This is a genomic window from Adhaeretor mobilis (assembly GCF_007741515.1).
In the GTDB taxonomy this organism is placed as follows: domain Bacteria; phylum Planctomycetota; class Planctomycetia; order Pirellulales; family Lacipirellulaceae; genus Adhaeretor; species Adhaeretor mobilis.
Map to the genome: position 1 here is coordinate 5,219,426 of NZ_CP036263.1, position 230,686 is coordinate 5,450,111.

Annotated in this window: 186 protein-coding genes and 1 riboswitch (2 of these 187 cut by a window edge); of the genes, 107 read left to right on the top strand and 79 right to left on the bottom strand. The window is 55.9% G+C overall.

Translation table 11 applies throughout. The features are described from left to right. The 4 genes from HG15A2_RS20515 to HG15A2_RS24980 all read left to right on the top strand — a co-directional run. Positions 1 to 348 carry the end of a sulfatase family protein gene (locus HG15A2_RS20515; RefSeq protein WP_145062849.1) on the top strand. Its footprint begins 1,242 nt before the window's first position, so 348 of the gene's 1,590 nt are visible here — the last part of the coding sequence; its start codon lies off the left edge, out of view; it ends in the stop codon at positions 346 to 348. Positions 349 to 391: 43 nt separating this feature from the next. Beyond that, positions 392 to 3,235, top strand: a complete 2,844-nt coding sequence (locus tag HG15A2_RS20520) for a GH116 family glycosyl-hydrolase (protein WP_145062851.1) — start codon at positions 392 to 394, stop codon at positions 3,233 to 3,235. Then, on the top strand, positions 3,228 to 4,202 hold the full coding sequence (locus tag HG15A2_RS20525) for a sulfatase-like hydrolase/transferase (RefSeq protein WP_315851207.1): 975 nt from the start codon (positions 3,228 to 3,230) through the stop codon (positions 4,200 to 4,202). The genes HG15A2_RS20520 and HG15A2_RS20525 overlap by 8 nt, the downstream gene beginning before the upstream one ends. Before the next feature lie 111 nt (positions 4,203 to 4,313). Next, positions 4,314 to 4,655, top strand: a complete 342-nt coding sequence (locus HG15A2_RS24980; protein ID WP_315851229.1) for a hypothetical protein — start codon at positions 4,314 to 4,316, stop codon at positions 4,653 to 4,655. Between the two features lie 89 nt (positions 4,656 to 4,744). Here the strand turns inward: HG15A2_RS24980 and HG15A2_RS20530 are convergent, their stop codons facing one another. Beyond that, positions 4,745 to 6,100, bottom strand: coding sequence for an alpha-L-fucosidase (locus HG15A2_RS20530; protein WP_145062853.1), 1,356 nt, complete (start codon positions 6,098 to 6,100; stop codon positions 4,745 to 4,747). Between the two features lie 148 nt (positions 6,101 to 6,248). Here HG15A2_RS20530 and HG15A2_RS20535 point away from each other — a divergent pair, with 148 nt between their 5' ends. The 4 genes from HG15A2_RS20535 (at position 6,249) to HG15A2_RS20550 (ending at position 13,803) form a co-directional block, all read left to right on the top strand. Beyond that, positions 6,249 to 8,987 carry a GH116 family glycosyl-hydrolase gene (locus HG15A2_RS20535; RefSeq protein ID WP_145062855.1) on the top strand — a complete coding sequence of 913 codons (2,739 nt, stop codon included), beginning with the start codon at positions 6,249 to 6,251 and terminating at the stop codon, positions 8,985 to 8,987. A gap of 72 nt (positions 8,988 to 9,059) precedes the next feature. Next, entirely contained in the window at positions 9,060 to 10,700 is a 1,641-nt protein-coding gene (locus HG15A2_RS20540; RefSeq protein ID WP_246117813.1) for a glycoside hydrolase family 172 protein, read from the top strand. 58 nt (positions 10,701 to 10,758) lie between these two features. Further along, positions 10,759 to 12,021, top strand: coding sequence for a DUF6786 family protein (locus HG15A2_RS20545; RefSeq protein WP_145062857.1), 1,263 nt, complete (start codon positions 10,759 to 10,761; stop codon positions 12,019 to 12,021). A 246-nt stretch (positions 12,022 to 12,267) separates the two neighbouring features. Next, positions 12,268 to 13,803, top strand: coding sequence for a sialate O-acetylesterase (locus HG15A2_RS20550; RefSeq protein WP_246117814.1), 1,536 nt, complete (start codon positions 12,268 to 12,270; stop codon positions 13,801 to 13,803). A gap of 308 nt (positions 13,804 to 14,111) precedes the next feature. Here the strand turns inward: HG15A2_RS20550 and HG15A2_RS20555 are convergent, their stop codons facing one another. From HG15A2_RS20555 to hisF, 8 genes are all read right to left on the bottom strand, one after another. Beyond that, on the bottom strand, positions 14,112 to 15,569 hold the full coding sequence (locus tag HG15A2_RS20555) for a sulfatase family protein (protein ID WP_145062859.1): 1,458 nt from the start codon (positions 15,567 to 15,569) through the stop codon (positions 14,112 to 14,114). Positions 15,570 to 15,963: 394 nt separating this feature from the next. Beyond that, positions 15,964 to 17,793 (bottom strand): oligoendopeptidase F, encoded by a 1,830-nt coding sequence (pepF, locus tag HG15A2_RS20560; RefSeq protein ID WP_145062861.1) that lies wholly within the window; start codon positions 17,791 to 17,793, stop codon positions 15,964 to 15,966. Between the two features lie 570 nt (positions 17,794 to 18,363). Beyond that, the gene (locus tag HG15A2_RS20565; RefSeq protein WP_145062863.1) at positions 18,364 to 19,383 is read right to left on the bottom strand and encodes a beta-ketoacyl-ACP synthase III; all 1,020 of its coding nucleotides are present in this window, start codon (positions 19,381 to 19,383) and stop codon (positions 18,364 to 18,366) included. A 281-nt stretch (positions 19,384 to 19,664) separates the two neighbouring features. Beyond that, positions 19,665 to 20,396: a hypothetical protein gene (locus tag HG15A2_RS20570; protein WP_145062865.1), complete on the bottom strand. Its 732-nt coding sequence runs from the start codon at positions 20,394 to 20,396 to the stop codon at positions 19,665 to 19,667. A 78-nt stretch (positions 20,397 to 20,474) separates the two neighbouring features. Next, positions 20,475 to 20,984 carry a hypothetical protein gene (locus tag HG15A2_RS20575; RefSeq protein WP_145062867.1) on the bottom strand — a complete coding sequence of 170 codons (510 nt, stop codon included), beginning with the start codon at positions 20,982 to 20,984 and terminating at the stop codon, positions 20,475 to 20,477. 78 nt (positions 20,985 to 21,062) lie between these two features. After that, positions 21,063 to 22,913 carry a GspE/PulE family protein gene (locus HG15A2_RS20580; RefSeq protein ID WP_145062869.1) on the bottom strand — a complete coding sequence of 617 codons (1,851 nt, stop codon included), beginning with the start codon at positions 22,911 to 22,913 and terminating at the stop codon, positions 21,063 to 21,065. Next, on the bottom strand, positions 22,913 to 24,082 hold the full coding sequence (locus HG15A2_RS20585; protein ID WP_145062871.1) for a type IV pilus twitching motility protein PilT: 1,170 nt from the start codon (positions 24,080 to 24,082) through the stop codon (positions 22,913 to 22,915). Before HG15A2_RS20585 ends, HG15A2_RS20580 begins: the two co-directional genes overlap by 1 nt. A 27-nt stretch (positions 24,083 to 24,109) precedes the next feature. Beyond that, positions 24,110 to 24,901, bottom strand: coding sequence for an imidazole glycerol phosphate synthase subunit HisF (hisF, locus tag HG15A2_RS20590; RefSeq protein WP_145062873.1), 792 nt, complete (start codon positions 24,899 to 24,901; stop codon positions 24,110 to 24,112). Between the two features lie 295 nt (positions 24,902 to 25,196). On the opposite strand from hisF, the gene HG15A2_RS20595 reads away from it, so the two are divergent. Genes HG15A2_RS20595 through HG15A2_RS20610 form a run of 4 tightly spaced genes read left to right on the top strand, consistent with a single transcriptional unit; the run spans position 25,197 to position 27,899 of the window. Beyond that, on the top strand, positions 25,197 to 25,466 hold the full coding sequence (locus HG15A2_RS20595; protein ID WP_145062875.1) for a hypothetical protein: 270 nt from the start codon (positions 25,197 to 25,199) through the stop codon (positions 25,464 to 25,466). Continuing rightward, complete coding sequence (locus HG15A2_RS20600) at positions 25,466 to 25,963, top strand: ATP-dependent zinc protease family protein (RefSeq protein ID WP_145062877.1); 498 nt, start codon at positions 25,466 to 25,468, stop codon at positions 25,961 to 25,963. Before HG15A2_RS20595 ends, HG15A2_RS20600 begins: the two co-directional genes overlap by 1 nt. Before the next feature lie 3 nt (positions 25,964 to 25,966). Continuing rightward, positions 25,967 to 26,869 (top strand): 30S ribosomal protein S6--L-glutamate ligase, encoded by a 903-nt coding sequence (rimK, locus tag HG15A2_RS20605; RefSeq protein ID WP_145062880.1) that lies wholly within the window; start codon positions 25,967 to 25,969, stop codon positions 26,867 to 26,869. Then, a complete protein-coding gene (locus tag HG15A2_RS20610; protein ID WP_218932143.1) occupies positions 26,850 to 27,899 on the top strand; it encodes a succinylglutamate desuccinylase/aspartoacylase family protein in 1,050 nt (349 codons plus the stop codon). The genes rimK and HG15A2_RS20610 overlap by 20 nt, the downstream gene beginning before the upstream one ends. Before the next feature lie 94 nt (positions 27,900 to 27,993). On the opposite strand, the gene HG15A2_RS20615 is transcribed toward HG15A2_RS20610, so the two are convergent. After that, complete coding sequence (locus HG15A2_RS20615; protein WP_218932144.1) at positions 27,994 to 28,713, bottom strand: Bax inhibitor-1/YccA family protein; 720 nt, start codon at positions 28,711 to 28,713, stop codon at positions 27,994 to 27,996. A 278-nt stretch (positions 28,714 to 28,991) separates the two neighbouring features. Here HG15A2_RS20615 and HG15A2_RS20620 point away from each other — a divergent pair, with 278 nt between their 5' ends. The 10 genes from HG15A2_RS20620 to HG15A2_RS20665 all read left to right on the top strand — a co-directional run bounded on the left by HG15A2_RS20620 (position 28,992) and on the right by HG15A2_RS20665 (position 41,675). Continuing rightward, positions 28,992 to 29,561 (top strand): hypothetical protein, encoded by a 570-nt coding sequence (locus HG15A2_RS20620; protein ID WP_145062882.1) that lies wholly within the window; start codon positions 28,992 to 28,994, stop codon positions 29,559 to 29,561. A 19-nt stretch (positions 29,562 to 29,580) separates the two neighbouring features. Continuing rightward, positions 29,581 to 29,781 (top strand): sulfur carrier protein ThiS, encoded by a 201-nt coding sequence (thiS, locus tag HG15A2_RS20625; protein WP_145062884.1) that lies wholly within the window; start codon positions 29,581 to 29,583, stop codon positions 29,779 to 29,781. 146 nt (positions 29,782 to 29,927) lie between these two features. Beyond that, positions 29,928 to 30,794: a thiazole synthase gene (locus HG15A2_RS20630; RefSeq protein ID WP_449186094.1), complete on the top strand. Its 867-nt coding sequence runs from the start codon at positions 29,928 to 29,930 to the stop codon at positions 30,792 to 30,794. 50 nt (positions 30,795 to 30,844) lie between these two features. Beyond that, positions 30,845 to 32,860: an ATP-dependent DNA helicase gene (locus tag HG15A2_RS20635; protein ID WP_145062886.1), complete on the top strand. Its 2,016-nt coding sequence runs from the start codon at positions 30,845 to 30,847 to the stop codon at positions 32,858 to 32,860. Positions 32,861 to 33,053: 193 nt separating this feature from the next. Next, complete coding sequence (locus HG15A2_RS20640) at positions 33,054 to 34,958, top strand: hypothetical protein (protein ID WP_246117815.1); 1,905 nt, start codon at positions 33,054 to 33,056, stop codon at positions 34,956 to 34,958. A gap of 48 nt (positions 34,959 to 35,006) precedes the next feature. After that, positions 35,007 to 36,323, top strand: a complete 1,317-nt coding sequence (locus HG15A2_RS20645; protein ID WP_145062888.1) for a serine/threonine protein kinase — start codon at positions 35,007 to 35,009, stop codon at positions 36,321 to 36,323. A gap of 90 nt (positions 36,324 to 36,413) precedes the next feature. Beyond that, positions 36,414 to 37,238, top strand: a complete 825-nt coding sequence (locus tag HG15A2_RS20650; protein ID WP_145062890.1) for a PP2C family protein-serine/threonine phosphatase — start codon at positions 36,414 to 36,416, stop codon at positions 37,236 to 37,238. Between the two features lie 742 nt (positions 37,239 to 37,980). Beyond that, complete coding sequence (locus HG15A2_RS20655) at positions 37,981 to 40,308, top strand: beta strand repeat-containing protein (RefSeq protein WP_218932145.1); 2,328 nt, start codon at positions 37,981 to 37,983, stop codon at positions 40,306 to 40,308. Positions 40,309 to 40,347: 39 nt separating this feature from the next. Further along, complete coding sequence (locus HG15A2_RS20660) at positions 40,348 to 40,959, top strand: hypothetical protein (RefSeq protein ID WP_145062894.1); 612 nt, start codon at positions 40,348 to 40,350, stop codon at positions 40,957 to 40,959. Beyond that, positions 40,956 to 41,675 carry a hypothetical protein gene (locus HG15A2_RS20665; RefSeq protein ID WP_145062896.1) on the top strand — a complete coding sequence of 240 codons (720 nt, stop codon included), beginning with the start codon at positions 40,956 to 40,958 and terminating at the stop codon, positions 41,673 to 41,675. Before HG15A2_RS20660 ends, HG15A2_RS20665 begins: the two co-directional genes overlap by 4 nt. 193 nt (positions 41,676 to 41,868) lie before the next feature. Here HG15A2_RS20665 and HG15A2_RS20670 read toward each other — a convergent pair whose 3' ends face one another. From HG15A2_RS20670 to ubiE, 8 genes are all read right to left on the bottom strand, one after another. After that, positions 41,869 to 42,108: a DUF433 domain-containing protein gene (locus HG15A2_RS20670; protein ID WP_145062898.1), complete on the bottom strand. Its 240-nt coding sequence runs from the start codon at positions 42,106 to 42,108 to the stop codon at positions 41,869 to 41,871. A 16-nt stretch (positions 42,109 to 42,124) separates the two neighbouring features. Then, a complete protein-coding gene (gene mqnE / locus HG15A2_RS20675) occupies positions 42,125 to 43,258 on the bottom strand; it encodes an aminofutalosine synthase MqnE (RefSeq protein WP_145062900.1) in 1,134 nt (377 codons plus the stop codon). A 56-nt stretch (positions 43,259 to 43,314) separates the two neighbouring features. Further along, positions 43,315 to 43,710, bottom strand: coding sequence for a GxxExxY protein (locus HG15A2_RS20680; RefSeq protein ID WP_145062902.1), 396 nt, complete (start codon positions 43,708 to 43,710; stop codon positions 43,315 to 43,317). A gap of 49 nt (positions 43,711 to 43,759) precedes the next feature. Then, a complete protein-coding gene (locus HG15A2_RS20685) occupies positions 43,760 to 44,701 on the bottom strand; it encodes a 4-hydroxybenzoate octaprenyltransferase (protein WP_145062904.1) in 942 nt (313 codons plus the stop codon). Between the two features lie 135 nt (positions 44,702 to 44,836). Continuing rightward, a complete protein-coding gene (locus HG15A2_RS20690; protein ID WP_145062906.1) occupies positions 44,837 to 45,526 on the bottom strand; it encodes a UbiX family flavin prenyltransferase in 690 nt (229 codons plus the stop codon). 63 nt (positions 45,527 to 45,589) lie between these two features. After that, positions 45,590 to 45,829 carry a GxxExxY protein gene (locus tag HG15A2_RS24305; RefSeq protein ID WP_218932146.1) on the bottom strand — a complete coding sequence of 80 codons (240 nt, stop codon included), beginning with the start codon at positions 45,827 to 45,829 and terminating at the stop codon, positions 45,590 to 45,592. Continuing rightward, positions 45,813 to 45,956 (bottom strand): GxxExxY protein, encoded by a 144-nt coding sequence (locus HG15A2_RS25235; protein WP_391483930.1) that lies wholly within the window; start codon positions 45,954 to 45,956, stop codon positions 45,813 to 45,815. Before HG15A2_RS25235 ends, HG15A2_RS24305 begins: the two co-directional genes overlap by 17 nt. Positions 45,957 to 46,052: 96 nt before the next feature. Next, positions 46,053 to 46,763, bottom strand: coding sequence for a bifunctional demethylmenaquinone methyltransferase/2-methoxy-6-polyprenyl-1,4-benzoquinol methylase UbiE (gene ubiE / locus HG15A2_RS20700; RefSeq protein WP_145062907.1), 711 nt, complete (start codon positions 46,761 to 46,763; stop codon positions 46,053 to 46,055). Positions 46,764 to 47,006: 243 nt separating this feature from the next. Here ubiE and HG15A2_RS20705 point away from each other — a divergent pair, with 243 nt between their 5' ends. After that, positions 47,007 to 47,753 (top strand): 2-phosphosulfolactate phosphatase, encoded by a 747-nt coding sequence (locus HG15A2_RS20705; protein ID WP_145062909.1) that lies wholly within the window; start codon positions 47,007 to 47,009, stop codon positions 47,751 to 47,753. Positions 47,754 to 47,907: 154 nt separating this feature from the next. Beyond that, a complete protein-coding gene (locus HG15A2_RS20710) occupies positions 47,908 to 49,509 on the top strand; it encodes a glycine--tRNA ligase (protein WP_145064196.1) in 1,602 nt (533 codons plus the stop codon). A gap of 257 nt (positions 49,510 to 49,766) precedes the next feature. On the opposite strand, the gene HG15A2_RS20715 is transcribed toward HG15A2_RS20710, so the two are convergent. Next, positions 49,767 to 50,471 carry a hypothetical protein gene (locus tag HG15A2_RS20715; protein WP_145062911.1) on the bottom strand — a complete coding sequence of 235 codons (705 nt, stop codon included), beginning with the start codon at positions 50,469 to 50,471 and terminating at the stop codon, positions 49,767 to 49,769. Positions 50,472 to 50,792: 321 nt separating this feature from the next. Further along, positions 50,793 to 52,088, bottom strand: coding sequence for a LysM peptidoglycan-binding domain-containing protein (locus HG15A2_RS20720; RefSeq protein WP_145062913.1), 1,296 nt, complete (start codon positions 52,086 to 52,088; stop codon positions 50,793 to 50,795). A gap of 271 nt (positions 52,089 to 52,359) precedes the next feature. Between HG15A2_RS20720 and HG15A2_RS20725 the strand changes: the two genes are divergently transcribed. Next, a complete protein-coding gene (locus tag HG15A2_RS20725) occupies positions 52,360 to 52,872 on the top strand; it encodes a DUF1499 domain-containing protein (RefSeq protein WP_145062915.1) in 513 nt (170 codons plus the stop codon). A gap of 394 nt (positions 52,873 to 53,266) precedes the next feature. After that, on the top strand, positions 53,267 to 53,806 hold the full coding sequence (locus HG15A2_RS20730; protein WP_145062917.1) for a DUF2617 family protein: 540 nt from the start codon (positions 53,267 to 53,269) through the stop codon (positions 53,804 to 53,806). Between the two features lie 153 nt (positions 53,807 to 53,959). Here the strand turns inward: HG15A2_RS20730 and HG15A2_RS20735 are convergent, their stop codons facing one another. The 6 genes from HG15A2_RS20735 to HG15A2_RS20760 all read right to left on the bottom strand — a co-directional run bounded on the left by HG15A2_RS20735 (position 53,960) and on the right by HG15A2_RS20760 (position 64,095). Next, positions 53,960 to 54,769 carry an alpha/beta fold hydrolase gene (locus tag HG15A2_RS20735; RefSeq protein WP_145062919.1) on the bottom strand — a complete coding sequence of 270 codons (810 nt, stop codon included), beginning with the start codon at positions 54,767 to 54,769 and terminating at the stop codon, positions 53,960 to 53,962. A gap of 83 nt (positions 54,770 to 54,852) precedes the next feature. Beyond that, entirely contained in the window at positions 54,853 to 56,697 is a 1,845-nt protein-coding gene (locus tag HG15A2_RS20740) for a tetratricopeptide repeat protein (RefSeq protein WP_145062921.1), read from the bottom strand. 71 nt (positions 56,698 to 56,768) lie between these two features. Then, positions 56,769 to 57,206, bottom strand: a complete 438-nt coding sequence (locus tag HG15A2_RS20745; RefSeq protein WP_145062923.1) for a response regulator — start codon at positions 57,204 to 57,206, stop codon at positions 56,769 to 56,771. Positions 57,207 to 57,459: 253 nt separating this feature from the next. Continuing rightward, the gene (locus tag HG15A2_RS20750; RefSeq protein WP_145062925.1) at positions 57,460 to 58,722 is read right to left on the bottom strand and encodes a serine hydroxymethyltransferase; all 1,263 of its coding nucleotides are present in this window, start codon (positions 58,720 to 58,722) and stop codon (positions 57,460 to 57,462) included. Positions 58,723 to 58,931: 209 nt separating this feature from the next. Beyond that, positions 58,932 to 60,260: a hypothetical protein gene (locus tag HG15A2_RS20755; RefSeq protein WP_145062927.1), complete on the bottom strand. Its 1,329-nt coding sequence runs from the start codon at positions 60,258 to 60,260 to the stop codon at positions 58,932 to 58,934. A 118-nt stretch (positions 60,261 to 60,378) separates the two neighbouring features. Further along, the gene (locus HG15A2_RS20760; protein ID WP_145062929.1) at positions 60,379 to 64,095 is read right to left on the bottom strand and encodes a hypothetical protein; all 3,717 of its coding nucleotides are present in this window, start codon (positions 64,093 to 64,095) and stop codon (positions 60,379 to 60,381) included. 385 nt (positions 64,096 to 64,480) lie between these two features. Between HG15A2_RS20760 and HG15A2_RS24315 the strand changes: the two genes are divergently transcribed. Together HG15A2_RS24315 and HG15A2_RS20765 are read left to right on the top strand one after the other, a co-directional pair. Further along, positions 64,481 to 64,627, top strand: coding sequence for a hypothetical protein (locus tag HG15A2_RS24315; protein WP_218932148.1), 147 nt, complete (start codon positions 64,481 to 64,483; stop codon positions 64,625 to 64,627). A gap of 352 nt (positions 64,628 to 64,979) precedes the next feature. Beyond that, positions 64,980 to 65,750, top strand: a complete 771-nt coding sequence (locus HG15A2_RS20765; protein WP_218932149.1) for a tetratricopeptide repeat protein — start codon at positions 64,980 to 64,982, stop codon at positions 65,748 to 65,750. A 134-nt stretch (positions 65,751 to 65,884) separates the two neighbouring features. On the opposite strand, the gene HG15A2_RS20770 is transcribed toward HG15A2_RS20765, so the two are convergent. Continuing rightward, positions 65,885 to 66,229 (bottom strand): hypothetical protein, encoded by a 345-nt coding sequence (locus tag HG15A2_RS20770; RefSeq protein WP_145062931.1) that lies wholly within the window; start codon positions 66,227 to 66,229, stop codon positions 65,885 to 65,887. Positions 66,230 to 66,553: 324 nt separating this feature from the next. On the opposite strand from HG15A2_RS20770, the gene HG15A2_RS20775 reads away from it, so the two are divergent. The 3 genes from HG15A2_RS20775 (at position 66,554) to HG15A2_RS20785 (ending at position 71,652) form a co-directional block, all read left to right on the top strand. Beyond that, entirely contained in the window at positions 66,554 to 68,068 is a 1,515-nt protein-coding gene (locus HG15A2_RS20775; protein ID WP_218932150.1) for an ATP-dependent Clp protease proteolytic subunit, read from the top strand. A gap of 247 nt (positions 68,069 to 68,315) precedes the next feature. After that, complete coding sequence (locus HG15A2_RS20780; protein ID WP_145062935.1) at positions 68,316 to 70,256, top strand: DUF4914 family protein; 1,941 nt, start codon at positions 68,316 to 68,318, stop codon at positions 70,254 to 70,256. 226 nt (positions 70,257 to 70,482) lie between these two features. After that, complete coding sequence (locus HG15A2_RS20785; protein ID WP_145062936.1) at positions 70,483 to 71,652, top strand: Fic family protein; 1,170 nt, start codon at positions 70,483 to 70,485, stop codon at positions 71,650 to 71,652. 34 nt (positions 71,653 to 71,686) lie between these two features. On the opposite strand, the gene HG15A2_RS20790 is transcribed toward HG15A2_RS20785, so the two are convergent. From HG15A2_RS20790 to HG15A2_RS20810, 5 genes are all read right to left on the bottom strand, one after another. Further along, positions 71,687 to 72,433: an acyl carrier protein gene (locus tag HG15A2_RS20790; RefSeq protein ID WP_145062938.1), complete on the bottom strand. Its 747-nt coding sequence runs from the start codon at positions 72,431 to 72,433 to the stop codon at positions 71,687 to 71,689. Between the two features lie 134 nt (positions 72,434 to 72,567). Next, positions 72,568 to 73,572 (bottom strand): hypothetical protein, encoded by a 1,005-nt coding sequence (locus tag HG15A2_RS20795; RefSeq protein WP_246117816.1) that lies wholly within the window; start codon positions 73,570 to 73,572, stop codon positions 72,568 to 72,570. Positions 73,573 to 74,189: 617 nt separating this feature from the next. Next, positions 74,190 to 76,442: a hemolysin D gene (locus tag HG15A2_RS20800; RefSeq protein ID WP_145062940.1), complete on the bottom strand. Its 2,253-nt coding sequence runs from the start codon at positions 76,440 to 76,442 to the stop codon at positions 74,190 to 74,192. 194 nt (positions 76,443 to 76,636) lie between these two features. After that, positions 76,637 to 77,560: an HlyD family secretion protein gene (locus HG15A2_RS20805; protein ID WP_218932151.1), complete on the bottom strand. Its 924-nt coding sequence runs from the start codon at positions 77,558 to 77,560 to the stop codon at positions 76,637 to 76,639. 119 nt (positions 77,561 to 77,679) lie between these two features. Then, positions 77,680 to 79,800, bottom strand: a complete 2,121-nt coding sequence (locus tag HG15A2_RS20810) for an efflux RND transporter periplasmic adaptor subunit (RefSeq protein WP_145062944.1) — start codon at positions 79,798 to 79,800, stop codon at positions 77,680 to 77,682. Between the two features lie 394 nt (positions 79,801 to 80,194). On the opposite strand from HG15A2_RS20810, the gene infA reads away from it, so the two are divergent. The 4 genes from infA (at position 80,195) to HG15A2_RS20830 (ending at position 83,815) form a co-directional block, all read left to right on the top strand. Then, entirely contained in the window at positions 80,195 to 80,419 is a 225-nt protein-coding gene (gene infA / locus HG15A2_RS20815; protein WP_145062946.1) for a translation initiation factor IF-1, read from the top strand. A gap of 292 nt (positions 80,420 to 80,711) precedes the next feature. Beyond that, complete coding sequence (locus tag HG15A2_RS20820) at positions 80,712 to 82,445, top strand: hypothetical protein (protein WP_145062948.1); 1,734 nt, start codon at positions 80,712 to 80,714, stop codon at positions 82,443 to 82,445. Between the two features lie 147 nt (positions 82,446 to 82,592). After that, positions 82,593 to 83,138 carry a glycine cleavage system protein R gene (locus HG15A2_RS20825; protein WP_145062950.1) on the top strand — a complete coding sequence of 182 codons (546 nt, stop codon included), beginning with the start codon at positions 82,593 to 82,595 and terminating at the stop codon, positions 83,136 to 83,138. A gap of 281 nt (positions 83,139 to 83,419) precedes the next feature. After that, entirely contained in the window at positions 83,420 to 83,815 is a 396-nt protein-coding gene (locus HG15A2_RS20830) for a 4Fe-4S dicluster domain-containing protein (RefSeq protein WP_145062952.1), read from the top strand. 163 nt (positions 83,816 to 83,978) lie between these two features. Here HG15A2_RS20830 and HG15A2_RS20835 read toward each other — a convergent pair whose 3' ends face one another. Continuing rightward, complete coding sequence (locus tag HG15A2_RS20835) at positions 83,979 to 84,827, bottom strand: sugar phosphate isomerase/epimerase family protein (protein ID WP_145062954.1); 849 nt, start codon at positions 84,825 to 84,827, stop codon at positions 83,979 to 83,981. A 113-nt stretch (positions 84,828 to 84,940) separates the two neighbouring features. On the opposite strand from HG15A2_RS20835, the gene HG15A2_RS20840 reads away from it, so the two are divergent. Further along, the gene (locus HG15A2_RS20840) at positions 84,941 to 85,873 is read left to right on the top strand and encodes a DNA-methyltransferase (RefSeq protein WP_145062956.1); all 933 of its coding nucleotides are present in this window, start codon (positions 84,941 to 84,943) and stop codon (positions 85,871 to 85,873) included. A 7-nt stretch (positions 85,874 to 85,880) separates the two neighbouring features. Here the strand turns inward: HG15A2_RS20840 and HG15A2_RS20845 are convergent, their stop codons facing one another. The 3 genes from HG15A2_RS20845 to epmB all read right to left on the bottom strand — a co-directional run bounded on the left by HG15A2_RS20845 (position 85,881) and on the right by epmB (position 88,869). Beyond that, positions 85,881 to 86,489, bottom strand: coding sequence for a putative ATP-dependent zinc protease (locus tag HG15A2_RS20845; protein WP_145062958.1), 609 nt, complete (start codon positions 86,487 to 86,489; stop codon positions 85,881 to 85,883). A 180-nt stretch (positions 86,490 to 86,669) separates the two neighbouring features. After that, entirely contained in the window at positions 86,670 to 87,761 is a 1,092-nt protein-coding gene (gene rlmN / locus HG15A2_RS20850) for a 23S rRNA (adenine(2503)-C(2))-methyltransferase RlmN (protein ID WP_246117817.1), read from the bottom strand. 67 nt (positions 87,762 to 87,828) lie between these two features. Further along, the gene (epmB, locus tag HG15A2_RS20855; RefSeq protein WP_145062960.1) at positions 87,829 to 88,869 is read right to left on the bottom strand and encodes an EF-P beta-lysylation protein EpmB; all 1,041 of its coding nucleotides are present in this window, start codon (positions 88,867 to 88,869) and stop codon (positions 87,829 to 87,831) included. Positions 88,870 to 89,085: 216 nt separating this feature from the next. Between epmB and efp the strand changes: the two genes are divergently transcribed. The 4 genes from efp (at position 89,086) to epmA (ending at position 93,450) form a co-directional block, all read left to right on the top strand. Next, positions 89,086 to 89,664, top strand: a complete 579-nt coding sequence (gene efp / locus HG15A2_RS20860; RefSeq protein WP_145062962.1) for an elongation factor P — start codon at positions 89,086 to 89,088, stop codon at positions 89,662 to 89,664. Between the two features lie 127 nt (positions 89,665 to 89,791). Then, positions 89,792 to 90,394, top strand: coding sequence for a LemA family protein (locus HG15A2_RS20865; RefSeq protein WP_145062964.1), 603 nt, complete (start codon positions 89,792 to 89,794; stop codon positions 90,392 to 90,394). A 123-nt stretch (positions 90,395 to 90,517) separates the two neighbouring features. Continuing rightward, positions 90,518 to 92,509 (top strand): M48 family metallopeptidase, encoded by a 1,992-nt coding sequence (locus HG15A2_RS20870; protein WP_145062966.1) that lies wholly within the window; start codon positions 90,518 to 90,520, stop codon positions 92,507 to 92,509. After that, on the top strand, positions 92,506 to 93,450 hold the full coding sequence (gene epmA, locus HG15A2_RS20875) for an EF-P lysine aminoacylase EpmA (RefSeq protein ID WP_145062968.1): 945 nt from the start codon (positions 92,506 to 92,508) through the stop codon (positions 93,448 to 93,450). Before HG15A2_RS20870 ends, epmA begins: the two co-directional genes overlap by 4 nt. A gap of 157 nt (positions 93,451 to 93,607) precedes the next feature. Here the strand turns inward: epmA and HG15A2_RS20880 are convergent, their stop codons facing one another. The 4 genes from HG15A2_RS20880 to HG15A2_RS20895 form a co-directional block, all read right to left on the bottom strand. Next, positions 93,608 to 94,195, bottom strand: coding sequence for a DNA-3-methyladenine glycosylase I (locus HG15A2_RS20880; RefSeq protein ID WP_145062970.1), 588 nt, complete (start codon positions 94,193 to 94,195; stop codon positions 93,608 to 93,610). Positions 94,196 to 94,238: 43 nt separating this feature from the next. Further along, positions 94,239 to 94,763, bottom strand: coding sequence for a dihydrofolate reductase (locus HG15A2_RS20885; RefSeq protein ID WP_145062972.1), 525 nt, complete (start codon positions 94,761 to 94,763; stop codon positions 94,239 to 94,241). Between the two features lie 201 nt (positions 94,764 to 94,964). Then, positions 94,965 to 95,759 carry a thymidylate synthase gene (locus HG15A2_RS20890; protein ID WP_145062974.1) on the bottom strand — a complete coding sequence of 265 codons (795 nt, stop codon included), beginning with the start codon at positions 95,757 to 95,759 and terminating at the stop codon, positions 94,965 to 94,967. A 159-nt stretch (positions 95,760 to 95,918) separates the two neighbouring features. Continuing rightward, positions 95,919 to 96,185, bottom strand: coding sequence for a hypothetical protein (locus tag HG15A2_RS20895; RefSeq protein WP_145062976.1), 267 nt, complete (start codon positions 96,183 to 96,185; stop codon positions 95,919 to 95,921). A 171-nt stretch (positions 96,186 to 96,356) separates the two neighbouring features. Here HG15A2_RS20895 and HG15A2_RS20900 point away from each other — a divergent pair, with 171 nt between their 5' ends. Beyond that, positions 96,357 to 96,788 (top strand): 2Fe-2S iron-sulfur cluster-binding protein, encoded by a 432-nt coding sequence (locus HG15A2_RS20900; RefSeq protein ID WP_246117818.1) that lies wholly within the window; start codon positions 96,357 to 96,359, stop codon positions 96,786 to 96,788. A 153-nt stretch (positions 96,789 to 96,941) separates the two neighbouring features. Further along, a complete protein-coding gene (locus tag HG15A2_RS20905) occupies positions 96,942 to 97,259 on the top strand; it encodes a P-II family nitrogen regulator (protein WP_145062978.1) in 318 nt (105 codons plus the stop codon). Between the two features lie 198 nt (positions 97,260 to 97,457). Here the strand turns inward: HG15A2_RS20905 and HG15A2_RS20910 are convergent, their stop codons facing one another. Next, positions 97,458 to 102,263: an autotransporter-associated beta strand repeat-containing protein gene (locus tag HG15A2_RS20910; RefSeq protein ID WP_145062980.1), complete on the bottom strand. Its 4,806-nt coding sequence runs from the start codon at positions 102,261 to 102,263 to the stop codon at positions 97,458 to 97,460. A gap of 582 nt (positions 102,264 to 102,845) precedes the next feature. Then, positions 102,846 to 106,034: a [protein-PII] uridylyltransferase family protein gene (locus tag HG15A2_RS20915; protein WP_145062982.1), complete on the bottom strand. Its 3,189-nt coding sequence runs from the start codon at positions 106,032 to 106,034 to the stop codon at positions 102,846 to 102,848. A gap of 844 nt (positions 106,035 to 106,878) precedes the next feature. Between HG15A2_RS20915 and HG15A2_RS20920 the strand changes: the two genes are divergently transcribed. The 3 genes from HG15A2_RS20920 (at position 106,879) to HG15A2_RS20930 (ending at position 109,247) form a co-directional block, all read left to right on the top strand. Continuing rightward, positions 106,879 to 107,400 (top strand): hypothetical protein, encoded by a 522-nt coding sequence (locus HG15A2_RS20920; RefSeq protein ID WP_145062984.1) that lies wholly within the window; start codon positions 106,879 to 106,881, stop codon positions 107,398 to 107,400. 1 nt (position 107,401) lies between these two features. Next, positions 107,402 to 107,893, top strand: coding sequence for a GAF domain-containing protein (locus tag HG15A2_RS20925; RefSeq protein ID WP_145062986.1), 492 nt, complete (start codon positions 107,402 to 107,404; stop codon positions 107,891 to 107,893). 250 nt (positions 107,894 to 108,143) lie between these two features. Then, positions 108,144 to 109,247, top strand: coding sequence for a class I mannose-6-phosphate isomerase (locus HG15A2_RS20930; protein ID WP_145062988.1), 1,104 nt, complete (start codon positions 108,144 to 108,146; stop codon positions 109,245 to 109,247). A gap of 232 nt (positions 109,248 to 109,479) precedes the next feature. On the opposite strand, the gene HG15A2_RS20935 is transcribed toward HG15A2_RS20930, so the two are convergent. Both HG15A2_RS20935 and HG15A2_RS20940 read right to left on the bottom strand, forming a co-directional pair. Then, positions 109,480 to 109,944, bottom strand: a complete 465-nt coding sequence (locus HG15A2_RS20935; RefSeq protein ID WP_145062990.1) for a hypothetical protein — start codon at positions 109,942 to 109,944, stop codon at positions 109,480 to 109,482. Positions 109,945 to 110,562: 618 nt separating this feature from the next. Further along, a complete protein-coding gene (locus tag HG15A2_RS20940) occupies positions 110,563 to 111,324 on the bottom strand; it encodes an SDR family NAD(P)-dependent oxidoreductase (protein WP_145062992.1) in 762 nt (253 codons plus the stop codon). Between the two features lie 240 nt (positions 111,325 to 111,564). On the opposite strand from HG15A2_RS20940, the gene HG15A2_RS20945 reads away from it, so the two are divergent. After that, complete coding sequence (locus tag HG15A2_RS20945; RefSeq protein WP_145062994.1) at positions 111,565 to 112,320, top strand: SIR2 family NAD-dependent protein deacylase; 756 nt, start codon at positions 111,565 to 111,567, stop codon at positions 112,318 to 112,320. Positions 112,321 to 112,472: 152 nt separating this feature from the next. On the opposite strand, the gene miaB is transcribed toward HG15A2_RS20945, so the two are convergent. The 4 genes from miaB to def form a co-directional block, all read right to left on the bottom strand. Beyond that, a complete protein-coding gene (gene miaB, locus HG15A2_RS20950) occupies positions 112,473 to 113,906 on the bottom strand; it encodes a tRNA (N6-isopentenyl adenosine(37)-C2)-methylthiotransferase MiaB (protein WP_218932586.1) in 1,434 nt (477 codons plus the stop codon). Between the two features lie 227 nt (positions 113,907 to 114,133). Further along, complete coding sequence (locus tag HG15A2_RS20955) at positions 114,134 to 114,322, bottom strand: hypothetical protein (protein WP_145062998.1); 189 nt, start codon at positions 114,320 to 114,322, stop codon at positions 114,134 to 114,136. Positions 114,323 to 114,512: 190 nt separating this feature from the next. Next, entirely contained in the window at positions 114,513 to 115,475 is a 963-nt protein-coding gene (fmt, locus tag HG15A2_RS20960; protein WP_145063000.1) for a methionyl-tRNA formyltransferase, read from the bottom strand. 149 nt (positions 115,476 to 115,624) lie between these two features. Then, positions 115,625 to 116,212: a peptide deformylase gene (gene def / locus HG15A2_RS20965; protein WP_145063002.1), complete on the bottom strand. Its 588-nt coding sequence runs from the start codon at positions 116,210 to 116,212 to the stop codon at positions 115,625 to 115,627. Between the two features lie 433 nt (positions 116,213 to 116,645). On the opposite strand from def, the gene HG15A2_RS20970 reads away from it, so the two are divergent. From HG15A2_RS20970 to HG15A2_RS20990, 5 genes are all read left to right on the top strand, one after another. Beyond that, positions 116,646 to 117,629 carry a VWA domain-containing protein gene (locus HG15A2_RS20970; RefSeq protein WP_145063004.1) on the top strand — a complete coding sequence of 328 codons (984 nt, stop codon included), beginning with the start codon at positions 116,646 to 116,648 and terminating at the stop codon, positions 117,627 to 117,629. Between the two features lie 173 nt (positions 117,630 to 117,802). Then, positions 117,803 to 118,489, top strand: a complete 687-nt coding sequence (locus tag HG15A2_RS20975; protein ID WP_145063005.1) for a MotA/TolQ/ExbB proton channel family protein — start codon at positions 117,803 to 117,805, stop codon at positions 118,487 to 118,489. A 205-nt stretch (positions 118,490 to 118,694) separates the two neighbouring features. Continuing rightward, on the top strand, positions 118,695 to 119,117 hold the full coding sequence (locus HG15A2_RS20980) for an ExbD/TolR family protein (protein WP_145063007.1): 423 nt from the start codon (positions 118,695 to 118,697) through the stop codon (positions 119,115 to 119,117). Further along, positions 119,114 to 119,563 carry an ExbD/TolR family protein gene (locus tag HG15A2_RS20985; RefSeq protein ID WP_145063009.1) on the top strand — a complete coding sequence of 150 codons (450 nt, stop codon included), beginning with the start codon at positions 119,114 to 119,116 and terminating at the stop codon, positions 119,561 to 119,563. The genes HG15A2_RS20980 and HG15A2_RS20985 overlap by 4 nt, the downstream gene beginning before the upstream one ends. 120 nt (positions 119,564 to 119,683) lie before the next feature. Continuing rightward, positions 119,684 to 120,832, top strand: coding sequence for a hypothetical protein (locus tag HG15A2_RS20990; protein ID WP_145063011.1), 1,149 nt, complete (start codon positions 119,684 to 119,686; stop codon positions 120,830 to 120,832). A 181-nt stretch (positions 120,833 to 121,013) separates the two neighbouring features. Here the strand turns inward: HG15A2_RS20990 and HG15A2_RS20995 are convergent, their stop codons facing one another. Both HG15A2_RS20995 and HG15A2_RS21000 read right to left on the bottom strand, forming a co-directional pair. After that, positions 121,014 to 121,379, bottom strand: a complete 366-nt coding sequence (locus HG15A2_RS20995) for a hypothetical protein (protein WP_145063013.1) — start codon at positions 121,377 to 121,379, stop codon at positions 121,014 to 121,016. Between the two features lie 91 nt (positions 121,380 to 121,470). Further along, positions 121,471 to 121,857, bottom strand: coding sequence for a hypothetical protein (locus HG15A2_RS21000; RefSeq protein WP_145063014.1), 387 nt, complete (start codon positions 121,855 to 121,857; stop codon positions 121,471 to 121,473). Between the two features lie 308 nt (positions 121,858 to 122,165). On the opposite strand from HG15A2_RS21000, the gene HG15A2_RS21005 reads away from it, so the two are divergent. Continuing rightward, the gene (locus tag HG15A2_RS21005) at positions 122,166 to 124,337 is read left to right on the top strand and encodes a DNA topoisomerase VI subunit B (protein ID WP_246117819.1); all 2,172 of its coding nucleotides are present in this window, start codon (positions 122,166 to 122,168) and stop codon (positions 124,335 to 124,337) included. A 625-nt stretch (positions 124,338 to 124,962) separates the two neighbouring features. Continuing rightward, on the top strand, positions 124,963 to 126,114 hold the full coding sequence (locus HG15A2_RS21015; RefSeq protein WP_145063018.1) for a DNA topoisomerase IV subunit A: 1,152 nt from the start codon (positions 124,963 to 124,965) through the stop codon (positions 126,112 to 126,114). Between the two features lie 103 nt (positions 126,115 to 126,217). On the opposite strand, the gene HG15A2_RS21020 is transcribed toward HG15A2_RS21015, so the two are convergent. Next, complete coding sequence (locus HG15A2_RS21020; RefSeq protein WP_145063020.1) at positions 126,218 to 126,610, bottom strand: diacylglycerol kinase; 393 nt, start codon at positions 126,608 to 126,610, stop codon at positions 126,218 to 126,220. Positions 126,611 to 126,730: 120 nt separating this feature from the next. Next, positions 126,731 to 129,796, bottom strand: coding sequence for an LPS-assembly protein LptD (locus tag HG15A2_RS21025; RefSeq protein ID WP_145063022.1), 3,066 nt, complete (start codon positions 129,794 to 129,796; stop codon positions 126,731 to 126,733). Positions 129,797 to 130,277: 481 nt separating this feature from the next. Between HG15A2_RS21025 and HG15A2_RS21030 the strand changes: the two genes are divergently transcribed. Next, a complete protein-coding gene (locus HG15A2_RS21030; protein ID WP_145063024.1) occupies positions 130,278 to 132,467 on the top strand; it encodes an efflux RND transporter permease subunit in 2,190 nt (729 codons plus the stop codon). A 59-nt stretch (positions 132,468 to 132,526) separates the two neighbouring features. Here HG15A2_RS21030 and HG15A2_RS21035 read toward each other — a convergent pair whose 3' ends face one another. Continuing rightward, the gene (locus tag HG15A2_RS21035) at positions 132,527 to 134,884 is read right to left on the bottom strand and encodes a DUF4159 domain-containing protein (RefSeq protein ID WP_145063026.1); all 2,358 of its coding nucleotides are present in this window, start codon (positions 134,882 to 134,884) and stop codon (positions 132,527 to 132,529) included. A 399-nt stretch (positions 134,885 to 135,283) separates the two neighbouring features. Here HG15A2_RS21035 and HG15A2_RS21040 point away from each other — a divergent pair, with 399 nt between their 5' ends. The 7 genes from HG15A2_RS21040 to HG15A2_RS21070 all read left to right on the top strand — a co-directional run bounded on the left by HG15A2_RS21040 (position 135,284) and on the right by HG15A2_RS21070 (position 145,293). Next, complete coding sequence (locus tag HG15A2_RS21040; protein WP_145064205.1) at positions 135,284 to 136,276, top strand: AAA family ATPase; 993 nt, start codon at positions 135,284 to 135,286, stop codon at positions 136,274 to 136,276. Between the two features lie 149 nt (positions 136,277 to 136,425). Next, the gene (locus tag HG15A2_RS21045) at positions 136,426 to 137,325 is read left to right on the top strand and encodes a DUF58 domain-containing protein (RefSeq protein WP_145063028.1); all 900 of its coding nucleotides are present in this window, start codon (positions 136,426 to 136,428) and stop codon (positions 137,323 to 137,325) included. A gap of 216 nt (positions 137,326 to 137,541) precedes the next feature. Next, positions 137,542 to 139,695, top strand: coding sequence for a BatA domain-containing protein (locus HG15A2_RS21050; protein ID WP_145063030.1), 2,154 nt, complete (start codon positions 137,542 to 137,544; stop codon positions 139,693 to 139,695). Next, positions 139,692 to 141,977, top strand: coding sequence for a glutamine amidotransferase (locus tag HG15A2_RS21055; protein ID WP_145063032.1), 2,286 nt, complete (start codon positions 139,692 to 139,694; stop codon positions 141,975 to 141,977). Before HG15A2_RS21050 ends, HG15A2_RS21055 begins: the two co-directional genes overlap by 4 nt. 118 nt (positions 141,978 to 142,095) lie before the next feature. Next, positions 142,096 to 143,280: a hypothetical protein gene (locus HG15A2_RS21060; RefSeq protein ID WP_145063034.1), complete on the top strand. Its 1,185-nt coding sequence runs from the start codon at positions 142,096 to 142,098 to the stop codon at positions 143,278 to 143,280. Between the two features lie 79 nt (positions 143,281 to 143,359). Then, positions 143,360 to 143,806: a GNAT family N-acetyltransferase gene (locus tag HG15A2_RS21065; protein ID WP_218932152.1), complete on the top strand. Its 447-nt coding sequence runs from the start codon at positions 143,360 to 143,362 to the stop codon at positions 143,804 to 143,806. A gap of 239 nt (positions 143,807 to 144,045) precedes the next feature. Beyond that, the gene (locus tag HG15A2_RS21070) at positions 144,046 to 145,293 is read left to right on the top strand and encodes an adenylate/guanylate cyclase domain-containing protein (RefSeq protein ID WP_145063038.1); all 1,248 of its coding nucleotides are present in this window, start codon (positions 144,046 to 144,048) and stop codon (positions 145,291 to 145,293) included. Between the two features lie 94 nt (positions 145,294 to 145,387). On the opposite strand, the gene HG15A2_RS21075 is transcribed toward HG15A2_RS21070, so the two are convergent. After that, positions 145,388 to 146,380 (bottom strand): NADPH:quinone reductase, encoded by a 993-nt coding sequence (locus HG15A2_RS21075; protein WP_145063040.1) that lies wholly within the window; start codon positions 146,378 to 146,380, stop codon positions 145,388 to 145,390. 261 nt (positions 146,381 to 146,641) lie between these two features. Here HG15A2_RS21075 and HG15A2_RS21080 point away from each other — a divergent pair, with 261 nt between their 5' ends. Together HG15A2_RS21080 and HG15A2_RS21085 are read left to right on the top strand one after the other, a co-directional pair. Beyond that, positions 146,642 to 148,207: a YcjF family protein gene (locus HG15A2_RS21080; RefSeq protein ID WP_145063042.1), complete on the top strand. Its 1,566-nt coding sequence runs from the start codon at positions 146,642 to 146,644 to the stop codon at positions 148,205 to 148,207. A gap of 149 nt (positions 148,208 to 148,356) precedes the next feature. Continuing rightward, positions 148,357 to 149,697 (top strand): YcjF family protein, encoded by a 1,341-nt coding sequence (locus HG15A2_RS21085; protein ID WP_145063044.1) that lies wholly within the window; start codon positions 148,357 to 148,359, stop codon positions 149,695 to 149,697. Positions 149,698 to 149,704: 7 nt separating this feature from the next. Here the strand turns inward: HG15A2_RS21085 and mntR are convergent, their stop codons facing one another. Further along, positions 149,705 to 150,160 (bottom strand): manganese-binding transcriptional regulator MntR, encoded by a 456-nt coding sequence (mntR, locus tag HG15A2_RS21090; RefSeq protein WP_145063046.1) that lies wholly within the window; start codon positions 150,158 to 150,160, stop codon positions 149,705 to 149,707. Between the two features lie 247 nt (positions 150,161 to 150,407). On the opposite strand from mntR, the gene HG15A2_RS21095 reads away from it, so the two are divergent. Together HG15A2_RS21095 and HG15A2_RS21100 are read left to right on the top strand one after the other, a co-directional pair. After that, complete coding sequence (locus tag HG15A2_RS21095; protein WP_145063048.1) at positions 150,408 to 151,478, top strand: DUF1559 family PulG-like putative transporter; 1,071 nt, start codon at positions 150,408 to 150,410, stop codon at positions 151,476 to 151,478. A 98-nt stretch (positions 151,479 to 151,576) separates the two neighbouring features. After that, complete coding sequence (locus HG15A2_RS21100; RefSeq protein ID WP_145063050.1) at positions 151,577 to 151,900, top strand: hypothetical protein; 324 nt, start codon at positions 151,577 to 151,579, stop codon at positions 151,898 to 151,900. On the opposite strand, the gene HG15A2_RS21105 is transcribed toward HG15A2_RS21100, so the two are convergent. Continuing rightward, positions 151,897 to 153,000, bottom strand: a complete 1,104-nt coding sequence (locus HG15A2_RS21105; protein ID WP_145063052.1) for a DUF4886 domain-containing protein — start codon at positions 152,998 to 153,000, stop codon at positions 151,897 to 151,899. The genes HG15A2_RS21100 and HG15A2_RS21105 overlap by 4 nt on opposite strands. A gap of 912 nt (positions 153,001 to 153,912) precedes the next feature. On the opposite strand from HG15A2_RS21105, the gene HG15A2_RS21110 reads away from it, so the two are divergent. Next, positions 153,913 to 155,379, top strand: a complete 1,467-nt coding sequence (locus HG15A2_RS21110; RefSeq protein ID WP_218932153.1) for a DUF4886 domain-containing protein — start codon at positions 153,913 to 153,915, stop codon at positions 155,377 to 155,379. A gap of 28 nt (positions 155,380 to 155,407) precedes the next feature. Here the strand turns inward: HG15A2_RS21110 and HG15A2_RS21115 are convergent, their stop codons facing one another. From HG15A2_RS21115 to HG15A2_RS21140, 6 genes are read right to left on the bottom strand one after another with little or no spacing between them, the layout of a single operon-like run. Next, positions 155,408 to 155,599: a hypothetical protein gene (locus HG15A2_RS21115; protein WP_145063056.1), complete on the bottom strand. Its 192-nt coding sequence runs from the start codon at positions 155,597 to 155,599 to the stop codon at positions 155,408 to 155,410. 39 nt (positions 155,600 to 155,638) lie between these two features. Next, positions 155,639 to 156,160 (bottom strand): phage holin family protein, encoded by a 522-nt coding sequence (locus HG15A2_RS21120; protein ID WP_145063058.1) that lies wholly within the window; start codon positions 156,158 to 156,160, stop codon positions 155,639 to 155,641. A gap of 48 nt (positions 156,161 to 156,208) precedes the next feature. After that, positions 156,209 to 156,436 (bottom strand): hypothetical protein, encoded by a 228-nt coding sequence (locus tag HG15A2_RS21125; protein ID WP_145063060.1) that lies wholly within the window; start codon positions 156,434 to 156,436, stop codon positions 156,209 to 156,211. Positions 156,437 to 156,463: 27 nt separating this feature from the next. Further along, positions 156,464 to 156,916, bottom strand: coding sequence for a hypothetical protein (locus tag HG15A2_RS21130; RefSeq protein ID WP_145063062.1), 453 nt, complete (start codon positions 156,914 to 156,916; stop codon positions 156,464 to 156,466). A gap of 53 nt (positions 156,917 to 156,969) precedes the next feature. Further along, the gene (locus tag HG15A2_RS21135; protein WP_145063064.1) at positions 156,970 to 157,311 is read right to left on the bottom strand and encodes a hypothetical protein; all 342 of its coding nucleotides are present in this window, start codon (positions 157,309 to 157,311) and stop codon (positions 156,970 to 156,972) included. Positions 157,312 to 157,359: 48 nt separating this feature from the next. Further along, positions 157,360 to 157,746 (bottom strand): CsbD family protein, encoded by a 387-nt coding sequence (locus tag HG15A2_RS21140; RefSeq protein WP_145063066.1) that lies wholly within the window; start codon positions 157,744 to 157,746, stop codon positions 157,360 to 157,362. Positions 157,747 to 158,203: 457 nt separating this feature from the next. On the opposite strand from HG15A2_RS21140, the gene HG15A2_RS21145 reads away from it, so the two are divergent. From HG15A2_RS21145 to HG15A2_RS21190, 10 genes are all read left to right on the top strand, one after another. Beyond that, a complete protein-coding gene (locus HG15A2_RS21145) occupies positions 158,204 to 159,442 on the top strand; it encodes an AI-2E family transporter (protein ID WP_145063068.1) in 1,239 nt (412 codons plus the stop codon). A 35-nt stretch (positions 159,443 to 159,477) separates the two neighbouring features. After that, complete coding sequence (locus HG15A2_RS21150) at positions 159,478 to 159,759, top strand: hypothetical protein (RefSeq protein WP_145063070.1); 282 nt, start codon at positions 159,478 to 159,480, stop codon at positions 159,757 to 159,759. A gap of 282 nt (positions 159,760 to 160,041) precedes the next feature. Continuing rightward, positions 160,042 to 160,824 carry a class I SAM-dependent methyltransferase gene (locus tag HG15A2_RS21155; protein ID WP_145063072.1) on the top strand — a complete coding sequence of 261 codons (783 nt, stop codon included), beginning with the start codon at positions 160,042 to 160,044 and terminating at the stop codon, positions 160,822 to 160,824. A 279-nt stretch (positions 160,825 to 161,103) separates the two neighbouring features. Beyond that, entirely contained in the window at positions 161,104 to 162,405 is a 1,302-nt protein-coding gene (locus tag HG15A2_RS21160) for a hypothetical protein (RefSeq protein WP_145063074.1), read from the top strand. A gap of 1,366 nt (positions 162,406 to 163,771) precedes the next feature. Next, positions 163,772 to 165,307 (top strand): sigma-70 family RNA polymerase sigma factor, encoded by a 1,536-nt coding sequence (locus HG15A2_RS21165; RefSeq protein ID WP_391483931.1) that lies wholly within the window; start codon positions 163,772 to 163,774, stop codon positions 165,305 to 165,307. A 280-nt stretch (positions 165,308 to 165,587) separates the two neighbouring features. Further along, a complete protein-coding gene (locus HG15A2_RS21170) occupies positions 165,588 to 166,523 on the top strand; it encodes a DUF4394 domain-containing protein (protein ID WP_145063078.1) in 936 nt (311 codons plus the stop codon). 176 nt (positions 166,524 to 166,699) lie between these two features. Then, a riboswitch (cobalamin riboswitch) is annotated at positions 166,700 to 166,908 on the top strand. 83 nt (positions 166,909 to 166,991) lie between these two features. After that, on the top strand, positions 166,992 to 167,852 hold the full coding sequence (locus HG15A2_RS21175; protein ID WP_145064206.1) for a DUF1559 domain-containing protein: 861 nt from the start codon (positions 166,992 to 166,994) through the stop codon (positions 167,850 to 167,852). Further along, complete coding sequence (locus HG15A2_RS21180; RefSeq protein ID WP_145063080.1) at positions 167,849 to 168,718, top strand: hypothetical protein; 870 nt, start codon at positions 167,849 to 167,851, stop codon at positions 168,716 to 168,718. The genes HG15A2_RS21175 and HG15A2_RS21180 overlap by 4 nt, the downstream gene beginning before the upstream one ends. 45 nt (positions 168,719 to 168,763) lie before the next feature. After that, positions 168,764 to 169,702 (top strand): hypothetical protein, encoded by a 939-nt coding sequence (locus HG15A2_RS21185; protein WP_145063082.1) that lies wholly within the window; start codon positions 168,764 to 168,766, stop codon positions 169,700 to 169,702. A 324-nt stretch (positions 169,703 to 170,026) separates the two neighbouring features. Then, positions 170,027 to 170,854, top strand: a complete 828-nt coding sequence (locus tag HG15A2_RS21190; protein ID WP_391483907.1) for a class I SAM-dependent methyltransferase — start codon at positions 170,027 to 170,029, stop codon at positions 170,852 to 170,854. Between the two features lie 489 nt (positions 170,855 to 171,343). Here HG15A2_RS21190 and HG15A2_RS21195 read toward each other — a convergent pair whose 3' ends face one another. Next, positions 171,344 to 171,958: a hypothetical protein gene (locus tag HG15A2_RS21195; protein WP_145063084.1), complete on the bottom strand. Its 615-nt coding sequence runs from the start codon at positions 171,956 to 171,958 to the stop codon at positions 171,344 to 171,346. 395 nt (positions 171,959 to 172,353) lie between these two features. Between HG15A2_RS21195 and HG15A2_RS21200 the strand changes: the two genes are divergently transcribed. Beyond that, complete coding sequence (locus HG15A2_RS21200; protein WP_145063086.1) at positions 172,354 to 173,211, top strand: shikimate dehydrogenase family protein; 858 nt, start codon at positions 172,354 to 172,356, stop codon at positions 173,209 to 173,211. Between the two features lie 172 nt (positions 173,212 to 173,383). Further along, entirely contained in the window at positions 173,384 to 174,082 is a 699-nt protein-coding gene (gene bioD, locus HG15A2_RS21205) for a dethiobiotin synthase (RefSeq protein WP_145063088.1), read from the top strand. Positions 174,083 to 174,128: 46 nt separating this feature from the next. Here bioD and HG15A2_RS21210 read toward each other — a convergent pair whose 3' ends face one another. From HG15A2_RS21210 to HG15A2_RS21225, 4 genes are all read right to left on the bottom strand, one after another. Then, positions 174,129 to 176,333 carry an alpha-amylase/4-alpha-glucanotransferase domain-containing protein gene (locus HG15A2_RS21210; protein WP_145063090.1) on the bottom strand — a complete coding sequence of 735 codons (2,205 nt, stop codon included), beginning with the start codon at positions 176,331 to 176,333 and terminating at the stop codon, positions 174,129 to 174,131. A gap of 369 nt (positions 176,334 to 176,702) precedes the next feature. Next, entirely contained in the window at positions 176,703 to 177,659 is a 957-nt protein-coding gene (locus tag HG15A2_RS21215) for a galactose-1-phosphate uridylyltransferase (RefSeq protein ID WP_145063092.1), read from the bottom strand. Between the two features lie 453 nt (positions 177,660 to 178,112). Continuing rightward, positions 178,113 to 179,618, bottom strand: a complete 1,506-nt coding sequence (gene glgA, locus HG15A2_RS21220) for a glycogen synthase GlgA (RefSeq protein WP_145063094.1) — start codon at positions 179,616 to 179,618, stop codon at positions 178,113 to 178,115. Positions 179,619 to 179,797: 179 nt separating this feature from the next. Further along, positions 179,798 to 181,000, bottom strand: coding sequence for an amino acid aminotransferase (locus HG15A2_RS21225; protein ID WP_145063096.1), 1,203 nt, complete (start codon positions 180,998 to 181,000; stop codon positions 179,798 to 179,800). A 295-nt stretch (positions 181,001 to 181,295) separates the two neighbouring features. Between HG15A2_RS21225 and HG15A2_RS21230 the strand changes: the two genes are divergently transcribed. The 3 genes from HG15A2_RS21230 to HG15A2_RS21240 all read left to right on the top strand — a co-directional run bounded on the left by HG15A2_RS21230 (position 181,296) and on the right by HG15A2_RS21240 (position 184,859). Then, complete coding sequence (locus HG15A2_RS21230; protein ID WP_145063098.1) at positions 181,296 to 182,540, top strand: inositol-3-phosphate synthase; 1,245 nt, start codon at positions 181,296 to 181,298, stop codon at positions 182,538 to 182,540. Between the two features lie 469 nt (positions 182,541 to 183,009). After that, positions 183,010 to 183,351 carry a hypothetical protein gene (locus HG15A2_RS24320; RefSeq protein WP_218932154.1) on the top strand — a complete coding sequence of 114 codons (342 nt, stop codon included), beginning with the start codon at positions 183,010 to 183,012 and terminating at the stop codon, positions 183,349 to 183,351. Positions 183,352 to 183,575: 224 nt separating this feature from the next. Next, positions 183,576 to 184,859 carry a DEAD/DEAH box helicase gene (locus tag HG15A2_RS21240; RefSeq protein ID WP_246117821.1) on the top strand — a complete coding sequence of 428 codons (1,284 nt, stop codon included), beginning with the start codon at positions 183,576 to 183,578 and terminating at the stop codon, positions 184,857 to 184,859. Positions 184,860 to 185,141: 282 nt separating this feature from the next. Here HG15A2_RS21240 and HG15A2_RS21245 read toward each other — a convergent pair whose 3' ends face one another. Together HG15A2_RS21245 and HG15A2_RS21250 are read right to left on the bottom strand one after the other, a co-directional pair. Next, positions 185,142 to 186,431, bottom strand: a complete 1,290-nt coding sequence (locus HG15A2_RS21245; RefSeq protein WP_145056780.1) for an IS1182 family transposase — start codon at positions 186,429 to 186,431, stop codon at positions 185,142 to 185,144. 104 nt (positions 186,432 to 186,535) lie between these two features. Further along, positions 186,536 to 187,585: an extracellular solute-binding protein gene (locus HG15A2_RS21250; protein ID WP_145063100.1), complete on the bottom strand. Its 1,050-nt coding sequence runs from the start codon at positions 187,583 to 187,585 to the stop codon at positions 186,536 to 186,538. 218 nt (positions 187,586 to 187,803) lie between these two features. Between HG15A2_RS21250 and HG15A2_RS21255 the strand changes: the two genes are divergently transcribed. Both HG15A2_RS21255 and HG15A2_RS21260 read left to right on the top strand, forming a co-directional pair. Then, positions 187,804 to 188,544 carry an MBL fold metallo-hydrolase gene (locus tag HG15A2_RS21255; protein WP_145063102.1) on the top strand — a complete coding sequence of 247 codons (741 nt, stop codon included), beginning with the start codon at positions 187,804 to 187,806 and terminating at the stop codon, positions 188,542 to 188,544. A 92-nt stretch (positions 188,545 to 188,636) separates the two neighbouring features. Then, complete coding sequence (locus tag HG15A2_RS21260; RefSeq protein ID WP_145063104.1) at positions 188,637 to 188,936, top strand: GIY-YIG nuclease family protein; 300 nt, start codon at positions 188,637 to 188,639, stop codon at positions 188,934 to 188,936. Between the two features lie 79 nt (positions 188,937 to 189,015). On the opposite strand, the gene HG15A2_RS21265 is transcribed toward HG15A2_RS21260, so the two are convergent. The 4 genes from HG15A2_RS21265 to HG15A2_RS21280 all read right to left on the bottom strand — a co-directional run bounded on the left by HG15A2_RS21265 (position 189,016) and on the right by HG15A2_RS21280 (position 194,063). Beyond that, positions 189,016 to 190,350, bottom strand: coding sequence for a flavin-containing monooxygenase (locus tag HG15A2_RS21265; protein WP_145063106.1), 1,335 nt, complete (start codon positions 190,348 to 190,350; stop codon positions 189,016 to 189,018). Positions 190,351 to 190,549: 199 nt separating this feature from the next. Further along, on the bottom strand, positions 190,550 to 191,521 hold the full coding sequence (locus HG15A2_RS21270; protein ID WP_145063108.1) for a DUF6263 family protein: 972 nt from the start codon (positions 191,519 to 191,521) through the stop codon (positions 190,550 to 190,552). A 215-nt stretch (positions 191,522 to 191,736) separates the two neighbouring features. Next, the gene (locus HG15A2_RS21275; protein ID WP_145063110.1) at positions 191,737 to 192,444 is read right to left on the bottom strand and encodes a metal-dependent hydrolase; all 708 of its coding nucleotides are present in this window, start codon (positions 192,442 to 192,444) and stop codon (positions 191,737 to 191,739) included. 209 nt (positions 192,445 to 192,653) lie between these two features. Then, a complete protein-coding gene (locus tag HG15A2_RS21280) occupies positions 192,654 to 194,063 on the bottom strand; it encodes a glucose-6-phosphate isomerase (RefSeq protein ID WP_145063112.1) in 1,410 nt (469 codons plus the stop codon). Positions 194,064 to 194,296: 233 nt separating this feature from the next. On the opposite strand from HG15A2_RS21280, the gene HG15A2_RS21285 reads away from it, so the two are divergent. The 5 genes from HG15A2_RS21285 (at position 194,297) to HG15A2_RS21305 (ending at position 198,398) form a co-directional block, all read left to right on the top strand. Continuing rightward, the gene (locus HG15A2_RS21285) at positions 194,297 to 195,517 is read left to right on the top strand and encodes a 2,3-bisphosphoglycerate-independent phosphoglycerate mutase (RefSeq protein WP_145063114.1); all 1,221 of its coding nucleotides are present in this window, start codon (positions 194,297 to 194,299) and stop codon (positions 195,515 to 195,517) included. Between the two features lie 110 nt (positions 195,518 to 195,627). After that, positions 195,628 to 195,882, top strand: coding sequence for an addiction module protein (locus HG15A2_RS21290; protein WP_145063116.1), 255 nt, complete (start codon positions 195,628 to 195,630; stop codon positions 195,880 to 195,882). After that, positions 195,872 to 196,162, top strand: coding sequence for a type II toxin-antitoxin system RelE/ParE family toxin (locus tag HG15A2_RS21295; RefSeq protein WP_261342140.1), 291 nt, complete (start codon positions 195,872 to 195,874; stop codon positions 196,160 to 196,162). Before HG15A2_RS21290 ends, HG15A2_RS21295 begins: the two co-directional genes overlap by 11 nt. 87 nt (positions 196,163 to 196,249) lie before the next feature. After that, a complete protein-coding gene (locus tag HG15A2_RS21300; protein ID WP_145063119.1) occupies positions 196,250 to 196,693 on the top strand; it encodes a hypothetical protein in 444 nt (147 codons plus the stop codon). Between the two features lie 202 nt (positions 196,694 to 196,895). Then, positions 196,896 to 198,398, top strand: coding sequence for an FAD-binding protein (locus tag HG15A2_RS21305; protein ID WP_145063120.1), 1,503 nt, complete (start codon positions 196,896 to 196,898; stop codon positions 198,396 to 198,398). 10 nt (positions 198,399 to 198,408) lie between these two features. On the opposite strand, the gene HG15A2_RS21310 is transcribed toward HG15A2_RS21305, so the two are convergent. The 4 genes from HG15A2_RS21310 to HG15A2_RS21320 form a co-directional block, all read right to left on the bottom strand. Then, positions 198,409 to 199,578, bottom strand: a complete 1,170-nt coding sequence (locus HG15A2_RS21310) for a c-type cytochrome domain-containing protein (RefSeq protein WP_145063122.1) — start codon at positions 199,576 to 199,578, stop codon at positions 198,409 to 198,411. A gap of 291 nt (positions 199,579 to 199,869) precedes the next feature. Further along, complete coding sequence (locus HG15A2_RS24325) at positions 199,870 to 200,031, bottom strand: hypothetical protein (RefSeq protein WP_218932155.1); 162 nt, start codon at positions 200,029 to 200,031, stop codon at positions 199,870 to 199,872. Positions 200,032 to 200,144: 113 nt separating this feature from the next. After that, the gene (locus tag HG15A2_RS21315; protein ID WP_145063124.1) at positions 200,145 to 201,392 is read right to left on the bottom strand and encodes a radical SAM protein; all 1,248 of its coding nucleotides are present in this window, start codon (positions 201,390 to 201,392) and stop codon (positions 200,145 to 200,147) included. Between the two features lie 71 nt (positions 201,393 to 201,463). After that, positions 201,464 to 201,931 (bottom strand): hypothetical protein, encoded by a 468-nt coding sequence (locus HG15A2_RS21320; RefSeq protein ID WP_246117822.1) that lies wholly within the window; start codon positions 201,929 to 201,931, stop codon positions 201,464 to 201,466. A gap of 529 nt (positions 201,932 to 202,460) precedes the next feature. Here HG15A2_RS21320 and HG15A2_RS21325 point away from each other — a divergent pair. From HG15A2_RS21325 to HG15A2_RS21395, 15 genes are all read left to right on the top strand, one after another. After that, the gene (locus HG15A2_RS21325; protein WP_145063126.1) at positions 202,461 to 207,443 is read left to right on the top strand and encodes a G8 domain-containing protein; all 4,983 of its coding nucleotides are present in this window, start codon (positions 202,461 to 202,463) and stop codon (positions 207,441 to 207,443) included. 183 nt (positions 207,444 to 207,626) lie between these two features. After that, positions 207,627 to 209,645 carry a prenyltransferase/squalene oxidase repeat-containing protein gene (locus HG15A2_RS21330; protein ID WP_145063128.1) on the top strand — a complete coding sequence of 673 codons (2,019 nt, stop codon included), beginning with the start codon at positions 207,627 to 207,629 and terminating at the stop codon, positions 209,643 to 209,645. A 67-nt stretch (positions 209,646 to 209,712) separates the two neighbouring features. Further along, positions 209,713 to 211,521: a polyprenyl synthetase family protein gene (locus HG15A2_RS21335; protein ID WP_391483908.1), complete on the top strand. Its 1,809-nt coding sequence runs from the start codon at positions 209,713 to 209,715 to the stop codon at positions 211,519 to 211,521. Between the two features lie 106 nt (positions 211,522 to 211,627). Next, positions 211,628 to 212,152, top strand: a complete 525-nt coding sequence (locus HG15A2_RS21340) for a hypothetical protein (protein WP_145063130.1) — start codon at positions 211,628 to 211,630, stop codon at positions 212,150 to 212,152. Between the two features lie 147 nt (positions 212,153 to 212,299). Continuing rightward, the gene (locus HG15A2_RS21345; protein ID WP_145063132.1) at positions 212,300 to 213,607 is read left to right on the top strand and encodes an NAD(P)/FAD-dependent oxidoreductase; all 1,308 of its coding nucleotides are present in this window, start codon (positions 212,300 to 212,302) and stop codon (positions 213,605 to 213,607) included. 225 nt (positions 213,608 to 213,832) lie between these two features. Then, on the top strand, positions 213,833 to 214,066 hold the full coding sequence (locus tag HG15A2_RS21350) for a DUF3311 domain-containing protein (protein ID WP_145063134.1): 234 nt from the start codon (positions 213,833 to 213,835) through the stop codon (positions 214,064 to 214,066). Then, complete coding sequence (locus HG15A2_RS21355; protein ID WP_145063136.1) at positions 214,063 to 215,685, top strand: sodium:solute symporter family protein; 1,623 nt, start codon at positions 214,063 to 214,065, stop codon at positions 215,683 to 215,685. The genes HG15A2_RS21350 and HG15A2_RS21355 overlap by 4 nt, the downstream gene beginning before the upstream one ends. Positions 215,686 to 215,857: 172 nt before the next feature. Then, positions 215,858 to 217,159, top strand: a complete 1,302-nt coding sequence (locus tag HG15A2_RS21360) for a glycosyltransferase family 4 protein (RefSeq protein ID WP_145063138.1) — start codon at positions 215,858 to 215,860, stop codon at positions 217,157 to 217,159. A 173-nt stretch (positions 217,160 to 217,332) separates the two neighbouring features. Further along, positions 217,333 to 219,390 carry a PAS domain-containing sensor histidine kinase gene (locus tag HG15A2_RS21365; protein WP_218932156.1) on the top strand — a complete coding sequence of 686 codons (2,058 nt, stop codon included), beginning with the start codon at positions 217,333 to 217,335 and terminating at the stop codon, positions 219,388 to 219,390. Further along, positions 219,383 to 220,003: a response regulator transcription factor gene (locus HG15A2_RS21370; protein WP_218932157.1), complete on the top strand. Its 621-nt coding sequence runs from the start codon at positions 219,383 to 219,385 to the stop codon at positions 220,001 to 220,003. Before HG15A2_RS21365 ends, HG15A2_RS21370 begins: the two co-directional genes overlap by 8 nt. A 352-nt stretch (positions 220,004 to 220,355) precedes the next feature. Further along, positions 220,356 to 221,042: a response regulator transcription factor gene (locus HG15A2_RS21375; protein WP_145063144.1), complete on the top strand. Its 687-nt coding sequence runs from the start codon at positions 220,356 to 220,358 to the stop codon at positions 221,040 to 221,042. Positions 221,043 to 221,342: 300 nt separating this feature from the next. Further along, the gene (rpsR, locus tag HG15A2_RS21380; protein ID WP_145063146.1) at positions 221,343 to 221,588 is read left to right on the top strand and encodes a 30S ribosomal protein S18; all 246 of its coding nucleotides are present in this window, start codon (positions 221,343 to 221,345) and stop codon (positions 221,586 to 221,588) included. 74 nt (positions 221,589 to 221,662) lie between these two features. Beyond that, on the top strand, positions 221,663 to 222,097 hold the full coding sequence (locus HG15A2_RS21385; RefSeq protein WP_145063148.1) for an acyl-CoA thioesterase: 435 nt from the start codon (positions 221,663 to 221,665) through the stop codon (positions 222,095 to 222,097). Positions 222,098 to 222,297: 200 nt separating this feature from the next. Further along, a complete protein-coding gene (locus tag HG15A2_RS21390; protein WP_145063150.1) occupies positions 222,298 to 223,257 on the top strand; it encodes a prenyltransferase/squalene oxidase repeat-containing protein in 960 nt (319 codons plus the stop codon). Positions 223,258 to 223,344: 87 nt separating this feature from the next. Continuing rightward, entirely contained in the window at positions 223,345 to 224,022 is a 678-nt protein-coding gene (locus HG15A2_RS21395; protein WP_246117823.1) for an ABC transporter ATP-binding protein, read from the top strand. A 62-nt stretch (positions 224,023 to 224,084) separates the two neighbouring features. On the opposite strand, the gene HG15A2_RS21400 is transcribed toward HG15A2_RS21395, so the two are convergent. Then, a complete protein-coding gene (locus tag HG15A2_RS21400; RefSeq protein ID WP_145063152.1) occupies positions 224,085 to 225,743 on the bottom strand; it encodes a choice-of-anchor I family protein in 1,659 nt (552 codons plus the stop codon). A gap of 265 nt (positions 225,744 to 226,008) precedes the next feature. Between HG15A2_RS21400 and HG15A2_RS21405 the strand changes: the two genes are divergently transcribed. The 4 genes from HG15A2_RS21405 to HG15A2_RS21420 all read left to right on the top strand — a co-directional run bounded on the left by HG15A2_RS21405 (position 226,009) and on the right by HG15A2_RS21420 (position 229,718). Further along, positions 226,009 to 227,313, top strand: coding sequence for a hypothetical protein (locus tag HG15A2_RS21405; protein WP_145063154.1), 1,305 nt, complete (start codon positions 226,009 to 226,011; stop codon positions 227,311 to 227,313). 82 nt (positions 227,314 to 227,395) lie between these two features. Beyond that, positions 227,396 to 228,478, top strand: a complete 1,083-nt coding sequence (locus HG15A2_RS21410; protein ID WP_145063156.1) for a DUF1559 family PulG-like putative transporter — start codon at positions 227,396 to 227,398, stop codon at positions 228,476 to 228,478. A gap of 609 nt (positions 228,479 to 229,087) precedes the next feature. Beyond that, positions 229,088 to 229,384: a hypothetical protein gene (locus tag HG15A2_RS21415; RefSeq protein ID WP_145063158.1), complete on the top strand. Its 297-nt coding sequence runs from the start codon at positions 229,088 to 229,090 to the stop codon at positions 229,382 to 229,384. Between the two features lie 100 nt (positions 229,385 to 229,484). After that, positions 229,485 to 229,718, top strand: a complete 234-nt coding sequence (locus tag HG15A2_RS21420) for a hypothetical protein (protein WP_145063160.1) — start codon at positions 229,485 to 229,487, stop codon at positions 229,716 to 229,718. Positions 229,719 to 230,407: 689 nt separating this feature from the next. On the opposite strand, the gene HG15A2_RS21425 is transcribed toward HG15A2_RS21420, so the two are convergent. Continuing rightward, positions 230,408 to 230,686 carry the 3' portion of a hypothetical protein gene (locus tag HG15A2_RS21425; protein WP_145063162.1) on the bottom strand. 396 nt of this gene lie beyond the right edge of the window, so the window shows 279 of its 675 coding nt (coding positions 397-675); its start codon lies beyond the right edge, outside the window; it ends in the stop codon at positions 230,408 to 230,410.

Genomic DNA, 230,686 nt, shown 5'->3' on the forward strand with positions numbered 1-230,686 from the left:
CAGCCGCTTCGCAGCGAACTGGTTCTCGCCCCACACAAGGGCAGCCACCTCTCGCTCCGCAGAGGAAAGTGGATGTACATACCCCGGCGCGGCAGCGGAGGATTCGGCGGCTCGAAACCGCACCAGCACGCTTGGGGCGGGCCTCCTGCGACAGAGTTTGTTGGCAGCGTGAACAGTGATATCGAGAATGGCAAAACCAGGAACGACGCTCCGCCTGCTCAACTCTACGACCTCCAGGCCGATGTGAATCAGACGACCAACCTTTACCTAAAGTATCCTGAGGTCGTCCAAGAGATGGAAGCTCGGTTGGAAACCTATCGTCCGAAATCGAAGGGCAAGAAAAACTAGTAGGTCCAGTTCGCGTTCCTCCAAAACGATCAGACAATAAGCAATGCCTACACCAAACTCCGTAGAAGAAACAAACGAGTGCTGCTCCACTTCCTGCGGGTGCACACCAAGCGTCAGCCGTCGGGACATGCTGCACCTATTGGGCGCGGGGGTAGCGGTTTCGGCGCTCCCGCTCGGCGAGCAGGCGATGGCAGGGCCGTTTGCTGCCGAAGACAGCTCAGAGCATCTGATCCCAGCCGATAAGAAGTTAACCCCCAAATGGGTTAACACGCTGACAGATCGTGGCCAGGCGGAGGTCTTCTCGGGCGACCAACTGAAGTACATTGGCATGCCCGTTGGCGGCATTGGCTGCGGCCAGTTGTACCTTGGCGGCGATGGTCGGCTTTGGCTGTGGGATATTTTCAAGTGCAACTACGAACGCGAGAAGGACCACGGACAACGCATTGCCGCCTTCACACTCGGCGGGCACTACGCGCATCCGGTCGCACAAGGAGAGCAGTACACTAACCGCAACGGCGCTGACGTGCAGCAAGGATTTCTTATTCGCACGAACGCCGGCACGCGTACGCTCGACCGACAGGGCTTTCCCGGGGTGACGTTTCGCGGTGAGTACCCGGTTGGAAAAGTGACGTACGTCGATCCGGAATTCCCGGTGACCATCGAGCTGGAGGCATTCAGCCCGTTTATTCCGCTCAATGCCAAAGACTCCGCCCTACCTGCGACAGTGATGAGCTTCACCGTCACCAATACGACCGATGCGTCTGTTGAGGTCGATCTCGGCGGGTGGATGCAGAATGCGACCTGCCCCTACACAACCGACGCATCTCTCGGACAGCGCAAGAACCAATGCGTAAAGTCGGAGGGGCGGGTTAGCGTGCTCGGTTCCGCGGAGGGTAACGGTCTTAAGTCAAAACATGGCTATGGCTCCACCACGCTGAGCCTTCTTCACGACCCTGTCAAGGAGGCTGGCATCACGATCAGCTCGGCGACTTCATTGACCGACCCCGACAGCCCAGAAGGTCTATTCGCACAAATGGGCGGGCTCGATTCCCAAGCCACCAGCAAGCCCATGGACGAGCTGCTTGTTGGCGGACTGGCCGCTCGGTTCGACCTCCAACCCGGCGAGTCGAAAACAGTCGACTTTGCCATCACTTGGTATTTTCCTGATTACAACGAGAAGGGCAAAGGTCGCAAGCACATGCGCAGCCTACGGGAGTTCACAAAACTGCGTAGGCACTATGCGGCTTGGTTCGACTCGGCTGACGAAGTGGCCGGTTACCTAAGTGAGAACAAGCAGCGATTGCTCGGTGGCACGCGCGACTGGAACCGCACGTGGTACGACAGCACGCTGCCGTTCTGGTTGCTCGACCGCAGTTTTATACCAATCGACTGCATGGCGACCCAAACCTTCCATTGGTTCGACAATGGTCGCCCTTTCGGTTGGGAAGGCGTGGACTGCTGCCCGGGAACCTGCACTCACGTCTGGCACTATGCACAAGCCTTGGGGAGAGTGTTCCCCGAGATCGAGCGTGCCTTTCGCGAGATGGTGGACTTCAAAGACGGCATCGGGTTTCATCCCGATACTGGCATCATCGGGCATCGTGGTGAGCTCCATGCCACTCCTGCTATCGATGGGCAGGCTGGCACGATCCTGCGGGCCTACCGCGAACACCAGATGTCCTCAGACAGTGCCTTGCTCAAGCAAATTTGGCCGAATGTCAAGAAAGCGATTGAGTTCTTGATTCGTCAAGACGGCGATGGCAACGGGCTGCTCGAAGGCAAACAACAACACACGCTCGATGCCTCCTGGCATGGACCCATGGGGTGGTTGAGCGGGATGTACCTTGCGGCGCTGGCGTCTGGCGAAGCGATGGCCCTCGAGATGGGCGACCCGGAATTCGCCACGCAGTGCCGTACGATCATCGATCGGGGCTCAAAGAGTATAATCGCAGAAGTGTTCGACGGGGAGTATTTCATTCACAAACCCGACCCGACCGTACGCGCTCTCAACTCGAATAAGGGTTGTCACGTTGATCAGGTACTTGGGCAGGCCTGGATGAAGCAGGTGGGACTGGGTCGCGTAATCCCGAAGCAAGAAACTGTTGCAGCGCTCAACAGCCTGTGGAAGTACAACTTTGCTCCCGACGCCGGCCAATATGCGCTGGATCACATCCAAATCGAAAAGGCGTTTCGCTGGTATGCGATGCCCGGGGAAGCCGGTTTGCTGATGTGTACCTGGCCCACGGGAGGTGCCACCGAGGCCGTCCCTGGAGATCACCTGAGGACCAAGGAAAACCCGCCGGTATATACCGGCCCGGGTGGCTATTTCAACGAGTGTATGAACGGCTTCGAGTACCAAGTCGCGGCGCACATGATCTATGAAGGCGAACCCAACAGCCAGTTGGTGCAGCGAGGCCTCGCCATCGCAAAGGCGGTGCATGAGCGGTACGGAGCGGAAAAGAGGAATCCCTACAACGAGATCGAATGCGGTGATCACTATGCCCGTTCCATGGCGAGCTACGGCGTCTTCCTCGCCGCTTGTGGGTTTGAATATCATGGGCCCAAGGGTCAGCTTGGTTTTGCGCCGCGTATTAGCCCAGCAGACTTCAAGGCTCCGTTCATCGCGGCCGAGGGCTGGGGCAGCTTTGCCCAGAAAGTAGTCGATGGCAGGCAGTCCGTCTCAATTGAGCTGCGCTACGGAGAGCTCGCACTGAACGAATTCACCTTGGATCAAGTCGCAGGCACTGCGGCCAGTCGTGCGGTTGTAGTCGTTGACGGGAAAGAGATTGCGGCAGATCTGCAAATTCAGGAAGGTCGTTACGTTGTTCGTTTTCCGAATGGACTAAGCTTGAAGGCGGGGCAGAAAATGGAGGCTCGTTATGTCTAGAAAACGTTGTTTGAAGAAGATCGGTTTGCTTGCCGTCGGGTGGGCTTGTCTGCTTGCATCGTGCACGGTCGCAGCCAAGCCCAACTTCATGATCATCTTCACCGATGACCAGGGCTATAACGACCTAGGGTGTTTCGGCTCGAAAACGATTCACACTCCGCATTGCGATCGACTTGCTAAAGAAGGGCGCCGACTTACCAACTTTTATGTCCCTAGTTCAGTCTGCACGCCGTCCCGAGCCGCGCTGCTTACCGGCAGCTACCCCAAGCGAGTCGGTATGCACAGCGGAGTTCTGTTCCCCAACGACGACTACGGTTTGAGTCCCGATGAGCACACCATTGCCGACCAACTACGCTCGGTCGGCTACGCCACCGCCTGCGTTGGCAAATGGCACTTAGGCCACCACAGAGAGGTGCTCCCACGCCAGAACGGCTTTGATTCTTACTTTGGCATCCCTTACTCAAACGACATGAACCGTCCTAAGAACATAAGAAAGGTTCCCCACGGCGATGACGCCGCATGGATCCACCAGGACAAGCAAGTAGAACTTTGGAATGCTCCACTTGTCGTTGACGATGAAATCGTTGAGCTTCCCGTGAATCAACGCACCATCACCCGTCGCTATACAGACAAAGCCGTAGAATTCATCAGCGACAACAAGGATAAGCCTTTTCTTCTCTACCTGCCACACAGCATGCCGCACATCCCGCTTTTTGTTCCGGCTGACGTCCATGACCTTAACCCGAAGCACGCCTACAAGTGTGTGATTGAACACCTGGACGCTGAAGTCGGCCGTCTAGTGCAAACGGTCCGGGAACTTGGCCTGGCTGAAAACACCTACATCGTCTTTACCTCTGACAACGGTCCTTGGCTTCGCTACAAGCATCACGCAGGGAGTGCGCTGCCACTTCGCGGCGGCAAGGGCACGACCTTCGAGGGTGGTCATCGGGTGCCATGCATCGTGTAGGGTCCCGGACGGATACCCGCCGGAACGACCAGCGGTGCCCTCACGTCCACCCTTGACCTTCTACCGACTCTCGCCTCGCTAGCCGGCTCCGAGTTACCAGAAGACATTGACATCGATGGTCATGATCTCAGCCAGACCCTCACCGGCGATGCTCCCTCCCCACGCACCGAACTCCTCTTCTACAGCAGCAAGGGACTCCTTGAGGGCCTCAGGCAGGGAGATTGGAAAATCCTCGTCAAGAAGTCAAAGGCTGCGAAACGCAAGGATGCGAACCAGGGAAAAGTCCAGCCACCCCAACCCAAAATCCTGCTGTTCGACCTTACCAACGACATCAGCGAGACAACTAATTTGGCCGACAGCAATCCCGAAAAAGTCGCTGCTCTCCTAGCACGCATGACCGAACTCGATCAAGAAATCACTGCCAACGCCCGAACTGTTTGGCGAAAGAAATAGACTTCTCTTCAAACCCAATTCTCTGAGTCACACAGTTCGCCCGCTTCAGCGTTCAAGAGGACATCGAACGTCTCCTCCAACGGCGTGATTCATTTCTTGCTTTCATGCTTGCCGTTAACGAACTTGACCTGGTCGAGTTTGATGACCACAGCATTGGGCCATCGCTTGTTGTTGTAGATTCGTTGGGCCCGGGCAACAGAAAGTTTCAGGCCCTCGGGCGTTTGGGTGAACCGCGACTCAACATTGGCGTCCGGGTTGTACTCAAGAACCTTGTCGTTCTGCCCAAGCACGCAGATCGTGGTGGCATCGGTGGCCTGTAGCTCGGTAAGCAAGATCTCTTTCCGCTCGCCATGCGGCCAACGCTTTTCCGGACCCGTGTGGCCTGTCACCAACACGTAGACAGAATTGCCACCCTTGGATTGTGTGTACCATACGCCTTCTTCACCAATCACGGGACACGGTCGGATGCCGCGGATTGCTTCGTCGTTGATGAACATCCACAAACCCAGTTCTCGGAAGGTGCGTTCCTGTTCAACGGGAATCACTCCCGAAGGTTCTGGGCCTGCGTTGATTAGCAGGTTGCCCCCCTTGGCTCGGGTTTCAATCAACATATTGATCAACTTGGTCCCCGTTTTGTAATCCTCGTTGGTGGGTTTGAATTGCCATTGGCTTCCAAGAGTAAAACACGACTCCCAAGGCCCCGGCAGAGGCTCCTTGGGTAGGCGTTGCTCTGGCGTCTCCATTTCGCCGCGGGTGACAATGCATTGAGGCTGTAGCTGGTGGATGTACTTGGCTAGCTCCGGTCCTCCTTCGCCATCGAAAAACAACACATCAATGTCGCCATAGTTGCGAAACAGTTCGTCGAGTTGCTTCTTATTGTAGGCCAATAGGGCCGACTTCTCGTTGCCTGTCGTGCCCTTTCGCCGGACGACTTCGCCGTGACGATGCAAAAAGAGGAAATCCTCTGGTGAAAAGTAGAACCCGACCTTGATGCCGTGCCGCCGGCATGCATCGACATACTTGTCTACGATGTCTTGCCCGTAGGGCGTATTCATGATGCAATAATCGGTGGTCTCAGTATCCCACATGCAGAAGCCACTATGATGCTTGGTCGTTAGCACCATGTATTTCATGCCGGCGATCTTCGCGATCTCCATCCAATCATCCGGATCAAACTGTTTTGGATTGAACGTCTTTGGCAGCTCGTTGATAAAGCGATCAAGGTACTCCTCGGAAGCACCGACCATGGAGTGGCTAATCACTGAACCCAGCTGAGAATCGTGCGACCAATGCACGAACATACCCAGGCCCCAGTCCATGAACTCCGCCTCCCGTTGGGGATCGTTGCGCAGAACTCCATCCCGCGAAGAGTCCTCGGAATAAGAGAGTGAGACCGAGGATAAGATCAGCAGGATTGCTACTAGCGTGGGTAGGTTGGTATTCATGTAGAACCTTTTGTACTCAAAAAGTTTATGCGATAATGCCCCGAAGGATTCAGACCACTAGTATACTTAAGGGCGGAGCCTGTGGGCAGATGCCATCGGGAACGCGCTAGGCGGATACTGAAAAGCACTAATCTAATCGGGATGAACGATGGACAAGAAATCGGACTCCTTCAGCAATACCTGTTGCAGCGATGCCACTTCATGCAGCCCGGACCCGATGGGAAGGCGCGATTTCATCAAAGCTTCCGGGCTCACGGCCGCGATGCTGATGGTAGGCCGGACCAAGGTGATGGCTGGGCCGTTTAAGGCGGAGGACTTGGATAGCATCATTCCCGCAGACAAGAAGCTGAGCCCGGATTGGATCGCGAGCCTCTATGCGCGGGGGGAAGCGCTCAGTGCGACCGGCGACGACTTGAAGTTTATCGGGATGCCCATCAATGGGATCTGCACAGGGCAGGTTTATCTCGGCGGCGATGGCCGACTCTGGTATTGGAATTTGGATGCTACGAAGGACAAGAAGAACAACCCAAAAGGTGCTCGCTACATGCACCCGGATGAAGCACAGTCTCCCGTAGGCCAGGGCTTTGCGCTGCAAGTGGGCGGCAACGTTCATACCCTCGACTCGCATGGCTTCAACGAGGTCCGGTTCACAAATCACTATCCAATGGCAAAGGTCAACTATGCCGACGATTCTTGTCCAGTAACAGTGCAATTGGAGGCCTATACGCCTTTCATTCCGCTCAATCGTGATGAGTCCAGCTATCCGGTCATCGTCATGCGCTACACGCTGACGAACACCGACTCCACCGCCCAAGACGTTTCTATTGCCGGCTGGATCGAGAATATCTCCAACCGCCAGTCTGCTAAGAGAGCGAAAGGGCAGGCAGCAAAGGGCCAGAAAGTCACCGTATATCGCGAGCACGATAACCTTACCACAGTCGAGTGCTCAGCAAAGTTCCAGAACGCTGCGATGGAGGACCAGCCCGACCACTGCTCGATGGCGCTGGGTATCCTTGGCAAAGAGCGGCCAGAGCTTGTAGGCCTTGAGAAGAGCCAGCCAGATGCGAAGGGCATCTTTTCATCAGATGCTGGCGCTAAGGAGGGTGAACATAGCGAACAGGACTTCAAGCAACCGGCATTCGCTTCGCTGGGCCGTAAGCTCACCCTCGCGCCGGGTGAATCTCAGGCCGTGTCATTTGCCGTCTCCTGGTGTTTTCCTCTTGTGCAGTATGGCGTTAACTTTGGACCCAAAGGAGTCGCTCTCGGTCGGAACCACTATGCAACCCTATGGCCGACAGCGGCTAAGGCTTCGGAGCAACTGGCCAGACGAGAGAAGGAGTTGTACGACACGACCAAGGCCTGGGTGGATACCTGGTACGATTCCACCCTGCCCTATTGGTTCTTGGAACGATCGTTTATCCCGATTGACTGTGTGCAAACACAAATGGGACAGCGGGTTTTCCCCAAGGGAAGCGATACAGAAATTTACAATTTCGAAGAAGGAGTGCGATGCTGTCCTGGGAATTGCACCCACGTCTGGCACTACGCACAGGGGTTGGCCCGCATCTTCCCGATCATCGAATGCGAGAACCGCGACAAGATCGAATATGGCCTGGGCTTTGATGCGAAAACGGGGGCCATTTCCCATCGCTATATGGGAGGGAGGTTTGGCGAAGCCATTGATGGTAACTGCGGCACGATTCTGCGCGTGCTTCGCGAAAGTCAGATGACCACGGACTACCGTTTTCTCACGAGCATCTGGGACCGGGTGAAGCTGTCGATGGATCACGTGATTCAAAAGTGGGACCCAGAAGAAGATGGCATGCTGGCAGGCGCCCAGCACAATACCCTGGATGAGCCTTGGTTCGGGCAGGTGCATTGGTTGATCAACCTTTATCATGCGGCCCTAAAAGCCTCCGCGGTCATGGCTCGCCAGATGAAACAACCGGCGACGGCCGAACGCTATGAGCGAATCGTAGAAAAGGGCGCACCAGCAATGGTAGATCTGCTGTGGAACGAAGAATTTGGCTACTTCATCCACAAGCCGGGGGATGCGGATAGTGAAAAGCACGGCTCGACCAATGGCTGCCACATCGACCAGGTGCTGGGTGATTCTTGGTTACACAATGTCGGGATCGACCCGATCCTGCCACAGGACAAAATCCGGAAGTCACTGCATGCGCTGTGGAAATATAACTTTACGCCCAATGTTGGCGCGTTCCGCAAGGTGATGACCAATGGGCGCTGGTACGCCGCGGCGGGCGATGCCGGGCTGGTGATGTGCAGCTTCCCGAATGGGAAAATCGATCCGAAGAGTGGTAAGGCGAGTTATGCCGGCTATCTCAACGAGTGCATGACCGGCTTTGAGTGGCAGGTTTCCGCCCACATGATCTGGGAGGGCATGGTGGAGAAGGGCATGGCCATCGGCAAAGCAATCTATGACCGTTATCAGCCGGAGGTTCGCAACCCGTACAACGAAGTCGAGTGTAGTGACCATTACTCGCGAGCGATGGCCTGCTATGGAGCTTACCTGGCGGCTTGCGGATATCGCTACGACGGTCCGGAAGGCAAGCTCGCCTTCGGACCGCGACTCAGCCCAGAAAAATTCAGGGCAGCTTTCACCGCCGCCGAAGGCTGGGGCCGCTTTCATCAGTCCGTCAAAGGCGGCCGGCAGGAAAACACGATTGAACTACGTTACGGTAAACTTCACCTGAAACAGTTGGCCCTCGACTCTGCGCCCGGGACCCAAGCCGGTAAAGTCGCAATCACACTCGATGGTCGCCAACTTGATGTCCGTTCCCAAAACGACGGCCCGCGCACCGTCATTCAGTTCCCGACGGGTATGAATATGGCCGCTGGCCAAATTCTAAACGTGCAGCATGGTTAGCATACGAATGATGGAAAATCGGCGTGGATTTGAAAGCAAGAACAAAATGGACCAATAAAGAAGAGGATTCCAATGAACATGATCTACAACATGATGGGGCTCGCTTGGTGCTGCCTGGCTATCACTGCTTTGGGCGCCATCCCGGCAGGTGCCTCCGAACCGGTCTCAATTGAGTCGTTGTTGAGCGAAATGGTCGACCGTGAGTCCGTAGCGCGCTATCCGGAAAAGAGTTTCAGGCTCAAGCAGCACAGCAGCTACAACCGCGCATCGAAAATCCCCGCAAAGGAGAAAGGCTGGTTCACCAATCACGATTACAATTCAGGGAAGAAGGATCGTAATTTCATTCGCATTGAAGAAAACAACGGTGAACAGGAATGGGTACTGATGGACCATCAGAAGCCTGGCGCCATCGTACGCACCTGGATGCCTTGGCATAATCCGAAAAACAGTGGTTCGAATATCACCATGCGCGTCTATCTCGACGGTGCCAGCGAGCCAACACTGGAAGGCAACATGCTAGGGATGTTCGATGGCACTGGCCTGATTCCCTATCCCTTTGCCCATCCGTCGCTGCGTTCAGCCGTGAGCTTCTTCCCGATTCCCTATGCAAAAAGCTGCAAGGTGACGACAACCGCGATGCCGTTCTTTTATCAGTTCACTTTTCGGGAATATGACGAAGGTATTCCAGTAACAACCTTCACGATGGAGGACTTCGAGGCGGCCCAGGAGCTAATAGAAGAGACGGGCAAGACGCTTCTGAATCCAGTGACTGCCAGTGCGGGTGATCCATTTCGATTTAGTGCCGAGCTCGGCACTCAGGAAAAGGAGTCGCTGGACCTGCCGGCCGGGCCGGCTGCAGTGCGAGAGCTTTCCGTGAAACTGGGCAGCTATACGGATCCCAATGTCACCCGCCAGGTAGTATTGAAGATGGAGTTCGATGGCAAGGAGACGGTCTGGTGTCCCATCGGAGATTTCTTTGGCAGCGGCATCGGGTTGAATCCATTTCAAGGATGGTATCGCAAGGTGGCTGAAGACGGCACCTTGAGTTGTCGCTGGATAATGCCCTACCAGGTAGGCGGCAAGGTATCGCTGGTTAATCTCAGCAGTGAACCTGTTCATGCCGAGCTGGAAGTGAAAACCGGCAAGTGGACCTGGGATGATCGTTCCATGTATTTCAATGCCGCTTGGCGGGGACAATCTCCTGTTCCGACACGTCCCCGTTCGGACTGGAACTATGTAACCCTCAAAGGCCGCGGTGTATACGTAGGGGACACTCTGACGATCATGAACCCCGTCGCTAATTGGTGGGGTGAAGGCGACGAAAAAATCTGGGTCGATGGCGAGGACTTTCCGTCGATCTTCGGAACTGGAACTGAAGACTATTACGCTTATTCTTGGGGCGGGGTGAGCACTGATTTCTATGAGCATCCTTTCCATGCTCAGCCACGTGCCCATATCTATAACAAGCTAAACCGCAAGACTTCCAATGAGCGCAACACGCTGGGCCTCAGCGTAGAAACCCGCAGCCGTGCGCTCGACACGATGCCCTTTGGATCCTCTTTGCAGCTCGACATGGAGGTTTGGCACTGGACGGATTGCGACATGGGCTACGGTGTTGGAGTCTATTGGTACGGTGATGCAGAGACGGTCTCAAACCGCGCGCCGGACCCCGAAGGAGTCTTGCTTGTACCGCCAGTGGCCAATGTTGAGTGATCTTTTCGACCTGCAGATTAGTTTTACTACCATGCTACAATTTTCTAGAAGTGATACTATGAAAACCTTCACTGGATTTACACTGTTTGCCGGTCTGTTCTTGCTGGTTGGCTTGGCACCGCAACTCAAGGCTCAGGAGTCAGGATCGATGCAGAAGCGTGGAGAGTTTGCTCAGGACGTGGAATTCTTGCAATCGCATACCGATCTTGTTGTCTTGGAAAGAGGCGAGTCTGCGATTGCCATCGCGCCGTCCTATCAAGGCCGGGTGATGACGAGCACCTTTGATCGCGAGACAGGTCCGAGTTTCGGATGGATCAACCGGCCGGTTATTGAGAAGGGGCTTCTCTCCGACGAGGAGCGGAAGGGGGAACTCGAGGAGCACATCTATGTCTTCGGCGGTGAAGAGCGATTTTGGCTTGGCCCAGAAGGCGGGCAGTTTGCTCTATACTTCAAGCCAGGTTCCAAGTTCGATTTTTCCGACTGGCATACGCCTGCGGTCATCGATACCGAACCGTTCGAGCTGGTTGAAAAGTCGAAAGATAACGTCGCTTTTCGACGCGATTGTGAATTGACGAACTACAGCGGCACCGTCTTTAAGATGGGCATCGAACGGACTGTTCGTTTGCTGGATGAAGCCGCCACCGAACAAATTGTTGGGGTCCAGCTGGCCAAAGGTATTCGCATGGTCGGCTACGAGACCGACAACCGCTTGACCAATACCGGTGAGCAACCATGGGCCCCTGAAACGGGCCTGCCGTCGATCTGGATTCTTGGCATGTACAATCCAGCGCCAAGAACCACCGTGGTCATCCCATTCAAGTCGGGATCCGATGCCGAACTTGGCCCGAAAGTGAACGACACGTACTTCGGAAAGGTTCCGCCCGAATACCTGGAGGTGGATGAGGACATCCTCTATTTCAAAGGCGATGGAACCCGTCGCGGTAAGATCGGCATTGGTCCGAAACGCACCAAGGGCGTAGCCGGTAGCTACGATGCCGATAGCCAGGTGCTCACCATCGTCACCTATAACCAACAATCCGCGCCAAACGGCTACGTCAATTCGATGTGGGAGCATCAGAAAGAGCCTTATGCCGGCGATGTGATCAACTCCTACAACGACGGCTCTCCTGAGCCGGGCGCTGATCCGCTAGGGCCATTCTACGAGCTTGAAACATCGTCACCCGCCGCAGCTCTCAAACCGGGGGAGACGATGCGGCATGTGCAGCGGACGATGCACTTCCACGGCACTGAAGCAGATCTCGACGTCGTTGCTGTCAAGGTACTGGGCGTCAACTTGGAGACGATCAAGGGGCAGTTCTAGGTATTCGTCGCATGGCAGCGTCCTGCAGGGATTATACAGGGTGGAATTCGGCAATGTTGTTGTTGGGCCGCCGACGAACAAACCCTGCAGGATCACCAAGACGACTGGAAGTAGGTCTCCTCTCGCTTTGCCAAGTTCAGATGATGTCTCCCAGCTCAACACAGTGCGCGAAGCATCTTTGTGTTGAGCAAAGATATGAACAACCTGGGGTACGAGACGATTCAATGTCCCTGACAGGAGAAAGCAATGGAAACTAGTTTCTTGATGAAGAAAACGGTTTTTGCATTGGTACTGGTGTCTGGGCTCATTCCGGAAATCGCACGGGCGGAACTGACAGTAGCATCGCCGTTCACAGACAACGCAGTATTGCAACGTGATTTGCCAGTCCCGGTCTGGGGCAATGCTGCTGCCGGGACAACCGTCACGGTGAAGTTCGCGGAACAGAAGAAGTCGGCTGTGGCCAATTCCGATGGCCGGTGGAAGGTGATGCTCGATTCCTTGCCCGCTTCATTCGACCCGCGAATACTCTCCGTCACTTCACCTGGCCATCCGAGAATCGAACTCTCGAATCTCCTTGTAGGCGAAGTTTGGATCTGTTCCGGGCAGTCGAATATGCAGTTCCCGTTGGACAGGGTACCTGAGGCCAAAGCATTGATTCCAAAGGCGAAACACATTCGCACGTTCAATGTTAAACGTACGGTGGCGTTTGCCGAACAGGACACCTGCGAGGGCGAATGGGTCGAACAGCATCCCGATAGTGCCGTGGCCTTTTCTTTTGCCTACTTTCTGGAAGAGGCTGCCGATGTTCCGGTTGGGATCATCCTGACCTGTTGGGGCAGTTCTTCTCTCGAAGCGTGGATGCCTCGCGATATAACGGAAACGGTACCGCATTTCAGGACGATGATCGATGAGTTTGATGCCGATACCAAAACCCGGAACCGGATCGCTGCCATTCTGGAAGGGCCCAGGCCCTGGAGCAGAGGCGAAGATATCTTTTTGCGCCGCCAGTCGAATATCCTCTACAACGCCATGATGCATCCGCTGGCTCCTTATGGCTGCCGGGGGTTGGTATGGTATCAGGGCGAGCGAAACACCCAGTCGATGTTTGGGATGTTGACTGAGCCCTGGTTCTCACGAAACTCCGGCATCTTGAAATATGGGGATACGTTCAAGGCATGGGTGCGGCGTTATCGAAAAGAGTGGGGACGTGATGATCTGCATTTTCTCGTCGTGATGCTCCCCGGCTATGGAAAGACTTTGCCGGGCGGACCGCAGGGCGGAGCCGAAAGCCCTGTTGCCCATTCCTGGGCTTGGATGCGCGAGTCACAGCTGAAGGCGCTCGATTTACCGCACACATCTGTAGTCAACACGATTGATCTGGGTCACATAAAAAACATCCGTCCCACAGACAAACTCCCCGTTGGAAAGCGACTGGCGCTGCTTGCTGCCAGCGACGTGCTAGGGCATGACATCCAGGCGCAGGGGCCGGTGATGAAAGCGGTGGAGTGCAAAGTCAATCGCCTAGTCGTTCACTTCGAGCATGCCGAAGGACTGAAGACGCGCGACGGGAAAGCGCCTACGGCATTCTGGGTAGCAGATGAATCCGCTCAATGGATGAAAGCCGATGCTGAGTTGAGCGGGGAATGCGTCGTGCTGAGTTCTACTGAGGTGGCAAAGCCACTCTACGTCCGCTACGCCTTTGCCGGAAAACCGAGCGTTAATTTGGTAAACGAGGCAGGGTTGCCTGCCTACCCGTTTCGGACAGACATTTTTGATCCCTGAAAGTAGTAGGAAGTTGTGTTAGAAGAAAAGCGTGCGTGATTGATAAACAGAGTTCACGCGTGGGCGTTCGGGATCACTACCGAAGTTGGAAACAGGCACCTTTCAATCGCATAGTGGAGGGGTAATCAGTACCACAACGCTGGCACTGCTACTTTGTAATGCGATTGTCCTTGCCTCTCGGCGAGTTCACGCTCGGCTGAGTTTGGACAAGCTGCGATTTGTTCGAAAGGCTGGTTGCTTGGCAAGCGCAGCTTGCCTCTTCTCGGACTCCGTGTGATGACATTTTTGGAAGCGATCGCTATGGCCGCTTAGCGACGAGTTTGGCCGTCGGCCTCGGCTTTCTCAAGAGCGGCTGCGAGTCGCTTTGTCACTTCTGGGGACTCCTCGGCGAGATTTGTCAGCTCCCCTGGGTCTTGGGACAAATCGTAAAGCTCATTGCCTTGGTCGCTGTCACGACCGTAGCGCACAATTAGTTTCCACTTTCCCGTGCAAACAGCGATAGAACTGTCTTTACCATTTCCAAGAATGAAGACCGCCTCGCGCTGAGCGATATGGTCTGCCTCACCGAGCATGACTGGGAGAAGGCTGATAGAGTCTTGGGCAGCATTCGGCGGCAATTCACAGTCAAGAATATCGGCTGAGGTAGCAAACAAGTCGGTCAGATTGAACGTGTAGTCCGATGAGCTCCCAGCAGCAATTCGTCCGGGCCAGCGCACAATAAACGGGATGCGATGCCCTCCCTCGTAGGCGTACCCCTTCCCATCTCTCCACGGACCGTTGGTGACATGGCCCCTCCTCTTAGCGTCTGCCTTAGCGGTTTTGAACTTCTCTCGGATCTCACCGGAGTCGTCGGCAAGGTTGAGCTTGACACCTTGGGTCCCTTTGAAGTCTTTGGGCGTAGAGCCGTTGTCGCTTGTGAAAATAACGAGCGTCTTCTCGGTCAGTTTCAATTCATCCAAGGTCCTGAGAATCGTTCCCACATGGGAGTCCAATTCCTGGACATGGTCCCCAAACAGTCCGGCATCGCTCGTCCCACGAAACTTCGCTGCCGGAGTAACGTGGGTATGGGGAGCGCAGGGAGTGAAGTACAGGAAGAAGGGGTTGTCGGCATTCTTACGGATGAACGCGACAGCCTTGCTCGTGAGCGTACTGTCTACCTGGTCCTCAACACGAGGGTGAGCAAGACCTTTCGGAAAGTCATGCCCACGCACGATGCGATACTCTTCACCGGCCTTTCGACCAACCAAATCGTGATTCTCGATGAATGCTCGGGTTGAATCATTGTGATTCGACGGCACACCGAAATGGTAATCAAAGCCGACTTCCAAGGGCCCCGTGATGGGCAACTTGTTCCAATCCTTGCTGTATCCAAGGTGCCACTTTCCGATGGCAGCTGAGGTGTAGTCCTGGTCTTCTAGGAAGGACGCAATTGTCGTTTGCCCTGGGCGAAGTCGATAGCCGTTGCCTCGTTGGTGCAGTCGCCAGGGGGAGCATCCCGTGAGCAAACCGTAGCGAGAAGGCGAACAAAGCGAGGCTGCTGAATGGGCATCGGTAAACCTCATCCCCTCACTGGCAAGACTATCGATATTGGGTGTGTGGATCTTCTTGGCGCCATAACAGCTGACATCTCCATACCCCAAGTCGTCAGCAAATAGAACAACGATGTTTGGCTTGGAAGTTGGTTTGTCGATTTCCGCAGCTTGCCCACAAAAGGGAAATGCCGCGATGATGGCGGCTACGCGAACCACCGCTAGTTTGTTGCCCATGAGCACAATCCTTTTTCTTACTTTGCAAGAATAGAATTTCATCTCCGCGACGATCATCGGAGGCGCAAACAATTAGATTAGAACGTACAAATTCCACTGTAAGGGAGACGAAGCTTCGCAGGAAGTGCTCGATGAATACCTGCAATCAATCGAAAACGCAACCGAGCGGGTCAGGTCATGTGGCTCACGACCCACGCATAACAGGCTGATCCACGTCGAAAAACAGGCCGCGACGAATTCGACGCTTTCAAGAAAATGCAAAAAAGGAAAAGGGGAAACTTGACCGCTCCAACCAGAACAGGGTACGTGGAGCTCCGCGAGGCGTACCATGAACACCGGTTCGGTACGCCTCGCGGAGCTCGACATGCGCTACGACATGGTCCGCACAGCGGCCCTACAGCAGCTCATCCAGCTCATCCACCAACGATTCAAACCGATCTAGCGCCGTTCGAACTGGCTTTGGTTTAGTCATATCCACGCCAGCGTCTTTAAGCAGGTCGAGCGGGTCTTTCGAGCAGCCGCCTTTGAGGAAGGAAAGGTAGTCGTTCAACTCCTTCTCACCGCCGTTGATGACGCGTTCGCTCAGGGCGATTGCGGCCGACAGCCCGGTGGCGTATTTGTACACGTAAAACGCGCGGTAGAAGTGCGGGATGCGGAAACATTCCAGTTTTAACTGCTCATCGATGGCGAAGTCGGGGCCGAAGTACGCTTCGAGTAGTTTGAGATATTCCTCCTTGAAGCACTCGACGGTGAGCGGCTCGCCGGATTCGGCTAGCTCGTGGGCGATCTTCTCGAACTCGGCGAACATCGTTTGGCGGATGATCGTGCCGCGGATGGCGTCGATGTCGCGGTTCACGAGGTACGCACGTTCTTTGTCGCTCTTGGCTTCGCTCATCAACTGGCGGCTGAGGAGTTGCTCGTTGAACGTGCTGGCGACCTCGGCCACGAAAATCACGTAGTCGTAGTACAAGTAGGGCTGATTGTTTGAGGAGTAGTAGCTATGCATGGAGTGCCCCGCCTCGTGCGTGAGGGTGAACACGTGATCCAGCACGCTCTCCTGGTAATTCATGAGAATGAACGGGGCCGCGTTGAATGTGCCGCAACTGAAAGCGCCGCTTTGCTTGCCTCGATTGGGGTAACGGTCGCACCAGCGAGCGGTTGTGAGCCCTTCACCTAGCACGTTGCAATAATCGCTGCCCAATGGTTCCAACGAGCGCATGACCACATCGACGGCTTGCTTCCAAGTGCGATTTTGGTCGAGATCGCTGAGGATCGGCACGTAGGTATCGTAGTGATGAACCTCCTTGAGCTTCATCTTGCGTTTGCGAAGATCGTAGTACCGATGCTGTACCGGTAGGCGTTCGCGGACGGCTTTGGTGAGGTTGTCGTACACGCTCACAGGTACATTGTCTGGAAACAATGCGGCAGCACGGGCGCTATCGTGGCCGCGGGCCTTTGCGTAGTACACGTCGCGTTGGATCGAGCCGCTGAGCGTGGCGGCCAGTACATTCTCGTGCGACTCGAAGACTTCGTAATACTGGTGAAACGCTTTTTTGCGTACGCTGCGTTTCGGCGAGTGCAGCATGGCCGAAAATGAAGAATGCGAGAGCTCGATTTCTTGCCCCGTGGCATCTTCGATCATGCCAAACTTCAAATCGGCATCGGTGAGCTGGCGGAACGCTTTGTTCGAAGTGTCGGCCATTTCGCTTTGCATGGCGAGCAGGCGCTCCTCAGCATCGCTGAGTGTGTGCGGGCGATAGCGGGCGATGCGCTCGAGCACCAACTGGTACGGTTGCAACTCTTTGGCCTTAAGCAGCTTCTGGAACTTGCTCTTGGAAATCGCCAAAATTTCCGGCCGGATGTAACTGGCTGCCTGACCAGCTTCGCTGGCGGCGTGTTGGAAACGACCGACCATGCGTTGGTATTCGCTGTTGGTTTGGTCTTCGGCTGTTTTCAAGAACGCGTAGGTGCCGATCTGTTCGGCCTGCTCGTCGAATTTCGCATCGAACGCTAAGCATGCCGCTAGTTGTTTGGCGCTGTCGCCCAATTTCGCACGGAATTTGTCGAACTGGGGGATCGTCTTCTTCCACTTGGTGAACGCCTTCTCCCAGGCGGCATCGGTCGGGAAGAGCGTTTCGAGGTTCCAAGTGTCGGCTTCTTTCACCTTGGAGCGGGGTGGAAGTGTCTTGGGGCGGGGTTTTCGTTTCGTTTTGGTAGCGGCCATTATTTTTTACCACAGAGCAGTATTTGCTATCGTCGGGGAGGTTCACAGAGAAAATGCTTGAGGCTTAATTCTCTCGCAAAGGCGCTAAGGCGCGAAGTGGTGTGATCGGGAGCAAGGGTACCTTACCCCTAAGCTTCTTCTTCATCGTGTTTCATTCTAAGGCGACTCTGTTCAACTCGAGCACCGAGATATCCACCTAAGACACTTGCAATGACTACTGCAAAGTAGGCTACCGGGTAAGCATCGTATCCAGCGTTTGCTATGAAGTACGCAACTGGCAAACAAGCGACTAACGCCATGAGGCTCCAGAAACCAGCTGCAAAAAGACCGAGGATAGGTGAGTACTTTGTCGGTAGCGAAAGCCAAGCTACTGCAGGTCCTATTGAAAAACAGATCAGAATCCAGCCTAGAGCTTGATTGCGATAGCCCCAAGCGTACGAGACAATCGCGACCAAGGAACAAATACCAAGTAGGCGCCTTATAGAATAACTCGGCATGGCCTTCGTCACCTCACGATTACCTCCGTGAATCTCCGTGTCCTCTGTGGTTCAAAAAGAACGAGGGCAACGTCTACCACCGCCAGGCGATGGTGCCCCACGCGAGACCCGCGCCGAAACCACTCATCAGTAGGTGGTCGCCGCTTTTGACGCCGCCGGCGCGGTAGGTTTCGTCCAGGGCAAGCGGGATGCTGGCGGCGGAGGTATTGCCGTAGCGGTCGATGTGTTTGACGACGCGCTCACGGTCGATTCCTAGACTAGACACAGCCGCGTCGAGGATGCGCGCGTTGGCTTGATGAAACAAATAGCAGGCGATGTCCGTGCTGGCGAGGCCGGCGTGGTCGAGCACTTGCTGGACGTTTTCTTCTACCAGCCGCACGGCCCACTTGAACACGGGGCGGCCGTTCATTTGCAGATAGTAGTCGTTGGTCGGAGGCGCGCCGATCGCGCACGGTTGCAGCGAGCCCCCTTCGGGTCGGTAGAGCAGCTCCGTGCCGCTGCCATCAGCCCCCAGGGTGTAGGAGAGGGCACCTTGTTCGTCGCTACCTTTGGTGAGCAGCACCGCACCGGCACCATCGCCGAAGATGGGATAAATCTTGACGTCGTTGGGGTCGACAATGCGTGAATTGGTATCGGCCCCGATCACCAACGCGTACTTGCTGCAACCCGTAGCAACGAATTGCATAGCCGTGCAGAGGGCATACGTAAAGCCGGCACAAGCAGCCGAGATGTCCATTGCCGCGCAGCTCAATCCTAGGCGATCTTGCACTGTGGTGGCCGTGGCAGGGGCGAGCCGGTCGGGGGTGAATGTGGCGAGGGTTAGCAGGTCGACTTCGCTTGCTGAAACGCCGGCTGCGTCGAGGCACTTCTTCGCTGCTTCGTAGGCCATGTCGCCGGTGGACATGCCGGGCGGCGCGTGTCGGCGTTCACGGATGCCAGTGCGTTGGATTATCCAGTCCGCATCGCAACCGAGCCTAGCGAGATCGTCGTTGGTGACGATATTATCCGGCACATAGCTGCCGGTCCCGACAATACGCACGCCGGTCAGGCTTCTCAATGGTGCTCCGCCGATCGACGGCGTCTCGTCACTCATAAACGGAAACCTTCGGTGGCGGCAGGGAAGACGGGTTATAAAGTCGGGCTGACGGAGGGGGGAATGCCGTGGGCGGGCAAGCTGTGCAAGGTACGACAGAAAGGCGAAATCCGCAAGCTCAGGCTTGGGGGCGACTAGGCCAAACGACTATTTCATGTTGGGCATGGTGTTATGTGGTAGCCCGAAGCGCAAGTGAGGGAATAACCGTTTTGGCGATGCCCCTCGCTTACGCTTAGGGTTGTGATCGGACCAGAAGTAATTTGCCCTGTTGGTGCGTACAGTTACTGTTGCGGTTCTTCTTCGAGGATTCTCCATTGGTCAATGCGAGCGGGCAGTCGGCTGCCTTCGTCCAAGTCGTTCCAGGCAAGTACGACGGAAAGCGTGAACGGCTTGCCGGTGGAATCCGTGATGGAACTTTCCACGCGATAAACCGCAGGCAGAAGCTGCGTTGCTCCGCGCGCACTGGTGCCGGAAAGCGGGCCCAGCGCTACTGCGTTGGGCGATTCCCCCAATTGGGCAGTTTGCTCTGCGAGGGGACTTTCGCGCAGGCCAGTGAGTACGATGAGCTTGGCTTCCGCTTCCGTGGGGCGTGGGGTATCGGGCGAGGCGCGAGGATCAAGCGGAGGCGCAAAGGTCGAGACTGCCTTGTAAGTGAGAAATCGCAGTGATTTGTCGTATTGTTTTTCGGCCAGAGCTGAAAGCCAGCCTTCGACGATGGTCTCCGCCTGTTGGTGCAGCAGCCCCTTGGTGATGGTCCGTTTTGAGATAGCGGCCATGCCTATCACCACGGCTAAAGCGAGCGCCCAGCGTGCGAGCTTTGCACCGGCCAGTTGTTCGGGACGCAAGTGAATCTGCCAGAGCGCGATTAGTGCGCAACAAACGGCTAGCAACGGCACGAGCCACATGCCAGGTGAGGCAAACGCGACCAGCGAAGCAATTCCCAGCAGCAGCGCCACCACGGCCAGCGGGTGCAGTTTGCGATACTCGTCCGTCTTGTTGTGTTCCGAGTCCATGGTTTATTCATTTCTTCCCGCTGGCAAGAAACACGCTGCTTCGAATCGCGGTGCGGTGATATCTTGCACGGAAAACTGCTACTTGAACTTCTTCACGTCGTCTTCGAAAGCCAAGACGAGATTGTAGGCCGGAGCGTTAAAATACTGAATCGTGGACTTTTCCCAGTCGGCCATTTTCGATGTATCCCAGACACCGGCTTGCCTGGGACCATACACGATAGTGAATGTTAGCCAGCTAGTAAATAAAACCGCGACGAACAGGCCCATGAGCGGACCAGCCACCATTTCAAACTGGGGAATAAACCGCATCCTCACTCGCGAAGCCTTGTCGCAGAGCACTCTTAGCACCAGCATCGACACGAAGAAAGATAGCCAATATCCGGCAAAGATGAAGTACCAGAAATTTCCGTCGCTTGTGTCCGCTTGCTCAAACCCCCAAATGCCAAACGGCACACCAACGATGTAGCCCGTTGGGATGCTAATAAGCAGGCAGAGCAAGTTGACCGTGTTGCTCCACAGTCCCTCGCCAATGGTCATGGCGATGCCAGCGAAGAAAACGAAGAAAAGTAGGATGCAGACGTAAAACATGATTTTTGTGTGCTGGCTAGGTGGTAGCTAGGGTTCGCGGAACGCCATGGAGGACGTTCCTTAGAAGACACGTAATATCTATTTCAAGACTCTCATCACTTCTGGCAGCGAGGTCACGCCCTTGGCGACCAGTAGTATCGCTTCTTCTTGCAACGAACGCTGGCGCGATGTGCGGGCTGCCTTTCTCAGGAGGTCACCCTGCGGCTTCTTGAGCAACACTTCGCGCATTTTGTCGTTCACCTCCAACAATTCAAAAATGCCGGTGCGACCTTGGTAGCCGAAGCCCTGGCAATCGGGGCACGGCTTATCGCTTTCTAGCTCTTCTGGCTTGGGCGGGCGGTAGAGTTGTTCGACTTTGCCGGCAGGGATACCCAGCTTCTTGAGCACTTGCGGAGTGGGTGTGTAGCCAACACGGCAGGTGGGGCACAACTTGCGAACAAGCCGTACGTAGAGGACCGCGGTGACGTGCTTGGCAAATATTTTATGAGGGACCTTGGCTTGCAATAACCGGAGCAGCGCGTCCGCACCGTCGCGGGCGGGTATCGTAGTGATCACCAGCTTCTCGTCAACTACTTCATCCATCAGCAGTTTAGTCGCTTCCGTATCAGTAAACTCTCTCATCACGTACACGTTAGGGTACGTGCGGATCAGATCAGGAATGATCGTGGCGGCGGTTTCCCCTTTGGAGGGGTCAAACTTGTTGACGGTGACGTTCTGAATTTCTTGTTCTGGTTTGTCGGCTTGTTCAATGGCAGCGAAGTCGCGCATCAGGCGGTCGGTCTCGTCGAGCGACACATTGGTAAGTGTCGACATTCCGCCACCTGGCATGGAGGAGAACACCAGCAAGCCCTTATCGCGGGCCATGAGCTCCGACCACTTTTCTTGCAGGCCATCGCGCATACCCAAGTCTTCGAACGTGCTGAAGCTGGCTTTCTTACCAATGAACTCAAGGACCACTCGCTCGCCACTCTTGGTGCCTTCGCTCGTGATGGGCAGGAGGTAGTTCTTGCCTTCGAACTTCGCGCCGAGTTTTCCTTTTTGTTTCTTGCGGCGTTCCTTCACGTCCAAATTGGCGAGTGTCTTGAGCACAGCAAGCAGGACATCGCCCGACTCGCGATCGCGGGGCTCGCCCGAGTGCCACATGCCATCGATCTCATGCCGCACGTTCACCGCTTGTTGCGTGTAGTCGAGCATGACACGGTCCGCTCGCTTGGTTACCGTCTCAGAAACCAGGTCCTTGAGAATCAAGTAGCCGGGTGACTGGCGAGCAATGAGCAAATTGGCGTTATCCGCGTTAGCATCTTCGGCTCCCATGGCCATTAGGTCGACGGCGGCGCCCAGTTCGTACTGTGCTTTGCGTTCGGTGTCGATTTTCACACCGAGCTTACCCATGGTCTCAGAGAAAGCATAACGCCACCACTCGCGAGTGAGGACTGTCTGGTGTTTCTGTACCGACTTATTGTGCGTGAGGATGTAGGGGATAGCCGACGCCACGAACGCCACAAGTAGGATCGGAATGCGATAAAGAAAGTTGAAGTCGACAAAAAACAAGGCGATGGCAAGCACGGCAAATGGGGAAAACACAACAGGATTCCACTTGTGCCAGCCGATCTTGTGAGTCTGCGTATCACGATTCACCCAGTCACCAAATCCAACCCACGATAACAACACAGCGGTGAAAAGGCCGAAGGGAACGATCCAAAGCCACGGGCTTGAGTCGCGGCTTTCGCCAATGCTCTCGACCGTTGCCTTGTAATCGACCTCCATTTTCTTGGATTTCACTTTGAAAGCCTGCGCGTCAGCAGCGGCCTGTGCTTCCGCGGCTTTCTTGGCAGCATCATCCTTCGCAGCGGCGCATGCGACCCCGGGAGCAAGCGCCCCGTTGAAACCCAATACGAGTAAAAGCAAAACCAGCCACAATTGCCGCATCACATGATTCCAGGTTGTTTGACCGAAATGCCCTTGAGGGCCATTTTGAGTTCTTCGGGATTGGGCGCTACTTCTAGCGCGACGGTGCGGTCGATGAGTTTATCGTCGACCAATTGCTTCAAGCTTTGCGTGAAAGTCTGCATGCCATCCTCGACGCCCACGCTAATGGCTCCGCTGAGCTTGTGATCTTCCTCTTCTTGCACCAGCTTGCGAATGGTAGGAGTGAATCGCATGATCTCCACGGTCGGGACACGACCTACGCCCGGCTTGATGCTCTTCAGTAGTTTCTGAGCAACGATGCCCTTCATATTCATGGAGATGGCGCTGCGCAGTGCGCCGTGCATATCCTGCGGGAAGAGATCGAGAATACGACCGATCGTTCCCGGAGCACCGCTAGCGTGGATGGTTCCGAACACCAAGTGACCGGTCTCAGCCGCGTGAATGGCGGTCATGAAGGTTTCCTTGTCACGCATTTCGCCCACGAGCATGATGTCGGGATCTTCACGTACGGCGTGCTTCATGCCGACTTCGAAGTCCACGACATCGAGGCCGATTTCGCGCTGGTTGATTAGGCACTTGTCTTCAGTAAACACGAATTCGATCGGGTCTTCGAGCGTGAGAATATGCTTGCGATAGTTGTGATTGATCCAGTTGAGCATCGAACCAATGGTTGTCGTTTTGCCCGATCCGGTCACCCCAGCCAGCAGCACCATGCCTTGGTCGTATTTGCAGAGATCGACCATCGACTTAGGCAAGTAGAGTCCCTCGAAGTCGGGAATCCAGCTGTTCACGCGACGAGCCACTAGGCCAATGTGGCCAAGTTGCTGGAGCAGGTTCACGCGGAACCGCCAGTTAGTGCCATCCACTTCGACCATGTGTGCGAAGTCGGCCCCGCCGTCGTGGTCGAAAATCTTGCGGTTTCGCTCGCTCATCATCGGAAAGCAGAGGCGAACCATTTCCTCGTCTTCGATGGGGGAACGCTGCATGGGACGCAGTGTGCCGTCGATGCGCACCATGGGCGGATTGCCTACCTTGAGGTGCAAGTCGCTCGCTTCTAGCTTGACGCAGGCACGAAACAGCTTGTCGATCTCTAGCTCTCTGTGGACGGCTACGAAACTATCGTAGTCGCTAGAGCTGATCGAGCTTTTCTGGGCGTTGGTGTTTGACATAGGTCTTCTCCTCGGTAAGCCATCTTGCTAGGCCACGAGCCCGACTGGAGGCAAGCGGACCGGGATACCTGCCTCGGCCATGATTTGTTTGGTCTCTTGAATCGTATACTCGCCAAAGTGAAATATGCTGGCCGCCAAGGCAGCATCGGCTTTTCCCTTGGTCACGGCATCAGCCAAATGCTGTGGGCACCCTGCCCCGCCGCTGGCTACTACGGGGATACCGACTGCTTGGCTTACTGCGGCGGTCATTTCCAAGTCGTAACCATCCTTGGTGCCGTCGGCGTCCATGCATGTGAGCACGATTTCCCCCGCGCCAAGTTCTTCGACTTGCTTGGCCCACGCTAGTGCATCGAGCCCGGTGGGAATGCGTCCACCGTTAATGAACACTTCAAACTTTTCATTACCTTCGGCATCCGTGACGCGCTTGGGGTCGATATTCACGACCGTCGCGCAGCCGCCAAAAGCCCGGCTGATTTCTGTAATGAGCTCGGGTGTACGGACAGCGGCTGAGTTAAGGCTCACTTTCTCAGCGCCGGCTTGAATGAGTTGTCGAGCATCTTCCAGCGTGCGGATCCCTCCGCCAACGGTGAACGGCATGAAAACTTGCTCCGCCGTGCGGCGCACCATGTCGCGCATAATGTCGCGACCCTCGTGACTGGCACAGATGTCCAGGAACACTAATTCGTCTGCCCCGTCACGTTCGTAACGAGCGGCTACCTCGACCGGATCGCCTGCATCGCGCAGATTCACGAAGTTGGTCCCCTTTACGACGCGACCGCGATCGACATCTAAACAAGGAATGACACGTTTGGCGAGCATGTGTGTGGGGCGAGGGTCCAAGGACGAGGCAATTACAATGGGGCAAGGCAGAATCACCCGAAGCTCCGTAGTCCTCTTAGCTTAAGTAGCCTACCGGGGTGGGTCAACTAGATGGCGGGCCAGAGACCTAGTAGTAAGGGTTGTAGTGCTTGGCCTGCGAGAAGTACCGCTTGCTACTTAGCAGCGGCGGCGAATTCGTGCCCGTAGTCAAATACAACTCAGAATCGCCGCCAAGCCGCAAGCGGCCCACTGGGTAGTGTGACCCTACCGTTGGGATCTTGCTACAATGGTGGGCATGTCTGAGCTACTTACTCTGCTGCCGCCAGTATTCCTTAAATCGCTCGCCGCCAATGGTGGCGTTCCGATTCCTATTGAGGATCCCGGCTGGCATCAGGAAATTACTCTCGCACCCGCCGAGCATCTGCCGCCGATTAGGCTCGAGCCCTCCTACATGAAGGCTGGAGTCCAGAAAACGGTTGAGCAATTTGAGCGAGGTGAATCACTCCCATGGGATATTGGGCGTACGATGAAGAAAGCCGAGCAAGGCCGGGAAGACTTGCTCTAATGCGCCCCGCAAAACCCCCACTTCCGACGATCGGCTGGCGCGAGTGGACTTCGCTTCCTGAGTTGGGTATCTCGCAAGTCAAGCCGAAGATCGATACCGGGGCCCGATCCTCCTCGTTGCACGCTCGGCACATCGAAATCTTCCAACGTGATGGTAGCGACTGGGTGCGATTTGAAGTCCAACCAGTACAACGGCGGAAGGAACCTCGGATCGTTTGCGAGGCGCCCGTGCTGGAACAGCGTTACGTGAAGAGTTCTAGCGGGCACACGACGCGGCGTGTGGTGATTCGCACAACACTCGAACTGGCAGGGCAAAGCTGGGCGATTGACCTGACGTTGGCCTCCCGCGATCAGATGGGGTTTCGTATGCTGTTAGGACGCGAAGCCGTGCGGGGACGCTTTCTTGTGGACCCAGCCAAGTCGTATTTACAAAGCCAACGACCCAAAAGACGGCTTAAAAAGAAGCAACCAAAAGGCAAAAAGCCGAAAGAGGAGTGAAACTTGAAGATCGCCATCCTGAGTCGCAATTCCAAGCTCTACTCGACCGATCGGCTGAAGCAGGCAGCTAAGGAGCGGGGCCATGAGGTATCGATCGTCGACTACTTGCGTTGCTACATGGACATCACTTCGCACCGGCCGCAAGTGATCTACCAAGGCGGCCCTTTGGAGGTCGATGCCGTGATCCCACGCATTGGAGCGTCGCACACGTTCTACGGGACTGCGGTCGTGCGGCAATTCGAGGTGAAAGGTGTATTCGTGGCGAACGAGTCGCAGGCGATCAGCCGATCACGAGACAAGCTGCGCAGCTTGCAACTGCTGGCCCGCGATGGCATCGGCCTGCCGGTCACAGGTTTTGCGCACTCCACCAAAGATATTGACGGGCTGATCAGTCTCGCAGGTGGATCGCCTTTGGTGATTAAACTCATCGAGGGTACGCAAGGCGTGGGAGTCATCCTGGCGGAAACGAAGAAGGCCGCCCAAGCTGTGATCGAAGCATTCCGCGGGCTGGATGCGAACATTCTCGTGCAAGAGTTCATCAAGGAAGCTGGCGGTGCCGATTTACGCTGCTTCGTCATCGGCGGCCGAGTTGTGGCCGCGATGAAGCGTCAAGGTCCCGAGGGTGAGTTCCGCAGCAATCTTCATCGGGGCGGCTCCGCAGAGAAAATCAAACTAACGCCCGAGGAACGTTCCACTGCGGTGCGCTCCGCGAAATCGATGGGTCTGAATATCGCGGGCGTAGACATCTTGCGGTCCAACCACGGCGCGGTCGTCATGGAAGTGAACTCATCGCCAGGGCTGGAAGGTATCGAGCAAGCCACAAACGTAGACGTCGCTGGGAAGATCATCGACTTTATCGAAAAAAACGCCAAACCGGGTAAGCAGCGTGACAAAGGAAAAGGGTAAGGTCAAGGTCGCCGCGGCTAAACCGCGAGCGGCTATCAACGAGCCTGTGACGATCTCTGGTGCCGTGGTGCAACCGGGAGAACGCGAGCGGCTTGAGATTCCCGTTGCTCGTCTGCCCACGGGTACTGCTCTTTCCTTGCCGGTGGTCGTGGTCAATGGAAAACGGCCCGGACCGACGCTTTGGATGAGCGCGGCTGTCCATGGCGATGAAGTGAACGGCTTGGAGATCATTGGGCAAGTGCTCGATCGCATCAAGCCGCGCGAGCTGGCCGGAACGATCATCGCCACGCCAATTGTGAACGTGTTTGGTTTCAACGCCCAATCTCGCTACCTGCCTGACCGCCGCGACCTAAATCGATCGTTCCCAGGCAGCTCGCGGGGCTCGCTCGCTAGCCGCTTAGCCCACCTTTTCATGCAGGAAGTCGTGCTGAAGTGCCAGTACGGTATCGACCTGCACACAGGCTCCAACCATCGCACGAACCTGCCGCAGATTCGCACCAACCTCCAAGACCCCGAATCAAGGCGCCTGGCCGAAGCGTTCGCGGCTCCGGTGATCATGCATGGTGCGGAGATCGACGGCACCCTGCGTCGCGCTGCCACTCGGGCGGGGATTCGCACGATGGTTTACGAGGCGGGCGAGCCATTGCGATTTGACGACGCGGCCATCCGCCTTGGCCGCGATGGCGTATTGCGCGTGCTGGCAGCGTTGGGCATGCGGAAGAAAAGCCCCAAGAAACGATCCGCGCACTCGGCAGTCGTCGATACCACCCGCTGGGTTCGTGCCCGGCAGAGCGGCATCTTGCGGCTGAGTACTAAGCTCGGCGCGCAGGTGGCTGAGAAAGAGCAGATCGGTTTCGTCGCGGACGCCTTTGGCGACGACCCCCGCCCGCTAATCGCACCCTCAGCTGGCATCATCATCGGTCATACGAACAACCCATTGGTGCAACAGGGCGAAGCGGTAGTCCATATCGCTTCGATGAAAAGCGACGACCATGCGGACGAAGTCGCGGCACTGCTGGCGGAGGAGTGAGATCTAATTGACCCGGGCGGCGATACCGCATGCGCTGCAGCAAACCTAGTTGCTACGCTGGCGGTTTCGCCGTACTCTCTTCGCCAACCATAAATTAGTCCCGCGACATGAACAGTTGCAGGATGTACCAGAATAGTAGCGCGACCGCGGCAAACAGTGCCAGGGAAGCAGCAACGTACTGGTCGGTACGATAGTGCAGCATCACATTCGAAGTGGAATACAGAATGTAACCGCAGGCAAGAGCGATCATCGCGTAAGTGAAGATGGGCCCCAAGGCGAAGCTAAAAAGTATAGCACAAACGATTAGGCCCATTGCGGCAATACCGCCGAACACTAGGACCGATCGCATGAAGGAAAAGTCTTGTCGCGTGATGAACACGATCGCCGTGAGCACGCCGAACAGGGCAAGTGTAGTGTACGATGCCGTGGGAATGACGCCTGCGAACCTCGGGTTGCTCGCAGCGATATAGAGCAGTGGCAAGATGATAATAGACTCTGCGACCACGTAGAGACTAAGACCAGCATATTGCATCCCTCTGGAAGTCGAGGACATCGCCCAACTGTTAGCAATCCAGCTCACAGCCATAAATGCTCCCAGGACGATCAGCCAGGAGTATTGGCCCCCCATCATCGTATTCGTGAGACGCTCAGCGATTGGCGAGTTCAGTAAGACCGCTTCCAAGCCAATAAAGGCCAAAATAGCTCCGGCCAGGTGCATGTAAGTTCGCGTAATAAACGTCGCGCGCTCACTGGACTCGGCGTGGGCGGCCATTGTGAAGTTGGACGGTGCGTAAGGATTCTCGGAGGCATTCATGGCAATTCCCTGGAATGTTGGACTTCAGTCTCTTCAAAGAGCATAGAGGATCCCTCCAAAAGCGAGGCCCCCACTATGGCAAACTTACCGTATTTTACGCACCAATCAATGCTGGGGTTCGGACCAAGCCATTGATTTACCCAGGACTCAACCGATATTATGCTTATTGGCGGCAATTTTCCGGCTTTCGACCAGTACGTCGGGCAGTCTGGTTCCGCTACCGCCTTGCCTCCTGCCTCGCAGGGCCAGGGCCCATCCACACCATCGGAGCGAATCGCATGGCTATTGAATCCACAGAGCTAACAGCCAACCGGTTCCAATCATTGATCAACACCGCCGCCTTACTGGTCGTCGGTGGGTTCCTAGGTGCTGTAGCCGTGGCTTACTTCTCCGGCGGGAGTCCGACTGGCCAGTGGGGCACCGTAGTGAACGCCACAGCGTCGCAAGGTGAGGACAACTTTACCATTGCCACGGGGCTGGTCGATCAAGATCTCGAAGGCTTTTTCTTCCTCGACTTCATCACGGGCGACTTGCGGGGGGCGATCCTCAGTCGTCGCACTGGCAAGTTCTCCGGCTTTTTTGAATACAACGTGCAGGCCGACTTCGGTACGCAGACGCAGAACCCCAAATACCTGATGGTCACCGGACTGGCCGATCTGCCGCGGGGGAAAGGCCCTTCGCAATTGGCTCGTTGCGTTGTCTATGTGGCCGAAGCTACCAGCGGTCAGGTGTATGCTTACGCGTTGCCCTACAATGGGAGCTTGAATGCCAAGGGATCGCCGCAGCAAGGCTCCTTCATAATGGTCGATGGCGGGCCGTTCCGGACTACTTTCGTGCGTGGGCAGTAAAAAGGACGAACGTGCTGGTATGCAGATTCAACTGAACGGTCGCTCTAAAGAAGTCGCCACGGGCGCGACAGTGGCGGACTTGCTCGTGGAATTGGAACTCGATTCTAGAACATTGGCGGTCGAGCGGAACCTAGAGTTGGCTCCGCGCACCGAACACGCTGCGACGCAATTGGCTGAGGGAGACCGCATCGAGATTGTGACGTTGGTGGGGGGCGGTTGAGACGTATTTATTGTAAACCTACTGGCTGGGCACCGGCGAGCTGTTAGCTCGCGGCTATTTTCCCTCTCGACAGTTTCCTCGCTCAATTTCGCAATCGACAAGCTAGCCGCAGGCTAACAGCCTGCCGGTGCACAACAGCAGACTTCATGAATTCACCAAACTTTGCCCGCCAAACCATGCCCACAGAAACCCTCACCGCTGACTCCCTGACCATCGGCACCCACACGTTGGCAAGCCGCCTCATCGTGGGCACCGGCAAGTACTCTACGTACGAGCAGATGGGCGAGTCGCTTGCCGCGAGTGGCACGGACTGCATCACCGTCGCGATCCGTCGCGAACGACTCATCGACGCGGAAGGCAACAATCTGCTCGACTTCATCGATACCTCGCGCTACACGCTGCTGCCCAACACGGCCGGTTGCTTCAATGCGGACGATGCGGTTCGAGTAGCCAAACTGGGCCGTGAGATCCTGCTCGGCATCGAAAACCCGGGGGCTGATTGGGTCAAGCTAGAATGCTTGGCCGATACAAGAACCTTGCTGCCCGATCCGGTGGCCACCATTGATGCTACCGAGCGGCTGGTGGCCGATGGCTTTCAAGTGCTTGTGTACACCAGCGACGACCCCATCGTAGCCCGTCGGCTGAAAGAAGCTGGTGCGGCGAGCGTCATGCCCGCGGGCAGCCCGATTGGCTCTGGTCAGGGGGTGCTCAACCCGAACAACATTCGTATTTGCTTGGAGTACTTGAAGGAGGGCGATCCCGATTACCCAGTCATTGTGGACGCCGGAGTGGGCGGTGCGAGCGACGTGGCCGCAGCTATGGAACTGGGCGTCGATGGCGTACTACTCAACACGGCAGTCGCTCACGCGGCTGATCCAGTGCTTATGGCCGAGGCGATGCAGCACGGGATTAAGGCGGGCAGAAAGTCGTACCTTGCCGGTCGTATTCCCAAAAAGCTCTACGCCACGGCCAGTAGTCCCGAAGAAGGGGCGATCACCGCGCGGCCCCGTTAAGAGTATTTCGCCGCCTCATGCGGCTTAGTCGCTTCTAACCGCCCCACCCCATGGACGCTTCTGCACCACCGCTGTCGGTTGAAGACATCCTCGGATCGGAGGGCTCGATTGCGCGACGGATCGAACACTACGAATCGCGCCCGCAGCAGCTGGACATGGCTCGTGCTGTGGCAGATGCCATCGAGCGGAAGAAACACCTCGTCGTGGAAGCAGGCACGGGCGTGGGGAAAAGCTTCGCCTATCTGGTGCCGGCGATTTTGGCGGCTACGGAAGCCACTGAATCGAATGGTAATGGCAAGAAACCGCTGAAGATTGTTGTCTCCACGCATACGATTAGTTTGCAGGAACAGCTCATCAGCAAGGACCTGCCGCTACTTAATAGCGTCATCCCGCGGGAGTTTAGTGCCGTGTTGGTGAAGGGTCGTCGCAACTACATGAGTTTGCGCCGGCTACATACGGCGAGTTCTCGAAGCGGCTCGCTGTTTGATTCACGAGACGCATACGACCAGCTGGACGATTTGCGCCGCTGGAGCGAGACCACACGCGACGGTTCGCTGGCTGATTTGGAGTACAAACCGGCGCCCAGCGTGTGGGACGAGGTAGCCAGCGACCACGGCAATTGCATGGGCCGGCGCTGTCCAACCTATCGCAAGTGCTTTTACTATCAAGATCGTCGGCGCGTGCAAAATGCGCAAATCTTGGTGGTGAATCATGCCCTGTTCTTTAGCGACCTATCGCTACGGCGTTCGGGGGTGAGCATTCTACCGGATTACGATGTGGCCGTGCTGGACGAGGCTCACACGGTTGAGGCCGTGGCGGCCGATCATCTAGGAGTGCGCCTCACGAGCAGCCAAATCGACTACACGCTCAGTCGGCTGTACAACGACCGAACCAACAAAGGCTTGCTTGTGGGGCACGGTTTGGAGTCGCTCGCGAAGCTGGTCGACAGTTGCCGCTATGTGGCCACGGAGTTTTTTGGCGACGTGTGGGAATGGCGCGAAGGCGAAGCACCGCCGAATGGTCGCGTGCGTGAGCCGTTGAAAATTGACAATTCGTTGAGTTCCGAACTCAAGGCGTTGGCTCTGGGTGTGAAACGAGCCGGAGATCGGTTTGAGGACGAAACCATTCGGCAGGATTTCACATCGGCACACGATCGGTTGCTGGGCCTGGCGGGCGACGTACATGCGTGGCATCGGCAACAGATCGACTCGGCAGTCTATTGGGCAGATATTCATCAATCCCGTAGCGGCCGCCCGCGGATGACGCTGGCCGCCGCACCGGTTGATGTTGGTCCGGCCTTGCGAGAACAGCTTTTCCAGGAAGTGAAGACCGTAGTACTCACCAGCGCGACCCTGGCGGTAGGTCGACAGGGCTCGTTCGACTTCTTCAAGGAACGTATCGGGCTCACCGGGAGCAAGTCGTTGTCGCTGGACAGCCCGTTTGATTACAAACGGCAAGTCGAACTAGTCACGCTCACCGATATGCCCGACCCGAGCGGGCAACGCTCCGACTATGAGAGGGCTTGCCTGGATTCGCTCAAGTACTTTCTGCGCGAGAGCGACGGCCGGGCGTTTGTGCTGTTCACTAGCTACGACACGATGCGCAAAGCGGCCTCAGGGCTTTCGAAGTGGCTCGACCAGAACAATCTCACGCTCATCAGCCAAGCGGACGGCACGCCGCGCAGCCGCATGCTGGAATTGTTCAAGGAGAACCCTCGCTCGGTACTATTCGGGGCAGATAGCTTTTGGCAAGGCGTGGATGTGCCGGGCGAAGCGTTGCAGTTAGTGGTGATCACGAAGCTGCCATTCAGTGTGCCTGATCGCCCGCTATTGGAAGCACGCTTGGAAGCAATCAAAGAGGCGGGCGGGCAGCCGTTTCGCGAGTACCAACTCCCCGAGGCGGCGTTGAAGCTCAAGCAAGGCTTCGGCCGCCTAGTGCGCAGCCAACGAGACACGGGCCGCGTGGTGATTCTCGACCCGCGCATCAACACTAAATCCTACGGGCGCACGTTCCTGGACTCGTTGCCCGAGTGCCGGGTGGTGAAGATGAGCCGGCCGAGAGCTTGAATTCTTCTCGTCCCTAGCCGCTGTGCTACGCACCACGGGTCGTTGATGCTTGAGCCGATTCGTAACTCCTTGCTGTTGACAAATTCTCGCAGCGGGCAAAACTTCGGCGGTGCGTAGCACCGCGGCTAGGGGGTGCATTATAATGCTTGCAAACCGTTCTTCTTGATTCCCCCAAATTCAAATTGCTATCTCTATGAGAATTTCAACACGCTTTGTGACTGTCTCGCTCGCGGCCGCTTGCTTCGTCACGGTGTTCTTCAATGACTCTGCCTGCAATCGCTTATCGGCACAAGAGAACGATATCCCTGAAGAGCGGGGCACCGCGCCAGAGCCAATCAATATTCCCCGCAAGGGAGAGAAGCTAACGATCCGCGATGTGCCGCGCGACGAAGTCATTTGCTTCGCACTCTATACCACACAGGATCGCGTGCTAAAGCTATCCGCACAGCTCTATCCGCTGCTGGAGGGCGAGTCGCGCGAAGTGAGCTTAGAGCTCAATCGCAATGGACAATGGCAAACGGCTAACAAGCAGAAAGTGGACGAGGCGCACTGGATGACCACTTTCCGGGTTGAGGATTGGGACGACACGAAACAAGTCACCTATCGCGTCACCCACCCGGGCGGAGCGATTTACGAGGGGATCATTCGTGCCAACCCACGTGTCAAGGAAGAAATTGTCGTGGCCGCGTTCACGGGCAATTCAAATAGAGACCGCGGCCCGCGGCAGGACATCGTCGACAACGTGAAGGCCCAAGACCCCGACCTGCTTTTCTTCTCGGGCGATCAAAGCTATGACCACAACCAGCACTATAAGGCGTGGTTGTTGTTCGGCGAGCAATTTGGCGAAATCATCAAGGACCGACCCACTGTCACCATTCCCGACGACCACGACGTAGGGCAAGCCAACCTGTGGGGAGCTGCTGGAAAACATTCCAAAAAAGGAAGCGGCTCCGATGGTGGCTACTTTAAAAAAGCTGAGTACGTGAACATGGTGCAGAGGGCCCAGTGCGCCCATCTCCCCGACCCCTATGACCAGACGCCTGTCGGACAAGACATCTCGGTTTACTATACGTCGCTGAACATCGGTGGTATCGACTTCGCGATTGTCGAAGACCGCAAGTGGAAGACCGGCCCTGAGGGAATGGTACCCCAACAAGGTCCGCGCCCCGACCATGTGAACAATCCCAGTTACGACCCCGCGACAGTCGATCTGCCGGAAGCCCGCCTGCTGGGCGAACGGCAACTGGAGTTCCTGCGCGAGTGGGGTCAGGATTGGGAGAACGCTGAAATGAAGTCTGTTCTCTCGCAAACTATCTTCGCTGGCGGGGCGCATATTCACGGCCCAAACCAGGAGCGACTGCTGGCTGATATGGATAGTAACGGCTGGCCCCAAACGGGTCGCAACCAAGCCCTCTACGAATTGCGACGCGCATTCGCGTTTCACATCGCTGGCGATCAGCACTTGGCAACGGTCATCCATCACGGCACCAATCAGTGGGAAGATGCCATCTGGTCGTTCTGTGTGCCGTCGATCGTAAATTTTTACGGTCGTTGGTGGTGGCCGCTGGAGGACTCGAAAGGCGCGGGCGAGCCGGAGCGCGAACTGGGCAAGCTGAAATTCAATGGCCGCTACTACGACGGTTTTCGCAATAAGGTGACCATGCACGCCTACGCCAACCCGACCGACGAGAACTACAACGCGGCCGGTTACGGCATCATTCGCTTCAATAAACCGTCGCGTGAGATCGTCATGGAATGCTGGCCCCGGCACGTGGATGTGACCGCGGTCGATGCCGCCCAAATGCCAGGCTGGCCAGTAACGATCGCCCAACAAGACAACTACGCGCGCGAAGCCCGCGGCCATCTGCCCACAGTGAAAGTGGCCGAAGGGATGAGACCCGTCATTCAAGTGATTGACCAATCCACCGGCGAGTCGGTGTACACGCTGCGTGCCCCGGCCGACGAGTTTCAGCCCTACGTTTTCCACAGCGGCAAGTACACCTTACGTGTGGGCGAGGGCGAGGACATAAAAGAATTCTCCGATTTGGAGGCGACTGAAGAGCCTGGGAATGAAGTTCTTGAGGTAAAGTTTGAGTAAGTGGGCCGGTTGTCACTAGCTAACAGCTGCTTGATTCTCACAACACCAATGAAAAAACTCCGCTCTCGTCAACGCTTTGGAAAATACCTCATTGAGCGGAAGCTCGGCGAGGGAGGGTTTGCTGTCGTCTACCAGGCGCGCGATACGATCGAGGGTGTGCAGGTCGCACTCAAGATTCCGCATGAGCACATGGTTGATGTGGACACGCTCGAAGCCTTTCGGCGCGAGGTGCGACTGATTGCGAAGCTCGATCACCCGAATATTCTTCCGCTGAAAACAGCCGACCTGATTGAAGGCCAGCTGGTTGTCGCAAGTCTACTGGGCAAGGGGACGCTCGAGGAACGGTTAACCAAGCGAATGTCGCTCGACCTGGCGCTCGCCTTCGCCAAGCAGATGCTCGCCGGAGTGGCGTATGCGCATGGTGAGAAAATCCTGCACTGCGATATCAAGCCGGAGAACTTTATCCTGTTTGAGGGCAATCACCTGCGACTATCAGACTTCGGCGTGGCGCGGGTCTCGCGCCGCACCGTGCAAGGCTCTGGTGCAGGGACCCTTGGTTACATGGCCCCTGAGCAAGCGATGGGCCGACCCACATTTCAGTCCGATGTGTTCGCCCTCGGGCTGGTGTTTTATCAGATGTTCACCGGCTATCTTCCCGAATGGCCGTTTGATTGGCCGCCCGAGGGGATCGAGGTGCTGAATGAAAAGCTCTCGCCACCGATGGTTGCCTTCTTGCAACGCGCGATGGAGCTCTCCCCCAAAAAACGTTTTGCTGATGGCAAGGCGATGCTCTCTGCGTTTGAACGCATTAAAGTGCGCGTAAAACGTGCAAAGCGCAGCACACGCACGGGAACGGGACGCCGGCCTAACACAACCGACTGGCGTGCGATGCGCTACAAGCAGTTCCTCGCTGAATTCAAATCGCTCAAAGCAACGCATACGTGTGTCGCCTGTCAGGGCCCCGTTGCGGAATCAATGACCGGCTGCCCGTGGTGCGGCAAGCCGCGCTGGCAACACCCCGGCGAAACGGATATGCCCCAGTGCTGCCCGCGCTGTCGCCGCGGCATGAAACTTGATTGGGAGTATTGTCCCTGGTGCTATGGTCCAGGCTTTGAAGTGACCACTTCCCGAGAGTACACCGACCGCCGCTACTCCGGTCGTTGCCAGAACACTAAATGTACACGCAAAGTGCTCATGCCCTTTATGAGTTACTGCCCTTGGTGCCATATCAAGGTCCGTAAAAAGTGGCCCCTCGAGTCCTCGGTGAGTCCAACCAAGCATCGCTGCGGCAAGTGCGGCTGGGGCATCGCCAAAGACTACTGGAGCCATTGCCCCTGGTGCTCGCATCGGCTGGCGGAGAAGTGATCTTTGGAAAACACTATACTTTAGAGTAACTTTGCCGGCGTGACGTCGTGAGGGACGTAGTAGGATTGTCTATTCGGAAAGAGAACCACGTTGACGGAATTGAAACAACTCACCCCTGGCAATTCGCAATCGTGGCTGGAAGCTAACGACGAGGTTCCACATACGATTGGGGTGAGTGGTGCCACCGCAGCAGTGCTTTCGGCTCGTAGTCCTGACAAAGACACCTGCAACGAGGATGCCGCCTTGGTGCTCGCCATGCAAAGTGGCAGCACACTGCTCATGGTGGCTGACGGGTGCGGCGGTATGGCAAGCGGTGAGTTGGCCGCGAGGTTGACGCTGGAGTCGGTGCTCAGCTCGGTACTTGCTGCTAATCCAGAAGAGTCGCTACGCTCGGCCATTCTCGACGGCATTGAATCCGCCAATCGCGAGGTCATGGCCGTGGGTACGGGTTCTGCAACGACTCTTGTAGCAGCGCTCATCGAAGAGAATCAAGTGCGTACGTTTCACGTGGGTGACTCGCAGGCGATACTCGTCGGTGGTCGGGGCAAAGTCAAATTGCTCACAAAAGCACACTCCCCAGTAGGCTACGCACTAGAGTCGGGCATCATCAACGAGCGCGAGGCCATCGAACACGAAGATCGCCATCTCGTTTCAAACCTCATCGGCGTGGAAGAAATGCACGTCGAGATTGGGCCCACCGTGCCGCTTGCCCAGCGCGATATGCTACTGCTCGCCAGCGACGGTCTGTGGGACAATATGTTCATGCAAGAAGTTGTGGACGCCACTTGTCGCGGTCCGGCGCTGCATGTGGCCACGCGTCTGGCGGGCGCAGCTTGGCAGCGGATGCACGACCAACCTGCGGGCGATCCCGGCAAGCCAGATGATCTGACGCTGATTGCACTTAGTCGACGGTGAAGGACACTTCCACATGCTGAGAGCGTCTTCGAGATTGCTGTAGCGACTTCCAGAAGACATTTCGCCGCGGTGCTTGCACCGAGATTACTGACGTGCCGCTATAGCAACTTCAAAACTGCTCTAGGTTGCTGTCCTAATATACGCAAAGCATTCGGCTGAATTGTCCTGGAATCAGCAAATTCGTCGCAAACCTAATCTGTTAGGACGCGTCGGCGTTTCACGCTAAACGCACCAAGCAAAAAGTGTTTGATACGTTGGTCTGTCTGCCGGTGCAGGTAGCTGATTCGCTGCCGTATCCTTCACGCCAACCAGACGCTCGAGATCGCTTCGCTTGGCCTGGGAGGTGTGGGTGGCTGGTTCCTCTGGCGATGGCCTGCCAAGGTCGAGTGAGAACCCAGCCCCAAGTGAGTTCCGGAGGTCCGTTGGAATGAGCGTCGCTGACTTGGCCTTTGTTGGTGGGAGCTGGTGTTGTTTTGGCATATTTCCCCCAGGAGAAATCTTATTTACATGCAAACTATCGACTGACTTCGCTCTCAGCCACTGTTTTTGGCGGCGGTTTAGCAGCCGAAAGCGATAGTTGCCATGCAATTGGGTACGTTGTTTATCGTTACTCGGCAAGCAAAATTGGGGGCGAACAGTAACGCATCCATGCTTGCTTTATCAAAGCCGGCTTGTTAATCTTGCGGTTTGCTGCATGCCCCCCCCCCCTGGCTCCGCACCTTCGGTAGGACTGGACAGCCCGATGAACCGTTTGGCCCTTGCGTGGTACGTAAACAGTAGTTCGCTTTGCCTTTGCATGCTGACGTCCGCGCTATCGGCGCCGGCTTTGGGGCAGGAGACGATTTCCACCGATACCACTCAAACGGGCGGAACCTACACCACCACGGGAACAAATGCCTTCTATAAAGGGTTCTTGTTCGTTACCGACGCCGATAACGATCCGACACTCATGTTGCAGTCCGGCGCTACTTGGAACTCGCGCGCGCTGGTGGTCGGTGGCGGGGAGGACCAAACCGGTAATCTTTTGATCCAAGGCGGGAGTGCATTGATCAACACACTTGACACTCCAGGCGGGGATGGAGGCACATTTTTTGGCGGCGGCGTGAATATACGTCGCGGACAAGCCCTTCTAGGTTTGTTGGCGGGTGCCACCGGCACCGCCACCGTCACCGGGCCAGGCTCGACGTGGGAGAATTCCTCGCTCTTGGCTGTTGGCAATTCGGGGATGGGTGTGTTGGCGATCGAAGACGGTGCGATGGTCACCAGCACCGCAGGCACTATTGGCGTGCGTGCCGGCTCCACCGGGTCTGTAACTATCAGCGATCCGAATTCACAGTGGATCAACTCCAGTACTATGGAAGTGGGTTTTCTTGGAAGTGGAACGCTGTCGATTTATGGTGGGTTGGTCAGCAACGCCGTAGGATCCATTGCTGGTGCTGAAGGCGGTTCGGGGACAGTCCTCGTAAGCGGCGACAACTCAGAATGGCAAAATTCTTCTGATTTGCGAGTGGGCTTTCGTGACATTGGTATGCTTACGATCGAGGCCGGCGGCACGGTAACCAGTAACGGGAGCACTATCGGAAACCGTGAGACAGGAATTGGGACGGTCCATGTCACGGGGGCGGGTTCACAGTGGCAATCTTCGCGTGAAATCAGCTTAGGACAATCTGGCTCTGGAACCCTGTCCATTCTAGATGGTGGCGTCGTCACCATCACCAGCTCGGGAGGTGGAACCACGCTAGGAAGATTCAGCGGCTCAGAGGGTTCAGTCACCGTCTCGGGCACAGGTTCGCAGTGGCAGAACAACATCCCCCTCTATGTAGGCGTAGAAGGCACGGGGACACTAACAATCGACAATGGCGGGTTCGTCAGTAACTCGACGGGCAATGTCGCCTACGATACTGGTTCTGTAGGGACGGTTACCGTGACAGGCCCAAACTCGCAATGGGAAAATAGTCAGAATTTAGCGATCGGATCTTTTGATGGCGACAGCACCGGGATGGTGACGGTGAGTGGCGGTGGGTCAATCTCCGTCGGTGGTCTGTTATTCATCGGGTCCGGGAGCACGCTGAATGTGGATCCTGGCGGATCGATTGACTTCACCGGCTCTGACAGGATTATTAACAATGGGGTCATCAATGGCCCGATAGATACGAACCGGCGTATCTTTGGCTCGGGCACCTTTTCGGATCTTACGGTCGGCGACGGGACGATAGTCAACCCGGGAAACAGTCCGGGTAGTATGAGTACCACCACCACCTCATGGGGTAATGGCGGAATCTACGAATGGGAGACCACCGAAGTCGAGGGTGTGGCGGGGACCGACTGGGACCTGTGGAATGCCAATAACTTAGGCATTGTGGACAGTGGCGCCTTTACAATTGAGATCAAGCCGATTGATGGCAACAGCAATCCCGCCGCTCTAGCCGGCTGGGATCCGACACAGAGTCACGAATGGCTGATTGGCACCTCCACCAACGCTGCATTTACCGACACTGCATTGCTCAATCTGGAACTGGATGTTTCGGAGTTCATGTCGTTGCATGATCTGGCAGACGGCAGTTTTGGATTATTCTCGACCGATGACAAAAACTCGCTGTTTCTGAAATTTACCGCACCGCTCCTCGGCGACTTCGACGCTGATGGCATTTGGGATGCCGATGACCTTGATTTGTTAGCCGCTGCTGCGCAATCCGGCTCGACCGATGTGTTCTTTGATCTGAATAACGACGGCATGGTGACCTTCGAGATCGGCAGCGGCAGCGATTCCGACTATTGGCTTCACACGCTGCTTGGCAGCGAGTATGGCGACCTCGACCTTGATGGCGTGATTGATGGAGCTGACTTCAGTACACTGCTGGGCAATTTCGGCACAACGAGCGGCTGGGCAGCCGGCAACATTGATGGCAGCACCGTTGTCGACGGTGCCGATTTCAGCACGCTGCTGGGGAATTTCGGATTCACGAGCACTGCGTCGTTGGCTGCGTCCACAGTGCCCGAACCGTCAACTCTCGGATTATTGCTACTCGCACTTTCAGTCTGCGTTTCCTCTGCCAGATTGTCAAACTAAAAAGAAGACTTTGTACCTCTAAGTGGGGGAGCAATCGACATGTACCGACTAACCTTTATCAGCCTACTCTTGGCAATAGTTGTCGATCCTGCAAGTGCGACGTTGGTCGTTTCGACCGACGAAGTTTCCTCTGGGAGTTTCGCGATTGCGGTGACAACGGACCAAGTATTTGACGCGATCGAAATCGGCGTGAACGGCGACGTCGGAAACGGTGTCAACATTGTTCCGATTAGCCCGACGACGATGGGGCAGAATTATGTTTCTTCCAGTCCTTCTTTTACGCTCCTATCAGCGTTGGGCACGAACTTGGAGGCCGATGGTGTCTTTGAGCCTGGACTGAATTTCGATCTCGACCTGACCTATGGCGTTACGAGCCCAGTACCGGGGCAATGGACGTCGGGCTTGAGTAATGCATTATTCCTGCATTTCGACCTCGTAAATCCCAGTGCAATCGCGAATGTGACCGTCAACTTGTATAATGGTTCGCCAACACCGTTTGCAAGTGAGACAGTACAAGCTATCTCCGCGATTCCCGAAGCAAGCTCCGTGGTGGTGTGGTCGCTACTCAGCATTGGTGTTTTAGTTGCCGGATTATCTCGCAATTTCAGGGGTTGCGCCAATCGCAGTGTCGCCGTAGCGGTGGTCGCTTGAGCCGAATCCAAGTTCTGTCTCGCACTATTTCCGCCATTGCCTCACTGGCGACGTTTCTTCTGTTGATCGGCGACCAGGCTCGTGCTACGACGATCGAGATCACCTCGATCTCGACCGAGAATTATGTCGTCGCGGTTTCGACAGAGTCTGTGTTCGACACACTGGTTCTTGGTGTTGATGGCGACGTGTCCGAAGGCGTTAACGTAGTTCCATTGAATGACCAGTTGGCCGCGCGCGTGCTTACCTCAACAACGAGCGGATTCCGGTTATTAACGCCGCTAGGTGCTCCCGACAATGAGGGCGTATTCGAACCGGGAATCTCGCACGCTATTGATTTGACTTACGGTGTGACAAGCCCCGTCCCCGGCGAATGGATTGACGGGCTCGACTCGGCGCTATTTATTTCCTTCCGACTTCAAAGTGGTGTTGCGGCGATTAGTCTTCGACTGCTCCACCAGGGAACCGAGGTTGAAGCAACGACGAGTTCGTTTCCGCTACCCATGGCAACCGGGGACTATAACCTCGACGGGTTAGTAGACGGCGCCGACTTCCTGGCAATACAACGAGGCAATCCGTCGTTAATTTCCGTATGGCAAACGCAGTATGGTTCTGGCTCGGCCCTACTCGCTCTCTCGCAGCAAGTGCCTGAGCCGACGACACTGGTGCTGATAACCCTCTGCACGCTAGCCGCCTTCGGCTATCGCGAAGTACGATAAATGGAGATTGCGTTCGCACAGCGAACTGATGCAGCGGTAGTCCCCGCACCGTTTTTCTTAGCTTGCTTATGACAAAATCGGTTCAACAGTAAGCGTCATTCAACTAAGGACTTACGCCGATATCGATGCCCCTAAAGTCGTCCCGATTTCAAAACCCCAATACTCGGTCGGCTTTTGGCTTTTGGCAATGCTCCTAACGTGCAAAATCACGCGAATGCGGGGGATACCATTCGTCCGCGAAAACGGTGGGAAAATCATCCCAGAAGCGATCAATGGAATCGCCTGCAGCGATAGGGCCAATGAGCGCCTGGATGGTAACACGTGTCCCCGTGAACACAGGGGCAACGCTCACGATCTCAGGGTCAAAATGAACAACCGTTGTTGTCTCTTCTCCCCAAAAAAGACTCGTGGGCTCTTCTGCTGTTCTACGCATATTCCATCCAGCCCGGCTAGTTCGAACCAATCGCCGCTCCCGCTTCCCAGCCCGCTTCGCTACGCTCGACGCGGCGATAAAGGGTGTCGCGCTCAATCGGCTCGCGGCCCGCTTCTTCGATGAGGCGGCGGAGGTCGGCAACGGTCATCATTTCGGGCGTCTCGGCACCGGCGTCGTGGTAAATGAGCTCGTGCCTTACCGTGCCGTCGATATCGTCCGCACCGTAGCTGAGGGCAATTTGCGCGGTGCCGATACCTAGCATGATCCAGTATGCCTTGATGTGCGGAATGTTGTCGAGCATCAGTCGGCTCACGGCCATCGTGCGCAGATCTTCAGGCCCAGTGGGCTTCTTGATATGCGACAGGCCCGTGTTATCCGGATGGAATGCCAATGGGATGAACGTTTGGAAACCATTGGTCTCGTCCTGCAGTTCGCGCAAACGAATCAAGTGATCGATTCGGTGGAACGGCTTTTCGACATGCCCATACAGCATCGTACAATTGGTTCGCAGCCCTAGCTCGTGAGCCGTGCGATGGGTTTCAAACCAGCGGCCGGAGTCTGCCTTGTGTTCGCAGATTTGGCTGCGCACCTCAGGATGAAAAATCTCTGCCCCGCCGCCCGGCATGCTGCCTAGCCCGGCATCGATCATGTCCTCCATCACCCAGCGTAACGGCTGCTTCGTGAGTCGCTCGAACCAATCAATCTCAACCGGCGTCCACGCTTTCAGGTGCAGCTCGGGATAGGCCTCGTGGAGCAAGCTGATCACTTTGCGGTACCACTCGTACTTCGCCTGATGATGCAAGCCGCCGACGATGTGCATTTCCGTGCAGCCATTGTTCACTGCCTCTTGCCCGCGAGCGAGCACCTGCTCGTCGTTCATCCAGTAGCTTTTTTTATCACGCAGGTCCGCGCGAAACGCGCAGAAAGTACAGCGATACACGCACACGTTGGTGGGATTCAAGTGCGTGTTAATGTTGTAATAAGCCGCGTTGCCGTTCTTACGTTCGCGCACCAAGTTGGCCAGCTCGCCTAGTTCAGGCAGCGGCACCTGCGGGTCGTAGAGCAGCAGGCCATCGTCGAACGAGAGACGCTCGCCGGCTTCGACCTTTTCGCGGATGGGGGCAAGGATGGGGGTAGAGGTTCTAAGCATAGGATATTCGAGTAGTTAGGACTCGCGCAGAGCCGCAGAGACAGCAGAGTTGTAATTTATCGGTCGCTGTCATTGATACCGTTCACAATGCGTGTGATTCCATCTTTCATGAGGTTAACGTTAAAGTTCAGCAGCAGCCCTAAAGGATGCTTGGTGAGTCGAAGGTAAGTGAGCAATTGTTTTTTGTGAACTGGGTTGACTTGCTCAATTGACTTTATCTCAATAACAATACGATTCTCAACTAGCAAATCGATCCGATAGCCTTCATCAAACCGAAGCCCTCGATACTCAATGGCAATCGCGACTTGCCTCTCACAAGCCAATTCTCTTTGCTTCAATTCATGATAAAGAACCACCTCGTATACTGACTCTAGCAACCCCGGCCCCACCTCTCGGTGGATTGCAATCGCAGCATCGACAACCTCTCCACTGATTCGATTTGTCTCTTCCATCGAAGTCACTATCAATCCTCTGCTGTCTCCGCGTCTCTGCGCGAGACATTCAAAGGAGCATCAAGTCTAAGGTTCCAACCGCCAACAGGCCTAGACTTATCACGGCATTTACATTGAAAAATGCGGTGTTTACGCGGTCGAGATCGTCGGGCTTCACCAGGGCGTGCTCGTAAATCAGTAGCGCAGCCACGGCAACGACGGCTGCGGTGTAGAACCAACCAAACGGCGGAAAGGCCCAAGAAAGTGCTGCCAGCAGGAGGACGGTCATCGCGTGACAGCCCGCGGCTAGCCTCAACGCTCCGGGTACACCGAGCTTCACCGGTACGCTATGAAGCTTCGCTTGGACGTCAAAGTCCACATCTTGGCACGCATAGAGGATGTCGAAGCCGGCAACCCAGGTGAGTACTGCTCCGCCTAGGACTAACGCTGGAAGCAGGTCTGTCGGGTTCTGCAGGACGATTTCGCCGCGGATGGCGATCCAGGCGGCTAACGGCGAAACCGCAAGCGCTGCACCGAGCCAAAAGTGTGCTAGCGACGTGAAACGCTTCGTGAGGCTGTAACCGCACAGGAACAACAGCACGGGCACGCTCAAGTACAGCGGCAATGTGTTGGGGAGAAATAGCAGCGTGCTAGCGACGAACGCAAGGCTGCAAGCGATGGCGAATACCGTGACTTGCGATGCACTGAGGATTCCCGACGGCAAGTGCCGCCCTGCTGTCCGTGGATTGCTCGCGTCGATCTTCTGATCTACTAGTCGGTTGAATGCCATCGCCGCACTGCGCGCGGTAACCATGCAGAGGAGGATGCCGAGGAGTTCTTGCCAGCGCACCTCCGGCGGCGGACCCACGGGTTGAGCAACTGTGGCGGTTACTGTCCACTCATAGGTTGGGGCATGCCAAGCCATCACCGCCGCCAGCAGCGCAAATGGCAGCGCGAAGATTGTATGGCTGAAGCGGATGAGTGACAGAAAATGGCGGGCGGTTTGCTGCATGTGGGGGGGGGGGATGGCATGGGTAGCTTGCTACCCTTGTTTAGAAGTGGTGGGAAGTCTCCTGCCGTGAACGCCTGAACTCAAATCATTGCTCTCCGAGACGCTCAAGGGCAACAAGTTGCCCATGCCACTCTTTTATTCCTGCCCCCAGCGTTTGATGAGACAGTTATCGACCCCGAGTTGGTCGCAGACTCTGGCGACGATGAAGTCGACCAAATCGCGTAGCGTGCTTACGCCGTGGTACCAGCCGGGCGAGGCTGGCAGGATGACGGCACCGGCGGCGGCGGCTTTACGCATATTTTCAATGGCTGGAAGCGAGAGCGGTGTTTCGCGGGGCACGAGAATCAGCTTGCGGCCTTCTTTCAAATGCACTTCGGCTGCGCGCTGAATGAGATTGCCCGCGGTGCCGTTGGCCACAGCGCTGAGCGTGGTGCCTGAGCAGGGCGTAATGACCATACCTTCAGTGACGAACGAACCACTCGCCACGGGTGACATGAAGTCCTGCCAGTGATGGTATTGCAACTCGCCAACAGGACGAGATTCCACAGAAAGTACGTTGCTGTCCGCGGTGCCCACACCGGCAGAGGCTTGTAGGAGCTTGATTTTACTGTCCGATGCATTGGTCACATCATGCAGCATGAGATCGGCGGGGCGGAAATCTTCTAGATCGATCGTTAGGTCCATCTCCTGCTTGATTACGGCCGCGCCCGAGGGGCTAATCGAGAGGTGCACGTCATGCCCGGTGGCCAACAGTACTTCAATTAGCCGTAGAGAATAAACTGCGCCACTCGCGCCGGTGATTCCGATACAAATTCGTTTGTTCATTGGAGTTCTGGGGTAGTGATTCGCGCAGAGACGCAGAGACAGCAGAGATTCAGGGAGGGGACGTTATTCGGCAACATTATTTGCTAGGCGAGTGATGCCACCTTTCATAAGATTGACGTTGAAGTTTAGCAGGAGGCCTAGTCGTTTATCAGTTAGTCTCAAGTAAGTTAGCAATTGCTTCTTATGGACAGGATTTACTTCTTCTATTGATTTGATCTCGACGACGACATCCTCCTCCACAAGTAAATCTATGCGATAGCCCTCGTTGAATTTCAGTCCTCGATATTCAATAGCAATGGGCACCTGCCGCGTGCTCTTGATTCCTCTTGATTCCTCTTGATTTCAATTCATGATGCAGAACAACTTCATAAACCGACTTGAGCAAGCCCGGTCCCAATTCTCGATGCACAGTGATTGCTGCATCAACGATCTCACCACTTAATTAATTCAGTACGTTCATGCGCCTTGCTAATTCTTGCCAACAAACCTCTGCCGTCTCTGCGTCTCTGCGTCTCTGCGCGAAACCTCAACCCTTCCTCCCAACATAAAGTGTCGCCACGCCGAGGGTAAGTCCACGGTAGGTGACGTTCGTAAGGCCGGCTGCTTGCATGCGTTCGGCGAGTGCCGCACCTTGGGGGAATTCTCCCACGCTTTCGGGCAAATAGTCATAGGCTTCCGCGTCGTTGCGGGCGAGCCATTGGCCCAGTTTAGGCAGGATGTTGCGGAAATACCAACCGTAGACAGCCCTAAATGGTTGCCAGCGGGGCGTACTGAACTCCAGCACAGCCACCTGTCCGCCCGGCTTGCACACGCGAGCCATCTCAGCAAGGCCAGCGTCGGTATTAGCAACGTTTCGCAGTCCAAATGCGACTGACACGATATCGAACTCATTGTCGGGAAACGGCAAGTGTTGCGTGTCGGCTTCTAAGAAAGTGAGCTGCCCGTTGGTGCCAAGTATGCGGCCTTTCTGTTCACCAATGGCAAGCATCTCATGACAGAAGTCCGTGCCTACGATCTGTGCTTTGCCTTCACTCGCCTTGTGGTAAGCAATCGCCAAGTCGCCGGTGCCGGTGCAGACGTCAAGAATCTTCATACCACCGGCCGGAGCTACTTGCCGCACGGTTCGCCAACGCCAGTACTTATCGACGTTGAGCGACAGCAGATGATTCATGCGATCGTAGCGTCCGGCAATCTGGCCGAACATCTTGCGGACGCGTTCGTTGGACTTATCGACCATCTATCGAAGTGGGAAGCTGAGGGTGGAAGAGGGAGGGACGCAAGCGGTATAACTTTTTCGATTATCGCAGTAGGATAGCTGCCTCGCTAGCGCCAACCGAAAGTGCGTGTCAGTGGTTAACGGAAAGTAGATCAGTGCCGCTGTACTGATTAATTTCGACTTGGAATATGAACCGATCCGGCACATTTTCAGCAATCTTGCAATTCAATCGTTCCTCTACTCAGCCTAGAAGGCCGAGCTACAGTGCACCTCAACATTCATTACCTACCGCAGTTTGTTGCTGAGGAAGACCTCGCAGGCTCAACCGTCGTGATGGTGGATCTGCTGCGCGCATCGACCACCATCTGCACGGCGCTGGCAAACGGGGCGATGGCGGTGCGGCCCTTTGTAGAAGTCGACGCGACCGCCCAGGCGGCGGCAGAGTACGAGCGGGAAAAGATCGTGCTCGGTGGGGAACGCGGTGGCGAGCCGATTGAGGGGTTCGATCTGGGGAATTCGCCGCTAGAGTACACCGCCGATGTGGTGTTCGGGCAGACGATCCTCTTCACCACGACCAATGGCACGCGGGCGCTGGGGCATGCTCATTTGGCCAGTCGCGTCTTGGTGGGTGCTGCGGTGAATCGTCAGGCGGTGGTCGAGAGGCTTCGTGATGAAGGGGAAATCAACATCCTGTGTGCTGGCACCGGGGGCGTGGTCACGCGGGAGGATATCCTCGCTGCTGGGGCGATCGCCGAGCCGCTGCTGAGTAAGGGCGATTGGTCCCCAAACGAATGGGCAGAGGCTGCCGTGCGAGAATGGCAGGAACTGGTCACCACGGCCCGGGCCCTGGGACGCAGCGAGAGTGAGCAATTTGCCGAGGAATTGAAGACTACCCCCGGCGGCCGCAATCTGCTGGGCATCGGCCGCGATGAGGATTTGCCCGTGTGTGCTCAGCTCGATGTTCTGGACCTGGTGCCCGAATTGAACCGCGAGAACGGCCTTATTGTCTAGCCGTAGAGCTTTCATCGCTCCGCAGTTAGACTAGTCGTTTGCAATTTTCGACCAACTTTAGCCTCTCGCAAAGGCGCTAAGACGCAGAGGGTGCGTGCTTTGCGTCTTAGCGCCTTTGCGAGAGACATTTTGATTTAGGTATTTTGTCATGGAAATGGAAAAACTAGTCTCGCTCTGCAAACGTCGCGGCTTCATGTTTCAGTCGAGTGAAATCTACGGCGGCATCAACGGGTTTTGGGACTACGGGCCGCTGGGCGTAGAGCTAAAGCGCAACATTAAAGATGCGTGGTGGCACGATATGATTACCGCGCACGACGAATTAGATGTGCGCCCCGGAGCACCCAGCACGTATGAAATGACGGGGCTGGATTGCACAATCATCATGCACCCGCAAGTATGGAAAGTAAGCGGGCACCAGGACTTGTTCAGCGACATGATGGTCGATTGCAAGGAATCCAAGGGGCGCTATCGCTACGATCAATTGCGAGGCCGATGGGTGGAGGCCAAGGGCCAGAAAGTGTTTGTCACTACGAAAGTCGAGGCTGAGGAGGAGGACGAAGATCTGCAACGACGTGCTCTCAAGTTCTTCAATCTCCGCGCTAAGAATGTCGAGGAACTTTCCTGGGACGGCGACACGGTATCTCTCGAAACCATTAGCGAATTTGAGAACGTGCTCGCACCGGAGGCAAAATCGGTGGGATCACTCACCGAGCCGCGGGAATTTAACCTCATGTTCAAAACCATCGTGGGAGCGATGGGAACCGAAGCGGACACCGCCTTCCTGCGCCCGGAGACGGCTCAGGGTATTTTCGTAAACTTCAAAAACGTAGTAGATAGCACGCGGGTAAAAATCCCGTTCGGCATCGCCCAGGTTGGCAAGAGTTTCCGCAATGAGATTACGCCACGGAACTTTACCTTCCGTTCGCGCGAGTTTGAGCAGATGGAGATCGAGTTCTTCTGTCATCCGGACTCGTCGCGAAAATGGTATGAGTATTGGCGTGATCGCCGCATGCAATGGTACAAAGATCTCGGCCTCGCGGGCGAACGGTTGCAACTACGAGATCATGCACCTGACGAGCTGAGCCATTACAGCACAGGTACGGCAGACATTGAGTATGCGTTCCCCTTCCTACCGGAAGGCGAGTACGGCGAACTGGAAGGCATCGCCCATCGCGGTGATTTCGATCTGCGTAGCCACATGGAGGGGAAGCTCGACCCCAACACTTGCCCGTTGGAGGTAGAGAAGGGTGAGGATGGCAAGCCGAAGTACCGTGGCTCAGGGAAAGACCTGACGTATCGCGATCCGGAAACAAATGAGAAGTATCTGCCGCACGTGATCGAGCCCTCAGCCGGTGCTGATCGGGCGACCCTTGCATTCTTGTGTGAAGCGTACCAGGAGGACGAGCAACCGGACGACAAAGGCAAGATGCAAACTCGCGTAGTAATGAAGCTGCATCCGCGGATAGCGCCCGTGAAAGCGGCCGTATTCCCACTCGTGAAAAAGGAGGGGATGCCGGAGATCGCCAAGGACGTTTATCGGGCGCTCAAGGCAAAGTTCCCAGCCGTTTACGACGAGAAGGGAGCGGTGGGCCGTCGGTATCGTCGGCAGGACGAAGCGGGTACGCCGTATTGCATTACGATCGACGGGGACACGCTAACTGACAAGACGGTGACGATTCGTGATCGCGATTCGCTCGAGCAATGGCGCGTGAAGCTTGACGATGTGGTCGAGGAGATCGCGGGGCGGGTGAGTTAGCGCACTTGTCATTCCGACGGAATCGGGTAGCCCCGACACTTCGTCAGTAAGTAGGCTTGATGACCAGATCAACTCAATCTGACAAGTGTCGGGGTCGCTTGCCGACAAGAGGTCTTGATTACAAGGGGCTGGGGAATCAGCGAATCCAAGAACCTCTTGTGCTGCGCACACCGACACCAATCCGGGTACGCGTGTGAGTTGAAAACCTATTTGGCGGCTGTGGTGTCGGTGCTACCCGTTTCCGACTTTCCATGTACCTACGCCACACGCCGGTAGTACGCGCTGTCGTAGCCGTAACGTTGTTCGGTTGCGAATTGCAGCGCGTCGAGTTGGCGATCAACGCCGGAGATTTGGCGATTTAACCGACGGCTGTTTTGCCACAAACGTTTGGCCATCCAGGCGAGCCCTACGATGAGGCCACCCTCGCCAGCGAGAGTTACCGTGAGAGCTTGGTTCCAAAGTTCTGGACGGACGTAGAGAGTCGCATACGCGAGAACTGCCAATCCGACAGCCAAGGCGAGACCACTCGCGCCAAGTAATGCGCTCACCCACCAGCCGGCGCTAGTGCGTTGTTGAGCGTAGGTTGCAATGGGCGGCACAGAACCAGATTGCGCAGGGTTAGTTTGCAGAGCGCCGAGTTGTGCAGCGTCTTGTAGTGGTTGGCGAACTAAATGCAGCGCGGGGCACGGTTCACTGGCTGGTGTTTTACTCTTCGCACCTAATCGCCGCCCGAGCAGATTGAGTTCCGCCTGGACTTGCTGGCTATCGAAGACCTCTCGCAGTGGGATGATCTTCGGCACATCCAGCTCGGTGAGTTCTACGCCAGCAGTACCAAGATTCTCTGTTTCCTCGATCGGATGTAAACCTTCCTCAAGGGCAAACTCACAGCGGGGGCAAACCAAGGGCCCGATCACACCTGACGCAATCGCAGGTACATCTTGCTGGCAATGACGGCACCACATAGACAGAAACTCGCGAAGGCTCTTGAGGAGACGGAACGCACAGACTGGTGCGTTCTCACTTCGGAATTATCGACCACCGGGCGCGGCAGACTTTAACGGTTCGGGGGAGTTTACGGGCGAGTTGCGACCTCGTCCCCACGCTCCCGCGTGGGAACGCACGATCTCGCAGCTCCGCGGCGCTGACCACTAAGCGAAGCCCGGCCGAACTCCTCTGCTATTGCCGCAGTGCGGCTGGGCATTGCGTTCCCACGCAGGAGCGTGGGGACGATGGGAGGCGAGCCTCCCATCGGAACGACAAGTTTAGCGACTTGCCTATTACTCTTACCTCTGAATCGTCACACGCGAACCGACCGAGATAATGTCGTACAAGTCGGCAACCTCGCCCTCGCGGAGGCTGATGGTGCGTTCGACCGGTTCGCTGGCGACGCGACTTTGGTCGCTCGGACCACGGATCACGGCGACTTGGCCGCTGGTGGTTGAGGGGTTAGAGAGCACAATGCTGCGCGAATCGCTGGCACCGTTCGCACTGCCATATAGTCCGCCGGCAGGGGTGACCAATTTTTGATCGACCATCCAGCTACCCTCTTCGATAGTCGCGGCGGGATCCATTGTCACTTGGAAGCGACCTGCGTAGCGACGGCCCAACATGAGCGTCAGCTCGCGCGAGCTAAGGTCCACCTTCGCATTGAACGGACCACGAATGACCTTGAGGCTCTGACCGGTTTGTAAGGCGTCGGGCGTACCGAGGCCGTTGATCTTGGCGAGCAGTTGCCAAGGCACATCGTACTTAGCCGCAATCTGCTGGATGGTTTCCCCAGCTTGCACCAAGTAAGGTGCTTCGAGACGCGGCTCGCTAGAATAGATGACCGTGCCGGCAAGCTGGCCGAGCAACTGATTTACTTCATCCGTTTCAGCTTTTGTGAGCGAAGGATCGCCGTGCCAATCGGAAAGCAGCAACAAAGCTTGGGAAAGCTCACCACGATCGAGCGCTGCCTGCACGGCAACACGCGTAGCCGCGAAGAGCGATGTTTGTGGCGTAGGGGTGGTGTTCTGTGGCAACCCGGCGGTCGCCGAGTCGTTGTTTTGCTGTTGGTAAGCGGCAGGAGTATCAGTCTCTAGATCCAGTTGCTCGACCTCTTCTTCTTGAACGATCGTATTGGGAGTGACGGTCATCGCCAACCGCTCGCTTTGGGCTGTCGTCTCGTCGGAACCACCCATCTCCGGAACTTCCGGCATATCAGGAACCGTCGCCTGATCATCTCCCAGGGTGCTCTCGGCTGAAGTATCAGCGGGCGCGGAAGTTACAGGAGGCGTCCAAGCAGGCGGAGGGCTACCCGCGTCGCCGGTGTAGGCAGGCGTAGCAGGGGGAGTGAACGGTGGTGGACCCGATCCATCGTCGATCGCAAAACTTTCGGAAGAACCTGTGTCGGCTGACGTGCCGAATGCATCGCCGCCAAAAGCGCCTGTAGCGGGATCGTCGATCGCTAGATCATCTTCCAGCGAGTACTCGCCCATGCCCTCAGGCAGGACCGGATCGGTCTCGTTGATTCTTAGATACAGTACGACGCCAACGCAGACCAAAAAGGTAATGGTGGCCAAAGGACGAATGGAACTCACAGTTCATACTCCTGAATCTTGTCTACGGTTGCCATGCACAGATTGGCATAACAAATTAGCGATAGCGCCGCAGATGGTAGGGGAACCACTGGAGCGACGCTACAGCAGTTACGAAAAACTCGAACTCAATCAGATGGCGTTTGCGGCTTACCAGCAGTGCGGGTGGTTCCGCGGTATGAGTGGGGCCTGTTGAGTGGCGATTTTCCTATTGCGCGGCGATTTCCCAAGGCTTCGGCTAAGCCGCAAGCGGCAATTCCGGTACACTAGGTTCATGACGAATGAAGAACCAAAACGAAAACCAAAACGAAAACCGCTCCGCAAACGCATCGGGATTGCGCTTCTGGTCGTTGTGCTAGCATTGCTGGCAATGGCGATGTGGCAGATCGACGATTGGAGCCGCGATTTGACGACCAACTCTGCTGAGACTTCAGTGAACGCTAAGGGGCTGTTGTTGCGTCCAATACGTGTCGCCTCTTCCCCAGAAGTGGTTGAGGCAGCGCTGCATGAGTTTGTCGATACGCACTCACAATGGGAGTGGGTTTCATCCGATGCCTCGTTACCAGGGTGGCGTTTCATTCGCCTGACCCGTACTACAAAATGGCTGCGTTTCACCGATGATGTAACCATTAACACTATCTACACACACCCTAAAGAAACACTTATTGAAGTCAGCAGCCAGTCACGCATCGGCAAGGGCGACTTGGGCCAGAACCCGCGAAATATTCGGGAACTGAATGCCTGGCTGCGCGAGGAGCTTGGTGGCGCAGCGGTTGGCCAACCGTAGGTCGGAGCGAGTTCCGGCGATCTAGCTGCAATGGAAATTGCAAGGACGCTTCACCAGCAGACGCCGTTGGCCTACGGCTGTTTGTAGTAGCCGCGCCTCCCTTATTGTCAAGTGAATTTCTTCCCCAATTTCAACCATGCTATCAGTGTCAACCGTTGCTCAATTGTAGGAGTACAAAGTTTTTTATTTTCAGATTTCCTCTAACTAACTCACACGCCGCTGCGCCTGTCAATAAAAAACTTTGTCAAGTTCACTTCATCGAGAAACAGGCTTTGTCGCGATTCGCATTGGCAACTATAATGAGCACTGAGTAACTACAATGAAGGCGACCAACAACAACGCGACACACTCCGCGCGAGTCGAATCGCTGAAACATATTACGTGAGGGTTCACGATGATTACCGTACGTCCCAAAGTAGCTGAGCTGACTTACCAACTCCTCGGTCGCTCGATCCATCCTGAGCTATTTCAGATTCATCAGCGCCGCACCATCGAACGCAACGGCTACAAGGTCAACGTGTGGATTACCAGTTGCGGGCATGTGGTCACTTGGCACTACGGCGACTCGGTGCTGACCGAGGTTGTCGGCTCGGCCACACAAAAGATGCCTTTGCGGCAACGCTTAAAAGCCTATTCGCTCAAAGGGCAGCGAAGCGAGCAGTTCCAGGCAATGGGTGGTGTGACGCACGAGACGCAATTCTCGCTCGAACCGTCCGACGCCAGTCGCTTTGCCGCTTATCAGAAACAACTCACGCTGCAGGCTACGCGGCAAGGCATGTTGCAACGCTTCGACGCAAGCGGCCGCTTTGAAGATGGTGCGCTGAGCTACGTGAACGTCGATTCACGCGACAAAGTGTTCCGCGTGCAAGCGTTCCATACGTTTCCAGCTGATTACGCGATGCTGAAAGTGCAATCTTGGTATCGGTTGCCGTAAGTGAAAAGGTTCTCGTTCCCACGCTCCTGCGTGGTAATGAGAGATCTCGCCGCTCTGCGACACATACCCTCGAGCGGGCTTTTCCAAACTCAAAATGCAGGACCGCGGGAGCGGCCAAGTCTTGCGTTCCCGCGTGGGAGCGTGGGAACGAGGTTAGAGACCCTTCAGGAAGTCAGCAAACGCTTCGTTCACCGCTTGCGGATTCTCAAGGGTCGTCATGTGTCCTGCGTTGGGTATCTCTAAGAAGCTGGCGTTGGGTAGCGCGTTGGCGATGCCCCGCATTTCGGCTGGCGGGCTGATGGCGTCTTCTGCACCGCACACGACTAGCGCGGGGCAGGTGATTTCTTTCAGTCGCTCAGTCACGTCAGGTCTCGCGGCCATGCCCAATTGAGCGGCGGCCACCGCCAGTGGCGATTGACGCAGGATCATTTCCTTCACCTTTTCTGCGACGGACGGTGCGTGTTGCTGCTTCGACGTGGCAAGCATCACGGAAAGCATGCTCGTGGCGGCTTCGGTATCTTTGGCAGATTGCATGAGCGAGGCCATCTTCTGGCGTTTCTCACGTGCTTCGGGTGGGTCGGCAATCACGCGCGTATCACACGCGATCAGCGCCTTGAGTCGCTCCGGATAGTTCAGCGCGAACTGCCAGGCGACGTAGCCGCCCATCGAGAACCCGGCCAGCACCACGGGCTCGTTAATCGAAAGCTCGTCGAGAAGTGCGATGATGTCGTCGGCGTACTGGCGCATGGTGACACCTTCGGTACCGTCTTGCTCAGTTTGTGTGGAGCCGCCATAACCGCGCAGGTTGGGCACGATCACCTGATAGCCGGCCGAGAGAGCCTCCACCTGCGGTTGCCACATCTGTGCGTCGAGTGGGAAGCCGTGCAACAGCACCACTGGGGTGCCCTTGCCGTGGGTCTCGTAGGTCAGTTGGATACCGTTGATACTGGTGGTGCTATTCATGGGTTTGCAATTTCAGGCAAGTACTTGGTTTCAGGTAATGTTAGCCACCGACCTTGTTCGACGGCAAACGGGCGTGGGGCATATCATGACGCTTCCGCTTTCTCAGGCACCGGCTTCGTCGGCAGCCCCTTCTCCCTGCGTTTCTCAAGCTCTTTCTCAAACTGCACGAGCTTGCGTTGCATGACTTGCACGTAGGGTTGGCCCGCGACGGCGAGGCGTTGAAACTCGACCGCTTTCTCGTAATTACCCGCGGTGAAATAGCAGTGGGCGAGGGTGTCTTGGAACCCGGCTTCGCCTGGAGAGAGTTCCAGTGACTTTTGCGAGTAGGCAATCGCTTTTTGATAATCGCCTTCTGTGTTTCCGATTAGCCAAGCCCACTGGTTATAGAGCCCCGCGATGTGGGGATAGCTGTCGATTAGTTCCTGCTGCTTGCGACTGACGCGACGGATTCGTGCGAGGGTGCGCTTGCGATAATCCTCATCCGAGCCCTGGGCGTGATACATCGCAATGAGAATGTCCGCGTTGTCCTCGTAGGCAGCAGCGGCTTGCTCTAGTTTCTTGGCTTGATTTTTATAGTCTTCCAGTGACTGGTAGTAACACGCCTCGTAGTAGAGACGCTGCGCGTAGAAGGCGGCCAACGGTTCATTGCCATGCTCGAGATAGGTGCGATGCAGCTTTTTCTTTTCGCCCGGATTCTTATCGAGCGCATCGCAGGAAGCCGCCAGAAGATCGGCCGCTTCGCGATCGTTACCGCTATCGTGTAGCCACAGAGCGAGCGACTGCCTCGCGGACATCGCCAGGGGGTCGATTTCCGCAAAACCGTCGATCACATAGCGCCATTCTCGTTTCGCCCAATCCAGGCGGCCCAGTTCCTGGAGAGCCCCCCCCAGAGCGACACGTTGCTCGTCGTCGTCGTCGATGAGGTCCCATGCTTTGGTAGCCGTGGTTTCCGCCGCGTCCCCCTTGCCCTGCTTGCCATAGGCGTTGGCTAAGTAGTAAAGAACGAGCCGTTCCTTGCAAATTTCTTTCTCGAAACGCGACTCGAATTGTTCGAGCACGTCCCAGCGCTCGTTCTCGGTGATCCAATCGATCGCATAGATCAGGCCGCGCGTCCTTTGCAATTGCGGGCTGCCCGCGGCAGTGAGGCTGGTAAGCTCAACGCTTCGCACCAGCGAAGCAGTTGTTTCGTCGAGCAGCTCGAGCCGATTGCATAGTTTGAGTTCGTGATCGAGTAGCAAGTACACGATGTCTGAGGACGTCTTGTCCTGGCCTTCCGTTGCTACCAGTTCGATCTCGCTTTCAATAAACGCAGCCCAGCGAGCAACCGTCTCTGCGGGGGAGTTCAATTCTACGAAGATGAGTCGAATCCACTCGATAGGCGTCCGTTTGCTTGTACCGCACTCCTGAAGTACCCTCTGCTCGGCTTGCTTGAGCGCTGCGGGGTCCATGTCTGTGAGTTGCAACGCCGCAAGGCGAGCGATCTCTGGCGATGCCTCAAAGCGGGCCACGCGAGCAATTGCCGGTGCGCCAGCTGCTTCTGGCAGGGCGACAAGTTGTTCGATCCGCAGTCTGCGTTCCTCTTGGTTCAGCTCGTTGTAGCGAGCTAGAATTCTACGCACTTCGGTCGGATCGTCGTCTCGCAACCAATCGACTTGCAGCTTGTGCAAGATGTAGCTGACGCGGGAGGCGATTTCCAAATCGCGATGCCGCTCATTTTGCTTCAGTTGATCGAACGCCTCGTGTCCCAGTTGCAAGAGCTGCTGTTCTGCGGCTTCACGAACGTGGTACTCGTCGTCTCCTAATTGAGAGATGAGCGCGTCGAGTTCTTCAGTGGACGGGATTGTGCTCGCTTGTGCGAGGAGTTCTTCGGGAGACAGGAGGAGCGCAAAGGCAATCAGAGCAGCGAAGAGTAGTTGTGAAATAGTCATAGGTGGTCCGTGCGAGCCAACCCTGTGGTAGCACTGTGCTCGCTGGCTTCTTCCCTGGTAACTCAGCAACCCTAGCGGTTGCTTTCCATCTCTTCGATGTAGCGACGTAGTCGTTCTAGCTCGTCGGTGACGCTACGGAGCTTGAGCATATTCTGGACGCGCTTGAGCAATTCGATCTTGTCGACTGGCTTGGAGAGGAAGTCGTCTGTGCCGGAATTAACGGCCCGTTCCATGTCGCCCAGTTCGTTGAGCGCAGTGACCATCAGCACCATCACACCGCTGGTCTCTTCGCCCTGCTTGAGGCGTTCGCACACTTCGAATCCGCTCAACTTGGGCATCATCACGTCAAGCAGAATGAGATCGGGCTTGAAGGAGGCCACCTTATCGAGCGTATCTTGCCCATCGACGGCCACTTCGGTGTCGACATCGATCTCGCCGAGATAGGCCTGCATGAGCTCAACGTTGGCTTCGTTGTCGTCGGCGATGAGTACGCGGTGTTTGTCTGACATGATGTGTCTCTCTTATTTGGATGAACCACAAAGGGCACAAAGAACACGAAGATAATCCCCAGGCTCTAATCTCGAAGCCAATATGGGGTTTCTCTGGGTTGGTAGTCGGTGTGAGATAACTGTCTGAATTATCGCACCGTAATGCACATTCAGGTAAAACCGACTCTCAAAAACTTGGACATCCTGGAAGCCTTGTGCAATGAGGTGCGACCTTTGTGCTCTTTGTGTCCTTTGTGGTCAAAAATTTACAGACTCAAGCGGATGCCGTTTCACATGCCGCGGCGGGGACTGGGAATTGCTGGCACAGTTCACTCACTTGGCTGCGCACTGACTGCAGGACCGTGTTGTCTTCCGGTGAGGAAAGGGCCTGCAGGATCCAGTCGCCCACTTGTTTCATTTCCGCGGTGCCCATGCCACGCGAGGTGAGCGCCGGCGTACCGATGCGAATGCCTGAGGGGTCCATCGGTTGGCGTTGGTCGTAGGGAATCATGTTCATATTGACCGTGATGCCACAAGCGTCGAGCGCATTCTCCGCCTGTTTGCCACCGATACCTAGCGGTGTCACATCGACGAGCATGAGATGATTCTCGGTGCCGCCGCTCACAAGGTTCAACCCGCCTGCAAGCAGTACTTCCGCGAGAACCGCAGCATTGTCGATTACCTGCTGGGCGTAGACTTTGAATTCCGGCTTGAGAGCCTCGCCGAAGCAAACCGCCTTGCCGGCGATCACGTGCATGAGCGGGCCACCCTGCAGGCCGGGGAAGACACGGCTGTTGAGGATTTTGGCGTATTTCTTCTTCGCCAGCACCAGACCGCCTCGCGGGCCGCGGAGCGTTTTGTGTGTGGTGCTCGTCACAAAGTCCGCGACTGGTACGGGATTGTCGTGCAGCCCGGCGGCAACGAGTCCCGCGTAGTGGGCCATATCGACCATGAGTTTCGCACCGACGTCATTGGCGATCTCAGCAAACTTGGCGTGGGGAATCTCGCGCGGGTAGGCACTAGCTCCGGCAACGATGAGCTTCGGCTTGTGCTCTTTGGCGAGCTTGGCGACTTGATCGAAATCGATGCGATGATCGTCTTCGCGAACGCCGTAGCTTACGAAGTTGTAAAGGATGCCTGAGATATTGAGATGCATACCATGCGTGAGATGCCCGCCGTGAGCCAGGTCGAGCCCGAGAACCGTATCGCCCGGTTCCAGGGCAGCCAAGTAGATGGCCATGTTGGCTTGGGAGCCGGAGTGCGGTTGCACGTTGGCGAACTCTGCACCGAATAGCTCTTTCGCACGATCGCGAGCCAGGGTCTCGACTACGTCTACGTGTTCGCAACCACCGTAGTAGCGACGTCCAGGGTAGCCTTCGGCATATTTGTTGGTCAGCACACTCCCAGCGGCCTGCATGACGGCAGGGCTGGTGTAGTTCTCGCTGGCGATCATTTCGAGGCCATCTTGTTGGCGCTCGATTTCGTTGGCTACGGCTGACCAGATTTCGGGGTCGTTGTCTGCTAGAAAGTTAGGCATGGAAATTCGCTATTAGCTATTGGCGTGAATATCTGAGCCCTCCATTGTCGAAGGGTCGCGCGAGGGTGTCAATCGGGCTCGCATAAGCGGATTTCGCTGCAGAGCTTGCCCGCCGCGCGGTTCTTTCGCCAGATTAGTCGAAGACGCTGAGGTTTTCGGCGAGGTGCAGTTCACGATGAGGCGAAGTCCACGGCGACCAAGGTAGTCGGCTAACGGGGCGTGGTACCAGTGATCGTCACTTTGAGAATCCCCTTATTGTCGTTCAAGCGTGCCGGGTGGTCGTTGACGCGGAGATAAAGCACGCTATCGACCTTCGGCTCTAGGGTACCAGCTAGACCGATGGGTAGCGGGTTGAGAAAGCTGCCGGCACCTGACGTACTCTCCAGCGGTGCCAGAGCCGCCAGAAGTTTGCCAAGGGGCTCTCCGGCGTGGTACTCGAGAGTTACTCCGCCGGGCTCGCATGCCCACGGCATAGGAGGTGTAGCTGCGCGATCGAGCGCGATTTGATATCGTCCTTCGGCAGTGAGCCGATAGGTTTTCCCCGCTACAAGCTTCCAGCCAGTCGATTGCCAGCCGCGATTGGTGGCGACTTCGATGGTCGTGCTATTGTTATTTAGTTCTGTCAGCTCGCGCTCCTGCAGGTTCATGCGCTCGAAGTCGTAGCCGTAATCCAGCGTGGCGATCATCGCCAGCCAGTTGCGTTCCAGCAGTGCCCAATCCTGTTGGCCCACTTGTTGTTTGAAACGACGACTGAGTTGCGGGCGATTGACTGTCTTTTGCAGTCCGTGGAATTTCTTTTGGAAAGTCGGATGGTTTTCTAGCAGCGATGCGAGTGCCCAACTCCAGGCGTATTCCGTCGTGGTAAGTACGCGTCGATTGTCGATTCGCATGACCTCGCTCAAAGACAATGGCTTGCCCGCGGCGACGGCATCACGAATAAGCTTCACGCGGCCCCACATAGGTACCTCTTCGCGCGAGCTAGGCATGACGGCTAATTGCAGCTTGCCTGACTGCCAGTAATGTGTGCCCATAAGTTCTGCCAGACCCTCCATGTGCCAGCCTGGCCCGCAGCCTTTCAGAAATTCCAGCATGAAGGCGTGTGTGCCTTCGTGTAGCAGCAGGTGACGACGGTAGTAGTTGCTGGGCTGCTCTTTGAGCCACAGCTCGCGATCGTGCGCAAAGCCATTGAGAAAGTTGGGTCGATCGCTGGGCAACAGATCCAATTCCTCGAACTTCTCACGGTCTTTGATGAGAAAGCCCTGCACACGCCACGTAGCAGTCGCCTCTAACGGTACGCCAAAGTACTTCGCCCACACTGGCACCGCCGCATCGAAGACGGATGGAAGCTCATCGACCGATTCGCTCGCTGGCAAGTCGGTAAAGAGACGCAAGTGCTTGCCGCGCAGCTCGCGCAGACCAGAGCCTTGGGCGGCCTGAACATCGACTTTGTGTGGCGGGGGGAGTTGGAGTTGCGATTGGGCTTGGGCTTGGGATGCCCCGAGTAGAATCAGCCCGGCAAGGAGTATTATGAGTCGCATGCAAATCCATGTTAGCCGTCGAGCTTGCTCGCCGTCGGGGTATTACGAGTCAATAAACATTCAATTTTTCGACACCGTCCAGTACAAGAACTGAATACCTGGCCCATTATACCAACCCTCACCGCCCGCGGAACAATTTCTCTAGCTGTCGGTTGATCTCATCACCAAGTACCTGCCCGGCGGCGTTCTGTAGTAGTTCGGCTATTACCTTGTCTTCGATCCGCCAGCGAGTGAGCGTGCCGCGCACGGGTATCTGCAGCTTTTGTCCTGCTAGCGAGCGGAAGTACTTGCTGCCTCGCACCCACTTTTCTTGCACAGGGATTTCCAGGTCGAGCCACAGCTGCTCGTCGAAGCTCACCCAACCCGTCGAGCGCACCGGCACGTCGTCTACCAGGAACTTCATCTCGCGGTGGTAGACTTTGCCATCGACGACTCGCAGTTCGATCGTTTGCTCTTGCATCGTGATGCCATCGCCGGCGGGAACCGCGCCACCGGTGGGCAGTTCGCGGCCGCGGGCGAGCATGCCGATTTGGCGTAGCAGGTCGACCATCGGTTTGGTGTTCGGGCCGGGGAGAATCGCCAACCGGTGAACATTAAGTTGCCCACCGAGGTCGGCGTTCTTCGGCTCGTCGAGCGGGATGTTCGCACCATCGAGGTTGATCGAGAACTCCCCTTCAGCGCGGGTCGCGCCGGCGAGAATCGGCGCGGCATATTTGAGTAGTGACTCGCTTACTTCCTGGGAGATCGACACATTCTGCACGAGCGGGCCCTTGGGCAGTTGCAACACACGCGGTGGCGGATCAAGTAGCACACGGGGCTGCGCGGTCACGCGACCCTGCCCTACGCTTAAGTCGATTGGTTGGAACAGCAACTTACCCTCTTTGAGCGTGCCCTGCACACTCGCCTGTCCGAAATTCAAACCGTAGAGATTAGCAGCAGCCCAGCCGGTTTCGCCGGTGACTTGCCAACGCTGCGACCAGTGCCGTGGTGCCGCAGTCGGATTCACGCTGACTGCGACTTCGTTCAAGACAGCTGCAAACTGCACACGTGCCCGGTTGGCACCTTCGAGCTTGGCGCCGGGGCCGAGGGTTTCGGTGATCAGCTGTTCGACGGCCGCTGAATCGTAGGACAATGCCAAATCGCCCTGCAAGCGCTGTTGCGTGCTGACTTCTTCAAGCGTTGCGGTGCCAGCAGCTTCTAGGGTTTGGCTGACGGCTCTCAGATTGGTGATTTGCAAACGGTCGATCGCCTGCTGGTAGGCCACGCGGCCGCCCAGTTCCAGCTTCGGCTCGCTCCACAAGAGCTTGGGCGTTCGAGAATTGGCACCGGCGCTGCTCTCGGATCCGACAAGCTCTAAATTGCTAGCCGTGCAAGTGACTTCCGCAGCAGCTTCCTGCGTGTTGCTATCCAAGAGAATCCGGCCGACGGCATTTCCTCGCGGCCAGGGAGACTCCCCCCCGACTAATCCACCCAGTGCGGCCACGCGCTCGAGGTCTGCGCGATACGCAATTTCTCCGCGTGCCAGCGGCGGAGCGTCGGCGGCGAATTGCACGGCGAGGTCGCGTGTCCTAGCTGCAATGGTGCTAGTTGTGAGCTCTAATTGATGCGAGTCAAGCGAGCTCGTCGCGGATTCCCAACGAAAATCGCCCGTAAGCTTTGCCTTGGGTTCCTCGAATCGCACTTCGCCCCAGTTGCCGCGTAGATCGTCGACTTCTACGAGCGAGTTCACCAAATGCACATAGCCAGGACCACTGCGCAGTTCTGCGTCGAGCGTTGCGGCACCATTGATTTGTTCTGGGATGCCATCGACCCAAGGTCGCAGTCGCCCGGCCCAACGTACGAGCGGGCCACTGCCGGTGATACGTGCGGCGATTGTCTTGCTCGACGGAACTGTCTGGCCAGTCGCTGCGGGGTTGCTCGGGACGGGTGCAGGGGCGGCAAGCTGGAGTGGCTCTAGCAGTTCCACATTGAACACGTCGTTCACACCCAATAGATTTACGGTCCCTTTAATGAGTTGCGTCGGCTGCAAGCCCCGATGTTGACCGCTGGTTTGCACATCGAGGCGTAATTGCTCGTCTGCCCACACAAGTTGTTTGTTGTGTCGAATGTTCACTTTCTCAAAGTCGGCTCGTAGCGTCGCCATGAAGCCGGTCTCACTCGTATCGCGCAGCGTGAGCTTGCCGCCGCCGGTGCCTTCAAGTTCCCACTCGGCAAGATCGATGAACTGTCCCAACTGACTCGCGAGTTGGTTGAGATCGAAACGGAACGTGCCATCGGCACCCTCGGCCACGGCGTTGAGTTTGGCTGAGGCAAAGGGAGAGCGGAATGTGACGGTGCTGAGTTGCGGGCGCGGCGTGGCATTAGCCGCTAAGCCGCGAGCGGCAATCAGTTCCGCGTAGGCTTCCACCGGGTCGTCCCAGCGGATTTCGCGCTCGCCGTCCGTACCACGCAGATCCTGGACCTTGGCTGCGATGTCCCAGTGGCGCGCGGATGCGTTTGCGCCACCACTGCCCTCAAGAGCACCGTTACCACCGAGACTTCGCGCCGTGAGCGAAACCGTACCCGAGTCAACTTCCACTCCGGGACGCAGTTGCAAGGTGTTTGGCAGTTGTTTGGTGAGTGCAACCAGATCGATGTTACCAGTGATTGTGGAATCGTCTGTCGGTAGCGTGTCGAGACTCAGCCGACGTAGCTCGTTGATGTTGAAGGTGCCGCGTGCATCGCCCTCAAACCAATCGCCACTCGCTTTGAGTTGCTCGACAAGAATGCGATCGCCGGCCACCGATAGATTTGCGTCCAACGATGCATCTGTCATTTGCAAGATGTCTCCTGAGAGCGCGTCGGCAGTGAACTTCGTGTTGGCCAGATCGACGCGGCCGCTGGCTTGCAGCTTGGCAGTGGGCTGGGCGCTCGCTGGCTGGGCTCCCGTTGGCTGAGCCTGCCCGACGGGCGGCAATTGCCAATCGACGGTGATGTCTGAGGAAGCTACCCCAAGCACTCGTCCGCCAGGCATGGCACGTGCGAGCCACGGTTCGAGTGGTTGCAGCGGCAAGCGATTCGAGATGAGTTTGAGTTGCTGCCGTCCCTGGCCGAGCGACTGCACGCGAAACTGCACCTGTCCTGGCTGGGAAGCGAGGGCCGCATCTGACGAAACCATCTGCACGTTGGCCGTGCCATCGGCTAGCCAAGTGCCCTCGGTCGAGTTTGCCGTGGCATTGACGTTCAGGCCGTTGACATTCCACTGTTGACCGGTCGTTGCATCCATTGCTGCCAGTCCGCCATCGACGATTTCAATCGCGACGTTTATGTCCGTGCGTTGAGGTTCCAGCGAGACATCTTGGTCGATCGGCGTTTGTTGACTTTCCGTTTGAAAGCCAGCTAGTGCCGTTTCCCAATTACTGCCCTGCGGATTAGTTTTGAGATAGATCTCAGGTCGCACAATTTTTATGGTGCCCAAATTGCGCCGGTTGGTGAGCAGTGCCGTCAAGGAGCGATCGAGCGTCACACTTTTCGCAGTGAACAGCGGCAGCCCCTCCGCGTCCAGCCAGCTCACGTTGGTGAGGGTTTGGTTGCCCGTCCATCCGAGTGACGCGCCCTCAGAGGTGACACGTCCTGCACCGGCGGGAATCGCCCGAGCGAGCGCGGCATCGCGCAGTGGCGTGTTTGCGACAATCGTGGGCAGCAGAGCCGTCAGTCCGCCGAGCAACAACAGCAGTGCGAACAGAAATCGACGCCGTCGTCTTTTGCCCCGTGCATGGCGCGAGGGACCAAGGGTTAGCGGCTCGATAGGTTCCGTAGGGGCTGGTTTCAAAGAACTTCGTCGGCGACGAGCCATAGCACGTGACTCTGCTCTAGGGAGGTGGGAGTAGAATGAGCGAAGGGGATAGCTGCGAATTCTAGGCAACCGAGATGAGCCAGGCCAGAGCGGTGTGGGATGCTAGCAGGGCGTAGGCTTTGTCGTCGAGAACGCCAGTGAAGGGTCAAGCGAGGTCGTAGGGCGACTGTCCAGCGTGTCAAAAACGCAGAATACGGACGACCGGCTCCCTCTCCGCAACTCGAATAGTAAACTAGGAGCGGCCAGACATCGACGCACTAATAAACGCCAGCACGTCCGCATAGCTCTGGACGATCACGCGCCGGCTGACCTTCGCAGCTACCTTCTTCGCCTTGATCGCCGGCCAAGGGTCTTCGGTCGTGAGCGTGCCGTCGGGGAGTTCTCAATGTGCCACATCTTGTTTTCGATGAAAGCAGAAGCCGAGGTGACCGAGACCGATGCGTTTTTCGACATTCAAATTGAGATGGTGGTTACAGCAGCCGATTGCATTCGAGAATCTCGCTACTCGCAGGAGTGTTTAATTGCTAACTAGACCTCTGCACTTAGCCCGATTCGCTGAGCCGCCAAAGGTAGTCCTGCCGCCGTCAGTTTGAGATATACCTGCCCGAACGAGAAACTGTAATTGCTGAGCTTAGCGAGTTACCATACGGCGTCGCGCCGTTGCTAATTGGAAGAGAAGTCTGGTACGATGTAACGCGTCTTAATATCGCGTGAGTTACACCGCATACGGCTACGACGTCAAGCCTGTGAGCAGCGTAGGACTCGTCACAGTCCTCGCAACCGCCTCGAAAAACGTATCGACAATCGTCGACATGGAAGCCGCTGAAAGATCGTCTTCCCTGAGACAAAAGTGATTCGTGCAACCGTGGAGAAGTGGAGAAGTAATGAGCAGTTTTTTAACTAGATTCGTTTTGGTCGTCGGGTTAATGCTAAGCGGATGTAGCAAGAAGACTGAGCGCAATGCCACAGATAGCACAAGCACGGTGGAAGTGGAAAAAGACGAAGCTTTACCTTCGAAAGTCGATGAAGTCGACGTTGAGCCGCAAAAAGACAAGGAAGATATCAACGCGGTTGCCAATTTTGAGGCTGGGATCGCAGCTTATCAGGCCAACGACCTGCCGCTCGCCTACGAAGAGTTTCTCGCGGCTTCCAAGAAAGGCCATGCCGATTCCCAATTCAATTTGGGATTGATGTATGAGCAAGGCATCGGGGTTGGCAAGGACGAGAAGAAAGCAGTGGTTTGGTATGGCAAATCTGCCGCCCAAGGGAATGCAGCCGCCCAATTCAATCTGGGAGTGCTGTATGAAAACGGTCGTGGCGCGAAGGTTAATTTTGCAAAAGCTAATAAGTGGTACCGCTACGCGTCGGTGCAAGGGGATGGGCTGGCCATCGGCAACCTGGGCATGCTGTATGTACGAGGAGACGGAGTGACGGAGAACAAGGTCGCGGGCGTGGCGCTGCTCTTGATGTCTGCAGCCGCGGATCAATCACCCGAAAACCATGCGAGACGGAATATAACTGCTACTCGCGGCCTGACGGCTGACATGATCGCTTCAGCCCAGGCACTCTCCGAAGAATTGAGTAGTGCGAAGAACCTCTTGGAGCCGCTCGATCAGTATTTGAGCGAATCAGAGAATAGAGCAAAGAAGCAGTAGCGACTCGATCCCTGACAGAAAGGGAAAGGCACAGCAACAAGTAGCCCTGAGAAAGATGGAGATTTAGGGTAAGTCCATATGGCAAATGAAGCTTTTTGGGACGCCATCGCTTAACCCTGCGATCGCATGCTCCATTAACTTATCAGCGTGCCGATCACGCCAAGATCTAATAGATTTGCAATATCCTGCTTTCGACCTCGCTGAGAGACAAAAACATTTGCCGGTTTGAGGTCGCGGAGCCAAATCAGATCCGCGCCGAATGCGTCTAGAACCGCTCCTGGCGCATTCGGTCCCCATCTCAACACCGCGTCCCCCATCCGCTTCTTGTACTTAGTGATTTTCTGTTGTTTTCTCGCCACTGCGGAGGTCGGGACTCGGCTGCACTCGTCAAACGGGCCTGAGCGGCCCGATTGGTAAGCCAAGGCAAAGAGATGCAGACGCGTCTGATTGTCCCTGAACTTACGGCAAGAGAGCTTCATGATAGTGCAACTGCAGCTAACGCAGGTCGGCTTGAGTTCGACGACCAATTCTGCGAAGTTTCGTGAGATTCGCTGCCCCTCAGCCGAGTTGCCACTCCCCCAAAAGCAGTCCATTTACAAGGCCTTCGCGGAAAAAACCCGCTGCGAGGGTGGATAATCCTTCGGTTGGTGCCGTCGATTCCTGGTTCTCCCCAAACCGGCGGCCTATAATTGACCTCAACCTGCTGGTGGCCTCTATCCGGCCCCGACAACCTATCTCACCGTTTGTCCTCGCTCTCGATGAACTGTTTTCCTTCCTACTCTTTGACTAGCGGAGCCTTAGCTATGACTCGACTCTCCCTCCCATTTCTCCTTGCCGGATTGCTCATGACGATGCCGTGCAGCACTTTCGTGAGCGCAGCGGAAATCGCAGCCTTCAGCGAAACGGAAATGATAGCAACTCCCGTGTTTGGCGATGAAATCCCTGACGATTGGGAAGAACAAATTGACAAGAAGACGGAAGAATTCCCCGATGAAGTTCGTGAGACAATCCGCGAGAAGCTCAAAGCGGCTGTGCGGAAACGTCTGAGCGAAGAGGAAGCCAGCGGAGAGGAGACGGACGAGGAAGCCGACGACTCGAAAACTAAAGAGTCTGAGTCAGATGAAAAAAACGGCAAAGAGAAAGATGAGGAAACTGAAAAGAAAGAGACCCCCAAGAAAGATCTCATCAGCGAGGAAGCCAAGAAGCTCAAAGCTGAAATGGAATTGGACGCGTTACGCTTCAAGCATCAAGTGGCAATGTACGAGAAGGAGCTCGCTGCCCAACGTTTGCTGAATGAGAAGTCAAAAATTGATCGCAAGTTGGAGGCTGAGCGGATCGACGCCCAAAAGGTAAATCTGGAACGCGAACGCGATCGCATCAAGCTCGAAATCGATCTTCTCAAACAGCGCAGTGCTCTGGATCAAGCGAAACGAGCCGTCGAACTCGCTGCCTCCAAGGCTGAGCAAGAGAAGATCGAGCTAGAGATGAAGGTCGAGACCACCAAGGAACAGCTCGAAGATCGTATCCTCGGCGACGAAAGCTACCCCGACGAGCCATTTCAAGATGGCGTCCTGTCTATCAGTCTGCGTCGCATTGAACTGAACGGCCCGATCATGACCGGTGCCGCGGACTACGTTTGCCAGCGACTCGACTACTTCAACAACCAATCGCGCAAGCCCATCTTCCTGGTCATCGACAATTGCCCTGGTGGCTCGGCGATTGAGGGTATGCAAATTGTCCAGTCGATCAAGAAGAGCGAAGCGCCGGTCCACGTGGTGGTCAAACGCTTCGCAGCCAGCATGGCGGCCATTATCACCACGTTGGCCGACCACTCGTACTGTTATCCCGATGCGATCATCCTTCATCATCAGGCGAGCACCATGATGTACGGCAATGGTCGCGCAATCAAAGATCAGGTGCGCCAGCTGGAGGAAATCTCGCATCGCTTGATCGGTGCAGTGGCTGAGAAGCAAGGATTAAGCGAAGAAGAATTCGTCGATGAGATGTACGAGAATCGCATTTCCGGAGATTGGGAATTGTTCGGCAATCAAGCAGTCGAGCAGAAGTGGGTTGATCACGTCGCCACCACGATCCGCGAACAGGGTATTCGCACCCGTCCCAAGGGGATGCGAGTGACCCGTTCGCTCTTCTCCTTCGGTGGCGAGCAAGCTGCCCAAGAGTCTTCAGGCTATCAGGAACGCTACGAAGTTTTCCTGAAGGAGCAAGTCGACAATAAAGGGCAACGCTTTGTGAAACTACCACGGCTGAGTCCGATCGACGCGTGGTTGATCTACAACCCGGACGAGTACTACCGGTAAGCTCTATTACTGGTAGACCCCATAAAAATTAGCGAGGGGTGGGCAATGCCCACCCCTCGTTTTTGCGCTTTGATGCACTTTTCGCGGGTTCTACCCAAGTGCCAACGCATCTCGGCTCGGAAGGTTTGGGGACTTGATAGGCATCTCCCTGAGCTATTTCTTCAACGTTGGCACGTGGTACAATCGGTGGCTTAGTTTCTGAAGATTTGCATTAAAACCGACACGAAAACCACCGAAAGTGCCTCCCATGCCTCTGGCCGATTTTCCTGAGCTCACCCTTTCTCACAGTGCGATGTCCGTGCTCGAAGCTGCCGAGAAGGCAGGACGGTTGCATCTGGCTGGTAGTGTGGAGGAACTTGTCGCGCTCGCCACGCCGGACAAATCGCTTGGATTGGGAGAAGTCGGCCCCGATGGGCGGTATGTCGTCGGGTACGACGTGAATGGCGAGTTCCAGCGCGAGGCGGAGGTCTACAAAATCAAGAACGGCGTGGCAGCCAACTACTTCGAAGCGTACATGCGTCGCCGCGATCCAGAGTGCATGGTCGTGGGCGACGACACCGTGACCGACAAGCCAACTTACCAGGATCGCTTCAACAAGGACTTCGCTGACTTGCGCGAAGAGACCTTAGAATGGCTGCGCGATCAGCCGATTGCCGCGTTCTTCTTTCGCACCGGCTTGCCAGACAAGCCGCTCAACGCGGTGGCCATCGCCCCGGCCAATGCGGGCTTCTTCGCCCTCGGGCTCGCCATGCTGCAAGGCATTGTGCCGTTGGAGGAAGTTCGTGCAGCGGGGGCCGACTACAGCCACGAAGCAGTTGTCTACATTGCCCCACCGTTTCGCCATACGCATTTCGACGGCAAGCAAGTTGTCGTACATAACCGCCGGTTCGAGGAGGACGGTTTCAACCTGCATGAGCTGTTCGCCTACAACCTCTACCCGGGCCCATCCGCCAAGAAGGGCGTCTATGGCATGTTGCTCACCCTGGGCGAGCGGGATGAACAACCGTGGACCACGGCCCACTGCTCGACAGTGGAAGTCGTCACGCCTTACGAAAACGCAACCGTGATCATGCATGAGGGTGCGTCGGGGGGCGGTAAGAGTGAAATGCTCGAGCATATGCATCGCGAGAGCGACGGCACGTTGCTGCTAGGCACGAACACGATCACCGGCGACACACGCAAACTCACCATGCCGCGCGGTTGCGACTTGCGACCCGTGACGGACGACATGGCTCTGTGCCACTCCGCGTTGCAAGATCAGGACGGCCCGAATCAAAAACTTTCATTGATCGATGCGGAGAACGCGTGGTTTGTGCGCGTGAATCACATCGAACAGTACGGCATCGATCCGCAATTGGAACGGCTGACCATCGATCCGCCTGGGCCGCTGTTGTTCTTAAACATCGATGCCCAGCCCGGTGCGACCGCGCTGATCTGGGAACACAAGATGGACGCCCCGGGCGAGCCTTGCCCGAACCCTCGCGTAGTCGTACCCAGGAAATACGTGCCGGATGTGGTGAGCAAGCCGGTGACGGTCGACATCCGCAGCTTTGGCGTGCGTTGCCCGCCCTGCACGAAGGAAAACCCTACCTACGGCATCCTCGGCTTGTTTCATGTGCTACCCCCCTCGCTGGCCTGGCTCTGGCGCTTGGTCGCGCCGCGCGGGCACGGCAACCCTTCGATCGTCGACCAAGGGGGCATGCAAAGCGAGGGGGTCGGTTCGTTCTGGCCGTTCGCCACCGGGCGAAAGGTGGATCAAGCGAACATCCTGCTCGACCAAATCATGCAAACCGCCAGCACGCAGTTCGTGCTAATCCCGAACCAGCACGTCGGCTGCTGGAAAGTCGGCTTCGCGCCACAATGGGTGACGAGAGAGTATCTCGCCCGTCGGGGTGCGACGCCGTTCAACACCGCCGACCTGAAAGCCAGCCGCTGCCCGCTCTTGGGTTACAATAAAGAAACAATCCAAGTCGAGGGCCAAACCATCGGCGCCTGGTTCCTCGACGTCGCCCTGCAACCCGAGGTGGGCGAAGCGGCCTACGATGCCGGGGCAAAAATCCTGACCGACTTCTTCCACCAACAGGTAAAGGATTTTCTTGTTGATGACCTGCGCCCGCTGGGCCGGGAGATCATCCAAGCGTGTTTGGATGGGGCGACGGCGGAAGAGTATGCGGGGCTGGGTGGGTAATTCTGGGGTACGACCCCCCTCTCAGGAGCTGATTCCCCAGCTCCTCTTTGTAGTCTGGCAGGAATATGGGAGCAGAAGAGCTTCCATATTGAGGGCTAGCGATAGTATGGAACCACTTTGGTTCCATATTGACGGTAGCTGTCAATACAGAGGTGAATTGCTTCCATACTAACCGCAGGCTATCATATAGAGCTTGATTCTCTCTATGTGATAGGTAACCTACAATATGGACTCTAAACAAACCGACCGACGCGCTGGCCGGTATCTCATGCAAACGGTCCCCTCAGGGGAGGGATATCGGGCATTCATGCCCGAGCCGTTGCCCCCCTCTCCCAAGCTAGAGATCGACGACGATCTCCAAGTCTTGTTGTCGCAGGCCGATCGAGTCCTTGGCCGATTGGACGGTTCCATTGAGACGCTGCCGCATCCCGACCTGTTCGTGATGATGTACGTGCGCAAGGAGGCCGTGCTTTCTAGTCAAATCGAAGGAACGCAAAGCTCGCTCCAAGATGTCCTCGCAGCTGAGGCCGAGGTACTCTCGCCTGACCGACCGAAAGATGTGGTCGAAGTCGTCAACTACGTGGCTGCGATGAACCACGGTCTAGCGAGACTCGAAGCGTTGCCCGTCTCGGTGAGGCTCATTCGCGAAATCCACGCGGAGCTGCTTGCGAATGTCAGAGGATCGCACCTAACACCTGGCGAAGTCCGCACGAGCCAGAACTGGATCGGCCCTGCAGGATGCACGCTCAGCGCTGCCGCCTTTGTACCCCCACCGCCTCATGAAATCGGGCCTTGCCTCTCCAACTTAGAAAAATTCCTGCACACCGATAGCAAGCTCCCTTTGCTTCTCAAGGTCGGTCTGGTTCACGCCCAGTTTGAAACGATCCACCCGTTCCTCGATGGAAATGGTCGCGTGGGTCGTTTACTCATTACTTTTCTGCTGTGCGAACGCGAAGTGCTACAAAAGCCGGTGCTGTACCTCTCCTACTACTTCAAGAAGCATCGCCAGGAGTACTATGACTGCTTGCAGTCGGTTCGAGATAATGGGACTTGGGAGGAGTGGCTCAAGTTTTTCTTGCGTGGCGTGATCGAGGTCAGCAAACAGGCGAGCGAAACGGCGCGAAGGATTCTAAGCCTGCGTGAAGCACACCGCCAGATTATCACAGAGAACTTCAGTCGGAGCGCAGCCAACGGGCATCGCCTGCTAGATCACCTGTATACGCAGCCAATTATTACGGTCAAGAATGCGCAAGACGCGACTGGTGCCTCTTACAAACCGGCCAACGACCTTGTGAACCGCATGACCGAATTAGGCATTCTGTACGAGATTACAGGGCATGCTCGGAATCGGAAATTCAAGTACGAGGACTACGTTAGCTTGTTTGATGATGGGTGAACCAACTAAAAAAGCCCGATCGTTAACTGAAGCATCAGGCCATGTCTAAATCCCGAATCAACAGGCTTCGAAAATTGACTTCATCCGCTTCGACACCAAGCGAATGAACAAGGATTTCGACAAGTTGATTCCACACGGCAAGGCAATTCTCGTCGATTGCGACTTCGGTGTGTCGGCAAACCTGTTCGTAGTCGCTGGCTAGTACATCACGGCAAAGGTCCTTTACGTTCAACATCCTTGAAGGCAAGTAGTTACGCAGCGAGCTGAGAATTGTCAGGATCTTGAGATGTGTCTCAAGGAAAATCCATAATCCAAGCAATCCCAATAGCGGCCAAAGCCACCGAGCTGCTGGAAACTGCCAGAGCTGATGCAATTCGATGTAGGCAACTCCTGCAGTTATGAGAAACGCTAGGACACGAAAGGGTGGCGCGTAGTCAAGCTCCCGGATTCGGAAGGGAGATACTGACTTGAGCTCGCACCAGTCCTGGCGGCGGGTCTCACGAGGGAATAAGTCCGCCATAGAGGTTTGCAGCGACACCTCAGTTGCAGGTCGCTTGGTGACTTCGGCAAGAACAAATTGCATCTTTCGCCAAAGAGCGGCATTGAGCGTCACGCTGTTTCGAGTTTGATCCTGCAAGCCAAGCTTGCCCAGAATAAGATCGTAGAGGTCTCCAACGCGGATGTCATTGGCTTTTACCAAGCCCTGAACTTCCTCGTCATCCAAAGCAATGTGAAACTGCTCTTCGATTTCGAGAACAATTTCCTGGAAATCGAGGCCCATTAGATCACTTGCCTTGAGGAATCCGGTATCGGCAAACCCGACCAAACAAGGTCAGTCGACCGCGTGTGGCAACGATACAGAATACCCGTTGGCATCGCTCGCCGGCTAGTCTTCGCCCCTTCGCACCGCGGCCCTCACTTCAGAGGCGGGCCTTGCAGCACAACACCGTTGGTATCGAGAATCTGAAAGTGGTGAATCCCAACCGGCAGGCCGTCGCGGTGCGTCCAGACTATCTTTTTGTCGGGTGTGACTTCAAACAGTTTGGGCGATTGTGGGTCTTTCCTACCGGCGGCGTAGCTGGTGATCACGATGTTGCCGTTGGGTAGAAGTTGGCCGCCGCACGGGTCCTGCAGCCACGGGCCGGGGAGGTCGTCGTTGGCGAGTTCCCAAACTATCTGGCCCTCGGAATCGTAATCGACAACGCGATTGCCATTGGTACAGCAAACAAGGGTGCGGCCCTCGCCATGACGAATCGCAGTAAAAGGCCACGTGTGATTCTTTCGCTCGGTGTCTCCCGGAACGGTCGTATCCAACTTGCTGAGCACCTTACCCTTCGCGTCATAATGGAACACGGCGAAATCCAGAAGGTGTGGGGCAAGATACGTGCCATCGGCGAGCTTACGCGTCATGCGCGTCTGCATGTGGTTGTTCTTCGCCTGGCAAGCGAGCGGAAATTCGACGATGATTTTGCCTGTGCGATCGATCTCCAGCAAACGAGGCTTGGGACCGGCTTCCGTAAGAACAATTGTTTCGTCTGCGGTTGGTTGGGCGCTGTTCACTTCGGCTTGCGTGCCGCGCCAGAGGACTGCTTCCTTGCCTTCGGGTGTGATCTCGACGACAGCACCGCCTGGAAAGCGTTTCCCGCGATTTAGCGTGAGTAAGATGTTGCCGCTGGGCAGCACATACCCGTCGCGAGTTGCATGGGGATACGACCAAGTCTCTTCCCCAGCACCATCCAGGATGTAAGTCTTCTTGCCACACGCTAGGAAGCTGTGTGTTATTGCTTGTTCCTGCGACTCAGGTTGCTTTGTGCCGAGCTGCTGAGCTGTGTTTACAAACCGCTGAGCGGGGGCAATACTCGCCATCAGGGTCATTGCCAGCGCCGCTAACGATAATTTTTTCGGTGTGTCGAAATGCATCCAAGTACCCCTGTGTATTGTTAAACTAGTGTTGCGATCTCCAGCTTACTCCCTAAAGCTCTTGTAGAAACAGACCACGGCAATGACTAGCGGAATCCACGAACCGAGAAAGCAGATGCCAAGCAGTAACTCCGTGAAAGACCCAGGAGTTAATGGCACTGTGAATGCAACCACTGCTCCCAGCCACATCGCAGCGAACAGTAGCATTGCTAGGTAGGAAGCGCTGCGTAGATTTTTCTGTCGCTCGTTCATAATGCGTGCTTACCAAATTTTACGGTCCTCAGGGAAGTTTAGTGGGTCACTTGGGGGGATGAATACCTATCCTGAAGCGATTTGATTGAAATCTTGGGCGTTGAATCTCGCGCAGAGACGCGGAGACAGCAGAGGTGTGCTGGTAACCGCTATCGCAACACTTATCTCTTCTTGTGAATGGAGCATTGCCTAGGGTAACCACGACGACGCGACGAGCACTACGAAAAACCCCTGCCGAATGAACCACTGAGCGGTGTTTTCAAAGTTGGGGAGAATCATTCAGGTACACGCATCACGTCGAGCAAGCTCGACGGCTAACTTCCTTGCTTACTCAGCCCTGGAGGGCCGAGCTACAATACGAACCACTACAAATCAAAATTAAACGTCCGTGCCAAGTACCGGCCAAACCGGCTGGCAACCGTCCGAGGCTCCGTCTTGATTCTTGCTCGGCCGATCAATCCGTGGCGCATCAGGCCCGTGGGGTCTTGGAGTCTCGCTTGGGCTCGATAGGCTTTCTCTAGCGGGCGAGTCACACCGTCGGCATCCGGCTGGGCGGCCAGCGGACCGCCGTTAGTGCTAGAGAGTCTTGGCGGGGCGATGTCGAGTTCTTCGTTGCTCGCGACATATTCAATTTCTGTGACGAAGACGTGGTAGGCGCTTTCGTCGAACATAATGCGCGCCTCTTGGCCGCGGCGCACGTCGGCGATGTCGTCCTGCGGGATGACTAGCACGGCGTCCCACTCGTTAGGATCGCCGATCTGGCAAAGCAAGTTCTGCGGGCCGTCGGGCGTGAGCAACGCGCCGAGGTTTTGCTCGTCCAGGGGCGAGCCGGTCCAACTGGCGAGCTCCTCTTCCTGGTCCCCCTTGGGCTCTGGGATGCGGAACGGCGGGATGACCGTGCCAGCTACAGGAGCCGTAATCTTCAGACGCTCGCGGTCTTTGAGCTTTTGGGCGAGCTGGTCATCGACGGCGGCGAGTTTTTCGCGGGTCACGTTGAGCTCGAGGCTTGCTTGCTCGCCCCGATCGCGGAAACGCATTTGCCGGAGCGTGCGCAGCTGGGTATTGAGGGAGGATTTCTCCCCTTCGAGCCTCGCAATGGCCATTTCCAGGTCGACGTTCTTGAGTTGGGCAAGCAGGTCGCCCTTTTCGACGCGCACCCCAGGCTCGACGGCCCACTCGAGGATGCCGGGCGCTTCGATGTACACGCTTTCAGCACCGTGGGGTTCCAATTCGAACAGCGCGATCACCGACGATGGCAGTGGCACGAGGAACAACGTGGAGATGAGTCCCGCGATGATCAGCAGCGAGACGAACATACGCAGGCGTTTCACTTTTTGGATTCTCCCTGGAACGCGGAAAAACTTAAACAACTTCACAAACGGCATGACGATCAGCCCGTACAACGAGGCACACGCGATGGCTTGTCCGAGTACTTTCAAGCCATAGGGCTCGAACACTTGATTCAGAAAATACAGGATCGACAGCAGAATCATCCAGCGATACAGGAATGACGCGACTGTGTAAAAAGCGAATAACGCTTGGTGCCGCTTCGGCAGGAATGGGTCTTCCTGCTCTTCGAGGCCCAAGCACCAATTCCCGAGCTTGCGATTGAGGATCGAGCTTGCCTTCTGGCGCAGGTTGGGGATCTCCAGAATGTCGCTGAGGATGTAGTAGCCATCGTAACGCAGCAGAGGGTTGGCATTGAAGAGGATCGTGCTGACGGAGCTGACGAACATGACGTTCAGTGCTAAATAGTTCAACCAGCCCGGTTCGCTGAACCACCAGATGAACGTGGCCACCGACGCAATGACGACCTCTACGTACATACCGGCAGCGCCGATTGCTGCGCGATGCCAACGATTGGGCAGCATCCAGGAGTCACTCACATTGCAGTAGAGGCAAGGCGTGAGCACGAGAAACATGACGCCCATCTCGTGACATTCGCCGCCGAAATGTTTACACGAGAGCCCGTGACCGAATTCGTGGATGATCTTTGTAACCATCAGAACGCTGCCTAGCACGAGCCAATTCTGTGCGGCAAAGAATGAATGGAACGACGGCAGCCGCGCCTGGAACACATCAAACTGTACGATCACCAATGTTAACGCACATAGTGCTAAGCAGATGCTGAGGATCGTAGCGGTGGGTGTGAAGAACCAACTGACCCACGGGTAGATACCGTTGAGAATGCGCTCGGGATCGAACCCACGAAAGCGGAAGGCGAGTACATTACTTAGGGAGCCAATCAGCTCCTTACGTTTCTTCTCGTCGCGACGTTCTTTGAGCTGTACGCCCTGCCCTGATGCATCGGACAGCACAAGACCACTCTTGTGGAGCATGCCGATGAAGTTTTGTAGTTCCTCGACGCGAATCGTCTGCGGCGGGAAGTCTGCTTCAAACTGTTCGGCGATTTCTTCGAGACTCGACTCGCCATCGAGCATCTGGAGGATGGCGAACTCTTCTTCCTCGAACCGGTAATACTGCAGACCGACCGGCTCCTTCACGACCCAGTAGTTACGTCCCTGGTAGCGCTGCTTGCGCGCCGCTAAATCGGGGCGTACGCGAATGGCCAGCTTTCGCGACGAGCTCGAAACAATGCTGTCTGCGAGAGTGGCCATTTAGGGAAGTCGAGAGTTTCGTAGGAGAGTTGAGAGTCTAGGATCGAGAGACTTGAGGAAATTGACTAGGTCATGGTGGCATGGGCAACTTGTTGCCCTTGATGCTCTTCTAAACTCTTGCGTACTAGCCAGTGACCTGATTCGGACAACGTTTCCAGCCCTGAACAAGGGTAGCAAGCTACCCATGCCACCCTTTACTTCGCTGCTGTTTCGCTCACGTGGATGGTCATCGAGGCAAGCAGTCCTGGGCGGATGAGCCAGTAGTCGCCAGCGCGCTCGTTCGCGACATCGGCCCGCACAAGGTAGTGTCCGTCCGACTGTACGGACTGGCTCACGTAGATAATGCGACCTTCGAAAGACGCTTTACGACCGCGGGCTAAGTCCACACGCACCGTAACGGGTTTGCCTGCGATGTCCACGGGATCGAACTTGCTGGAGTCGACAAAGCATTCGACATGCATGGTATCAAGTTTCAGCAGGCGAAGAATCGGCTCGCCCGGGTTAACCCATTCGGATTGATGGCGATAGACGGTTTGCACATCGCCATCGAAAGGAGCCTTTATGGTACGACGCTCCAGCGACACATCGGCGGCGCCCAGCTCAGCGACCTTGATGTTGACTTCCTTCTCCGAGAGGAATTGATCTTTCTCCGCTTTCTCGATTTGCAAGATAGAGCGTTCCCAGTCGAGCTTCTTCCGACGAATTTGAATTGCCGCGACCGCTCCCGGCGAGCGTCTTTCGGCTTCCAAGTCTTGTTCCCAGTCAGTCTTGGCAACCTCCGCGGCCTTCTTGGCATACTTCTCTTCAATATCGTCGTCGGCACGAGCACGGGCCGCTTCGAGACTGAATTCGGCGATCACTCGTTGTGCCTTCGGGAGACGGTCATCGATGGTGCCGATGATGTCTCCCTGCTTCACACGCGTGCCTTCGCGCACGTTCATCGTGATCAGTACACCTTCTTCCTCCGCCGGGATGTCGATATCGTCCTGCACCTTAATGCGCACATCGTCGTACGTGGGATCGCCCTCGTACTGCGATTGTTGTGCATACGAGTTGGCGACGAGCACCGTGTTTATCGTCAAAAACAGGGCGGGTGCGATGGCGGTGAGTGATCTCATAGTTTTGACCTTCCGTAGGGTATGTCGAGTGGAGCGAGGCATGCCCTGAACGCGGGACTGGTACGCCTCGCTCCACTCGACATACCCTACGTTGTGGGACTCCGTTTGCGGGTGCTGTACTACAACCGAAACAAAATGCGTGACTGGATAAATTCAAACAGGTCGTGGAATATCACGTAACCGACAGGCTGTTTGCCGCAATCGATTTTGGCTTTGACGTCTTGGCCGACTTTCAAGTCGTTGGCGACGTCCTTGAGTCCTAGCTGCTGGGTGAGTTGCTGCTGGTCGAACGACACAGTCATGCGTACCGTGTTGCCTTTGTCGCCACTGATTTCCGCGGTCGTGTGGATTTCTTCGACTGTTCCCGCTAGTTTCTCGCTGGGATGCGTGGCGAGAATGAAAGTGAGCTGGAGCTTCGCGTTCGGGTCGCTCTTGCGCAGCTTCTGTAGCTGCTCGATCACGTGGCCCATCTTCGTCTCGGGCACAAAGATCTCTAGTTCCCAACGTTGGCTGGGATCGGCAACTTCCATGAGTTGTTGGCCCTTGCGAACCGGGCGCCCCTTAAGGCGTTCCTCGACTCGCCAAGTGACGACCTTACCGCCGATCGGACTGCGAACGATCAGATTCTCTCGCTTTTTATTCAGTAGTCGACGCTGTTCCTGATAGCTCTCCATCACCGTTTGTAGTTGCTTCTTCTCACCCTCGACCTGGGCTCGCTCGGCATCGCTAGGGCGAGCACGTTGATCGTTCATCATCTGAATGCGTTTCTTGGTGGAAGCAATCTCCGCTGCCGTTTTCTCGACTTCGCCATCGAGGGCGGCCGTTTCTGATTCGAGATCGGTGCTGCGCATTTCGGCAACGATATCGCCTTGTTTCACGGTGCTGTTCAGCGAGACGTTGACTTCCTCGATCGTGCCGTCGAGGCCGGCGAACACGTTGCGGCGCACTTCGGGCATGAGCTGGCCGTCGGCGACCATCGTAAATTCGTAGGGCACCAAACAGGCTGCCGTAATCAATCCGGCTAGGACGATTGTCGCTAAAATCGTCTTTGGCAAATTGCGGGCGGTGGTGAGCACGCGGCTCTTGCCGATGAATCGCCACAGCGGCAGCAGGAACAGCCCTTCGTGCGATTGAGCGTTAGTGAGCGAGGTGGCGCTATGCTTTTTCACCACATCGACGCGTTGCATCAGACCATCAGGGGCACGACTATCAACGAGTTGCTCGATGATGATCGCACCGAGTATGTTTTCCTTCTTGCGGCGATTCTCCTTGTCGTCCGCATTGGGGTCTGCTTCACGCAACGGCAAGACAGATAGCTGCTTCGTGTGCGATTCATCGACGTAGGCGTTGACAGCCTTCTCCACCTGCGGGGCCAGGTCCGACGTGTCGCCGGTATACCACAGGTCTTCACCGCTTTTGCAAACCACCTTGGAAAGATTGCGCAGCAGTCTCACCACATTGGAACGTTTGTCGAAGGTGTCTTGCCCACTGATCGACTCGACGACGTACTTTGCACCCTTTTTAAGTACAACGGTAACGCGGTCGCAGCCGATGAGACGGCGCCCCTCGTTGGCAATCGTGTAGGCGGTTTCGCGCGAGTTGAGATGTTCGTGAACTTGCGAGGTAAATGATTCCAACTGTTCCCACAGAGTCTGCTTGGTAGCGAAGTGCCTCAGGCGACGAGTCTTTAAGTATTCGCCTGCTAGCTCACAGAGTTGGACGAGGAACTTCAAATAGCCGCGCTGCGTAGTGGGGCGAGCTCCTGGGCGTTGGAAAACTTCCACAAGGCCATCAACGCCCCGGTCGGTAGAGATCGGGGCTACAACCAACAGAAAGTCGGTCGGGTTGGCGGCAACGTGATCGTCGTCTCCTTCTCCGCCGGCGCCGGAGTGGGGCGCGACGAGCGTGGGCTGCCCCTTCTTGGCGATGTCTTCCAATAATCTCGCGTGTTGCATCTGGGCAGCCGGATTGTCGGCGAGGCCCGATTGACGGAGGTTCGACTGATACTCAAGCTTAAACCCGGTCGTTTCGTTGATCGACCAGACCACACCTCCCATGGCCGCTAACGCGGCCACAGCCCTGTCGAGCAATCCAGCGTAGAATTCCCCAGTCTCAACATCGCTCTTGGAGAGTTCAACAACCTCTTGAACGAGGCTCTGAATCTCCTGCTTCGCGCGATTGACATCGTCGCCCTCAGGCATCGAGGCACTCGTAGCGGTTGTTTCGGTGGTATTCGACACAGTGGGTGCGATCTAGGAGACGGTGGGCGACGGCCGACCGCCTAGCCGCCTGAAGTGAAAAGTCGGCGGAACGGTCAATGCTCAATTCTCCCGCGTTTTCGCCTCAACGTCAAACTCGATCAGGGCGAAGAACTGGGGAAATCGTGGCACGGATGGCGCTTTGGCGCGGTTAGGACCTTCGCAGTCGGCAGAATTGCTCAACTCGCGACACCGATCGGAGGGTGCGATATCTCCTGAGCCGTGGGGTTCTGCGCCACGGAAATATCGAAACAGCACCGATTGGACGTAAAGCCGCAAGAGTGCTAGAATATTAGCGATTCTGAGGCGAGAGTGATGCCAGCGGCACCGGTCGCGGCGGTTTCGTCGCGAAACCTGATGAGGAAGTTAGATTTAGATGGCAAAAGAAAAAGAAGAAGCCCTAGAGGTCGAAGGCGTGGTGACTCAGGCCTTGGCCAACACGCGTTTTCGCGTGGAAATTGAGGGCGGGCACATCGTGCAAGCCCACGTTGCGGGGCGGATGCGCAAGCATTTCATTCGAATTGTGCCCGGGGATAAGGTACGCGTGGAACTCTCGCCTTATGACCTAACCAAGGGTCGAATTACTTACCGCGAGCGCTAATTCTCTCGCAAAACTGAGACCTGGACGCTGGCGATTTCTGCTTGTCGCGTCAAGTTTTGGGCGGTTTTTTCTGGCAAGATTCTCCCCGCCGACGGCGAAAGCCATTATATTCCTAGGTCGCTGCAGCGCTGCGCCTGTGGGTGTAGCACGCAACAACAATGTGAAAGAGCCGGGGAACTCTTTCAAGGATTGCTCCGTAGCAGGACTACGACCGCTTCCTAATGACGCGATTCCCGATCCCACCCAAACTGTATTCAACAACCCACCTACCCCCCTCCGGGAGACTCCGACGGTGAGCCAACTTACCCAACGCTACATATCTTTCTTTTTGTGCCCCCTCGTGTTCACTCTAGCCGCGGGCTTCACAGCTTTTACTCCTGCGACCAAGGCCGAAGCTTCCAATGAGCCGCTGGCGGTCGTTGTGTTCAGTGGCTACGACGCGCTGATGAACGATATCGACTTCGTCGGTAACCTGGGCAACGTGCCGAATCTTTCGGCTCAAGTCGACGGCATGTTGGGCATGTTCACCCAAGGCAAAGGCTTGGTCGGCTTGGACAAGTCCAAGCCAATTGGCGTGGTCGTGGAAATGGACGAGAACGGCAACCCCTCGGGGGCACTTTGCATGCCCGTAACAAGCCTGGAAGAGCTGATTGGCACCGGAGCACCATTTGGTGTGACTGGCGAAAAGCAAGCAGATGGTTCGTGGCAAATTGGCTCGCAAGGGCAGATGATCTTTGCGACGGAGAGCAACGGCTGGGCATTCCTCGCCCCTGCCCCTGCCATGCTAGAGGGAGCCCCAGGCGATCCGGGTGCTCTCTTCGGAGCGATGACCAAGGAATACGACTTGGCCGTTCAAGTGAACGTGCAACAAGTGCCGGAAGCCCAGAAGCAGATGCTCGTGGGCATGCTTGGGCAAGCTGCACAGCAAGGAGTCGAGCAGCTTGCCGACGAGTCGGATGAAGACTTTCAAGATCGTCAGCGGGTCATGAACTTGCAGCTGAAGCAGTTCGAAGACATGGTCCAGCAAGTCGACGAAGTCACCTTTGGCTTGTCGCTCGATGGTGGCCAGCAGCGCACTTTTATGGATTTCATCTACACGGCCGTCGCCGGTAGCGATCTCGCTAAGCAGTTTTCCGGGCTCAATAACACAAAGACGAATCAAGCCGGCTTTATTCAGCCGGAAGCTGCCATGATGATGGTCGTCGCTGTACAAAACGACGAAATGACTGCAGAGCAGAAAACACAAGTTGAGCAAGGCATGCAGGTGAATCGTATGCAGCTCCATACCGTGATCGACGACCAAGACGAGCTAGACGATGCAGCCAAAGAACTAATGAAGAGCGCCGCGGACGATTTCCTCGATTCGCTCAAAGCTACTGCCCTGAGCGGCAAGTTCGACATGGGTGCCGTGATGAACGTGGGATCCGATGCGGCCTCGATGTTGTTTGGCGGCTACAATGCCGATCCGGCGAAGGTGGAATCGGGCATCAAGAAATTGGTTGAGCTGGCGAAGGAGAATGATGAATTCCCCGGAGTTAAATGGAACGCGGACTCGCACAATGGAGTGCAATTTCACACGGTGACCGTACCCGTTCCGGCTGACGAGGAAGAAGCACAACAGATTTTCGGCCAAGAGGTCGAGATTGTTGTGGGCATCGGTAAGGACAGCGTTTATGCGGGTGCTGGACGCGATGCGATTGCCGACTTGAAAGCTGTCATGGATGCTTCGGCGAGTGATCTCGGCAAGTCGGTGCCACCGATGGAAATGTCGTTTGCGTTGACTCAGATCATGGATTTCGCCGGAGTCGTGGCCAAAGCCGACGGCCCGGCCGAAGCGACGGCCGCGATTGAGATGGTCGCCAACATGCTTGCCAACGACGCCAACGGACGCGACCACGTGCGAATTCTCTCGACGGCCATTCCTAATGGCTCGAAGACACGCATTGAAGCAGAAGAAGGCGTCCTGCGAGCGATCGGCATGATGCTCATGCAAGCCAAAATGCAGCAACAAGGTGCCGGCTTCTGAAGTTAAGCTCACAGCAATTCTTTTCCCGATCCGACTGCTAACGCATCTCGGCTCGGCAGGCAATGCACCGTCGCTTGCCGGTTCGGGGGGGGGGAGATTTGCAATGCCAGTGGTGGCTCTGGAAGGTGCTGATCCTAAGGGGAAATAATGAGCCAAGTCACAATCGTTGCAACGCTGATTGGTGAAGATCGTCCCGGCTTGGTCGAGCAGATCGCCGAACAGGTTAACGCCCACGGTGGCAACTGGGTTGAAAGCCGAATGGCTCACCTGGCTGGGCAGTTTGCCGGCATTCTGCGTGTCGAAGTCGAAGAGGCGCAAGTCGAGGCTCTGCAGGCAGCACTCGCCAAGCTGAAAGCAGCCGGGCTGGATACGATTGTCCACGCAGAATCGTCCGCAACGACACAAACTGCTGAGGTTGCGCAATTGGAAGCCCCGTCGCTTCAATTGGAGCTGGTGGGGCATGATCGGCCGGGTATCGTCCGTGAGGTGACCAGCGTACTGGCACGATTGGGCGTGAATGTCGAGGAACTTAATACCGAACGCACCGCCGCGGCGAATACGGGCCAGCCACTGTTCAATGCGGCCGCTAGCTTGCGGCTACCTGCGGGAGTCTCCCGCGGAACGCTACAAGCAGCCCTGGAAGAGGTTGCAGGCGATCTCATGGTGGATATTCAGCTGGTAGCAAGCGAATAGTGAATCGCCTGGGTCGTCACTCTGACCACACGTTAGCGACCAAGCTGCTATTTCCGAGCCACAGCGGCTTGTGACTTCTGTAGAGTGCAGGCCAGATTCTCAGCAGCTACCTCGTCGGAAACCGCCATTGGACTTAATTCCCGCTTGGCTTTCAGCCGACTAGGAAATAAGATGAAGGGGAGATTTGTGAAAGATTTCACGAAGTCTTTTGTAACTGCATATGGCTCATTGAGCGGACTCGGGGACGAGCCGGCTTGCCCTATTTTACGACGTGACTAGTTATGGCAAAAAAAGGCCCACGCAAGAAGGTTCCTAAGGAACTAGCGATTATCAATGCCGACAACTGCACCGGGTGCGAGTCGTGCTTGGAAGTCTGCCCGGTCGATTGTATCGAGATGAAGAAGATCGATCGTGGCGTCATCAAGGGCACGCAGCAGTGGTGCGAGATCGATCTCGAGCGCTGCGTGGGGTGCGAAGTCTGTGTGCACATCCCCGGCAAAAAAAGCAACCCGTACGAGCTGCTCGTCTGCCCGTGGGACGCTATCGAGATGGTGCCCACCGAGAATGCTGCGGTCGTGATGGCTCAAGTCGGCGGCCCGCCGGAATACATCGAAGAGCACTGGGACCGCCTCGTCGGCACGGCGCAACATCTGGCTGAACTACGCGCGGCTAACTAGCGCACATCTAGCAAATCGACTCTCTCACTGTACAAGTGGTCTGCCAGCAAGAAGCGATGCACGCTGGAGCATGCTGCTCTTCGCAAACAGCAATACGAGTTTCACGGACGACGTGGCAGTTTCACCTTGCGGCCCTCTGGATGCCTGCGTGTGGCAAGTAGCTCTACGCTTTTGCAACAATCGAACGCATGTATTCAATACTGCTGCGCGCGATTTCCAACGGGCTCGGCTCGTACTTAAATACTTCCACCGACACCCAGCCGTCATAGCCACTTTTCTGCAGCGCTGCGAAGATAGCCTCGAACTTCACATCACCCATACCGGGTCCAAGAAGGTTCGGATCGTTGGCGTGAAAGTGCGCCGTGTGCTGGGCGTTGGCGGTGATGACATCGGCAATGGGTAGCGCTTCGCTGGACATGGCTTTAACGTCTAAGTGCAGGCGGCAATTGGGCGAATCGACCAACTGCATGAGCCGCACGCCCTGCTCGGCCGTATTGAGAAAGTCCCCCTCGCCGGGGCCTAGGGGCTCCAAGGCAATCGTAACTCCGAGCTGTTCACACATTGGCATGGCGGCTCGCAGGACTTCTGCCGCGTGCTGCTCTGCCTCTTGATAGGCAACACCCGGCAACAAGTTGCGCTGTTGCGGCGAGCCGAGCACCATAATCGTGCCGCCCAAGTCGTGACAAAGTTGGGCGAGTTCTTGGATGTATTCGCCCGTGCGGCTGCGCACCGCGTCGTCGGGGCTCGTGAGGTAAAAACCCTCGGTCTTAGCCAGCAGCCAGTGCAGCCCGACGACTTCCAGCCCCGCGTCGGCGGCTTGCTGTTTCACTTCGGCGCGTTTTTCCGGAGACACGTTTCGCACATCGGCCACGTCGGCCCCTTCCCCCGCGACGCTGTCGCCAAGCGTGAAGGGGGCGATCTCTACGCCGGTGTAACCTAGCTCCCGCGCGAGCGGCCAGACTTGGTCAAAGGGTTGGTGGCCAAACATTTCGTTACAGAAGGCGTATTTCATGGGGGTAAGTATAGCAGATCGTGACGAATGAGAACGGCTGGTTGTGGGAATCAACCTGCTACGCGATAATTTGGGCAACGCCATTAGTTCTGTTGAATAGGATATTTACACGCATGACGCTACCACTTGGCACGATTCACCAAGGCGATTGCCTGGAATTGATGAAACAGCTCGACGACGGCAGTATTGATCTCGCCTTTGCCGATCCGCCTTTCAACATTGGCTACAAGTACGACAAGTACGACGATCGCCAGGACGATGAGAAGTATCTCGACTGGTGCGAGAAGTGGATTGGTGAGATGCACCGCCTGCTCAAACCGGATGGCACGTTTTGGCTTGCCATTGGCGATGAATATGCCGCTGAACTGAAAGTCGCTGCGACACGTACGCTCAAGCCGGGCTTTCATATGCGGGGCTGGGTTGTCTGGTATTACACCTTTGGCGTGAATTGCAAAACGAAGTTCACGCGTTCGCACGCTCATTTGTTTCAGCTGGTGAAGAACGAAAAGAAGTTCACCTTTAATGCCGAGGTACCCGCAGTGCGCGTGCCTTCTGCCAGGGCGCTGGTTTACGGCGACAAGCGTGCCAATCCCAAAGGCCGCCTGCCGGACGACACTTGGATTCTGCGGCCGCAAGATGCGCCAGAGAGCTTCCAAGCCATGGACGACGTTTGGTATTACAGCCGAGTCGCTGGCACGTTTAAGGAGCGGCAAGGATTTCACGGCTGTCAGATGCCGGAGCAACTGCTAGGACGAATTATTCGCGTGAGCAGCAACGAGGGAGACGTGGTGTTCGACCCGTTTGCTGGCAGCGGCACCACATTGGCTGTCGCGAAAAAACTGGAGCGTGAATTTATTGGTACGGAACTCTCTGAGGACTATGCCCAATACGCTACAGAGCGCTTGGCGGCAATTAGTTCAGGCGACCCGCTTGATGGTCCGGCCGATCCGCTTTCAAGTTCGCCTAAGACGAAGAATGGCGTGAAGTTGAAAGATCGCGAAAAACGACTTGCCAAGAAAAACTCTACCGCGAGCAAGCAAAGCTAGCAGACTGTCAATTCGCATCTTTACGGCTCTGCTGAGCTCCGCCGCCGGCTAGCAGTTCATCCTCGACATCCGCGCCGGTTACGTCTACCAGGAACATGCCGTTGAGGTAGTTTCGGCCCAGGAGCATGGCGTAGCTCATGGCGGAACGGTCGTTAAGGGAGACCAATACCGTGCGTTCAACCCCTTCGCAAAGAAGGGTCATTGGGATTTTATAGCGTTTCTCTTCACGCTCGCTGGTGCGCACGATGGCCACTTCCTCAATGATGCGTTCCAGCCAGAGGGACTCGCCTGTACGATTCTCGACGCGGAAGCGAATTTTCTTGCCGAGGTTTTCTTCCATGACTTCAGAGCCATCTTCAATGCTCCACGAGTCGGCATGTAACGAGCAAGTCTTGGCACCGGTATCGACGCGAGAATTGAACAGCATGGGATCTTCGGTGACTTCGAAATCTAGCAGTGCGACATTCACTGTCGGGCCAAGCACGCGGAGATCCTCGGCAGAGACCTTGGTCGATTGCACGTCGTCTAGGTCCAAGGAAAGGACGAAGATCGCAGCGGCGATGATCGAGGCACCGAGGGCGAAGACAACAGCTGTCTGTCGTTTGAAGTCGCTCATGGGGTGTTATCTCCTAGTCGCTGAGTCGTCAATCAAGATAGTGGTTGAGGCATCCTTACTACGCCTAAGAATTCCCCATTTGTTACAAGCGGTATCACTTCGCAGGTAGCAGTGTCGTACTCTGGTAACTGGTCAATTATACCTGCCAGACTGTGCCCGGGTCAAAAAACGCGTAAGCCGTTACGCCTGAATGACTTTAAGTTGTTTGACAATTTCGCGATTTTTCTCTTGGACAAGCTGTCCGCACGCTGCTGCGACATCTGCGCCCAAACTATAGCGAATCGTCGTAGTTAGGCGAGCCTGCTTCAGCAGTCCGGAAAAATGCTCGATCGTTTCGCGATCGCTCCCCGTGAGGTGCGGAGCGTCGTCGATTGGGTTGCAAGGTATAAGGTTCACATGAGCACGCAACCCGTCAAGCCATGCGATGAGTGCAGCGGCATCGTCGGGGGAATCGTTCAGGCTGGCGAGCATCAGGTACTCAATCATTACCGTTGATTCGGTCCCTTGGATTTTTTGCCTTTCCATTAAGGCATCACGCAACTGCTCCAGCGAGTACTTCTTGGCCAGTGGAATGATTCTTTCTCTTGTGTCTTGGCGGGCGCTGTGCAAGCTCAACGCGAGATTGACCTTGGGAAACTTGTAGGCAAACCGGACCATCGCGTCAGGTATTCCGACCGTAGACACAAGTACTCGTCGCGGGGAATGGTTGAAGTACTCCGCTGAGGTGAGCAGATCGAGCGTGTGATAGAGCTGCTGCTCATTGTGGAACGGCTCTCCCATGCCCATGAACACGAGATTACGAATGCGGCGATCCTCAGCAGCGAGCAGCTGGTTGGCCTGAACGACTTGGTCGAGTATCTCCTCCGCGGTAAGATTCTGTGCGACGCCCATCTTACCGGTAGCGCAGAAATCACACGCCGCAGCGCAGCCGACTTGACTGGAGACGCAGAGTGTGGTGCGGCCCGATGCGATACGCAGGATAACCGACTCGATGAGCAAGCCCGTGCACGTGCGGAACAGCAGCTTCGTCGCCCCATCTTGCTGCGAATCGCACCGTTTGTGCAGTGACAGGGAATGCAGAGCAATATGTTGGGCAAATGGCTCTCGCGCCCCCTCGGGCAGTTCGGCAAGCGCAGCTTCGTCTTGGCCGCGATGCTTCAGCAAGACGGTCCTCAGCCGACGCAAGTGCTGCGGGTCGAGCTTCAGCTCACGGCGCACCTTCTGCACAGCTTGCTCGTCGAACAGCGTTGGTTTCGGGATGACGTTAGCCACGGTTAGCACCGATGAGATTTATTGTAGGGTATGTCGAGTGGAGCGAGGCGTACCCTACTCTCGGATTCTACAACAAAATTGTTTTCGATGCCTCGCCCGGTTGTTCTATTGCGTAGCGTGGTACGAGGTACCCAGGCAGGCGCTGGCGCATCTCCGTGACGATTCGCTTGCCTTCCTCAATCGGGACTTCAAAATGTGCGGCACCGGAGACCCGATCAAGCTGGTGCAGGTAATACGGAGTGATACTTAATTCGATCAGGCGTTCGCTCAGATCACACTGGGCTTCGACACTGTCGTTCACGCCACGCAACAAAACAGCTTGGTTGAGCAACACCACGCCAACGGATTGCAGCTTCTGGCACGCAGCGGCGACTTCGTCGTCGAGTTCTTGGGCGTGGTTAGCATGCAAAACGACGACCGACTTCAGCCGCTCGCGGCTTAGCAGGCCCATGAGAAAATCTGTAATCCGCGAAGGAACCATGATCGGCAATCGAGTATGAATCCTCAACCGTTTCACGTGGGCAATCTTCTCGATACGATCCACGAGCATTTCTAGTCGCGAATCAACCAGCATCAGCGGATCGCCCCCACTGAGGATAACCTCGTGAATGGACTCATCGGCCACAATTGCATCGAGTGCCACGTCCCAGGCAGCATCGCTGTGTGGAGCGGTTTCATAAGGGTAGTGGCGGCGGAAGCAGTAGCGGCAATGCACAGCACATACGCCAGTGGTGATCAACAACACGCGGCCCTGGTATTTGTGGAGCAATCCGGGCGCCTGCTCAGCGGCGGCATCGTCGACCGGATCGACGGTGAAACCCGCTACTGGATTGCCTTCCTCGGCCAGCGGCAGAACTTGTCGCAAGAGTGGGTCTGCTGGATCGCCGGGCTTGATTCTCGCCAAATACGCAGGGGGGACGAATACGGGGAATTGGCTCGCACCGCTGGCTGCAGCGCTGATAGTCTCAGGTGGCAAGTCGAGCTGCTGACAGAGTGCCTCCGCATCGCGGATCGCGGCTTTGATCTCTCCCTGCCAACACATTTCAGGGGCTGCCGCCTCGCTAGAACGGGCGCGGACAGGTTCGGGTTGAGACGTTAAACTGGGCATCGACAGCGGATCGTGTTTCGAGGGTTGTAGGTACAGATTGTGTCATTCCGAAGAAGCTTAGGCGACGAGGAATCCGGCATCCATTCCAACCGGGGTTCAAAACTCGATTCCTGCGCTACCCGGCATTTCCAGTCACCAAGGCGGCTGTCGGAATGATGATCATCAGACTGTTTGAGAATCACTGCATCATACACGATTTAACTGAGGAAAGATTCTGTGGGAACCTATAGTACAAATGAATTCAAGAAGGGTCTGAAGGTTCAGATCGACGGCACGCCCTACCTGATGTTCGAGATGAATTTCCGTAAGCCGGGCAAAGGCTCTGCCTTGTACGAGTGCAAGCTTCGTAATTTGCTGCGTGGCACCGTCATGGACCGAACTTACAAGGCGGGCGCTTCGCTGGAATCTGCCGATGTCGAGGAATTTAATGCCCAATATTTGTACCGCCAGGGCGAATCATTCGTGTTCATGAATAATGAGGACTTCGAACAATACGAGCTCACCGAAGAGCAAATGGGCGATGCCGGGAAGTTCATCAAGGAAAACATGGACTGCCAGGTCATGGTGTGGGACAATCAGCCCATCGCGATGACGCCCCCGAATCACGTCATACTGCAAGTCGAATACTGCGAGCCCGCTGCCAAAGGGAATACGGCGACGAATGTTTCGAAGCCTGTGAAGCTAGAGACCGGTGCAGAAATCCTGGCCCCGGCTTTTATTAATATTGGTGATTGGTTGCGAGTCGATACTCGCACCGGTGAATATATCGAACGAGCGAAAGAGCCTGAGAGTTAAGTGATTTCAGCTTTGTAAGGTATTGCCGAGCCCCGCGAGGCATACCATGCCCCGCGTTGGTGGTAAGCCTCGCCAAGCTCGGCAGTACCCTGCATCAATTATCTAACTATTCTGCTGAGGAAACCCTATGAGTCCCACTGTCATTACGCTGATCGTTCTTGCCGTGTTGGCAGTCATTCTCATCGGCTGGGTCACGGGGATTTACAATCGCCTGGTGACGTTGCGAAATCGGTTGGAGAATGCTTTTTCGCAAATCGAAGTGCAACTAAAGCGGCGCTATGACTTGATTCCTAACTTGGTCGAGACCGTTAAGGGATACATGGAACACGAGAAGGGCACACTCGAAGCGGTTATTCAGGCTCGCAACCAAGCAATGGGTGCCGTAAAAGCAGCATCAGAAAACCCAGGGGATGCAGCGGCCATGACACAACTGGCAGGAGCGGAACAAATGCTGGGCGGCGTGCTGGGCCGGCTGTTCGCTCTGGCGGAAGACTATCCCGACTTGAAAGCCAACGAAAACATGATGCAGCTCACTGAGGAGCTCACTGCTACAGAGAATAAGGTGGCCTTCGCACGGCAAGCGTACAATGATTCGGTGACACAATACAACACCTACCGTCAAACCTTCCCGCCAGTGATCTTCGCCGGCATGATGGGCCATGGCCAGGATGCTGAGCTATTGGAGTTTGATAGTGAAGTGATTGCTGAAGCGCCGAAGGTGGAGTTTTGAGGCTTTAGGTCGTTAGGCTTTAGACTATAGGATTGAGTTAGAAAGCTTAACAGGTCAGCCAAGCCTCTATCGTTCTGTTCTTCAATCCTACAGTCTAAAGCCTAATCCCCCACAGCCTTCCCAATGGCTACCGACTTTTTCGAACGACAATCTGCGGCGCGCAAGTCGACCAAGTGGCTGGTGGGGATGTTCACAATCGGGGTCGTGTGCATCGTGGGCGGCACGGCGTTTCTTGCCTGGTTAGCGGTTCGCGAGCTGGCCGTGGCGAACCCCTATGAATCGGAGAGGCTGCTCGGGCTGCCCCAGGATCAAACCGCGATCCCCGTGATAGCCGGCTTGGTCTCCTTGTCGCTGATTGTGCTCGGCACTCTCTACAAGCTCTCACAACTGCGCGGCGGGGGTTCGGTTGTGGCGGAGAGCTTGGGCGGGAAGCGAGTCTTCCCGAACGTTGATACGCTTGCCGAGCGCCGCCTGCTGAACGTCGTTGAAGAGATGGCCCTAGCCAGCGGCGTGCCTGTGCCTCCGGTTTATCTTCTCGAAGGCGAGCCAGGTATCAACGCATTCGCTGCCGGCTATGCAACCAGCGATGCGGTGGTGGCAGTCACACGGGGGTGCGCAGAAAACCTCTCACGCGAGGAACTCCAGGGGGTGGTGGCCCATGAGTTCAGTCACATTCTCAATGGCGACATGCGACTGAACATTCGCCTGATTGGTGTGCTGCACGGAATCCTCCTGCTGGGACTGATCGGTCGGATCATCTTGCGCAGCTCGGGCGGTTCGCATCGCCGCAGCTCACGCGACAACAACAATAGCGGAGCTTACCTGATGATGATCGGGCTGGCGATGCTCGTTCTTGGCTATGCCGGGACGCTAATGGGAAACCTCATCAAGGCGGCCGTCTCTAGGCAACGAGAGTATCTGGCCGATGCGTCGGCAGTGCAATTCACACGCAACCCGGGTGGGCTTTCAGGAGCTCTGAAGAAAATCGGTGGCTTTGTGACCGGCTCAAAGCTCACTTCGGCCAATGCTTCTGAGGCGAGCCACATGTTTTTCGCGCAGGGCGTGTGGGAAGGGTTTACCTCGTTGACGGCCACACACCCACCGCTGCGGAAACGAATCTTAGCGCTCGAGCCGGGCTGGAAGGGCAAGTTCCTCGTTACTGCCAAGGGAGCCGCCGCCGGGCAACATGCCGGGGCTGCCGGTCTGGTTGGAAGCGTCACTGCTGGGCATGTTGATACTGAGCAAATCGACGAACACGATCAGGTGCCGCTCGACGTTGTGGAGCACTCTGCCGACCAAGTTGGCGAGCCGACCGAACTGCATCGTAGCTACGCGGCTGAGCTGGTCGCCGACCTGCCACACATCGTAGTCAATGCGGTCCACGAGCCCTATGGTGCTCGGGCGATTGTGTTTTGCCTCCTGGTGGATCGCGATCCAGAGATCAGGAGAATTCAGTTTGCCGCCCTGAAAAAAACCTCGCCTAAGGATCTTGTCGCCCTCACAATCAAGTTATTGCGCATCGTAGAAGCACTCGACGCGAGTGTGCGTTTACCGCTGATCGACATGGCATTGCCTTCGCTTCGTGCGATGTCACATGCCCAGTATCAGGAATTCATTCGCTGTTTCCAGGATCTTGTCGGGGCTGACCAGAGAATCGCTCTGTTTGAGTGGACACTTTATCGCATTGTGCTCCGGCACCTGCGTCCGCAGTTTGAACGAACCGCCCCGCCGAAGATTGCTTACTACGGCTTGCAACGTATGAACGAGGCCTGTTCGATGCTGCTATCTACGCTTGCTCACGCAGATAACCGTCGCGCTGAAGCACCAACAGCCTTTAAGCGAGGTGCGGCGTACTTGCCGAATGTGCAAGTGGAGATGCTCAGTCCGGCGGAGTGTGGGCTTGCGCCATTAAGCGAAGCGCTCGACAAGCTCAATCGAGTCGCGAGGAAGCAGCGCAAGTCTGTTGTCGAGGCGTGCGCAGCTTGTATCTGCGCGGACCACGACGTTACGGTAGCAGAAGCAGAACTATTCCGCGGCATCTGCGACATGCTCGATTGCCCCATGCCGCCACTGCTTCCTGGACAGCCTGTCGCGAGTCCGTCGGCAACCGCATGAGCGATAACAACCAGCGCCGCGAAGCAATCACGAAGCGAAGTGAGCTGCTCAAACGGGTACGCGACTTTTTTCATAATCGCGGTTTCTTAGAAGTCGAAACTCCGCTGGTGAGTGGCGAAGTGATTCCTGAGTTGCATATTGAACCGTCGATTGTTGGCGAACTGCCTAGGGGGGCACAGTTCTTGCAGGCCTCTCCTGAGTTACACATGAAGCGGCTGTTGTGTGAAGGGTTCGAGGCTATTTACCAAGTCACCCGATCGTTCCGTGGCGGCGAACAGGGTGCGCTGCACTCGCCGGAGTTCACCATCGTTGAGTGGTATCGAACGGGCGATGGCATGACCGAGGGGATTGCATTGGTAGACCGGCTGTTAGGTGAGGTCGCTGGCACGCGACCAGCTGTCTTAACAAGTTACCGCGAGGCGTTCGAGCGCGAGGTGCAGCTCGACCCTCACTTGGCGAGTTGCGAATTGCTGGCTGCCAAGGCGAGAGACCTTCAGCTGGACGTGCCCGAAGAGTTTCCACACGATGATCGCGACCAGTGGATGAATCTGTTGCTCTCGTTTTGTATCGAACCCAAACTGGGACAGGACGGGCCGGAGATTCTTTGCGATTACCCGTCCGGCCAAGCGGCGCTCGCGAAGGTGGAACCGAGCTCCAACGGTATCTCGGTCGCTCGCCGGTTCGAGCTCTACTGGCGAGGCATTGAATTGGCCAACGGCTACGACGAACTGACCGATGCCGTTGAGCTGCGAAATCGATTGGAGCAAGTGAATACGGCCCGAGCGAATGATGGCCGCCCTGCCCTGCCGTTGCCAGAGTCGCTGCTCGCGACGATGACCGATCCTGGCCTGCCGCCGTGCAGCGGTTGTGCTTTGGGATTTGATCGGCTCGCGATGCTCGCTTGCGAGGCCGATTCGATCGACAGAGTGAGGGCGTTCTAGCTCAGCGGATTGTCTTCAAGCTCCGTTGCGAACTGTACGCCCTCGTAGATTTTTGCCAGTGGGAGTTCTGCTTCCACCTCAGGCAATTCGACCACGGCATCGATTCCTTCAATCACTTCACGCTCAAAACTTGGTACTTCCGCTGCTGCAAGCCTTCTTAGGCGCGGGCCAGCTTGGCACATTCCTGGTGCCGGAAACAGCTCACCAGATGGTCGTTCACCAGCCCGGTAGCCTGCATGTGGGCGTACATGATGGTGCTGCCGGCGAACTTGAAACCTTTGGACTTCAGGTCTTTGCTCAGCGCGTCCGACTCGGCCGTGGTAACGGGCACATCCTTGGTGGTTTTCCAGCGGTTTTGAATCGGCTTTCCTTCGACGAACTGCCAGATATACTTCGCGAATCTACCATGCTCCTGCTGGACTTCGATGAAGGCCTGCGCGTTGGTCACTGCCGCGTTCACCTTCAATTTATTACGTACGATTCCTGGGTTCTGCAGAAGCTTCTCGATGCGCTTGGCCGAAAATCGCGCAACCTTCTGCACGTCGAACTGGGCAAACGCTTTTCGGTAGCCTTCGCGTTTGTTGAGGATCGTGGCCCAACTCAAACCGGCTTGGGCGCTTTCGAGCGTGAGGAATTCAAACTGGTGCTTATCGTCGTAAACCGGGACGCCCCACTCCCCGTCGTGGTACTCGCGGTAGAGATCGTTGCCAGACTCGCACCAGGGACAGCGTTGTTGACTGGGCATGTTTTTTTGAACCACGAAGGACACAATGAGCACAAAGCTACTCTCAAGACATAAGTGCGCGTCGCCGATACAATGCGAATCGATGAGGATGGTCGTTCTTCTCATCCGCAGGAAATGATTGCTCCTCAAAACAGCGCCACCGATGCCAATTAATCTCGGGTAGCACCGCATCCCCTTCTACCTCGGCTTCGACATGCGTGAAGTAGAGGTTGTTCGCTAGCGGTAATGCCGCTTCGTAGAGTTGGGCTCCGCCAATGACAAAAACATCTTCCCCGCCGGGCAAGTCCATTGAAACTTCAATAGCATCTTCCAGAGTGTGCGCGATCTTCACCTCCTCGTACTGGGTCGCGAAATCTTTTTGCCGCGTCACGACAACGGAGGTGCGTCCCGGCAACGGCTTGCCGATGGATTCCCACGTCTTGCGACCCATGACGATGGGATGCCCCATCGTGATTCGTTTGAATCGCTTTAAATCAGCAGAAAGCCGCCAGGGGAGATCGCCCCCGCGGCCAATGATGCTGTTCTGGGCGGCGGCGACGATAATGGAAAGGCCAGTGTTTTGAACCACGGAGTCACAGAGAGCACGGAGGTTTGTTGGATATCTCGCGAAGGCGTCAAGGATTCGAAAATCACTGAGTCCAGTGGACAATCAACAATGCGTTGACAACCCATGCAACATATAAGTAACACTCTTGCTTTGCGCCTTAGCGCCTTTGCGAGAGTAACAATAGTTTCTTCTCCGTGTCCTCCGAGACTCCGTGGTTCAAAACTACACCGCTACCTTCGCCCTAATATGCGGATGCGGATCGTAGTCTCCCAGCGTAAAATCCTCGAACTCAAAATCGAAAATCGACTTTACCTCTGGATTGAGCGTCATGGTGGGGAGTGGCCTTGGCTCGCGCCCTAGCTGCGTGCGGGCTTGGTCGAGATGATTTTCGTAGAGATGCGCATCGCCGAGGGTGTGGACGAAGTCGCCCGGCTCTAGGTCCGTCGCTTGAGCGACCATCATCGTGAGCAACGCGTAAGACGCGATGTTGAACGGCACCCCCAAAAACACATCGGCGCTCCTTTGGTAGAGCTGGCAAGAGAGCCGGCCATTGGCTACGTAGAACTGGAACAGCAGATGACAGGGCGGAAGTGCCATCTTGGAAATCTCGCCCACGTTCCACGCACTCACGATCAAACGGCGTGAGTCGGGGTTCGACTGAATTTGCTCGATGAGGTCAGTGATTTGATCGACCACGCCACCATCAGCGCTAGGCCAGCTGCGCCATTGGTGGCCGTAGACCGGCCCCAGCTCGCCGTTCTCGTCGGCCCACTCGTCCCAGATGCTGACGCCGTGCTCGTTGAGGTAAGCCGTGTTGGTATCGCCGCGCAGGAACCAGAGCAGCTCATAGGCTATCGACTTCAGGTGCAACTTCTTGGTGGTGAGTAGTGGGAACCCCGCCGACAAATCAAACCGCAGCTGCCTTCCGAACACGCTTCGCGTACCGGTGCCTGTACGGTCGGACTTTTGGACACCGTTGTCGAGAACGTCTTGGAGGAGGTTGAGATATTGCTGCATGACTCAGATTCTCGTTCCCACGCTCCTGCGTGGGAACGCACGAACTAGCCGCTCCTGCGGCGTTTGAGTTTTAAGTGATCGCAAACCCAAGGTACGGGGCTGCGCCGCAGGAGCGGCTGACTATCCCGTTCCACGCAGGAGCGTGGGAACGAGCGTGAGCTACTCCTGCTCGGCCATAAGCTGTTCGAGCTTCTTGGCCAGGGCGGTTGGATCGTCGTTTTTTACGATTTTATCAATTTCAGGAGCTTTGACACCCAGTTTTTCCAGAGCTCCGGCGGCTTGCTTCCATTTGGTGGCACGGGCCTTGCCTTCGGCTAGGTACAGGTCCGTGACCAGCTCGCCCAGACGTTGGATGCCGATCGCCTCCTTATTGTCGTAGAAGTTCTTGATCGCCTTTTGCTGGAATTTCGTGAATTGGCGGGCCATCGCTGGGGGCTCCTCGTGATGTGACGAATATAGCTTACGGCAAACTGCAAGCTTTGGACATTATCGCCCCACAAGCGGCTTTAACCACCGGCGACCGTGGGGTAAAGTATGTTATCGACTGTCGGCTGCTCTAGGTAGCACCCGACCTGTCTAATTTTCCCTGGCTTTGGAATGAAGGCTCTACAAGACATGCCGGTTATCAAGTTCACGAAAGAAAATGTTGAGATCGAAGTCCCCAACGGTGCGAACCTGCGGACCGAAGCCGTTAAGGCAGGTGTCAACGTCCACCAGGGCATCAATGGCTTCGCTGCGGGCCTGAATAAAGTAGTGAATTGCCACGGCCTGGGCCAATGCGGCACCTGTCGCGTGCGGATTACCAAAGGCATGGAAAACGTGAGCAAGATGGGCATGGTCGAGAAGGCAAGATTCCGCGTGCCGATTCCTACTCCGGTGACTCCGGGAGGCTTCGATCCTTTGCCCTGCCTCGCGTTTGTAGGCAACGAAGAAACGATGCGGCTTTCCTGCCAAACTAAAGTGAACGGCGATATCGAAGTCGAAACGGGCCCTGAGCTTGACCTGTTCGGCGAGAATTTCTTTAGCTAAAGGAGAAGCTCTTGTAGGGTCCGCTGTGCGGACCATAGGCTATCACAAGTCATGTAGGGTACTGCCGAGTGGAGCGAGGCATACCGAATCCACAGACTATTGGCTCTTGGCAATACAGCTGAGCAGCTAATAGCCGAGAGCCAACAGCCTTCCATGAAACAAGTCGTCGCCATTGTGAAGCCGTTCCTCGCGGAGCGCATCTTAGACGCTTTGCGGCGCGCCCCCTTGGAAGCCGTGCACGTGCGTGAAGTGAAAGGCATGGGGCGGCAGAAGAACTATCTCAACGAATACGCCGAGAGCGAATACGCCGAGGCGTTTCTCCCCAAGGTAGAGATTACCGCTTGGGTCGAGGATGCACGCAGCGAAGAAGTGATACGCCAAATGGTTGAGACAGCGCGCACCGGCCGCATGGGCGACGGAAAGATATTCGTGATGAGTGCCGAGCACGTTGAGGCGGGGCTAGGGCTTTAGTGGGTGGCTGGGTAGCGTCTCCTCGTTACCACGCTCCTGCGTGGGAACGGGATATCTAGCCACTCCTGCGGCGCTAGACCCTGACAGTGATTGGCCTTCGCACCGGGCCAGACGCAGAGCGTCAGAATCTTGCGTTACCACGCGGGAGCGTGGGAACGAGTGGTCTCGGCAAGACTGTTCTACGCCGGGAAAAACGCGTCAAACACCACGCGGGCGATGAGCCAATAGCATCGTGCAGCTGAGTACCAGGAGCAGCAAGGATGCCGGCTCAGGAATCGCCTGCAAAAATAATTGCCCTCCATGCACTTGAAGTCTTAGGTCATCCGATTCTAGCGATGGCCAAACATCTGCGATGCCAGCGACGTCGAATCGAACCTCCGACGGGTCGAAGCCGACGATGCTATCGGCAGACATGATTAACCAAGGCCCTGCTTCTCCTGGCAAGAACCCTGGCAGGTCGTTGATCTGCAGTATCCAGGGCGTGCTTTCGCTCGCACTAAACTGCAAATCGCCTTCCACTTCAAACAGGTCCCAGTCCTCGCCGGGCGTGCCATCGGCCGAGCCAATCTCCCACTCAAAGACAGCTCCTTCGCCAATCGTTGCGTTGCCGATGACTGAGAGTATGCCGGCCGAGTTGCCTGGGGCGATGTTGGCGCCACTGCCAATCGCAATATCACCAACGTAAGTGCCGTTGCCTTCAAAACGACTGTCAGAGCCCGATAAATCCAAGGCTGACGCCTCGCCATCGAAAGTCACGGCAAGCGACCTCGACTCGTCGATTTGAATTGATCCTTGAAAATCAAAGGTGTCGTTGCCAACAAGGTCAAGGCTAGCGTGCTCTGTTCCAGCACGGACTGTTCCGTCCATCCTCACGAAAGCGTCGAAAGATGTGATGGAGGCGTCGCCGTCTACAATGATATCGCCACCGAGAGTGATTCGTTCCTGGACTCGACTGATATTTGCAGCAACTCTTCTCGCTTGCAGGGCTAGATCAGGTGAGATAGTGAGATTAGTTTGATCGGAAAGTCCAATTGCACTCTCAATCACCGGCAAGATCTGCCTGCCATCGACCAGTGGAGAAATGAAGATGTAGGAATCCTGAGTTACACGCAAATCACCATTTAGCCGCGGGGAGGAAAGAGAGTTACCCGGAGCCATTGTCAACGCTCCTCCCGCTAACACGAGGTTGCCAGTCACGGCATTGGTAATACTCAAACGTCCCTCAGGAAGAATCGTCACTTCCCCTGTGCCGAGGGCATTGGTGTCGTAGACTGTCAAGTCTGCAGCAGCGATCTCGATTGGCTGAGAGTAAGTTACATTGTTACCGCGCAGATTTGTCACACCTCCTGTGAATCGTAGCGCCCCTTGAAAAGCGTTCAAATCGCCTTCAAAGTCAATGATCCCGTTGCCGAATCCGCCCTCGACTACGAGTTGGCCCTGCCCTGTTATCGAGCTTGTGACAACGGTAGTTCCGCGCTCAATACGGATGAATCCACCACCCGAGAGAACCTCGATAGGGGCAGAAATGCCGCCTCGTAATTCCATATCGAGGATGCCGCCATCGAAGCGGAATTTTCTACCCGTGAGAGCGAGGCCGCTTTCGGTCCTCAGGCTTGCCCCTTGGTGAATGGTAACAGCATGCTCGTCATCCAGCGGTGCCGTTCCGAACTGATCCGTAATGAATTGACCTCCCTGGATATCGATGGGTCCGGTATGCATTGCCAAGCTTCTGGAGAGCGACGCGATGCCCTCCCCGATTTTTGTGATTGGGAAGTCTCCTTCCAATTTCAGATCGTCAAGTCCACCCGAGGCGATCGTAATGCTGTTTGCCCGAACTGTGGGCGAATTGGTTGCTGAAGGACGGAACTCTGCGTAGTCCGATATTTCGACATCTCCCAGAATCATGGGCATCTCAGACTCGTATTCTACGCGGAGAAAAGTGCCGTTGAGGGTCAGGTCTGTGCCTGTCGGCAATGCGCCCTCGCTAAAGAGTAAAACGCTGCTGCCACTACCAGCACTAAACTTGGTTGGCCCTGAGTACGTGTTGTTGCCATGAAGGCGCAGGGGCCCTGTATTCGAAGCGTAGGTCAAACCGACCGACCCCTGTGCGTTGTCGACAATATCTGCCGAGATCGTGCCGGCCCCACTGACGATTAGCTCCGCACCGTCGGAAGCGCCTGCGCTCAATTGACCATTCGTGATTGATGCATCAAGTAGCAATCCGCCACTTTCTAATGTTAGGGTGTGACCATTGAGGTCAATCGGACCACTACCCATCTTCAGCGCGTTGATGTTCTTGTCTTCCGCTAGAGTGACACCTCCACTGAAGTCACCTACGTTGTCTGTAGAGGTGGCCGCAATCAGGTTGGTAGCATAGGTGTGCAGTGCGGAATAGGCGACGACGCCGTCGGGGCCATAAGTCGCGAAATCATCTTCTACAGTCGCCCAACCCCCAAGCAGGTTGTCGTCCAGAGTGGGTGCGGTTGCGAATTGCAGTTTGCCGCCGTTGCTGCCCGGGTCAAACCGCAACGCCGTGCCAGGACGCCTGACCAAACTTGCTATCTCTAATGTCGTCTCACTGCCGGAATCTGACGGGTTTTCTACAACGATCTCACTGGTTCCCCGATCCAGGGTTACGGTCCCCAACCGCTCAGTGAGTTGCTCTCCGGCGCGTCCCAGGAGTGTCAACTTCATGCCGTTGAGATCAACCGGCGTGCTATCTGGGATACGATCTTCATTTGCAATCTCACCACTGTTGTCGAGAATCAAGCCGCTCCTACCGCCGCCCCTAGAGAGTCTGCCATTTCCAACGATTTTTGATGTCGAATTAAGGCTGCCACTTTCGATTAACCTAAAGTTCTCTGCCAGAACATGCGTCTCTCCGGAATAGGAGTGGTTACCACTCTGAAAGCGTAAATCTTGCCGTCCTTTGACCGTGAGGTCGCCACCGTGTAGCACGCCTGTGATGAGAGCCACCTCTCCGGTAAAAACACCCGCTGACAGGTTGGAGCCACGATCACCGAGAAACACGTTTCCCGCCAACGTTGTTTGCTCCAAGGCTTCACTGCCGCCAACAACCAACGCAGCCTGACCAATCGGTCCACTGGCATTATTTAAGTGGATGTCTCCGTGATAAATTTCTTCCGTATCGAGGACTACCTGAGCGGTATCGTGAACGCCCAAGTGAATTGCTGGCGGTGCCTCACCCGCATCTCCCCTTACAGTGAGCTGGCCACCTTCCACATCGACGCGTGTGAATCCTGATCCACGGATGTCTTCCAGGACTCCCGGGGTTCTATCCTGCTTCGTCAGCACTTTTTGCCCTGCAATAGCACCACGAATAGTTCCGCCAAGAAATCTTAGCTCGTCGGTGATCGACAAGACAGCTCCTTGGTCGGCCTCTAGTCGCAAATCTTCGATAAAGCTTTCTCTCTCAGCGGTGCGGGGATCGATAACGAAGGACTCAAGCGTATTGCTCTGCCTAGCGACCAGACTTGCAACAAAACGACCGGGGCTTAAATAAAACGTACCACGGGGAGACTCTAAGTCTCCGGTGAGTTCCATTTGGGTCTCGGAGATGAAGACATCACCCGCTTGCGAAAGCTTACCAGAGAGCCTCACCGGTCCGCTTTGCGTGGCAGCGAAGTTTCCACGAGCCACAATTTCACCTGCAATGTCAACTTTTCTTGATGCGAAAACAGAACCGGAGCCATGCAAGCCATTCGTAAAAACGTAACTGTTACTCGAAGTCACTCCAAGGGCAACGCCACCCGAGAAAGTAACCGGCGCGTCCAATGTGGCTGCCAAGCCGTCAACACTCCCACCGGTGAGCAGGCCTCGCTCCAGTGTGATTTGATGTCCATAAGGAGTGACAGATCCGCCCAAATCTAGACTTCCCTCTTTCACAACAATTTGTTCATTTCCACCCCCTCCCCTAAGCAATAGCTCCCCTCGATCTACTACAGTATTGGCGTTTGCATCTCCTAAGGCCGCGGGCTGCTCGAAAAAAACGCGCATGCCGGGGCCAATTTCTGTTTTGCCGGAGTAGGATGTCGAACCATCGATTGTGATTACTGGATTGTTAGATTGGCCCCCGGGAAGATTAGGGATTTCTCTCTTCAAAAAGCTCAGTCCTCCGGCACCAGTGATAGCTCCCTGTATCCGCATCGAGTCGAATTGTGTCAGTTCGATGGTACTATCACGGGAGAGGTCTAAATCCATGACCACATCGGTAAAGCCCGCAACGCCGTATAATTCACCTCGCGCCAATCTGGTTGACAATTTCACACCTACCTTGCCGCCGTCAAGTGTTGTGGTGGGCACGAGATAATCGGAATCACTCTGCCCCGTAACACTCTGAGAAACGAAAGATAAGCGAGCGTTGGGCCCCACTGAGATGCCGCTGCTACTTGAAACTGCGTTGACATCCGCGAGCACCAATTCTCCTCCATCGACTGCAATACTGCCTTGCCACGTTGAGTTGTCGCCAGATAGCCTGAGCGCTCCAAACCCAGTCTTTGCGATGTCTCCCTCCAAAGAAGCAATACTACCACTCAGTTCAACATTCTTCAGTCCCACGAGGTCGAAGAGTAGGCTTTCCCCCGGAGCGATTAGCACGGGCGTCGCTATCTCTACACCTAAAGTGACTCGCTGAGGAATAAGCGTCCTGACGGTCGCCGGCTCGGAACCTGGATTGTCGAGCAACAACGGGCCCGCCCCTTGCAATGCGATCGTGCCAAAATCGGAAAAGCTTGCGTTCCCAAGGGTAACCTGGGCGTCCAAATCAAGAGTAACGATGCCGGCCTGCGCTGCCACGTTGGCGGTAGCGCCAGCCGAGTTGGGGACCCCGTTATCCCAATTCAAGGGATCGAACCAGTCGGTTGCGTCGGGTAAATTCAACCAAGTGCTATTGGTTTGCGCCGGGCTCGACTTGCTCTGAATTCCAAAAAGTAAGAGAAGCAAGACGGTGGTACATATCTGGTAGATCGGCTTACGTGAGTTCATAGCGAGTTGTCATTTGTGGGGAGCAGCTGGAGTAAGTAGTGGCGTGGGTATCATTCAACAGAAAATCGGAGGTTGGCAAATCCGACGAAAGCGATAAAGAGACGCTGCAACAGCCCCGAGGAACCAGCCGCGCGAAGTCCCGTTGCTCAAGGAAACGAGCGATGCACCGGATTGCCAATGACACAACCAACCAAAACGGGCAATGCTGTTGAAGGTTGCCCACAGGTCAGTTGTTAAGAAATCATTGGCTTCGCTGATTATAGAAGTGTCTAGGAAAGACGAAGGTTGCCTGTACAGTAGCCGCCTGGCACTCGAGATGCAAGCAAAACCGAGTAAAATAGGCTAAATCGGCCGCATGGGAGACGGAAAAATCTTTGTGATGAGTGCCGAGCACGTTGAGGCGGGGCTAGGGCTTTAGTGGGTGGCATGGGTAGCGCCTCCTCGTTACCACGCTCCTGCGTGGGAACGGGATATCTAGCCGCTCCTGCGGCGCTCGACCCTGACAGTGCTTGGCCTTCGCACCGGGCCAGACGCAGAGCGTCAGAATCTTGTGTTCCCACGAAGGAGCGTGGGAACGAGTGGTCACGCCGGAAAAAACGCGTCAAACACCGCGCGGGTTTGACGGAACACTTTCTCTGCTTCGGCAGTTAGCGACTCCGTGTTCTCATAACCCAAGAGCATCGCCAGCCGGGCTAGTTCTTTCTCGTCTTCTGGGAACTCGTGCCGACCGGGGGAGTTCATCAGTCGGATGCGAGATTCGACATTTCTTTGGAAGCGATAGCTGCCAGCGAGCTGCTCGGCTGTTTCCTGCTTGAGCAGCCCGGCACTTGCGAGCGCGTCGAGCGCCTTCAGTGTGTTGGTTTGCCGAATTGAAAGTTCCTGACAACCGTGCTTGAGTTGCAGCATTTGCACAATGAATTCCGTGTCCATGGTGCCGCCGCGGGCGCGTTTGAGATTGCGTGGCGAGGCGGAGGCTTCCAGTTTGGCTCGCATCTGCCTGATTTCTCCTACTTGATTCTCTTGCCACGCTTGGCCAAACACGGCTTGCTGGAGGGCCGCCTCACAGCGTGTCCTAGCGATCTCAGAGCCCGTGATGACACGAGCCTTGCACAATGCTTGGCGTTCCCAGAGTTGGCCTTCGCCGCGATCGAAGTACTTCACAAACGATTCCAGCGAGACGGCCAACTGACCGCCGCGACCCGTGGGGCGCAAGCGCGGATCGACTTCGTAGAGCTGCCCCTGGGGGCCAAACTGGTTGACCTTTTTGATGATTCGCTGCGCTAGCTCGCCGAAGAAGTGATTGTTGGTCGTCCCTGAGTTTCTATGATCGTGCCCACCACGTTGGACGGGCTGCGTATCGCCTTCTGCCTCGTACAAGAAAACCAAATCGAGATCACTGTGAAAGTTCGGCTCGCTACCACCGAGCTTGCCGATGGCCACGACGAGAAACTCGCACGTGGTGCCATGCCGTTCGACGGGCACACTCCAGGGCAGGATCTCCGAGGTGATCCTTTCAATGCCACTCTCACCGGGCAGCTCCGATCCGATTTGCGGCTCACCGAGCTTCTCCACGAGCTTCTCATACTCGATCTCGATCACCTTTTTCAGACAAACTTCCGCCGTGTCGGATAGCGCCTGGTGGGTCGCCTGGATGGCATCCTTGCCAAGTATGTCGCGCACGCCGATGCGTAGGTGTTGCGAAGCCTTGAAGCTGTGCAGAATGGGCGCGAGGTCTTCCGCGCTGTGGGCTAGCTCTTCGAGAGACTTGTGAAGTCGGTCGTAGTCAGGTAACCGATCGGTGAGCAGGCTGTCGGTGAGCTCGTCGATCATACCAGGGTTCGTGGTGAGGATTCCCGTCAAGTAGGGACATGCCGCGCAGAGCGTGACGTAGAGGTTCATCGACGGGCGATTCTCGCTGAACAGTTCCCACAGCGCTGCCTTGCCACCGAGCGAGTCGCTTACGCGGCACAGCGCAATCAGTGTCGCATCAGGATCGGGCGTAGCAGCAATGGCAGAGAGCAAGCGAGGTGCGATCGACGCGAGAAACAACCTGCAGCGCCGCGTGGAGAGGAAAGGAATCGATTCCGTGGCAAGCGACATCAGGTGGTCGTAGGCGGTTCTTGGGTCTGAGAAGGGATAGTGCCCCAAAATCTCTTCAATGGCCTGCTCGCTCGGGTCAGGGTCGTTCACAAGATCGACCTCTCGAGACTGCTGCGGACTGTCTACGGTGGCTTCCTCAAAGGCATCGTGCAGCAGGTGATCGAGAATACGGTTGTTCTCGGCCGTGCGCTGCTCGTAGTCCTCCTGAAAAAGTCTTTTCGCCGATTGATCAGAACCGTGGTCGGACTGTCTTGAGTAGCCCAATCGACGCGAGAGCTTGCGCATCTCCTCACTACTGGTCGGTAGCTCGTGCGTTTGCAGATCGAACATGATCTGCAGGCGGTGCTCCACTTTTCGGAGGAATCGGTAGTTGACGTCGAGGATGCTGCGTTCCTGTTCGGTCAAGCAACCTGCCTGTTCCAGCAGGCTAATGGCCTCAAGCGTGTTCCCCGTGCGCACTTCGGGGGAGGCCCCGCCATTGAGCAACTGGAGGAACTGGATCACGAATTCGATATCGCGAATGCCGCCGTGTCCCGTTTTCACGTTGGTATTCGCCACGCCTTTCGCATCGGCGCGTTTCTCAATCCGGCGCTTCAACGACTGAATTCCAGCGATATCCGCCAAGCTAAGATAGCGACGATACACCCAGGGCTCGAGTTGCCCAAGAAACCGCTCCCCCAGTTCGATGTCGCCGGCAATCACACGTGCCTTGACATACGCCTGGCGTTCCCAGGTACGGCCGCGCAGGTCATAGTAGGCAAGCGCCTGACCGAGTCCGGTGCTCAGCGGCCCACGTCGGCCTTCCGGTCGGAGTCGCATGTCTACGCGGTAGGCCGCGCCGAGGTCGGTCGGTTCGGTAAGCAGCTGAATGAGCTGTTGGGCCACCCGATGCGCGTACTGGTCCGCCCCTAAGGTTCCGTCTGCCACGGAATCATGCAGGAATACTAAATCGATGTCGCTCGAGTAGTTGAGTTCTCGTCCGCCCAGTTTTCCGAGCGCAAGGACTACGAACTGCGGGCGCTCTCGCCCGACTTTCCCCTGAAGCTTGCGATGCACATGCTGCAAAGCGGCTTCGACCACCGCGTCGGCCACGTAGGAAATCTGCCTTGTGACCTGATCCACAGGATGCTCTGCGACGACATCACCGTAAGCAATCCGCAACGTCTCACGACGTTTGAAACGGCGCAGGTGAGCCATCACGTCATCATTGGTATCCAAGGAAGCAACTTCGGCGACAAGCTCTCCGACGATTGTTTCCCTTGCGTAGGGAAGTCCCTCCGTCATGCGCAGCAGGTCATAACTCTCCGGATCGGAGCAGAGCAAATCGCTCAGGTCTTGGCTAGCTGTGAGTAGCAACAATAAATTCGGAAGCGCTTGGCGATCGCGCTCGAAAAGTGCCGCCGTGGAAAGCGGGCTGCGCGCCGCCAGCAGGAAGCGTTCCAGGTTGTTCAGCGCCATGTCCACATCGGCCAGTCGAGGAGCGGTCTCTTCGAATTGCCGGCAGACTTCAGCCAATAAGTCCAGCGTTACACCCGCATCGGCTAATCGGACTAGGTTCGAATGCCCAGTGCGCACGTCTGATACGCCCAATTGCTTGAGCCAGGCACGCGCCTCGCCGGGGACTTCCTGGTCTTGAGTTCCGAGAATGGTTCGTAGGCGTTGGGACTGCATCGGCGGTGGGTTGCATAGGTTCAGCGGAAGAACGGGAGACTGATTTTTGAGGGTCCGCCTACAGAGCCACTATAACCTGACGGCGTGGGGGCTGTCATGGCTGCCGTGCAGAAATAAGCGAGCGTTGCCTGGCAGCGAGAGATGCTGCAGGGCCCGATTACAGAGAATCGCTAGATCGGTTCGGCAACGAGTTCTGGCCGGTCGGGAGGATGATTGGTAAGACGGACCGAGATGAGGCTGCTGAGTTTGAATCGCTAGGTGCCACTCCACACATCCAAAGCAGTAACAGACTGTAGCCGCCTATCTAATGCAAACTGAACCGCCGTGAAGGGAACCAGTTATGCAGCAAAATCGTAACTGAGCTCGTAGAGTGGAGGGCGAACTTGTAGGAAGCTGCCTTTCGAGCAGGCTCCACAACTTTCGACTTATCTCCCTATGATCGTCCGGCGCGCACATTAGGCAGTGCTGCACAAAGATACGGCTTTCAAGGATAGAGTGCTATCTGAGAAGTTCAGCAGTAAAACGCATTCGGTGATCCACTGTAATCTAGTCAGCGAGATGGAATTCATTGGAATAAGCAGTGAGAAACGCCTATTTACTGGCACCTTTCGTCCGGCTTTGCCTCTCTGCCGAAATTTTGGCACGCCCATTGCACTTACTCATCAGCCGCTAGTCCGCTAGCAGCAATAGTGAGTACACGTTAACAGTTCTCACTGAAGCCCCACCTCAACACTACTAGTTACTCAGCTTCCGCGAGGTTGCTAAGCGCTAGTAGCCCGCCGAAGTTCCTTTGCGAACGAGAAGAGCAAAGGGAAACATCCCACCGTATTGGAGAGACCGAGAGATGACTGCGCAAGTACTGCACAAATTGGAAGATATGACACACACCATCGCGTTGTGGACGTCGGTTGCGGCGACCACGATATTCGCCAGCGTCTTTTTCTTCACTAGCGATATAAACTTTAACTACCACTTTCAGCGGTTCTTTTCGGGCAAGGCGGGTAGTGCTGATCTGCCAATCTTCATGGGAATCCTACTCGCCATCTGTCTCGGCTATACGCTTGCCAGTAAGAAGCAGCTCGCCGAAGTCGGTGGGGCGATTGTCGTGGTCTCCGTGGCAGCCCTCTACGGATGGTGCGCATTTGTCATCTCCTATTCGCCCGGGCCCACCCTTCTAGTGCTTGCCGCTCCCGCACTGTTTTTTTTGGCGTCAAGGCGTGCCGCTGCCAAGCAAGAAGCACTGTCGCTGGCAGAAGAATTACCGCTCGTTGAGAATCACAACGACAACGAAGATCACGACAATCACCACGAGCCGGCTGAGGTTGTTCATGAAGAACGCGAGTTGGTAGCCGGCGCTGTTGCATAGCATGATCAATGAACACCCGATCGCCGAACAGTCGTTTCTAACGGAGGATGCTTTCAATGAGATTTTCTCGCAGACCCTACGACTTAGCAGCGTCTTGAGGGACATTGTTGCCAAACTGGGTAATCGTTTAGAAGTGGATGTCTGTTCGATCTACTTGAGGGAGAAAGACGCTGCAACCTTGGTTCTGGCAGCGACGGTTGGACTTAATCAGAACTGCGTCGGTTCACTGCGAATGGGACTGCATGAGGGTCTGGCAGGAATGGTCGCTGAAGAGATGCAACCGGTTGCTATCGCAGAAGCGACGAAGCATCCTCGCTTCAAATATTTCCCAGAAGCCGAAGAAGACGCTTACGAATCGTTTCTCGGCGTGCCCATCGATTCCCAAGGCGTATTGGTCGTACAAACGGTCGAGCCTCGCTCTTATTCGCCGGTCGAAATCTTACGCTTGCTGAACCAGGCGACGATGCTTGGGGCTTGTCTGAACAAGTCTTGAGTTGTCGCCTGGTGTGCCACTGCTGGCTTCTTCAGCAGTGGCACCCTACTCTACTAAACCGTACACTTTCAGGTGCCGATCTAGTTTTACGGCCCAATTCAGCGGTCTAGTTGTACGGCCCAGTTCAACGGCCTAGTTCAACGGCCTAGTTCAACGGCTAGCCAGTTCGGCGGCGAAGGCTGGCAGTTCATCATGCGGTGCAGCTCATCACACAGTGCGACTTGTCTTAAAACGTTAGGGGCTCAAGCCGGTGCAATACAAAGACAGAATTATCGAGCTACCCCAAAACCGCGTGTGGCGCAGCTACCTCGGCGGCCGGATACTTGATGAGCTGGTCGGTAAAACCGAGCCCGCCGATAGTCACTTCCCCGAAGACTGGATCGGCTCAGTCACTGCGGCCAACAATCCTGATTCGCATGGCGAGCACGAGGGCATTTCCAAGGTCAGCATCGATGGGCAAGAGCTGCTCCTTCCCGACTTGATCGCCAAAGATCCTGAGTATTTCCTCGGCGCGGATCACGTGGCACGGTACGGGCAACAACCGATGGTGCTCATCAAACTGTTGGATGCCTCGGTGCGTCTGCAGTTACAAGCCCATCCGACGGCGGACTTTGCGAAGCGGCATCTCGATTCTGATTCGGGCAAGGCCGAGGCGTATTACATTCTGGACGTGCGTGAGGATGCCAAGCAGGGGAATGTCGACCAGGCGTACGTCTATCTGGGATTTCAGCGGCCACCTAGTCGCGATGATTTGCGTAGTTGGATCGAAGAGCAGAACATGGCAGCGATCTTGGATTGTTTCGACAAGATCCATGTGAAGCCGGGCGACGTGCTGTTTATCCCCGGCGGTGTGCCGCACGCGATCGGCGAGGGCATTTTCATGGTGGAGATCATGGAGCCTTCGGACCTGGTCGTCCGCTTCGAGTTCGAGCGCGCAGGCTACACGTTGCCCGAGTCCGCGAGATTCATGAACCGGGGCCTCGAGTTTTGCCTAGACATCTTCGATTTCGAGGCGAAGCCCGAGGACCTAGTGCGCCGCGACTTCATGTTCCAGGCTCAACGGGAAGCCACCTACGGTGACGCGGGACATCGTGATAGTTTGATCGGCCCAGAAACCACGCCGTGCTTTCGCGTGAAGAAATCAACGATCTGTGGTAGCGTCCAGCGCACCGAAGATTCGTTCTTTGCGGGCGTCGTGACCAGCGGCGAATGTATTATTCGAACCGCTGAGCACGAATTGAAGCTGAAACGGCTGAGTAAATTCTTCTGCCCCGCGGGCCTGGGGAGCTATACGATTGAGGCGGAGCGGGAAGTGCAGATTTTGGAGTGCTTTCCGCCGATGGTGGAGGGTTGAGGCGTGGACAGCAATTTACCCACGCCTAGCTAACGGTTAGCAAGAATTCAAACGCGGGCTCAACGGCATGCCCAACACCGATTCACACTGCTGGGCAAGCCAGCAGTGGCACCTGGCGTAGCATTGTCGCCCTAACGGCTGGGTTCACCGGGCCGCGGCGAACAGTACTGATTTCGAAACCCGCGCGACCCGCGGCTCCGTGTGCAACCCATTGTTATGTCGCGATTGGCGGTCAATCCCACCAGTTGAACGCAGCATTCCCGACAGATTGCGGTTGCCAATATTTTACCTGTTCGCGTTCCGAAGTGTCTAGTATTGCGAGATCAGTGTCAGTGAGATTGCGATCGAGTTCGGCAGTTGTCGCAATAGTCACATTAGGAAATAGGGTTGCAAGTTGTTGTGTCAGCGGATCGGAATCAATGAACCGAATTTCACATGAGAGTAGTTCCAACGGTTCGGAAAATGCGACAATCGGATAGGTCGAATGACCAAGGATTGAAAGCGCGGTGTCGCCGTTTGTCAGCAAGGCGGAATGAAAATTCGGCGTGACGCCACGCTCGGAAACATCTGACACGGTATACCCCAGTGGAGTCGCCGCGGCGTAGACGATGGATTTGAATTCTGCGATGCCGATTTCTGGGATGGGGCCGCGGTCGTCCCAGTTGAAGAAGCTCGTGATGCCGCGTCTTACGATCATGGGGTTTAGCGCCCTAACGTAAATGGCTCAGTTGCCGGCCGCCCGCGGGAGCAGGCTTCAAACCGGCAACAACAGTCTACTCGCGGGCGCAGCCGGTCAACTGCAGCCGGTGGTTAGGGGGCACGTCAGGGGCGGGTGCTAACGGCATGAAAGACGATAAAACGATATCGCCGCCAAAAGTGCTTCCAGAATGGATGATCCTTTCGCCATCCTGTGTAAACAGCAATGATCGGTGGCGAAGCGACGGAGCAAACTACTGCGACTGCGATCCAAGAGCCAACCGGATAATTGCTTCAATCGCCTCAGCCAACGGATTGCCCCCCCAACGATAAATGGACAGAAAGTAATCTGTATAACTCAATAAAGTAGCATGTCCAAATATTGCCGCAAGCCGTTGCAGTATCACGAGTAAGGGAACACTGCTTAGACTTGCAGTCGAAATGGACAGAATAAGGCGTTGGCACCATAGCCACCTGGCAACCTTGGGTGATTCACCCCATTTCTTAGCTGGGCACTTTCCAGATACCCGCTCCGGCTACGTTGACTTGCGACCGAGTTACGAGACTCCTATCCGAATTTCAGAGGTGCTACCGGGAACTACGCTGCGGTAAAACCGCGTCAAGCACAGTAAACCCCACCATTGATATCAAGCGTGGCGCCGGTAATGAAGCCATCGTACTCGGAGGCCAGAAAGACCACCGGGCGGGCGACATCTTCGGGGTTGCCAGCTCGGCCCAATGGGATGCCGGCTACTGTGTTATCCGCGGACTCTTTGGTGGTGTGCGTGTTGTGGAAACGGGTGCCCAGCATCAAGCCCGGGGCGACTGCGTTCACTCGCACGCCGCGTGGCGCTAGTTCGCTGGCCAGCGAGCGCGTCCAGGTGAGCGTTGCCCCCTTGGCGGTCGAATAGGCCAGTGATCCGCCGTGGCCTCCTTTGCGACCGGCCAGTGAGGCAAGATTGACGATGCTACTCGCCTGGTTTTTGCAAAGGTGGGGAGCGCACTCCCGCGAAACCAACATCATGGAGGTGAGATTAATGTTCATCACCTTGTCCCAGAAGTTGGTGTCGATTTCGTCAAGGTTGCGTCGCGCGACGAGATCGCCTGCGTTGTTGATCAGGACATCGATGCCCCCCAGGAATTCACAGGCTGATTGTACAAACGACTTCACGGACTGCTCGTCGGTAAGATCCGCCTGGAACGCCTTCGCTGGTAGGTTCTCGCTGGTGGCGCTGGCAACCAACCCATCGGCACCTTCGCGACTGGTGTGATAGTGAATGGCCACATGGCATCCTTCGCGAATCAATTCCTGCACGATCGCGAGTCCTAGCCCCTGGCCGCCTCCGGTGACGACGACGCGTTTTCCTGTGAGTTTTCCCATGATTTATCCTTTTAGTGTTCGTGTTTCGCGAAGAGTCCTATCCTACCAGTGCGAGGGGGCCGGATGAATGGGCGAACGGCGAACCGAACTAGAGTTGATACCGCCAATATCGATTAGTTGGCTCAGTCGTTCGACTCCTTTCGGAATGACACAGTGGGAGCAATGCCGCGTCTCCGGTGGCACCCTGTACTTACGCACCCCACATTGACGGCGGTTCTCGCGAGTTGAACAATGCAGGGCATGAACACCGAAGTCGCGACGAAAATTGCCGGTTGGCTGGCCGAAGCCAAGAACGTAGTCGTGTTCACCGGTGCTGGTGTGAGTACGGAGAGCGGGATTCCTGACTTTCGCTCGCCTGGCGGCGTCTGGTCGAAGTATCGCACCGTTTACTACGACGAGTTTATGGCCAGCGCGGAAGCGCGGCACGAATACTGGCAACAAAAAGCCGAGGGGCATCGCGAATTTGCCGACGCACAGCCTAATGATGGGCATCGTGTGATTGGCCAGTGGGAACGGGACGGCACGATTCGTGGCGTGGTGACGCAGAACATCGACGGGCTGCATCAAATGGGCGGCAATCGGGAGGTGCTCGAATTGCATGGGACGGCGCGGCAGATTCTCTGCCAAGATTGCGGAGCTCGCTACGAGGCTGGGCCGCTCGTGGCTGAGTTTCTAGAAACTGATCGCGTTCCCGAATGCGGCAAATGCGCTACGGGACGTTTGAAGCACGCGACGATTTCGTTCGGTCAATCACTGCCAGCGGACGTGCTGCGCGAAGCGGCCCAGTGGTGTCGGCAGACGGACCTGCTGTTGGCAATTGGCTCTTCATTGGTCGTGTCGCCGGCAGCTGACTTACCGGCGACTGCGGTACGAAACGGGGCCCGGCTGGTCATCATCAACCGCGACACGACACCGCTGGACTCGCTGGCGGACGAGGTGATTCGGGAATCGATCGGTACCACGTTGATGGCGATCAATGCGTGTTTGGCGTCGTGAGTCTGTGCTGGTGACAGATCGCACCGGAACGCGAGCCCAAATAGTTTTTGAACCACAAAGGTCACAAAGTAAAGTCGCAGAGCGTGATAAGTGCCCTACAAACCTTAGTGTTCTTTGTGCCCTTCGTGGTTCATTAATCTGAGGTACGGAGCTCAAACACCGAGGGTAAATAGCTCCGGCCCCACGTGTTGCGTAACGACGTTGCCGAACAGGGTGTGCGCGTTGGCGTCGTAGATTGCAATCGGTAGCGTCTCGCCGATTTGGCGTTGGTTGCCCTCGAATACCACGATGCGATCGCACATGGTGCGTCCGGTGAGTTGGAGGACGGGGCCATCGGCTTCGTCTTTACGCGTGGCCGTCTTGCTAGGGCCTTCGACTAAAACTTCCACCTCGCGGCCGAGGAAATCTTGGTTGTCTGCCTCGCTGATCTCATTTTGCAAGTCAAGTAGCCGATTATTGCGCTCGCGTTTGACTTCTTCAGTAATGTCGTCCGGGTAGCGCTCTGCGCCTTTGGTTCCTGGGCGTTCGCTGTACTTGAAAATGAAGCTGTTCTTGAACCGATACTCCCTCACGGAGTCCATGGTGGCTTGGAATTCGTCCTCAGTCTCCCCACAGAAGCCGACGATAAAGTCGCTCGAAACAGCCGCTCTGGGTAGCCACTCGCGGATACGATCATGCATTTCACGATAGTCATCGGTCGTGTAGCCGCGTTTCATGCGATCGAGCACCGCGTCGGAGCCGCTTTGCAAAGGCACATGCAAGTATTTAGCGAGCTTCGGCAGGTCGCGCACGGTCTCTAGCACGTCGTCGGTCATATCTTTGGGGTAGTTCGTCACGAACTTGATGCGTTCGATGCCCGGAATTTCATGAACCGCGTTGAGTAGGTCGCTAAACCGAGTTGTGCGCTCCCCCTCTTTGAACTTGTAGCTGTTAACCGTTTGCCCAAGGAGCGTGATTTCCTTGCAGCCTTCGCTGGCAAGTTGACGTGCTTCGGCGAGGATTTGCGCCGGCGGTCGGCTTTGCTCCGGGCCGCGCACGCTGGGCACGATGCAGTAGGTGCAGAACTTATCGCAACCGATCACAATACGCACGTACGCTTGGTAGGGCGTGGGGCGCATCGTGGGATCGCGCAGCGGGTCGAAGCTCTCGTGGCTGCGTTCGATTTCCGCACGACCGCCGTCCTTGCGGCCGAGGCTCACTTCCATCTGTTGCCCTGCCCCGTCGGCAATTTCAGAAATCAACTGCGGCACTTGGTGTAGCTGCCCAGGGCCGACGATTAAGTCTACGTAGGGCGCTCTTTGGAAGATGAGCTTCTGATCTTTCTGAGCCATGCAGCCCAGCACGCCGATGATCTTATCGGGATTCTCTTGCTTGGCATTTTTCAGCCTGCCGAGCGCGCTGTAGATTTTGTCTTCTGCGTGCTGACGAACACTGCATGTGTTGAAGAGCACCGTGTCTGCCGCTTGTGGGCTATCGGTGAGTTCGTACCCCTCCTTACGCAAGCTGGCCACGACGAGCTCGCTATCAAGCACGTTCATCTGGCAGCCAACGGTTTCGATGTAAAGTTTTTTGGTCATTGGAAAAATGATTTGCCGGGCTCCGCTTCTTCTTTGAACCACAGAGGGCACAGAGATACACGGAGGAAGCTTTCGGAGACGGATTGAAATGCCTTAGGTAGGCATGGGGGGTAGTTCTTGGTTTTCGATGTCGTATTTTGTTCCGCAATTCCTCGAGTCGAGTTTTTTTTCACTCTGTGAACCTCCACTGCGATTCTAAGAGTCGGCTCTGTGGTTCAGACTAGAGCACCCCAGGCTCATGCAGCTTCGCTTTCTTGTTTATCTTCCGCTTGTACTTGTTGTTTGGCTAGTTGCTTTTTCTGTTGCTCGACTTGCATGCGGACTTGCTCGACCAGTTCGTTGCGGCGGGCGGCCATCAGCTTCACAAGCGTGGTCACCGCGACGTAGCCGGCAAAGCAAATGAGTAAAATGTCCCAGCGATCCATCGCGGTGTTTCTCCGTAACGCTACCAAGCACACTAGCGGCATCGGGTCGATGCGGGCTAGCAAACGTTTGGTAATTTGGGGTTTCGGGGGGAACTCGTATGATACAGCGCACTTGCCGGTGCGTGCGAGGCCGTTTTACCGCTTGCGGCTTAGCGGCGCCGGCCGCTTGAGGCTTAGCCGCGCCGTGAGGTTAGCTCAACGAATCACCCGGTTTGAGGCGATTTCCCCGTAGAAAATCGCCCGCTGGCATGGCCCGCTTGCCTGCGGGTTGGACTTCTAGCAGTTCCAAAACACCTTCGCCGGTGGCAACGATAAGCGAATCCTCGGCAGAGGTAATGGTGCCGGGCTCGCTAGAATCCGCGCTAGAAGGCGTGGCAGAATCGCCCGAATCTGCCTCTGGGAAACGCGTCCGGTGGACAATCAGACGCTGCGGGTCGTCTCCATCTGCTTCCCAGTGGGTGTAAGCCCGCGGCCAAGGCTGGAGGGCACGGACTTGGTTATGGATTTGCTGAGCCGATTGCGACCAATCGATCAAGCCATGTTCCTTGGCGAGTCGTGGTGCTTTGCTTTTCTTGCTTGAATCTTGCTCTACTGGCGAGGTCGAATCCGTGGCTAATTGGGCGATCACTTCCTCGACCAAAGTGGCCCCCATTTCTGCAAGCCGTTCTTCTAGTTCGCCCGCTGTTTCGTGGGGATCAATCGGTGTGCGTTGCACACCAAGGATGGGGCCGGCGTCTAGGCCGGGCGTCATTTGAATGACCGTGTTTCCCGTTTCTTGGTCGCCATTGAACACAGCCCATTGTACGGGCGCGGCTCCACGATATTTCGGCAGTAGCGAGCCATGCAGATTCACGCCGCCGAGGGATGTACATTCCAGCGCGGCCGGCTTGAGAATCTCGCCGTAGTCGCAGACGACCATCAGCTGCGCGTCGAGCGATTTCAACCGCTGGTGGGCTTCGTCCTCGTTGACGGTGTCAGGTTGCCAGAGCGGGAGTTCCAATTCTTGCGCCGCGAGAGCCATCGGCGCAATCGCCGCCCGCCGGCCACGCGGCGGGCGCGTGACCACCAACAACACCTCGTGCTGCGGATCGTCGTGCAGTCGGCGCAATGTCGGCACAGCAAACGGGCCAGTTCCTAGGGCGATAACTTTCATGGAATCACATCCTACTCTTTCTACTCTTTTGAACCACAAAGAGCACTAAGGACACGAAGTTTCGTAGGGTGTTGGTTTCAAGCGTCAAATCGCGAAGCGTGCTTCGTGTTCTTTGTGACCTTAGTGGTAAAAAGTTCCTAAGGTACTGATTACGTTCGCAGACGCTCTAGCTCGGCGATGCGGGCAGCGATGGTTGCTTCATCGGGCATTTCGCCTGTGTTGCGTCGGCTGTCGAAGTCGATTTCGAATTCTTCCAGCTCGTCCCGCACTTCGGCCATTTGGGTTTCGCTAAGGCGATCAATAAATAGCGTGCCGTCGAGGTGATCGGTTTCGTGCTGCAACACCCGTGCGAATAGGCCATCGACCTCAGCGGATATTTCTTCCCCCTTGAGATTGTACGCTTCGACCGTGATTTTTTCCTTGCGCATTACCGGGGCGTGTACACCGGGGATGCTCAGGCAGCCTTCGCTCCCCTCGGCTTGGCCTTTGCCGTGGGAAAGTACAGGGTTAATGAACACACACTCGGCCTCTCTATCCGCTGGATCGCCGGTGACGTTTGAGATAAACAGCCGATAGGGTAGATCTACCTGATTGGCGGCCAGCCCGACGCCTTCGTGCTCGTACATCAACTCGAACATCTGCGCGACCATCCCGCGAAGCTCCGCGTCGACTCGTTTCAGGGGCTTAGAAGTGTGCCGCAGCGTGGGGTGCGGGTAATGAATAATCTGAAGTTCCACTCGTTGCCTCGCCAATCTCTGCTTTATGGTCCGGGTCTGCTCGTTCTGGGTTTTCTGAGGCCTTGATTATACGCACAATCGGCCTGAAGCCGAGTGGGGCATCCATATTCGTTGACGCTTGATTCCTGCAGGCCTAGACTCTGTCTGGTACGCACAATTCCTGGATCTGGCTAGCAGCGACACTTTCTCCGAGCGTCGCGCTGCCGGCTTGTGAAGCACGCAAAGGAAGAAGTGTCCGTGTGCACAGCACAGGAGGCTTTCAGCACCGCCGATGAGCCAGCTTAGAGAAACCTCTCAATACCTCTTGCCGCAAGCGGCCCCGACACTTGTCCGAGCCATCCGATAGAGTAGGCAATGCTGCAAGCGGACGAAGTGTCGCGGCTACCCAGTTCCATGGCAGAGACTCACAATTGCAGACTGACTAAAAACAGGCGTGAAACCACATCCCAACAACACCGAACCTGCTGCGTGGCCTGCTTGGTTGGCTTCGGTGGTTGTTCACGGATTGCTACTGTGTGCGGTTATTGCACTGGCTTCGCCGCCTGAGCAGCGAGGTATAGCCGACACACCGGATCGCGAAGCGGGGATCGTCCTGAAATCGACTTCTGATGACACGGTGATGTTTGAGGAGGAAGGAGACGTCGAGGCAGTGGAAGAGTCTGCTCCGGCCCAAACTCCGATACAGACTCCGGCGGTGCGTAGTACCGCGACTGCGGGGAAGAGCGTGGCAGAAACAAATCCTGCTGAGCCCTTGTCGCCCCCACTGGCGGGGATTGGATCGCTGACAAGCGACGACGCTCCGCTGGGCAATGCCAATACGATGGCGGCTGAGAGTGGTAGCGGCGGCGTGGGTCGTGCTGTTGGCAAGATTGGCCGCACGAAAGTAAAACTGTTTGGCGTGGAGGGGGAAGGCACACGGTTTGTGTACGTGCTTGATCGATCCGACAGTATGAATGGTACGCCGATGGTGGCCTTGAAGCGGCAGCTCATTGCCAGTTTGAATTCGTTGGAGAGCGTGCATCAATTCCATCTTATCTTCTTCAATCATAAGACGCGTATCTGGAGAGGCGACGGCATTCAGAACGGTCGCACGGCATTTGCCACGGATGCGAACCTGCGCTCGGTGGCTCGGTTTATTGAAGGCATGACGGCCGATGGGGGCACCTATCGTTGGGAAGCCCTGCAGAAGGCGCTCGCACTGCGTCCTGACGTGGTGTTTTTTCTGACCGACGCCGATAACCCAATGCCCGGGGCTGATGTACTGAAAGCAGTTACACGGGCTGGACGGCAGGGCACGGCGATTCAAACGATTGAATTCGGCATTGGCAGAGAAAGCCGACGTGATAATTTCCTCAAGCACTTGGCTAAAGAAACCGGCGGCGGTTACGATTACGTTGACGTGCGACGGCTGGAATGAGTGGCGTTCTCGTTCACACGCTCCTGCGTAGGAACGCGGTGGATTGATGCTCCGCGTTGCTGAATTTGTGAAATTGCAGCTTCGTTGGCTGATGTACTCGCGATGCATTCGCCGCGGAGCGGCTGGTTATCCCATTCCCCCGCGGGAGCGTAGCAACGAGTTTGAATAGTACCATGTCTAACCTCCCTATCATCCTTGCTGAGACAACTACCCAGCGTAATCCGCTGAACATCATTTTCTCCGGTGGGGTCACGGGCATTGCAATCATCGCCCTGCTGGCGTTGCTCTCGATGATAGCCTTGGCTTTAGTGGTAGAGCACTTGCTCACGATTCGTCGCGCTGTGCTGTTGCCTGAGAATATTGCACAGAAGGTGCGCCAGAAGGTTGCCACGGGCGACTTGTCCGGGGCGAACACCGTTTGTCAAACACAACCGTGTGCTCTGACGGCCGTACTGCAAGCCGGGCTGGGAGAAGTACCGCTCGGGTGGAACCACGTCGAGAAGGCCATGGAGGAAACACTCGCTGAGCAGGCTGCTAGGCTGCTGAGGAAGATCGACTACCTTTCGCTCATCGGCAACATCGCCCCGATGGTGGGCCTATTAGGAACCGTAGTGGGGATGATCTTCGCGTTCCAAAGCGTGGCCGACGCCCAGGGCGCCGCGCGGGCGGCAGATTTGGCAAGCGGCATCTATCAGGCGCTAGTCACAACCGTCGGCGGACTGATTGTGGCGATTCCCTCGCTGGCGGCGTTTGCGATCTTCCGTAATCGGATCGACAAGATGGTGGCAGAGATTGGACACGCGGCGCAAGCTGCGATGGTGCCGTTGAAGTCTCAACTTGTCGGTAATTTGAAACATTGAACCACGGAGACACGGAGGTGGTAATAGGGCGCGGATGAACGCAGATTGGGCGGATGATTGCAGATCGGACCCGAAGAACCCACAAATGGCAATTAGACTACAAGCAATCTGCACGAAGGATACCTGTTCCATAAAGAATCAGTTTGGATCCACTCAATCTGCGTTCATCCGCGTCCCATTATTGTTAGTAAATTCGTGGTGAATCATGCGCAAACCTAGCCTAGGCCGAGATCGCGCGATTGACTTCAACGTGACACCGATGATCGACGTCGTGTTCTTGTTAATCATTTTCTTTCTGGTGAGTAGTCACTTGGCAAGTCAGGAGACGCTGATGGACTTGCTGCTCCCCTCTGCAGAAAGCAAACTGGAGTCTGCTGAGGCTCAACAGCATCGGATTACGATTAATGTGACTGCAGTCGGTGAGACTTATTTGGGCGGCCGGGCCGCAAGTGTGGCAGAGATATCTAAGCGACTGGCCGTCGAGCGCAAGATTACCGCCGAGGAACTGCAGGTGCGCATTCGGGCGGATCGACATGTCCCCTACGGAAAAGTAACTCCCTTACTGGCCGCTTGCGTGCAAGCGCAGGTGTTGAACGTGGCATTCGCTGTAGAAGAGGATTCGCCGTGAAAGCCCCTCACTGCTTGAGTCGCAGCCACTCCCTCGGCCCGGCGATGACGCCGATGATCGATGTGGTGTTCTTGCTGCTCATTTTCTTCCTGAGTACTACTAGCTTTCAAACACCCGAGGGAACGCTGCCGAGCAAGTTACATGCTGCGGAGGGGAATTCTTTGGCGACACCTACGCAAATTTCCGAGATGGAATTGGAACGGATCATGATCGAAGTTACCGGTGAAGGCGATCACTTAGGATTCGCTGTGAATGGGCGAGTATTGCACTCGCTTGCTGGTGTCGCCGGGCTGCTAGAGCAACTCGGTCAGATTGATGGTACACTGCCGGTGATTCTCGAAATTGAAGCTGAGATCCCTCTGGGCAAGGCGATTGATGTGTATGATGCCTGTCGGTCGGCCGGATTCTTGAAAGTGCAATTTGCCGTGTCGGAAGAGCTGCTCTAGTGCGGTGTTACAAATAAGAACTAGGATTGCGAGTAGAGTCGTACCACACTGAGCAAACCCCAACATTTACATGAAACTATGCACTAGAAACTTCCCCATTCTAGCGTGAGCACAGGCCATATGATTGCAACACGACGGTACGAAGGACTCAACGTAGTGCTCGTTGTGCCGTCGTGGTTCAGGCGAATTCTCGGGGGAACGCTGATCCTGCTAAACGCATCGATCTGCTACGGCGAAGAAGCACGTTCGGTGAGTACCGCTCGGCAAATGATTGCGGATTCGACGCAGCCCGCCTCAGAGCGTATTGCTGATACTGTTGAGTTGATACGTGGGGAAACGCTTCGCTGCGTGGCATTGCCCGCTACGACGCCGCTGAAACAGCTTGAGGCACAATGGAAGAGAATTGCAAAGATCGACTTGCTTGTGAATGATTTGAGCAACGCCCCTCGCTACCAACTCGTCAGATTCCAATTTGCACTCGCTCTCATCGAGCAGGGAAAACAACTGTACCGCACCCCCGTTGCGGCGACGGCTCGTAAGCAGCGAATGCTCATGGCTCGCGAGAAGCTACGAACTGCGCTATTTATGTTGAAGGATGTCGATGAAGAGTTCGCCAAGAGAGTGCCCGGCCCGTCATCGAAACCGACCGATAGCGACGACGATGCGAGCTTGAGCATCACTGCGATTACCGCCCTGCGCACCAACCTAGAGCTGTACTTGGCCAAAGCGTATCGCTGGCAAGCGTTGTGCTACCCTGCAGAATCGGCTGATTGGTACAACTCTTTAGGCCTAGCTCAGGAGCAGTTGGCCACGTTGGCAGGTGTGCCTGATTCAAGTCCTCTGAAGAAGCAGGTCCTCAGTGAGAAAGCAATTTGCGAGCAGATTATGAAGCAGCGGTTTGGGTATGAGCCTCGGATTAGTCCGACGCTACCTATTTTGGAGCCACTGGCTGTGGCTCCGGAAAAGGTTGACGTGAGAGCGGCGGAGCCGACAAGTAGCGCAGGTGATCGATCGGGGCGGCAATCCGAAGCGCACAGGGCGGAAGAGGTTGCTGCTCGCTTGTCGTCCTCGCCGGAAACTCGTCGCGACGCTTATCTGCACTGGTCACACATTGAAGCGCGCAGCCCGGGTGGTTCACCGCGTTGGCAACGTGCTCGCAAGGCGCGCATCGACCTGCTGGAAAAACTTGGCGAGCAAGGCCGCGCCGACAAACTACAGAAGTTGACTGAAGTGCTCTATCCTGAGACCACCGCGGCAAATCGGAAATAGCCGTGCGCCAACGACTCGCTGGTGCGCAACTGAAAAGGCTTCAGACCTCAGACCTCGGGCTTCAGGACACGATCGCAATCATGTCTTGAAGTCCGAAACCTGAAGTCCAAAGCCTGTAGCCTTGCTCAGCCTCTCCAGCGAGCCGTTGGCTCGCGGCTAGGCAAATGGTGCGTTGTTCGCTCTACGGCTGCAATGGGTACCAGGGCCCGCGCACGTAGTACACACCAAACTGTGCCGTGTCCTGAGGCCAGGCCGGGGTCGATTTGTATCCGCCCCTATTACCGGGCCCACTGTAGTTGCGACCGAATTGGTGGTCGATGCGCGAAACGCGGCTGCTCCCGACGCCCCAACTCCAATTGGTTTGCATGTTGGCAGTCGGAGGCACGACTAACGATACCGGCACGCCGTAGGAGGTGTGCGCGTAGTTCGCGTGCCAATTGTAGTTCTGGGCTCGCTGCTGCGGCTCCAAATAGCGATTAGCCGCTTCGGCTTGGCTGCCACACGCATAGAGCGTCGCGACGACAAGCAATGTGAAGATTAGTCTCATAGCGAAGTTCCTTATTTCAACGAAGGCCCTAGAAGGCGGTCCTACAATTCTGACACAAGCCAATAGCTAATAGCCAGCGGCTAACAGCCATTTAGAAGTGCGGGTTCAACTTCCAGAGCATGTGATCTAATCGCAGTCCGTAGGTGCGGTAGCGAATCTTCGAGCGTGTCCAGCCGGCACCCCGGTTGTAGGTGTAATGGCTGCGTGTGTGTTTGTAGAGATACTCGTGCGGCATCAACGGCTGGTAGGTCGTGTACGTGTGACCTACGTTGGCGGGCACAGGCATCGGCGAGATGTACATGTCGGCCGTGGTGCCGCTGGGCTCGGGGCCCTCGTGGAAATTGTAGAACAAGTCGCCCTTGTTCTGGTAGCTGATCGTGCGGTCGTACATTCCTTCCGCATGGGTCTCATCGGCTTGCCACCAGGTGGTCGCGGCAATTGCGACCAGCAGTGCCGTGTTTGCCAAACGCTGGGTCATCGTTTTCCCCCCTCAAGTGAATTCGTGCATAAGAATGGGCCAAGGTGCGAAAGCCGTCAGATAGCTGCACTCGGATAGCTCATTTTTCCTCTCTACGAATCACTGTCGGACGGCAGGGCTCGTGCCGATGAGTTTTCTTTTACGTGCCGTAACAGTAGTTCTGGCCGTGCAGGCACCCGTGTCAAAAGCGGGTGGGAATTCGGCCTCGCGACCGATATAATCATGAGAATCGCTATAAATTAACACACACCTGAACCCCAAGGCTTGCGCCGGGGGCTACTCAAATACTGCATTGATACGATCCAGCTATGGCTAAGAAGAAGAAACGTGTGAAGAAGAAGTCCGCAAATAGCAGCGCTGCGGCTCCGCGGAAGAAGAAGAAAAAAAAGAAGGTGGCTGTCGACGCCTCCCCTACTCCGCGCAAGAAGAAGCGGAAGAAGAAGGTCCGCCGCGTGGCGGAGAGCCAGTCGGAGGCCCCTTCGAATGGTGCTCAGGCGAATGGTGCGCCGGCGAAACGAAAACGCCGTGCCACCGCCCAAACGATGGCCGCCTCGCAACGCGATATTTCCGTCAGCGAGTTCTTCGCAAAGAATCGCCATCTGCTTGGGTTCGACAATCCGCGCAAGGCGCTACTCACCACAATTAAGGAAGCGGTCGACAACTCGCTGGATGCGTGCGAAGAGGCGGGCATCTTGCCGGAGATTTGGGTTCACATCGAACAGACCGGCGGCGATCGCTACAAGGTGGGCATTCAAGACAATGGCCCAGGCATTCTCAAGAAGCAGATCCCGCTGATCTTCGGTAAGCTGCTGTACGGCTCTAAATTCCATCGCCTCCGACAAAGCCGTGGGCAGCAGGGTATCGGCATTAGCGCGGCCGGCATGTACGGCGTGCAGACCACGGGCAAGCCGATCAAGATTATCTCCAAGGTTTCCGTGCGAAAGCCGGCTCACTACTACGAGTTGCAGATCGATACCAAACGCAATCAGCCGAAGATCATGAACGGCAAAGGGGACGGGGTTGATATCCCACCGGGAGAGAAGGGCTCGAAGTACATCGAGAAGCATGGCATTGAGTGGGTCGAAGAGAAAAGCGGCACGCGAGTCACCATTGAGTTGCAAGCGAAGTACACACGCGGCCGGGGCAGCGTGGACGAGTACCTTGAGCAAACGGCTATCGCGAACCCGCATGTGACGCTGCATTACCTTGACCCCGACGGCGGCACTCGCGACTATCCTAGTTCCACGGATAAATTGCCGCCGGAGCCCAAAGAAATTCTCCCGCATCCCTACGGCGTAGAATTGGGCCGCTTGGCTTCAATGCTGGAAGAAGCCAAGGGGATGACCGTTTCGCAGTTCCTTACGGGGAGCTTTTCGCGTGTGACCCCCTCGGTGTCGCGGAAGATTTGCGAGAAGGCAAAGATCAGCACGCGGGCGAACTCGACCCGCTTGGGACGCCAGGATGCAGACGCCCTCTATCATGCCATTCAGGACACCAAGATTTCTAACCCCTCGACGGACTGCATTTGCCCGATCGGCGAAGAGTTGATCCTCAAAGGGCTGCATCAGGTCGTACCGGGCGAGTTCTACGCAGCCGCCACGCGACCTCCTTCAGTGTATCGGGGGAATCCATTCCAGATCGAAGTCGGCCTCGCCTACGGTGGTGCAGCCCCGGCGCAGAATGTATCGAAGGACTTGCTCAATGAACTGCTCGACGAAACCGACGCTCGCACGTGCCGGCAGTTTCTCGTTAACACATTCAACGGCATGGGCACCGAGGCGGCCGACAAGATTCTCAAAGCGTCGAAGCTGGGAACACGGCAATCCCCCTCGAAGCTCACACCCAAGCAACGGGCCGCGCTACTCGATAGCATGAAAAATGTGAACATCAGCGAGGGTCAATCGATGAACGTGTTGCGACTGGCTAATCGAGTGCCACTGCAGTTCCAGCACGGTGCTTGTGCGATCACGCAGTCGGTGATCGGCAACAACTGGCGGAGCTACGGCCTTACCCAATCGCGCGGCAGTCTACCGAAGGGCCCGGTGAGTATCATGGTACATATCGCCAGCGTGTGGGTTCCGTTCACTAGTGAATCAAAAGAAGCGGTGGCCAGCTACCCGGAAATCCAAAAGGAGCTACGTCTCGGGCTACAAGCCGTGGGCCGCAAGCTGGGCATGTACCTGCGCCGCCGCTTAAAAGTGCGCCAACAGACCGACCGCCGCGAAGTGTTCTTGCGTTACCTGAAGGAAGTTTCCACCGCGGTAAGCGAGATCAATGGCGCGAAACGGGATGACCTCTATGAGCAACTCGTAAAGGTTGCCAAGAAACGCACCGCGGATGCGGACATGGTGATGGACGACCGTGGGCGCAAGCTCGATCAAGAAATGGACCTGGGGGATAACGTGCTGATTGTTGATCCTGCGGAGTCGGAGCATCACATCAATCGGGTAGCGGCTGTTGAGGGTGATGAGGAAGAGTGATTATTTAGCGCAATATTCGTTGACGCAAAGGCGCAAAGGACACAAAGAATCGCAGAGAAACTTGACTGAGGTCTAGAATGGATGGAATGTGGGGGGATAGCAATCGAGTTAACGGATTGGAGCTGCCAAAGCTGCTCATATCATTGTTAAACAACAATCTTTGGGTCCATCCAGGGGACGACATCCTGGGTAGGGTGATCCCTTGGTGTCGAGACCCCTTTGTGTTCTTGGATCGAGAAATGATGATACAAGAATCAAAGCAATGCAGTTCTATCGATCTGTTTTTTCGTAGTGCAAGCTCCAAAGAATCCAAACAAAGAGTTCCCCCACTGCCTTGGATTGATACTGACTTAGCAGTAATGATCGGATGCAATAAACACCTAGGAGACGACGTAGGAATCTGCTTGGACTACAGAACCGATTCCCTTGATCCGTGCGTAGTTGCCAGCTATTGGCCAGAAAAGTCGAGTTTCGATGATTACGACAAGTTTGGGCACTTCTGGAGAGAAGTAACACCGACATTCTCGGAGTTTGCAAAAATATTGAATCTCCAGTAGTTCCTTTGCGATTCTCAGCGGCCTTCGCGGCTTTGCTTCAAAATACAAACCCTAAATAAAGACAACCTATGGCAAAGAAATCTCCAACAACGGCCGGCACGAAGACGCGTGTAAAGCTTTCCACGCGGGACAAGAAAACTATGGCCGCGCTCACGGGCCTCGCCGATGGCGTCGTGAAGGCGGCCAGTGCGAAGCGGGACCCGTTTGTGGACATCCCCAGTCGCACGCTTTCCAACGTGAAGTACTCGCCCCGTAAGAAAATCATCGAGATGGGCAACAACAAGAATCGGCGACAGCTGTTCGATCTTTCGCAGGCGAAGGCCTATATGCGCACCATGCTGGTCGCCAGCGGTTGCAAACGACTGCTGGAGCAAGGTAAGACCACCAGCCTTCGTGGTTTGTACTACATGCTCAAGCACACCATCGAGGGAGCGAAGGAGAACACGTTCGACGAACAGGGCGAGTGCGACACGATCATTGAAGATACCGAAGTACTGTTGAGCAGCATTCGCGAAGAGCTGCACCTGTACGCAGAGAACCGCGGTGCGATGGTGGGTAACATTACGCTCATTGATCGCGGCGACACGATTGACTGCTCGCGAATGGGCTCCGGCGGGTACGCGATTCCATCGATCGTGGAGCCGGAAATCGTTGAGCTAGATCGGAAAAAGTGCAAAGCAGACTTTATCTTGCACGTTGAAAAAGGAACCGTCTGGCAACGTTTCAATGAAGACCGATTCTGGGAGCAGCACAATTGCATCCTCACTCACGGTGCCGGCCAGCCACCCCGTGGCGTACGGCGAATGCTCAATCGCATGCACAACGAGTTGAAACTTCCCATTTATTGCGTGTTGGATAACGACCCTTGGGGCTACTACATCTACAGCGTGATCAAACAGGGCTCAATCAACCTCGCGTTCGAGTCGCAACGCATGGCAATTCCCGAGGCAAAGTACCTGGGTTTAAGAAGCGTTGATTACACGCGCTGCGATCTGGACGACAGTGTGAAGATCGCGCTCAACGAAACGGACAAGAAACGCGCCAAGCAGATCGCCAAGTACCCGTGGTTCGAGAAGAAACGCCCCTGGCAAAGCGAAATCAAGAAGATGCTGTCCAACGACTTTAAGCTGGAAGTCGAATCGCTGATCTCCAAAGACATCAGTTACGTGACGGAGACGTACGTGCCGGAGCGTTTGGCGGCGAAGGATTGGCTCGATTGACCAGATTACAGGATGAGCAGGATTTACCGGATCAGATGTTATTCGGTTTCTTGGTTGTCACTTACCCTGTCGACCTTGCAAACCCTGTTATCCGATCTTTTTCCTAACCAGCCATCCGATCCCACAACGGCAACGCCAGTACAACCAGCCCGACGACGACTGATCCGATTGAAGCCACCAGCACTGCACCGCTGGCCATATCGAGCGCATCGCGGATCTCGGGGTTAGTTTCCTGGGTGATTGCCCGAGCGAGCCGTTCGATGGAAGAATTGAATAGCTCTGCCGTCAGAACACCGGTGATGCAAATGGCAAGCACACACCAGGAGAGTTTCGGCAAGCCGAGCGATAGACCGAGCATCACCACCAGCACGGTCACGAATAGGTGAACGAAGAAACTCACCTCGGCTCTCACGGCCACCTTCACACCGCGGGCGGCATCGGTGAATTTGCGTAACCAGGAATGGCTTTCGTAGTGGTGGTTGTCAGCTGAAGGCATGATGCTTGTAAGCTTCCCCAGATGCTCATTGGGTAGTGTTAGCCGTCGATCTTGATCGACGCGTGCTTGGCAATTGAACCGAGCGGTAAGCAATCGCGGAGGCTAAGTACTTATTGTAAGCTACTCTAACCCAAATGCGCCAGCCGGTGGAATATCAATGCCAGTGGTTTGAGTGATGCGTTTCTTCGGCAGGAACCTGGGCTCTACCAGGAAGCGAACACCCACGTTGTCTTTCGAGTCGTCAATGTTTACTCCCATTGATACCAGCAGCGATTCACCAATGCGGGTAATAGATAGAGTCTGACCGATGAGCCCCGCCTCGCTGATATCGTAGGAAGCACTCGCGCTGGTAAGCCACTTGGGCCCGATGCGGTAACTATAGCTGCCCAATAGCACGTTGCTGGAGAACGGGCCTTCGATAGAGCGGAACCCAACGTAGCCGTTGCCGCGCGTGGGGCGATTGAGCAGCACGCCAGCTGACACGGTCTTGAGGCCACTGCCGAAGAAGTCAGCTGCCCCGTCGGACACTATCGTAAAGCGATCGCCCAAATGCCAGCGTAGGTCGTAGTCCACTAGGCCGAAGTCTTGCCCCAGGTTGTCACGATCTGAATCCGGGAACCAAGAAGCATTTGTATCGAGGGTAAGCCAATCCACAATATGTTCGCGCCCCGGACCGCCACGTTTGGTTTGCCAGCGTTGGCGGGCTCCCATGCGTACCACGGTTTGGTCTTCCACGACTTCCGTCGAGGGGGAAGTGACCCAGCCTTGTAGTCCAGAGCGAATGGCGTAGAACCGGGGATCGAATTTCGGATCGCTGAAGTCGATATTTGGTGGCAGCGTACCGTTGAACAAGCGGCGGCGAAATTCCGTGATGGAAGTGTCGTCCAGCTGATCATAGAGCGGCAGCTCATCGTAGTTACGGCTCGAGTCGGCCCACGCAAATTCGGCATCAAGCACCACTTTGTGAGCCAGCCCGTTCAAGTTAAACAGCGTATCGCGGATGGTCGGATCGACCGACCAGAAGGGAATGCTCGCCCGCACACCAGCTTGACCATAGAGACGATCGATACTTTCCCCGTCCAGCGCTTCGCCCCAATGGGCCGCTTCGCCAAGCACGTAAGGCACAAACTTTACGACCCCTGCCTGCAGGGGCAGATCGATTTCTTGGCGTGTGGCTAGGCGTTCACCCTGCTGGCCGGAGCCAGCTTCCCACGGCAGCGTGCTGAATTGAGCGAGCAGCGTAGGCTCGCTCGGCGGTGTCGCATTGTTCATGTTTGCGTAGCCAGCCTGCGAATGCTCAAACCAGGTGAGCCGATCACCCAATAGCGATTCGCCAAGCCAGTAGTGATCGACGCGCGGTAGCCATTGGGTTTCCGTCCAGAACGGATTCACCTGGGCATTGGCTTCGATGGAGAATTCGCGATTGTTATTAAACCGCTTCGCGCGCAGGCCCGTGCGGGGCGACTTGAGTTCGTCCCATTCTTGTTCGTAGTATTGCTCCAGGAATGTGCGGTCGCTGCTGAGGCCCAACTCGCCGGTGATTTCCCAACCGCTCGCGAGTCGCTGGCGGTGCTCGCCAAACACGCGGTAGCGAAATGCTTCCTCCGGCACAATCGAACGCCGTCCACGGCCCAAGTTATCCACGCCATTGTCGTCGATAGCCCACAGATCGAATCGGCCTTCTGCCGGACCATCGAAGTTGAATAGCCCAGGCCGTTCATACTGGAAATCGGTCCCCGCACCGAAACCACGGTCGCTTAGATAGTCGGTACTGAGCCCCCACTTCGTCCCCTCAGGAGCATTGCGAATGCCGAAGAGTTGATACGCATCGAAGTCGACCATCACCTGCGTACCGAAGACACTGTCGTCCCCTACGCGTACACGATCGATGAAGAAGGAAGGTTCCTCCAAGTCGGTCGCAATCGTGGGCCAATAGAACACTGGCACGCCGCGAACGTAGAGAGAATTTCCACGGCTTTCGGCCAACTGCTTGTGATCGACCACCGGCGTACCAGTCAGCGGGTCGATCAACGGTTGCCCCGTGCGTGAATCAACGACTGTTTGGTGAACGTCCTCAAACATGATCTGTTGCGAACCAAAGTGGTAAGCCGGTTCTTCCAATCGGCTAGTCGTTACTAGCGCATCAGTTGCAGCGAAATGCGAATCGTCCAATTGCCGAATTGCCGCTGCTTTTAGGCGCACCAGCCCTTGGTATTTGAACTTCTCCGTTCGCGGAAGCGGTGTGAGCAGCTCGGCATTGAGGATGATGCCTACCTGCCGGCGCACGTCGTAGAACATGCGGTCTGCATAGACGATGCGATCGCCTTGCCGGAACTCGATGTTACCTTCCATGTAGATTTCCAACGGATCTTCGCTCGATTGCACGCCCGAACCGGCTAAGCCGGACTGGACTCCTGCCGCCCAAACAACAGCGCGGTCGGTCGAGATATCGACGGTGCCCACAGGTCCCAGTGCTCCGGGTAATCCGTTGCTAGTAAGTCCCTCGATGATGACGCGAATACCGTTCTTCGCTACTAGTGCATTCTGGCCATTGGCGAGTTGTTTCCACTCCAAGGTATTATCAACATCACTACGATTGAGTATCTGGAAACGGCGCGTGCCTAGCGGCAATCCCTGCTCGATACCCGGCGTAGGGGCGAACTCGGTGAATTGCGCGAGCATCAACTGATGGCGACGATCGGGGTCGAACTGATCGAGCCCGCGTTGGTAGATGGCCGGCTTGGTAGCGGGCTCTGGCGCGGCAGTTGGCAATTCCATACGCAACGGCGCACTAGTCGTAAGCCGCGAAAACCAACGGGGAGATTGTTCGTGGGCGATCACTTGCCCAGGCTGGTCTGAACTGGCGTCGCCCGTGCGGCGGAAGTCCACCGATACGTGACCGCCCTCCTCGGGCTCAAAGTAGGCAATGACTTTCTTCGGACCGTGCGGGCCTTCACGGCGATCAATCCAGAGCACAGCTTGTTTGCCGCGTGTGTAAGTGAGCCCCTGATTCAAATAGCAATGCCCGTGTAGATACCAAACTTCGTACACGCCCTGCTGCCAACGACTGCACCAATCGGCAGCCACAGTGATCGGCTGATTGGAGTTCACGTCTGCATGTAAGATGTCGGCGGCCTGAGATACGGCTGGCTGCCAGTTATTCAGCATGAAAACGACTAACGTCAAGGCGGACAGCGTGAATAGGTGCGCAAACCGTGCGCGCAGCGTTCTCCTAGTCGTTCCCATAAAGGGACCGCTACGGAGCGGGAAGCAACTCGGTGATGCTGCTGGCGTGTTGATCGTTAAGGGTTTCCTTGAGCTTCGTTCCACATCTACCGGGAGCGTACAACGAGCGCAACCAGCGCGCACCGCACATTGCCCCCGTAGAAGCTCGGGGTCCTCGGTAGAGATAGTGGCCGCGGAGTATAGGAAAGCCCGCCCCCCGGGGACAAGGCGAATCACGCAGGGCTAGCAAGTGCGTAACCCGCTACAGGAGAGGGACTTACGGCCATTCACTTGCATCTGTGCTGTCACTTCCGAGTTTAGCTGTTACAAACCGGTGCAAACCACGCTGTTGATAGTGGTAGCAGTCCGCTCGCCGGTAGGGTCTGCTACGCAACGTCGGGACGACGACAGCTATAACTTGGCGACGGAGAGAGTAAGCACTTTGCGAGCACTTCAAACATTCATCGAATTCACGATCCGCTGGCGATACGCCTTGCTGGCCATCGCTGTGGCGTTGGGCGTTGCGGGTGCACTCACCGGGCGTAGTCTCACGCTGGACCGTTCGATCGAGAACATGTTTGCCGAAGACGACCCGATTCTGGTGCCATATCGGCGGTTGCAGCGCACGTTTGGCGAGAACGAAATCGTCATGGCGATCTATGCCGACGAGCAGCTGACCTCCGATTCTGGAAAAGAACGCATCGGCACGCTCGTCGAGAAACTACGCGCGACGCCCGGCGTGGTGGCTGCTGTGTCGCTGCTCGACCCGCCGGGGGCTGCGGACTTTGAGAATCTAGAGATCGGCGCTCGCTTCCGCGAAGTGTTCTCTGGCTACACGCACAACACGGAACTCGATGCGGCAGGAATTATTTGTTTGATCGAGCGTCCCCAACACGACGGCACTCCCCGCCACGAGACACTCGCCCAGATGCGCGCCGCAATAAGCGAATATCCAAGCGGAGTACTTGTCGGCGAGCCGGTGCTCATCGAGGAGGCGTTCGATCTGTTGGAAGTCGATGGGAAGCAACTTAACACATGGTGTACGGCGCTTGTACTCATGGTGCTGCTGGTTTGTTTTCGCAATCTGCGCTGGGTCATTCTACCACTGGCGGTGGTGCATCTTACGCTGGCACTTACTCGTGCTACGCTCGTACTCGCTCATTTGAAGCTCAGTATGGTGAGCTCCATGCTGGCGGCAATCGTTACCGTGGTGGGTGTGGCCACGATCGTGCATGTGATTGTGCGATTTCGCAACGCACTACGCGAGGGACTATGCCGACGAGCGGCATTATCCAAAGCTGCTGAGCAACTCGTGGTGCCAGTCACATTCGCGTGCTTGACCGATGCGGCCGGGTTTGCCTCGTTGATGATTTCCGAGGTGGGCCCGGTCCAAGATTTCGGGCTCATGATGGCCATTGGTAGTTTGCTGGTGTTACCGAGCTGTTGGCTGCTCTGTGCGGGTCTAATGTTATTAGGCACGGACAACGATACTGAGAACGAGCCAACGAAACCGACAAGCGAGTGGCTAGACCGTGTCCTAGGAAAAGTCCTTTCTCTCGCCCACCAGCGCCGGGGCTTACTCGCTGCGTTGGCCGTGGCGCTTGCCGTCTTCGCGATCCTAGGAACACAGCGACTTGAGCGCGAAACCGAGTTCACTAAGAACTTCCGACCAGGAAGCCCGTTGGTCGGAGCTTACGGATTTGTCGAAACTCGCTTCGGCGGCGCAGGCGTATGGGACCTGCAGTTCCCCGCACCACAGCGCCCCGACAAGAAGTTCTTGCTGAAAGTGCTGGAGCTCGAAGAACAGCTCAAAGCCAAAGCCCCGCAGCTCTCCAAGGCGATTTCGCTTGCCGATACGCTCGATGCCGGCGTGGGCGGCTTGCATCGGCGTTTTGTGGGTTCGATGGCGGTACGAGGCGGGTTAGCTACGATCCGCGCACGCATGCCGGAGTTCGTGGACACGATCACTAACATCGACCCCAAGGACGAGCGGCCGTGGATGCGCATACTGCTTCGCGCACCTGAGCAACTTGGCGCTGAAGAAAAAACCCAGCTCATCGAGCAGGTAGAAGCACTCGGGAAAAAGCAATTCCCTGAGGCCGAAGTCACCGGCTATTACGTGCTGCTTACGAAGTTGATCGAAAGCGTATTGGCCGATCAATGGAAAACCTTCGGTCTAGCGACGCTTGCTGTGGTGTTGATGATGGCCGTGGCGTTCCGTAGTTTGCCGTTGGCGGTACTGACGATGATTCCCAATACGCTGCCGGTGCTTGTGTTATTCGGCGCAATGGGCTGGCTAGGCGTGCGTGTGAACATGGGAGCCGCGATGATCGCCGCCGTCTCGGTGGGCCTGTCGGTGGACGGCTCAATTCACTACGTGCTGGGGTATCAACGGCTGCGAAGGCAAGGAATGAGCAGCACCGAGGCGCTGGCCAGCACACAGTCGACCGTGGGTCGGGCCGCAGTGTTTGCCACGCTCGCATTGGTTGCCGGCTTTGCGACGCTCGCATTCAGCGACTTCGTACCCACAGCGTACTTCGGGGTGCTGGTGAGTCTGAGCATGCTCGGAGGGCTCGTGGGGAACCTAGCGGTGCTGCCTTTGTTGATCGGGCTCGTGGATCGGCAACTATAGGGTACTGCCGAGTGGAGCGAGGCACACCAAGCTGTTGTTCTTGGTCCGCACAGCGGCCCCTACTGTCCTCTGCCTACCTGTTCTCCCACATCAGGTGAGAGCGAATAGAGCAATACGTTCAAGCCGATACGGGCGGCATCCTCTTGGGTGTAGCCGCGGCACTGTTGGGCTTCGTGTAATTCGAGCGCACAACTGATGTCGTACTTACTGAAGATGACCGCCAGGCGACCATCGATCTCTACGCCTTCGAGGTCCGGTTTCACTTTAAGAACGCGGGGAGGGGGCATGGGCTGGCCTGGTCTTGTTGCTGCCGGGTTACGCCGGCTGACTTGGCGAATGTCAAATCCGCCGGCTTGCTCGCTGAAGAGCGGATGATCGACGGGAATGGGCGTGAGCTTGTGCTCGGGCAGCACGAGCGCGATCTCGCGACGAAATGCCTCCGCGAATTCCTTGCTCGCACAAATCGAGTCGGCTAGGAGTGTGCCACCGTTGGTGAGAAACTCGCCCAGCTGTGCGCGTTCCTTTTCAGTGAAGTGAAAATCGTGTCGTCCGTGCATGAATGCCATGTGGAATCTCAATAGCGCCTTGTCTGCGGGGGAGACGGCGTACTCGTTGACATCGACGGGCAGTTTCAACTCGCCCTGCCCTGCCGCACGCAGTAAGTTGACAAGGGCTCCCGGCGCATCGTTGCAGCCGCCGCCGTGCTGAAGCTTTGCAATGCGGATTGCTCCACGCGTGCCGAGCGCATCAAGCTCAATCAGCTCGTTGACATCAAAGGCTGTCTCTTTCCCTTTGGGCTCGCGATTGGTCGCGTACGCCAGCACGTTGATACCTATTGCATTAGCATCCGCAATGCGTTTGCTGATCGCGGGTGGCACATCGCGCTCGCGACCGCGGCGATAGAGCTCCCACGAGCAGGAAAGGTCAACCTCAGAAAATACCACGCACGTGCGACAGCCATACTCGACAGTCCAGAGCTTACCCACGTAGGGAGAATCCGCATCGACCAGTTCGTCGATTCGCCAAATGGGGTGCTCCGGCCCCGCCCGGCGGAGCTTGTACTCACCTTCGGGGAACACGCGGTCGAGGTACCTGCGGAAGCCGGTCTCGAATTCACTCCCGTCGTTACAGCAAGCCTCAGCAAACAGGAAACCTCCGCGATCCAAATACCCTCGCATCTTCTCCTCACTACCCGCCAGTTCGGGGCTCATGCTCCCGCTGATAAACAACACGGGCGTTTGCAGCAGGTCTTCGACGGTGGAAAGCTGGAGGTCTACAATTTGCCACGTGAGATCCAGCCCCCAGCGCTGCTCTGTGTAGTGGGTGAGGCTTGCGACGTCGTTGCGATGGTTCTGCCAATCTTCGCCTGGGCCGTGCTCGACTTTGCCCATCAACACAGGGCGACGACCTTTGGAAAGAAATAGCAAGGCAAACGCCGTCGTCACGCGCACGTTGTGTTCGGAAGGCTTTTCACCCTGCCAATAGTGGACAAGCTTTACTTGTCGATTCAGCAGGAACTCTGCACCTTCGCGATACCAGTCGTGATCGCCAATAAAGCGACGCGCGCTAAGCCTCCCCGCACGTTCCAAACCATAGAGATAGTAGTAATGCCACAGGCTACCCATCCCCCCCGTGCCCGGGTTGCGCTGTACCGAGAAAGTTCGGCCCAACCACGTGAGGGCGCGCTCCAGGGAGTCGTCCTCCTCATGGGGCAAGCAGCACTGCATGCGAGCGTCCTCCACCTTGGCTGACTGGCCCGTGACATGGCCGGAGCAAATGACCGTTGCTCCGATGCCCGCACAAGTCATGCTGCCTGAACCCTTACCTCTGCGGTAGCCCCAGGAACCTGTCGGATGCTGATCTCGCTTCCAATAGTCAGCCGCCAACTGCCAGGTTCGCGGGTTGACCTTCGCGCCGGCACGCTCCGCTTCGTGCAGAGCGAGCACGGCAAACTGCGATACACTATTGTCGCCACCCGTTTTCGTTTCGTAGTCCCATGAACCTGCATTCCTTCCTTCCTCGCACTGCTTACTCTCTAACCAATCGACATTATGCTGAATCAACGGCAGATCTCGCCGCGGCTCGGCTGCACAGAGCGCCATCGTTTGCAAGGCAACCGCATAACTTTTCTTCGGTCGGACTTTTCGCAGAAAGGTGAGCGCCTGTTGAATGCGCGGCTCGCGCACCGGTACGCCCGAATTCAAAAGCGCGAGCGTACACAGCCCGGTAGCACCGCCCTCGTACTCGCCGTGATCGGTGCGTGTTTTGGGAAGTTCGTTGAGCAAAAATTCACTGCCCTGACGAATCGATTCGCGAACACGCTCGGCGGAAAGCGGAGGATTCACTTGCCCGGGCTGTGCAAAGGCGGAAGTGCAAGCGATGAAGAACACCAACAGCGATGGAAATAGAATTTGCATATTTCAAATTCTACCAAGCAACCATCAAGTAGGGTATGTCGAGTGGAGCGAGGCGTACCAAACTAAGGAATGGCCAATAGTCATAAACCACCCGCCTGTGGTTGGCCATTGGTAAAAGTGGGCTTGGACACTTTCCCAGATACGCCTTGCTAGGCTCGACATAACCTACGCGACTCCCCTAAACGCCCTCCGCATACAACTTGCTTCCCCCCCCACTGCATTGTCCCTGGATGGAGCCACCTATAGAATCAACGGTACAGACATTCAAACGCAGTCGCATTCGCACCCCACCAAAGATACGCAGGAGGCGCCCTAGCTTTGCCGGCCCCTAATAGCCCAACCCCGAATCCCCCAACTCCGAGTCCACCGAAGAACCCTTCGACGAGGAACCTGGGCGACATTCTTCAAGAATTTCGTCAGCACCGGCAGCTTATGCAACGGGAGCTGCAGAAGGTTATCATCGGTCAGGACGAGGTGATCGAGCAAATCTTCGCCGCCATCTTCACTCGCGGCCATTGCCTGCTGGAAGGTGTGCCCGGTTTGGCGAAAACGCTCATGGTGAGCACGCTCTCGTCCATTTTGGATCTCAACTTTAAACGCATCCAGTTCACGCCGGACCTGATGCCTTCGGACATCACTGGCACGAATGTTCTCGAAGAGGACGAGCATGGCAAGAGAAGCTTTCGCTTTGTCGAGGGGCCCGTGTTCACGAATATCCTGCTGGCGGACGAAATCAACCGTACTCCGCCCAAGACGCAAGCCGCGCTCTTGCAAGCGATGCAGGAACGTCAAGTTTCGGTCGGTCAAACGACATACGATCTCCCGCAGCCCTTCTTTACGATCGCGACCCAGAACCCCATCGAGCAAGAAGGCACCTACCCGTTGCCCGAAGCACAGCTTGACCGGTTCATGTTCAACATCAAGGTCGATTACCCGAGTGCCGACGAGGAAGAGCAGATTCTCACCACAACCACGCGGCAAGACAAACCTGAGGTGAAGAAGATTCTCTCTGCCCGGGCGATCTTGAATCTACAAAAGCTGGTAGGCTCTGTCGCGGTGAGCGAGTACCTCATCAAATATGTCGCAAGACTCGTGCGCGCGACGCGCCCTAAAGACGAGTCAGCGCCCGAGTACGTGAAGGAGCTCGTCGACTGGGGTGCCGGCCCGCGCGCTGGGCAGTTCCTCATCTATGGCGGCAAGGCGCTCGCGGCGATGGACGGACGCTTTACCGTGGCGGTCGAAGATGTGCAGAAAATAGCCGTGCCCGTGCTGCGCCACCGTGTGAGCACCAACTTTCAAGCGCAAGCTCAAGGAATGAGCAACGAAGATGTCATCGCGAGATTGATTGCGGACGTACCTACGCCAGAGATTCCGAAGTATGGGGAAGGGTGAAGAAATGTAGGGTACTGCCGAGCTCCGCGAGGCATACCGAACCGTTGTTCGTGGTATGCCTCGCGGAGCTCGGCAGTACCCTACGGATCGATCCAAAAAACCCTCTTTCCGATTCTTAGTCTCTTCCGCCCCTTTGCGTCAAACCAACAATGCCCAGCACCGTCGAAAGCTACCTGAAGCCCGAAGTGATTCGGCAAATTTCGCGGCTTGATCTGCGCGCGCAGTTTATCGTGAAGGGCTTCCTGCAAGGCTTGCACGCAAGTCCGCTGCAAGGGTTCTCTGTGGAGTTCAGCGAGCATCGTCGCTATGCGCCAGGCGATGATCCTAAGGATATCGACTGGCTCGCTTTCGCGAAGACCGATCGCTACTACGTGAAGAAGTTCGAGGCAGAGACCAACATCACAGGCTACTTGGCGATGGATCTAAGCGCGTCGATGGGCTATCGCTATCGGCAGGAGTTATCCAAGTTTGAGTACGCTACGTGCCTTGCCGCCGCGCTGTGCTACTTGATGGTACACCAGAACGATCCCGTGGGTCTGGTGACTTTTGGCGAAAGAATTGTTGACTCGCTCGCGCCGAAATCAAAACGGGCACAGATTGGCAATATCCTCTCCCTGCTCGCACGACTGGAGCCGACCGACAAGACCAACGTCGCCAACAGTCTCAACCAGCTGGCAGCAATGCTCAAGCACAGTAGCCTGGTAATGGTCTTCAGCGATTTGCTGGAGGATCCCGAACCGCTACTCGCGTCACTCCGCCGTCTACGCCACGGCGGTCACGATGTGATTGTGTTTCACATTCTCGATCAGGCCGAAGTGGAGTTCCCCTTCGAAGGGCTCGTGGAACTCGAAGACCCAGAGACCAATGAGAGATTAGAAGTGGATGCCGACGGCTATCGGGCCGACTATTTGGAAGAGATCAACAGTTTCCGCGACATGCTGGGTCGGGAGTGCGTGAAGAGCAAGATCGACTACGTGCCATTGGATACGAGTATGCCATTCGATCATGCGTTGATGGAGTATTTATTGAATCGGCGAGATTGGGGATGAGTAAGGTGCCACATTTTTTTGAACCACAGAGGTGCACAGAGGTGCACAGAGAAACTAATCAGTCAAACCGCGAAGCATCTGTTGGGGTTTAAATCCAGTAAGGCGCACCACAAACGAAGGTGCGTTTCGCTAATGCTCACGACACCCTACGAAACTACAACACTAACTCTGTGAACCTCCGCGTCCTCTGTGGTTCAAATAGGATCTAAGCGAAGAATGAGCTTCCTAACACCAATGCTGCTCGGAGGAATTGGCCTAATCGCTTTGCCGATTGTGCTGCACTTGGTGATGCGCCAGGAGCCCAAGCTGCTGCTGTTTCCGGCGCTGCGATTTGTGCGCCAGCGGCGAGACTCCAATCGGCGGCGTGTCAAGCTACGGCACTGGTTGCTGCTGGCGATGCGTTGCTTGCTGATCGCGCTGTTTGCATTTGCACTCGCGCGGCCGACACTGCGAGGGAGCGGGTTGAAAGGTAAGGAGGGTGCGCCACTAGCGGTGGCGATGGTTGTGGATAACTCGCCACGCATGCAGTACGTGCACAAGAATCGCACTCGACTGGACGAAGCTACCGAGATCGCCGGTAAGCTGCTCAACAAACTGCCCGCGGACACCCAAGTAGCTGTCGTAGATCTGGGCCGCGCTGCCGGTGGTTTCGCGCGAGATTTGGGCACGGCACGCACGCGGCTCTCCAATTTGCGAGCCAGCGCCAGTATTCGCCCCTTGGCAGAAGTCGCGGCCGAAGCGATCACGCTAGTGGCAGACAAGGAAGAGTATCGCCAAGAGGTTTTTCTCTACACGGACCTCTCCTCCGCAGCCTGGAACGAAGAGGGACTGCAAACTCTTAGCGCAGCACTTTCTGCCGAGCCGGATGTCAAGCTGTACTTGATCGATGTCGGCGTGGACGAACCGACGAACGCGTCGCTAGGCGATTTGAAAGTCCGTCGCACGGTACTAAGGCCCGGTGAATCGCTCCACGTGGAAACACTAGTAGAAACCAATGAGGGTGGCTCATCAACTTTAGTGGAACTATGGCTCTCCGGCGACAATGGAGATAAGATGACGAAGCGCGGCCAGCAGATCGTCGCCGCAACCGACAAGTCTAGTAGCGACAAACCCGCCGAAGTTGCGTTCGAGGTGACCGACTTACCGCTGGGAACGCACCAAGCGATGGTGAAGCTGGCGACCAATGATCCGTTGGCCGTAGATAACGAGCGTTACTTCACCGTGGAGGTCCGCCCACCGGAGCGCGTATTGCTCGTAGCCGAGAAGCCTTCCGATGCACTGTTCGTGCAGGAGGCGCTCAATCCCACACTTTGGGAACAACCATTGCGTTTCGTTTGCGAAACGATGCTCTTCGACGAGCTCGCACAGACGGACCTTACAAAGTACAAAAGCGTATTGTTGCTCGATCCGCCCGCGCAGTCGACCGACACGTGGCAGCAGCTGCTTGACTTCGCAAATCAGGGCGGTGGCGTGGGTCTATTCCTAGGGCATCGTGCCCGACGAGACGCTTTCAATAGCGTTGAAGCCCAGCAGTTGTTGCCGGGGCCGTTGGTGCGCAAGTCGCGTGACGCCACGTACCTGCGGCCCAGACGACTCGACCACCCTGCCCTGGTCGGGCTGCGTGATTACGAGGAAAGCATCCCTTGGAAAACGTGCAACGTGTTCACCTATTGGCAGTTTGAAGACGTTGCGGACGACACGTACCCAATCGCTACTTATGCGAATGGCGATCCGGCAATCCTCGAACGTACTGCCGGGCGTGGTCGCATCATTACGATGACGACGCCGATTTCTGATTCGCTGGATCCTGAGGGTCGCGATCCATGGAACGTGCTCACCGCGCCGGCTGTTGCCTGGCCGTTTGTGGCCATCGTCGAAGAGCTCACCGGCTATCTCACGCAGGACAGTACCGGCGACCTGACGTTTGCCGCAGGCACGACCGCGCGAGTTTCGCTGGACGCGAATCAGCAGATTTCCAGCTACGTGCTGCGCCAGCCAGACGGGCAAGCCATGCGTCGCACGGCAACGCCCGGTGAACGTACGTTGCAAGTGAGCGTGACTGACCAGCTGGGCAACTATCGTTTGACCTCAGGTGGCTCTGCTACTGAATCCAGCGGGCGGCTCGACCGCGGCTTCAGCATAAACCTGCCAGCCGAGACCACTAATCTTGCCCGTGTCGCACCGGAAACGCTGCTGGATGCCTTGCCTGAAGGCCGCGCAGAGGTAGCCCAATCGCTCACCGACGCACAAGATTATGTGGACGTGGGAAGCCGTGGACGCGAGCTGTTCTCCTGGATCATGGCAATCGTGACCATCGTGTGGTGCGGCGAGCATTTGCTGGCGAACCGATTTTATCGGAGCGCGCCATGACCAGTTGGAGTTTCGATCCTGTCGGCGGCCCTTGGCTGCTTGCCGCGCTGGCTGCCGTGCTATTACCTTTGCTGGCGATTGGCCCAAATCGCGAGCAATCTCGCGGGCGACGGGTCACACTTACAGCGCTGCGCGCGGTCACCATGCTACTACTGTTCGTAGCACTGTTGCGCCCGTCACTAGAAACCACCGAAACCCGCCCACTACCCGGCACCTTGTTGGTGCTGGGCGATGTTTCGCGCAGCATGAGTGTGGAGGATTCGCTGGGGAACGAGTCTCGATTTGTTTCGATGAAAAACGTACTCCGCGAATCGCAAGAGCCACTCGCTGAGCTGGACGAGAACTGGGACTTCAAGGCCTACGCTTTTGACGAACAACTCACGCCGTTAGAAGTGAAAGAGGGCCTGATTGCTTTCCCTGATTCGCCAGACGGAAATCAAACAGCCATCGGTGCCGCGCTAGACGATGTTCTCGCTCGTGAGGCCCAGCAACGTTTGGTCGCGGTGCTACTGATGAGCGACGGAGCCCAACGCGCGTTCGCCCCGCGAGATACACCGCCGCAAACGCTAGCCCGCCGGCTAGCAGTCGATGGCGTGCCATTGTACACGTTTACCTATGGCAAGCCGGCACTGGGGGATCGCTCCGACGTGCGCATGAGCGACCTACTCACCAACGATACGACCTTCGCCGAAACACCGGCAACCGTTAGTGGCGTGGTCACGGCCAACGGATATCAGAATCAGCCGTTCACGGTGCAACTCTTGTGGGAAGATGCCGACGGCGAGATGCAAACGGTCGATACGCAGCGCATTGAGATGCAACACAACCGCCGGCAGCAGGAAGTCAAGCTTACCTACACTCCGAACGAGCCGGGCGAGTACAAGGTGACCTTGCGAGTAGAACCGCCCGAAGGCGAACTAGTCACGGCCAATAACGAGCAAACCACTTTTGTCACCGTGCAAAAGGGTGGTGTGAAAGTACTGTACCTAGCCGGTGCCGACCGAATTGGTGGCGGGCCGAACATCGAAGCACGCTTTGTGCGCAACGCTTTGTCCGCGCATGCCGATTTGAATGTCAATTACGAACTGCTCAACTATCGCAACCCGCAGATAGACTATCGTGGTCGGCTCGACGAGGGCAAATACGATGTACTGCTGTTGGGGAATGTCGACTCGATCGCTTTCGACAAACCGACCTGGGACACAATCGCCAAGTTGATCGACGACGGCACGGGCCTAGCCATGCTGGGCGGGTTCCACAGTTTCGGTCCTGGCGGCTATCGTCGCACTTCGCTGGAGCGGGTGCTGCCGATACGAATGGGCCCTGCCGAACGTCAGAATTTCAATGAGCCGCCTCGCTCGGACATGCATTTGCCAGCGGGACCAGTGCAACTGGTGCCGGTGGGGCTGGGTGGCACCGTGCATCCCATTCTGCAGATTGGCGATAATGCTTCAGCAGAGAGTAAACTTTGGAGCGAAGTCCCAGCCCTCGATGGTGGTAACCAATTTGATCGTTTGCGACTTGCTCCGAACGCGCAGACCATCGCGGAAGCGGACAACCTGGCCCGTTCGCCGCTGATCGTGCTCGGCGCGTGGGGCGAAGGTCGCACTGCCGCACTGGCATTCGATTCCACGTGGCACTGGCAAATGGAAGGCTACGGGGAAGTCCACAGGCGATTCTGGCGGCAGTTGGTTCTCTGGCTGGCCAAGAAGGACGACAGCGCCGGCCGGCAAGTGTGGGCGAAGCTCGATGGACGGCGTTACCAACAGGGCAATCGCGTGGAATTTACCCTGGGTGCCCGCGACACGCAGAGCCAAGCCCTCGCTGAAGCAGAGTTCGACGTGCAAGTAGAAATGCCCGACGGTAGCGTGAAGCCGGTACGGACCGTTTCGAATAATAGAACTTCCCGGAAGGCAAGCTTTGCTGAGACTTCTCAGGCGGGCGACTATCGCATCTTGGTAAGCGCTCGCGCGGGGGGCGAATCGCTCGGCACTACAACACTTCGCTTTTCTGTAACGGACCAAGACGTAGAGCTCGACCAACCAGCCGCCGACCCGACGCTCATGGCCGCGCTCTCCAAAGCCACTGCGGAAGCAGGTGGCGAAGCGCTCGCACCTGAGGAACTACCGGAGTTGCTCGAACGGCTCAAGGAAAAGCGCGAAGAGTTTGAAGAGGAGATCGTCGAGCAACGCACGCTATGGGACACGTGGCCGATGCTTATTGGATTCGTTGGGCTGTTGGGTACGGAGTGGTTTTTGCGGAAGAAGTGGGGGATGGTTTGAAGTTGTGCAACTGCATCTTTTTTTCGATATAGTACGAACCTACCTGAGCTACCTGCATTAGTGCTGAAACGTATCAGCAGCAGGGGCATTTACACAAACGTTTCGAATACGACTTACCATGAATGCATACGACCACTTCGGAATTCCTAAGCATGTCACTCTAGGATTTCTTGCATTCTTGCTAATTACATATCTCTATGTCTGGAAGGTGAAAGTCTCTTTTTTGGGGATCAGAGTCGAATCCATGCCTGAGGCTATCTTGCCTTTAGCTAGATGGATCCTACCAGGTATAATCACGACTCTGATTGCGGGCTTTTTTCCAATTACTGACGGCGTTTCGGGTCTTGATCAAAGAACTAGTTCATTGGATAGCAAGAGTGAGCCTCACATAGCTTCTACTTCTCCATCGCCCCAAAGTCGTGATGAACCGATCGAAGTTAACGACCTAGAGGCACCTACTGAGTCATCGACACTGGCTGCCGCAGACGCAAAAGTTGTGTCGCAACCTATTGTGCCTATCCCGTCGGATTTCCTAGTTAAGATTGGTAAAAGTAGCATGTCTTTTTTGGAAGAAGCCCACAGCCCAAAAGATTGGGCTACATACCGCGATCATGTCGACATAGACGTTGATCTCGGGACGCAATTTGAGAGTGTGACGTTCTACAACGTTAGCAGGGATTTTTTTGACACCGAGAAAGATCTCATAGACTATTACTTGTATCGATTCGATTCTAGCGATCCCCTTATCTCAAGAGACATCGAGGCGAGCATCGAGTCGCGCCTCGTTTCCGCTACTCGGGTACAAACTCCTGAACACGAAGCAAGCCCGCATTTAATTATTTGGACACTCAGCAATGGCGATTGTATTGCGTTGACTCCAGGGCAAGTTGGCGGATTCAGCAAGACACATGTGCTGCCATTCACGGAGCGATACTTCAGTAGCTTGCTTAACACTGGGAGCCCCCCTGTAACTGCGATTCTCATGAAACCACTCTTCGAAGGCTCTAAGGTTTGCTGGGTTACTGCACCGGGAATACACACGGCAGGTTTTGAACTTCTGCAAATCGACGACTCGGATATTGCTCATCTGGCAATACTACCATCATTAAGTACAAAGATTGCAATCAGGTACGAAGTGCGCCTCGATCTGAACACCGAGGCAAATGATTTCTTGAGAGAGCAACTTGAGGATGGAGTTACCATTGATTTCATGAGTTACATTGGCACGCTCGATTTCACCGAGTGTGAGGACGGGCTTATTATCATCAAAGATGCATCCCTCGTAGATGCCTACAATTTTTAGTCACTTGAGAATATCGGCACTCTTTATCGCGTCTCTTCTTAACAGACAGTTCTCTTGCAAGAACGGGGAGTCCCTCGTCGTGCGATCTGCGGACGAACACGATGCCGCACCTCTTAAAGAGCTAGTGAAAACAATGCTTGCCGATGGCAACGGACAAGTACGTCTGCTCGAAGTAAACTCAGCCACCAAGGAAGACGAGCTTGGCGCAATTGTCAACCACCGGGATGACCCCAACTGCTTATTCCTGATCGCCGAGCCTGACCAGAAGGTGGTCGGTTGTTTGCACTTCGCTGGCAGCCCGCTCTCGCGTCTTGCCCATCGCGGAATCTTCGGCATGGGCGTCGCTCCCCAGTGGCGAGGCCAGGGCGTTGGCCGGCAGCTGCTCCAAACTTTTCTCGCTTGGGCCGAATTGAACCCCATGCTGGAAAAGATCTGCCTAGCCGTTGTGGCCAACAACGCTCGCGCGATTGCGCTCTATAAGAAGCTGGGCTTTCAGGAAGAGGGCCCCACGCGTGACTCGAGGTGAAGTATGACGAGGGCGACTACTCTTGTCATACTCTTATGTATCGGTTTGTGTAGAGTGGTCACGGATGTTGTCGCTCGGCCATCCTGGCTGAGTAGTGGGAAGCTGAGCACTCCGGCCCGCCTAGTTTGGCTCCGTGAGGTCGTGCTGCCAATCCGCTCACGGACCAGGCCGGAGTCACTGATCTACTTGGGGCGGTACTTGGGCAACGAGCCTCCAAACTGGTAGAATCCTCAGCACACATGGCTTCGCTCGCTGAAAAATCGCTGGGTTACTTACACGCACGGCTCGCTCCGTGTTTGGCGGTGCCGGAGTGTGTCCAGCGGTACGACTATCGCACGTACTACTCCATGCTCATCGCCAACTCGATGGCGTTTCTCTTGCATTTGTCGTGGATCTATATTTTCTGGCGGCTCGACTTTATGCCGCTTAGCTATATCAACATGATTAGCGTAGCCATTTGGATTATTAACATTGCCATCCTGCGTTACTGGGGGGCAGTGCTGACGGCAGTCGTGATTGGTTCTGCGGAAGTGGTCACCCATCAGTTCCTGGCGATTTACTATTTAGGGTGGGGTTATGGGTTTCAGTATTACCTGCTGGTAGTCGTGGCGTTTGCTTTCATGATGAACTTCAGGAAAATGTTGATCCCGGGGCTGATGTTCGTAGTCTGCTTAGTATCGTTTCTCGGGTTCTATTACGAAGTGCAGTACTGGAAAACTCCCCACTTCGAGTTAGGCGCGACCGTGCGTGAATCCTTTCTCATGGCCAACGTGACTAGCGCGTTTGCCATTCTGGCGATGATGTCTTACGTCTACAGCGAAGCAGCTCGCACGGCGGAAGCCATGCTGGAGCTCGAACGCCAAAAATCCGACCGGCTGCTCCTGAACATCTTGCCCGCATCGATCGCCCAGCGTCTCAAAGAAGATAGTGCGGTCATCGCAGACCACTTCGATTCCGCCACGGTCATGTTCTCCGACATCGTGGGCTTTACTGCGATGTCAGAAAAAGTTTTGCCGGAGAAGCTCGTGGGGCTTCTGAATCAACTGTTCTCCGCGTTTGACGATCTCGCAGAGAAGCACAACTTGGAGAAGATCAAAACCATCGGCGATGCGTACATGGTCGCTGGCGGAATCCCCGAGAAGCGTGAGGGGCACACGGTCGACGTTTCGCACATGGCGCTCGACATGCTTCGTGCGGTCGAAAAGATTAATGAGGAGAATGACGACCCGGTCGAAATCCGCATCGGCATCCACAGAGGCCCAGCGGTGGCTGGGGTCATCGGTATTAAAAAGTTTGCCTACGATGTGTGGGGCGATACGGTGAACACCGCAAGCCGCATGGAATCAACCAGCCTGCCGAGCAGGATTCAACTTTCTGAGCAAGCGGCGGAGTCATTGAACGATGATTTCGAAATCGTCGAGCGCGGCACCGTAGAGGTGAAAGGCAAAGGCGGCATGAAGACGTACTGGCTGCTGGGGCGCGCGTAGGGTCCACTGTGCGGACCAACAGCACGCAACCAATGGCGCGTCAAACCAGAGTGGTTTTCTTCAGAAGGCAGAGTCCTGGTCCGCACAGCGGCCCCTACATCCGCACCAACAATTTCCCGGTCACCTTATCCTCCGCATCAATCGTGCTTGATTCTTGCAGGGCGTGCAATTCTGCGGTGTCTTCGAGCGTCGCGATGCGATCCACGCGCGTCTTCAACACGCCATCGGTGAGCCAGCGGTTAATGTCGTCAGCAGCGTTGGCTTGGGCCTTGGCCGACGCGAGGAACATCACGAAGCCGAGCAGCTTGTTGCAATTCGAGTAGAACGGGCCGACCGGGAATTCGGGGCGGGCGTCGCGACCAGCCATGATGACCATACGACCGCCGAGGGTGAGCGACGCGAAGGCCGGCTCGAAGTTGGGCGTGCGAGCTGTCTCCCACCACACGTTCACGCCGTCGGGCAGTTCCTCTCGCACACGCTCCGCGACGTTTTCAGTACGATAGTTAATCACCAAATCCGCGCCGAGCCTCTGGCAGTACTCCACCTTGGCTTGATTGCTAGTCGTGGCGACAACGCGATTGCCGTGCGCTTTGGCCATTTGAACGACTGTGGAACCCACGCCGCCGCTACCGCCGCTCACGAGAACTGTTTCACCTTCTTGGATGCGAGCTTCCTCGACCAAACCTAGGTGAGCGGTGATCCCAACCAGTGCCGTTGCCGCAGCAGCTTCGTCGGTCACGCCCTCGGGCGTGGGATAGAGCCACTGCTCATCGACGGCCGCCAGTTCGGCAAACGTGCCTTGCCGGCCGAGTAATCCCTGGTTGGAGCCCCACACCCGATCACCCGGCTCGAACTTGGTAACATCGTCGCCCACGGCTTCTACCACGCCTGCTAAGTCGCACCCTACCACGAATGGCATGGGCAGCTCAAAGGGCACATGGCCGGCACGAATATACGTATCCACGGGATTCAACGCGGCTACCTTCACCCGCACAAGTACCTGATTGGCAGTAAGAGTCGGATCGGGCAGTTCACCAACTTTGATGTTGCTAGCCGGGCCAGTTTGTTCGATGTACGCCGCTCGCATCAGGAAACTCCAAGACGAAATGAAAGATTCGCCTACGTCACAACGTAGGCTGAGCTTATACTAGCGGAACACACATTTTTTTGAACCACAGAGGGCACAAAGACCACGGAGAAACTGAAGAGAACAAATAGGGTGCATGCGATTCATAAGGCACACCTTCAAGAGCAGTGCGTTTTGTGAAACTCACAGCCTACAATAGCTCTCTGTGAACCTCCGTGCTCTTTGTGGTTCAAATCCTAAAGCCACAACCGTAGTAAACGCTTGAATTGGTTCCCGAAAAAACTTGGCTGGGTTCTGCTCATTTATATGGGCCTGCTGGCCTATGCGCTGGTGGCTTGGTTGCCCTCGATCATCGACACCTACCAGCGCACTGCGGAAAGCAAGCCGGCGTTGGCTACGACCTATCTGGTGGGAGTATCGATTGGCGGGCTGGTGCTGTTGGGCATCTCGCTCTTCTTCCTGGGTCGTATGTGGCGGAATAGTTTGGCCAAACAACGTGATCGTACACGACGCTCAAAGAACCCTAGCGCGCTCTCACCGACGGAACGCCGCGCGGAACTCGATGCAAACCTTGCCCGCAGCGAGCAGTTCACCTCGGACGCCGCTGCCGATGAAGCGCTGCGCGAGCAGCTCAAGACGGACATGGAAGCGCTGGCTGCGAAGAGGGAAACGCAGCGTTTGGAAATCGTCGCGTTTGGCACGATTTCTAGCGGGAAGAGCTCGCTGCTGAATTCGCTGGCAGGTCGAGAAGTGTTTTCCTCGAATGTCGTCGGCGGCACCACCAGCGCGCGCAGTGAGATCCCTTGGCCGGGCAGCGATTCGGTCGTCTTGGTCGATACGCCGGGCCTGGCGGAAGTGCGGGGCGAGTCACGCGCAGCCATCGCGGCGGCGGCGGCCAACACGGCAGACTTGGTGCTACTGGTGGTCGATGGGCCGTTGAAATCTTACGAGGTGGAGCTAGTTGAAGTCCTCTTCGCGATGGAGAAGCGGCTGCTGGTGTGCCTCAACAAAGAGGATTGGTACGATCCGGCGGAGCAAAAGGAATTGCTCGCACAAATCTCTGAACAGTTGCCCAATGTTGAAGCGCCAGACGTCGTGGCCGTGCGAGCCGCGGAAGTCATGCGTCCCCGCGTGCGTGTACTTGCCGACGGCACTGAAAAAACCGAGTACGTGCCCACCCCGCCCGATGTCACACCGTTAGCCAGACGCATGCTGCGGGTTATCGAGCACGACGGCAAAGATATGCTCCTGGCCAATTTGCTACTGCAATCGCGTGGCTTGGTCGATGAAGCGAAAGATCGCGTGCGGGAGCAGCTCGACAAACGAGCCGACGAGATCATCACGAAATACATGTGGGCAGCGGGCGGCGCAGCAGGAATCAACCCGTTCCCGCTCCTCGATCTGGCCGGCGGCAGCGCGATCACGATGAAGATGGTGCTCGACTTGGCGAAGGTGTACCGACAAAAGCTCGACGTCGATATGGCGGCCAAGATGCTCGAGCAGCTCGGCAAGAACTTGATTGCGATGGTCGGTGCCACAGTTGCCACACCTGCAGTGGCCGCGGGAATCGGTTCACTATTAAAGACCGTGCCGGGCATCGGCACAATCGCCGGCGGACTGGTGCAGGGCGTGACCCAGGCACTGGTGACCCGCTGGATTGGCAATGTGTTTGTCGAGTATCTTCGTAACGAAATGAAACCACCGGGCGGCGGTCTAGCCGAAATCGCTCGCGACCAGTGGGAGAAACTCACGCGGCCACAGAATTTGAAGAAGCTAATTCAGCTGGGTAGGGACGAATTGGATCATGAAGAACAGGATATTTTTTAACCACAAAGTACACAAAGAGGTTGCATAGTTGGCTATGCCGAATGAATTTCCTAGATTTCATCGATTAGTGATTGGTAGTTTCTTTCACCAACTGCACATTTCCGATGGATTCTTTGTGACCTTTGTGTTCTTTGTGGTTCAATAAGTCTATGGCATCTCCATCAACAACAACCCACGACGCTGACTATGCCGATGCCTTGGAATCGGTTAAGGATGCCGTGTTGCGCATGAAGGGTTGCAATGAAGGGGAACGTACCGAGCTGATGCACGACCTGGCGCAGCTGGAGATGATGGCTGAGAAGTTGCAGGCGGGACGGGTTGAGATCGTCGTGTTCGGCGAGATAAGCACCGGCAAGAGCGCACTGATCAACGCCATGATTGGTGAAGACAAAGCGGGTGTAAACATCCGTGGCGGGTGGACCAAGGACGTGTGGCAGATTCCTTGGGACTCTTCGGGATACGAAATCTCTGGCTTTGCCGATTCTAAGGTCGTTTTCGTTGATACACCGGGCCTAAACGAAGTTGACGGTGCAGAGCGCGGCGAGCTGGCCCAACGTGCCGCCGAGCGAGCCGACATCGTACTGTTTGTGACGGATTCCGATCTAAACGAGACGGAATACTCAGCGTTGGTCGATTTGGCTGCGTTGCACAAGCCCTTGCTGTTGGTGCTTAACAAAACGGACCTTTATCGCAAGGAAGAGTTGGCCGATTTGCTATCGCTCTTCCGCGGCACTCGCCTGGCAGGCATTGTCGATCCGGAACATGTGGTCACCGCGCAGGCCAACCCGCGCGAGATGGAGTACGTTGTCGAGTCGGCCGATGGCAGCACGCGCACCGAGTACCGCAAACCTGAACCTCATGTGAGCGAAGTCACCACAGGCATTGTAAAGTTGCTGCAAGCCGAAGGAAAATCGTTGGTGGCGCTCAACGCCGCAATCTTTGCCGCTGACAAGAGCGATCGCATGGCGGCGATTCGCGTGAAGTATCGCGAAGAGACTGCCGCGAAGGTCATCTGGAGCTACGCGACAATCAAGTCGCTAGCCGTAGCACTTAACCCGGTGGCCGTGACCGACGTGCTAGGCGGTGCTGCCGTTGACGCCACGATGGTTGTAAACCTGGGAAAAATCTACGGCATCGAAGTCACGATGGCCAACGCCCGAGAGCTAATTACTTCGATCCTCAAAGCGGCCGGCTGGGTCATGTTGGGGGAAGCGGTCGTGCACTATACGTCAAGTTTCTTCAAAGCCGTGACCTTCGGCTTCAGCACCATCGCCTCAGCCATTCCCCAAGGCGCGGCAGCCGGATACGGCTCGTACATCGTGGGACAAGCGGCGCGGTACTACTTTCAGCACGGTGCCAGCTGGGGTGAGAACGCACCGAAGCAAGTGGTGAGCCAAATCCTCGCGAACACGGACAAAGAGTCGGTCCTGGAGAAGCTCAAGGACGAGATTCGTGAGAAGATCGCAAGGAACGAGCACGCGGATCGTTGAGTGGCGATCAGCGATTGTCGACGCCTTCGAGATACTGCTTGAATACGCGTAGCGTTTCTTCGCTGACGTGATGCTCAATTCCCTCCGAGTCGATTGCCGCAATGGCGGGGCTGACGCCGAGAGCGATGAGAAATTGCTCGACGATTTCATGTCGTCGGCGCGACGCGGACGCCAGTTTTTCGCCTTTGGTCGTGAGTCGCAGCGGGCGATAGGGCTCGCTCTCGACAAGCCCCTCGCTTGCGAGCCGCGCAACGGTCTTCGTAATCGTCACGTGGCTCACGCCAAACAACCGCGCCAAGTCAGCTCCCCGGCATTCGCCCTTCTCGGCGATGGCGTCGGCAATCGCTTCGACGTAATCCTCAGCCGTTTCCTGGGCGTGATCCGCCCGGGTGCGTTGGAAGGGTCGCGGTTGCTGCTTCGAGCTGGTTTTCTCTAATCGCTTCTTTTCTTGTGGGTTGGCCATTCGTTCATTCTCGCAAGAACCTGAACCGCCTGCTAGTTGCTGGAATAGACACTCTCCCATTTGTTGGCCATCGACTTTGGTCGACGATGGGCTGGTACCCAGAGCACGCGACGAGCAAGCTCGACGGCTAATGATGTAATTCCGGCCATTGGTCAGAATCTCATTTGCTGACTTGACAGAAGTTTAGCAACGGCTAAATTAACCGGGGTTTAACCAAGGCTAAATTAACTCGTACTGGAACTCCCTTATGAAGTTTTCAAATCATATTCGCCCAAAAGCCGGCTTTACGCTCGTCGAATTACTGGTCGTAATAGCCATTATCGGTGTGCTCATCGGGCTGCTACTACCTGCCGTTCAGGCGGCACGTGAGGCGGCACGACGGAGCCAATGCATGAACCATCTCAGGCAAATCGGCCTCGCCATGCAGAACTACGAGAGCGCTCGTGGCGTACTGCCGCCGGGCTATCGGTCGAATTCGCACTCCGCGTCTGTTGTTTCGCGGGATACGACTACTTGGGATGCAGAGCCGGGCTGGGGTTGGGGAGCGCATTTGCTCGACCATATGGAGCAGTCGAGCATCTCGGCAGGTGTCCAACTGGATGAACCGATCTGGCATGTCGACCACCGGTCGTTGATTCGCACTCAGGTTTCCACCTTCCTATGCCCGTCGTCTACCGGAGATACCGAGTCGTTTCTCTTGCAGGACGAATCCGGCACCTCACTTTCGCTTTCTGGCGGCAATGTCGAACTAGCACGCTCGCACTATGTCGCCAGTCACGGGCAGGAATCGTGCTGGGGAGAGTGCGGTGGCAACCCCTCGCAGGTGATTTTCTCGGACATCTATAGCCAAGCAAAGCAAACCATCAATCACCAACGCGACGTATCCCAAATTGCGGACGGGCCGTTCTATCGCAATTCCAAGACTCGCTTCAAAGAGATTACCGACGGTCTCTCGAATACGATTTTCCTTGGCGAGCACTCCTCGTCACTCAGCGAAAAAACTTGGGTGGGTGTCGTGCCGGGCGCGTTTGTGCATCCACTATTCAGTTCGCCTGAGAACGGCGTTGATTCGGCCGCCACGTTGGTGCTCGTTCACGCGGGTCCCTCCGGCGGCGAGGAAGATGCCAACGGCCTGCCGATCATCCATCCGGTGAATTTTCCCGCGTATCACGTAGGGCAGATGTATTCCGAACACCCTGGCGGTGGCAACGTAGGCCTGGGTGACGGTTCCACACGGTTCGTCGCCAACGAGGTCGACCTGTTCGTGTGGGCCGAGTGGTCGAGCATCGCCGAAGGCGAGGTCCAGAACGAAATGTAGTTTCGGTGGTTCGAGAACTACCGATCGACCCAAGCGTCGGCTCTACGAGCCACGGCTTTTTCCTCAACAACTCGACAAACTTCAGACGAAGAAATTCCATGACAAGATTCACCCATCGCTTAACCTGCTGCTGTCTAGCTCTGAGCCTGATGCCACTTCCAGGCTGCGGGAATTCTATCGAGACAGGCCCAGCGGCTTACGCCAATCTGCAATCGCTGTACTTAGTGTCCAACCAGCGCGATGCAAAAAAGTTGGAAGAAGTGGCTCAACATATTGCCGAACAACGCCAAACGGGGGAGATTTCCGCTGCGGAGGAAGAATCGCTTGTCGAGATCATTAACGATGCGAGGGGTGGTAATTGGCAAGCGGCTAATAAGGCGGCCCGAGCGTTGATGGAAGCACAAATACACCTCAATCGCTAAACACCAGCCCAGGCACACCGCCTAGGTCGGAGAAGAACACTCAGAGTCGCCATGGCTGACAAGACTAGCGTCGTGGGTTCAGGGACTCCCGCAACATTTGACAATGGGGGTCGATAGGTGCGTTGCCAAGCGATGAAATCTTCTCCACCTCGGTCGCTACCGTAGTCCGAACTCCAAATATTGAGATCAAGGTCATCTACGAACTCGTCATTGTTGAAGTCTGTGTATCCAGAGAGAGGATGGTCTGAAACAACATCCCAGATAGTTTGTTGGAGTATATCGTTCAACCCAGGAGTAGTGGCACTCTCGTCTCCGTAAGAAATCGTTGGCCGTGCTAAACCTACGGGAGATGTCTTAAAGAACATTGAGTAAAAAGTCATTGCCGCCATGTAGCGGCCTTCGTCGGTGAGGTGAATCAAGTCGCGGTAGAAGTAGTTAAGGCTTGTGACTCCAGGGATGGTCCCTGCCGCAATCTGCTTATCTAACTCAAACAAGACTTCCCCGGCCGGGACTACGTAAACCGTTGCGTCGGTTAGTTCTCTCACATCTTCTAGGAGATGCTCGTAGTACTCTCTCTGGCTTCTCGTCGCAGTAGTTGGATCATCGACAAACGGGGTCTCCCACTCAGACTGGTAAGGCCAAGTCGTTTGGCCTGGCCAGGTCGCGTAAATATAGAAAACGGTGTCTGCGTTTTGGGGATTCTGCTGAGCCAAGGAGATGAATGTCAGGATGGAATCTATGTCATCTTGGAGTGTAGAACTTTGCGTGAGGTGAGGTTGCATCGTGACAAAGTCCCACTCGTAGTTTGGCAAAGCATTAGGGAATTTATCGTAGGGGGATCGGGGCGTAATGCACACTGTGTCTGGATCCGCGACGATCGAGTGCAACGCCGAGCTACAGCGAATATGCGGAACCGTTTCGTGACTACCCCCTTCGGCAAGAACTATTTGCTCAAAACCAGAGAGAAGCTCTTGGCCGTTGCTGAATTTAAAGCCATCTTGTGTAAAGCTATTGCCAATAGAATAGCTAGTTGTCTGCGAGCGAGCGGGGGCTACAGCCATAGCGGCAACCAATAGGCCTAATACAATGCTGAGCTTCATATGTCGGTTCCTCGCCAGAATCTGTGGGTGAAAATATGCAACATCACGACAGTGGGACCTCCGCTCAGGCTCGACAGAGGGGCTAGCCAACTCTCCTGGTGTATACATTTGTCAATTCAAACCACACATTTTGAACACCTAAGTCATCTGATGGTCAGTTTGAGAACCCCAAAAAAAACACTGCATGTTAGCTTCAAATCTCCTGTTTGCCCGGAATCTACCCACAGATTCTGGTGAGGAGGCCATATATCCGCTACACCAACGTGTACTGATGAATGGGAGCAAACTAAGAGCTCCCCATTCGAATATATGCCCCCGCTATCCTTCCTATTCTAGCAGCAGGCCCTGAATCCCAACAATAAAAAACGCGACTGTTTCGTGTAACGTAGAAACTAGCACAACACGCAAAAGCGCACTTGCAGCCATATTTTCACTAGAACCACCTCAATCGAGTATTCGCAAACACTTCAGCCGTCTGAAGTATTACGAATATTCTTGCCAGCCTGCTTCCAGCGGCGTTCATTGCTCCGCAGGCTGCTCATTTCTTGTGAGGATCTCGTGCTTAGCGAATCCCAAACAATTTGACGTGTCTGTCACCCGCGATTACGATCAACGCTATGCGAAGTGCTTGAGGATACTGAGGAGACTCTCGGCACCCACCAGCTGTCTGAGGACATTGCTAAGCTACTCGAGCCGCATGCGTTTGCGGGCGCGGCCCTGAAACGGAACGGAACCATGTGCGTACGAAGTTCAGTGTTGCATTCTTGCGCGCTTTTGGTTTACTGTTGCGCCGTTGCAACTACAGCGGTGGCGAGCACCTCCTACCATATTGGCAACAGCTTGACATACGACAGTCTGCCAGAAGGGGTAGCCGATCTTGCAACCACCCGGGGCTTTACACACGAGGTGGGTATGCACATTCGATCAGCCTCGTCACTCAACGCAATTGAGATGTGGCCCGACGAGACTACAATCGACCCTTTAGAACCATTCGGCACGTACCAGAATGCGTTGTCGAATTACGCCTGGGACGCGGTGACACTCCAACCGCACAATCGAAGTGTATCGGTCGGCGGTTTTGCCTCAACACTTGCCACGGATGTCGATACGATCACCAACATGATCGATCTCACGCGAACTAATCCTGCGAATGCAGATACGAAGTTCTACATCTACGCTGCCTGGCCACTCTTAAACAATTCTCAGAGCGTCTGGGAGTCTCACTCTGAAGATCTCGACGAAACCCTCACTACCCGGAAGCGTGGGTACTATAACAATCTGATTGAACGAGTACGGCAAGAGACCACTGCCGAGGTGCTGATGGTGCCTGTGGGCGAAGTGCTGTTTGAGCTGAGCAAAGCGTTGGCTAATGGTGAGGTTCCTGGCTTCTCGCACATCTCACAGTTTTACCGCGATCAGCTTCATATGAATTATTCCCACGGTAGATACGTGGCTGGCCTAACGACTTACTCGACGCTATTCAACGACACGCCCTACGGCCTGACGCCCGATAACTACTACGGGGGAGAAAACATTCTCACACCCGAGCAATTCGATGTGCTGCAGGGGATTGTAAGCGAAGTGCTAGACAACCATCAGTACAGCGGCACCAATTTCCCAACCCCAACCACTGCGGACTTCAATCTAAGCGGGCAAGTCGAGAGTGACGACCTCACCGTGTGGTCCTCCTCCTATGGAGTGACCGAGCCCTACGATCCCAACGGCGACGGCGTTGTCGATGAGGCGGATCGACTGCTGTGGGAGACGAGTGCCTCTACATTTCACCCAGCCGACTTCAATCGCGATAGTCGTGTGAATCCACTGGATTTCGATGTTTGGGAACAATCCATGGGCGTCGATGATGGCGGCGACGCGGACGGCGATGGCGACACTGACGAGCAAGATCGCCTGATCTGGGAGCAAGCGAACGTTCCGTTCCATCCGGCCGACTTCAACCTAGACGGCATCGTGGAAGAATCTGATCTCGCGCTAGCGCTTCAATTCTACGGCCTCGACGATAGCGGAGACGTGAATGGCGACAACGAGACGAACGGTGCCGACTTCCTCGCCATTCAACAGGTGTTTACGCCTCACAATCCGGCAGATTTCAACAAGGACTATGTCGTCGACGAGGAAGACCTCCAGCAATGGGAAGCCACGGTCGGTTGGCAGGAAACGACTGACATCGATGGCGACGGGATAGCCGCGGGAAATGAATTCCTCGCTTGGCAGCAAGAACTCGGCAAAATTTGGCCCGTCGGCGCTGGTGGTGGCAATGTCAGCAACGTGCCGGAACCATCTGGATTAATCTTGGGCTTCAGCCTAGCACTGGGCATCGGCCTAACGCGACCGCGTGATAAGCATGTGCGTAGAAACTAGGCTGATGAACTGCAGCTCACCGAGCCCTCTACCAAGGCTTGAGCTTCCAACCGAGTACGAACCCGATCCCTAAGCACCACAACGCGGCAACCTCGGGTTTTTCGCGGGCGTACTCTTTCACATAATCGACGATGTCCGCACTCGGCTGTAGATCCCCTGGGGAACTCGCCTGACCGGTGGAAAGGATGTCTTGCTTCCTCGTGGCGGCAGTTTCTGACATGGAGTGTCTCCTCTGAATAAGAAAGAGTGTGGGTTGTGATTAACGGGGTGGAAGTTTTATTTCAGACCGGGCTGCAGTTGCAGCAGATTCCGGTGCCGTTGGATGTGACGTTGCTGGCTTAGTTGCGGATCCAGGCTTGAGAGTTTGCTTGAGCCACGTAACGTTGCGTTGTAACTCTTCGGAGGAACGTTCCCAGGTGGCAAACCCTTGACGTAGTTTGAGGTACGCCATCCCCAGTAGCAAGGCTGCGGCAACCAAACCGCACCCGGCGGCGGCGGCTAGGGAACTGGCTTTGGTCCAACTAAATTCCAACGAAAACCACTCTCCCAGTGAGAGCAGTCCCACGGGCAAGCAACTGAGCAGCACAAGTGTGCCGATGCCAGCCAAGATTGCTGTTGAGCGTAGCTTTTGGGCGTTTTCTTTGGCGTCGAGCTTGGCGAGCCGTAGCTGCAGCTCGCCCAGTTCGAGCGCATCGTGAGCTAGACTGGCAAAGCTCTGTCGAACATGGCTCGGCTTGCCATTGCTTGTGGATGCTCGCTGGGTGTTTTGATTGGTATTCATAATCGCTCTAGCATGATTTGCTTCGTCTCTGCTCGCTACTTTTGTGAATCATCTGCGTTTTACGAGCCAACCGAAGGCGATGCCCAAGGCCAAAGCGGCAGCGACGGTGATTTTTGGGTGCGTGCCCAGGAACTCTTCGACGCCTTGCGAACAACGCTCAACAAAGTCCGAGGAGTTAGTGTCCTCTTCCTGAAAAGACCTTGCCGCTGTCGTCGTAGCTGTCGTCGTAGCTGTGGTCGTAGAGTCCCAATAGTCCTGCAGTCGATTCTTAGACATGAGTTGCTTTCGGTGAAATCGTGATCGCTACTTGGGTCGCGGGTAAGCAGGAGTATCTGCACCACCATCCTCGGCCTTTTCTCTTGCTTCGGCTACTTTCCCCGTCATTTCGCCCGCCTTGGCAGTCAAGTATCCCATCGCTGCCCGCGAGAGGCCCGTAGCAGCCAGGGTTAAGAGCTGAGCGCTTAACCCCGACGTACGGCTGGCCTTACTCTTTGGCGCCACGACTAGCTTCTCTTGCTTTGCCAGCCGTGCGAGCGTGGCAGCATCGGGCACGATTTTGCGGATTGGCCGCGGAACTAACGCATACCCAACTACGGTCGCAGCCCCGGCCACCAGCCAGGGGTACCGCCGTACGTAGTAACGCCAATCGGTGCGGTCGCGCACCTGCTGGCCGACTTGTTCGAAGTCGGCATGCAGTTCACGCCGCAACGTGCTCATCCTCTCACGTAGTTCATCGGCATTGGTTTTCTTATCCATCGGGTACCTTCAATCTCCGCGGGCTTTCCCTGTTACTTTAGCTGTCCGGCTGCTTACTTCCTCAGACGATTGCTTACAGCGTCCGGAAGAACGCCATCAAGCTGACCGAGAATCTTTCGACCCAGCCCTTCGGCAGCGATGCGATCGGTCCAACTGCTCGAAGAAGATCTGCGGGAAGATTGAGTAAGTATGAAGCCAAGTGCAAAGCCAGCGCCTAAGGCGGTAAAAATTGTCTTGCCGAGATTGTCCTTGGCCATCTCTCGCACTTGGCTTACGCCGCGCTGCAGATACTGCTGCGCACGCTGAGCCGGATCATGGCTAATGTATTCACCTTCGCCAGGGTCAAAAGTCTCCGAGCGATCGACGTTGGTAAACGGTTCGGTATTGGCAGGCATCTTGAGCCTCCTAGCTTTAATTGGTAAGTCTTAGGGAGTGAAATATTTCTAGCGAGATCGCAAGACCAATCCGACAACCACACCCGCCAACAAGCCTGTGCCGAATGCGACCGCCACAGACTCGGCAGGACGTTTCTCGACGGTTTGTCGCACTTGTCCGGCGGCGTCGCGCATCGAATCGCTTGCTTGACCGAAATATTCTTTGGCGGTATCAGCGGCATGTTGCACCATGCCAGAGGACTTTTCGCTGAGCTTCTCCAGCGTGGCTTCAACCTGCTGTCGCGCTTCGCCAGTTTTCTGTTGTATGAGTCCGACGATTTGCTCAAATTCGCCAGAAACTTCTTGCAGTTCGTCGTCGGTGAGTTGCCCCCACTTTTCCTGAATGAGGCCCTTAAGTTGGTTCCAGTTTCCTGTGAGCTGCTGTTGCGTGATCATCCTGTCTTCCTTTGTGTAGACGCTAACTGCAACATCCAAAGTGAATGCTGCCGAAGGTGGCGAAACCGGATTTGCCCCAGTGCTTATGCCGAGAGATAACAAGCCGAACGCCGAACTCAGATGTAAAGAAATCTCTCAGCCTAACTTCGGGTAGATTGCCCTCTAGTATAGCATTATCTATCTAATGAGGCACTTAACTATCAGCATAGCTTGAGCAAACCCCGTACCATAGGCACCGGTAGTGTGCTGGCAGACTACGGAATGCAATTTGCCTTGCTTAATGGGCTCTAACGGGGGAATGTTGTAATCTCTTCATCGCCCGAGGGTTAGAATACAATCCAGTGCCTCGAGTCGTGTAGCCTGTGGTGGTTTCCCTGTGACCACCCTGGACGATTGGGCTCCAGGCCATGTTCGCTGCGACTGAATTGCCGCACTTGCCTAACCAGAATTTTCCCTCATGAGTACTCCGCCTACCGATGGCCCCAGCGTGGAAGTTCCCGTCCGCAGCGAAGTTGGTAGCGAGCTTCGCACAACTCCACCGGAAGAGTCGTTGAGCCTGTCTACGGATTATTCTAGCGGGGGCATCTGCGGCGCAAGAAACCCAGCCTTCAGCGACCCCACTAGCGACGAGGTTTGTGATTTGGGGGTTGAGATCCAAGCCTGGGATCTCAAAGATGCGGCCTTGGTAACGCTAACCGTATTGGCGGCTTTCTACACGCTCTATTTCACGCGGGCACTGCTGTTCCCGATTGTGCTAGCTTTTATCGTGAACCTGGTGCTCAAGCCCATTATCTTGCGATTACAGAAATGGCGTGTGCCGACTGCTCTGTCAGCCGCCTGCGTCATGTCGCTGAGCTTGGCGGTCGTCGCCGGGGGGGTATGGTTACTGTGGGATCCAGCTGCACGCTGGGTCACCGAAGCCCAACTTAGATTGCCTGCCGCGATGGAAAAGTTTGAGACCTTGCAAGCTCCGATTGAGCAGATCGCAGAGGTCAGCAAGCAGATCGAAGAAGCTACAGAACTCCCCGGCGAAGATAGACCGGTACAGGTCGAGAGCAAAGAAGACAAGTTGGGCAGTGCTTTGAACATCACGGGCGGTTTCCTCGGCGGTACCATGATTGTGCTGGTGCTGGTCTTTTTCTTGCTGGCCGGAGGTGACCGATTCCTGGAGAAGATCGTCGAGTTGATGCCCAACTGGCGCGACAAGCGCCGTGTGGTGGCAATGTCGCGTGACGTGCAGTATCAGATATCGAGTTACTTGCTGTCCATCACCATCATTAATGCCCTGTTGGGGCTATCCATTGGCTTGGGCCTTTACGCCATTGGCATTCCTGAGCCGGCACTATGGGGAACGCTAGCCGCCCTGTTGAACTACATACCGTTTGCTGGCGCAATCGTAGGTGCTGTCATCGTTTTTCTTGTCGGGTTGATTTCCATGCCCTCGATTGGCGGCGCTATGCTGGCACCGCTGATTTACTTGTCCGCGAACGCCATCGAAGCAAATTTCATTACCCCGGTTGTGTTGGGCAAGTCGATCAGCCTCAACCCAGTAATACTCATCCTGTCCGTGTTCTTCTGGGGTTGGCTGTGGGGCATCGGCGGAGTGTTACTGGCCGTGCCGCTTCTGGTGGTGCTGAAGATCAGCTTCGACCACTCGCCGACACTCAAGCCACTGGGCATGTTTCTGGCGCGGTGAATGCGGCACCAGTTACGACAACCCAAACTTTCGGAGTGCCGATTTTGCTGCTCAAGAGCACTTGCCTAATTCTCGCTTCTTGTTGCCTAGCAATCGAGCCGTACACTCTTGCCCAACAAGCAGGTAGCGATGAAATCTTCGCTGCAAAGAAAACAGGCGAAGTAACCATGAAAGAAATCATCGGCAATGCCAAACTCATGACCAAGGTGAAGAACGACCTGCTGGGCGGCGAACGGCTGGCCATGATGGTCAGTCACGAAATCATGGTGCAAATCATGTTGCGAGACAAACAGTTCATGAAAACCCTGCAAGGCTAACTGAGCGAGGAGACAAGCCTCAATGGGGAGCGGGCGGCAGAAATGCTCGAAAAAAACCGAGCCGAGGATGCTCCGATGTGAATGCGGCGTTCATCCCCCAGCCGTAATGCACCAGCACTTGGGCAATAACTCGTTACCGATTTACCCGAGTGCTAACGCATCCCGGAAATAAACTTGTCGAACTCTCGGCTCAGGCTTTCTAGTGCGGCTTGACTCTCGGACTGATCCGGTCGATCCTGTTCATCTTGTTATCCCGTCAATTCCCACCTTCCCATCGCTCACATGGAAACCATCCAAGGCAATCTCTACGACTTCCCCAAGTATTACGACCTCGTGTATGGCAGCGATTGGGAGGCAGAATTTGATTTTCTCGAAGACTGCTTCGAAAAGCACACAGAATTGGTCGTGGAGCGCCTGTTCGAGCCAGCTTGTGGAACAGGACGATTGCTCGTGAAGCTGGCCGAGGCGGAGTACGAAGTCGGTGGGCTGGATCTTAATGCCAAGGCGATTGCTTACTGCAACGCGCGGCTTGATAAGCTCGGCTACGACGCGATGACTTTTGTCGGCGACATGTCGGACTTCACGCTGGCCAAGCCGGTCGATGCGGCATTCAACACGATCAATAGCTTTCGTCATCTGAGTACCGAGCAACAGGCACGTGATCATTTACAGTGCATCGCCAACTGCTTGCGTCCCGGCGGGCTCTACGTTCTGGGGCTACATCTCACACCCACCACCATCGAGCCTATGCAAGAGGAAAGCTGGTCGGCACGCCGTGGGAACTTGGCCGTTTGTTCACGATTGTGGGTCGAGGAGTGCGACTTGAAGGCTCGACAAGAGCGCGTGGGCATGAGCTTCGACGTGTACACGCCGACCAAGCAGTTTCGTATTGTCGATGAGATTTCGTTTCGTATTTATACCGCCCCGCAAATGCAGAAGTTGCTCGCTAGCGTTCCAGAGTTGGAGATCGCCGCGGTCTACGACTTTAGCTACGATATTGGCCGGCCGGTGGAGATTGGGCCTGATACTGAGGATGTGGTGTTCGTATTAAGGAAGTGCGGCTAGATAGATATTGGCCTCTATTGTTCGTGCTGTCTTGTAGTAGCTGGCGCATTTCTGTGGTTTTCATCGCTCCATGCCCCTGCAGCAACAGGCTACCTAAGGCGGAACTCCAAACAGAAGATCGCCAAACGGATCGAAACGACAAACCAGAAAGGCCTTCGCAACGCCATTCATTCCAGCGATAATAGCTATAAGCAATAATAGAATGCGGAGGGGTCGGTCTCGGAGCTTGACCCAAGTCACTCTACCTGTCCTCTAGTGCCACCCTAGTAGTTTCCTACCTTGAGCAACTCGGCTAATACTTCGTCGCAGCAGCAAATTGTTCCGCAATCCTCTTTCCAGGAAGATAGGCTGGACTTCATCGCGTGGGCGCTCGCCTGTGTGAAAATCGACGCGCGTCGTGTGGGTGAACAACTAACAATTGAGCTACCTGAGGCGGATCAGTCTTCCTTCGGCGGGCAACGGACGGTGACTGTGACTCGCACGGCGGACGAGCGCTTCACCGAATGGCTCACAGTGAAAATTGCTGCCAAAGAGAAACCACTGCACGCGAGGCCTGGCAAGCAGCCGCTTTCGGTCAATGATTTGGTCGCGCCGTTGTTCGACGCCTACACAGTCGACGGTGGACAAATCCACTTAGGTGGGTGCCAACTCACCGACCACCCGTTCTTGCGGCTTACTTTTCCGGTAGATGCGAAAACCGTTTGTCACGTGTTCGTCGCGCCGGATGGTTCAACCGTGGAGGATGAGCTCGCAAGAGAACTGGGTCTCGACGAGACTTCACCCGTTACCGATTTGCCACCCCGCATCGACGAGATGGCCTTTCAGACTCTGCGGGGAGCTGGCCTGAGGATTGCCGCCAAGGCGTCGAGCTCACGCGACCCAGAGGCCACGGTGGTTGATCCGCTGGCGGCAGCCGTTGTCTGGATTCGTCATGCCGATGGACAGTTGGAATTCACCATCGGCGACTCAAGCGCGACGCATCATTTCAGCAGTTGGGCTCGGCTGCTCGCTCCCCAACCTTATGTAACACGTTTTTCCGGCACAAGCACTTTTCATCTCGCTGCCACCGATGACGGACGAATCGATGCAGCCGACCAGATCGCTACGTGCGAACACTCGGGCCGTCGGGTGCTGGCCGAAGACCTCATCGAGTGTGCTGTCACCGGGCAAAGGGTGCTACCGGAGTTCACCGAGGTGTGTCCTGTCACCGGCCGTGCCTCGCTGCGTGGTGAGTTCGTGACGTGTGCCACTTGCCAACAACGGGTGAGCAAGGCATCGCTGGTCAATCGAGCAGCCCCCGAGCTGAAGTGTCTAGCTTGTTCTCAGCTCCACAAGGTGGGCAAGGAAGACCCGCGGCTGGTTTGGATTTTCGGAGAGCATCCAGGCCTTGATCGCTGGGGACGCTGGCAATTGGCCGAAACGGAGTCTGCCTACATTGCCCAAGGTTCGAGCCTCACGAAACGCATTCTTGTGGTCATCGACAAGGAGACTCTGGACGTGCGCCGGCTAGCATCTGCTGGAATCTTAAGTCCCGGGTGGACAGACGTGAGCGAGCCAGCTCAGGAAGAATTGCTGCGTTAGTCGTGAGAGCGGCCCCGGCTGCTAGCCGCCGTTGCTACTTGTAAGAGCGTAAGTACCTACTGCAAGGCGGTTTCCGTCACTATGACTCGGCAGTTTTACCGCCCCGCAAAATGAGTAGGGGGCGGAAGTCAAGCAGATTGCCAGCAATTTCGCCGAAAATGCTGGGAAAATTGCTGGACTCGGCCGGCCCTGTGAATACAATCTAACAGCTGGGAACGATTGCGCGTTTCCAGCTGTGAATCATTCCCCTTTCTCAGTCACTTACCATCAGACGCACCCATTAAATCGGTTCTTGCCCCGCTTGGTCCTCGTACCTTGCCAAGATGTACTCTGTGCAGTCAGTACCCCGCGTAATATGCGGTCTTACCACTGCCAAGACTTCCTGGCTCACGAACACCTCCGCCGGAGCAACCCTCGCCACTCAACGGCAAATCTTACCTGATAGTGCTGACTAGGTCCGGGGCAGTGGATCTAACGAGGCAGCGGTCAGCGTGTTCGCTCACGTTGTCGCTACGCTTTGTTGGACGAAGATTGTTGGACTAAGAAACCTTCAATATGAAACCTAAGCAGTGTATGTGTGCGTCGATTCTCAACGGTAAGTATCCTTTCATCCTAGGTGACTGAAGTCCCGACCATCTTTGAGATGGGGTCCAAGGGCAACTTCCGATTTACTTTGCTGAGCAAGCACGACGTTGAACAAGAACAACTATGCCTAGTAAAGCTTCGTCAGTCCTGAGTTTCGGCGCAGTTGTAATTTTTTACTAAATGTTTGATAACACGCGACTTGCGATCAAGTCGTGTTAGAATTACTTACCTTTTGACGAGTACCTCAGCGATGATCGCCACCTTCATGGCTCAGCTTGTTCGACGGGACCAGCCTGCATTGAGATTCAATGCGCTATCCGGAGCAATCGCAATTTGTCGCGCCCCATCCCTGAGAGTCGTCATGAGAATCGTCGAAAGACGATGCTATTTGAATCTATTAGATTTGAAACTGTTTACTGAGCAAGCCCATTTTCAAAGCAAGATTGTGCAACGCTGGCAGCGCCGGTGGCACGAGACCTCCCTTCACTTCACGGTCCGAGCCCGCTTCGCCCCCCTGCATGTTCTTCTTCCTAACGATACGCTCTCTACGTGTCCGCAACTGTTAAGCTGCGATCCAGTCAAGTTGGATGCACTGAAGTTGCGCGACCGAAGCGCAATCGTATCGAGACCTAAGAGTTCGTAACCAACGCTGAGCTAGCAATACCACTTGGAATGTGCCCCCGCCACCACAGCGGACTCACTTTTTATGAGTCGGGGCACCTCAGATGGAATCCCAAAAAACTAGATACCTCCCCATGGAGAGTGCCCCTTGTACGATGTAATGTTGGACCAAGATCTTGAAAACGACTCAGCAACTGCTGAGGTCGATGCCGACTTAAGCGGCAAAAGCAAGAAGGTCGATGACGATGATTCCGACGGCGTTTCCATAACAGTCGCCGCTAAAGATAAAGCGGAGGAAGCCGAGGAGGAAACCATAGAGACCGAGTCGTGGTCGGACGATCCGGTGCGCATGTATCTTACCCAAATGGGCGAGATTCCGCTGCTGACGCGCCAAGAGGAAATCAACCTCGCCCGTCGCATCGAAAACACGCGCACTTCGTTCCGCCGTCGACTGCTCGCTTGCGATTACGTAATCCGCGCCGCCTACAAGGTGCTGCTTCGCGTGCATCGGGGGGAACTCCCCTTCGATCGCACGGTGCAAGTTTCCGTGACCGATCGCTTGGAGAAGGAGCAGATTCTGGGGCGTTTGCCGCATAATCTGGCCACGCTCGAAACACTCCTGGAGCGCAATGAGCACGATTACCAGATCGCGACGAGCAAGTCGGAAAAGATAAGCAAGCGTCGCGATGCCTGGAAACGCCTCGGCCAACGCCGGCGTCGTGCGGTAATGCTCGTGGAAGAGCTCGGCTTGCGTACTCAGCGCATTGAGCCCATGATCGCCACGCTTGAGGAGTTCAACAGCCGCGTGATCGAGCTGCAGGCGCAACTCGCTAAGATGAAGAAGAACCGCCGACCCGCGTCGGAGCGCAAGCCCGTGCTGGTCGAGATTCGCAACATTCTGCGGGCGACTCAAGAGACGCCCACCAGTTTGAAGAATCGCGTCGATACGCTGCGGCGTATCTACTCCAAGTATCAGCGTGCGAAACGTGGGCTGAGCGAGGGGAACTTGCGTCTGGTGGTTTCGATCGCCAAGAAGTATCGCAATCGTGGCCTCAGCTTCTTGGATCTTATCCAGGAAGGCAACGCAGGCCTCATGCGTGCCGTCGATAAGTTTGAGTATCGTCGCGGCTTCAAGTTCTGCACGTACGCCACATGGTGGATTCGCCAAGCGATCACCCGTGCCGTAGCGGACCAAAGTCGTACGATTCGCATCCCGGTTCACATGGTGGAAACCATGAGCCGCGTACGCAACGTATCTCGCATGCTGTTACAAAAACTGGGACGCGAGCCAACGATCGAAGAGACCGCCAAGAGTGCCGAGTGTTCGGTAGAAGAAGCGCGTCGCGTGCTCGCCATGAGCCGCTACCCGATCAGCCTCGACCGCCCCGTGGGTAACAGCGAAGATAGCCACTTTGGCGATCTGCTGCCCGACTCGGGTGCCGAAAGCCCGCACGTGGGTGCCGGCCAAGAGATGCTACGCACTCGGATCACCTCAGTCCTGAAAACCCTGAGCTACCGCGAACGCGAGATCATCAAGCTTCGCTACGGCCTGGGCGACGGTTACAGCTACACGCTCGAAGAAGTGGGACACATCTTCAAAGTGACCCGCGAGCGTATTCGCCAAATCGAAGCCAAAGCGGTTCGCAAACTACAACAACCGAGCCGCAGCCAAGAGCTTTCGGGCTTCCTGGATTAGCGGACATCCGCACAACGGACTATCGGCGATTACTTTCAACAGCCGCAGTCATCCATTTGGGTGACTGCGGCTGTTCTCGTTCTATTAGGATAACATCAGGGGCTGGATTAGCTGTAATGTGAGAATTCTCACCACTTCTTGCAATCTGCTGCGAGTCCTCGGCCGTATCTATCTGTAACTGTGCCGTTGGGCCAGCAGGTACCTATCGTTCGCAGGCCTGACTTATCGGCCTCGTTCTCCACACCACTGAGTAAGTTCTACTGAAAGCTTGAGGGTTCTAATGAAGAGTTTCTACCGATGGGGCGTTATGACTGTGCTTTGCTGCACCGTCGCCACCACAGGCCTCCGTTCAGCTTCTGCTGAAATCATCTACGGACTCACGACCCAAAACATGGTCTCTATCATCGACAGTGACGATCCTGAAGTCTCTATCGATGGTGGTAATATCAACAATCTGATGCCCAACGAAACGCTCCTCGCCATCGATTACCGAGCAGCAACTGGGCGGATTTATGTCCTGGGTGCCAGCAATAACGTCTACACGGTTGCCCAATCTGGCGACGCTACTGCTTTCGACGCCACCTTCGTGGGCAATTTTTCTCCGCCCAATCTGCAAGGTAGCAGCTATGCATTCGATTTTAATCCGGCGTTCATGGACGGCGAATTTGCTCGCATCATCAGCGACACCGATGACAACCGTGTGATCAGCGGCAATACGGGTCAATACTTGGCACCCGTCGAAAAAACTGACGTTTTTTATAACACCGGGGATACAAATGAGGGTGAGAACCCGAACATCGCCGGCATTGCTTACACGAACAGCCTTTTTATTCCCACCGGCACGCAGCAGTATGGCATTGACGCTTCGCTCGGTATTCTTGCTACCGTCGCCAACAATGCAGGGACGCTCGACACCGTTGGCCCACTTGGAGTAGCCGGTCTCACCAATGAGCTGGGATTCGATATCTCCGGTGCTACTGGCATCGCTTACGCTGCACTTCAGAATTCGCCCAACTCGCAGCTTTACACGATTGATCTGGGAACCGGTAGTGCCAGCCTACTCGGCAAATTTGGCAGTGGCGACTTGATCCGCAGTTTGACTGTTTTACCGGCGGGAGGGGTAGATCCAAATGATAATGACGTCCCTGAGCCTACCAGCATGTTGCTGCTCGGCGGTGGCCTCCTCGGCCTGGGACTCGTTCGTCGTCGCAAGTAACTCAAGATCGTCACCAATTAGATAGAACCTCACGACCCCGCAATGCCTTAGGCGTTGCGGGGTTTTTTTCGTACAACAGCAGACAGAAGAGTAAATTTTGCAGCTTCTCTCGTGTCGCACCGCGGCCAATAACGCAGGCCTTTACAAACACGCTAACCGTGGTAACTTGCTTCTCAGTGAAACAACCCCGTGTTGGTGCCTCGGTCGTGAGAAGCTGTTCTCGACCGAACAACAGGGAACTCCGGTGCGAATCCGGGACGGCCCCGCCGCTGTGACTGAGTTAAGAGCGACTGCATTCTTGAAAGCCATTACCCCCGTTGGGGTGAGAAGGCAGCAGTCGCCACCGCTCAGGAGTCAGAAGACCTACCAATGCTTGTAGCGAGACGTGCTTGCGAGGGACGAGCGACTCGTGACTGATGCTGGATACGTTTACGGCCCCACGCTAGTGGAACGTCGCAAGCGGTTGGTATGGTCCTTTTGATTCCTGTGCGCAGGCAACTCCTACGCGGCTTTACGCTCGTAGAACTGTTAGTCACGATCGCCATTATTGGCGTACTCGTTGGCTTGTTGCTGCCGGCGGTGCAGGCTGCGCGTGAGTCATCGCGGCGAACGCAGTGCCAGAATCATCTCAAGCAGCTCGCACTGGGGCTTGCTAGTTACGAGTCCTCCCATGAAGTTTTTCCAGCAGGGTGCCTTGGTTGCCGGAAGATCGATGGCCAACCTAACGGCAAACAGATGAATTCCTGGAGTGCTCAACTACTTGGCCAACTCGAACAGGTGGCCCTTGCTGATGCGTACGAGCACGCAGTGCCTTCCTATCGTTCACCCAATCGCGAGCTGGGCGCAACGCTCCTGCCAATGTTTCTTTGTCCCAGCACCACCTCCGACGTTCTGCACAACCCCAACGGGCTGTGGCGAGGGCAAGCGTTCACTGACTACGGGGGGATCTATGGCGTTGAAGGTCCAGGACGCGATGCTGATTTCGGCCATTTGCAGACTCTCGCAGATCCTTACTTGGGCGTACTGCTGTTCGAGGTCCCTGTCAGCGCTGTGGAAATCACCGACGGGTTGTCGCAAACGGTCGTCCTCGCTGAGCGTAGCAAGCGCCGTGTCACTTCGGCCGAGTGGACCAACGGTCGCAACCTGTTCGCCCATGAGGGTTCCACGCCGATTAACATGGAATCGGGCCTCGGCCACGACATCGGTAGCCCACATCCCGGCGGAGCACTCGTCGCATTTTGCGATGGGCATGTTGAGTTTCTTGCGAACTCGACCGAGCAAAACGCGCTAAACAGTTTGCTCACAAAGGCGGGCGGGGAGTTGCCATGAATCTCCGAGTTATAATGCTCGCGGTGACCACGACTCTGATTTTGACGCTTGCGGTTTCTCCGAGCGCAGCGGCAACCCAACCGGTCGCCTCGTTCGCGGACATCCAGTTCTGGATCGGCAGCGGCACGAACCGTACAGCACTGGCCATCGACTTTAACGGTCAGACTCCCACGGACGAAGCTCTTGTCTGGGGCTACCGCTGGGATGGCACCGCTACTGGCTCCGACTTGTTTCAAGAGGTCGTTGCTGCTGACTCTCAACTGTTTGCAAAACTCGTCGCTATCCCTCCCGAAGGGGAAGCGATTATCGGCATCGGTTACGACGCTAACAACGACCAACAATTCGCCATCACCGGCGGCGCCACATTCGATGAGCTAGGTATTTTCCACAGCCCCAGTGTGAGCGACGCAGAAACTTCCCTCGACGAGCAGGACCTGTACGCGGAAGGCTGGTTTCTGGGTTACTGGCACCTGGGCACCCAGGCTGACGATCCAGCAGGGACTTGGTCTTCATCCCAAACTAGTATCGGTGCACTTCCACTCGTCGATGGAAGTTACGTGGGACTTGCTTTCACAACCGACACCGAATCGACTGGTGCGTTCCCTGAGAATCTCGTGAGCGCTGCCCTACCTCAGTTAAGTAGTGGCGACTTCAACGGCGATCACTTGGTTGACGGCTTAGATTTTTCAATTTGGCAAACGGGCCTTGCCGATAGCACTTCGCTCACCGCTTGGCAGGCGCATTATGGTCAAGCCAAAAACAGGGTGCTCGCAGTGCCCGAGCCGTCCAGCGGAATTTTGGCCCTGACGATGCTCGTCGTGACGGTGTCAACCCGACATCGCACGCCAAAACGAACGTCGCACTAGCGATACCCACCACTGTTTTTTCACCTTTGTATAGCGAGAGTAACCTTGAAACTGAAACTACTACTGCTCCTGAAACGACTTGCCGCTTGTGCCACTTACACCATCACTGTTTTGTTTTGTCAGGGGAGCTATGCCAGTATCTTCGCCACTCAGATTGTTGAGTACGTTCCTGGAACGGGTGCAACTTTGACCAATCCTCTAGTCGCTCTAGGCAAGCCTTCAGCTCGCGTGCCTGGCTCGACTTTTCCTGGTTTTGAGAGCCCGGCAGAACCTCTCAATCCATTCGCGTCGCATTTTTCGGGCAATGAGCTTGTGCAGATCGGCCCTGGGGGAGAGATCACGCTTCGCTTGGAAAATTACGTGAATGTCGGTGCAGGGCCGGAACTTGCTTTGTTCGGCAATACGGCACTCATCGACTCGGGGGTCAATACAGCTGGTGATCCGGTCAGTTTTTTCGGCAACGATGAGGTCGTTGTCGAAGTGAGCGAAACCGGCTTGCCTGGCGAGTGGGTCGCACTGAATGGCGGAGCAAGAGTCGTAGTTGAGACGCCAACCAACTTCTACGCGGACGCAAGCGGCCTCACGGGTCCTGACCCGGCCGTTGAGAACTTGCTGCCACTGTTGGACGTTCTCACTCCCGCTGATTTTGGTAAGCCGTATATTAGCCCTGCGGCCAACGACGCTTTCGCCGGATTAACGATTGCCGAAATTGAAGATTTGCTAGACGGATCCGCAGGAGGACAGTGGCTAGAGCTGGGCGGCTTGAGTGTCCTAGGAGAGCCATTGGCTCGTGTCGGCTACGTCCGGCTGAGCGACCCTCAGGACCCCAGCCCATTCGGCACGGCCAACCTATTTGAGCTGATGGCAGTGAGCATTAATCGTGATTTGCTAGGTGCTCACGTTCCCGAGCCCACCACCTTCGTGCTGTTTGCCGCAAGTTCGTGCGCAATGCTTTGCGTACGCGAACAGCGCCGTAGACTATAGGCATTATCATAGCCTGGCGGGCACTTCAGAGGGGGGTGCCTGCCAGTTTATTCCGCTCGCGAGATGGTTCGCCCATTGATAGGCACCTGGACTAATCCAGAATCATCTCGCGGGTTTTTTTATGCGCGCACTGGTGGATGACGCGGTTTTTCTTAACCACAGAGATCACAGAGGGACACGGAGGATTTAGTATTTGTCTCTTGCAAAGGCGTTTGGGCGCAAGGTGATTACTGGGTAGACAATGCAACGTAATTCCACTTTGCGCCTTAGCGCCTTTGCGAGATAATCCCCCTCACGAGTTCTCTGTGAACCTCCGTGCCCTCTGTGGTTCGAAACATTGTGGACCCAAATATCAAGAAAAACGCGGCCGCTTGGGATGAACTGGCCCGTCGGCAAGCGAAGCTCGCTCAACCGGCCAAGGATGAGGACTTTCGCAACCCGCTGCAAACCGTCGATCCGCTCGGCTGGTTGGGGGGCGATATTCAAGGTAAGGCGGTACTTTGCTTGGCAGCTGGAGGTGGAAGGCAAAGTGCGCTGTACGCTGCTGCTGGCGCACGAGTCACAGTCGTGGACTTGAGTGGTGAGATGCTCACTCTTGATCGTGCTGTGGCAAGCGAGCGCGGCTTGGAAGTTCGCGCAGTTGAAACCTCGATGGAGCGACTCGACATGTTTGCGCCCGGAGAATTCGACTGTGTGATTCAACCTGTGAGCACATGTTATGTACCGGATGTAGCACCGGTGCTGGCCGCGGTTGCCCGCGTGCTACGCCCCGGCGGAATCTACGTGAGCCAGCACAAGTCGCCGGTGAGTTTGCAAGCCGGCTTGAAGGCTGAGGGAAATGCCTACGACCTTCTTGTGCCGTACTATCGCGACTACCAGGGTAAGAACCAGCCGCTCCCCTCCCCCACAGGGCCTAGCAGGCTGCGCGAGCCGGGCACCGTGGAGTACTTGCACCGCTGGGAACAACTCTTGGGGGGAATGTGCCGCGCGGGGTTTGTGATCGAGGACCTCATCGAACCAGTCCACGCGGATGCAGAAGCAGCTGTCGGCACCTTCGGGCACCGAGGACAGTTCATCGCGCCGTATTTTAGGGTGAAGGCGCGGCGCCGCGGCTTTGAAATGCAGCGTACAAGGATCGAGCTATCGAAATAGCTCGAGTTGCTCAACTAGCCGCGAGATCGATGCGGCCATTTTGAAATACACCGAAGGAGTTACCCAAAGCGTCGTGTGTCTCTATCGACCGAGCAATGAACATTGCCCGCCGGACGTACACGCCCGAGGTCGAAAACAAGGTCGGTCCGCTTCGATTGCGACCTCGGCAATGCGACTTCGCAGGCAACGCGATTTGCTCGATCGCTTTCTGACATCAACGAACACCCAGGGTAGGTCAAAGGTCGCTTAGGCTCTCTGTTGACCAACCCTAGGCTACGATGCGTAACACCTTCGGTGTATCCCATAAATACTCGCTTAGACGCACCGCAACTCTCCGGCGAGCCGCTATCCCGCAACCATTTTTTAGAACAGTGCCGAACGCTTGCTCATTCCTATCAAAGAATGACTCGAATTGTGCGAATTCCTAGTACCGACCATAAACCATCAACGCACAATATTCTTTCGAGAGTCCGTGCGATGTAGTTCCAACTAGCAAATCGAAAGTGAGTTTAGTCGTTGTACGGTATAACCCAGCACTAAGTACGCCTGCATTACAAAGTAAGCCCCAGCAAGGTAAGCATAGTTGTCGCTGTTCAACTCCTCGTTCATTGCTACGGTCACGATTCCAAGTAGAAGTGGTATGGTTGGAAGGAGCATGTGGCGAAAGTTGGCATTGATCTTCGCTTGAAGCAAGGCAATCGTGAGAACTGGCAAAGCCGCTAAAGTGGCGACGAACGTTCGCCACTCCGGTAATTGAAGTTCACGAGCGTCTATCTCAATGCGCGAACAAGCTGCGGCGATGCTCACGCCAGTCATCCAGGCTATCATTTCCATAACCGAGACCTGAAATTCGCGCGTCTTCAACAAGCCGATATTTGCAACCCACCCGATTTTCTTCGTTATATAGAAGCCAGCACATACGGTTACCACCAACGCTGCGTAAAATAGGAGGTAGTCGTCGACCAGCTTTGCTGGTGGATACGTGAAGAAGTAGACCGCTGCAACTGCCATCAACAAATAGAACGTCAGCCATGCGTAGCGTACCGAGGAATCCCCTCTTCCCACACAAGCCCATGTGGTCGCCATGAGGAGTTGCACAGGCACGACGAGCGAGAGTAGGAGTAAGGAGCCTAAATTGTAATTGAACCAGCCTTTCCCCCCGACTCCGCCATCTCCATTCCGATTTGCAAAGTCTATGCAGTACAGGCACGCACTCAGGTTTACAAACCAGAACAAGACTGTCAGGGATTTTCGCAACATCAGATCGGGCGATTGGAGTGGGCTGGTAAATCTAAGTGCATATCCTCAAGTTTACACCACAGAACAGTTCTATGACCCAGGGCGTTGAAATGGGAGCTTTCTCCAGCGAGAATAACAGCCCGTTAGCCGACGGGCTTGCTCGCCAGGGAGCTTCAATCGAAGGTTGACGCCGAGTACCAAAGGGCTCCTCCCGGCTAACAAAACTGCCCACTGTCCCCTGCCAACTGCCCACTCACAATATGATCAGCCAAGCTCAGCAGGATGTTTGTTGTCTCATGGGGCAGCCCGTGGCGGGAAACCCGCGGCATTATATGCTGGAGGCGGCCTTCGCCCAGGCAGACCTTGATTGGCGATTTCTCACGTTCGAGGTTATTGAAGACGACTTCGTCCGCGCATTGGACGGCGCACGCGTGTTCGGATTTCGCGGGGTGATGCTCGCTCCGCCGCATCGAGAATCGGCCCTGGAATTGGTCGACGATTTGACAGACCAAGCTCGCGCGAGCGGCTCAGTGAATTGCTTGCAGCTCACCGAAACGGGGCTGGTGGGTCACAATACGGAGGGATCGTCACTCAAGAAGCTGGCTGAGCAGACGACTTATCTGGACGGCTCGTCGGTGGTGATCTTGGGTGGCGGACGTTGGGCGCGATCCATCGCTGCGGAGATGGCACTCGCCGGCGTCGAAGAACTTACGCTCGTCTATCAAGATGTGGAACCACTCCAGGAGTTCGTGAACGAGCTGGTCGAACAAACGCCGCTGGCGAATTGCTTTGTGGCACCGTGGCCAGCGGGCGAGCCGTTGGAGATTCCCGAGAATTGTTCACTATTGGTCAACGCCACCAAGATTGGCCGCATGGCACCTGAGAAACCGTTGCCGATCGTGACCGACAGCCTTTCGCCAAGCGTGACGGTCGCCGACGTGGTGTTCAACCCGATAGACACCTGGCTCTTGCGCCAAGCTGCGGAGCATGGTTGCCCCACCATCGACGGGCTTACGCTTCTCGTGGAACAGGCTGCCGCTGCTTTTGAAATTTGGACGGGCCAAGCTGCGGATCGCGATGCGATGCGAGATGCCGTTGAGGAGTTCTTGGCGTTGTGACAACCTCATTCCCACGCTCCCGCGTGGGAATGGAAGCTCCAGCCGCTCCTGCGGCAATGAGGCTCTTACCGATTTGCACGAGAGATTGAGTGGCAAGACTTTCAAGCTAGTAGTGACGCAGGAGCGTCACAATCGTGCGTTCCCACGCGGGAGCGTTGGAACGAGGTTACTAATGAAAACACTCTTCATCACCGGTACCAACACTGAGGTTGGCAAGACGCACGTGGCGGCTATGCTCGCTCGCTCGCTGGTTGAGCGTGGCACGAGAGTCGGGATCTACAAGCCAGTCGCGAGCGGCTGTCGGAAAAAAGATGGTGAGCTCATAGCCGACGATGCGGTGGCCCTCTGGGAAGCAGCCGGACGTCCGAGCACCCTCGAGCAAGTCTGCCCACAGAGGTTCACTGCCCCCGTTTCTCCGCCAACCTCCGCGGCATTGGAAGGGAAGTCGGTCGATGCTCGGCTGTTACGCACGGGTCTCGATTATTGGCGTGAGAACTATGAGGTTACGCTTGTCGAAGGCGCAGGCGGACTCATGTCGCCGTTGTCGGAAGAAGACTTCAATATAGATTTGGCCCGCGAGTTGGGCGGGCCGATTATCATCGTTGCGGCCAATCGACTGGGCGTGATCAACGCGACGCTGCAGACGATCATCACGGCAAAGACGCAAGCGGCAGAGTGCCCGATAGCGGGCGTGGTGCTGAACCAAGTTACACCCAATGAAAATGATGCAAGCCTGGCAACCAACGCCATAGAACTAGCTGGGCAACTTCGATCCGTAGGCAATGTTACCCTGCTGGCGAGCGTAGGGTTTGGCGAGGAGCGGTTCGCGGAGCCGATCGACTGGGGCTCGCTACTCGTACGAAACCAATAGCCGCAGTGCTGGGCACTGCTGGTTGTCGCTCTTCAAGACACAAGTACTACGTGGCCGCCGTCACTTCAGCCGCGGGCTCCCCCAGGCGAGCTTCCGCTTCGGTGGTGTCAACCTCCACTCGCAAGGTCGCGCTCCAGCGGCCATCTGCGTCGGGGATCACTACCCAGTGCGGTACAACGGCTACCGATTGGTGCACCAGCTCGAAGCCGCCTTCCGATTGGCTCACCGTTTCCACGGGGTAAGTCCACACATTTGTGGGGCGTTCAAAGGTCAGCCCGATGCGAATGCCCAGCCAGTGATCCGTCAGCGCTAAGCCCGAAGTCCCTTGGAGATTCAACTGCGTACCCAGCTGTCCCAGTTGATTGCCGTCAGTGTCGGTAAAGTACCGATCGTCCGCACCCGAAGGCAAGCCGGCAAAGTTGAACTCGGGGGCCAAATGCAAGCCAATGTCGCTGGGCACATTCTCAAGGAGGTAGGCGATCTCCAGCGTCGAGCCCTTTGCGTTAAGCGTAATGCCTTTGGTAAGCTTCACCTGCCGACCAGCCACGCTTCCTTCACGAGTCATCTGCAATTGAACCCGCCCTTCGCCGCGACGAAGTTTCGATTCGTACGTACCATGGACAAAGTTGCCCATTTCCTCAGCAGTGCCAGAAACGACGTCGTCGAAGTTTACATCGTCCGCATAGAAGTGATCGACTAGCGAGTTGCGGCGAAACGAATCATAGCCGAGCCGTTCTTCGAGGCCTTCCTGCTTGAACACGATACGATCGTGAATACTGGCCGCGCCGTCATCGCCTTGGTTCGCGCCCTGCAAGACTTTGCGATGGTAAGCTTCGGGCCGGCGAGTGAGCGTGGCCCCTAGGTTGTGGCAGATGCTATTCACGTCCAGCTCATAAATTTGGCCTCCATCGGCGGGGGCAACTAACGCCATCAGGCGGCTGTTGGCGAGGCGCACTTCAGGGCGACCATCGAGGTTGTAGTCCTCGGTAGTGACTTCGACCCACGAGTCATCTCCACTTCGCCAGCCGCGACCTTCCGCCTCGTCCAGTAGATTGTCTGCGGCTATGAGCTTCTCAAACACAGCATTGCGCAAATGTGGCAAATACGTGCCACCGAACGCACCGTGCCAGTAGCTGCAATTACATTGCCCACGGTACAGTTCCAGGCGGGCCTGTTCGATGAGTTGTCCTTCCGCATTGTCGCCCTCACCTTGATTTGCAGCCACTTGATGCAAGCGGCGGCTCACCATTTGCATGCGGGCATACATGGCGTTGGTCTCGGGGTACTTCACCTTGAAGTTCCGCCAGTAGCCGCCGCGCACGAATGGTTGAATGGCATCCCACTTGCCGGCATCTTGCAAGTCGTGCTGCGCATCTTCGTACTGGTTAATCTGTGCCGCTGGCAGCGACCACTCGGTCATTTCTCGATAGCTTCCCTCGGGAATATAAACCTTGCCCAACGGCGGCACGCTTTCGAGTGCCTCAGCCGGGGTCGTGACTTTCAGCCAGTCGCTGTTCTCCTGCAGTGCTTCAAAGAAGCGTCCCAACCAGCCATTCTCGTAAACATGCTGTTTGGTGCCGGGCCACGTGCCAAACTTTTCGCCATCGTCGCCAAATACCATGATTGCCCCGGGGCGGCGCTCGGCAACGCTACGGAGGTAATCGATCGTTTCTTGTGGCTCTTGAAACGGCAGCAAGTAGCGAAGTTTTTCACTGCCTGGGAACACCCGTAGCAAGTGACAATCGTCTTCAGTGACGTAGTAGCCATCAAGCTGCTCGTCCGCGAGGCCCGCATTTTTGAAGTGGAAATCGTCTAGCACGGTATACTCCATACCCCCCTTGACGATATCGGTTGTGAGCGACTGTTCCCACACGCGTTCCGGCATCCACATGCCGCGTACGTTCGCGCCAAGACGATTCTCTAGCCACTGGCGATAAGCCACGATTTGGCCCACACGATCACGCGGAGGGATCATCGGCAAAATCGGCTCCATGAGCGGGCCGCCCACGATTTCAATGCGACCGGTAGCAACCAGCCCTGACAACCGATCGACGTATTCTCCGTGGTGCTCATCGAGCCACTCCATGAGCGAACCGCTGGTGTGCAGAGCAATTCGCAGGCCCTCGTAACGCTCGAAGACATCGAGAAATGGTAGGTAACTATCTCGATAGGCCTGCTCGAACACGCCGTCGAAGTTGCCGACGGGCTGATGGTTATGCAGGACAAGTACGAGTCGAAGGGGTTGATTCATCATGAATATCTGGTGCGGAAAGGCGTCTCGTTAGGGAATCTCTGCCGGTGTGAGCTGTTGGGGTGGTCACAACCACGGCAACGACCCTCATAGCATTGCGTTTTTCACCGATTATCGCCAGTCGTCCCGTTCCCAAATCGACAAATCCGGCCCAGTTAGCAAGGAAATCTCGCCTCAAGATCGGCAAGAACAGCGCGGCCGACGAAGACTACCCAACTTACGAGACTCCTAGAGTGCCGCCGAGCCTCGTAGAACGTGACGATACCGATTGCTAGCCCGCGAGCTACGCCTCGCGCGGAGAAGTGGAGAAAAGTTTACCGCGCGAGGCGTAGCTCGCGGGCTATTCATGCCGATCGAGGGCACCAGAAATCATTCAAATGCATCGCGAAGTTGCTCCGCGGCCACCTCCGGCAGGACCGTATTGACCAGCACCCCGCTACCGAGTTCCACGCCCGCGAATCTCGCTGTTCTCGGAAGTAGCCGCCAGTGCCAATGGTAGGCTTGCTCGTCGGGGTCGTCCGTCGGTGCAGTTGTCGGGCTGGTGTGCAGCATCAGGTTATAGTCAGCCGTGGGGAGCACTTTCCTGACAGCTTTCTGCATGCCTAGCAACGCGCCGGCTAACTCGTCGATCTGCACTGCCGGCAGCTGCTCGAATCGGGCTGAGTGCGTGCGGGGCAACAACCAAACCTCATACGGCCGCCGGGCAGCGTACGGACAGATAATGATAAAATTTTCTGTGGCGCCAACGAAGCGATCTTGGGAGGCTGCTTCTGCGGCGATTGTTTCGCAGAAATAGCAGTTCCCGTGCTGCTTCCGTAAGCCGCGGGCACCTGCGGCCTCACGTGCAAACCCCAGCGGTACGAAGCTAAAAGCCATAAGCTGGCTATGCACGTGTGCTAGCGTTGCCCCAGCGGTCGGTCCAGAGTTTTTGAAGAGGGCGACCGACTCGATGTTCTCTTCTGACAGTCGTGCCCGGAAGCGTTCTAGCTGCAGCCGCAGAATCAAACTCCACTGCTCGGCATCAATCAGTGTTGCATCGACGAGGTGTTCAGGAGACTCAACAAACACTTCCTGCGCACCTAGCTCGCCAGTCAAAGCGGGATACTTATTGGGCACCACGCGAACCAGCCAGTTACCGTGCAAGTCGCAAATTTCTCCCAGCGGGGTTGGAGTCTCCGTCTCGTTGCCGACACAAAACGGGCAGGTACCCGCGCTCGCTTGGGCGGTGGCAGCTAGCTCCGGCTGAAAATCCTGCGGCCGCCGCTCTCGATCAGCTGCCATCAGCACCTGCAAGCCCGTCAGCGGATCGATGCGAAGTTCATTCATAGTGTTCTACTCGTCCCGTCTCCTTGTTCCCGCCGCTCCTGCGTGGGAATGAGGTTTGTTTTTAGTAGAGATAGAACAGGAAGAAGAAAACCCCAATCGCAGCCGCACCAACAACGCCCCCCCCAAGCGCACCCAAACAGTGCAGCAATAGCAGGGAAAGGAGCAACCATCATCACCACCGTCAGCGGGTTCCCATAGGGCGAACCAACTCGTGCTTGATGCAATCTTCGTATGGCCGCACAGCAAGAAAACATCACGGCTATCCAGAAAGTTGCAATGAGTACGTTGCTGACCTGGAACTGAAAGCGATACTTTTTCATGCAGGGTAAACCGGTGACGACGACCTTCGGCCCAAGGAAAATCACCTTCCCTGGATTAATGGTTAAGCTTCAAGTCTTACTCTGTTCTCTCCGCTTCCTCCTGTTCATCATCCGTACTGATCTTCTCTCATTCTCACGAAACCGCTGCAAGCTTCCGCGCCATCACGCGCTCGTAAAGCTCGCGGTACTCCGCGGCACTGCGATTCCACGACCAGTCTTGTCGCATGCCGGCATTCACAATCTTCGCCCAAGTGTCCTGGCTATTGTACAAGCCACATGCGCGGTGCAAGGTTTCACTCAATGCATAGGCGGTGTAATCATAAAAAGTAAAGCCGGTGGCCGTGCCGTTTTCGATCGTTTCTTTGTGAGCGTTCACAACGGTATCGTTCAAGCCGCCCGTTTCTCGCACGACGGGCACCGTACCGTACTGCAAACTATACAGTTGATTGAGCCCGCACGGTTCGTACTGACTGGGCATGAGGAACATGTCGGCACCTGCTTCAATCACATGAGCCAGCTCGTTGGAGAACTCCAATCGCACGGCAATGTGCTCCGGAAATTGCTGGGCCAGTTCACCCAAGAGCGTGTGGAACTTCGGGTCGCCTGTGCCGAGGACCACCCATTGGGCCTCGATCTGCTGCTTTGCCCAGTCTCGCATCACACGGGCAATCAGATCGAAGCCCTTTTGATCGGCTAGCCGTCCCACGGCTGCCAGCAAGGGCACATCGGCACGCTCGGGCAAGTCCATGCGGCGCTGCAGCTCTGCCTTGCATTGGGGCTTGCCCTGTTGCCACGTGTCGGCATTGTAGGTGTTCTCCCCAAGGAATTTGTCGTTGACCGGGCTCCAGGCAGAGTAGTCCACGCCGTTGATGATGCCCGACAGGTCTTCCCGCCGACTTTGCAATATGCCATCAAAGCCGCAACTCAGTGGCGGGTCGAGGATTTCCTCGGCATAGGTGGGACTCACTGTCGTTACCGCATCCGCGAACGCGATGCCCGTCTTCAGGAAACTCAACTGGCCGTAGTATTCCATCTCGTGATGGTTGAAGTGCTTCCAGTCAATGCCCGTGAGCGCCATGTCCCAGTGCCAGAAGTTCCCCTGATAGGCAAGGTTATGAATCGTCATGACCGAAGGTAACTGGCCCAACTGGGGATGATCCGCGTAAACGGTCTTCAAATATGCCGGCGCTAGGCCAGCCGTCCAGTCGTGCGCGTGAACCACATCGATATCGAGCCCCAACCGTGGAATCGCTTCCAGAGCGGCCCGGCAGAAGAAGGTGAATCGCTCGCTATTGTCGTCGTAGTCCTCGCCCGCTTCGTTGTAGAGTTCGGGCCGGTCGAAGTAGTGCTCGTTCTGCACAAAATAAACCGTGACGTCAGGGCTGTCTTCCGAACTTTGGGGCAACCGTCCGCGCAGGTAATGCCCGGGCACCATCTTTTGCCCTACAGGGATCTCGAAATGCACGTCTGTGGGCTCGATCTCCAGCCCAGCGGCGTAAATTGAACGAAACGCTGGGAGCACCAGCGTAGCGCGCACTCCCTGCGAGGCCAACGACTGCGGCAAGCTGCCACACACGTCGCCCAAACCGCCGGTCTTGCTGTAAGGAGTTGCTTCGCTGGTGATGAAGAGTACGTTCACGAAATCTCTTGAAGTTGGTTAGAGTTCTCAGGGACTATTTTGAACCACAGAGGACACGGAGAGCACGGAGTTTCTCAGAGAATACTTAAAGGCGGATATTGAGCAGACAGATTGAATCTTGCGACACTCACTCATTTTCTCCTTGTCCTCTGTGGTTCAAAACATTGTGGTATCTCTTCTCAAACAGCCTGCCCCACGACATCGCCAATAGCCTCGGCAACATATTTCAAATTTGTCGGCGTGAGCCCGGCTACGTTGATTCTTCCAGAGCCCACAATGTACACGGCATGCTCGTCGCGGAGCGATTCGACCTGCTCCTTGCTCAGCCCGGAAAATGAGAACATCCCGCGTTGTTGGGTGATGAACGAGAAATCTCCAGGCACGCCGGCTTCCGCCAAGCCATCGACAAATCCTTGTCGCATGTTGTTAATGCGCCGTCGCATTGCAGCCACGTCGGCGATCCACTGTTCACGGAGTGTTGCGCTGCGCAAAACCTTGTTCACGATCTCCGCACCGTGCGCAGGCGGATTGGAATAGAGCCGGCGGATCACGGCGTTTAATTGGGTTTGCAGGGCACTGGCGCTCTCTGCCGTCTTCCCGACAATCGCCAATGCGCCGACTCGTTCGCGATAGAGACTAAAATTCTTAGAGAACGAACTGCACACCATCAGCTCTGCACCCTCAGTCGAAAAAGCCCTCAGGCCAGCCGCGTCTTCTTCGATGCCGTCGGCAAAGCCTTGGTACGCGAAGTCCAGCAACGGCAGCACGCCCCGCTCTCGTAACACCGAAGCGATCTCCGTCCACTGCTGGCCGGTGGGGTCCACTCCCGTGGGGTTGTGGCAACAGCCGTGCAATAGGACCACATCGCCGGCGGGAATTTTCTTAAGCGCGGCCAGCATCCCTTCGTAATCGAGTCGGTCGTTCTGCGAATCGAAGTACGGATACTTCTTCAGCGGAAGCCCACAAGCGTTAAACACATTAGGGTGGTTCGGCCAAGTGGGATCGCTGTGCCAGAGAGTCGCTCCCGGGAGATTCGCCTTGATAAACTCCCCCGCCACACGCAGAGCCCCCGTGCCACCGGGCGTTTGGGCGCTAGCGATACGTTTCCCCTCGATCACTTCGTGCCCGCTACCGAAGAGCAAGTCGCAAACGGCCTCGCGATACTCAACCAGTCCGGGGATCGGCAAGTAGGACTTCGTGGCCGCTTCAGCTGCAAGCTCGGTAGCTGCCGTACGCACGCAGTCGAGGATCGGAGTCTTGCCGTGCTCGTCCTTGTAGACGCCCACGCTCAGGTTTACCTTCTCGGAGCGAGGATCGCTGTTAAATGCTGCGGTCAAACCCAGGATGGCATCGGCCGGGGCCGGTTCTATTTGTTCAAGCATCGTTCTGTTTTTTTAGCATTGTGGTGGGTCGTTTTTCTGCTCAACCAATTATCATAATACGCGTTGGCCCGGATCGTCCCGATGCCGAGCAAGCGTGCTCTAACCGACGGATCGACCGCGGGTCGCGGACGGCGAACAAGTCGGCAGTCCTAAGAAGTCGGCAAGCGGAGTGACTAACTAGGTGGCTTACATTCATCCACGAACGGTTTATCATAAGGTGGCTTGCAGCCCGTTCCTAGTCCGTGATCTGTTAGCCTGCCACTCCCACTTCCGCCCTCCCCTTCCCGCCTAGTATATGTCCCGCCCTACTACTGATGGTCCTCGCGTTGGAATCTGGCTGATCGGCGCCCGTGGCGGCGTGGCGGTCACGAGCATTGCCGGGCTGATTGCCCAACAGCAGGGCCTTGCCGATGGCACAGGCCTAGTGAGTACTTTGCCGCCCTTTGCCAATTTGCCGCTGGTCGAGTGGAACAATCTAGTCGTCGGTGGGCACGACATTCGCCAGGCGCCGCTCATCGATGAGCTGGAGCGCCTGCACACCCAAAGCCGGGTACTTTCGCCGGCACTGGTCGAATCTTGTCGGGAGGAACTGGCAAAGATCGAGTCCCGCATTCGCCCCGGCACGCTCTGGAACGTAGGCACCCGAATCAAGCAACTGGCCGAACCTGCTGCAGCGGGTCGGTCTTCAGATTCGGGAATTAACAACGCGAAGTCGGCAAGTGACGTGGTCGCCGCGGTTCAAGCGGACCTCGCGGCATTCAAGGAGGACAACGCACTTGAACAAGTCGTTGTCATCAACCTCGCTTCGACCGAGGTAAGCCCCGAGGACACCGACGCTTGGCCCGCGACTTGGGACGAACTCAAAATATCTCTGCCCACTGCCGACTGCCCCCTGCCTGCTAGTTCCTTGTACGCCATTGCGGCCCTCGATGCAGGCATGCCTTACGTCAATTTCACCCCGTCGCTGGGTTCCGCGCTGCCTGCACTCGACGATCTTGCGCACCAACGCGGCACGTGCCACGCGGGTCGCGACGGCAAGACGGGCGAGACACTCATGAAAAGCGTGCTGGCCCCCATGTTTGCTGCCAGAAACCTAGAGGTTATGAGTTGGGTTGGGCACAATATCTTCGGCAATCTCGATGGCAAAGTGCTCGACGACCCGGCCAACAAGCAGTCGAAGCTCAGCAGCAAAGGCAATCTGCTGGGAGATATCCTGGGTTACGCCCCACAATCGCACATCTCAATCGAGCACATCGAAAGCCTGGGCGACTGGAAAACCGCCTGGGACCACATTCACTTTCGCGGATTCCTCAATACGCCGATGACGCTGCAATTCACGTGGCAAGGTTGCGACTCACTACTGGCCGCCCCGCTGGTACTCGACCTGGCACGCTTCACGCTTTTGGCTCGCGAACGGGGAGAAACCGGCACGCTCGATTTCCTCGCCAGCTTCTTCAAAAGCCCACTGGGCGAAGGCGATCAAGCGTTTGCGGCACAGTACGAACGCCTATTGGCGTGGGTCAATTCATACTCTGAATAAGACCACTCAATTCCGCCGCTGAGTTTGCTCCGCACTGTGGCCAAGCTCGGATCAAGCTCGGCGGCGAAACGTCGGACTGACCATGTCTTCTCCAAACCAAAAAGAAACTTGGGATTTCTTTACAATCCGTATTGAGCAATTCGCGCAAAACTGCTTCAATGCGCGCCTAACGCAAAACAAACGCTCCCAACACAGACACTCTTGGTTGATCAAGACAAGAACAACGAAGACCTCAGACGCTCCCCCCGAACTTTCGTGCTCATTTGAAGACACTGCTATATCTCAACTACTGGCTCTATCATTGCAACTGCACGGTTAAGCAAGACTGTACGGTTTGCCCGATCATCGACTCTAGGAACGCTTCCTAGATAGACGCTACTCAGTTGGCTCTTCCAAGCCTCATCGGCACCCGGGAGAAGAGCTTTTTACAAGGACCAGGGTGCCATTTCCCCAGGAAGGAGCCAACATCATGGCTGCAGCAAAGAAGACCGCAAAGCGCGGTGCCGCAAAGACGGCAAAGAAGTCTCCGAAGAAACGCGCAACGGCTAAGAAGTCGACTGCTAAGAAGTCGCCTAAGAAGAGGGCCGCTAAGAAGGCGACCACCAAGAAGGCCGCTAAGAAGAGCCCCAAAAAGAAGGCTACTAAAAAGGCAGCGAAGAAGTCGACCGCCAAGCGTACGACGAAGAAGTCGCCTAAGAAGAAGGCCGCTGCAAAGCGCACGACCAAGAAGTCGACCGCTAAGAAATCGACCGCAAAGCGTTCGCCCAAGAAGACAACCGCCAAGCGCGGCCGTCCCGCGAAGAAGAAATAGTCTTCGCGCGAAGCAATGGTACCTAACGACGCCCCAGCCTCCAAAGCTGTGGCGTCGTTTTTTTGTGGGCACTCTTAAAAGACCCTACTGGCCCCGCCGAGTGCCTTCTGCTCACTTCCCTCCCGACGTTGACCATTTCCAGGGTGCGTGTTAGCTTAATGGCTAGAAAAAACAAATAAGAAACACTGAAAAATGCCTTCAATTAACCAAAAGTGACCCTTCCGTTGTCCTCTTCAAACGATTCTCAGGCAAACGATACGCCTGAGCCACCCCCACGGTTTGCTGACCTGGGCCTTTCCGAAACCATGATGGCCGCCCTGGAGCACGTCGCTTACGAAACGCCCACTCCTGTGCAGGCGGGCGTCATACCCGTAGCGATCACTGGCGCGGATGTGCTCGGGCAGGCTCGTACCGGCACCGGCAAAACGGCTGCTTTTGCGATTCCGATTCTCGAACGTATGGACCAGCCGCGCAAGAGTAAGAAGCCGAGAGCCATTGCGCTTGTGCCCACCCGAGAACTGGCCGTGCAAGTGCGCGATGAAGTCGATCGCCTGTCACACGGTCGCAAGCTGAAGACCGTAGCCCTCTACGGCGGCAAGCCGATCAAATCGCAAATCGGTCGGCTGGAACGGGGTTGCGACTTTGTCGTCGGCACGCCGGGCCGCGTGCTCGATCATCTCTCCCGCGGGACGTTGCAGCTCGACGAGCTGGAAGTGATCGTGCTCGACGAAGCAGACCGCATGTTGGACATCGGCTTTCGGCCGGACATTGAAAAGATCCTCCGCAGTTGCCCGAAGGACCGCCAAACACTCTTGCTGAGCGCGACGGTCGCGCCCGCGGTGGAAAAACTCGCCCAGCGCTACATGCGCGACCCCACGATCATGGACTTCTCGCCCAAGGGCAAGTCGGCCGACACGATCGAGCAGCGTTACTTCACGATCGAGCAAGAGCGGAAGTTCGACTTGCTCGTGCGACTGCTGGAACGTGAAAAGCCAGAGCAAGCGATCATTTTCTGCCGCACCAAGCGGGGGACCGATAAAGTGCATCGCAAGCTAAGTCGTAAAATCAAGAATGCGTCTTGCATCCACGGCGACATGGCCCAGAATGTGCGTGATCGTGTGATGAAGGCTTTCCGCGCTGGCGAATCGAAGCTGCTGGTAGCGACCGACGTCGTGGGGCGTGGCATTGATGTGACGAACATTTCACACATCATCAATTACGATTTGCCTCAGTCGTCCGACGATTACGTGCATCGCGTGGGCCGCACGGGTCGCATGGGTCGCGAAGGAGTGGCTTACTCGTTCGTCACACCCGAACAGGGTGGCGAGCTAACTCGCATTGAGATGCTGATCAACAAGTTGCTCGAACGCGACGAAATCGATGGCTTCCAAGCAGTCGCCCAAGCTGCTCCGCCTGCTGAAGAGGCAAAGTCCGACGATCCCGAAAAGCCGGCACCACCCCCGCCACCAGGACGGCGCCCGAGGAAACGGCATCGCCGCGGTCTGTAGGGTCCGCTGTGCGGACCTTCGTAGAAGACTACAAGTATTTTCAATGTCGCCGCTGCGCTTGCTCCGCGATACGTGTGCAAACGGCGCCCAGCCTGTTGGTGCGCACAGATCTTGGTCCGCACAGAGGCCGTGAATTTTTCTCAACCGGGCCTGAGGTCCTAGTGCTCGGGGGTTCTTTCTTGAAAGGTTGGTTGTGTCGTTGTTAAACACCCCTGTTTGCTAAAGTTGCTTGGGATGCTGACGACCCGATGGCGTTGGCATCCTTGCCTGATCATCACAAGCTTACCCGGTCGCTTGCCGCCGTAAATCAAGTGTTCTCTGGAAGTTGTGCGCTAGTGCCTGCCATAAACAGATCGCTCTGGCTTTCAGCAACCCTCGAACCGGGAACTGACCCAGCCCCCGATTCCGACAGCCGGCGTTGGGGAACTCAGCAGTCGCACTGCGCTGCTGATAGATCTCTTTCGCTGTGGAAGTGCCCATCCGGGCACGCCACCGCTTGACCTCTTCGCTATCGCCTTTCACCGGAGCAAACGGGTCGATCCCCTTGGACTCCTTACGTGTTTGCTCCATGATCGGCAGGTACGTTGTGATACCCGCCTGCTCAAGGGCAGTAATGTCGTCCAGCTTCACGAAGCCCCCATCGGCCAGGTACTGCTCGGGAGCCTGCTGGTAGCGCCGCTCAAGTTGATCAATCAAGGGCTTCATCTGACCACCGTCAGTCCCCGCATTGACCACATCCACACCAGCAATCACCAGCGTATCGGTCGTCGTCGCAAACTGTACGTTATAGGCCGGACGAAAGCCCCCATCGGCCATCTTCATCTTGCGTGCTTCGGGGTCGGTGGTCGAAGCGCGTGCTTCGCTACCAGAACCCTTCTTACGACGCTCCATTTTCGGAACGAGCGTTTCACGCTCTTCTAAAGCCGCTTCAATACGCTCCTGCCGCTCACGAGCCGCACGCACCCGTGCTGCCTGTTCACGACGGTTCTCAACCCCGACATCTTCTTCGCTCTCCCTCTGAAGTGTTTCCAGATGTTGCTCCGCCTGGGCGAGGCATTCATCGAGGGTGGGCTTCCTGCGGAAGGAACTCGAACTGGCCGATGCGCGAACACGCATCCCGTCTTGGGCCAGGCTGTTGAGTTCAATGAGTCCCTGGTGCAGCAGCGTGGCCACGCTTTGAGTGAGCAGGTCGTCGAGAAACTCATGGTGTTGGGTGCGAAAGTCGCTCAGCGTATGGTAATTCACGCTCACTTCGCCACAGATCCACAGGTAAGCCAAGTGTTCTTGGCAGAGCTTAGCGAGTCGACGAGCGGAGGTGACTCCCTCGACGGTGGCGAAGAGCCACAACGAGAGGAGAATCTTTGGATCGATCGGATTGCGACCAGCATTCCCATCCACCGCCTTAATCTTCTGATACAAGAGCGTCAGGTCGAGTCCTTCCACGTAGGCCCAAATCAGTCGCGCTGCGTGATCTTCAGCAAGCAAGTGATCGAGTGCGAGCGGGCGAAACTCGATCTGTCGTCGCTCAGCACGCTGAAAACGGGCCGTGCCGGTCTGTGTGGTACGTTCCATCAAGAACCTCCATCGCAAAGCATGTTAGAATCAAAGCAGTCACCGATTCTAAATTCTTAGCTGCCGAGTAGGTGGCTGAATAATTCACAAGCTCACAGCGGACCCTACTTTGTGGTAAACTCATCGCGTAAGAACTCTGCCGCCGCGTCCCACTGTTGGGCCGCCTTTTGAAAATCGACCTCCATGGCTCGCACCGTCTGCGGCGATTCGACGCGCGGCGAGTTCCTTACCGCCGGATTCAAGGGAATCTGTGCACTCGCACCTTCGGCAAGCATTTCCTCAACCTTTGGTGTGAGAAGAAACTCCACCAATCGCTGTGCGTCTTCCTGGTGCGGCGCTCCTTTCACCAAGGCAATCGTGTTGGGAATGAACAACGTACCCACCTCCTCGTTGCCCTGGTCGGGATAGACAATCGTTACCGGTTTTCCTGCGGAGAGCTCGATCAACGCATCGTCGGTATCGGTCAGCCCGAAAGCGATCTGCCCACTGCCCACGGCAAGGGCGACCTGTTTATTGCCGCTGAGGATCTTTGCGTTCGCAGCGACTTGGCTGAGGTATTCTTTCGCGCGATCTTCCCCCCAAGCGGCGAACAGGCAAGCGGCGTGGGTAGCCGTCGTCCCCGCTAGTGGCTTAGCGATGCCGCAGCGGGCTTTCCATTTTGGGTCGGCAAGAGCAAGGATTGTTGTCGGTCGTTCTTCCTTTGGAATAAGCTCCGTGTTCACCAGCAGTACCCGCGCCCGCGCAGCCAACCCATGCCAGGTATGTTGGGGTGAACGATACTGAGCGGGAAACGCATTCGCATTCTTTGCTGCGTACGCTTGCAGCAACTCCGCTTGATCAAGTCGCAACGTGTTCACGACTTCGTTATTCCAAAACAGGTCGCAACGTGGACGTGCTCGTTCTGCGAGGATTGCCTGCGTGAGACCGACTGTCTTGGTGGACTCCGTATCGAATTTCGCGCGCACTGCAATTCCCGTTTGGCGCGTGAACTCATCAAATACCGGTTGCGAGAAGGGCTCGTCTAGCGCCGTGTAAACAACGACCTCACGCTTCTCTTGTGGCACACATCCGATAAAAAAAAACGCCGCTAGTAAAATCAGGCTCCACGTAGAGGCGCGTTTTCGCAGAGGTATTCTGGGGTGTTCTTCACGCATCAAACTTGCTCCGAAAGTAGCTGGGATCACTGATAAATGCTAATTATGACCAATTTCATTGGCGATAATCAATTTCAATTAACATTCCTGAGTTCCAATTGGCTCCGCGGAATCTCTGCGTAGAGCAGGAGACGCAAGAATTGCTACGTGCAGCTTTCCCGCTGGCAAGTTACAATATACCCTTATCTGGAACACCCTGCTCCCCGCTTTTAGGCTCGATGAAATTAGTCCTGCTCGGCACCACTGGCTATCACCCTAACGATCGTCGTCAGACGGCGTGCTTGATGCTGCCTGAGTTGGGCGTGTTGCTCGACGCGGGGACGGCCATCTATCGGGCACGGCCGTTGATCGAAACCTCGCACCTCGATATTTTTCTCACGCACGCGCATCTCGATCATTGTGTCGGGCTCACGTTCCTATTCGACGTGCTGTACGAAAAAAACGTCGAGCGCGTGACCGTCCATGGCGAGCCCGAGAAGCTCGCAGCGATTCGCGAACACTTGTTCTCTGAATTGCTGTTCCCTGTACTACCGCCGATCGACATGCAATCGATCGCCAAGAACGTCGAACTGGCCGACGGTGGAAAACTTACCCACTTTTCCCTAGAGCATCCCGGCGGTTCTATCGGCTACCGCATTGATTGGCCTGATCGCTCAATGGCCTACGTAACCGATACTGTAGCCGATACGAAGGCGGATTATCTCGAAGAAATCGCTGGCGTAGATTTGCTGATCCACGAATGCTATTTCGATGATAGCCAAGAAGAGCAAGCCGTGCTCACCGGCCACAGTTGCCTTACCCCAGTCGTGGAAGTCGCCAAGAAGGCGAACGTGGGGCGATTAGTGTTAGTCCATATCAATCCCCTGTTTGCTGATGACGGAGAGTTGGATATCGCAGGGGCGCGGAAGATTTTTGCGAAGACCGAAATTGGTGTTGATGGAATGGTTCTAGAGTTCTGAAAAATGTTCTTCCGGCTCAGCGGCTCCCAGCATGTCATTCCGACCGAGCCCTAGCGACTGAGGAATCCAGACTAAACTCTTGTTGAGCCTCCATGCGTGAATACTACACTTACATTCTCGCTAACAAGAATCGACGCCTCTACGTAGGCGTGACTGGTAATCTCGAACAACGCATTTACCAGCACAAGTACAAACTCGTCGAAGGCTTTGCAAAGAAGTACGGGATGACATCGCTCGTGTGGTACGAACGGTTCCACGATGTGAACGAGGCCATCGAAGCAGAAAAACGCATCAAGGGATGGAGGCGTGAGAAGAAGTTAGCACTTATCAAAGAAGTGAACCCTGATTGGCTTGATTTGGCGACGGATTGGGGAATTGAATACCAACCTTGAGTCCGGGCCGGATTCCTCAGTCGTTCGACTCCTTTCGGAATGACATGATGGTGTATCGCTCGGTAGAAATGGCTATCGCCTAACCCAATCGCCGAATTAACTTCTTCAGCCGCTTCTGATACCCATAGTGCTCGACCTCCAGCCGGTGCCGCGGCGACTTCTTGTACTGTACGCCACTGGACAGATCTGCCGCACCGTTGCTCTTGAGCCTGCGAAACCACTCAGCCTGTGATAGTTTCTTCTGCATGGCAAGCAGATACTTCGCCACCAATTGCGATTGATAATCTACTAACCCCCACTGGCCGCTGTCTGGTTGAATTAAACCGATGCAAAACAGATCGTCGCGCTCGGGGTGAAACACGTTGAGGAACAGCTCCGGCGCGCCGCGTTGCCAGTTGAGATGTTGCTGCTCGACAAATGGGAAACTCACCAGGAACCCGGTCGCGTAGATCACCAAGTCGAACTCCGCGCGACTACCATCCATAAACTCGACTTCGAGCCCGTCAAAGCGTTTGACATCTCCTCGCAACTCGAGATTCCCATGCCCCACGTGATGATGGATCTGTGAGTTAATCACCGGGTGGGTTTCAAACAGTCGATGGTCAGGCCGCGGCACGCCGGTTCGCTCGGCCGGTCCAAGTGTCAAATGCGTGACCCCACGAGCGGCTAGACGGCGGAACCACAGCGGCAAGCGTAGCCACTGGAGCAGCTCGTTACATTGGTCGATCGGTTTGCCACGGAAAAACTTCGGTAGCACAGGGTAATTGCGCCGCGTGCTGAGGACGGCGCGATCCGCATGAATGGCGGCCTCCACAGCCAAATCGCACCCGGAGTTCCCGCCGCCAACCACCAGCACGCGCTTGCCGTGCAGGGCGTCGGGCGTTTTGTACTCACTGGAGTGCAGCACTTCGCCGGCGAACCGGCCCCCCCGCTCTAGCCAACTTTCCTCAGGCCAACGGGGATTCCAGTTGTGCCCGTTGGCGATTACTACGCCACAGTAATGTCGCACCTCGCCGCTGTTGAGTTCGACCTGCCAGCCTTGTTCACCACTGCCTGTGGGCTCCAGCCTCTTCACCGCTGTATCGAACTGAATATGCTCTCGCAAGCCAAAGTGCGCCGCGTAGGCCTGAAAGTATTGCCACACGAGCTCACGCCCAGGATACGGCGGATAATCCTCGGGCATGGGGAAGTCGGTGAATTCCGTGAGTCGTTTAGAAGAGATGAGATGCGTGGAGGCATACACGCTGCTGGCCGGCTTGCCGTAGTACCAGTTGCCGCCGATGTCATCCTCGCGTTCTAGGCAATCGAACGGAATGCCCGCCTCGAGGAAATTCTTGGCCGCAGCAAGCCCCGACGAGCCCGCGCCCAGAATGCAGAATTTCTCTTCGGTGGGGATTTTCGTCGCGGCAGGCATCCCCCCACTTCTAATTGGAACCGCGTGGGACGCCTAGAGCGCCCAGTCGTTTTCCTGCAAAGTTATTAGTGCGGCTGACTCGGAATTACGCCATTTCCATGGACAGGATGAGCGGGATCGGGCTTCGGGGGCAATCTCTGCCCCTAGCTCCGTGCCCTCCTGTCCGGCCTTCGTGCAATTCCGTGCTTTGCTGAGCAAGCTACTTTGCGGCTTCCTCAGCGGCTCGTTGCTTGGGATCGTATCGTTTCAAGTTGATCGTCTGCTTGATAACTTGATTGATGTTCTGTCCGCCAGCGGTGATCGTGAGGTTCATGTCCTGGTTGATCATCGACTGCGCGAGGAAGCCTGCATCGCGATCAAAAAGGATTTCGCCGGATGACTTCTGATCCTTAATGGCGACTTGCGCGCCCTGGGCACCGGCACCATCTCCGAAGGCTAGCTTCAAACTTGGCTTGAACACGGCATACTGCTTACCGTCAACTTCTTTGGAGCCTTCGTAGGTGTAAGTCGTCTCGATGGTTTGCTTACCGAACATGGGGTTCTTATTCTCGACCTTGTTGCTCCAGTTTTGGCCTTCCTTCAACTCACCCTCGGGGAAGTACAGCGAACCCTGGCGGATGAGTTGTTCGAAGCCCTTCTTACTGGCAAGGTCGCCCATCATGGCTGCGCCGGGTGACTCTTGCATTTTCTTCAACAACTCTTCCGGCACATCGACTTCGGTGATTTTTCCTTGTGGTGTCATCGTGACTTTGAAAGCCGAGGAGGTGAGCGCTTTCACCAATGGGGCTAGCTGCGCGCCGAAGCCTTCGGGTTCCTTCTCGTCGGCCGAGTCCACGGCGATGTTTTGGCCGCCGGGACCCTTGATGTCCATCTTCATGCGATTGATTTTTTGCTCGACAACGGCGTTGCCCTTCTCGTCCAGACCCTCGACTTTCCAGGTCGTGTCGATGAACGTGCCGATGCTGGTGTCCATCTTGCCCGCCTGGCCCATGTCCATACTCATGTTCATGTCCTGAGTCATCTCGTAATGATGCTCGTCGCCAGGAGTGAACTTCCAAACAAATGTGGCTGGCGGAGCTGCGGTGGCCGTTGCTTGAGCCGCTGCGTGGGTCGGCATCGAAACGAGAAGAGCAAAAAGAATCGCGACGCTAGCGTTGATGAAGCTTGACATGAAGGGTCCTTACGTTTGGTCTCTGAGATAGTGTCCCTGGAATTGGGGGCCTCAGATTGATCGGTGCGCGGCGAGCATTACGCCACGGTCATTTCTTTACGTATTATGAGGGCCCTGGGGTCGCTGGGAAACCGCAAAAACACTCTGCGAAGGGGGAAGGACCTTCCACAGTCTCAATCAGGGCGGGCAGGAAGGAAAGAAACTTGCGTATTCGACTACTCGAGACTCAGTGACTCGCCCGGAGAGAGCACAAATGGCTCGGCAGCAGTTTGCTCGCGGACTTCCTCGGCCCAAGCCTTGGCATCCTGTTCAATCGGCGGCCACGTGTTGTAGTGGCAGGGCAATACTTGTCGGGCACCAAGGAACTTGACTGCTTCTACCGCGTCAGCGGGGCCCATCGTGAATTGATCGCCAATGGGCAACACGGCGAGATCGAGACCGCCCGCAGCCTTTGCACTCAGACCGATGAGTTTCATGTCGAGGAACAAACTTGTGTCGCCGGCGAAGTAGAGTCGCTTGCCGTCGATCTCCAGCAAGAATCCGCCTGCCGTACCGCCGTAGGAACCGTCAGGCAGGCTGGAACTGTGATGCGCGAGCGTTTGAGTGACGTGACCGAAGGGTAGATCGTAGCCACCGCCTGTGTTCAGAGCGACGACTCTATCTTCGGCAATACCCTCACGCTTGAGCCACTCGACAATTTCAAAGTTCGCTACGACCGTGGCGCCGGTGCGAGTAGCAATTGCCACGGCATCGGCCACATGATCGAAGTGCCCGTGCGTGAGCAGAATGAAATCTGCGTCAACCTCATCAGCGGAAATCGGCGCAACGGGGGAATCCGTAAGGAATGGATCAAGCAGCAGCCTGTGGCTGCCGGTGTCAATCGTGAATGTCGAGTGGCCGAGCCACGTGATTTCGAGGGGCATAGTAGTTTCTCGTTTGCGGTTTCTCAACTCGTTCCCACGCTCCCGCGTGGTAACGCACGATTCCGACGCTCCTGCGTCGATGCACAACAATTGTTTGTCCAGTTGAGTCAGGCCCAAACCGGAGCAAGACAGCGATTCAGAAACGCCGCAGGAGCGGTTGGATACCCCGTTCCCACGCGGGAGCGAGGGAACGAGGAAACAACTAATATTCAGCTACGCAAGATCGCGTTCATGTTGTTCTTGTACGCTTCCACCCCAGGTTGCCCGTAAGGGTTGATACCAATGAGGCGACCCTCGGAAACCGTCGCGAGCATCAGCATTTGGAATAGTTGGCCTATCGTGTGCTCGTTCACACTCGGCAGATGCAGGTCGGCCGTGGGGCGATTATCGTCGCGGTAGGCTTGATTAGTGCCTTTGGTGGCGGCGTCGAGCACATCGACCAGCGTCTTGTCGGCCAGCTCATTGAGCTGATCTTGGTTGTTGTCGCTTTTGCCGATTTCGATTTCGTCACGCTGGAACTTATCGACGATCAGGTTCGTGACTAGCTTGTCACGCTTGCCCTCCTGATGCTGTTGCCCGCGACTGTGCAGATCGCGTGTATTGACGACCGTGAGCGGCATAGCACCCCGTTCTTGCTTGCCAAGGCTTTCAGAAAGGAGTTGGTCGTACCACAAGCCGACCGATTCCAGCTGCTTGCCCCAGGTGGTAAGCAGGCGGATGTCGCAGCCTCGCTTGGTTTCTAACAGATGACAAACGCCGACGTATTGCAGCACAAGATTCTCGTCCGCGTGTGTGTTTCGGAAATGCTCATTCATGGCATCGGCACCTTCGAGCAACTTCACGATATCCAGCCCCATGATGGCGGCTGGCAACAGGCCGACGGCCGAAAGCACGGAGAATCGCCCACCCACGCCATCGGGCACGGCGAAGATGTCAGGACATCCGAGCGCGGTAGCCAGATCGAAGAGCTTGCCGCTTTTGCCCGTGACGGGAATCACGCGCTGGGCGACCTTCGCGGGATCGTCATCGCAGGCATCGCTGAGCTTTTCGAGCAGGATGCGGAACGCGGCGGCGGTTTCCAGGGTGCCACCGCTTTTGCTGATGACGGCGATACCCCACTGGTCGGCAATGCCGCCCCCTTCGTCCGGGTAGAGTAAATCGAACAGACCACGCAGCGCGTCGTTATCGACGTTATTCCCCTCGAAGGTGATGCGTGGTCGGCCGCCACGGCGATCGCGCGGCAGTTCGTTGTAGTAGGGATGACAACAAGCCTCCATCAGTGCCCGTGCGCCCATGTACGAACCGCCGATGCCGAGGGAGACCACGCGATCGACCAGGCCGGCGAGGCGATCTGCGGCGACTTGGATACGTCCGATCTCGCTGTCCGCGCCACGATTGCGATACTCGGATAGCAACCGCCCAGGCAATTCGTGAAAACCAGCATCGAAGGGCACTTTGTCCTCGGGCGTAACGCCATCGGCCCAGAGTTGGGACTCAGCGAGCACTTCGTCGCGGACTTCTTCGAGTTGATTGACCATGCCGGCCAGGTCGTCCGGGGTGATGCCATTCTCAGGCAACATCACGCCGGCGGGGTCGTAGGAAAGCAGTGGATCGGACATTCGAGTTTCCTTAGTAGGGTCCACTGTGCGGACCGTTGGTTGCTAGTCAATCACCTAATCGTCACCATTCCTTACTCAGTGGCAAGAGCCCACCGGTGACGGCTGGCCTCTCACACGCTAAAATCGCATGCTGACACTTTACCAGCTAGCGGGCGAGCCCCTACCCCCCTATGAGCCAGGGCTCGCCGGCCCTTCTTACTCCCCACTGTCTCCTGTCCCCTGCCGACTTACTTATGGACCTCCACGAACTGACGCGCCAACTCAACACCAAGAACGACTCAAAAATCGTCATGTATGTAGGCGACGGACTGGGGGGGCTGCCCCAGCATCCTGGTGGAAAGACCGAGCTGGAAACAGCCCAGACGCCAAATCTCGACAAGCTGGCGACTGAAGGCATCAGCGGCGGAAGCCTGCCGGTAGCCCACGGGATTTCTCCTGGTAGCGGCCCGGGGCATTTGGGGCTATTTGGCTACGATCCGCTGAAGTACCTGATCGGTCGCGGCGCGCTGGAGGCCACCGGCATTGGTTTTGAGTTGAAAGAGGGGGACGTGGCCATCCGGGCAAATTTCTGTACTGTGGACGATGCGGGCAACATTACCGATCGCCGTGCCGGAAGATTGCCGACCGAAGAGAGCGCACCGCTAGCGGTGAAGCTGCGAGAGGTTTCGATTCCCAACGTCGAAATATTTGTGGAACCTGTGAAGGAGCATCGTTTTGTTTTGGTGCTACGAGGCACCGGCGTGAATGAAGGAAAGCTGAACGGCAACGTCCACGACACCGACCCGCAAGCGACCGGGGTGCCTCCTCTGGCCGCTCAAGCGGCCGAGCCAGACAGTAAAGTCACGGCGGAAATCTGCGATGAATTCGTGAAGCAAGCGCGCGTGCTGCTCGCCGGACAACCGAAGGCGAACTGCTGTACCTTGCGCGGCGTGGCATCCAAACCAAGCCTGCCAAGCTATGAAGAAGTGTACGGCCTGCGCGCCGCAGCGATTGCGGTCTACCCGATGTACAAAGGTCTTGCACAACTCGTTGGCATGGACATCTTGGGAGAAGCAAAGACGCTCGACGAGCAGATGCAGGTACTCAAAGAGAACTGGGATGCTTACGACTTCTTCTTCATTCACTTCAAGTACACCGACAGCACCGGCGAAGATGGCGACTTCGACGCGAAAGTAAAGCGGACCGAAGATTACGACGCCGCTGTGCCGCAGATCATGGAACTGGGCCCCGATGTGTTCATTGCAACCGGCGACCACAGCACGCCCGCCATGCTTGCCAGCCACAGTTGGCATCCGGTTCCAACACTCCTGTGGGCAAAGAACTGCCGCCCCGATGGGTGCGATTCCTTCGGCGAAGACCAATGCTTACGCGGCGGGCTGGGTCAGTTTGAAGCGAAGCACCTAATGACCCTAGCGCTGGCCAATGCGGGTAGGCTGGCGAAGTTTGGGGCTTGAGGTTTTGGGGAAGTGCCACGGCATTTGGGGTCCTGAGTTTGGCACTTTCGGAGCTTGTGGTAGAATAGAGCGAACAGGATCAACCTCGATCTCTTCGGAGCCCCCCTCTCATGCCTGAGAGCCTAACGAATTACGATGCCTTAGTCACTGCAGCATTGGCCCTGCCTGCGAACGACCGAATGCGACTCATCGACACTTTGGTCGATGCCGTGCCCGAAGACCAAGCCACTGAATTACATCCCGACTGGCTACCCGTTCTCGAACAACGCGACCAAGAACTGGCCGAGGGTAGAGTAAAAGGAGAGGACTGGGAAAAAGTCCGCAGCCGACTCTTCAAACGGGCCGGGCTAAGCAGTGAAGGCTAGCTTTCACCCAGAATCAACTGCCGAGTTAGAAGGTGCCATGAATTGGTATCTCGCTCGCGATGATGAAGTATCCAAACGGTTCGCATATGCCGTCGATGACGCGATGAATCGCATTCTAGATAACCCTGATAGATTCCCGCTGGTGTGTGGCAACTTTCGTGGTTGTCGCATTACTAAGTTTCCTTACCAAATTATTTACCGATTCGGGAAAGATTTTCTCCGCATCCAGGCGGTGGCCCACCTCAGTCGTCGGCTTGGCTATTGGAAGAAGCGGAGGTAGTGAAACACCTAGTCGTTGCGGACCCTTGATGGCTGCGCTGACAGTTGCTCTGCAAACTTGCCCTTATGCCTCGCGAGAGTCCATGTAATGAGACGGTTTATCGGACGTCGCTATCGGCTCTTACTGGTTGCCATAGCTGCAATTGCGTTTGCTTGCCTGTTGTTCTCGACCGCCGGTCCGTTTCGATCCGTTGTCGGCCACGGAGTCAGTGCCGAGCAAGCAAATGCCAAGCTTTGGAACTGTCTCGTCCCGAACGGTGCTAAGAATGTTTGGTTTGAATCCGGCTACCGCGCAACACGCGTCGAATGCGAACTCAGCCAAGCAGTCTTCAAGGGGTGGTGCGAGTCCAGAAGCTGGAGACCCTACGTGATCGACGAGCAACAGCGAGCGAGGGTTTATTCGATGAGTTCGGATTCACCGGTCGAGGTTCGCAATGGACTACGGTTCAACGACAGAGTGGGTGACCTCGGACACCAAGGGGTTTACGACGCCGCAACGGGAACGGCCTACGTGACCTACAGCGGCGGATAAGAGATTTATTAATCGAAATACCACTACTCGTTTGCCGAAGCCCAATGCTTGTAAGGCGAACTGGGGCAGTTTGAAGCGAAGCACCTGATGACACTCGCGCTAGCAAACGCCGGGCGGTTGGCTAAGTTTGGGGCTTGAGAGGCCACGGCACCAGGCTAGTTCGTCTGCTCATCCCCCAACTCAAGACAAGAGATTGGCACTCATGAAGCGTATTCTACGCAGCTGGCTTGGTCTTGCTACGGTGACCGTGCTAGGCGTGGTTCTGACGCGCCCCGCTTGGCACCTGTTCTCGACGGCTTGGAAAGACCAGCACGCCTCATACACTTTGCCCGAGGGCTATGTCGATGATGCCAGCCGCATGAATGCGACGAAAGTTGCAGAAGTGTGGCCTATTCCGACCGACCGAGAGGAAGCCGAGCGACAGCTCGCCCTGCTCTTAGAGCGCGCACGTGAGGAGAAACTGAGCGTCTCGATCTCCGGGGCGCGGCATTCGATGGGCGGGCATACGTTTGTCCCAGGAGGGCTCGTGATTGACATGCTCCCTTTTCGGGAAATGCAATTCGACGAGCAGACGAACCTCCTGACTGTCGGAGCTGGGGCACGCTGGAGAGACGTGCTCGCCTATCTTGATCCGCTGGGCAAATCGGTGGCGATCATGCAATCGAATAACGACTTCACGGTCGGCGGTTCGATTAGCGTGAACTGCCACGGATGGCAGCTGGGTAAACCACCGATAGCATCGTCTGTCGAGAGCTTTCGACTGATGTTGGCCAACGGTCAGATTAGTAATTGTTCGAGAACCGATTCGCCCGAGCTGTTTGCTCTGGCCCTGGGCGGGTACGGCTTGTTTGGTGTGATCCTTGATGTGCAACTTCGAGTTGTCCCGAACGAAACCTATACAACCAGACAATCCATAGTGAAGACCACCGCACTCCCAGCTACATTTCTCGAAGCCGCCAGTGAGAAGTCCAACGCAACGTTGGCATTTGCCCGACTAAGAGTTTCTGACGAAGCTTTTCTGGAACAGGCACTGCTCTGCCTTTCGTATCGCGATCGGCATAGTGGGAGCGCAATTCCCAATTTGGCTGAGAGCGGAAATACCAACCTGCGACGTACAATCTTTCGAGGTAGCGTTGATAGCGACTATGGCAAGGAGATGCGTTGGAAAGCTGAGACCAAGCTGCGGCCAAAGCTCACCCCAGAGCGGTTCAGCCGGAACCAAGTTTTCAATGAGTCAGTAGAGGTTTTCCGTAATCGCGATCCAAAAGCGAGCGACATTTTACACGAGTACTTCATTCCGCCGCGCAACTTCGGAATCTTCATTACTCAGGCACGCAGACTGATTAGAGCAAGCGGATGCGACTTACTCAACGTAACTATCCGTTACGTTGAGCCCGATAGCGATGCCATGCTCAATTATGCGAGGGAGGCGGCACTCGCGATTGTCATGCTCTATAATCAAAACATGGACTCTGCCAGCGAGGCCCACATGACGGAGTTAAGTAGACAACTGATTGATGCTGCTTTGCAGGCTGAGGGGACCTATTATTTACCGTATCGGTTGCACGCGACGCGCGAGCAATTTCAAAGGGCCTACCCACAGTCTGACGAATTCTTTCGTCAGAAGAGCGTCTACGACCCGGAATTGGTTTTCCAGAACCAGTTCTACCGGAGCTATGCCCCAGCAGAAGAACGACGCAGATAACTGATTCGGGCTACTTCTTCGCCTCTTCGTTGACCGCATCCGAAGGAGCTTCGATCTCCTTGAGCTCTTCAGTGAGTTCCTGCAAACGCTTAGCGGCGCGTTCGTTGGCTTCTTTCGCGCGGGCCGCGGCTTGGTCGGCAGCTTCCGCTTTCTGTTTAGCTTCCTCGGCCTCCGTCTTGGCGTTGGCGAGCTGTTTTTCAATACGCTTCCTTGCTACCACGGGATGATTCCAGCCAAGATTGACCTCCAGGCCGGGGATCGCCTTCTCCAGTGCCATGGCCGCGTCGTAGCTGACCTTCGTATTCCACAGATACAACTTGCGGAGACGCTTCAAGCCCGAGAGATGGATCAGCCCGGCGTCGCTCACTTGCGTGCCGTACAGGTTTAAGTAGTGCAGACGGTCGAGCGAGCCCACATGCTTGAGGCTCCCGTCGTCGAGGTTGGATTTCTCTAGATGCAATTGCGAAATGTTCGGCAGCTTCTCAAGCACGGCCAGCGACTCCGGCGAGACTTGGCTGCCAGAGAGATTCAGCCACACAATTTGCTCGCCTGCACCGGCGAGCGTAGCTAGGTTAGCGGCGTTGACGGCACCAGAATCTTGCGCGAAGCTCACTTGCAACAACGCGCTCTTGCCAAACAACGGCATGACGCTTGCGCCGGTGGCTGCGATTTTCTTGACGGCTTCATCAGCGGCGGCTTTAACGTCCTTAAGTTCCTCAGAATCGTGCGGCACAGGCTCCGCTTGCGGCTTAGCCGTTTCTGTATCAGCCGCTGCTGACTTTTCTTCGCTTGCCGGTTTCTCGGATGGCTTCTGCGCGGATGTATACGAAGCACCTTGGGCAATCCATTCGCGGACCAAGTCAATCTGTTCTTTGGGTAGCGGATCGGCCCCCTTGGGCATCCGTTTTTTATCCTCGGCGGGCAAGACCAAACGCTCGAACAGCTCGCTCGCGTCCGGCTTACCGGCAACCACGAGATGATCTTCGTGAAACGCCTGGATCTGCTCCGCCGAATCCAGCCGTAATTTCTTAAGAGCTTTCTTTTCGCCATGACACTTCACGCAGTGCTGCTTGAAGATAGGTTGAATCTGCGTTTGAAAATCGATGGGCGCGTCGGCCGCGAAAGATTGCGAAGTGGCAATGAGCGGAGCCAAAGCGAGAAGAAGAGCGATTCGCGTCATGATGGGCTACTGAGTAGATAGAGGATTGTGGTCCAACGGCGCCGGCACGCCTGAGGGCGATTATAACTACCCAGATTGCCCATGGCACTACTGTAATTTTACGGCAGAAACTTGACGAGAAATTGAACGAGTACGAAAATAAGGTGTTGCCGTGTGGTTCCGGCGACGCCTTCTGGGTAGTTAACGCTGCATTTCTTGAAGGAGGTCACAGAGAAGACAGAGGTTGCGCAATGAGCTATGTCTTGTCGGCCAGCTCGGTGCTCTCAGTATTCTCTTTTTCAAGAACTATCTCTAAAGCCTCACACGCACAGGCGCAGGCGCAAGTTTCCCGCCGGCCAGTTGCATCAGACGGGCTTGCATGACATCGGCAAGGTGGGCGCGACGGAGGCGTTCCTCACTAGTCCAGCGTTGGCGGATTTCGCGGGCAACTTTTTTGACATGTTGAATAGGCATGGGGGAGTCTCCACTTGGGGGGTGAACTTCTCTGTCCGCGTTCTATACGTGGCGGGTCATCGAAGGTTCACTCTTTCAGAGGAATAGGACGGCGAAACCGGCAAGCGGCGTGGCTACTTGTCGAGCAATTCCACTTGTTTTGGGGATCTATCAAGCGGGTTTTCTGGGGAATCGTAGGCTCCGAAGTCGTTGAAGAAATGCCGTTTGGCGAAGCGGTAGGCCCAACTTTTCTCGGGAACTGCTTTCATGCGATTATGCTGCGAGGGCCGCGGCGACATCGCTAGCAATTCAGCCGCGGCAGTTTTCCTGGCAGTGGTATCCTCTGCGCCGTGCAACACGTTGAGCTGGTGCAGCAGGTCGGGCCGTTCCAACACGATGCATCCGCGGGTTTGGCTGGCAGCCAGTTCGCGAAAATCTTTCAAGTACTGCGAATTGTTGAACGTGTCGGCCAGGGGCACATCCTCGTAAATGCTTTCTTTGGCGAACTGCACAATCGGGCACGGCTCGATCGCTCCCCAAGGGGAAATATGATGCGTGAACCCTGTGGCCGCAGGGCACAAGGCCTGGCCCTCGCCATCGTAGTAGGCATCCACGATGGCAATCGGCTTCTTCACGCGCATGTTGACGACAAACTCCCGGATGCGCAGTTGCTCTTCGGGGGCGAGCGCCAGGGCTTCATTCGGCTCGGGACCCATCGGGCGGTACGTGTGATACCACATGTACAGCACGCCCAATTCGATAAGGCGATCGACCCACGCTTCGTTGACAAGATCGTCGAGGTTGGTCTTACAAACACTGGTGCAAACGCCGGTCACCACGTTGTGCTCCACGCAATTGTGAATGCCTTGCATCGTTTTGTTGAGCACTTCGGCACCGCCGCGACGCTCGTCGCTAACAATCTCTGTACCTTCGACGGATATGAGAGGCGTTACGTTGCCGCACTTGCGTAGCTCAGCGGCAATTTCGCCTGTGATAAAGTGCCCGTTGGTGAAGACTTGGAAGTAGCACTCTGGATGCCGACGGAAGATTTCCAGAATGTCCGGGTGCATGAACGGCTCGCCACCGACGATTCCAAAGAAGTAATTACCTTGCTCGTTCGCTTCGCGGATGACCTTGGAGAGCGCATCGACTTCAATGCGTTCCTGCTTCGCAGCCACATCCACCCAGCAGCCTTGGCAACGCAAGTTGCAGCTGTTGATGATCGATATGTACAGGAACGGCGGAAAGAACTCCCCACGTTTCAACCGGCTCTTGTGCTTTTGGATCGCTCGCGCTCCCTTGAAGCCAAAATTGTAGGCAAGTTTCCAGAGCAATCGCTTGTCGGTTTCGGTGAGCAGGCGTTTGGCGTAGCGGAGATACATTCAAAGACGGAGGGATAAAGGCAGAAGGCGGAAACACAAATTTCGCCGCGGAGCTTACTCCGCGTTTAATTTTATGTGCACGGCGCATTGTAGCAAATCACCGCGGCGAGCGTTGGAGAACCGCGATAACGTCGGCTCGAAAACGAATGTACCCCAGTAAAATAGTCGAGAGACAAAATAGGGCAATCCAGAACGGGCCCACTCCTGCAGCGAGCATCCGTGGCGTGTCGAGAAAGCGATCTCCTGAGAGCCATGCGAGTGCGAGATAACTGCCATTTGCCAAGAGACAGAAATCCGCAACGAACCATGCCCCAGCGATGACGCGCGATCAGCGCAAGCGTGAGCGGCAAGGCGACGCCAAACAGTGGACCTGCCCACAAAGTGAGTTGCGGAAACGGATCGGGACTGTGAAAACTGTAGGGCAAGTGCCAAGGAGCCAAGCTGTATTCAGAAAGCGTACCGCCGCCGAGCCAGCCACCAATCAGATGCCCCACCTCGTGGCAAAAAGTCATGGCAATCCACGAAGCGAGAAGAAGCATCAGGAGGCATATCACGTTATTTCTCAAAGCAGGAGCCTCGGTAGTGGGTACACACTATTGTACTGCATGAACGCAAGCATCGCGGCGACGATGACAATCGTGAAACCCCTCTGATTCTGGCGTATTATTGGAATTTCTGGCCTCCTACCCGGCGGGTACTTCCCGCAATTGATGAAGTCAGGAGAGCCCGTCTAGAGTCCAGATAACTCACCAATCCCCGCAACCTTCCCAAACAAGCCTTTACCTGACCATTAAAGTTTGCTTAACTCACCCTATCGGTCGATTACATAAAGTAGGGGACACTGGTCGACTCGTCTTTTGGAACAGACATCTCTGAACTAGGCCTTTCTTGTCATGACAGCAAGTGTCATGGCGGCAAGGTGCTGTCGGTGGCAATCAACCGCGACCTGCTTGCGCATGTTATGCGTGGTAGTGCAATCGACACCAAGTACTTTTCACGAGTTGATTCGACAAGTTCGGATCTCCTTTTCGTCGAATTCAATCCGAAATTCAACCCAGGTATAGATTGATGGCTAGGTTAACTACCCTTCTACAAAGCATCCTCAACTTGCTCGGTTTAAGGTCACCTAGAAGTGCGACCAGCCTTCCCGACTCAAAGCGCTCGTTGGATATCGAAACGCTGGAAGAGCGTCGCCTGCTGAGCACCAACCAACTTTACTGGAACCCCGTTAATTCTAAGATCACTATCATCGGATCGGAACTGGCCGATACGGCAGTTGTTTCGGAAGCCGTTGCTGGCGAAATCCACGTGAGTTATCAGTTGGCTGGTGAGGAACTCAAGGCTACGTTCGACAAGGCGGTTGTGAGTTCCATCGTTTTCTATGGTAAGGGGGGCGACGATTCGTTCAGCAACTCGACCGATCTCAGCGTAGTGGCCTTTGGTGATCTGGGTAACGACACATTGCAAGGAGGCTCCGCAAACGACAGGCTTTATGGAGGACTAGGAGCTGATCGCCTGCTCGGCGGCTCTGGTGACGATTCCTTGTATGGCGCTGAAGGCAACGACGAGCTTCATGGTGAGGAAGGGGATGATTATCTGCTCGCCGGATCGGGAGACGATATACTCTTAGGCCACGACGGAGTCGATTCGCTAATCGGAGGTTCGGGGAACGATCATCTAGAAGGTGGCCAGGGTAGCGACAGGATGTGGGGCTCAGAAGGAAGCGACGTGCTGCTCGGAAACGAGGGAGTTGATCTACTATTCGGCGAAGCAGGTGAAGACACGCTGTTTGGTGGAAGTGAAAACGATGAGCTACGTGGCGGCACAGATGATGACCATCTCTACGGAGGTAAGGGGGCGGATTATTTGGCTGGAGAATCTGGCGAAGACCTACTCTCGGGCGATGATGGGAATGATGCCCTATACGGAGGCTCAGGCGATGACCAACTCGCCGGGGGAGAGGGCAATGATATTTTGTATGGATCGACAGGCGATGACAAGCTCTTCGGCGACAACGGTGAAGACCGACTTTATGGAGAGCTCGGCAGCGATGAATTGTCCGGCGGGATCGGCAACGACCAGCTTAAAGGGGGTGAAGGTAACGATTATTTGATCGGCGAAGCGGGAGACGATTACCTCAGTGGAGCGGAGGGCAACGATGTACTGTACGGTCATGCTGGGAACGATACCTTAGTGGCAGGAGCGGGTGACGACAAACTCGTCGGTTTCGAAGGAGATGACCTGCTCTATGGAAACGCAGGAGATGACAGGATTTTCGGCAACGAAGGCAAGGACCGACTCTATGGCGATACGGGCCACGATACTTTGATTGGTGCTGGAGATGACGACCACCTGGAAGGCGGCGAAGGGAACGACTATCTAGCCGGGGGAGAAGGCAATGACTATTTAGTCGGGGGCGATGGTGATGATGGTCTCTACGGGCACGCTGGAAACGACTCGCTCTATGCAGGGCCTGGGAATGATAAACTCGTAGGTTACGAAGGAGATGACCTGCTCTATGGTAGCGTGGGAGACGACCTACTTCTCGGTGACGCAGGCAAAGACCGACTCTTTGGTGAGGCGGGCCACGATACTTTGATTGGTGCTGGAGATGACGACCACCTGGAAGGCGGCGAAGGGAACGACTATCTAGCCGGGGGAGAAGGCAATGACTATTTAGTCGGGGGCGATGGTGATGATGGTCTCTACGGGCACGCTGGAAACGACTCGCTCTATGCAGGGCCTGGGAATGATAAACTCGTAGGTTACGAAGGAGATGACCTGCTCTATGGTAGCGTGGGAGACGACCTACTTCTTGGTGACGCAGGCAAGGACCGACTCTTTGGTGAGGCGGGCCGCGATAGGTTGATCGGCGCCGAAGATGACGACTATTTAGTGGGCGGCGAGGACAATGACTATTTAGCAGGGGGAGAGGGCGACGACTATTTAGTCGGGGGCGATGGCGATGATAGTCTCTACGGGCACGCTGGAAACGACTCGCTCTATGCAGGGCCTGGGAATGATAAACTCGTAGGTTACGAAGGAGATGACCTGCTCCATGGAAACGCGGGAGATGACACGCTCTTCGGAAACGAAGATGATGACCGACTCTATGGCGAGGAGGGACGAGACGCGCTCGGTGGTGGGGCAGGCAACGACATGCTAGTTGGTGGCGAAGATGACGACACCCTTTATGGAAATCAGGGCGATGATGTCTTAAACGGCAGCGCTGGCAATGACCTCCTCCAGGGGGACGCAGGGCAGGACCAACTACGTGGGGGAACCGGCCAAGACTCACTCGCTGGCGGCCTCGGTAACGACGATCTTAGAGGGGGTGAAGGGAACGATTTACTAATTGGAGATCAGGGGCATGACCTCCTTGATGGAGAGGAAGGAGATGATCTACTTTCTGGTGGCCAAGGGAATGATGAACTGTTGGGAGGCGCTGGCAAGGATGTGTTGATCGGCGGTACAGGCCTAGATAAGTTGACGGGCTCAGCCGGAGAAGACTTGCTAGTCGGTTCAGATGTGGCTCACGATCTGGCTGCCCTGAACGGTCTTCAGCAACAATGGGCGGATAGTTCTCCGTACGAATCTCGCATTGCTGCAATCCAGAGTGCCGGCTCAGCAAACGCATTGCAATTGCAAGTGAACGTGTTGGACGACCATGTCGCTGATGAAATTCTCGGTGGCGGCGATCGCGATTGGATCGTGCTCCCTGGAATCTTGCCGATTTACGACCCCCTGGCCAGCACCAGCGGCCACAGTCACTCCGCTCATGACCACAGCACGACACCCGGCGGACACCACCACTACTCGACCGAATCGATCGTCGATTACGTACCCGTGGTCGAGGGATTTGCTCTGATTGACTCGCTCGATCATCTACGCGATATTGCGCCTGACGAGTCCCTGCATACCTTGATCCCCCATGCACGCGACGCCAGCAAACAGGAGGAGCACCTATCGCTATTCGAACTTGTGCGTTACGACGAGGTCACGCACACCGCACTGGCTGATGGCGACTGGTCTGACTCGAGTATCTGGGAGGACGGTGTGGCTCCGCAACCTGGCGCACGTGTGCTGATTCCGGTGGGCGTAGAAGTTCAAGTCGACCAAGTTATCGGCGCGGAACTAGAAACCGTAAGAGTCGATGGCACACTTTCGTTTGCGACTGATGAGGATACTCAGCTAAAGGTGGACACGATGATCGTGTCGGAAGTCGGTAGACTAGAGATCGGCACCGCCGACACCCCGATTTTCCACGATGTGACTGCCCAGCTCACGTTCACCGACAGAGGTGCGATCGATCGCTCGTGGGATCCGTACGGCATCAGTCGGGGCCTGATTACGCATGGTTCGGTGGAGATCCACGGTGCGGAGACCACTTCGCATTTGCTCACCTCAGGAGCACTCGCTGCTGGAGCAACTACCTTGCAACTAGAGAGCGTTCCCACGGGCTGGAACTTGGGTGACCAGATAGTCATCGCCGGTACTTCCAGTGAAGCGGACGAGAGCGAACAGCGAACCATCACGGCCATTGTGGGCAGCACGATTGCCTTCGCCCCGCTGGACTTCGATCACGCGTTGCCCACACCTAGCGGGCAAGTGCATGTCGCCAACTTGACGCGAAACATTGTCATTAGCTCCGACGCAGATGAGATCGCCCGCCGAGGCCATGTGATGTTCATGCACAACCGCGATGTCAACGTCAGCTACGCCACGTTCGACAAGCTGGGCCGAACCAACAAGCTCATTTCCGTGAACGACTCGGAAGTCGATGAGAACTGGGACTTGGTCGCAGGCACCGGTACGAACAATAGGGCCCGCTATGCGATTCACTTCCATCGTAACGGCACCGTTGCCGATAGCGCGCCTGCCGTGGTTCATGGCAGCGTGGTGACGGATAACGCCGGCTGGGGGTATGTGAACCACAGCAGCTACGTCAACTTCACAGAGAATGTTGCCTACGATGTGACTGGCGCGGCCTTCACCACGGAAGTGGGCGACGAGATTGGCAGCTTTGCACGCAACATTGCCATCTCGACCAGTGGCACCGGAGAAGACCCCGACTCTCGCCAAAGGTTGCAAGACTTCGGTCATGGCGGAGACGGCTTTTGGTTCCAGGGAGCGGGCATCTCGGTCGTGGACAATGTCGCCAGTGGGTCGCAGGGAAGCGCCTTTTTCTTCTATACACGTGGCTTTGGGTTCGGCGGGCAGCGTGCCCACTTCCCGACTGCAAGTCTGGTAGATCCCTCAATCGCTGATGGGCAGAACTCGATCCTGGCAGACCACGTCCCCGTAGTCGCATTCCACGGGAATCAGGGCTATTCCTCGGCTGCTGGGCTGACAGTCCGATATCATTTACGGGATGCAACGCACGACGTGCAAAGTGTCTTCAGTGACTCGCAGTTTTACAACAATACGGTAGGAGTTAACCTCCCTTACACCAACCAAACCGTGCTCCGTAATTTGACGATTGTGAACGATGTCGGCAAATTCGAGGATACTGGGGTGCAATCGAATTTTGTCACTAAGTCAATCGTGTACGACAGTCTTCACGTAGCAGGGTACTATCATGGCATACGTGTGGCTCGCGGCGGGGACTCGGTCGTCAACAATGGCTATTTTGAAGCAATAACTGCAATCCACATTAAACCAGCTGCGAGTGAAAATCGCAAAATTGTTATCCAAGGAAGTCCAATTTTTGCGAAGCCTGCTCCAGAATTATTGGGTAACATAAATCAGCATGAAGTCGTCGTTGGCTTTAGCGTTGTTGCCAACCACGGAAGTATCAGCCATTTGTTCGCTTCGAATTCTGTGACGCTAAACTATGGAAGCTTCGACAACCAACGGGTCTACTTCAACACTCAACTGCCAAATGCAATCCCCTTCCCAGAGTCCGCGGCGCATATTCCTGAGGAGTACATAGGACTCACCACGGCGCAGCTCCGTACGAATTTCGGCAAGACAATAGCAGGGGAGATTGCCCCGGACGATACGGTGACACTGCCTCAGATTTTGGGAGTCGTTGGGCTCCCCGGGGCCTAGCCTTAGTGCACCGGTAACGCTCTATTCAGGGAAAATACACTGTAAGCCGCTGGTAACAAAAGCTTTACGTCGATTGCGGCAAGTTGTCGCTCGACAACCCTCGCGGCTGTGCCTAAGATTGCACCTCGGCTAATCGCTCCCGCGACCGGCCCGATCACCTCACCCCGGAGCCTTCTGGCTCGTATGCGTTCCAACCCGGCAGGCCTCTCCGCGTCGTCACTAGACGGCCCGCGGATCGACGCCGCCTTTCACACCGCGCGGCAAACATTGCTAGCGGCTCGTAACCAAGATGGCGTTTTCGAGGGCCGTCTCTCCAGCTCGCCGCTTTCCACGGCTACGGCTATTAGTGCGCTCGCGCTGGCGGAGCAACACGTTGACGACGACCAGCACGCTGACGGCAAGACAGATACAGCTTGGTTTACCGGCGTCATGATGCGAAATGAGCTGAGCGAACTGTTCACTCAAAGCCTGGGCTACCTGGCAAAACAACAAAACGACGACGGTGGCTGGGGCGATACGGATCTCAGCCCGTCGAACATTGCGACCACGATGCTCGTCGAGGCGGCGTTCCATCTCACAGGCGTGCCCGCGAAGTACACAGGTATGCTCGAACGGGCTCAGGAATATGTCAAGGTGCAAGGCGGCGTAGTTGGATTGAGAGACCGCTACGGCCGAGACAAAACATTCGCCGCACCGATTTTGGCCAATTGCGCCCTCGCCGGCTTGGTCCCCTGGAGCAAAGTTTCCGCCCTGCCCTTCGAGCTGGCCGCGCTACCGCAACGCTGGTACCACAAACTGGGTTTGCCTGTGGTGAGCTACGCCATTCCGGCACTCGTAGCAATCGGACAAGCGCGGCATCATCACCATCCCACTTGGAATCCGCTCACGAAGTTCCTGCGAGATCGCTCGAAGCAACGTACACTCGACGTTCTCGAAGAGATACAACCCGCGAGCGGCGGTTTCCTCGAAGCGACGCCACTCACCAGCTTTGTCGTGATGAGCCTCGCCAGCATTGGGCAAGCTGATTCGTCGGTTGTGCGGAACGGCGTGGAGTTCCTACTCGCGTCAGTGCGTGCCGATGGTAGTTGGCCGATCGATACCAATTTGGCGACCTGGAACACCTCGCAAGCGGTGAGCGCGCTCGATTGGGAGTTCGATGCAGATTTCACTGGAACGGGCCGACACAAAGAAGGTCACGACGCAGCACCCACCGAAGAGGAGTTGCAAACACTCGATTGGTTACTTGATTGCCAGCTGAAGAGGCAGCACCCTTACACCGGAGCCCAAGCGGGTGGTTGGGCGTGGACCGATCTGTCCGGCGGCGTGCCCGACGCAGACGATACTTCAGCCGCGCTATTGGCCTTGTCCACTTGGCGAGAACTTTACCCGAATGTGCGCTGCGAGGCGATTCAGAAAGCGGCACTCGCTGGTATTGATTGGCTGCTGGATCTACAAAACGCCGATGGTGGCATGCCGACTTTTTGTCGCGGATGGGGGAAGCTTCCCTTTGACCGTAGCAGCACGGACATCACGGCGCATGCGATCCGGTCCTGGCGCCAATGGCAACAGCAACTTCATCTCAAGCGGAACGACCCGCCGCGTAGCGCACGCATCGAAGCGGCAGTGAGCTCGGCTACGCAATTCCTAATTAAGGAACAGAAACCTGACGGCCGCTGGAACCCACTGTGGTTCGGAAATGCCATGCAGCCAGACGAATCGAATCCCGTCTACGGCACGTCGAAGGTGCTGCTAGCCTTGGAACCTGCCCGCCATGACGCTTGCGGTTTCGCCGTCGACAATGATGTGCTGGTGAAGGCCGTCAACTGGCTTGCCGGCGTGCAACACGCTTGTGGCGGCTGGGGTGTCGCGGATGTGGCCAAGAAACGCATCACGAAACTGCACCCCAAGGAAGATGGCCACGCTGTATGTAGTGTCGAGGAAACGGCCCTGGCGGTCGAGGCGTTACTTCCTTGGGCAGGGCAGGATGCAAAGATCGCCCAATCCGTGCAGCAAGGCGTCGAGTGGCTGTGCGACAGGGTTGAATCGGGCCGGCATACCGAGCCTGCCGCCATCGGTTTCTATTTTGCGAAGCTTTGGTATTATGAAGAGTTGTACCCGCAGATTTTTGCGACACAGACTTTACGTCATGCTTCCCAGCTAGCGATGCAATCGACCACAGCGGCGCTGGCTGCCACGGTTTAGTCGGCTCGCAACTAGTATTTCGCCGCTGAGCAGCAATAGTGAACTGACCCTTGAGGCCACACACCCAGTGCCGACAAAAACCTCTACGCCTCGAGAAGCTACGCGAAAAAAGCGTCGTCGTACGAGCCATCTCAAGGATGTGCCCCCCACGCTGGATCTGCGAGAGCAACTTCGCAAAGTGTGCCAGCAAACGGCCGCGAAGCTCGATAAGAGCAGCCCACTTTCCAAAGAAGAGCTAGAGCGAATCGCCCGCGGATTGCTCACGGACCAAAATCAACCCGAAGGCTATCTCGGCTGGATTATGGTTGTGCTCTCTAGCGAGTTCTGGCGAGACCAAGTCGCCGCAACCCCACCTTCGCGACGATTGTTCTTGCTACCGCATTGCCTGAAACATGCCGAAGGTTGCCCGGCCGATTACGACCAGTTTGGGCTCGATTGCAAGACTTGCGGCGCGTGTAGCATTGCCGACTTTCGCACCCAGGCTGAGGAACTTGGCTATAAGGTACTCGTGGCTGAGGGCTCGCCGATAGTGATGAAAATCATCGTAAGCGGCTACGTCGATGCGATCGTGGGTGTCGCGTGCTTAAACGTGTTGGAAAAGGCTATCGACAAAGTACTGTTAGCTGGTATTCCCTGCATGGCGGTGCCCCTGCTCTCTAGCGATTGTCGCAACACCTCGGTCGACGAACCGTGGGTCAGCGAGCTCATCGGCATTCAGCAAGCACCGGTCACTACGCAGACAAATACCTATCTGCATCTATTGCGCTCCGCGAGCGGCATGTTTGAAGCTGACGGGCTCAAGAAAATCGTTCCTCGCGTGCGCAGCGGACCGTCGCTTGCTGAGATGAACGGCGAAGGCATTGGCGGGCTCGACCCAGTGGCTGCGACCGAAGCCATCTCGCATGACTTTCTCGCACGCGGCGGTAAATACGCACGACCATTCATCACGCTGGCTGCCTACGATGCGCTCACTGGCGGTAATGCGACCACTTACGATGGTGCGACAGCCGCTACCAAGATTCCTAGCTTTGTGAAGAGCGTGGCACTTTCGATCGAGACCTTCCACAAGGCCTCGCTCGTCCATGATGATATCCAAGACGACGACGCCCACCGTTACGGCGAGCCAACCCTGCACCGCAAGTACGGCACGGCCACGGCGATCAATGTGGGCGACTATCTGATCGGGCTCGGCTATCGACTCGTGAGCCGCGAAGCTGCCGAAATGGGCGGCGAGACGTGCGCCGACTTACTCGACCGCTTGGCAGATGCTCATTTGCGGCTCAGCGAGGGGCAAGGGGCGGAGCTCCTATGGCGCGACGCTCGCAATAAACCGCTTAGTCCACTAGACGCGCTGAAGATCTACGCCTTGAAGACGGCTCCCGCGTTTGAGGCAGCTCTGCTATGTGGCGTGCGTTGTGCACAGCCGCTAGGAGAGCTTGAGGTACCGCTCAAGCAGCTTGCCAAGCATTTAGGCGTTGCGTTCCAAGTACTCAATGATTTGAAGGACTGGCACGGGGACGATGACAACAAACTGGCCGCCGGTCTCGACGCATTGGGAGGTCGGCCCACGTTGCTTTGGGCGTTGGCTACCGAATCGCTCGAAGGAGATGATCGCGACAGGTTAACTGAACTCGCGGAGAACGATTCGCTCGATAATGCGGTACGCGTCCAAGAAATCCGGCGACTCTACCAACAGGCAGGCGTCTTCGAGAAAGCCCACCAATTGGTAGATAAGTATCAAGTGCGAGCCGAGCAATTAGCCGACTCGGTTGAGCCTGAACCGCTGCGGCGTTTACTGTACTACTTGATCGACACGGTACTTGAGCGGCAAGCGGAGACTGAGCCGGTTCTTGTGACGCCCACGTTAGCGAGTTAGCCGCCAGCTGTTCGCAGTCCCACCCTTAGGCGGCGAAACCGCAAGCGTAGCGGTTGAAGTGAAGAGATCAAAGACAATCAACCCAGGGGCAAGCAACTCTAAAACCATGCCCGCCGACTACTCCCCACTTGTTGAGCTGTTCTATGACACGCCTGCCGCGTTGGGCCTGTTCTCTTCCGTCGAGGCGGACGACCTGCCCGAGACATTTAGGTCGCTGCTGGCTCACAACGATCACATGACTGTGACGCTCGAAGCGTGGCACAATAGCTTGGTCGATGTGCGGGTGCAACGAGAACATAGTGAGGGGGACGTATACGCCCGCGAAAGCCTGCTCGCCCGACAACGAGATGGTGGCATCGTACAATACGGCATCATGCGTATCGATCTGGCCGGCCTGCCGGAAATCGTGCGGCTAGAAATCGAGTCGCAAGCCTTGCCACTAGGGCGAATTCTCATTCGACACCATGTATTGCGTGCCGTTGAACTAATCGGTTTATGGCGAGTGAACCCCAGCGAAATACTGCGGTCAAAGCTGAAAGCGCCCGAGGGAGCCGCCGTTTATGCCCGCAGTGCCCGCATTTTGGTAGAGGGCACCCCAGCTGTCGAATTGCTAGAAATCGTGACGCAGTAAATCAGCTCAGTTTCACTAACCACGAAGATCACGAAGGACACCAAGAGTGGGCTTCAGCATATACCAATGAGCCAACGTCGCCCCCTTAGTGTACTTTGCGGTTCAGAACTCCGTCAGTTCTATTTTCTCCTACACGATTGAGATCGCATGCCAGTAATCGACGACCAATACGATTGTCTAGTTATGGGCGGAGGGCCCGCCGGTTCTACCACGGCGGCTCTGGTAGCGCAAGCGGGGCTGAAAACGCTGATGGTGGAGCGGGAGAAGTTCCCGCGACCTCACATCGGCGAATCGCTCATGCCAGAAACGTACTGGACGTTCCAGCGACTCGGCGTGCTCGACAAGCTCAAGCAGAGCAATTTCGCGAAGAAGGTTGGCGTGCAGTTTGTGAATCACACGGGTAAGGAATCCGCCCCGTTTTTCTTTCGAACGCACGACGATCGCGAGAGCAGCCAAACTTGGCACGTAGATCGGGCTGAGTTCGACCAAATGCTGTTCGATAACGCTACCGAGAAAGGCGTTCACACTTTCGATTGCGTGCGCGTACTGGAAGTTCTATTTGACGATTCAACAGGCAAGGAGAAACGTGCCGTGGGCGCTCGCCTGCAATTCACGGACGAGCATGGCACTAATGAAGCCGGAGCCGTGCAAACACAAGAAGTACGAGCCAAGGTGATCGTGGACGCCACAGGGCAGCAAGCCGTGCTGGGCACGAGAGTTGGGGGGCGCACGATAAACCCGCGGCTGAAAAAAGCTTCTCTCTGGCGACATTATCGCGACGCTGAGCGTGACGAGTCCGGCGGCGGGGTAAAGACGATCATCCTGCACAACGAAGACCAATCTGCATGGTTTTGGTATATCCCGCAAGCGAACAACCTAGTGAGCGTGGGAGTCGTTGCTGATCGCGACTACTTACTTAAGGGCCGCGGGGACTTCGAAAAAACTTTCACCGAAGAGCTTGCCAAGTGCCCCGGCGTGAGTGAGCGTCTGGCGGGTGCCGAAGCGACCGAGGGCATCGTTGCCGCCAAGGAGTTTTCCTATACCACCGAACAATCGAGCGGCAATGGTTGGGTGCTCGTGGGCGATGCGTGGGGATTTATCGACCCGGTGTACTCCTCGGGCGTTTACTTCGCTTTGAAGTCGGCGGAATTGGCTGCCGATTGTGTGATCGCGGCGCTGAAATCGGGCGATACTTCTGGCGAGTCTCTGGGAAGCTGGGTCGACGGCTTTGCGAAACAAACGGCACTCATTCGCAGGCTGGTGTATGCGTTCTACACACCGGAGTTTCGCGTCGGCAAGTTCATCGCAGAGCACCCACAGCATCAAGAGGAATTGGTAGACTTATTGATAGGGCGCGTCTTTGACGGTCGCGAGGGGAAGATATTCGACGACCTAGAGCCGTGGCTCGCGGCGCAAAACAAATTAACCGCAAAGAACGCAAAGATCGCCAAGTAGAACTAACCACAGAGAGGACGAAGCAAGAGTAGATTGAGTATTATATTGCCGGGACATCGCTTCCCCGATAATCTGCTACTCAATTTCCCTTTGTGCTCTATGTGTCCTTTGTGGTTTGTAGTACTTCCTTGGCGCTCTTTGTGTTCTTTGCGGTTCAAAATGGCCCCGCGGCTAGCTAGACTTGTGGCATACGGAAGTACCAAGCCTCTTGCTTTGAAAGTTACCATGCTTCGTTTTATTTGGCCGTTGGTGATCCTGTTGCTTATCTTGCATCAGGACAATTGGTTTTGGGACGACGGCACGCTCGTCTTCGGGTTCATTCCGGTGGGGCTGTTCTATCACGCCTGTATTTCGGTGGCCGCGGCAACAACTTGGTTTCTGGTCGTCCTGTTTTGTTGGCCCAAGGGACTGGATGAAAAGGTCTCTCATGAGAGCACGAAGGGGGAGCAGTCCGTATGAGCTTCGTATCTCTCCGCACAAGTTCCCTAACCCTAGCTACTGAAGTCGGTGAAGCACCCGCCGGGCTCACTGAGTTTTGGATCATTGCGGGTTACCTGTTGCTGCTAATTCTGCTTGGCTTCTTTGCTAGCCGACTGTTCACGGGCACGAAAAGCGACTATCAGCTAGCAAGCCATTCCATCGGCCCGTTCCTACTTTTGATGTCGATTTTCGGCACTACGATGACGGCGTTCGCACTGCTGGGTTCCACGGGCGAGGCTTACAAAGAAGGCATCGGCGTTTACGGCATGCTGGCCTCCTCCAGCGGCATTATTCATTCGCTTTGCTTCTTTCTGGTGGGCATCCGACTCTGGTCGTTTGGCAAGCGCTACGGTTACGCCACGCAGATCCAGTTCTTTCGCGATCGGTTGGATAGCGACCTCATTGGGCTGCTGCTGTTCCCTATTCTCGTATCACTGGTGATTCCCTACTTACTAATCGGCGTGATGGGCAGCGGCACAGTCATTCAAACGATGACCGCCGGAGCGTTTCCCGATGTTCAGCGTTTCGTGACTGAATCCCCAGCCACCAGCGGCGGGTTTCCCAAAGAATTTGGCTCGCTGGTCGTGTGTTGCGTGGTGCTCAGCTACGTGTTCTTCGGCGGCATGCGGGGCACGGCTTGGGCGAATGCGTTTCAGACGATTGTGTTTATGGTGCTCGGCGTGGTCACGTTCTGCGTGATTGCCAGCAGACTGGGTGGGGAAGAATCGCTGCTGGACAACTTAAGAAAGCTCGGCGAAGCGATCCCTGAGGACAAGGCGACCCGCGTCGAAATGTCGAAGACCAAGTTCTTCAGCTATCTGCTCATTCCGCTCTCGGTAGGTATGTTCCCGCATTTGTTCCAGCACTGGCTAACCGCCAAAAGCGCGAAGAGCTTTCGGCTTTCAGTGGTCGCCCATCCTCTGTTCATCATGATCGTGTGGGTGCCCTGCGTGCTGATTGGCGTGTGGGCCACGAGCGATTTGATCCCAGCGAACATCCCGTTGCCGAAGAACCCCAATGCCGTACTAACCGTGTTGGTTAAGAATCTCACCGGGCCCATTCTGGGCGGGTTGCTCACCGCCGGAGTGCTGGCAGCTATCATGTCTTCCCTGGACAGTCAGTTCTTGTGTATCGGCACGATGTTCACGAATGACATCGCCACGCACTATGCGAAAGAGGGTCGTTTCACTGATCGGCAGGAAGTAATGCTCACGCGGGGATTCATCATTGCCATCGTAGCACTGACCTACTGGCTAAGCCTGTTTGAGTCGAAGAGTGTGTTCACCCTTGGCGTGTGGTGCTTCACGGGCTTCGCCAGCCTCTTCCCACTGGTGGTGGCAGCAGTGTATTGGCGTGGGCTCACAAAGCACGGTGCCTTCGCCTGTGTGTTGGCCACGATCGGTGCTTGGTTGTACTTTTTCCGCGAGGCAGGCTACGGCGCGAATCGCACCTACACGATCGATTTGCTCGGCCATGAAGTGATGCCCGTAGCGGCAATTTTTGCCATGTCGGCTATTGCTTTGGTGGGCGTATCGTTGGTGACTTCGCCGCCCAAGGAAGAGACGCTTCGGAAGTTTTTCTCAGACGACATCATTTGAGTTTGAACCGCAAAGGACGCTAAGAGCGCCAAGAAACTCTACTACCACAAAGTTCACAAAGAACACTAGGTAAATACTTCTTAGTGCCCTTCGTGTACTTAGTGGTAAGTTATATTACCTTGGCGCTCTTAGCGTCCTTTGCGATTCACTCTTTCCCGGTATCTGGCTCCGAATGAAAATCGCCTACTTAGCTGCGGGGGCTGCGGGGATGTATTGCGGGAGTTGTCTACACGACAATACCCTAGCCGCCGCATTGTTGAAGCTGGGTGAGGACGTCACACTCGTGCCGATTTACACACCCATCCGTACCGATGAGCGCGACATGAGCGAACCTCGCGTGTTTTTTGGGGGGATCAATGCTTATTTGCAGCAGAAAGTGCCGCTGTTTCGCTACACGCCGCGTTGGCTGGACCGTTGGTTAGACCACCCTGTCCTGCTGCTTGTGTTGGCCGGCCGCGGCGCGAGTGTTGACGCGAAGAAGCTGGGCCCGATGACTGTATCGATGCTCAAAGGAGAGCAAGGCAATCAACGCAAAGAACTGGTGAAGCTAGTCGATTGGCTACTCGAGGAAGTACAGCCCGATGTGGTGCACCTCTCCAATTCGATGATGTTGGGACTCGCGCGGATGATTGCCGAGCGCTGCGGTCCGCCCGTGGTTTGTTCGCTCTCCGGTGAAGACATTTTCCTGGAACAACTCACACCGCCTTATTATCAGCAAGCTCGAGAGATGCTCAAAGAGCGTGCTGCTGAGGTCCACGCCTTCACCGCACTCAACGGTTACTACGCCGATTTCATGGCCGATTACCTGGCGGTGCCGCGCGAACGCATTCACGTGATCCCTCACGGGCTGGACCTCGCAGGGCATGCTACCGAGCCGAAGTCAGGCAGTGAACGCGGCGACCATGAGCCGCTGCGAATTGGCTACTTGGCAAGAATTTGCCACGACAAAGGGCTTCATCTACTTGTAGGAGCGTGTGAATTATTGGCCGCTCGCTCGCCCGACAAACTTTTTGAACTTCACGCAGCAGGCTACTTAGGGGCTGGCGACCGGCGCTATTTTGCCGATCTAGAGAAACGCATCGCACGGGGACCGCTCGCAGATCGATTTACCTACCATGGCGAACTGGACCGCGCGGGGAAAATCGCGTACTTGCTGTCGCTGGACATCATGAGCACGCCGACAGTCTATCGGGAGAGCAAGGGCTTACCCATGTTGGAATCGCTCGCCAACGGTACGCCGGTAGTGGTGCCTGCTCATGGCACATTCCCGGAGCTCGTCGAGCAAACGGGCGGCGGACTGTTGCATGAGCCTCTCGATGCGACCGATCTAGCTTCAAAGCTCGAAAAACTTCTCGACGATCACGCTCAGCGAGCGGCCCTCGGCGCCGCGGGCCATGCGGCGGTAAAGGAGCGATATCAGGCCCAGAAGATGGCAGAGCAGACCTTGGGGTTGTATCGGGAGCTCGTTTCTTAGAGGGAAGTGCCTGGTGTGAAACCGGCTAGAACCTCGATTGGAAAAACCTGTGCTCACGCACCTCGGCTCGGGGAGTGCCTTGGTATTCCATTTCCCTATGCGATGCATTCTTGGCTAGAATGGTGGCAAGTCGGTTTCCCTGTCCAGCAGCCTGTTGCAATCAGCTTTTCTCCATGCATCGTCAATCGAAACCTGGGACAGATACAAACGCGGCTAGCGCCTCATTTGACTTTCAAGGGTGGTTCGAGACTTGGCAGCAGGAATGCCTGTGTCTGCGACTTGATCCCAATGGGATCATTACTTTTGTGTCCGCCAATTCAATGGAGTTGCTGGGGTACCAACCTAGCGAGTTGGTTGGTCGCCCGGCGGTGGACTTTTTGGCTCTCGACCACCCAGACCACGCGCTGATTCAGGGCCTGACGGATAAGACATGGCCACTCCGAGATCAACCTATCAAGCGTCATACAGCGCGTCGGCGCGACGGTACTCTCGCCTATTTCGTAACCCAGGAACGCAACATCTACGACGAGAGTGGTACACAGGTTGCCACCGAGCGAATGGCGTATGACGAGACAGCCCGCGTAGAGGCAGAGCTATCGGTTCTAGAAAGCGAGCAGAAGTATCGTCGGCTTGTGGAGGGCATCCGAGGGGACTACTTCATCTTCACGCATAGCCCCGACGGCGAAGTCACCTACGCAAGCCCATCAATCAAGGATGTTCTCGGTTACGATCCCGAGATGGTGGTGGGACGTAACTGGCGCGACTTTGTCAAGGCAGACAATCTAGGGCGTGATGAAGCTGAAAAAGTTGAAGGAGCCGTGGCCGCAGGAAAACCCTTCCACAAGCTCGTTGTTGAGATCGACAACCAAGAAGGCGAAAAACTAATTGTTGAAGTGCAGGAACGTCAACTGTACGATTCCGCTGGCAATTACGAGTCGATGGAAGGCATTGCGCGCGATATTACCGAGCTCACCACCGCGACTAACGAGTTACAACAGCTGCGCGAAGAACTGGAGCAGCGGGTGGCTAATCGCACGGCCGAGTTGCAAGCGACGAATGTGCAACTAAGTGAAAGCGAAGAGCGTTATCGCGATCTGGTTGAAAAGCAGGCGGAGTTTATCGTGCGTTGGACGCCCGACCTCAAGAGGACGTTCGTCAACGAGTCGTACGCTCGATATATCGGAAAGCCGGCCAGCGAGTTGGTGAATTGCTCGTTCATGCCAATCCTGGTAAAAGAAGACGCCGCTGTCTTCGAAACCGCTATGGCGCAGCTTACTCCCGAGAAAAACAGTGTGACCTACGAGCACCGTATCCATCGCGAGGGTGGGGTGGTGAGCTGGGCCCAGTGGACGGATCGTGCTTTTTTTGATGAGCAGGGGAATCCGGAGTCATACCTCTCTGTGGGGAGAGACGTCACCGCTTTGAAAGAAGCCGAGGACAAAGTCCGCCAGAAAGAGTTGCTGCTAGAGCATGTATCGCGACGGGCGATTATGGGCGAATTGGTTGCCGGAATTGCTCATGAAATCCATCAACCACTGCATGCCGCCAGTGCGTTTGCCGAGGCGGCAAGACGACACTTGGAGATGGGCAAGCCGGGCGGCGTCGAGACATCCGTGGACTGTATGCGCGAAATCTCTGAGGCAGTGACCCGTACCGCCACAATAATTCGCCGTCTGCGAGACTTCACCAAGCCAAGTGATGTGAAGCTGGAGAAGCTCTTCATTAACGATCTTGTACGAGAATCCCTAGAAATACTTGCATTTGAGACGCGAAGAGCGCATCTTTACCCAGAGATGCACTTGGCAAGCGATTTGCCCTGGGTGCAGGGGGATCGCATCCAGTTGCAACAAATTATCGTCAGCCTCATCACCAATGCGTGTGAAGCGGTTGCCGATGTTCCTATCCAACAGCGCAAGTTAACCATTCGCTCAGGAGTGGATGGTAAGATGGTACGTATTGAATTCGAGGATTCAGGGACTGGTATTTCCGCAGATGAGCTGGAAAGCGTTTTCGACGCATTTGTTACTTCCAGGTCGGGGGGCACCGGCATGGGGCTAACCGTTTCTCGAACCATTGCCGAGGCACATCGCGGCACGCTTTATGCCAAATCCAATGCACCCGCCCCGGGAGCCTGCTTCGTTTTAGAATTGCCCTACCCAGGAGCGCGGGCCGCTTCTCAATCGGTAGTATCCGGTCAGGCCGAGTTGAATGAGGATTCTAAAAGTGAGTGAACAGCGCGGAATCATTTACGTAGTAGACGACGACGAGCAGATTCGTAAGGGAGCCTCCGTACTACTAGAAACGCTTGACGCCGATTTGGTTGCTTTCGATTCCGCTGAGAGCTTCCTCGAAGCCTACGATGGGCGCCGCCCTGCATGTCTCGTGACCGATCTCTGCATGCTGGGAATGAGCGGCACAGAACTGCAGGAACATCTGCACTCGCTCGGCATTAAAATGTCCGTTGTGGTGATCACTGCCCATGCATCGACCGCGTCGACCGTACGTGCCATGAAGAATGGGGCGTTTACATTGCTGGAAAAGCCTTGCGATCCGAATGCCTTGTGGACTGCGGCACGCAACGGGCTGGAGATCGACAAGGATACCTACGAGCAGGAATTGTCGTGCATGAGTGTTCGCGAGCGGCTGGATAGCCTCACCAATAAGGAGCAGGCGGTCCTCGAATGCATCGTGGTCGGCGATGCCAATAAGGTCATCGCGCGAAAGATGGACGTGAGCATTCGCACCGTCGAAAATCACCGCAGCCGCGTGTTTTCCAAGATGAAGGCCGATTCAGTGGCCGAGTTGGTGCGGATGTCGCTGATGGTCGAGCAGGAAGGCAGCTGAGTGGCCTAGATGTCCAACCGCGTTGCTAGCAGTTGCCGCTTACCGAGTGTTTCTTTCGGGTAGGAATCGTGATCTCCTGCCTACCAATTGCTCACTTGTTGGCACGGGTTTCCCATTGAATGGGCAACCACAGCCTGCTTTTCAGCGGCAACCCACAATTCCACTGCGGGAAGTGCGGACTATAACCGCAGAAGCTACCCTCTATAGTTTCATTACTCGCACCGCTGGCGAACCGGAACTCGTCGCGGTCGGAAGCACCAAGTAGGTGCTTCTCTTCATCATCAATTCTGCGAGCGACCTCAGCCCAGCACGCTTTGCTGTGGTAGGTCGACTTTCGAGGAGGAATAGTAAAATGTCTGAAAAGCGAATTAGTGAAGATGCCGTTGTATACGTCGTGGACGACGATCCACAGGCCTGTCGTGCCGTATCGGAATTGGTCCACACCTTTGGCTACCAGGTTCGCTCTTACAACACGGCTGAGGAATTCCTGGAGAATGCTTCCAACGATCGCCCTGGCTGCGTTGTGCTCGATCTCAGGATGCCCGAAGCCGACGGTTTGGAACTGCATCGCCGCATGATCGAACGTGGGCTGAACCTGCCCGTGGTGATCATTACGGCTTATGCAGAAACCTCCGTCACAGTGAAGTCCATTCGCAGCGGTGCCGTATCGGTACTCGATAAGCCCTATGCGGACGACGACCTGTGGACACACGTTCAGGAAGCAATCTGCAAGAGCGAGAAGGAACTACGGCTTTCCAAACACCAGGCATCGCTGGAAGAACGCCTCAAGCGGCTTTCGCCGCAAGATCGGGCCGTCTTGCAGCTGATGCTGGCTGGGGAGAAGAATCGAACGATTGCTAAACGACTGGATGTGAGCCTGCGAACCGTAGAAAACCGCCGCCGTCGTGTTTTCGACGTGATGGAAGCGGATTCGGTCGCCCAGCTCACACGCATGGTCGTGGAGTACGAGCATAAACTGCTGCCTAAGAAAGACTCGAACGAAGCTTGGCTGGCCCTGCCGTTTGAACGCGTTGCTTAGGCTGGCATTCTCAGCTTAGGGCCTCACTTCTCTGCTGGAACAGAGCAGAGATATGCGGACCCATGAATCCGGTCGTTGGCACGAGCCAACGGCCGGTTTTCCTGTTGGGTAGGGCTTTTCGCTGCTGCGAAGGGGGGACCTTCCCAGTGGCGCTGCTAAGCCGTGAGCGGCAAAAAGGCCTTATTCGGCCCATTACGGCTTGTGAAGCGGCTTGTTTTAGCTAAAATTCGGAGCTACGCCCAGAGTTACCAACTCTGCCACTTACCCGTTTCCAACCCACGAAACTGCTGCTCACTCGCTATGGCTAAACGCCCCCGCAATAACGTTCGAACCGCTCGCAAAGATCCCGTTTGTGTGGATGGGGTCCGGCCCCGCCCTATGTTTGTCGATTACAAAGACCTCGACCTACTAGGCAAGCTGACCAATCGTCACGGGCGTATCGTTAGCCGTCGCAAGACCGGCTGCCAAGCGGCTAGCCAGCATGCCGTCTCCAAAGCGATCAAGCGAGCCCGTTTCATGGCTTTGCTGCCGTATGTTGGTAGCTAGTTTCTCTTTCAAATGTTGATTGTTGTTTGCGCTGATTCTTCAATGCGCTGTTTCCCCTGCCGAGGGCTCCACCGATGTCTGAGCCTACAGGAAACGCACCTTTCAAAACGCAGAGACTTGTCGAGTTCCATGACACCGACATGGCCGGCATCATGCACTTCGCGTCGTTCTTCCATTACATGGAGTCGGCCGAGCACGAGATGATTCGCTCACTCGGGTTTAGCGTTCACACCGAACACGAAGGCCAGAAGCTGAGCTTCCCGCGTGTGAGCGTCTCGTGCGACTTCCACTCCCCAGCTCGAAGCGAAGATATTCTCGACATCGCGATCAGGGTCACCAAGATCGGCACCAGCAGTGTGAGTTATGATTTCCGGTTCACGTGCGAAGGCCGCGAAGTCGCCACCGGCGCGATCACCGCCGTATGTTGCAGCGTGACCCCGGGCGAGCCAATCGCTGCCGTACCTTTGCCGAGTGATATTGTTGAGAAGTTGAAGACCTATGCAGCGTGATGATCGAATTTCCCCCGCGCAGTAGCGCGGAGTACGCTCACCTGTCACTCCGACAGCCGTCTCAGCGGCGGAGGAATCTGGTCCGAACTAGAGTTGAGACTCGATATCTCGGTCGCTGTCGCTCGGTCGATATGACATGATGGGGAATTCAAAGTTTCTCTGTCTATGTGTGACACCTTTATTCATTGTTCGTTGTCGCCATGACCAACTCTTACTTGTTGCAGCTAGTACTTTCAGTTGCCCAAGGCCTGGAGCCGGAGGTTGAGCTGCGTGAGCGGCAGGCCAAATGGCTCAAGGCTCAGCAGCAGGACGACGGTGGTTTCGCCGGGCGTGACGGGCCAAGCGACTTGTACTACTCGGCATTTGCGCTGCGCAGTTTGGCTGTACTAGGTGAATTACAGGGTGAGGTGGCTGACCAAGCGGCAAACTTCCTGAGCAGTCGGCTACATGGGAACGCGAGTGTGATCGATCTCATCTCGCTCGTGCTCTCTGCGAAGCAACTCGACATGTCCGCAGGCATCGATCCGCTCGCCTCCGCTGGTGACGACTGGCAAGCGAATGTGCTAGGCCTGCTTGAGCAATTACGCACTGCTGATGGCGGCTATGCGAAGACGATTGAAGGAGCAGCCGCCAGCACCTATCAAAGCTTCCTTGCATTGCTGGTCTATCAGCTGCTGGAGGAAACTCCTCCGGAGCCCGCATCGCTGCGCGATTTCCTGCTTTCACAGCAGCGCGAGGATGGCGGCTTCGTTGAGATACGCGTAATGAAGCGCAGCGGCGTGAATCCCACGGCAGCGGCTATTGGCGGATTGAAGTTACTCGAAGCCGTGTTTCTGGAGAAAGGAGCTACGCTGCCAGCGCTCTCACTAGACATTTCCAACAACGCGGCTGAGTTCCTACTCGAAATGCAGAATGAGGAGGGGGGCGTACCGGCGAACACGCGCATCCCGATTGCCGATCTGTTGAGCACATTCACCGCGATGCAATCCTTGCATACACTCGGCCGGCTTGATGAGTTCGACCAGGCTGCAGCACGAAAGTTCGCCCAAAGCGTTGAACAACCGACCGGCGGTTTCCTGGCTGCGGCCTGGGACCAAATTGCCGACGTGGAGTACACGTTCTACGGGCTGGGCGTGCTGGGGCTCTGTGGTCAGAGCTAATTTGAGCCGAGTGTTCGGCAAGCTCGCCCTTGGCTCAGATAGAAGTAGCTCATAGGCGCTTCCCGCGTTACCGATCACAATACAGCTGTGAGCGGACTGATCGCAGAACATCTGAAAAAGAGCTACCCGACTTCGAGCGAGCCGTTGGAAATCTTGCGCGATGTTTCGCTCTCGCTGGAAGCAGGGCAGAACGTGGCCATCGTGGGACCCAGCGGTTCGGGTAAGAGCACGCTGCTGGCAATCCTGGGCTCTTTGGACTTGCCCACTTCGGGTATATTGCAGGTAGACGGCGTCGATCCACTTTCGCTCAACGAGAAAGAATTAGCCGCCTACCGAGCGGACCAAGTCGGCTTCGTCTTCCAGGAACATCACCTGCTTCCGCAGTGCACCGTGCTGGAAAATGTGCTGATTCCATTCTTAGCAACTCGCACAGCCAATGCACAGGATGTGGAAACCGCCAAAAGCCTGCTCGAGCGAGTGGGACTCGCCGAGCGACTCACTCATCGACCGGCTGAGCTCTCCGGCGGCGAACGCCAGCGCGTCGCACTTGCCCGGGCATTAGTACGCGATCCACCGTTGCTGCTGGCCGACGAGCCGACCGGCAGCCTCGATCAATCCACGGCAGATGCGATTGCGGAACTGCTGCTTGAACTGCAAGGCGAACGGCAGAAGATGCTGGTTGTTGTCACGCACAGCCAAAGTTTAGCGGCGAAGATGCAACGGCGTTGCCAGCTCGACTTAGGCGTCTTGGAAGAAGTTGCTTGAGCTGGATTTCGAGATCCTAGATCGCGGCACAAGTGCCGCGGCGAAATGGCGAGGAACGGAACCTAGTGGCTTGCCACTGATGTGTTCAATTCATACGCCGTGATGGTTCCGCTGTACTCATTGCACACAACCAACAAGGGCTGCTTGGTGGGGCTTTCGCTCTCGGGCACGAAAACTAACCCTTCGGGCGACGCATCGATGATACCGGCTTCCTCGGCCGGCGGAATGTAGCAGCAGTACTTGGCTGCGGTTGGCTCTGTGAGATCGTAAACCATGATGCCGCTGGCTCGCTCTAAGCCAATGAAGGCGTATCTCCGACCAGCGATCTGTCCGAGCACGACGCCTTCTGGCTCTGGACCGCGCACGTGGCTGCGGCTGTCAAGATAGCTAGCCGGCTTGGTCTCCTGCTTAGCCCACAAGGAAAGTAACCGCTCGAAATCGCTGCCACTATCGAAGACGAGCTCCAGCTTATTGCCAGAGGCACGCCACACAGAAAAACTACGTGTCCCGAAAGCATGCAGCTCATCAATGTCGCCATCGTGATCGGGATCGCACTCTTCGATGCTCACCTGCAAGCGGCCGAGTTGATTGGGTTGCAGTAGATGCCGGGCTGGCGCACGATGGTCCCAGCAGCGACCTGTCCCTGCGAGCAGACAGCCAGGCAAATCTGCCGCGGCGGCTGCCTCGCGATAGTTAATATAGTCCCGCGGGTCGCCTTCGTTGGCGGTCACGAGATAGTCAATGCCATCCTCGGAAAAGTGAGCGATCGCATCGGGCTCGAAACTAGCCTTCACCGGCCAAAGCTGTGCCTGTAGATGGTCGTCTTGATCGCTCGCGTCGAGCCCGGTCGTCGAGTATCCGACATTTGAATAAGAGACGGTTGTAGCCGAGGGCGTACCCACTGCCAATGAATGGGCCCCCGGCACGTGCCGGAAGTCCTTCTTGCCAAGAGCGTGGATATTTGTGACCCGGGCCAAGAGAAGATCGACTTCTGCGATGGCATTGTTTTCTTGCAACGTGACCCAGGCACGCCGGCCATCCTGCGAGCAAGCAATGTATTCCGGTTCGAGGTCTTCGGCGACCGTTGCTCGACCGTCGTGGTGGGTCTTGCTAGGGCCAAATAGCCGCACGCCTTGTGAGCGCAACTCTACCGATTGGATATCGAATTCTTCAAAGCTGCATTGCGAGACCTCTGCCTGTGCGAACCCCTTGACCAAGTCAACGACCGTAACACTTCCTGTGCCGTCAAATTCATAATCGTCGGTAGGCTCTCCTTCGTTTGCCACGACGAGAAATCGACCGTCAGGAGAAAAACAAACCATGTCGGGATGATGCCCGGCGGGAAACGTAATAAGTGGTTTCAGTGAACTTGCGTTATGTAAATCGATCCGCCCCGGTTGCCGTTTGTTGATCGACGCGAGTGCGATGGCTACCCGCCCGTCACTAGCGGCAACGCTCGTAGCGTGAAAACCGTCGGGTAAACTCAGCAACCGGCGCGAGGCGACGCCATCAGCGAGTCGCACCGAAAGAATTCCGCGCTCGGTAGTGACAAACAAGGCGCTTGAAGTGGTATCGAGCGCGGCAATTTCAACCGTTTGGACGGGGGGCTTGACTCTCCACAGAACGTTGGCGTCAAAGGCCGCAGCGCCACCATTGGCCGACACAACCGCGGCAACTGCCAGGGCGAAATAAATCAGTGGCTTGCACATAGCACTTGGCATGGACAGGTGACTTGGTGGAGGTGAACGCTTCCGAATACGAACAACTAGAGCTGTGCTATGTGAATTTTTAGTGAAGACTTGGAGAGCAATCTGCCTGCAAATCCCCCAGTTTCAACTAAACAGATTCTTATTCTTCTCTTAACAGAAATCTCGCAATTGCCATCTAGGCTACCGCCTTGGTTTGCATGAGTGACAAGCGCGATCGCAGTAGAGCGGCCGCGCGGAACCCTGTTGCACGAATTATTTTTTCCTCTGGAGAGACTCAATGAAGTCGCTAGGTCACCCCTCAAGACTATTACTCAGCAGTGCTCTTATTGTGCTGGGATATCTTTTTACTTCGACAGCAGATGCTCAGGTCTACATCAACGAGATTTACTTCGATCCGCCGGGTTCGACTGGCGAAAAGGTTTTCGAATATATCGAGCTACGCGGTACTCCTAGTGAATCACTGGCTGGCCAATATCTTATTTTTCTGGAGAACGAAAGTAGCGAGACCGCGAACGCGGGTGTGATTGAAAACATTTTTGACCTGACTACTCGCTCGCTAGGAACCAACGGCTTTCTCACGCTACGTCAAGCAGCGAGTGACAATTTCTACGGTGGTATGGAACCTGCCGGGACCACCGTACTCGTCAATACTGGCTCCGGTCTCACCTTTGGCTCGGGCCCTACGAGTACCATCGGCCACTCCGACATCGAGGGAACCGGCGTTATTGAAAACAGCGGATTTACAGCCATGCTCATCGACATTGGCACAGGTACTGCTCCCCTGCTGGGGCAAGACCTTGACGTTGGCGACGATGGCATGAGCGATGACACGTTCCCAGCAGAGTGGACAACCCTGGACTCGATTGGAATCAACTCAGAAGTCAGCGAGATTGATGGACGCCTCTATGCCCCAATCAACTTTAGCCATGGGGTACCTGAGGAGGGAGGCAACGTCGAGCCAGGAGCCGTGTTCATCGACACCGACTACGAAATTGAATATATCGGTCGCTGGGGAAATAGCACCGGATCCACTGCGGCCGACTGGCACGCCACGAACCTAACTGCTGACTCAAACACCGGATCGGCCGGTAGCCCCGACTTTCGGCAGTCCGGAACTTTCCACGATCCGCCGCTTGGGGTTGATAATTTTGTCGAAACCACGCAGGGGGTTCCTTACGGCATGCAGCTTGCCAACACGTTGGGGGCTCCCAACCTGTTCATCCTCGATGGCGACTTCGAGTACGACTCCGCATCGGGCACCTTTGATAACGATGTCGATGGTGGAGACTTTCTGGCTTGGCAACGCGGCTTTGGCTTCGAACTGACATCTGAAGATGGCGAGGCCAACGACGCCACCCGCCAGCACGGCGACACACCGAATGCCGAAGGCATCTTTGACCGGATCGTTGATACCCAAGACCTCGCCGTGTGGGCGAGCCATTACGGCGAAACCTACACACCACCTTCCTCAGCAGCCAGTTCCACAAGCAGCTTAGCCGCTGTCCCCGAGCCTGCAGCCCTCCTGCTCACCTTGATAGGAAGCGCGTTTGTGGGGATGAGCCGTATCCGACAGACAATCTGACAACCAGCACTGCCACCCACGCACTGCTTTGCTGAGTTTTCCACATCAAGTATCCCGCTTTTCCATCGGAAGGAAGCTATCGATGAGAACTAGTTTTTTCGCGAACCACTCCAAGAAAAAGAATTGCATAGGTTTCACGCTCGTAGAGCTATTGGTAGTGATCGCGATCATTGGAGTCTTGGTCGGCCTGCTGCTACCCGCCGTGCAGGCAGCACGTGAGGCAGCCCGGCGCTCGCAATGCACTAATAACCTCAAGCAGATAGGCCTGGGACTGTTAAACTTCGAATCGACCAATAAGCACTTCCCGCCTGGACAGTTCAAGCCGGCTGGACTCAAAGAGAACGCTGCTCTGGCTTGGCCAGTTTGGCACTTACCCTACATGGAACAGCAGACACTCTACGACCGGATTGACTTTACCGTTGACCTAAGACACCAGCCCAACAACATGCCAGACTACACAGGGCCAGTTAATACGGTGATTCCCGCCTATATTTGCCCAAGCACAGGTCGCCGGCAGAAGTATCGAGGTGAAGACAATCGCATCTCTGGCATCGGTGCAATCACTGGCGGAGACGGCCTCGCCTGCATGGATTACATGGGCAACAAAGGACCCGGCGAGGACATCAAGAATCCTGTCAATGGTGTTGAGTATGTGAAGACAGACAACTCGTTCTTCGAAGTGTTTCGTGGTGTCCTCCTAGATATTGAATCGGGTCACGATGATGGGGGATTCGATTGCATACTCAACCCCAAAAAATCGTGTTCTGCAGATGTGGTCTCTGTTCGGCAGATTACCGACGGTCTAAGCAATACGTTTATCGTGATGGAGTCGTCCGGCAAGGGCTGTGAGGAGGAGCTCACGGCTGCGAATCAGCTCAACAGGACCCCAACCAAAGAACTTTCTGGCGCGTGGGCGAGCGAAAAGAACATCAGCGGCATCGACGTTTCGCCAGAAACCTCTATCCAAGGTACGACCTCGGCAATTAACCCGCCGGAGAAAATCCATTTCGCCAAAGAGGAATTGTTCTCCGACCACTCGGGGGGTGTGCAAGTGCTAATGTGCGACGGCTCGGTCCACTTCCTGAGTAACGATACTCCCTTCGAAGTCTACATCGCACTAAGTAGTCGAGATGGCGAAGAGCTTGCGAATGTGGATTCGTTGTAGTTTCGGTTCCACACTAAGGGAGAGCTCCCGAGCCGAAATGCGTCAGCTATCATTGAAGGGGACCGCCCAGGACTGGTCTTGTTTTCTCACTGAGGTCGATGCCACTTGTGTCACGAACGCATTTTGGCTAACCAACGCAGGACATTTCGCCCTTAGTGAGAAATGCTTTCGACCGCCTTGCCAGCAATCGTTTTCCATCAAGGACGTCAGACCATGGAGCCTGGGCAGTTCTCGAGCAGGCAGTATCCCAGATTTGGGGAGGGGAGGGGCGAATGAGAGGGTTCTTCCAGCGTCCATTTCCTACGGCGGTCAGACTCACCGCTGAACTTAGCACTTTGCCAGATTCGGGTGCTCTCGGAGTCCAATGCTGGTAATCTTCCTGCATCTTCCGAGCTTTTCGCAGATACCAGAGACCCGGCGTTGCAATAGGCAACATTCGCTCCTGGAGTGTTTCCAGGTACACCCAATTGGGAAATCCCGAATAACTAAGTTGGGTGGCAGCATCGCACACACCTCATCCCTGGTTCTATACCAATGCCGGAACCGAAGTCCTCTTCGTCTGCGATGAAGGGATTTGCTGTAATTATCGGCTGGATGTGCCTAGAATCCATGAGAAGTCGATTGTCGCCTGATGACGGAAACGCCATCTTCAATACTTTCGACTGGCTCAAGAAGATCGCTGGACTCGCTGCAGCCGTCGCCATTTGGAACCAGAGTTCGCGGCTGCTGATTGTCTATTTCACATGGTTCGTTCTTATGCTGATCCGTGCCGGTTGGCACGACGCTCAACTGGAAACTGAGGCATGGAAAGTGGTGGCTAGAGTCGCGGTACTTGCGATATTCTGGGGGGCAGTTGGCGTGCTCATTCATAGAGATCAGCGAGAGCAAACTCGCCCGCAACTTTGAATGGCCATTACGTCATTCCAAATCCCGGTCTTCAATTGCAGATAGCAACTACTACTGGTTGTCAAAGGCACTGTGTTGCCTCGTATCTGCACTCGCCGACGTGCTTTACATCCAGTTTGCCTGGGCCAGAGGTGCGGCGTTGGTTGTTTGGTGGGTCATTTTGGAATTTCTTGTTGGCGAAATTGTGGCCGTTGCTGCAGGTCTGTCGGGTCCTCCAGGCTTGGGTGGCGGTATCATTGGGCTCGTCGGCAAATGGGTTCTGGGAATCTGGGGTCCCATCGTGGGCTACGTCATCGGCCGGTGCGAATCAAAAAGGCCATTCTTAGCGATTTAGCCTCCGCACCTTGCTTATCGTTGTGGCGGTGCTTGCCGTCTTGCTGGGAGTGGTCAAGTTCTTCTTCTCCTGACTGCCTGAGCCTTCCGTCTGAGGGTTCACTTCAGCAGGTCACGACTGAGTGCTTGCGTTTTTTGCCCCCGCACCTTGCGTTTTGTTCTGCAATTAGCAGGCGGCGGATTGTGGCTCGATTGAGACCCGTATTAGCGACCGTTATCTAGCGGCGGAGTGCACAACCCCCGCTAGAAACGGCAGTTCTGCCAACTAACACAGGACATTTTGTCCTGAGCAGCGAACGGTAGTTCGCTAAGCAACCCAGGAGGACCTCGTTGGCTGCTGAGCACAACAAAATCACACCATTCTGGGCGGTACCCGAGCAACCAAACGAAAACGCCTCGGACGTGCTTGGCACACCCGAGGCGTTTTTTAGTTGGCTTTGCTCGTCTTAGTGTTCTGTTTCCGACACTCCGCGGCTAAGCCGCAGGCGGCGAGACCTACCGTAGGTAGCGTTGTTGCATCCTATTCGTTGTGCGACCCTCCTCACTATTTTTGCTAGTCTTCAGAGGGTAATTCACACTGCACAAAGTGCGTAAAAAATGCCTTGGGCCTGCGACATGTCGCAGCACCCAAGGCATGTTGAGGTTTCAAGCAAACCCTCATGACTCCCCTACGGAGTCAAGAGAGGCTACCTACTTGCGGCGGCGAACTAGTGAGCCGGCAAGGGCCAGCGACGCGAGCACTGCAGCGGTTGGTTCTGGCACGGGGACCGAACCGGGTGAGCCAACGGCTGGTTGTCCGTTGGTATTGGGAGCAGTGGCAATAGCACCATTCTGGCCAGCTACACTGTAACGATTAAGCACTGGGTCGAACGATTGACCAGGGGCGCCATCGGCATTGATGTAGCCTGCGAAATCGATAATTTCACCTGCTTCAGGACCATTCATGTTGGCGTCCAGGAACAACGTTGC

Bases quoted from the DNA above. Each gene is read 5' to 3' on its own strand.
- HG15A2_RS20520 (WP_145062851.1), top strand. From the start codon at position 392: ATGCCTACACCAAACTCCGTAGAAGAAACAAACGAGTGCTGCTCCACT.
- HG15A2_RS20525 (WP_315851207.1), top strand. From the start codon at position 3,228: ATGTCTAGAAAACGTTGTTTGAAGAAGATCGGTTTGCTTGCCGTCGGG.
- HG15A2_RS20530 (WP_145062853.1), bottom strand. From the start codon at position 6,100: ATGAATACCAACCTACCCACGCTAGTAGCAATCCTGCTGATCTTATCC.
- HG15A2_RS20535 (WP_145062855.1), top strand. From the start codon at position 6,249: ATGGACAAGAAATCGGACTCCTTCAGCAATACCTGTTGCAGCGATGCC.
- HG15A2_RS20540 (WP_246117813.1), top strand. From the start codon at position 9,060: ATGAACATGATCTACAACATGATGGGGCTCGCTTGGTGCTGCCTGGCT.
- HG15A2_RS20545 (WP_145062857.1), top strand. From the start codon at position 10,759: ATGAAAACCTTCACTGGATTTACACTGTTTGCCGGTCTGTTCTTGCTG.
- HG15A2_RS20550 (WP_246117814.1), top strand. From the start codon at position 12,268: ATGGAAACTAGTTTCTTGATGAAGAAAACGGTTTTTGCATTGGTACTG.
- HG15A2_RS20555 (WP_145062859.1), bottom strand. From the start codon at position 15,569: ATGGGCAACAAACTAGCGGTGGTTCGCGTAGCCGCCATCATCGCGGCA.
- pepF (WP_145062861.1), bottom strand. From the start codon at position 17,793: ATGGCCGCTACCAAAACGAAACGAAAACCCCGCCCCAAGACACTTCCA.
- HG15A2_RS20565 (WP_145062863.1), bottom strand. From the start codon at position 19,383: ATGAGTGACGAGACGCCGTCGATCGGCGGAGCACCATTGAGAAGCCTG.
- HG15A2_RS20570 (WP_145062865.1), bottom strand. From the start codon at position 20,396: ATGGACTCGGAACACAACAAGACGGACGAGTATCGCAAACTGCACCCG.
- HG15A2_RS20575 (WP_145062867.1), bottom strand. From the start codon at position 20,984: ATGTTTTACGTCTGCATCCTACTTTTCTTCGTTTTCTTCGCTGGCATC.
- HG15A2_RS20580 (WP_145062869.1), bottom strand. From the start codon at position 22,913: ATGCGGCAATTGTGGCTGGTTTTGCTTTTACTCGTATTGGGTTTCAAC.
- HG15A2_RS20585 (WP_145062871.1), bottom strand. From the start codon at position 24,082: ATGTCAAACACCAACGCCCAGAAAAGCTCGATCAGCTCTAGCGACTAC.
- hisF (WP_145062873.1), bottom strand. From the start codon at position 24,901: ATGCTCGCCAAACGTGTCATTCCTTGTTTAGATGTCGATCGCGGTCGC.
- HG15A2_RS20595 (WP_145062875.1), top strand. From the start codon at position 25,197: ATGTCTGAGCTACTTACTCTGCTGCCGCCAGTATTCCTTAAATCGCTC.
- HG15A2_RS20600 (WP_145062877.1), top strand. From the start codon at position 25,466: ATGCGCCCCGCAAAACCCCCACTTCCGACGATCGGCTGGCGCGAGTGG.
- HG15A2_RS20615 (WP_218932144.1), bottom strand. From the start codon at position 28,713: ATGAATGCCTCCGAGAATCCTTACGCACCGTCCAACTTCACAATGGCC.
- HG15A2_RS20620 (WP_145062882.1), top strand. From the start codon at position 28,992: ATGGCTATTGAATCCACAGAGCTAACAGCCAACCGGTTCCAATCATTG.
- thiS (WP_145062884.1), top strand. From the start codon at position 29,581: ATGCAGATTCAACTGAACGGTCGCTCTAAAGAAGTCGCCACGGGCGCG.
- HG15A2_RS20630 (WP_449186094.1), top strand. From the start codon at position 29,928: ATGAATTCACCAAACTTTGCCCGCCAAACCATGCCCACAGAAACCCTC.
- HG15A2_RS20635 (WP_145062886.1), top strand. From the start codon at position 30,845: ATGGACGCTTCTGCACCACCGCTGTCGGTTGAAGACATCCTCGGATCG.
- HG15A2_RS20640 (WP_246117815.1), top strand. From the start codon at position 33,054: ATGAGAATTTCAACACGCTTTGTGACTGTCTCGCTCGCGGCCGCTTGC.
- HG15A2_RS20645 (WP_145062888.1), top strand. From the start codon at position 35,007: ATGAAAAAACTCCGCTCTCGTCAACGCTTTGGAAAATACCTCATTGAG.
- HG15A2_RS20655 (WP_218932145.1), top strand. From the start codon at position 37,981: ATGAACCGTTTGGCCCTTGCGTGGTACGTAAACAGTAGTTCGCTTTGC.
- HG15A2_RS20660 (WP_145062894.1), top strand. From the start codon at position 40,348: ATGTACCGACTAACCTTTATCAGCCTACTCTTGGCAATAGTTGTCGAT.
- HG15A2_RS20670 (WP_145062898.1), bottom strand. From the start codon at position 42,108: ATGCGTAGAACAGCAGAAGAGCCCACGAGTCTTTTTTGGGGAGAAGAG.
- mqnE (WP_145062900.1), bottom strand. From the start codon at position 43,258: ATGCTTAGAACCTCTACCCCCATCCTTGCCCCCATCCGCGAAAAGGTC.
- HG15A2_RS20680 (WP_145062902.1), bottom strand. From the start codon at position 43,710: ATGGAAGAGACAAATCGAATCAGTGGAGAGGTTGTCGATGCTGCGATT.
- HG15A2_RS20685 (WP_145062904.1), bottom strand. From the start codon at position 44,701: ATGCAGCAAACCGCCCGCCATTTTCTGTCACTCATCCGCTTCAGCCAT.
- HG15A2_RS20690 (WP_145062906.1), bottom strand. From the start codon at position 45,526: ATGAACAAACGAATTTGTATCGGAATCACCGGCGCGAGTGGCGCAGTT.
- ubiE (WP_145062907.1), bottom strand. From the start codon at position 46,763: ATGGTCGATAAGTCCAACGAACGCGTCCGCAAGATGTTCGGCCAGATT.
- HG15A2_RS20710 (WP_145064196.1), top strand. From the start codon at position 47,908: ATGGAAAAACTAGTCTCGCTCTGCAAACGTCGCGGCTTCATGTTTCAG.
- HG15A2_RS20715 (WP_145062911.1), bottom strand. From the start codon at position 50,471: ATGTGGTGCCGTCATTGCCAGCAAGATGTACCTGCGATTGCGTCAGGT.
- HG15A2_RS20725 (WP_145062915.1), top strand. From the start codon at position 52,360: ATGACGAATGAAGAACCAAAACGAAAACCAAAACGAAAACCGCTCCGC.
- HG15A2_RS20730 (WP_145062917.1), top strand. From the start codon at position 53,267: ATGATTACCGTACGTCCCAAAGTAGCTGAGCTGACTTACCAACTCCTC.
- HG15A2_RS20735 (WP_145062919.1), bottom strand. From the start codon at position 54,769: ATGAATAGCACCACCAGTATCAACGGTATCCAACTGACCTACGAGACC.
- HG15A2_RS20740 (WP_145062921.1), bottom strand. From the start codon at position 56,697: ATGACTATTTCACAACTACTCTTCGCTGCTCTGATTGCCTTTGCGCTC.
- HG15A2_RS20745 (WP_145062923.1), bottom strand. From the start codon at position 57,206: ATGTCAGACAAACACCGCGTACTCATCGCCGACGACAACGAAGCCAAC.
- HG15A2_RS20750 (WP_145062925.1), bottom strand. From the start codon at position 58,722: ATGCCTAACTTTCTAGCAGACAACGACCCCGAAATCTGGTCAGCCGTA.
- HG15A2_RS20755 (WP_145062927.1), bottom strand. From the start codon at position 60,260: ATGCGACTCATAATACTCCTTGCCGGGCTGATTCTACTCGGGGCATCC.
- HG15A2_RS20760 (WP_145062929.1), bottom strand. From the start codon at position 64,095: ATGGCTCGTCGCCGACGAAGTTCTTTGAAACCAGCCCCTACGGAACCT.
- HG15A2_RS24315 (WP_218932148.1), top strand. From the start codon at position 64,481: ATGTGCCACATCTTGTTTTCGATGAAAGCAGAAGCCGAGGTGACCGAG.
- HG15A2_RS20765 (WP_218932149.1), top strand. From the start codon at position 64,980: ATGAGCAGTTTTTTAACTAGATTCGTTTTGGTCGTCGGGTTAATGCTA.
- HG15A2_RS20770 (WP_145062931.1), bottom strand. From the start codon at position 66,229: ATGAAGCTCTCTTGCCGTAAGTTCAGGGACAATCAGACGCGTCTGCAT.
- HG15A2_RS20775 (WP_218932150.1), top strand. From the start codon at position 66,554: ATGACTCGACTCTCCCTCCCATTTCTCCTTGCCGGATTGCTCATGACG.
- HG15A2_RS20780 (WP_145062935.1), top strand. From the start codon at position 68,316: ATGCCTCTGGCCGATTTTCCTGAGCTCACCCTTTCTCACAGTGCGATG.
- HG15A2_RS20785 (WP_145062936.1), top strand. From the start codon at position 70,483: ATGGACTCTAAACAAACCGACCGACGCGCTGGCCGGTATCTCATGCAA.
- HG15A2_RS20790 (WP_145062938.1), bottom strand. From the start codon at position 72,433: ATGGGCCTCGATTTCCAGGAAATTGTTCTCGAAATCGAAGAGCAGTTT.
- HG15A2_RS20795 (WP_246117816.1), bottom strand. From the start codon at position 73,572: ATGCATTTCGACACACCGAAAAAATTATCGTTAGCGGCGCTGGCAATG.
- HG15A2_RS20800 (WP_145062940.1), bottom strand. From the start codon at position 76,442: ATGGCCACTCTCGCAGACAGCATTGTTTCGAGCTCGTCGCGAAAGCTG.
- HG15A2_RS20805 (WP_218932151.1), bottom strand. From the start codon at position 77,560: ATGAGATCACTCACCGCCATCGCACCCGCCCTGTTTTTGACGATAAAC.
- infA (WP_145062946.1), top strand. From the start codon at position 80,195: ATGGCAAAAGAAAAAGAAGAAGCCCTAGAGGTCGAAGGCGTGGTGACT.
- HG15A2_RS20825 (WP_145062950.1), top strand. From the start codon at position 82,593: ATGAGCCAAGTCACAATCGTTGCAACGCTGATTGGTGAAGATCGTCCC.
- HG15A2_RS20830 (WP_145062952.1), top strand. From the start codon at position 83,420: ATGGCAAAAAAAGGCCCACGCAAGAAGGTTCCTAAGGAACTAGCGATT.
- HG15A2_RS20835 (WP_145062954.1), bottom strand. From the start codon at position 84,827: ATGAAATACGCCTTCTGTAACGAAATGTTTGGCCACCAACCCTTTGAC.
- HG15A2_RS20840 (WP_145062956.1), top strand. From the start codon at position 84,941: ATGACGCTACCACTTGGCACGATTCACCAAGGCGATTGCCTGGAATTG.
- HG15A2_RS20845 (WP_145062958.1), bottom strand. From the start codon at position 86,489: ATGAGCGACTTCAAACGACAGACAGCTGTTGTCTTCGCCCTCGGTGCC.
- epmB (WP_145062960.1), bottom strand. From the start codon at position 88,869: ATGCCCAGTTTAACGTCTCAACCCGAACCTGTCCGCGCCCGTTCTAGC.
- HG15A2_RS20865 (WP_145062964.1), top strand. From the start codon at position 89,792: ATGAGTCCCACTGTCATTACGCTGATCGTTCTTGCCGTGTTGGCAGTC.
- HG15A2_RS20870 (WP_145062966.1), top strand. From the start codon at position 90,518: ATGGCTACCGACTTTTTCGAACGACAATCTGCGGCGCGCAAGTCGACC.
- epmA (WP_145062968.1), top strand. From the start codon at position 92,506: ATGAGCGATAACAACCAGCGCCGCGAAGCAATCACGAAGCGAAGTGAG.
- HG15A2_RS20880 (WP_145062970.1), bottom strand. From the start codon at position 94,195: ATGCCCAGTCAACAACGCTGTCCCTGGTGCGAGTCTGGCAACGATCTC.
- HG15A2_RS20890 (WP_145062974.1), bottom strand. From the start codon at position 95,759: ATGCAGCAATATCTCAACCTCCTCCAAGACGTTCTCGACAACGGTGTC.
- HG15A2_RS20895 (WP_145062976.1), bottom strand. From the start codon at position 96,185: ATGGCCCGCCAATTCACGAAATTCCAGCAAAAGGCGATCAAGAACTTC.
- HG15A2_RS20900 (WP_246117818.1), top strand. From the start codon at position 96,357: ATGAAGGCTCTACAAGACATGCCGGTTATCAAGTTCACGAAAGAAAAT.
- HG15A2_RS20905 (WP_145062978.1), top strand. From the start codon at position 96,942: ATGAAACAAGTCGTCGCCATTGTGAAGCCGTTCCTCGCGGAGCGCATC.
- HG15A2_RS20910 (WP_145062980.1), bottom strand. From the start codon at position 102,263: ATGAACTCACGTAAGCCGATCTACCAGATATGTACCACCGTCTTGCTT.
- HG15A2_RS20915 (WP_145062982.1), bottom strand. From the start codon at position 106,034: ATGCAGTCCCAACGCCTACGAACCATTCTCGGAACTCAAGACCAGGAA.
- HG15A2_RS20920 (WP_145062984.1), top strand. From the start codon at position 106,879: ATGACTGCGCAAGTACTGCACAAATTGGAAGATATGACACACACCATC.
- HG15A2_RS20925 (WP_145062986.1), top strand. From the start codon at position 107,402: ATGATCAATGAACACCCGATCGCCGAACAGTCGTTTCTAACGGAGGAT.
- HG15A2_RS20935 (WP_145062990.1), bottom strand. From the start codon at position 109,944: ATGATCGTAAGACGCGGCATCACGAGCTTCTTCAACTGGGACGACCGC.
- HG15A2_RS20940 (WP_145062992.1), bottom strand. From the start codon at position 111,324: ATGGGAAAACTCACAGGAAAACGCGTCGTCGTCACCGGAGGCGGCCAG.
- HG15A2_RS20945 (WP_145062994.1), top strand. From the start codon at position 111,565: ATGAACACCGAAGTCGCGACGAAAATTGCCGGTTGGCTGGCCGAAGCC.
- HG15A2_RS20955 (WP_145062998.1), bottom strand. From the start codon at position 114,322: ATGGATCGCTGGGACATTTTACTCATTTGCTTTGCCGGCTACGTCGCG.
- fmt (WP_145063000.1), bottom strand. From the start codon at position 115,475: ATGAAAGTTATCGCCCTAGGAACTGGCCCGTTTGCTGTGCCGACATTG.
- HG15A2_RS20975 (WP_145063005.1), top strand. From the start codon at position 117,803: ATGTCTAACCTCCCTATCATCCTTGCTGAGACAACTACCCAGCGTAAT.
- HG15A2_RS20980 (WP_145063007.1), top strand. From the start codon at position 118,695: ATGCGCAAACCTAGCCTAGGCCGAGATCGCGCGATTGACTTCAACGTG.
- HG15A2_RS20990 (WP_145063011.1), top strand. From the start codon at position 119,684: ATGATTGCAACACGACGGTACGAAGGACTCAACGTAGTGCTCGTTGTG.
- HG15A2_RS20995 (WP_145063013.1), bottom strand. From the start codon at position 121,379: ATGAGACTAATCTTCACATTGCTTGTCGTCGCGACGCTCTATGCGTGT.
- HG15A2_RS21000 (WP_145063014.1), bottom strand. From the start codon at position 121,857: ATGACCCAGCGTTTGGCAAACACGGCACTGCTGGTCGCAATTGCCGCG.
- HG15A2_RS21005 (WP_246117819.1), top strand. From the start codon at position 122,166: ATGGCTAAGAAGAAGAAACGTGTGAAGAAGAAGTCCGCAAATAGCAGC.
- HG15A2_RS21015 (WP_145063018.1), top strand. From the start codon at position 124,963: ATGGCAAAGAAATCTCCAACAACGGCCGGCACGAAGACGCGTGTAAAG.
- HG15A2_RS21020 (WP_145063020.1), bottom strand. From the start codon at position 126,610: ATGCCTTCAGCTGACAACCACCACTACGAAAGCCATTCCTGGTTACGC.
- HG15A2_RS21035 (WP_145063026.1), bottom strand. From the start codon at position 134,884: ATGCAAATTCTATTTCCATCGCTGTTGGTGTTCTTCATCGCTTGCACT.
- HG15A2_RS21045 (WP_145063028.1), top strand. From the start codon at position 136,426: ATGCCCAGCACCGTCGAAAGCTACCTGAAGCCCGAAGTGATTCGGCAA.
- HG15A2_RS21050 (WP_145063030.1), top strand. From the start codon at position 137,542: ATGAGCTTCCTAACACCAATGCTGCTCGGAGGAATTGGCCTAATCGCT.
- HG15A2_RS21055 (WP_145063032.1), top strand. From the start codon at position 139,692: ATGACCAGTTGGAGTTTCGATCCTGTCGGCGGCCCTTGGCTGCTTGCC.
- HG15A2_RS21060 (WP_145063034.1), top strand. From the start codon at position 142,096: ATGAATGCATACGACCACTTCGGAATTCCTAAGCATGTCACTCTAGGA.
- HG15A2_RS21070 (WP_145063038.1), top strand. From the start codon at position 144,046: ATGGCTTCGCTCGCTGAAAAATCGCTGGGTTACTTACACGCACGGCTC.
- HG15A2_RS21075 (WP_145063040.1), bottom strand. From the start codon at position 146,380: ATGCGAGCGGCGTACATCGAACAAACTGGCCCGGCTAGCAACATCAAA.
- HG15A2_RS21085 (WP_145063044.1), top strand. From the start codon at position 148,357: ATGGCATCTCCATCAACAACAACCCACGACGCTGACTATGCCGATGCC.
- mntR (WP_145063046.1), bottom strand. From the start codon at position 150,160: ATGGCCAACCCACAAGAAAAGAAGCGATTAGAGAAAACCAGCTCGAAG.
- HG15A2_RS21095 (WP_145063048.1), top strand. From the start codon at position 150,408: ATGAAGTTTTCAAATCATATTCGCCCAAAAGCCGGCTTTACGCTCGTC.
- HG15A2_RS21100 (WP_145063050.1), top strand. From the start codon at position 151,577: ATGACAAGATTCACCCATCGCTTAACCTGCTGCTGTCTAGCTCTGAGC.
- HG15A2_RS21105 (WP_145063052.1), bottom strand. From the start codon at position 153,000: ATGAAGCTCAGCATTGTATTAGGCCTATTGGTTGCCGCTATGGCTGTA.
- HG15A2_RS21110 (WP_218932153.1), top strand. From the start codon at position 153,913: ATGCACATTCGATCAGCCTCGTCACTCAACGCAATTGAGATGTGGCCC.
- HG15A2_RS21115 (WP_145063056.1), bottom strand. From the start codon at position 155,599: ATGTCAGAAACTGCCGCCACGAGGAAGCAAGACATCCTTTCCACCGGT.
- HG15A2_RS21120 (WP_145063058.1), bottom strand. From the start codon at position 156,160: ATGAATACCAATCAAAACACCCAGCGAGCATCCACAAGCAATGGCAAG.
- HG15A2_RS21125 (WP_145063060.1), bottom strand. From the start codon at position 156,436: ATGTCTAAGAATCGACTGCAGGACTATTGGGACTCTACGACCACAGCT.
- HG15A2_RS21130 (WP_145063062.1), bottom strand. From the start codon at position 156,916: ATGGATAAGAAAACCAATGCCGATGAACTACGTGAGAGGATGAGCACG.
- HG15A2_RS21135 (WP_145063064.1), bottom strand. From the start codon at position 157,311: ATGCCTGCCAATACCGAACCGTTTACCAACGTCGATCGCTCGGAGACT.
- HG15A2_RS21140 (WP_145063066.1), bottom strand. From the start codon at position 157,746: ATGATCACGCAACAGCAGCTCACAGGAAACTGGAACCAACTTAAGGGC.
- HG15A2_RS21145 (WP_145063068.1), top strand. From the start codon at position 158,204: ATGAGTACTCCGCCTACCGATGGCCCCAGCGTGGAAGTTCCCGTCCGC.
- HG15A2_RS21155 (WP_145063072.1), top strand. From the start codon at position 160,042: ATGGAAACCATCCAAGGCAATCTCTACGACTTCCCCAAGTATTACGAC.
- HG15A2_RS21165 (WP_391483931.1), top strand. From the start codon at position 163,772: ATGTTGGACCAAGATCTTGAAAACGACTCAGCAACTGCTGAGGTCGAT.
- HG15A2_RS21170 (WP_145063078.1), top strand. From the start codon at position 165,588: ATGAAGAGTTTCTACCGATGGGGCGTTATGACTGTGCTTTGCTGCACC.
- HG15A2_RS21175 (WP_145064206.1), top strand. From the start codon at position 166,992: ATGGTCCTTTTGATTCCTGTGCGCAGGCAACTCCTACGCGGCTTTACG.
- HG15A2_RS21180 (WP_145063080.1), top strand. From the start codon at position 167,849: ATGAATCTCCGAGTTATAATGCTCGCGGTGACCACGACTCTGATTTTG.
- HG15A2_RS21200 (WP_145063086.1), top strand. From the start codon at position 172,354: ATGATCAGCCAAGCTCAGCAGGATGTTTGTTGTCTCATGGGGCAGCCC.
- bioD (WP_145063088.1), top strand. From the start codon at position 173,384: ATGAAAACACTCTTCATCACCGGTACCAACACTGAGGTTGGCAAGACG.
- HG15A2_RS21210 (WP_145063090.1), bottom strand. From the start codon at position 176,333: ATGAATCAACCCCTTCGACTCGTACTTGTCCTGCATAACCATCAGCCC.
- HG15A2_RS21215 (WP_145063092.1), bottom strand. From the start codon at position 177,659: ATGAATGAACTTCGCATCGATCCGCTGACGGGCTTGCAGGTGCTGATG.
- HG15A2_RS21225 (WP_145063096.1), bottom strand. From the start codon at position 181,000: ATGCTTGAACAAATAGAACCGGCCCCGGCCGATGCCATCCTGGGTTTG.
- HG15A2_RS21230 (WP_145063098.1), top strand. From the start codon at position 181,296: ATGTCCCGCCCTACTACTGATGGTCCTCGCGTTGGAATCTGGCTGATC.
- HG15A2_RS24320 (WP_218932154.1), top strand. From the start codon at position 183,010: ATGGCTGCAGCAAAGAAGACCGCAAAGCGCGGTGCCGCAAAGACGGCA.
- HG15A2_RS21245 (WP_145056780.1), bottom strand. From the start codon at position 186,431: ATGGAACGTACCACACAGACCGGCACGGCCCGTTTTCAGCGTGCTGAG.
- HG15A2_RS21250 (WP_145063100.1), bottom strand. From the start codon at position 187,585: ATGCGTGAAGAACACCCCAGAATACCTCTGCGAAAACGCGCCTCTACG.
- HG15A2_RS21255 (WP_145063102.1), top strand. From the start codon at position 187,804: ATGAAATTAGTCCTGCTCGGCACCACTGGCTATCACCCTAACGATCGT.
- HG15A2_RS21260 (WP_145063104.1), top strand. From the start codon at position 188,637: ATGCGTGAATACTACACTTACATTCTCGCTAACAAGAATCGACGCCTC.
- HG15A2_RS21265 (WP_145063106.1), bottom strand. From the start codon at position 190,350: ATGCCTGCCGCGACGAAAATCCCCACCGAAGAGAAATTCTGCATTCTG.
- HG15A2_RS21270 (WP_145063108.1), bottom strand. From the start codon at position 191,521: ATGTCAAGCTTCATCAACGCTAGCGTCGCGATTCTTTTTGCTCTTCTC.
- HG15A2_RS21275 (WP_145063110.1), bottom strand. From the start codon at position 192,444: ATGCCCCTCGAAATCACGTGGCTCGGCCACTCGACATTCACGATTGAC.
- HG15A2_RS21280 (WP_145063112.1), bottom strand. From the start codon at position 194,063: ATGTCCGATCCACTGCTTTCCTACGACCCCGCCGGCGTGATGTTGCCT.
- HG15A2_RS21285 (WP_145063114.1), top strand. From the start codon at position 194,297: ATGGACCTCCACGAACTGACGCGCCAACTCAACACCAAGAACGACTCA.
- HG15A2_RS21290 (WP_145063116.1), top strand. From the start codon at position 195,628: ATGCCTGAGAGCCTAACGAATTACGATGCCTTAGTCACTGCAGCATTG.
- HG15A2_RS21300 (WP_145063119.1), top strand. From the start codon at position 196,250: ATGAGACGGTTTATCGGACGTCGCTATCGGCTCTTACTGGTTGCCATA.
- HG15A2_RS21305 (WP_145063120.1), top strand. From the start codon at position 196,896: ATGAAGCGTATTCTACGCAGCTGGCTTGGTCTTGCTACGGTGACCGTG.
- HG15A2_RS21310 (WP_145063122.1), bottom strand. From the start codon at position 199,578: ATGACGCGAATCGCTCTTCTTCTCGCTTTGGCTCCGCTCATTGCCACT.
- HG15A2_RS24325 (WP_218932155.1), bottom strand. From the start codon at position 200,031: ATGCCTATTCAACATGTCAAAAAAGTTGCCCGCGAAATCCGCCAACGC.
- HG15A2_RS21315 (WP_145063124.1), bottom strand. From the start codon at position 201,392: ATGTATCTCCGCTACGCCAAACGCCTGCTCACCGAAACCGACAAGCGA.
- HG15A2_RS21320 (WP_246117822.1), bottom strand. From the start codon at position 201,931: ATGCTTCTTCTCGCTTCGTGGATTGCCATGACTTTTTGCCACGAGGTG.
- HG15A2_RS21325 (WP_145063126.1), top strand. From the start codon at position 202,461: ATGGCTAGGTTAACTACCCTTCTACAAAGCATCCTCAACTTGCTCGGT.
- HG15A2_RS21330 (WP_145063128.1), top strand. From the start codon at position 207,627: ATGCGTTCCAACCCGGCAGGCCTCTCCGCGTCGTCACTAGACGGCCCG.
- HG15A2_RS21340 (WP_145063130.1), top strand. From the start codon at position 211,628: ATGCCCGCCGACTACTCCCCACTTGTTGAGCTGTTCTATGACACGCCT.
- HG15A2_RS21345 (WP_145063132.1), top strand. From the start codon at position 212,300: ATGCCAGTAATCGACGACCAATACGATTGTCTAGTTATGGGCGGAGGG.
- HG15A2_RS21350 (WP_145063134.1), top strand. From the start codon at position 213,833: ATGCTTCGTTTTATTTGGCCGTTGGTGATCCTGTTGCTTATCTTGCAT.
- HG15A2_RS21355 (WP_145063136.1), top strand. From the start codon at position 214,063: ATGAGCTTCGTATCTCTCCGCACAAGTTCCCTAACCCTAGCTACTGAA.
- HG15A2_RS21360 (WP_145063138.1), top strand. From the start codon at position 215,858: ATGAAAATCGCCTACTTAGCTGCGGGGGCTGCGGGGATGTATTGCGGG.
- HG15A2_RS21365 (WP_218932156.1), top strand. From the start codon at position 217,333: ATGCATCGTCAATCGAAACCTGGGACAGATACAAACGCGGCTAGCGCC.
- HG15A2_RS21375 (WP_145063144.1), top strand. From the start codon at position 220,356: ATGTCTGAAAAGCGAATTAGTGAAGATGCCGTTGTATACGTCGTGGAC.
- rpsR (WP_145063146.1), top strand. From the start codon at position 221,343: ATGGCTAAACGCCCCCGCAATAACGTTCGAACCGCTCGCAAAGATCCC.
- HG15A2_RS21385 (WP_145063148.1), top strand. From the start codon at position 221,663: ATGTCTGAGCCTACAGGAAACGCACCTTTCAAAACGCAGAGACTTGTC.
- HG15A2_RS21390 (WP_145063150.1), top strand. From the start codon at position 222,298: ATGACCAACTCTTACTTGTTGCAGCTAGTACTTTCAGTTGCCCAAGGC.
- HG15A2_RS21400 (WP_145063152.1), bottom strand. From the start codon at position 225,743: ATGCCAAGTGCTATGTGCAAGCCACTGATTTATTTCGCCCTGGCAGTT.
- HG15A2_RS21405 (WP_145063154.1), top strand. From the start codon at position 226,009: ATGAAGTCGCTAGGTCACCCCTCAAGACTATTACTCAGCAGTGCTCTT.
- HG15A2_RS21410 (WP_145063156.1), top strand. From the start codon at position 227,396: ATGAGAACTAGTTTTTTCGCGAACCACTCCAAGAAAAAGAATTGCATA.
- HG15A2_RS21415 (WP_145063158.1), top strand. From the start codon at position 229,088: ATGAGAAGTCGATTGTCGCCTGATGACGGAAACGCCATCTTCAATACT.